The sequence below is a fragment of the Sphingomonas sp. BGYR3 genome (assembly GCF_025153455.1).
Lineage (GTDB): Bacteria > Pseudomonadota > Alphaproteobacteria > Sphingomonadales > Sphingomonadaceae > Sphingomonas.
This window is the reverse complement of the sequence record NZ_JANZNT010000002.1, coordinates 391,421-622,106: the sequence shown is the minus strand read 5'-3', so window position 1 is coordinate 622,106 and position 230,686 is coordinate 391,421. Positions and strand designations below refer to the sequence as shown.

The 230,686-nt window shown below is 66.3% G+C and carries 200 protein-coding genes, 2 tRNA genes, 1 pseudogene and 2 riboswitches (2 of these 205 cut by a window edge); of the genes and pseudogenes, 115 read left to right on the top strand and 88 right to left on the bottom strand.

Annotated elements, in window-relative coordinates:
* The 4 genes in view from NYR55_RS14790 to rhmD are tightly spaced (at most 17 nt apart) and all read right to left on the bottom strand, a layout consistent with a single transcriptional unit that may run on beyond the window.
* Positions 1-346, bottom strand: partial view of an amidohydrolase family protein gene (locus NYR55_RS14790; protein ID WP_260022337.1) — the 5' end (the start) only. Its footprint begins 551 nt before the window's first position; 346 of the gene's 897 nt are visible here — the first part of the coding sequence; its start codon is at positions 344-346; its stop codon lies beyond the left edge, outside the window.
* 17 nt (positions 347-363) lie between these two features.
* Positions 364-1,110 (bottom strand): SDR family NAD(P)-dependent oxidoreductase, encoded by a 747-nt coding sequence (locus NYR55_RS14785; RefSeq protein WP_260022336.1) that lies wholly within the window; start codon positions 1,108-1,110, stop codon positions 364-366.
* Positions 1,107-1,961, bottom strand: a complete 855-nt coding sequence (locus NYR55_RS14780) for a fumarylacetoacetate hydrolase family protein (RefSeq protein ID WP_260022334.1) — start codon at positions 1,959-1,961, stop codon at positions 1,107-1,109. Before NYR55_RS14780 ends, NYR55_RS14785 begins: the two co-directional genes overlap by 4 nt.
* 13 nt (positions 1,962-1,974) lie before the next feature.
* Positions 1,975-3,159, bottom strand: coding sequence for an L-rhamnonate dehydratase (gene rhmD, locus NYR55_RS14775; RefSeq protein WP_260022333.1), 1,185 nt, complete (start codon positions 3,157-3,159; stop codon positions 1,975-1,977).
* A 140-nt stretch (positions 3,160-3,299) separates the two neighbouring features.
* Between rhmD and NYR55_RS14770 the strand changes: the two genes are divergently transcribed.
* Genes NYR55_RS14770 through lldD form a run of 3 tightly spaced genes read left to right on the top strand, consistent with a single transcriptional unit; the run spans position 3,300 to position 6,060 of the window.
* Entirely contained in the window at positions 3,300-4,118 is an 819-nt protein-coding gene (locus NYR55_RS14770; RefSeq protein WP_260022332.1) for an IclR family transcriptional regulator, read from the top strand.
* 29 nt (positions 4,119-4,147) lie between these two features.
* On the top strand, positions 4,148-4,912 hold the full coding sequence (locus tag NYR55_RS14765) for an SDR family NAD(P)-dependent oxidoreductase (RefSeq protein ID WP_260022331.1): 765 nt from the start codon (positions 4,148-4,150) through the stop codon (positions 4,910-4,912).
* Complete coding sequence (lldD, locus tag NYR55_RS14760; RefSeq protein WP_260022329.1) at positions 4,909-6,060, top strand: FMN-dependent L-lactate dehydrogenase LldD; 1,152 nt, start codon at positions 4,909-4,911, stop codon at positions 6,058-6,060. Before NYR55_RS14765 ends, lldD begins: the two co-directional genes overlap by 4 nt.
* Before the next feature lie 12 nt (positions 6,061-6,072).
* On the opposite strand, the gene NYR55_RS14755 is transcribed toward lldD, so the two are convergent.
* On the bottom strand, positions 6,073-8,877 hold the full coding sequence (locus NYR55_RS14755) for an MHYT domain-containing protein (RefSeq protein WP_260022328.1): 2,805 nt from the start codon (positions 8,875-8,877) through the stop codon (positions 6,073-6,075).
* Between the two features lie 534 nt (positions 8,878-9,411).
* Between NYR55_RS14755 and NYR55_RS14750 the strand changes: the two genes are divergently transcribed.
* The gene (locus tag NYR55_RS14750; RefSeq protein ID WP_260022327.1) at positions 9,412-10,707 is read left to right on the top strand and encodes an MFS transporter; all 1,296 of its coding nucleotides are present in this window, start codon (positions 9,412-9,414) and stop codon (positions 10,705-10,707) included.
* Here NYR55_RS14750 and NYR55_RS14745 read toward each other — a convergent pair.
* Entirely contained in the window at positions 10,668-12,959 is a 2,292-nt protein-coding gene (locus tag NYR55_RS14745; protein ID WP_260022326.1) for a glycoside hydrolase family 3 N-terminal domain-containing protein, read from the bottom strand. The two genes, NYR55_RS14750 and NYR55_RS14745, sit on opposite strands and share 40 nt — an antisense overlap.
* Positions 12,960-13,121: 162 nt before the next feature.
* On the opposite strand from NYR55_RS14745, the gene NYR55_RS14740 reads away from it, so the two are divergent.
* The 3 genes from NYR55_RS14740 to NYR55_RS14730 all read left to right on the top strand — a co-directional run bounded on the left by NYR55_RS14740 (position 13,122) and on the right by NYR55_RS14730 (position 18,693).
* Complete coding sequence (locus tag NYR55_RS14740) at positions 13,122-14,117, top strand: LacI family DNA-binding transcriptional regulator (protein WP_260022325.1); 996 nt, start codon at positions 13,122-13,124, stop codon at positions 14,115-14,117.
* Between the two features lie 42 nt (positions 14,118-14,159).
* The gene (locus NYR55_RS14735) at positions 14,160-17,141 is read left to right on the top strand and encodes a carboxypeptidase regulatory-like domain-containing protein (protein ID WP_260022324.1); all 2,982 of its coding nucleotides are present in this window, start codon (positions 14,160-14,162) and stop codon (positions 17,139-17,141) included.
* A 76-nt stretch (positions 17,142-17,217) separates the two neighbouring features.
* Positions 17,218-18,693, top strand: a complete 1,476-nt coding sequence (locus NYR55_RS14730; protein ID WP_260022323.1) for a glucoamylase family protein — start codon at positions 17,218-17,220, stop codon at positions 18,691-18,693.
* Here NYR55_RS14730 and NYR55_RS14725 read toward each other — a convergent pair.
* Positions 18,690-21,380 carry a sensor histidine kinase KdpD gene (locus NYR55_RS14725; RefSeq protein ID WP_260022322.1) on the bottom strand — a complete coding sequence of 897 codons (2,691 nt, stop codon included), beginning with the start codon at positions 21,378-21,380 and terminating at the stop codon, positions 18,690-18,692. The genes NYR55_RS14730 and NYR55_RS14725 overlap by 4 nt on opposite strands.
* A gap of 108 nt (positions 21,381-21,488) precedes the next feature.
* On the opposite strand from NYR55_RS14725, the gene NYR55_RS14720 reads away from it, so the two are divergent.
* From NYR55_RS14720 to NYR55_RS14675, 10 genes are all read left to right on the top strand, one after another.
* On the top strand, positions 21,489-21,641 hold the full coding sequence (locus NYR55_RS14720; protein WP_260022320.1) for a hypothetical protein: 153 nt from the start codon (positions 21,489-21,491) through the stop codon (positions 21,639-21,641).
* Between the two features lie 4 nt (positions 21,642-21,645).
* Positions 21,646-21,735, top strand: coding sequence for a K(+)-transporting ATPase subunit F (kdpF, locus tag NYR55_RS14715; protein ID WP_008994571.1), 90 nt, complete (start codon positions 21,646-21,648; stop codon positions 21,733-21,735).
* Between the two features lie 17 nt (positions 21,736-21,752).
* Positions 21,753-23,456, top strand: coding sequence for a potassium-transporting ATPase subunit KdpA (gene kdpA / locus NYR55_RS14710; RefSeq protein ID WP_260022316.1), 1,704 nt, complete (start codon positions 21,753-21,755; stop codon positions 23,454-23,456).
* 14 nt (positions 23,457-23,470) lie between these two features.
* Positions 23,471-25,507 (top strand): potassium-transporting ATPase subunit KdpB, encoded by a 2,037-nt coding sequence (gene kdpB / locus NYR55_RS14705; RefSeq protein ID WP_260022314.1) that lies wholly within the window; start codon positions 23,471-23,473, stop codon positions 25,505-25,507.
* A gap of 12 nt (positions 25,508-25,519) precedes the next feature.
* Positions 25,520-26,092: a potassium-transporting ATPase subunit KdpC gene (kdpC, locus tag NYR55_RS14700; protein WP_260022312.1), complete on the top strand. Its 573-nt coding sequence runs from the start codon at positions 25,520-25,522 to the stop codon at positions 26,090-26,092.
* A 10-nt stretch (positions 26,093-26,102) separates the two neighbouring features.
* Positions 26,103-26,801, top strand: coding sequence for a response regulator transcription factor (locus NYR55_RS14695; protein WP_260022310.1), 699 nt, complete (start codon positions 26,103-26,105; stop codon positions 26,799-26,801).
* Between the two features lie 61 nt (positions 26,802-26,862).
* Positions 26,863-27,981, top strand: coding sequence for a Gfo/Idh/MocA family oxidoreductase (locus tag NYR55_RS14690; RefSeq protein ID WP_260022309.1), 1,119 nt, complete (start codon positions 26,863-26,865; stop codon positions 27,979-27,981).
* A gap of 8 nt (positions 27,982-27,989) precedes the next feature.
* Complete coding sequence (locus NYR55_RS14685; protein WP_260022308.1) at positions 27,990-29,618, top strand: NAD(P)/FAD-dependent oxidoreductase; 1,629 nt, start codon at positions 27,990-27,992, stop codon at positions 29,616-29,618.
* Complete coding sequence (gene cysS / locus NYR55_RS14680) at positions 29,615-31,099, top strand: cysteine--tRNA ligase (RefSeq protein WP_260022307.1); 1,485 nt, start codon at positions 29,615-29,617, stop codon at positions 31,097-31,099. Before NYR55_RS14685 ends, cysS begins: the two co-directional genes overlap by 4 nt.
* Before the next feature lie 23 nt (positions 31,100-31,122).
* A complete protein-coding gene (locus tag NYR55_RS14675) occupies positions 31,123-31,626 on the top strand; it encodes a TM2 domain-containing protein (protein WP_260022306.1) in 504 nt (167 codons plus the stop codon).
* Positions 31,627-31,671: 45 nt separating this feature from the next.
* Here NYR55_RS14675 and NYR55_RS14670 read toward each other — a convergent pair whose 3' ends face one another.
* Entirely contained in the window at positions 31,672-32,400 is a 729-nt protein-coding gene (locus NYR55_RS14670) for a queuosine precursor transporter (RefSeq protein WP_260022305.1), read from the bottom strand.
* 57 nt (positions 32,401-32,457) lie between these two features.
* Here NYR55_RS14670 and NYR55_RS14665 point away from each other — a divergent pair.
* Positions 32,458-32,534 (top strand) — tRNA-Arg (locus NYR55_RS14665).
* Here NYR55_RS14665 and NYR55_RS14660 read toward each other — a convergent pair.
* From NYR55_RS14660 to NYR55_RS14610, 11 genes are read right to left on the bottom strand one after another with little or no spacing between them, the layout of a single operon-like run.
* On the bottom strand, positions 32,493-33,044 hold the full coding sequence (locus tag NYR55_RS14660; RefSeq protein WP_260022402.1) for a histidine phosphatase family protein: 552 nt from the start codon (positions 33,042-33,044) through the stop codon (positions 32,493-32,495). The genes NYR55_RS14665 and NYR55_RS14660 overlap by 42 nt on opposite strands.
* A 32-nt stretch (positions 33,045-33,076) precedes the next feature.
* Positions 33,077-33,865, bottom strand: a complete 789-nt coding sequence (locus NYR55_RS14655) for an adenosylcobinamide-GDP ribazoletransferase (RefSeq protein WP_260022304.1) — start codon at positions 33,863-33,865, stop codon at positions 33,077-33,079.
* Between the two features lies 1 nt (position 33,866).
* Positions 33,867-34,874 carry a nicotinate-nucleotide--dimethylbenzimidazole phosphoribosyltransferase gene (gene cobT / locus NYR55_RS14650; protein WP_260022303.1) on the bottom strand — a complete coding sequence of 336 codons (1,008 nt, stop codon included), beginning with the start codon at positions 34,872-34,874 and terminating at the stop codon, positions 33,867-33,869.
* On the bottom strand, positions 34,871-36,346 hold the full coding sequence (locus NYR55_RS14645) for a cobyric acid synthase (protein WP_260022302.1): 1,476 nt from the start codon (positions 36,344-36,346) through the stop codon (positions 34,871-34,873). The genes cobT and NYR55_RS14645 overlap by 4 nt, the downstream gene beginning before the upstream one ends.
* Positions 36,334-37,260: an adenosylcobinamide-phosphate synthase CbiB gene (cbiB, locus tag NYR55_RS14640; protein WP_260022301.1), complete on the bottom strand. Its 927-nt coding sequence runs from the start codon at positions 37,258-37,260 to the stop codon at positions 36,334-36,336. The genes NYR55_RS14645 and cbiB overlap by 13 nt, the downstream gene beginning before the upstream one ends.
* The gene (locus NYR55_RS14635) at positions 37,257-38,039 is read right to left on the bottom strand and encodes an ABC transporter ATP-binding protein (RefSeq protein ID WP_260022299.1); all 783 of its coding nucleotides are present in this window, start codon (positions 38,037-38,039) and stop codon (positions 37,257-37,259) included. Before NYR55_RS14635 ends, cbiB begins: the two co-directional genes overlap by 4 nt.
* Positions 38,036-39,004: an iron ABC transporter permease gene (locus NYR55_RS14630; protein WP_260022297.1), complete on the bottom strand. Its 969-nt coding sequence runs from the start codon at positions 39,002-39,004 to the stop codon at positions 38,036-38,038. Before NYR55_RS14630 ends, NYR55_RS14635 begins: the two co-directional genes overlap by 4 nt.
* The gene (locus NYR55_RS14625) at positions 39,004-39,867 is read right to left on the bottom strand and encodes a helical backbone metal receptor (RefSeq protein WP_260022295.1); all 864 of its coding nucleotides are present in this window, start codon (positions 39,865-39,867) and stop codon (positions 39,004-39,006) included. Before NYR55_RS14625 ends, NYR55_RS14630 begins: the two co-directional genes overlap by 1 nt.
* Positions 39,864-40,475, bottom strand: coding sequence for a cob(I)yrinic acid a,c-diamide adenosyltransferase (cobO, locus tag NYR55_RS14620; RefSeq protein WP_260022294.1), 612 nt, complete (start codon positions 40,473-40,475; stop codon positions 39,864-39,866). The genes NYR55_RS14625 and cobO overlap by 4 nt, the downstream gene beginning before the upstream one ends.
* Positions 40,472-41,494 (bottom strand): aminotransferase class I/II-fold pyridoxal phosphate-dependent enzyme, encoded by a 1,023-nt coding sequence (locus tag NYR55_RS14615; protein ID WP_260022293.1) that lies wholly within the window; start codon positions 41,492-41,494, stop codon positions 40,472-40,474. Before NYR55_RS14615 ends, cobO begins: the two co-directional genes overlap by 4 nt.
* 2 nt (positions 41,495-41,496) lie before the next feature.
* Positions 41,497-43,428 carry a TonB-dependent receptor gene (locus NYR55_RS14610; RefSeq protein ID WP_260022292.1) on the bottom strand — a complete coding sequence of 644 codons (1,932 nt, stop codon included), beginning with the start codon at positions 43,426-43,428 and terminating at the stop codon, positions 41,497-41,499.
* A 144-nt stretch (positions 43,429-43,572) separates the two neighbouring features.
* Positions 43,573-43,777: riboswitch (cobalamin riboswitch) on the bottom strand.
* A 42-nt stretch (positions 43,778-43,819) separates the two neighbouring features.
* Here NYR55_RS14610 and cobU point away from each other — a divergent pair.
* Positions 43,820-44,323 (top strand): bifunctional adenosylcobinamide kinase/adenosylcobinamide-phosphate guanylyltransferase, encoded by a 504-nt coding sequence (cobU, locus tag NYR55_RS14605; RefSeq protein ID WP_260022291.1) that lies wholly within the window; start codon positions 43,820-43,822, stop codon positions 44,321-44,323.
* Between the two features lie 80 nt (positions 44,324-44,403).
* On the opposite strand, the gene NYR55_RS14600 is transcribed toward cobU, so the two are convergent.
* Positions 44,404-44,493: transfer RNA gene (locus NYR55_RS14600), tRNA-Ser, on the bottom strand.
* Positions 44,494-44,639: 146 nt separating this feature from the next.
* Between NYR55_RS14600 and hspQ the strand changes: the two genes are divergently transcribed.
* The 11 genes from hspQ (at position 44,640) to NYR55_RS14545 (ending at position 55,125) form a co-directional block, all read left to right on the top strand.
* Positions 44,640-45,026 (top strand): heat shock protein HspQ, encoded by a 387-nt coding sequence (hspQ, locus tag NYR55_RS14595; protein WP_260022290.1) that lies wholly within the window; start codon positions 44,640-44,642, stop codon positions 45,024-45,026.
* Positions 45,027-45,337: 311 nt separating this feature from the next.
* The gene (locus NYR55_RS14590; RefSeq protein ID WP_260022289.1) at positions 45,338-45,895 is read left to right on the top strand and encodes a GNAT family N-acetyltransferase; all 558 of its coding nucleotides are present in this window, start codon (positions 45,338-45,340) and stop codon (positions 45,893-45,895) included.
* 143 nt (positions 45,896-46,038) lie between these two features.
* Complete coding sequence (locus NYR55_RS14585) at positions 46,039-48,714, top strand: TonB-dependent receptor (RefSeq protein WP_260022288.1); 2,676 nt, start codon at positions 46,039-46,041, stop codon at positions 48,712-48,714.
* A gap of 190 nt (positions 48,715-48,904) precedes the next feature.
* Positions 48,905-49,279 carry a 50S ribosomal protein L21 gene (gene rplU, locus NYR55_RS14580; RefSeq protein ID WP_260022287.1) on the top strand — a complete coding sequence of 125 codons (375 nt, stop codon included), beginning with the start codon at positions 48,905-48,907 and terminating at the stop codon, positions 49,277-49,279.
* Positions 49,280-49,309: 30 nt separating this feature from the next.
* Entirely contained in the window at positions 49,310-49,579 is a 270-nt protein-coding gene (gene rpmA, locus NYR55_RS14575) for a 50S ribosomal protein L27 (RefSeq protein WP_260022285.1), read from the top strand.
* 188 nt (positions 49,580-49,767) lie between these two features.
* Positions 49,768-50,328, top strand: a complete 561-nt coding sequence (locus tag NYR55_RS14570) for a GNAT family N-acetyltransferase (protein WP_260022283.1) — start codon at positions 49,768-49,770, stop codon at positions 50,326-50,328.
* Positions 50,329-50,395: 67 nt separating this feature from the next.
* Positions 50,396-51,016 (top strand): TetR family transcriptional regulator, encoded by a 621-nt coding sequence (locus NYR55_RS14565; protein WP_260022281.1) that lies wholly within the window; start codon positions 50,396-50,398, stop codon positions 51,014-51,016.
* 45 nt (positions 51,017-51,061) lie between these two features.
* Positions 51,062-52,111 carry a GTPase ObgE gene (gene obgE / locus NYR55_RS14560; protein WP_260022280.1) on the top strand — a complete coding sequence of 350 codons (1,050 nt, stop codon included), beginning with the start codon at positions 51,062-51,064 and terminating at the stop codon, positions 52,109-52,111.
* Between the two features lie 71 nt (positions 52,112-52,182).
* Positions 52,183-53,067 (top strand): alpha/beta hydrolase, encoded by an 885-nt coding sequence (locus tag NYR55_RS14555; RefSeq protein WP_260022279.1) that lies wholly within the window; start codon positions 52,183-52,185, stop codon positions 53,065-53,067.
* 55 nt (positions 53,068-53,122) lie between these two features.
* Positions 53,123-54,223, top strand: coding sequence for a glutamate 5-kinase (gene proB / locus NYR55_RS14550; RefSeq protein ID WP_260022278.1), 1,101 nt, complete (start codon positions 53,123-53,125; stop codon positions 54,221-54,223).
* Entirely contained in the window at positions 54,220-55,125 is a 906-nt protein-coding gene (locus NYR55_RS14545; RefSeq protein ID WP_260022277.1) for an NAD(P)H-binding protein, read from the top strand. The genes proB and NYR55_RS14545 overlap by 4 nt, the downstream gene beginning before the upstream one ends.
* A gap of 153 nt (positions 55,126-55,278) precedes the next feature.
* On the opposite strand, the gene NYR55_RS14540 is transcribed toward NYR55_RS14545, so the two are convergent.
* Positions 55,279-55,698 (bottom strand): OmpA family protein, encoded by a 420-nt coding sequence (locus tag NYR55_RS14540; protein WP_260022276.1) that lies wholly within the window; start codon positions 55,696-55,698, stop codon positions 55,279-55,281.
* 102 nt (positions 55,699-55,800) lie between these two features.
* Here NYR55_RS14540 and NYR55_RS14535 point away from each other — a divergent pair, with 102 nt between their 5' ends.
* The 6 genes from NYR55_RS14535 to katG all read left to right on the top strand — a co-directional run bounded on the left by NYR55_RS14535 (position 55,801) and on the right by katG (position 63,611).
* Positions 55,801-56,046 carry an acyl carrier protein gene (locus tag NYR55_RS14535; RefSeq protein WP_260022275.1) on the top strand — a complete coding sequence of 82 codons (246 nt, stop codon included), beginning with the start codon at positions 55,801-55,803 and terminating at the stop codon, positions 56,044-56,046.
* A 107-nt stretch (positions 56,047-56,153) separates the two neighbouring features.
* The gene (locus tag NYR55_RS14530; protein ID WP_260022274.1) at positions 56,154-57,413 is read left to right on the top strand and encodes an aminotransferase class I/II-fold pyridoxal phosphate-dependent enzyme; all 1,260 of its coding nucleotides are present in this window, start codon (positions 56,154-56,156) and stop codon (positions 57,411-57,413) included.
* A gap of 141 nt (positions 57,414-57,554) precedes the next feature.
* A complete protein-coding gene (gene lptF, locus NYR55_RS14525; RefSeq protein WP_260022273.1) occupies positions 57,555-58,748 on the top strand; it encodes an LPS export ABC transporter permease LptF in 1,194 nt (397 codons plus the stop codon).
* Complete coding sequence (gene lptG, locus NYR55_RS14520; RefSeq protein WP_260022272.1) at positions 58,745-59,848, top strand: LPS export ABC transporter permease LptG; 1,104 nt, start codon at positions 58,745-58,747, stop codon at positions 59,846-59,848. The genes lptF and lptG overlap by 4 nt, the downstream gene beginning before the upstream one ends.
* Before the next feature lie 100 nt (positions 59,849-59,948).
* On the top strand, positions 59,949-61,154 hold the full coding sequence (locus NYR55_RS14515) for an acyl-CoA dehydrogenase (RefSeq protein WP_260022271.1): 1,206 nt from the start codon (positions 59,949-59,951) through the stop codon (positions 61,152-61,154).
* Between the two features lie 195 nt (positions 61,155-61,349).
* Complete coding sequence (gene katG, locus NYR55_RS14510; RefSeq protein WP_260022270.1) at positions 61,350-63,611, top strand: catalase/peroxidase HPI; 2,262 nt, start codon at positions 61,350-61,352, stop codon at positions 63,609-63,611.
* Positions 63,612-63,687: 76 nt separating this feature from the next.
* Here the strand turns inward: katG and NYR55_RS14505 are convergent, their stop codons facing one another.
* Genes NYR55_RS14505 through NYR55_RS14495 form a run of 3 tightly spaced genes read right to left on the bottom strand, consistent with a single transcriptional unit; the run spans position 63,688 to position 67,808 of the window.
* Positions 63,688-65,250 carry a DHA2 family efflux MFS transporter permease subunit gene (locus tag NYR55_RS14505; RefSeq protein WP_260022269.1) on the bottom strand — a complete coding sequence of 521 codons (1,563 nt, stop codon included), beginning with the start codon at positions 65,248-65,250 and terminating at the stop codon, positions 63,688-63,690.
* A 3-nt stretch (positions 65,251-65,253) separates the two neighbouring features.
* Positions 65,254-66,405 (bottom strand): HlyD family efflux transporter periplasmic adaptor subunit, encoded by a 1,152-nt coding sequence (locus NYR55_RS14500; RefSeq protein WP_260022268.1) that lies wholly within the window; start codon positions 66,403-66,405, stop codon positions 65,254-65,256.
* On the bottom strand, positions 66,402-67,808 hold the full coding sequence (locus NYR55_RS14495) for an efflux transporter outer membrane subunit (protein ID WP_260022267.1): 1,407 nt from the start codon (positions 67,806-67,808) through the stop codon (positions 66,402-66,404). The genes NYR55_RS14500 and NYR55_RS14495 overlap by 4 nt, the downstream gene beginning before the upstream one ends.
* Before the next feature lie 100 nt (positions 67,809-67,908).
* On the opposite strand from NYR55_RS14495, the gene NYR55_RS14490 reads away from it, so the two are divergent.
* Positions 67,909-68,562 (top strand): TetR/AcrR family transcriptional regulator, encoded by a 654-nt coding sequence (locus NYR55_RS14490; RefSeq protein WP_260022266.1) that lies wholly within the window; start codon positions 67,909-67,911, stop codon positions 68,560-68,562.
* 85 nt (positions 68,563-68,647) lie between these two features.
* The gene (locus tag NYR55_RS14485; RefSeq protein ID WP_260022265.1) at positions 68,648-71,578 is read left to right on the top strand and encodes a DUF2339 domain-containing protein; all 2,931 of its coding nucleotides are present in this window, start codon (positions 68,648-68,650) and stop codon (positions 71,576-71,578) included.
* A gap of 30 nt (positions 71,579-71,608) precedes the next feature.
* On the opposite strand, the gene NYR55_RS14480 is transcribed toward NYR55_RS14485, so the two are convergent.
* The 6 genes from NYR55_RS14480 to NYR55_RS14455 all read right to left on the bottom strand — a co-directional run bounded on the left by NYR55_RS14480 (position 71,609) and on the right by NYR55_RS14455 (position 83,353).
* On the bottom strand, positions 71,609-74,632 hold the full coding sequence (locus tag NYR55_RS14480) for a sugar-binding domain-containing protein (protein ID WP_260022264.1): 3,024 nt from the start codon (positions 74,630-74,632) through the stop codon (positions 71,609-71,611).
* Between the two features lie 125 nt (positions 74,633-74,757).
* Positions 74,758-76,059, bottom strand: a complete 1,302-nt coding sequence (locus tag NYR55_RS14475; RefSeq protein WP_260022263.1) for an Hsp70 family protein — start codon at positions 76,057-76,059, stop codon at positions 74,758-74,760.
* Positions 76,060-76,155: 96 nt separating this feature from the next.
* Positions 76,156-80,325: a translocation/assembly module TamB gene (locus NYR55_RS14470; RefSeq protein WP_260022262.1), complete on the bottom strand. Its 4,170-nt coding sequence runs from the start codon at positions 80,323-80,325 to the stop codon at positions 76,156-76,158.
* Positions 80,322-82,313, bottom strand: a complete 1,992-nt coding sequence (locus tag NYR55_RS14465) for an autotransporter assembly complex family protein (protein ID WP_260022261.1) — start codon at positions 82,311-82,313, stop codon at positions 80,322-80,324. The genes NYR55_RS14470 and NYR55_RS14465 overlap by 4 nt, the downstream gene beginning before the upstream one ends.
* Before the next feature lie 96 nt (positions 82,314-82,409).
* The gene (locus NYR55_RS14460) at positions 82,410-82,622 is read right to left on the bottom strand and encodes a hypothetical protein (protein ID WP_260022260.1); all 213 of its coding nucleotides are present in this window, start codon (positions 82,620-82,622) and stop codon (positions 82,410-82,412) included.
* A gap of 110 nt (positions 82,623-82,732) precedes the next feature.
* The gene (locus NYR55_RS14455; RefSeq protein WP_260022259.1) at positions 82,733-83,353 is read right to left on the bottom strand and encodes a S24 family peptidase; all 621 of its coding nucleotides are present in this window, start codon (positions 83,351-83,353) and stop codon (positions 82,733-82,735) included.
* A gap of 93 nt (positions 83,354-83,446) precedes the next feature.
* On the opposite strand from NYR55_RS14455, the gene NYR55_RS14450 reads away from it, so the two are divergent.
* Complete coding sequence (locus NYR55_RS14450; RefSeq protein WP_260022401.1) at positions 83,447-83,650, top strand: hypothetical protein; 204 nt, start codon at positions 83,447-83,449, stop codon at positions 83,648-83,650.
* Positions 83,650-83,961: a hypothetical protein gene (locus tag NYR55_RS14445; RefSeq protein ID WP_260022400.1), complete on the top strand. Its 312-nt coding sequence runs from the start codon at positions 83,650-83,652 to the stop codon at positions 83,959-83,961. Before NYR55_RS14450 ends, NYR55_RS14445 begins: the two co-directional genes overlap by 1 nt.
* A 12-nt stretch (positions 83,962-83,973) precedes the next feature.
* Here the strand turns inward: NYR55_RS14445 and NYR55_RS14440 are convergent, their stop codons facing one another.
* Together NYR55_RS14440 and NYR55_RS14435 are read right to left on the bottom strand one after the other, a co-directional pair.
* A complete protein-coding gene (locus NYR55_RS14440) occupies positions 83,974-84,735 on the bottom strand; it encodes a hypothetical protein (RefSeq protein ID WP_260022258.1) in 762 nt (253 codons plus the stop codon).
* Entirely contained in the window at positions 84,732-85,982 is a 1,251-nt protein-coding gene (locus NYR55_RS14435) for a TIGR04063 family PEP-CTERM/XrtA system glycosyltransferase (protein WP_260022257.1), read from the bottom strand. The genes NYR55_RS14440 and NYR55_RS14435 overlap by 4 nt, the downstream gene beginning before the upstream one ends.
* Positions 85,983-86,099: 117 nt before the next feature.
* On the opposite strand from NYR55_RS14435, the gene NYR55_RS14430 reads away from it, so the two are divergent.
* The gene (locus NYR55_RS14430) at positions 86,100-86,261 is read left to right on the top strand and encodes a hypothetical protein (protein ID WP_260022256.1); all 162 of its coding nucleotides are present in this window, start codon (positions 86,100-86,102) and stop codon (positions 86,259-86,261) included.
* Positions 86,254-87,618 (top strand): putative O-glycosylation ligase, exosortase A system-associated, encoded by a 1,365-nt coding sequence (locus NYR55_RS14425; RefSeq protein WP_260022255.1) that lies wholly within the window; start codon positions 86,254-86,256, stop codon positions 87,616-87,618. The genes NYR55_RS14430 and NYR55_RS14425 overlap by 8 nt, the downstream gene beginning before the upstream one ends.
* 108 nt (positions 87,619-87,726) lie before the next feature.
* On the opposite strand, the gene NYR55_RS14420 is transcribed toward NYR55_RS14425, so the two are convergent.
* Positions 87,727-88,284, bottom strand: a complete 558-nt coding sequence (locus tag NYR55_RS14420) for a type 1 glutamine amidotransferase domain-containing protein (RefSeq protein ID WP_260022254.1) — start codon at positions 88,282-88,284, stop codon at positions 87,727-87,729.
* Between the two features lie 106 nt (positions 88,285-88,390).
* Here NYR55_RS14420 and NYR55_RS14415 point away from each other — a divergent pair, with 106 nt between their 5' ends.
* The 3 genes from NYR55_RS14415 to NYR55_RS14405 all read left to right on the top strand — a co-directional run bounded on the left by NYR55_RS14415 (position 88,391) and on the right by NYR55_RS14405 (position 91,713).
* Positions 88,391-89,410 carry a DNA topoisomerase IB gene (locus NYR55_RS14415; protein WP_260022253.1) on the top strand — a complete coding sequence of 340 codons (1,020 nt, stop codon included), beginning with the start codon at positions 88,391-88,393 and terminating at the stop codon, positions 89,408-89,410.
* Positions 89,411-89,424: 14 nt separating this feature from the next.
* A complete protein-coding gene (locus NYR55_RS14410; RefSeq protein ID WP_260022252.1) occupies positions 89,425-90,597 on the top strand; it encodes a mechanosensitive ion channel family protein in 1,173 nt (390 codons plus the stop codon).
* Positions 90,598-90,666: 69 nt separating this feature from the next.
* On the top strand, positions 90,667-91,713 hold the full coding sequence (locus NYR55_RS14405; RefSeq protein ID WP_260022251.1) for a glucokinase: 1,047 nt from the start codon (positions 90,667-90,669) through the stop codon (positions 91,711-91,713).
* A gap of 8 nt (positions 91,714-91,721) precedes the next feature.
* On the opposite strand, the gene putA is transcribed toward NYR55_RS14405, so the two are convergent.
* Entirely contained in the window at positions 91,722-94,643 is a 2,922-nt protein-coding gene (gene putA, locus NYR55_RS14400) for a bifunctional proline dehydrogenase/L-glutamate gamma-semialdehyde dehydrogenase PutA (protein ID WP_260022399.1), read from the bottom strand.
* 134 nt (positions 94,644-94,777) lie between these two features.
* On the opposite strand from putA, the gene NYR55_RS14395 reads away from it, so the two are divergent.
* The 6 genes from NYR55_RS14395 to NYR55_RS14370 all read left to right on the top strand — a co-directional run bounded on the left by NYR55_RS14395 (position 94,778) and on the right by NYR55_RS14370 (position 98,710).
* Complete coding sequence (locus NYR55_RS14395) at positions 94,778-95,242, top strand: MaoC family dehydratase (protein WP_260022250.1); 465 nt, start codon at positions 94,778-94,780, stop codon at positions 95,240-95,242.
* Between the two features lie 18 nt (positions 95,243-95,260).
* Positions 95,261-96,439, top strand: coding sequence for an acetyl-CoA C-acyltransferase (locus tag NYR55_RS14390; protein WP_260022249.1), 1,179 nt, complete (start codon positions 95,261-95,263; stop codon positions 96,437-96,439).
* A 125-nt stretch (positions 96,440-96,564) separates the two neighbouring features.
* Positions 96,565-96,996 carry a hypothetical protein gene (locus NYR55_RS14385; RefSeq protein ID WP_260022248.1) on the top strand — a complete coding sequence of 144 codons (432 nt, stop codon included), beginning with the start codon at positions 96,565-96,567 and terminating at the stop codon, positions 96,994-96,996.
* A complete protein-coding gene (locus NYR55_RS14380) occupies positions 96,989-97,738 on the top strand; it encodes a TorF family putative porin (RefSeq protein WP_260022247.1) in 750 nt (249 codons plus the stop codon). The genes NYR55_RS14385 and NYR55_RS14380 overlap by 8 nt, the downstream gene beginning before the upstream one ends.
* A gap of 69 nt (positions 97,739-97,807) precedes the next feature.
* Positions 97,808-98,284, top strand: a complete 477-nt coding sequence (locus NYR55_RS14375; RefSeq protein WP_260022397.1) for a pyridoxamine 5'-phosphate oxidase family protein — start codon at positions 97,808-97,810, stop codon at positions 98,282-98,284.
* A gap of 54 nt (positions 98,285-98,338) precedes the next feature.
* The gene (locus tag NYR55_RS14370) at positions 98,339-98,710 is read left to right on the top strand and encodes a YkvA family protein (RefSeq protein WP_260022246.1); all 372 of its coding nucleotides are present in this window, start codon (positions 98,339-98,341) and stop codon (positions 98,708-98,710) included.
* A 25-nt stretch (positions 98,711-98,735) separates the two neighbouring features.
* On the opposite strand, the gene phaZ is transcribed toward NYR55_RS14370, so the two are convergent.
* Positions 98,736-99,968 carry a polyhydroxyalkanoate depolymerase gene (gene phaZ / locus NYR55_RS14365; RefSeq protein WP_260022244.1) on the bottom strand — a complete coding sequence of 411 codons (1,233 nt, stop codon included), beginning with the start codon at positions 99,966-99,968 and terminating at the stop codon, positions 98,736-98,738.
* A gap of 157 nt (positions 99,969-100,125) precedes the next feature.
* Here phaZ and NYR55_RS14360 point away from each other — a divergent pair, with 157 nt between their 5' ends.
* The 3 genes from NYR55_RS14360 (at position 100,126) to NYR55_RS14350 (ending at position 103,809) form a co-directional block, all read left to right on the top strand.
* Complete coding sequence (locus NYR55_RS14360; RefSeq protein ID WP_260022242.1) at positions 100,126-100,713, top strand: pyridoxamine 5'-phosphate oxidase family protein; 588 nt, start codon at positions 100,126-100,128, stop codon at positions 100,711-100,713.
* A 53-nt stretch (positions 100,714-100,766) separates the two neighbouring features.
* On the top strand, positions 100,767-102,557 hold the full coding sequence (locus NYR55_RS14355) for an ABC transporter transmembrane domain-containing protein (RefSeq protein WP_260022241.1): 1,791 nt from the start codon (positions 100,767-100,769) through the stop codon (positions 102,555-102,557).
* 82 nt (positions 102,558-102,639) lie between these two features.
* Positions 102,640-103,809, top strand: coding sequence for a saccharopine dehydrogenase NADP-binding domain-containing protein (locus tag NYR55_RS14350; protein ID WP_260022240.1), 1,170 nt, complete (start codon positions 102,640-102,642; stop codon positions 103,807-103,809).
* A 9-nt stretch (positions 103,810-103,818) separates the two neighbouring features.
* On the opposite strand, the gene NYR55_RS14345 is transcribed toward NYR55_RS14350, so the two are convergent.
* From NYR55_RS14345 to proS, 3 genes are read right to left on the bottom strand one after another with little or no spacing between them, the layout of a single operon-like run.
* The gene (locus NYR55_RS14345) at positions 103,819-104,142 is read right to left on the bottom strand and encodes a hypothetical protein (protein ID WP_260022239.1); all 324 of its coding nucleotides are present in this window, start codon (positions 104,140-104,142) and stop codon (positions 103,819-103,821) included.
* Complete coding sequence (locus NYR55_RS14340) at positions 104,139-106,367, bottom strand: VacB/RNase II family 3'-5' exoribonuclease (RefSeq protein ID WP_260022238.1); 2,229 nt, start codon at positions 106,365-106,367, stop codon at positions 104,139-104,141. Before NYR55_RS14340 ends, NYR55_RS14345 begins: the two co-directional genes overlap by 4 nt.
* Before the next feature lie 46 nt (positions 106,368-106,413).
* Positions 106,414-107,946 (bottom strand): proline--tRNA ligase, encoded by a 1,533-nt coding sequence (gene proS, locus NYR55_RS14335; protein ID WP_260022237.1) that lies wholly within the window; start codon positions 107,944-107,946, stop codon positions 106,414-106,416.
* A 273-nt stretch (positions 107,947-108,219) separates the two neighbouring features.
* Here proS and NYR55_RS14330 point away from each other — a divergent pair, with 273 nt between their 5' ends.
* A complete protein-coding gene (locus NYR55_RS14330) occupies positions 108,220-109,116 on the top strand; it encodes a DMT family transporter (protein WP_260022236.1) in 897 nt (298 codons plus the stop codon).
* On the opposite strand, the gene NYR55_RS14325 is transcribed toward NYR55_RS14330, so the two are convergent.
* From NYR55_RS14325 to NYR55_RS14290, 8 genes are all read right to left on the bottom strand, one after another.
* Entirely contained in the window at positions 109,091-109,723 is a 633-nt protein-coding gene (locus NYR55_RS14325) for a class I SAM-dependent methyltransferase (protein ID WP_260022234.1), read from the bottom strand. The two genes, NYR55_RS14330 and NYR55_RS14325, sit on opposite strands and share 26 nt — an antisense overlap.
* Entirely contained in the window at positions 109,720-110,160 is a 441-nt protein-coding gene (locus NYR55_RS14320) for an ABA4-like family protein (RefSeq protein WP_260022233.1), read from the bottom strand. The genes NYR55_RS14325 and NYR55_RS14320 overlap by 4 nt, the downstream gene beginning before the upstream one ends.
* 30 nt (positions 110,161-110,190) lie before the next feature.
* Positions 110,191-111,762, bottom strand: coding sequence for an aminomethyl-transferring glycine dehydrogenase subunit GcvPB (gcvPB, locus tag NYR55_RS14315; RefSeq protein ID WP_260022232.1), 1,572 nt, complete (start codon positions 111,760-111,762; stop codon positions 110,191-110,193).
* Positions 111,759-113,117: an aminomethyl-transferring glycine dehydrogenase subunit GcvPA gene (gcvPA, locus tag NYR55_RS14310; protein ID WP_260022230.1), complete on the bottom strand. Its 1,359-nt coding sequence runs from the start codon at positions 113,115-113,117 to the stop codon at positions 111,759-111,761. The genes gcvPB and gcvPA overlap by 4 nt, the downstream gene beginning before the upstream one ends.
* 10 nt (positions 113,118-113,127) lie before the next feature.
* On the bottom strand, positions 113,128-113,583 hold the full coding sequence (locus NYR55_RS14305) for a hypothetical protein (protein ID WP_260022228.1): 456 nt from the start codon (positions 113,581-113,583) through the stop codon (positions 113,128-113,130).
* Between the two features lie 5 nt (positions 113,584-113,588).
* On the bottom strand, positions 113,589-113,960 hold the full coding sequence (gene gcvH, locus NYR55_RS14300; protein WP_260022226.1) for a glycine cleavage system protein GcvH: 372 nt from the start codon (positions 113,958-113,960) through the stop codon (positions 113,589-113,591).
* Entirely contained in the window at positions 113,957-115,135 is a 1,179-nt protein-coding gene (gene gcvT, locus NYR55_RS14295; RefSeq protein ID WP_260022225.1) for a glycine cleavage system aminomethyltransferase GcvT, read from the bottom strand. Before gcvT ends, gcvH begins: the two co-directional genes overlap by 4 nt.
* Positions 115,136-115,310: 175 nt before the next feature.
* Positions 115,311-115,401, bottom strand: a riboswitch (glycine riboswitch).
* Between the two features lie 111 nt (positions 115,402-115,512).
* The gene (locus NYR55_RS14290) at positions 115,513-116,166 is read right to left on the bottom strand and encodes a hypothetical protein (protein ID WP_260022224.1); all 654 of its coding nucleotides are present in this window, start codon (positions 116,164-116,166) and stop codon (positions 115,513-115,515) included.
* A 126-nt stretch (positions 116,167-116,292) separates the two neighbouring features.
* Between NYR55_RS14290 and ispH the strand changes: the two genes are divergently transcribed.
* From ispH to rnhA, 3 genes are read left to right on the top strand one after another with little or no spacing between them, the layout of a single operon-like run.
* On the top strand, positions 116,293-117,249 hold the full coding sequence (ispH, locus tag NYR55_RS14285) for a 4-hydroxy-3-methylbut-2-enyl diphosphate reductase (RefSeq protein WP_260022223.1): 957 nt from the start codon (positions 116,293-116,295) through the stop codon (positions 117,247-117,249).
* Between the two features lie 23 nt (positions 117,250-117,272).
* On the top strand, positions 117,273-118,229 hold the full coding sequence (thrB, locus tag NYR55_RS14280; protein ID WP_260022222.1) for a homoserine kinase: 957 nt from the start codon (positions 117,273-117,275) through the stop codon (positions 118,227-118,229).
* Positions 118,226-118,693: a ribonuclease HI gene (gene rnhA / locus NYR55_RS14275; RefSeq protein WP_260022221.1), complete on the top strand. Its 468-nt coding sequence runs from the start codon at positions 118,226-118,228 to the stop codon at positions 118,691-118,693. Before thrB ends, rnhA begins: the two co-directional genes overlap by 4 nt.
* 15 nt (positions 118,694-118,708) lie before the next feature.
* Here the strand turns inward: rnhA and pspF are convergent, their stop codons facing one another.
* Positions 118,709-119,761 (bottom strand): phage shock protein operon transcriptional activator, encoded by a 1,053-nt coding sequence (gene pspF / locus NYR55_RS14270; RefSeq protein WP_260022220.1) that lies wholly within the window; start codon positions 119,759-119,761, stop codon positions 118,709-118,711.
* 179 nt (positions 119,762-119,940) lie between these two features.
* On the opposite strand from pspF, the gene NYR55_RS14265 reads away from it, so the two are divergent.
* From NYR55_RS14265 to NYR55_RS14140, 26 genes are all read left to right on the top strand, one after another.
* Positions 119,941-120,123, top strand: a complete 183-nt coding sequence (locus tag NYR55_RS14265; RefSeq protein ID WP_260022219.1) for a hypothetical protein — start codon at positions 119,941-119,943, stop codon at positions 120,121-120,123.
* 112 nt (positions 120,124-120,235) lie between these two features.
* On the top strand, positions 120,236-120,904 hold the full coding sequence (gene pspA / locus NYR55_RS14260; protein WP_260022218.1) for a phage shock protein PspA: 669 nt from the start codon (positions 120,236-120,238) through the stop codon (positions 120,902-120,904).
* A gap of 4 nt (positions 120,905-120,908) precedes the next feature.
* A complete protein-coding gene (gene pspB, locus NYR55_RS14255) occupies positions 120,909-121,181 on the top strand; it encodes an envelope stress response membrane protein PspB (RefSeq protein ID WP_260022217.1) in 273 nt (90 codons plus the stop codon).
* Position 121,182: 1 nt separating this feature from the next.
* A complete protein-coding gene (pspC, locus tag NYR55_RS14250; protein ID WP_260022216.1) occupies positions 121,183-121,560 on the top strand; it encodes an envelope stress response membrane protein PspC in 378 nt (125 codons plus the stop codon).
* A gap of 30 nt (positions 121,561-121,590) precedes the next feature.
* Positions 121,591-121,902, top strand: coding sequence for a cell division protein ZapB (locus NYR55_RS14245; protein WP_260022215.1), 312 nt, complete (start codon positions 121,591-121,593; stop codon positions 121,900-121,902).
* Between the two features lie 23 nt (positions 121,903-121,925).
* A complete protein-coding gene (locus NYR55_RS14240; RefSeq protein WP_260022214.1) occupies positions 121,926-122,255 on the top strand; it encodes a hypothetical protein in 330 nt (109 codons plus the stop codon).
* Positions 122,256-122,268: 13 nt separating this feature from the next.
* Positions 122,269-122,544 carry a hypothetical protein gene (locus NYR55_RS14235; protein WP_260022213.1) on the top strand — a complete coding sequence of 92 codons (276 nt, stop codon included), beginning with the start codon at positions 122,269-122,271 and terminating at the stop codon, positions 122,542-122,544.
* Positions 122,545-122,583: 39 nt separating this feature from the next.
* The gene (locus NYR55_RS14230; RefSeq protein ID WP_260022212.1) at positions 122,584-122,721 is read left to right on the top strand and encodes a hypothetical protein; all 138 of its coding nucleotides are present in this window, start codon (positions 122,584-122,586) and stop codon (positions 122,719-122,721) included.
* A 31-nt stretch (positions 122,722-122,752) separates the two neighbouring features.
* On the top strand, positions 122,753-123,001 hold the full coding sequence (locus NYR55_RS14225; protein ID WP_260022211.1) for a hypothetical protein: 249 nt from the start codon (positions 122,753-122,755) through the stop codon (positions 122,999-123,001).
* Positions 123,002-123,012: 11 nt separating this feature from the next.
* A complete protein-coding gene (locus NYR55_RS14220; protein ID WP_260022210.1) occupies positions 123,013-123,267 on the top strand; it encodes a hypothetical protein in 255 nt (84 codons plus the stop codon).
* Positions 123,268-123,397: 130 nt separating this feature from the next.
* A complete protein-coding gene (locus NYR55_RS14215) occupies positions 123,398-123,814 on the top strand; it encodes a SufE family protein (RefSeq protein ID WP_260022209.1) in 417 nt (138 codons plus the stop codon).
* Between the two features lie 108 nt (positions 123,815-123,922).
* The gene (locus tag NYR55_RS14210; protein WP_260022208.1) at positions 123,923-124,198 is read left to right on the top strand and encodes a hypothetical protein; all 276 of its coding nucleotides are present in this window, start codon (positions 123,923-123,925) and stop codon (positions 124,196-124,198) included.
* A gap of 75 nt (positions 124,199-124,273) precedes the next feature.
* The gene (tyrS, locus tag NYR55_RS14205; protein WP_260022207.1) at positions 124,274-125,497 is read left to right on the top strand and encodes a tyrosine--tRNA ligase; all 1,224 of its coding nucleotides are present in this window, start codon (positions 124,274-124,276) and stop codon (positions 125,495-125,497) included.
* 114 nt (positions 125,498-125,611) lie between these two features.
* On the top strand, positions 125,612-125,929 hold the full coding sequence (locus tag NYR55_RS14200; RefSeq protein WP_260022206.1) for a PilZ domain-containing protein: 318 nt from the start codon (positions 125,612-125,614) through the stop codon (positions 125,927-125,929).
* A 140-nt stretch (positions 125,930-126,069) separates the two neighbouring features.
* Positions 126,070-126,753 (top strand): DUF6250 domain-containing protein, encoded by a 684-nt coding sequence (locus tag NYR55_RS14195; protein WP_260022205.1) that lies wholly within the window; start codon positions 126,070-126,072, stop codon positions 126,751-126,753.
* On the top strand, positions 126,750-129,446 hold the full coding sequence (locus NYR55_RS14190) for a Tat pathway signal sequence domain protein (protein ID WP_260022204.1): 2,697 nt from the start codon (positions 126,750-126,752) through the stop codon (positions 129,444-129,446). Before NYR55_RS14195 ends, NYR55_RS14190 begins: the two co-directional genes overlap by 4 nt.
* 87 nt (positions 129,447-129,533) lie before the next feature.
* Complete coding sequence (locus tag NYR55_RS14185) at positions 129,534-130,703, top strand: rhamnogalacturonan acetylesterase (RefSeq protein ID WP_260022203.1); 1,170 nt, start codon at positions 129,534-129,536, stop codon at positions 130,701-130,703.
* Positions 130,700-132,190, top strand: coding sequence for a glycosyl hydrolase family 28-related protein (locus NYR55_RS14180; protein WP_260022202.1), 1,491 nt, complete (start codon positions 130,700-130,702; stop codon positions 132,188-132,190). Before NYR55_RS14185 ends, NYR55_RS14180 begins: the two co-directional genes overlap by 4 nt.
* A 64-nt stretch (positions 132,191-132,254) precedes the next feature.
* Positions 132,255-132,569: an L-rhamnose mutarotase gene (locus tag NYR55_RS14175; protein ID WP_260022395.1), complete on the top strand. Its 315-nt coding sequence runs from the start codon at positions 132,255-132,257 to the stop codon at positions 132,567-132,569.
* Between the two features lie 5 nt (positions 132,570-132,574).
* Positions 132,575-135,583 carry a beta-galactosidase gene (locus NYR55_RS14170; RefSeq protein WP_260022201.1) on the top strand — a complete coding sequence of 1,003 codons (3,009 nt, stop codon included), beginning with the start codon at positions 132,575-132,577 and terminating at the stop codon, positions 135,581-135,583.
* The gene (locus tag NYR55_RS14165) at positions 135,580-136,812 is read left to right on the top strand and encodes an arabinogalactan endo-1,4-beta-galactosidase (RefSeq protein ID WP_260022200.1); all 1,233 of its coding nucleotides are present in this window, start codon (positions 135,580-135,582) and stop codon (positions 136,810-136,812) included. Before NYR55_RS14170 ends, NYR55_RS14165 begins: the two co-directional genes overlap by 4 nt.
* On the top strand, positions 136,809-137,762 hold the full coding sequence (locus NYR55_RS14160) for an alpha/beta hydrolase (RefSeq protein ID WP_260022199.1): 954 nt from the start codon (positions 136,809-136,811) through the stop codon (positions 137,760-137,762). The genes NYR55_RS14165 and NYR55_RS14160 overlap by 4 nt, the downstream gene beginning before the upstream one ends.
* Positions 137,763-137,862: 100 nt before the next feature.
* Entirely contained in the window at positions 137,863-138,975 is a 1,113-nt protein-coding gene (locus tag NYR55_RS14155; RefSeq protein WP_347709675.1) for a glycoside hydrolase family 88 protein, read from the top strand.
* On the top strand, positions 138,975-141,386 hold the full coding sequence (locus NYR55_RS14150; protein WP_260022197.1) for a glycosyl hydrolase 115 family protein: 2,412 nt from the start codon (positions 138,975-138,977) through the stop codon (positions 141,384-141,386). The genes NYR55_RS14155 and NYR55_RS14150 overlap by 1 nt, the downstream gene beginning before the upstream one ends.
* Positions 141,387-141,640: 254 nt before the next feature.
* On the top strand, positions 141,641-143,515 hold the full coding sequence (locus NYR55_RS14145; protein ID WP_260022196.1) for a rhamnogalacturonan lyase: 1,875 nt from the start codon (positions 141,641-141,643) through the stop codon (positions 143,513-143,515).
* 5 nt (positions 143,516-143,520) lie between these two features.
* On the top strand, positions 143,521-144,951 hold the full coding sequence (locus NYR55_RS14140) for a glycoside hydrolase family 28 protein (RefSeq protein ID WP_260022195.1): 1,431 nt from the start codon (positions 143,521-143,523) through the stop codon (positions 144,949-144,951).
* Positions 144,952-144,972: 21 nt separating this feature from the next.
* On the opposite strand, the gene NYR55_RS14135 is transcribed toward NYR55_RS14140, so the two are convergent.
* A complete protein-coding gene (locus tag NYR55_RS14135) occupies positions 144,973-146,325 on the bottom strand; it encodes an oligogalacturonate lyase family protein (RefSeq protein ID WP_260022194.1) in 1,353 nt (450 codons plus the stop codon).
* Between the two features lie 131 nt (positions 146,326-146,456).
* On the opposite strand from NYR55_RS14135, the gene NYR55_RS14130 reads away from it, so the two are divergent.
* The 4 genes from NYR55_RS14130 to NYR55_RS14115 are packed head-to-tail and all read left to right on the top strand — an operon-like array spanning position 146,457 to position 151,577.
* Positions 146,457-148,049: an MFS transporter gene (locus NYR55_RS14130; protein WP_260022193.1), complete on the top strand. Its 1,593-nt coding sequence runs from the start codon at positions 146,457-146,459 to the stop codon at positions 148,047-148,049.
* The gene (locus NYR55_RS14125) at positions 148,046-149,029 is read left to right on the top strand and encodes a glycoside hydrolase family 43 (RefSeq protein WP_260022192.1); all 984 of its coding nucleotides are present in this window, start codon (positions 148,046-148,048) and stop codon (positions 149,027-149,029) included. Before NYR55_RS14130 ends, NYR55_RS14125 begins: the two co-directional genes overlap by 4 nt.
* A 14-nt stretch (positions 149,030-149,043) precedes the next feature.
* A complete protein-coding gene (locus tag NYR55_RS14120) occupies positions 149,044-150,348 on the top strand; it encodes an oligogalacturonate lyase family protein (protein ID WP_260022191.1) in 1,305 nt (434 codons plus the stop codon).
* A gap of 26 nt (positions 150,349-150,374) precedes the next feature.
* Positions 150,375-151,577, top strand: coding sequence for an SGNH/GDSL hydrolase family protein (locus tag NYR55_RS14115; RefSeq protein WP_260022190.1), 1,203 nt, complete (start codon positions 150,375-150,377; stop codon positions 151,575-151,577).
* A gap of 7 nt (positions 151,578-151,584) precedes the next feature.
* Here NYR55_RS14115 and NYR55_RS14110 read toward each other — a convergent pair whose 3' ends face one another.
* The gene (locus NYR55_RS14110) at positions 151,585-152,775 is read right to left on the bottom strand and encodes a glycoside hydrolase family 43 protein (RefSeq protein WP_260022188.1); all 1,191 of its coding nucleotides are present in this window, start codon (positions 152,773-152,775) and stop codon (positions 151,585-151,587) included.
* A 71-nt stretch (positions 152,776-152,846) separates the two neighbouring features.
* Between NYR55_RS14110 and NYR55_RS14105 the strand changes: the two genes are divergently transcribed.
* From NYR55_RS14105 to NYR55_RS14090, 4 genes are all read left to right on the top strand, one after another.
* Positions 152,847-153,617 carry a rhamnogalacturonan acetylesterase gene (locus NYR55_RS14105; RefSeq protein WP_260022186.1) on the top strand — a complete coding sequence of 257 codons (771 nt, stop codon included), beginning with the start codon at positions 152,847-152,849 and terminating at the stop codon, positions 153,615-153,617.
* Positions 153,618-153,655: 38 nt separating this feature from the next.
* On the top strand, positions 153,656-154,312 hold the full coding sequence (locus tag NYR55_RS14100; protein WP_260022185.1) for an RpiB/LacA/LacB family sugar-phosphate isomerase: 657 nt from the start codon (positions 153,656-153,658) through the stop codon (positions 154,310-154,312).
* A gap of 76 nt (positions 154,313-154,388) precedes the next feature.
* Positions 154,389-155,159 (top strand): 2-dehydro-3-deoxy-D-gluconate 5-dehydrogenase KduD, encoded by a 771-nt coding sequence (gene kduD, locus NYR55_RS14095; RefSeq protein WP_260022184.1) that lies wholly within the window; start codon positions 154,389-154,391, stop codon positions 155,157-155,159.
* A gap of 83 nt (positions 155,160-155,242) precedes the next feature.
* Complete coding sequence (locus NYR55_RS14090; RefSeq protein ID WP_260022183.1) at positions 155,243-156,052, top strand: IclR family transcriptional regulator; 810 nt, start codon at positions 155,243-155,245, stop codon at positions 156,050-156,052.
* A gap of 28 nt (positions 156,053-156,080) precedes the next feature.
* On the opposite strand, the gene NYR55_RS14085 is transcribed toward NYR55_RS14090, so the two are convergent.
* The 7 genes from NYR55_RS14085 to recG form a co-directional block, all read right to left on the bottom strand.
* Positions 156,081-156,569, bottom strand: coding sequence for a hypothetical protein (locus tag NYR55_RS14085; protein WP_260022182.1), 489 nt, complete (start codon positions 156,567-156,569; stop codon positions 156,081-156,083).
* A 3-nt stretch (positions 156,570-156,572) separates the two neighbouring features.
* The gene (locus NYR55_RS14080) at positions 156,573-158,444 is read right to left on the bottom strand and encodes a rhamnogalacturonan lyase (RefSeq protein ID WP_279338868.1); all 1,872 of its coding nucleotides are present in this window, start codon (positions 158,442-158,444) and stop codon (positions 156,573-156,575) included.
* A 198-nt stretch (positions 158,445-158,642) separates the two neighbouring features.
* Positions 158,643-159,587, bottom strand: a complete 945-nt coding sequence (locus NYR55_RS14075; protein WP_260022181.1) for an aldo/keto reductase — start codon at positions 159,585-159,587, stop codon at positions 158,643-158,645.
* Positions 159,584-160,354, bottom strand: a complete 771-nt coding sequence (locus NYR55_RS14070; protein ID WP_260022180.1) for a hypothetical protein — start codon at positions 160,352-160,354, stop codon at positions 159,584-159,586. Before NYR55_RS14070 ends, NYR55_RS14075 begins: the two co-directional genes overlap by 4 nt.
* Positions 160,355-160,379: 25 nt before the next feature.
* A complete protein-coding gene (locus tag NYR55_RS14065) occupies positions 160,380-160,793 on the bottom strand; it encodes a DUF6491 family protein (RefSeq protein ID WP_260022179.1) in 414 nt (137 codons plus the stop codon).
* Positions 160,794-160,884: 91 nt separating this feature from the next.
* Positions 160,885-164,652, bottom strand: a complete 3,768-nt coding sequence (locus tag NYR55_RS14060; RefSeq protein WP_260022178.1) for a TonB-dependent receptor — start codon at positions 164,650-164,652, stop codon at positions 160,885-160,887.
* Between the two features lie 206 nt (positions 164,653-164,858).
* Positions 164,859-166,922: an ATP-dependent DNA helicase RecG gene (gene recG / locus NYR55_RS14055; RefSeq protein WP_260022177.1), complete on the bottom strand. Its 2,064-nt coding sequence runs from the start codon at positions 166,920-166,922 to the stop codon at positions 164,859-164,861.
* Positions 166,923-167,000: 78 nt separating this feature from the next.
* On the opposite strand from recG, the gene NYR55_RS14050 reads away from it, so the two are divergent.
* The 7 genes from NYR55_RS14050 (at position 167,001) to NYR55_RS14020 (ending at position 175,921) form a co-directional block, all read left to right on the top strand.
* Positions 167,001-167,267, top strand: coding sequence for a succinate dehydrogenase assembly factor 2 (locus NYR55_RS14050; RefSeq protein WP_260022176.1), 267 nt, complete (start codon positions 167,001-167,003; stop codon positions 167,265-167,267).
* 44 nt (positions 167,268-167,311) lie between these two features.
* Positions 167,312-170,770: a transcription-repair coupling factor gene (mfd, locus tag NYR55_RS14045; RefSeq protein WP_260022175.1), complete on the top strand. Its 3,459-nt coding sequence runs from the start codon at positions 167,312-167,314 to the stop codon at positions 170,768-170,770.
* Between the two features lie 73 nt (positions 170,771-170,843).
* A complete protein-coding gene (glsA, locus tag NYR55_RS14040; protein WP_260022174.1) occupies positions 170,844-171,755 on the top strand; it encodes a glutaminase A in 912 nt (303 codons plus the stop codon).
* A 257-nt stretch (positions 171,756-172,012) separates the two neighbouring features.
* Entirely contained in the window at positions 172,013-173,353 is a 1,341-nt protein-coding gene (locus NYR55_RS14035) for an MFS transporter (RefSeq protein WP_260022173.1), read from the top strand.
* On the top strand, positions 173,350-174,267 hold the full coding sequence (cysK, locus tag NYR55_RS14030) for a cysteine synthase A (protein WP_260022172.1): 918 nt from the start codon (positions 173,350-173,352) through the stop codon (positions 174,265-174,267). The genes NYR55_RS14035 and cysK overlap by 4 nt, the downstream gene beginning before the upstream one ends.
* A gap of 108 nt (positions 174,268-174,375) precedes the next feature.
* Positions 174,376-174,654 carry a hypothetical protein gene (locus NYR55_RS14025; RefSeq protein ID WP_260022171.1) on the top strand — a complete coding sequence of 93 codons (279 nt, stop codon included), beginning with the start codon at positions 174,376-174,378 and terminating at the stop codon, positions 174,652-174,654.
* A gap of 28 nt (positions 174,655-174,682) precedes the next feature.
* A complete protein-coding gene (locus NYR55_RS14020) occupies positions 174,683-175,921 on the top strand; it encodes a cell wall hydrolase (RefSeq protein ID WP_260022170.1) in 1,239 nt (412 codons plus the stop codon).
* On the opposite strand, the gene NYR55_RS14015 is transcribed toward NYR55_RS14020, so the two are convergent.
* The 4 genes from NYR55_RS14015 to NYR55_RS14000 all read right to left on the bottom strand — a co-directional run bounded on the left by NYR55_RS14015 (position 175,896) and on the right by NYR55_RS14000 (position 180,528).
* Positions 175,896-177,350, bottom strand: coding sequence for a PH domain-containing protein (locus NYR55_RS14015; RefSeq protein ID WP_260022168.1), 1,455 nt, complete (start codon positions 177,348-177,350; stop codon positions 175,896-175,898). The two genes, NYR55_RS14020 and NYR55_RS14015, sit on opposite strands and share 26 nt — an antisense overlap.
* The gene (locus NYR55_RS14010; protein ID WP_260022166.1) at positions 177,347-177,844 is read right to left on the bottom strand and encodes a PH domain-containing protein; all 498 of its coding nucleotides are present in this window, start codon (positions 177,842-177,844) and stop codon (positions 177,347-177,349) included. The genes NYR55_RS14015 and NYR55_RS14010 overlap by 4 nt, the downstream gene beginning before the upstream one ends.
* Positions 177,845-177,907: 63 nt before the next feature.
* Positions 177,908-179,230, bottom strand: coding sequence for a Gfo/Idh/MocA family oxidoreductase (locus NYR55_RS14005; RefSeq protein ID WP_260022164.1), 1,323 nt, complete (start codon positions 179,228-179,230; stop codon positions 177,908-177,910).
* Between the two features lie 86 nt (positions 179,231-179,316).
* Positions 179,317-180,528 carry a hypothetical protein gene (locus NYR55_RS14000; RefSeq protein WP_260022162.1) on the bottom strand — a complete coding sequence of 404 codons (1,212 nt, stop codon included), beginning with the start codon at positions 180,526-180,528 and terminating at the stop codon, positions 179,317-179,319.
* A gap of 235 nt (positions 180,529-180,763) precedes the next feature.
* Between NYR55_RS14000 and NYR55_RS13995 the strand changes: the two genes are divergently transcribed.
* Positions 180,764-181,621 carry a hypothetical protein gene (locus NYR55_RS13995; RefSeq protein WP_260022161.1) on the top strand — a complete coding sequence of 286 codons (858 nt, stop codon included), beginning with the start codon at positions 180,764-180,766 and terminating at the stop codon, positions 181,619-181,621.
* A gap of 309 nt (positions 181,622-181,930) precedes the next feature.
* Here NYR55_RS13995 and NYR55_RS13990 read toward each other — a convergent pair.
* From NYR55_RS13990 to NYR55_RS13930, 13 genes and pseudogenes are all read right to left on the bottom strand, one after another.
* Positions 181,931-182,578 (bottom strand): annotated as a pseudogene (locus NYR55_RS13990) (IS1595 family transposase); the annotation flags it as partial.
* A gap of 48 nt (positions 182,579-182,626) precedes the next feature.
* Entirely contained in the window at positions 182,627-184,441 is a 1,815-nt protein-coding gene (locus tag NYR55_RS13985) for an acyl-CoA dehydrogenase C-terminal domain-containing protein (protein ID WP_260022160.1), read from the bottom strand.
* 8 nt (positions 184,442-184,449) lie between these two features.
* Entirely contained in the window at positions 184,450-184,875 is a 426-nt protein-coding gene (locus NYR55_RS13980) for a MerR family DNA-binding transcriptional regulator (protein ID WP_260022159.1), read from the bottom strand.
* A gap of 32 nt (positions 184,876-184,907) precedes the next feature.
* The gene (locus tag NYR55_RS13975) at positions 184,908-185,432 is read right to left on the bottom strand and encodes a hypothetical protein (RefSeq protein ID WP_260022158.1); all 525 of its coding nucleotides are present in this window, start codon (positions 185,430-185,432) and stop codon (positions 184,908-184,910) included.
* On the bottom strand, positions 185,432-185,797 hold the full coding sequence (gene hisI, locus NYR55_RS13970) for a phosphoribosyl-AMP cyclohydrolase (protein ID WP_260022157.1): 366 nt from the start codon (positions 185,795-185,797) through the stop codon (positions 185,432-185,434). Before hisI ends, NYR55_RS13975 begins: the two co-directional genes overlap by 1 nt.
* The gene (hflX, locus tag NYR55_RS13965) at positions 185,794-187,086 is read right to left on the bottom strand and encodes a GTPase HflX (protein WP_260022156.1); all 1,293 of its coding nucleotides are present in this window, start codon (positions 187,084-187,086) and stop codon (positions 185,794-185,796) included. Before hflX ends, hisI begins: the two co-directional genes overlap by 4 nt.
* Positions 187,087-187,096: 10 nt before the next feature.
* Positions 187,097-187,594 carry an RNA chaperone Hfq gene (gene hfq / locus NYR55_RS13960; RefSeq protein WP_260022155.1) on the bottom strand — a complete coding sequence of 166 codons (498 nt, stop codon included), beginning with the start codon at positions 187,592-187,594 and terminating at the stop codon, positions 187,097-187,099.
* A gap of 191 nt (positions 187,595-187,785) precedes the next feature.
* Positions 187,786-189,165, bottom strand: a complete 1,380-nt coding sequence (locus tag NYR55_RS13955) for a sigma-54 dependent transcriptional regulator (RefSeq protein ID WP_260022154.1) — start codon at positions 189,163-189,165, stop codon at positions 187,786-187,788.
* An 8-nt stretch (positions 189,166-189,173) separates the two neighbouring features.
* On the bottom strand, positions 189,174-191,390 hold the full coding sequence (locus NYR55_RS13950) for an ATP-binding protein (RefSeq protein WP_260022153.1): 2,217 nt from the start codon (positions 191,388-191,390) through the stop codon (positions 189,174-189,176).
* A 105-nt stretch (positions 191,391-191,495) separates the two neighbouring features.
* Positions 191,496-192,935 carry a nitrogen regulation protein NR(I) gene (gene ntrC, locus NYR55_RS13945; RefSeq protein WP_260022151.1) on the bottom strand — a complete coding sequence of 480 codons (1,440 nt, stop codon included), beginning with the start codon at positions 192,933-192,935 and terminating at the stop codon, positions 191,496-191,498.
* Entirely contained in the window at positions 192,932-194,056 is a 1,125-nt protein-coding gene (locus tag NYR55_RS13940) for an ATP-binding protein (protein WP_260022149.1), read from the bottom strand. The genes ntrC and NYR55_RS13940 overlap by 4 nt, the downstream gene beginning before the upstream one ends.
* A complete protein-coding gene (gene dusB, locus NYR55_RS13935; RefSeq protein WP_260022147.1) occupies positions 194,032-195,030 on the bottom strand; it encodes a tRNA dihydrouridine synthase DusB in 999 nt (332 codons plus the stop codon). Before dusB ends, NYR55_RS13940 begins: the two co-directional genes overlap by 25 nt.
* A gap of 194 nt (positions 195,031-195,224) precedes the next feature.
* Positions 195,225-196,040, bottom strand: a complete 816-nt coding sequence (locus NYR55_RS13930; RefSeq protein WP_260022146.1) for a hypothetical protein — start codon at positions 196,038-196,040, stop codon at positions 195,225-195,227.
* A 310-nt stretch (positions 196,041-196,350) separates the two neighbouring features.
* Between NYR55_RS13930 and NYR55_RS13925 the strand changes: the two genes are divergently transcribed.
* Both NYR55_RS13925 and NYR55_RS13920 read left to right on the top strand, forming a co-directional pair.
* Complete coding sequence (locus tag NYR55_RS13925; RefSeq protein ID WP_260022145.1) at positions 196,351-197,505, top strand: bifunctional 2-C-methyl-D-erythritol 4-phosphate cytidylyltransferase/2-C-methyl-D-erythritol 2,4-cyclodiphosphate synthase; 1,155 nt, start codon at positions 196,351-196,353, stop codon at positions 197,503-197,505.
* A gap of 3 nt (positions 197,506-197,508) precedes the next feature.
* The gene (locus NYR55_RS13920) at positions 197,509-198,030 is read left to right on the top strand and encodes a CinA family protein (RefSeq protein WP_260022144.1); all 522 of its coding nucleotides are present in this window, start codon (positions 197,509-197,511) and stop codon (positions 198,028-198,030) included.
* On the opposite strand, the gene NYR55_RS13915 is transcribed toward NYR55_RS13920, so the two are convergent.
* A complete protein-coding gene (locus NYR55_RS13915) occupies positions 197,970-198,452 on the bottom strand; it encodes a type II toxin-antitoxin system RatA family toxin (protein WP_260022143.1) in 483 nt (160 codons plus the stop codon). The genes NYR55_RS13920 and NYR55_RS13915 overlap by 61 nt on opposite strands.
* Before the next feature lie 4 nt (positions 198,453-198,456).
* On the bottom strand, positions 198,457-199,395 hold the full coding sequence (gene lipA / locus NYR55_RS13910; protein ID WP_260022142.1) for a lipoyl synthase: 939 nt from the start codon (positions 199,393-199,395) through the stop codon (positions 198,457-198,459).
* Between the two features lie 157 nt (positions 199,396-199,552).
* Between lipA and NYR55_RS13905 the strand changes: the two genes are divergently transcribed.
* Entirely contained in the window at positions 199,553-200,206 is a 654-nt protein-coding gene (locus tag NYR55_RS13905) for a carbonic anhydrase (RefSeq protein ID WP_260022141.1), read from the top strand.
* 61 nt (positions 200,207-200,267) lie between these two features.
* Here NYR55_RS13905 and NYR55_RS13900 read toward each other — a convergent pair whose 3' ends face one another.
* The 4 genes from NYR55_RS13900 to NYR55_RS13885 are packed head-to-tail and all read right to left on the bottom strand — an operon-like array spanning position 200,268 to position 204,034.
* Positions 200,268-201,128 (bottom strand): PhzF family phenazine biosynthesis protein, encoded by an 861-nt coding sequence (locus NYR55_RS13900; protein WP_260022140.1) that lies wholly within the window; start codon positions 201,126-201,128, stop codon positions 200,268-200,270.
* On the bottom strand, positions 201,125-201,907 hold the full coding sequence (locus NYR55_RS13895; protein ID WP_260022393.1) for a polyphosphate kinase: 783 nt from the start codon (positions 201,905-201,907) through the stop codon (positions 201,125-201,127). The genes NYR55_RS13900 and NYR55_RS13895 overlap by 4 nt, the downstream gene beginning before the upstream one ends.
* A gap of 49 nt (positions 201,908-201,956) precedes the next feature.
* Entirely contained in the window at positions 201,957-203,261 is a 1,305-nt protein-coding gene (locus tag NYR55_RS13890) for an MFS transporter (RefSeq protein WP_260022139.1), read from the bottom strand.
* Positions 203,258-204,034, bottom strand: a complete 777-nt coding sequence (locus NYR55_RS13885) for a 2-keto-4-pentenoate hydratase (RefSeq protein ID WP_260022138.1) — start codon at positions 204,032-204,034, stop codon at positions 203,258-203,260. The genes NYR55_RS13890 and NYR55_RS13885 overlap by 4 nt, the downstream gene beginning before the upstream one ends.
* Before the next feature lie 119 nt (positions 204,035-204,153).
* Here NYR55_RS13885 and NYR55_RS13880 point away from each other — a divergent pair, with 119 nt between their 5' ends.
* The 4 genes from NYR55_RS13880 (at position 204,154) to NYR55_RS13865 (ending at position 208,382) form a co-directional block, all read left to right on the top strand.
* Positions 204,154-205,176 (top strand): LacI family DNA-binding transcriptional regulator, encoded by a 1,023-nt coding sequence (locus NYR55_RS13880; protein ID WP_260022137.1) that lies wholly within the window; start codon positions 204,154-204,156, stop codon positions 205,174-205,176.
* Positions 205,177-205,338: 162 nt separating this feature from the next.
* A complete protein-coding gene (locus NYR55_RS13875) occupies positions 205,339-205,995 on the top strand; it encodes an RpiB/LacA/LacB family sugar-phosphate isomerase (protein ID WP_260022136.1) in 657 nt (218 codons plus the stop codon).
* 76 nt (positions 205,996-206,071) lie between these two features.
* Positions 206,072-206,827 carry a 2-dehydro-3-deoxy-D-gluconate 5-dehydrogenase KduD gene (gene kduD / locus NYR55_RS13870; RefSeq protein ID WP_260022135.1) on the top strand — a complete coding sequence of 252 codons (756 nt, stop codon included), beginning with the start codon at positions 206,072-206,074 and terminating at the stop codon, positions 206,825-206,827.
* A 10-nt stretch (positions 206,828-206,837) separates the two neighbouring features.
* Positions 206,838-208,382 carry a carboxylesterase/lipase family protein gene (locus NYR55_RS13865; protein WP_260022134.1) on the top strand — a complete coding sequence of 515 codons (1,545 nt, stop codon included), beginning with the start codon at positions 206,838-206,840 and terminating at the stop codon, positions 208,380-208,382.
* 30 nt (positions 208,383-208,412) lie between these two features.
* On the opposite strand, the gene NYR55_RS13860 is transcribed toward NYR55_RS13865, so the two are convergent.
* Positions 208,413-209,789: a pectate lyase gene (locus tag NYR55_RS13860; RefSeq protein ID WP_260022392.1), complete on the bottom strand. Its 1,377-nt coding sequence runs from the start codon at positions 209,787-209,789 to the stop codon at positions 208,413-208,415.
* 316 nt (positions 209,790-210,105) lie between these two features.
* Here NYR55_RS13860 and NYR55_RS13855 point away from each other — a divergent pair, with 316 nt between their 5' ends.
* The 3 genes from NYR55_RS13855 to pelA all read left to right on the top strand — a co-directional run bounded on the left by NYR55_RS13855 (position 210,106) and on the right by pelA (position 216,527).
* The gene (locus NYR55_RS13855; RefSeq protein WP_260022133.1) at positions 210,106-213,567 is read left to right on the top strand and encodes a TonB-dependent receptor; all 3,462 of its coding nucleotides are present in this window, start codon (positions 210,106-210,108) and stop codon (positions 213,565-213,567) included.
* Between the two features lie 71 nt (positions 213,568-213,638).
* The gene (locus tag NYR55_RS13850; protein ID WP_260022132.1) at positions 213,639-215,234 is read left to right on the top strand and encodes a family 43 glycosylhydrolase; all 1,596 of its coding nucleotides are present in this window, start codon (positions 213,639-213,641) and stop codon (positions 215,232-215,234) included.
* Positions 215,235-215,246: 12 nt separating this feature from the next.
* Complete coding sequence (pelA, locus tag NYR55_RS13845) at positions 215,247-216,527, top strand: pectate lyase (protein WP_260022131.1); 1,281 nt, start codon at positions 215,247-215,249, stop codon at positions 216,525-216,527.
* 4 nt (positions 216,528-216,531) lie between these two features.
* On the opposite strand, the gene NYR55_RS13840 is transcribed toward pelA, so the two are convergent.
* From NYR55_RS13840 to NYR55_RS13815, 6 genes are all read right to left on the bottom strand, one after another.
* Complete coding sequence (locus NYR55_RS13840; RefSeq protein WP_260022130.1) at positions 216,532-217,410, bottom strand: rhamnogalacturonan acetylesterase; 879 nt, start codon at positions 217,408-217,410, stop codon at positions 216,532-216,534.
* Positions 217,407-218,465 (bottom strand): pectinesterase family protein, encoded by a 1,059-nt coding sequence (locus NYR55_RS13835; protein WP_260022128.1) that lies wholly within the window; start codon positions 218,463-218,465, stop codon positions 217,407-217,409. The genes NYR55_RS13840 and NYR55_RS13835 overlap by 4 nt, the downstream gene beginning before the upstream one ends.
* A 99-nt stretch (positions 218,466-218,564) precedes the next feature.
* Complete coding sequence (locus NYR55_RS13830; RefSeq protein ID WP_260022391.1) at positions 218,565-220,226, bottom strand: formate--tetrahydrofolate ligase; 1,662 nt, start codon at positions 220,224-220,226, stop codon at positions 218,565-218,567.
* Positions 220,227-220,287: 61 nt separating this feature from the next.
* Positions 220,288-220,920 carry a DUF1826 domain-containing protein gene (locus NYR55_RS13825; RefSeq protein WP_260022127.1) on the bottom strand — a complete coding sequence of 211 codons (633 nt, stop codon included), beginning with the start codon at positions 220,918-220,920 and terminating at the stop codon, positions 220,288-220,290.
* A gap of 108 nt (positions 220,921-221,028) precedes the next feature.
* Positions 221,029-221,751, bottom strand: a complete 723-nt coding sequence (locus NYR55_RS13820) for a hypothetical protein (protein WP_260022126.1) — start codon at positions 221,749-221,751, stop codon at positions 221,029-221,031.
* Between the two features lie 129 nt (positions 221,752-221,880).
* Entirely contained in the window at positions 221,881-222,741 is an 861-nt protein-coding gene (locus NYR55_RS13815) for a helix-turn-helix domain-containing protein (RefSeq protein WP_260022125.1), read from the bottom strand.
* Positions 222,742-222,855: 114 nt separating this feature from the next.
* Between NYR55_RS13815 and pobA the strand changes: the two genes are divergently transcribed.
* On the top strand, positions 222,856-224,025 hold the full coding sequence (pobA, locus tag NYR55_RS13810; RefSeq protein ID WP_260022124.1) for a 4-hydroxybenzoate 3-monooxygenase: 1,170 nt from the start codon (positions 222,856-222,858) through the stop codon (positions 224,023-224,025).
* Here the strand turns inward: pobA and NYR55_RS13805 are convergent.
* On the bottom strand, positions 224,022-224,465 hold the full coding sequence (locus NYR55_RS13805; RefSeq protein WP_260022123.1) for a MarR family winged helix-turn-helix transcriptional regulator: 444 nt from the start codon (positions 224,463-224,465) through the stop codon (positions 224,022-224,024). The genes pobA and NYR55_RS13805 overlap by 4 nt on opposite strands.
* A gap of 115 nt (positions 224,466-224,580) precedes the next feature.
* On the opposite strand from NYR55_RS13805, the gene NYR55_RS13800 reads away from it, so the two are divergent.
* From NYR55_RS13800 to NYR55_RS13785, 4 genes are read left to right on the top strand one after another with little or no spacing between them, the layout of a single operon-like run.
* Positions 224,581-226,032: an aldehyde dehydrogenase gene (locus NYR55_RS13800; RefSeq protein WP_260022122.1), complete on the top strand. Its 1,452-nt coding sequence runs from the start codon at positions 224,581-224,583 to the stop codon at positions 226,030-226,032.
* Positions 226,033-226,073: 41 nt separating this feature from the next.
* Positions 226,074-226,910, top strand: a complete 837-nt coding sequence (locus NYR55_RS13795; protein WP_260022121.1) for a p-hydroxycinnamoyl CoA hydratase/lyase — start codon at positions 226,074-226,076, stop codon at positions 226,908-226,910.
* A 25-nt stretch (positions 226,911-226,935) separates the two neighbouring features.
* Entirely contained in the window at positions 226,936-229,074 is a 2,139-nt protein-coding gene (locus NYR55_RS13790) for an acetate--CoA ligase family protein (RefSeq protein ID WP_260022120.1), read from the top strand.
* Between the two features lie 57 nt (positions 229,075-229,131).
* Positions 229,132-230,436: an MFS transporter gene (locus tag NYR55_RS13785; protein ID WP_260022119.1), complete on the top strand. Its 1,305-nt coding sequence runs from the start codon at positions 229,132-229,134 to the stop codon at positions 230,434-230,436.
* Between the two features lie 12 nt (positions 230,437-230,448).
* On the opposite strand, the gene NYR55_RS13780 is transcribed toward NYR55_RS13785, so the two are convergent.
* A protein-coding gene (locus NYR55_RS13780; protein WP_260022117.1) for an aldo/keto reductase crosses the window boundary here: on the bottom strand, positions 230,449-230,686 show its 3' portion. The gene runs 785 nt beyond the window's last position; 238 of the gene's 1,023 nt are visible here — the last part of the coding sequence; the start codon falls outside the window, past its right edge; its stop codon occupies positions 230,449-230,451.

Below are 230,686 nucleotides of genomic sequence, written 5' to 3'. Positions count from 1 at the left end.
GCGGCCAGCTGGCGTGCACGGCCAGCATGGCGTCCAGGCTGGGATGATTGAGCGCGGCATGGGCGACCAGCACGGTGGGCAGGCCCGTTTCATCGGCCATTTCGTGCAGCCAGTCGGTTTCGTTGACCGACTGCACGGGATTGGCCCCCGCTTCGACATGGACGGCGCCGATGATGTTCCAGTTCGCCCCCTCTGCCCGATAATCGGCGGGCAGATAGGTGCTGGCGATCGCCGCCACGCTGCCATTGGGACCGGCATCGTCGAACGGCGGCTTCAACCAGGGATAATCGATCCGGTCGAGATCCCACAGATGCATATGCGCATCAATAAAGGGCAACCGCTCCATGCCGGTCTCCGTCCTGTTCAATAGGTGGTGCGGCCGCCCGAGGTGTCGAACACCGATGCCGTGGTGAAGCTGCATTCCTCGCTGGCCATGAAACAGACCATCGCGGCGCTTTCATGCACTTCGCCCAGCCGACCCATCGGGATTTTTGAGCGCATGTAATCCACCTGACTCTGCGGCAGCTGCGCCAGGATCGGGCTTTCGAACGTCGCCGGGGTCAGCGCGTTGACGATCACGCCCTTGCCGGCCAGTTCCTTGCCCAGCGACTTGGTGAACCCGATCACACCGGCCTTGGACGCGGAATAGGCGGACGCATTGGGATTGCCCTCCTTGCCCGCGACGGACGCGATGTTGACGACCCGGCCATAGCCATTGGCCAGCATGTGCGGGACCACGGCACGGTTGCAGTAGAACAGGCCGTTGAGGTTGATCGCGATGGTCCGTTCCCAGCCGTCCAGCGGAAATTCGGTGACGGGCACGGTCGGGCCGGTGATCCCGGCCGAACAGACAAGGATATCCACCCGGCCAAGCGCGGCCGCGCTTTCGGCGGCAGCCGCTTCCACGGCAGCCGAGTCCGAGACATCAACCTTGACGCCATGAACCCCGCCGAGCTGATTGCGCGCCTCATCCAGCGCGCTGTTCATGTCCCACAGCGACACCGTGCCGCCTTCGGCAAGGATGCGCTCCGCAACCGATCGGCCCAGCCCCGATGCGCCCCCCGTGATGATTGCCGCCCGGCCGGCAAAGCGCCCCGCATAGCTGGTCATCCCAGCACCTCGTCACCCAGATGGCGCCATTCGACCACCTGCTGCTGCTGTTCGCCAAGCCCAGCGATGCCAAGGCGCATCGTATCGCCCGCCTTCAGATAGATTGCCTGCGGCTTCTTGCCCTCACCCACGCCCGGCGGCGTACCGGTGATCAGGACATCGCCGGGATACAGCGTCACATATTCGCTGACATAGCTGATGATCTGCGCCACGTTGAAGATCATCGTGCGCGTGTTGCCGGTCTGCATCCGCTCGCCATTGAGGTCGAGGAACATGTCCAGCGCCTGCGGATCGCCCACCTCGTCCGGCGTGACCAGCCATGGACCCAGCGGGCAGAAGGTGTCGTGCCCCTTCCCCTTCGACCACTGGCTGCCGCGCTGCTTCTGGTTGAAGCGTTCGGACACGTCATTGGCGATGGCGTAGCCGGCGACATGATCCAGCGCGGCGGATTCGTCGACGTAACGGCAGGTCTTGCCGATGATGACCGCCAGCTCGACTTCCCAGTCGCTTTGGGTCGACCCCTTGGGCAGCATCACCTCGTCATTCGGGCCGGTCAGCGCCGACAGCGCCTTCATGAACATGACCGGCTCGGTCGGGATCGGCAGGTTCGATTCGATGGCGTGATCCTCGTAATTCAGGCCGATCGCCACGATCTTGCCGATGCCGGCCACCGGCACGCCCAGCCGCGGTTTACCCTCGACCAGCGGCAGGCTGTCCACATCGACCGACAGCCCGTCGATCGCATCGACTGTGACATCGGACAGGTGCCCGGCCAGATCGCGAATCCGGCCCTGACCATCGATCACACCAGGCTTTTCGGCCCCGCGCGGGCCAAAACGACAAAACTTCATCTCGGACTGTTCCTTAATGCTGATAGGGGCGGTGAAGGGCGATATCGCGATTAAGCTCGACGCCGAAGCCGGGCTTGTCGAGCGCACTGATCGGCAGGCGACCGTTCTGGGGTACCGGTTCGCCAAGCAGTTGCGGCGAGAACATCGGCACCACCTCGGTCGGGCCGGGGTGCATCATCAGAAACTCGGCAAAGGGCGAGTTGTGGCGCGTCGCCACGAAATGATAGCTGTAGACCGACGAGCCGTGCGGCACGACCAGCTTGCCCCGCGCATCGGCCAGCGCGCTGATCTTGATGAGTTCGGTCAGGCCGCCGCACCAGCCCACATCGGGCTGAATGATGTCGCAGCAGTCCATTTCCATCAGCATCCGAAAGCCCCACCGCGTCGCTTCATGCTCGCCGGTGGTCACCAACATGCCGCGCGGCACGTTGCGCTTCAGTTCGGCGTAGCCCCAATAATCGTCGGGGCTGATCGCCTCCTCGATCCATTTCAGGCCATGCTCGTGCGCAGCAATGGCCAGCCGCGTGGCATAGTCAACGTCCAGCGCCATCCAGCAATCCCACATCAGCCAGAAATCGGGGCCGCAGCGCGACCGCATTTCGGCCAGTTCGGCGATATTCTTGAGCAATCCCTCAATGCCCTCGGCCGGGCCATGGTGCAGCGGCATCTTGCCGCCGATAAAGCCCAGTTCCTTGGCGATATCGGGCCGCGCGCCGGTGGCATAGAATTGCAGTTCGTCCCGGACGGCGCCGCCCAGCATCTGATGCACCGGCTCGCCGCGCAGCCGCCCGAGCAGATCCCACAAGGCCAGATCGACGCCGGACAGGGCATTCACCACCAGTCCCTTGCGGCCATAATATTGGGTGGAAAAATACATCTGGTCCCAGATCTTCTCGATCTCGGCGGGATTGCGCCCTTCAAGGAAGCGGGCGAGATGCTTTTCGACGATATAGCAGGCCGGTTCGCCGCCCGTGGTCACCGCAAAACCGATCGTGCCGTCATCCGCCTCGATTTCGACCACAAGCGTGCCCAGCACATTGATGCCGAAACTCTGCCGCGACTGGCGATATTCGGGATATCGGCTCATCGGCGTGGCGATGTGGTCGTCGATCCAGTGGCCCTCGCCCTGGTCATGGTAATCGGCCCCGCCGCCGCGCACCGTATAGGCGCGGACGTGCCGGATAAGCGGAAATTTCATAAGCCCTTTTGCTCCATGCTGGCTTGCCCCTCCCCCTTGCTTGTCCGTTCCGTGCAGCACACGATCCCCAAAATGCTGCGCGTGACCGGATGACAAGCACGCTCTTGACATTTTCACATTATGAGACAGAGTATTATTAAATGAGAACGACGTCGTCAAATCCTGAATCAGCCGACGGGGCGGCTGGCGCACGTTCCTCCGTCGCGGGCAGCCAGACCCTGATGCGCGGGCTGGACGTGATCGAGGCGGTGACATCAAGCCCGCTGACCCTTGTCGAATTGGCTCAGACACTTGGGCTGACCCGGTCGACCACGCACCGGCTGGCCAGCGCCCTGATCGAACGGCGGTATCTCAGCTTTGCCCCCCGTATCGGGTATCGGATCGGACCCAAGCTGCTGGAACTGGGCTTTATCGCCCAGCAACAGACCGACATTGTTCAGGTGGCGCGCGACCATCTGGAACGGCTGGCCGGCCTGACCGAGGATACGGTGCATATCGGCGTGATCGACGCCGATCGGGCGCTGTATCTCGACAAGATTCCGGGCCGCCGCCGGGTGGAAATCTCCAGCCGGGTAGGCGATCGTCAGGCGCTGACTTCGACCGGCCTTGGCAAGGCGCTGCTCCTGGACAGCACGCCCGCAACCTGGGAACGGCTGTTCCGCGAAGATCAGGCAGCGGGCGCGCCGCGCGCCGAATGGTCCGTCTGGCAGGAACGGATGACCGGCTATGTCCGGGCAGGCCGCGCCTATGACCTTCAGGAAAACGAGGATCTGATCCGGTGTGTCGCCGCGCCCATCCGGGGCGCGGGCGGCGCGATCGTCGCGGCGATCAGCGTGTCGAGCGCGGCGCAATACATGTCCGATGACCGCATGGAATCGCTTACCGACGATGTGCGCCGGACAGCAGCCGCAATCAGTGCGGACCTGGGCTGGTCGGGCAAGGACCCCGAGGCGGTCTGAACCAGAATATTCGGCAAATGGAGAACTGCATGGGATTGCTTGAGAACAAGGTCGTGCTTGTCACGGGCGCATCGACCGGCATCGGCCGGGCGGCGGCCATTGGCGCTGCCCGTCATGGCGCGGACGTCGTGCTCAACTATGCATCCAGTGACGCCAAGGCCGCATCGGCAGTGGCGGAGATCGAGGCGCTGGGCCGCCGCGCGCTTGCCGTAAAGGGCGACGTTGCCGAAGCGGCGACCGCGACCGACTTCGTTGCCCGCGCGGTGGATGCGTTCGGGCGGGTCGATGTCCTGGTATCCAATGCCGGCATCTGCCCGTTCCACAGCTTTCTGGACATGCCGGCCGACGTGATGGAGCGCACGATGCGGGTGAACCTGCACGGCGCCTATTACATGTGTCAGGCAGCGGCAAAGCAGATGGTGGCACAGGGCGACGGCGGTGCCATCGTCGCGGTATCCTCCATCTCCGCACTGGTCGGCGGGGAATATCAGACCCACTATACGCCGACCAAGGCCGGCATCCATTCGTTGATGCAATCCACCGCGATTGCGCTGGGCAAGCATGGCATCCGTTGCAATTCCGTGCTGCCGGGCACCATCCTTACCGAAATCAACAAGGACGACCTGGCCGATCAGGACAAGCGCGACCGGATGACCGCGCGCATTCCGCTGGGCCGGCTGGGCGAGGCGGACGACCTGGCCGGGCCGATCATCTTCCTGGCGTCAGACATGGCTGCCTATGTCACCGGGGCTGCGCTGCTGGTCGACGGCGGGGCGTTCGTGAACCTGCAATGATCCGCAAGGCCGCATCCGCAATCGACTATCGGGAACTGGCGCGTCGGCGCCTGCCCCCCTTCCTGTTCGAATATATCGACGGCGGCTCCTATGCCGAGGTGACGCTGCGTCGCAATGTCGAGGAACTGAGCGGCATTGCGCTGCGCCAGCGCGTGCTGACCGGCACCGATGGCATCGACCTGTCGGCCAGCCTGTTCGGCGAGGCGATGTCGATGCCGGTCGCGCTGGCACCCGTTGGTCTGGCCGGGATGAACGCACGGCGGGGCGAGACTCAGGCAGCGCGGGCGGCGGCGGCGGCCGGCGTGCCGTTCTGCCTGTCCACCGTTTCCTGCTGCCCGCTGGACGAGGTGGCAAAGGCAAGCCCGCGCCCGTTATGGTTCCAGCTGTACATGATCCGCGACCGCGGCTTCATGCGCGCGCTGCTGCAACAGGCGCGCGATGGGGGTTGCACCACGCTGATCTTTACCGTCGATATGCCGGTGCCCGGTTCGCGCTATCGCGACTATCATTCGGGTCTGGCGGGCGCCTCCGGCCTTGCCGGCGATCTGCGCCGCATCTGGCAGGCGGTAAAACACCCCCACTGGGCATGGGACGTCGGCGTCAATGGCCGACCGCATCAGCTGGGCAATGTCGCGCCCGTGCTGGCCGGGAATACCGGGCTGGAGGATTTCTTTGCCTGGATGCGCAACAATTTCGACGCCAGCGTGACGTGGAAGGATCTGGATTTCATCCGCACGGAATGGACCGGGCCATTGATCATCAAGGGCATCCTGGACGCCGAGGATGCGCGCGCAGCCGCTGATCTGGGCGCGGACGGCATCGTCGTATCCAACCATGGCGGGCGTCAGCTTGACGGGGTGCCGGCCACTGCCCGCGCCCTGCCCCCCATCGCGGCGGCGGTGGGCGATCGCCTGACCGTGCTGGCCGATGGCGGGGTGCGGTCGGGGCTGGACGTGGTGCGGATGCTGGCGCTGGGGGCAAAGGGCGTGCTGCTGGGCCGGGCCTGGGCCTATGCGCTGGGCGCAAAGGGAGAGGCGGGCGTTGCCCACCTGCTCAACCTGATCGATGCGGAAATGCGGGTTGCGATGACGCTGACCGGATGCCCCACCATTGACGCGATCGGGCCGCACATCCTGGTCAAGGAATGAGCGGCCCGCCGTTCAGGCAGGCGATCCGGACAGCAGCCCGATGGCGTTGGCCAGTTCGTCCTGCCGGAACGGCTTGGTGAGGCGCGGCAAACCGGCATCGATGCCATCGGCGTCGGCATAGCCCGACACGACCAGGATGCGCAGGTCGCCAAACCGCTCGCGGCACGTGCGGGCAAGGGCGTTGCCGGTCATGCCCGGCATGAGGTGATCGGTGATCATCAGGTCGGGGCGATACCCCCCATCAAGCAGCGCAAGCGCCTCGTCCCCGGACCCGGCAACCGTGACATCGAACCCGATGTCCGACAGCATCTGTGCCGTGGTGCCGCGCACCAGATCCTCGTCATCGACCAGCAGGACCTGGCCAGAGGACCGACGCGTCGACGGATCGCCTGCTACCGGCTTGGCAACGGGCAGGTCGCCGCAAGCGGGCAGCCAGATGCAGATGCTGGTTCCCCGTCCCGGCACGCTGTCGATGGTCAGCGTGCCGCCAAGCTGAGAGGCAAGGCCATGCGCCATGGACAGGCCAAGCCCGGTTCCCCTGCCCAGCGCCTTTGTCGTGAAAAACGGTTCGATGGCGCGCGACAGCGTTTCGGCATCCATGCCGGTCCCGGTATCTTCGACCATCAGCCGAAGATACGCACCGGGCGCCAGCCCCGATCCGTCGCCGGGATCGACCACGGCGCTGGACACCCCGATCGTTAGCGTGCCGCCATCGGGCATCGCGTCGCGGGCATTCACGGCTAGGTTGAGCAGCGCCATTTCCAGCTGGTTGGGATCGGCGGTGGCCGGGCGCAGCATGGAGGGCGTATCGAGGATCAGGTTGACCCGCGGCCCCACCGTGCTGGTGATTAGGCCGGCCATATCCGTCACCAGTTGCGACAGGTCGACCGGCACCGGCTGCAACGGCTGACGACGGGCAAAGGACAACAGGCGATGGACCAGCGTGCGTGCGCGCTCCGCCGACTGGAGCGCCCCGTCAATCAGGCGCCGGTCGCGATCATCCCCCACCCCCTTGCGATGCAGCCGATCAAGCGCGCCCAGCATCGGGGTCAGCAGATTGTTGAAATCATGCGCGACCCCGCCGGTCAGCTGCCCCATCGCCTCCATCTTCTGCGCCTGTTGCAGCGCCTCTTCAGTCTGGACCTGTCGCGTCACATCGCGGCTCGATCCGATGATCCGGACGACGTGACCGACAGCGTCGAACAGCGGCACCAGCGTCGTATCCAGATAGCGCCGGTCCCCGGTTTCGGGGTATATTTCGCGATACTGGTAAAGCTGCCGGGTCTCAACAACATGACGATAGGCGCTGGTCACGCGCTCGGCCAGATCGGGGGACAGGATTTCGCTGATCGTCCGTCCTTCAAGCTCATCCAGCGCAAAACCGACGATTGCCTGATGCGCGGGATTGAGCTGTTCAACAAAGAAATCGCCATCGGAGCGCACGCCGATCACGAACAGCCGATCGGGCGTGTTTTCGAAATAGGCGCGGTACAGTGCATCCGCCTGCCGTCGCCGGTCCTCGGCAAGCCGCAGTTCCGCTGTACGCGCCTCGATACGCAGTTCGAGGCTGGCGTTCAGCGCGCGCAACTCGCTTTCCGCCGCCTGGCGTTCGATGAACAACCGGATGCGCTCGGCAATATCCTCGATCAGCGCGATCTCGTCCGCCCGCCAGCGGCGATGGCTGCGGTCGTTCAGATAGACGATGCTGCGCAACCGGGCGTGTCGGACGAACGGAACGATCAGGAATGCGGCATGATCCGCCGCCCCGCCATCAGGCCTGCCGGCAACGGTAATGGATTGGAGGAGTGGCAGGTTCTCGCTGGCAATCAGCCCGCCTGTCGACAGCGTGTCCAAGGTCGACGGCACAAAGCGCGCGGCATCGCTGCCCGCCAGCGGAGGGACGCTCCCGTCGCTCCAGCCCACGACGAAATCGAAACTGCCGCCACTGGCATCCCATTCCGCAAATCCCGAACGGACAGCCCCGAAATGCTCACCAAGCGCGCGGGCGATGGCGGACAATGCCTCGCCGCTGTCCTGCCCGCGCAGCGTATCGGCAATGGTCAGCAGCAGCGTCGTGCGCGCCTGTTCCTGCGCGGCGCGTTCGATGAACCGCTGTACCCGGGCAGCCGCAAGCGCCAGGATCAGGATCATCGCCGTGACGACGGAAATCGAAAGGCCGAGCGCTGTCTGATCGAACAGCGCCACACCGCGCTTGGCCGAATCGGCATCCGGCACAAACCCGACGCCCGCCATCGCGGCATAGTGCATCCCGGCAATGGCCGCGCCCATCACTATCGCTGCGCCCAGTTGCCGGCCGCGACCATAATCGCGTGACGCCAGCCAGACCGCAGCCGTCGCCGCAGCCAGCGCGATCAGGATGGAAAGTGCGACCCAGCGGACATCGTACACGACAGAATATCCGGCCATGTACATCCCGGACATGCCGACATAGTGCATGGCCGCGACACCGCCGCCGATGAACAGACCGGCAAGACCGACGCGCAACCGTCGCGGCCGGTTCCAGTCCATCCCGCCCAGCCCCAGGCCGGTCGCACCGATGGCCAGCACCAGCGACACCAGCGTCAGGGCAAGGTCATGGCGCATCACCATGCCGGGCATCCGATAGGCCAGCATGGCAACGAAATGCATCGACCACACGCCGCCGCCCAGCGCCACCGCCGCAGCGCACAGCCACAGATAGGTGGCCCGGCCGCTGGCCGCGCGCATCCGTGCAACGATGCTGAGTGCAGTGAACGATGCAAGGACAGCGATGCCGATCGACACCGGCACCAGTGCCGGATCGTGTATGCCCGTCATCACCATTTGACCGACATCGGTCGAACTGTCCAATGAAGTACCCTTTAACCCGATGCGCCGGTTCTTGCACGTCCGCGCCCCACCGGCCCGAACTGAACGGAAAAGGCAATCCTCTTTCGGTAATCGTCGCGCGCGCAACGATCCAGCATTTTGGGGGCCGCAACCCGAACGGGATTACACAAATCGGGACAGATCTGGTGGCTGGCGGATCCGCAGCGGCGCTGCGCGTTACAGATTGCGGGTGGCAGCTGCGCAGGCGTGCGACTGAAAGGGAGTAACAATGCGCACGCCTGCCGCCCCGGGCGGGCTTTAGCCTCTGCGACCCGAAAACCGTGTCGAGGCCGGTATCGCCCCATCGGTAGCTTATTGATAGATCGCAACAATACGTAACTTACATCGATGAAAGCAGAAGGGATCGGCAGGGGCATCGGCACAGTCATGCCCCCGATCGCGCATGACACGGCGGCCGCCGCCAAGGTATCGGCCGATCCGATTTCCGCTTTACCGGTGCGCCCCCGTCCCTAAACACCGGCCATGGTCCCGCCCCCGCCCCCCCGGCATCCGGCCCGATCGATCCTGTTCGGTTCAGGCGATTTCGGCTTCAACCTCTATTGGCAGGCGCTCAGCCTGTTCCTTCTGTTCTTCTACACCGACCGGCTGGGGCTTTCGCCGGAGGTTGCCGGATCGGTGATGGCTGCGGGCGCAGTGATGGACGGTGCGGCCGATCTGGCCATCGGCATTGCGGTCGATCGCTGGCGCATCCGATATCGACGCATCGTGGCGATCATGGCCCTGCCGCTCGGCCTGTCGTTCATCCTGATCTTTGCCGAGGGGCTGGGCGGCGGTATCGGCGCCATTCTGGCCGCTCACCTCCTGTTCCGGCTGCTCTATGCCGTCGTCAACCTGCCCTATGCCGCCTGGTCGGTGCGGGTCAGCCATGCCAGCGCGGACCGGACGCTGATGTCGGGTGCCCGGATGGCATTCGGCGCGGCGAGCGCGGTGACCGTTGCGCTGGCCATGCCGGGCCTGGGCAATGGCTATACCGGAACGGCCATCCTGTTTGCCGGTGCGGCCACCGCCATCCTGCTGATGGTCGCCCTGTTCGTACCGGAACAGCAGATCGAGGCGCAGTCGGCCGGCCCCCGATCCGTCCGGCTGGATCTGATGACGCTGATCGGCAATCGCGCCTTCATCACCCTGACCCTGGCCGCACTGGCTGCAACGGTGGCGGGTGCAATCATCGGCCATTCGGTCCTGTATTTCTTCACCCACAGTCTGGCCGCACCAGAGGCGGGGCAACAGGCACTGGCGATGATGGGCGTTGTCGGCGCGGTGACCGTGCCGCCCTGGACGGCACTGGCATTGCGGATGGGCGCGCGGGCCACCTGGCTGGGCGCAGCGGCGCTGGGCATCGTGGCGGCCGTGTTGTTCGCGCTGGTCCCCGGTGTCGGCGTCACCGCGGCCCTGCTGTTCCTGGGCGCCATGCAGACAGCGCTCAGCGGCTTTCACCTGTCCGCCTGGGCCATGCTGCCCGACGCGGTGGATCACGGTGCCGACGCGACCGGCCACCGGGTCGAAGCGACGGCGTTCAGCGTGTTCATGCTGGCGCAAAAACTGGGCCTGGGCCTGGCCGCGCTGTTGCTGGGCGCCGTCTATGCCGCATGGGGGTATCGCGGCGGGACGCCGGGACCGGCCGCACGCGATGCCATCCAATGGCTGATGATCGCCGGCCCCGCCATCGCCATCGCGCTGGGCGCGGCGGCGATGCTGGCCAATCCGCTGCGCGGGCGTCAGGCCAGCGTGAATTCGCCGGACACGCCCTCTGCCTGAGCCGAAGGGGCGATCCACAGCCGGAAACGGCCCGGCTCCACCGTGGGTTTCAGGTCGAGGCCGACAAAGGTCAGGTCCTCCCGCCGCAGTGTGAATTCGACGCGGCGGCGCTCGCCGGGCTTGAGAGGCACGCGCTGAAACGCCTTCAGTTCGCGGACCGGACGGGTGATGCTGGCGGTAATGTCGTGGACATACAGCTGCACCACCTCCACCGCGTCACGGGTGCCGGTATTGGCGATGGTCGCCGCGACCTTGATCATGCCGCCAGCGGTCAGCGTGCTGCCCGCCCCCTCCATGGCGGAATATTCGATGCGGCCATAAGTCAGGCCATGGCCGAACGGATAGAGCGCGGCATTGGGTGCCTCCCGGTAATGCGCCTTGTAATCCTGACGCGGACCGGGCGGATTGGGTCGCCCGGTATTCTTGTGCGCATAATGATAGGGCTGCTGACCAGTGGCATGGGGAAAGCTGACCGGCAGGCGGGCCGACGGCCCCTCCACCCCGAACAGGATGTCGGCCGTCGCCGGACCGGACATCGACCCCAGAAACCAGGTGGCAAGGATCGCCGGGGCGTCCTTGACCGCGCCCGCCAGCGCCAGCCCGCGGCCATGGCGAAGCAGGACGACGACCGGCTTGCCCGTTGCGGCCACAGCCTCGGCCAGCGCCATTTGCGGCGCGGGGATGCCGATATCGGTGCGGGACTGCGCCTCACCGGACATGCGCTGGCTTTCCCCGATCGCTAGCACAACGATATCGGCCGCGTTGGCGGCGGCGACCGCCGCCTCGATCCCGCCGGCCAGCGGCTCTTCGATCCCCGATCCGTCGACGGCGGTGACCAGCGCCGGATCGCTCACCAGCGCGCGAACGCCGGTCAGCAGATCGACCGCCTCTGCATCCGAGCCATAGACGTTCCACGGCCCGATCAACTCGCGCTGACCCTGAACAAACGGGCCGATCAGGGCGATGCGCTTGCCCGATCGCGGCAGCGGCAACAGGTCGCCGTCATTCTTCAAAAGGACGATCGAACGGCGCGCCGCCTCCCGCGCGACGGCCAGATGCGCCTTGGTGCGCACCCGCGTCTTTTCCCGGCGCGGGTCGATGCGGCGGAACGGATCGTCGAACAGGCCCAGCAGCTGCTTCAGCGCCAGCACCCGGCCGACCGCTTCATCCAGCCGCGCCATCGGCACTTCGCCCGATGCGACCAGGTCGGGCAGATGCTTGATGTAGAAACCGGACTGCATCGACATATCGACGCCCGCCAGAAAGGCGAGCTTTGCCGCCTCGCGCTCATCGGCGGCAAAGCCATGATCGATCAGTTCGAAATCGCCGGTGTAATCGGATACGACCAGGCCGCCGAATGCCCATTCCTTGCGCAGCACGTCGGACAGAAGCCAGGGATTGGCAGTGGCCGGCACGCCGGACAGTTCGTTGAATGCCGCCATCACGGTCGCTGCCCCGGCATCGAACGCGGCCTGAAACGGCGGAAAATACACCTCGCGCAGCGTCCGTTCGGACACGTCGACGCTGTTGTAATCCAGCCCGCCCTCTGCCGCGCCATAGGCGGCAAAATGCTTGGCACAGGCGGCCATTGCATCATCGGCGGAAAGGCCGCGACGCCCCTGAAATCCCCGCACCCGCGCATCCGCCATTAGCTTGCCGAGCAGAATGTCCTCGCCAGCCCCCTCGACGCCGCGTCCCCAACGCTGATCGCGCGCAATGTCGACCATCGGCGCGAAATTCCAGTCGATGCCTGCCGCCGTCGCCTCGACCGCCGCGATCCGGGACGTCCGTTCAGCTAGGTCGGGATCGAAACTGCCCGCCTCGGCCAGCGGCATGGGGAACACGGTTCGAAAGCCGTGAATGACATCGGCGGCAAAGATCAGCGGCACCTTCAACCGGGAATCGCGCACCGCCGCCTGCTGCATCTGGCGCGCCATTTCCGCGCCATTGCCGTTGAACACCCCGCCGATACGGCCGCGCCGTACCTCGTCCAGCTGCTGCTGATAATTGGCCCCGCCCTTGGTCGGGTTCAGCGCGTTCGCGGCGCTGCCCGCCCAGGCGGCTGCCATCAGCGTCACCTGTCCCGCTTTTTCCTCCACCGTCATGCTGGCGATCAGCGCGCGGAGCCGGGGGGACAGGGAATCGGCGGCCGCATTCTGCATCAGCGCACGGGCGGGCGAGGAAACCCATGCCGCGACCGCGCCAGCGCCGATCATCATCGCGCGGCGGCTGATTCGGGGGGTGCGATCCATAAACTCTCCTGAAAAACGAACGGCTTGGCCCAGGACAGGCAGTCACCCTGCCTGACTATTGCAGACGCTTGTAGTTTCTTGTAACCGGTTACATCAAGAGGCGGCTGGCAAGGCCGCCCGCGAAAGCGGTCCCGACGGGCCGATGAGGATGAACGGACGGGCATGACCCAGGCGACGATCAGGGATGTGGCGCGCGAGGCGGGTGTTTCCGTCGCGTCGGTGTCGCGCGTCCTCAATCGCCTGCCCAATGTGCGCCCTGAACTGAAGGACAAGGTGGAGACTGCGGCCCGGCGCCTTAGCTATGTTCCCCATGCCGGTGCACGCGGCCTCAGCTTGTCCCGCACGGGCACGGTCGGCGTCGTCCTGCCCGACCTGCACGGCGAGTTCTTTTCCGAAATGCTGCGCGGCATGGACCGTGAGGCGTCGGCGCGGGGGATGCACCTGTTGCTGTCCAACATGCACGCCGATCCGCTGCACGGGATCGACGCGATGCGCAGCATGCGCGGGCGCGTCGACGGGCTGGTCGTCATGGCGCCGCACGTGGATCCCGACCTGTTGTTCGCGCATCTGCCCGCCAATGTCCCCGCCGTGCTGCTCAACTGTCCCGACAACCGGCAGGGCAGGATGGAATTGCGGATCGACAATGCAGCCGGCGCGCGCACCATGGTCGATCACCTGATCGGAACGGGCCGCCGCGCGATCGTTCACATCGCCGGCCCACGCGGGAATATCGAGGCGGAACACCGCGCTCAGGGCTATCGCCAGGCAATGGCCTCGGCCGGATTGCCCGCCATCATCCTGCCCGGGAATTTCGACGAGGATTCGGGCCGGGCTGCGGTCGCAACGATGGCCGCGCGCCAGATCGCGGCCGATGCGGTCTTTGCCGCCAACGACATGATGGCCATCGGCGCGATGGTGGCGCTGCGCGATGCGGGCATGGATGTGCCGCGCAAGATCGCGGTTGCAGGGTTCGACAATATCCCGCTTGCCCGGCTGATCAGTCCGGGCCTGACGACGATGGCGGTGGACATTGCCGACATCGGCGCCCGGGCCATCAACCGCCTGTCGACAATATTGTCCGGAGAAACCGTTCCGCTGACGGAACTTCGTAGCCCCAGCCTCATTATCAGGGCCAGTACCCAGTCCTCATCACAGTAAAAACAGCCCCGGCAAACGGGGGTTTAGCAGGGAAGAAAACCAATGCGTCAATCATCAGCTATCCGTCTGTTGCTGGCCAGCGCGACCGCGCTGACCGGTTCCGTCACGCTGGTCGCGCCCGTTGCGGCGCAGACCACGACCGCATCGATCCGCGGCGTCGTCACCGATGCCAGCGGCGCACCGGTATCCGGTGCAACCGTCCGCATCGTCAGCACGGGCACCAATCGCGCGCAGACCGCGACGACGAACGCCAGCGGCGGCTACATCCTGAACGGCGTGCGGCCCGACACCTATCGTATCACTGTAACCGGTCCCAACGGCGAGACGTTCGAGCGCGTGATCGGTGTGGGCGTGGGTCAGGCCGCGACGGTCGATGCCCAGCTCGGGGCAGCAGCCGCCCCCGCCGATGATGCCGCCGCAGCGGCCGAACCGACCACGGGCGAGGACATCGTCGTCACCGGCTCGCGGCTTCGCGAAACGCGGACCAGCGAAATCGCCACCAACATCAGCCAGGACCAGATCCGCGTCCTGCCGCAGACGGACCGCAACTTCCTGAGCTTTGCGGCGCTCGCGCCCGGCGTGCGCTACAATGACAGCGAAACCGACAAGAGCTTTTCGTCCGGCGCATCGCCCGCGGCACAGGTCAACGTGTTCATCGACGGCCTCAGCCTGAAGAACAAGGTGCGCGAAGGCGGCGTCGCTGGTCAGCAGAACAGCCGGGGCAATCCCTTCGGCCAGCTTGCGGTGCAGGAATTCCGCGTCATCACGCAGAACTACAAGGCGGAATATGAACAGGCCGGCGCGGCGATCATCACGGCGGTCACCAAATCCGGCACCAACGAATTCCATGGCGAAATCTTTGGCCAGTATACCGACCGGTCGCTGTCGGAGACGAGCTTCCTCGACCGGCGTCGAGGCAACGCCAAACCCGCATTCGAGCGCAAGCAATATGGCGCCTCGCTGGGCGGCCCGATCGTCAAGGACCGATTGTTCTTCTTCGTTGCCTATGAAGGCAATGATCAGGACCGCGCCTTCAACGTCCGTTCGACCGGCGCGCCCGATGCCATCACGGAATTCGAAAACTTTTCCGGTCGCCAGATCGAAGAGTTCGAGGGCGCGTTCGTCAGCCCGTTCCGCAGCGATTTCTATTTCGGCAAGCTGACCCTGACGCCCGACGATAACCAGATCTTCGACCTGTCGTTCAGCCGTCGCCAGGAAAGCGACATTCAGGGTTTCGGCGGCAACACCGCGTTCGAATATGCCGAAAACAAGCGCAACCTCGTCGATACCTATCAGTTCAAGTGGACCTATAACGGCGACGATTTCGTCAACGAATTCAACGCCAGCTATCTGAACTACGAATTCAACCCGACGTCGCTGAACCCCGATCTGGCCTCGTTCGACTATCAGGGCGTGCTGCTGTTCGGCGGCAAGGATTCGACCCGGCGCGAGCTGCAACAGGGTTACAATATCCGCAACGACTTCACCTATACCGGCCTGGCCGGCCACGCGATCAAGTTCGGTGCGCGTGTCGAGGTGACGGACATCAGCTTCGATAATCAGGCGTATATCCAGCCGCGCTACTTCTTCCGCCGCGAACCCAACAACAATCTGAACTTTGCCTTTCCGGCCGAAGCGTTGCTGGGCCTCGGCTCCGGGCTGATCGATGCGTCGAACACACAGGTCGGCCTGTATCTGCAGGATGACTGGGACATCACCGATCGCCTTCAGCTGAACCTGGGCGTCCGCTGGGATTACGAAACCAACGGCTTCAACAACGAATATCGCACGCCTGCCGCCGCTGCCGCCGCGCTGCGTGCCGTGCCCGCGAACGCCTATTTCGACCCCGAAAACTACATCACCGACGGTAACGACCGCAAACCGTTCGCCGGTGCGATCCAGCCGCGCGTCGGCTTTTCCTGGGACATCAAGGGCGACCGCAGCACGGTGATCTTCGGCGGTGCAGGCCGCTATTATGACCGCAACAATTTCAACAACACGGTCGATGAACTGTCGCGCACGATCAACCCGATCGGCCGCTTCCGGTTTTCCGCGGACGGTGCGAACCGCGATGGTCAGCCGACGATCCGGTGGAACCCGTCCTATCTGACGCGTGATGGGCTTCAGGCACTGATCAACGCCAATCCGCAGGTCGGCCTGCCGGAATTGTTCGCGGTAAAGAACGATTCCCGCCCGCCAGTGAACGACCAGTTCTCGTTTGGCGTGCGTCAGCGGATCGGCGTGTTCGAAGCGTCGGTGACCGGTTCGTATCAGCGCGGCCGCAATGGCTACACCAACCTGTTCGCCACGCGGAACAACGGCGGGCTTGGCGGCTGCTGCGATGGCACGGTGCTGTCGGCGGTTCGAGCCGCCGGATATTCCAACGTGCTGATCGGCTTTGACGGGCTCGATACCCGGTACAAGGCGCTCTATTTCACGCTCGACAAGAACTATACCGAAACGTCGGGCTGGGGCCTCAACATCGCCTACACGCTGGGCAAGGCCGAAAAGAATGGCGGCGATCTGTTCAGCCTCGATCAGATCACGCCGGATGCCTATGGCTGGCGCGCGTCGCCGGGCGACGAGCGGCACCGGGTCGTCATTTCGGGCATCGTCGATCTGCCGCTGGGCTTCCAGTTCTCGACCCTGACCACGCTGGGTTCGGGTCAGGCGTATCAGGTGGTGGACGGTACCAATGGCGGGTCGGTCGGGTTCAACGAATTCACCGCGCGTTACCCGGAAAAGAACTGCATCGCCGGGGTCTTCGCCTTCTGCGAAGTCAACGTCACGCTGGCCAAGAACTTCGCGATCTTTGGCAGGGAGGACAATTTCAACATCGCGGTCGATGTGCTGAACGTGTTCAACAACAACAATTTCAGCGGCTTTGACGGCTTTTTCAACAACACGATCAACCCGGCCACCGGTCAGGTCACTGATCCGCTGCTGCCCGCCAATGCGGACAATGCAGCGAACCTGCTGACCCTGCCGCGCAGGGTCCAGTTCAGGCTTGGCTATCGCTTCTGATAGTCTTGCCGGTCGCGGCGGGGCCTCCTCCCCCCACCCCTGGCCCCGCCGCGGCCAACCCAGATGGAGTAGCGACTTGTTCGACAGACGGAAGTTTGTGGGATCGGCGGGGCTCGGCCTTGCCGGTCTGATGGCGGGATGCACCCCGCGTTCGGCCCCGCCCGCCCCGGCAGGTCCGATTGCGGTGGATGGCTGGACCGTCCTCAACGACCGGCCCGCGCTGGACGTGGAGGTCAGCCCGCTGATCGACGATATCCAGCGCCGCGCCTTTCGCTATTTCTGGGAAGTGACGGATGAAAAGACCGGCATGGCGCCGGATCGCTGGCCCACCCCGTCCTTTGTCTCGATTGCGGCCATCGGCTTTGCGCTGACCGCCTATCCGATCGGGGCAAGCCATGGCTGGGTCACGCGGGAGGCGGCGGCACAGCGCACGCTGACCACGCTGGAGTTCCTGGCCAAGGCGCCGATGGGCGACACGCCGACCGGCGTTTCGGGCTATCGCGGATTTTTCTACCATTTTCTGGGTTCGACGCGCGGCTACCGCTTTTCGCTGTCGGAACTGTCCACCATCGACACCGCCCTGCTGATGGCTGGCGTGCTGTTCGTGCAAAGCTGGTTCGACGATGCAGCCAGCCCGGTGGAAGCGCGCATCCGCGAACTGGCCGAACAGCTGTACCAGGCCGTCGAATGGCCGTGGATCACCCCGCGCGCGCCATTCGTGTCGATGGGCTGGCACCCGGAAAGCGGCTTCATCCGGTCGGACTGGGACATCTATAACGAAGGGATGATCCTTTACATCCTGGGGCTCGGCTCGCCCACGCATCCGCTGGCCGATGGCACCTGGGATGCCTGGGCCGCCCGGTTCGAACCCAGCTGGTCGAACCGGTGGGGCGAACCGCACCTGCATTTCGCCCCGATGTTCGGCCATCAATACAGCCATGTCTGGGTGGATTTCCGGGGCATCCGCGATTCCTTCATGTCCGCCAAGGGCATCGATTATTTTGAAAACAGCCGCCGCGCGACCTATGCGCAGCGCAACTATGCCGTCGAAAATCCCGGCGGATGGGCGGGATATGGTGCCGATTGCTGGGGCCTTACCGCGTGCGACGGACCGGGCGATTTCCGGATGAACACGGGCGGCAGCGACCGGCAGTTCTTCAGCTATTCGGCGCGCGGACCCGGTGAGCGGGACGATGGCACCCTTGCCCCCACCGCACTGCTCGGCTCAATGCCGTTTGCGCCGGAAATCATCGAGCCAACGGTTCAGGCGATGTATTTCCGCTATGGCGAACAGCTGTACGACAAATACGGCTTTCTGGACGCCTTCAACCTCACCATCACGCGGCGGCCGCCGGAACCGTTCAAGCATGGCGAACTGCGTCCCGGCCTTGGCTGGGTGGACAAGGATTATCTGGGCATCGATCAGGGGCCGATCGTGGCCATGATCGAAAACCATCGCAGCGGGCTTGTCTGGGAAACCATGAAGAAGAACCCGCATATCCGCCGCGGCCTGCAGCGGGCGGGCTTTACCGGGGGCTGGCTGAGCGCCTAGCCGTTCATGCCTGCCGGTTCGTCGGGGATGGTCGGGGCGGTTTCCAGCCACGGCCTCAGGCTGATGCTGAACTCCGCCCCGCCCTCTGCCCCGTTGGCGGCGCTGACCCTGGCCTGCATCGCCTCGGCAAAGCCCTTGGCGATCGCCAGCCCCAGGCCGCTGCCGCCGTGCCGGTCATTGCCATCGCCGTGGCGAAAGGTTTCGAACACCCGGTGCTGAGCACCATCGGGCAGGCCAGGACCGTTGTCGGCAATGGACAGGACGACGCCATCGGGCATCCGCCGTCCGCTGACGATGATCCGGTCCCCGCCGCCATGGGTCGCTGCATTGGCCAGCAGGTTGATCAGGATGTGATGCAACAGGCGCGGGTCCGCGCGCACCAGCGGCAGGTTGGGCGGCACGCGAAGGTCGATGGTGCAGGATGCGAGCACCGCGCGCAGGTCATGCACGGCCGCCACGACGGCATCGGTCAGATCGGTCGGTTCGATCGACAGGTTCAGCGCGCCGCTGTCGATGCGCACCATGTCGACCAGATTGTCGAGAAACCGTTTCAGCCGGCCGACCTCTGCCTGCGCCATGCGGACCGTCTTGTCATCCGCCTGTCCTTCTGCCGCCAGCGCGTCGATCGCCGCCGCCACGCCGGTCAGCGGCGTGCGCAGGTCATGACCGATGGACGATAGCAGCGCCGCGCGCAGCCGATCGCGTTCGCGCAGCACCGACACCTCGCGCACCTGATCCTCCAGCGTCAGCCGCTCATGCGCCAGCGCGGCCTGACCCAGCAGCGTGGAAAACAGCAGCGCACGGTCCGCCGACACCGGATTGCCCCCGCCATCATTGGCAAGGCCGATCAGGGCAAGCGTGCCCAGCGCGGTGCGCAGCGGATGGAATTGCCACTCGGCGGCGACCAGGGTGCCCGTGCCGACCCCGGCCGGTTCGCCCCGGCTCCATGCCCAGTCGGCGGCGGCGCGATCCACCGGCCCCAGATCGGGCTGATCCGGCGGGCACGCGGCAACGCGCACCAGTTCGCCCTCCCGCTCGTTCAACAGGATGACCGAACAGTTGAGCGTCCGCGCCATTTCCTCGCACACGATCCGGCTGGTGCCATCCCAGTCGGACACGCGCGCCAGCGACTGACCGAAAGCGGCGACAGCGGCGTTTTCCTGGGCGCTGCGGGCACCCAGATTGGCCCGGTCGCGCAGCCGCGCCGACAGATTGCCGGTAAATACCGCAATGCCGATCAGGACGAACACGGTCAGCAGGCTGCGCGGGTCCGCGATGGTAAAGGTATAGAGCGGCGGCAGGAAAAAGAAGTTATAGGCCAGCCCCGCCGCAATCCCCGCAATCAGTCCGGGGCGCAGACCGGCCCAGATCGATCCGATGATCACCGGCGGCAGATACAAAAGGTCGACGCCCGCCATCCCGATCAGCGGCTCGGCCAGCTTGGCGATCAGCGTCGTGACGGCGAGCAGCAGCGCCAGGACCACATAATCGCGCACCCCGCCCCAACCGCGCAGCAGCGCCGCCGCCTGACGCGGGGCGGACAGCTTGGCCTCCCCCGGGATGACGTGCACCGCCAGCCCCTCGCCCGCCCGCAGCATTGCATCGACGACCGATCCATGGCGCAGTTCGAACCACCAGCTGCGCACCGATTTGCCGATCACCAGCTGCGTCGCGCGCATCCCGGCGACATGGGTGCGCAACCCCTCGATCACCGACACCGCCGGCACCGTGGCAATGGTCGCACCCAGCGTTGCGGCAAGGCGCAGGCTCTCGCCCACCCGCTGCCGCTGATCGGCGGAAAAGCCCGCGGCGCGCGGCGTTTCGATGAACACCGCCTGCCACGGCGCCTTAAGCGCATCGGCCAGCCGCTTGGCAACGCGCACCAGCTGATCCGATCCGGGCAGTTCGCTGACCGCGACCAGCACCCGCTCGCCGCCGGCAAAGGTTCCGGTTGCGGTCGTGGTGGCCAGATCCTCCAGCAGCGACTGATCGACGCTCATCGCAGCGCGGCGAAGCGCCATTTCGCGCAGCGCGGACAGATTGGGACGGGAAAAGAACCGGTCGAGCGCCCGGCTCGCCTCGGCCGGGATATAGACCTTGCCCGCCTTCAACCGCTCGATCAGCTCGTCGGGCGGAATGTCCACCACCTCGACCTCGGCACCGTCGAACACCGTATCGGGCACGGTTTCCCGCACGCGAACGCGGGTAAAGCCCGCCACCACGTCGTTCAGGCTTTCGACGTGTTGGATATTCAGCGTGGTATAGACGTCGATGCCGACATCCAGCAGTTCCATGACGTCCTGCCACCGCTTGGGATGGCGGCTGCCCTCGGCATTGCTGTGCGCAAACTCGTCGACCAGCGCCAGATCGGGCCGCCGCGCGATCACCGCGTCCAGGTCCATTTCCTCCAGCCGGTGGCCGCGATAATCGACCACGCGCCGGGGAACGACTTCCAGCGGCTCGACCAGCGCCTGGGTTTCGGTGCGCCCATGGGTTTCGACGACGCCGATCACGACGTCCCTGCCATCGCGCAGCTGCGCGGCACCGTCGGTCAGCATCTCATAGGTTTTGCCGACGCCGGGCGCAGCGCCCAGAAAGATCTTCAGCCGCCCGCGCTGTTCCCGGTTCGCCGCACGCAACAGCGCCTCGGGCGAAGGGCGCTGATCCCGATCGCTGTCGCTCACCACGGCATCCTGACGTCGTTCATCGGCACAGTCCTGCCATAACCCGCGTCGCGGCAACACGATCCTTATGGAATCTTTATGCCGCACCCCGCTTTTCGCCCTCGAACGCTAATGCCCGGCCGCCCTAATTGCCCGGCCGGCATCGTCCAGACGCGGACGATAATAGCTGGAGAATGGCCCATGGCCGATGTGACCTGGCTCGCGATTCTGGGCGGGCTGTTCCTTTTGACGCTGGCGCTGGTGCGCCTGGCCGAACGGGGGTGATGCGATGACACTGCCCCTGATCCTGGCCGGCCTGACCGCGCTCGGCCTGCTCGCCTATCTGGTCGCGGCCCTGCTGCGTCCCGAAAAATTCTGACGAAAGGGCCCTTGTCCATGACCGTAGAAGGTTGGGCGCTGATTGCGCTCTTTGTCGTCATCGTCGGTTTGCTGGCCAAACCGATGGGACAATGGCTGTTCGCGCTTTACGAGGGTCGCCGGACGCCGCTGCATACCGTGCTGGGGCCGGTCGAAACCGGGTTTTACCGGCTGGCGGGCATCGACCCGGCACAGGATATGGGGTGGCGCCGCTATACGCTCAGCCTGGTGCTGTTCAACCTCGTCCTGCTGCTGTTCCTCTATGCCGTGCTGCGGCTTCAGGACGTGCTGCCGCTGAACCCGCGCGGGCTGGCCGCGATCGGGCCGGACGGCGCGATGAATGCCGCGATCAGCTTTACGACCAATACCAACTGGCAATGGTATTCGGGGGAGGTCGCCCTGTCGAACCTGTCGCAGATGCTGGGCCTGACGCTGCACAACTTTCTGAGCGCGGCGACCGGCATTGCCATCGCCTTTGCCCTGTTCCGCGGCTTTGCCCGGCGCGAGGCGGCGGGCATTGGCAATTTCTGGGCCGATGTGACCCGCGTGACGCTGTATCTGCTGCTGCCGATCAGCATCGTCTATGCCCTGTTCCTGGTGTTCAGCGGCGTGCCGCAGACCCTGTCCGCAATGGTCGATGCAACGACGCTGGAGGGCGCAAAGCAGTCCATCGCGCTCGGCCCCGTGGCCAGTCAGGAAGCGATCAAGATGCTGGGCACCAATGGTGGCGGCTTCTTCAACGCCAATTCCGCGCATCCGTTCGAAAATCCGACCGCGCTGACCAACCTGGTGCAGATCGTGTCGATCTTCATGATCGGTGTCGGCCTTGCCTGGTGCTTTGGCAAGGCGGTGGGCGACACGCGTCAGGGCTGGGCCATCCTGTCCGCCATGGCCGTGCTGTTCGTCGCCGGCACTGCCGTCACCTATTGGGCCGAAGCCGCCGGCAATCCGGTGCTCCATCAGCTGGGCGTGCCCGGCGGCAATATGGAGGGCAAGGAAACCCGGTTCGGCATTGCCGCATCCGCGCTGTTCGCCGTCGTCACCACGGCCGCATCCTGCGGTGCCGTCAACGCGATGCACGACAGCTTTACCCCGCTGGGCGGCATGATCCCGCTGTTCAACATGCAGCTGGGCGAAATTGTCGTCGGCGGCGTCGGCGCGGGCATCTATGGCTTTCTGCTGTTCGCCATCCTGGCCGTGTTCGTCGCCGGCCTGATGGTCGGGCGGACGCCGGAATATGTCGGCAAGAAGATCGAGGCGCGCGAGGTAAAGCTGGCCGTGCTGGCCATTGCCGTCCTGCCGCTGTGCATCCTTGGCTTTACCGCCCTGTCCGCCGTGACCGAGGCGGGCCTGGCCGGGCCATTGAACAAGGGGCCGCATGGATTTTCCGAAATCCTCTATGCCTTTACCTCGGCAACCGGGAACAACGGTTCGGCCTTTGCCGGCCTGACCGCAGGGACGCCTTGGTATAACGGCCTCCTGGGCGTTGCCATGTGGCTTGGCCGGTTCTTCGTGATCATCCCCGTTCTGGCGATTGCGGGCAGCCTGGCGGCCAAGCGGCACAGCCCGGCAACCACCGGATCGTTCCCGACCACCGGGGCGCTGTGGGTCGGCCTGCTGGTCGGCATCATCCTGATCCTGGGCGGCCTGACCTTCCTTCCCAGCCTCGCACTCGGACCCATCGCGGATCATCTCGCGATGCTGTCCGGCACCCTTTCCTGACAGGAGTGGCATCCATGGCCGCTGCATCATCCATGTTTTCCGCAAAGCTTGTGGTTCCGGCCATCGGCGATGCGTTCCGCAAGCTTTCTCCCCGCGAACTGATCCGCAACCCGGTTCTGTTCACGACTGCCATCGTCGCGCTGCTGCTGACCATCCTCGCCTTTGTCGGCGGCGAGGGGCTCAGCACCGGTTTTCAGGTGCAGCTGATCGTCTGGCTGTGGCTGACGGTGCTGTTCGGCACCTTTGCCGAGGCGCTGGCCGAAGGGCGCGGCCGTGCCCAGGCAGCATCGCTGCGCGCGACCAAGGCGGAACTGACCGCCAAACGCACCATCGGCGTTGGTGACGCCTATGAAATCGTCGGCGCAACGCTGCTGCAACTGGGCGATGTCGTCCTTGTTGAAACCGGCGACCTGATCCCCGCCGATGGCGAGGTGATCGAGGGCGTTGCGTCGGTCAACGAAAGCGCGATCACCGGCGAAAGCGCGCCCGTGATCCGCGAGGCAGGCGGCGATCGCAGCGCCGTGACCGCGGGCACCCGCGTCATTTCCGACCGGATCAAGGTGCGGGTGACGCAGGAACCGGGACAGGGCTTTCTGGACCGCATGATCGCGCTGGTCGAAGGGGCCGAGCGGCAAAAGACACCGAACGAGATTGCCCTGACCATCCTGCTGGTCGGCCTGACCATCATCTTCCTGATCGCGGTGGCGACCATTCCGGGCTTTGCCAGCTATGCCGGCGGATCGATCCCGGTCGCCATGCTGGCCGCGTTGCTGATCACCCTTATTCCCACCACCATCGCGGCGCTTTTGTCGGCGATCGGCATTGCGGGCATGGACCGGCTGGTCCGGTTCAACGTGCTGGCCAAATCGGGCCGCGCGGTCGAGGCGGCGGGCGATATCGACGTGCTGCTGCTGGACAAGACGGGGACGATCACCATCGGTGACCGCGCCGCCAGCCAGTTCCGCCCGCTGAACGGCGTGACCGTGGACGCGCTCGCCCGCGCCGCACTGTTCGCCAGCCTGGCCGACGAAACGCCGGAGGGCCGGTCGATCGTCACGCTGGCCCGCGAAAAGCATGGCATCACCGTGCAGGAGCTGCCCGCGGGCAGCGAGGTCATCCCCTTTACCGCACAGACCCGCATTTCCGGCGTCAAGACGCTGGACGGTACGATCCGCAAGGGCGCGGTCGATTCCGTGCTGACCGCCATCGGCCAGCCGACCGACAATAACGGCAGCGCCGCCACCGAACTGCGCCGCATCACCGACGAAATCGCCCGCGCCGGCATGACGCCGCTGGCCGTGGCGCAGGACGGCGTGCTACTGGGCGCGGTCGCGCTTAAGGATGTGGTGAAGGCCGGCATCCGCGAACGTTTTGCCGAATTGCGCCGCATGGGCATCCGCACCGTGATGATCACCGGCGACAACCCGCTGACCGCCGCCGCGATCGCCGCAGAGGCAGGGGTGGACGATTTCCTGGCCGAAGCGACGCCGGAGGACAAGCTGGCCCTGATCCGGCGGGAACAGCAGGGCGGCCGCCTGGTCGCGATGTGCGGCGACGGCACCAACGACGCCCCTGCCCTGGCGCAGGCCGATGTGGGCGTTGCCATGAACACCGGCACGCAGGCCGCGCGTGAGGCAGGGAACATGGTCGATCTGGACAGCGATCCAACCAAGCTGATCGAGATCGTCGGCCTGGGCAAGCAGCTGCTGATGACACGCGGCGCACTGACCACCTTTTCCGTGGCCAATGACGTGGCGAAATATTTCGCGATCATCCCGGCGATCTTCGTCGCGCTCTATCCCGGCCTTGGCGTCCTCAACGTCATGGCGCTGGCCAGCCCGGAAAGCGCCATCCTGTCCGCGATCATCTTCAACGCGGTCATCATCCCGCTGCTGGTGCCGCTGGCGCTGAAGGGCGTGACCTATCGCCCGATGGCGGCCGGTCCGCTGCTGGCCCGCAACCTGGCCGTCTATGGCCTGGGCGGTCTGGTGGCTCCGTTCATCGGCATCAAGCTCATCGACCTTGCCGTCTCCTCCACCGGCCTTGCCTGAGGGAACCCCGTCATGTTGAACGACCTGAAATCCGCGTTGCGGCCCGCCCTTGTCCTGACGCTGTTGTTCGCCGCGCTGACCGGCCTTGCATATCCGCTGGCGATCACCGGCGTTGCCCAGCTGATCTTTCCCGATCAGGCGAATGGCAGCCTGATCCGACAGGACGGCCAGGTGGTCGGTTCCAGCCTGATCGGACAGCGATTTTCCGCCGACCGCTATTTCCATGGCCGCCCGTCCGCCGCCGGTGCGGATGGCTATGACGCCATGGCGTCCAGCGGCTCCAATCTCGGCCCGACCTCCGCCGCTCTGGCGGAACGCGTTCGTGCCGCACGCCCTGCCGCAGGTCAGACCGGCTCCGCCGACCTGTTGACAGCCTCTGCCTCGGGGCTTGACCCCCATATCAGCCCCGAGGCGGCCTTTTCGCAGGTGGACCGCGTGGCACAGGCCCGCGGCACCAGCGCGGCCGAGTTGCGTGCCCTGGTCAGCGCCAGGATCGAACACCCCCTGCTGGGCTTTATCGGCGAGCCGCAGGTCAATGTGCTGATGCTCAACCGTGCCCTCGACGCGGGCAATGCCCGGCCCTAAACCGGGCGGCATGACCCATGCCGCAAAGGTGCTGATCGTCGAGGACGATGCCCATATCCGCCGATTGCTCCGCGCCGCGCTGACGCGGGCGGGGCATGACGCGATCGAGGCGGCATCGGCGCGCGAGGGGTTGTCGCTGGTCGAGATCGAGCGGCCCGACGCGGTGCTGCTCGACCTTGGCCTGCCCGACCGGGACGGGCTGGAGCTGATCCAGCTGATCCGGGGCCGGTCCACCGCGCCGCTGCTGGTCGTTTCCGCGCGGGAAGAAACCGCCGAAAAGGTCGCCGCCCTCGATCTGGGCGCGGACGATTATCTGACCAAGCCGTTTGATACCGAGGAACTGCTCGCCCGGCTGCGCACCGCGCTTCGCCACCGGGCGGCGGGCAGCCAGCCGGTGGTGACCGCCGGCCACGTCACCATCGACCTGGAGCGTCGCCGCGTGACGCGGCAGGGGGCAGAGGTGCACCTGTCGCCCAAGGAATATGGCACGCTGGCCGAACTGGCCCGGCACCCCGATCGGGTGATCAGCCACCGCGAACTGCTGACCAATGTCTGGGGTTCGGCCCATGCCGGCGATGTCGAATATCTGCGCATCGTCGTTCGTGCGCTGCGACAGAAGCTGGAGGCGGATCCCGCCCGCCCCGCGCTGATCGTCAACGAACCGGGCGTCGGATACCGGCTGACGGCACAGGATGCGTTGCCGGATTAAGGGTTTCTGATCGCCCCGCTTTTCCCTATCCCGTTCGGGTCGTTGACGGATGGAGGGGATAATGAGCGCACAGGAAAATCGCCGCGCGGTCCTGCAGGGCATCGGCATGGGCGCACTCGCCGCCGCTCTGCCCGCCAGCCTCAATGCCGCCGGGCCGGGTCAGGCGGGCCAGCGCAAGCTGGGCTATGCCATTGTCGGTCTGGGCAGCTATGCCACCGCGCAGATCATGCCCCGCATGAAGCTGTGCCAGCACAGCCGCATCGCCGCGCTGGTCAGCGGAACCCCGGCCAAGCTGGACAAATATGGCGCGGACTATGACGTGCCGAAAACCCACCGCTACAGCTATGCCGATTTCGACCGCATCCGCGACAACCCGGATATCGACATCGTCTATGTCGTCCTGCCCGTCTTTCTTCACGCCGAATATTCGATCCGCGCGTTGAAGGCTGGAAAGCACGTGCTTTGCGAAAAGCCGATGGCAATGAACCCGGCGGAATGTCAGTCGATGATCGACGCGGCAAAGACGGCGGATCGGCACCTGATGATCGGATATCGCTGCCATTTCGAACCCTATAACCGCCGGGCGATCGACTGGGTGCGGCAGGGGCATGTCGGCCCGCTCAGCACGCTTCAGGTCGAAACCGGATTTTCCATCGGCCCCAACCAGTGGCGGCTGGAAAAGGCAAAGGCCGGTGGCGGCTCGATGATGGATATCGGCATCTATTCCCTGAACGCCGCGCGCTATCTGACCGGCGAGGAGCCGGTGGCGCTATCCGCGTTCGAGACGACGGACAAAAGCGATCCCCGCTTCGCCGAGGTGGAGGACCGGGTGTCGTTCATGCTGCAATTCCCGTCGGGCGTCGTCGCCAACTGCCTGTCCTCCTACAGCTCCGCCCATGGCCGCTATCGCGCCGTGGGCACCAAGGGCTGGCTGGAGCTGGAACCATCCGTCTTTTACGGGGGCCATGCCATGCGGGTCAGCCGGGACGGACGGGCCGGCCCCGTCGATCTGGGCAGCACCGGCGATGAACAGTTCGTGGCGATGCTCGATCATCTCGCTCTGTGTGCCAGCACGGGCAGGACGCCGATCGTTCCGGGCGAAGAGGGGCTGCGCGACATCCGCTTGATCGATGCGATCTATCGGTCGATGAAGGAACGGTCCGTCATCCAGCTTGCCTGAAGGATCGAATGTCCACCGCCGCCACCCATGACGCCATCATCATCGGGGGCGGGCACAATGGCCTTGTCTGCGCCTTTTACCTGGCGCGCGCCGGGCTAAAGCCGCTGGTGCTGGAAGCGCGCGGGATCGTGGGCGGGGCCGCGGTGACCGAAACATTCGCGCCCGGTTTCCGCAATTCGACCGCCAGCTATACGGTCAGCCTGCTTCAGCCGCGCGTGATCCGCGACATGGCGCTTCACGCCCATGGCCTGACCATCGTCGAACGGCCGGTGGGCAATTTCCTGCCTCTGCCCGATGGCCGCCATCTGCTGGCCGGTGGACAGGCGGACATGGCAGCCGAGTTCGCCAAATTCTCGTCCCGCGATGCCGAACGCCTGCAGGCCTATTCCGCAATGCTTGAGCGGATTGCCGATGTGCTGCGCGATCTTGCGTTGAAACCGCCGCCCAATGTCGGTGGCGGTGCGGGCGCGATCCTGGCCGCGCTTGGCCAGTCGCGGCAGGTCGCCCGCCTGCCCATCGACGTGCAGCGGGAATTGCTGCGCATCTTCACCCTGTCGGCCAGCGAATTTCTGGACCCCTGGTTCGAAAGCGATCCGGTGCGTGCACTGTTCGGGTTCGATGCCGTGGTTGGCAATTATGCCGGGCCGGATACGCCCGGTTCCGCCTATGTCCTGCTCCACCATGTGTTTGGAGAGGTGAACGGCAAGCGCGGCCTGTGGGGGCACGCAATTGGCGGGATGGGCGCGATCACGCAGGCGATGGCACGGGCGGCGGTCGCGGCCGGAGCCACCATCCGTACCGATGCGGCGGTCGAGCGGGTGCTGGTCGACGATCGCGGCCGGGCAACCGGCGTGCGCCTGAACGGCGGTCAGGAGCTGCGCGCACCCCGCATCATCGCCAATGTCGGGCCTAAATTGCTGTACGAACGCCTGATCCATCCCGCCGATCTGCCCGATAGCGTCCTTGCCCGCTCGCACGGCTATCGCGCCGGATCGGGCACGTTCCGGATGAACGTCGCCCTGTCCGCCCTGCCCTGCTTTGCCGCGCTGCCGGATCCGGGGCCGCATCTGGGCGCGGGAATCATCATGGCGCCCTCGCTCGGCTATATGCAGCGGGCGTTCGAAGATGCCCGCGCCCATGGCTGGTCACGCGAACCGATCGTGGAAATGCTGATCCCGTCGATGCTGGACGACAGCCTAGCCCCGCCGGGCGCGCACGTCGCCAGCCTGTTCTGTCAGCAATTCGCACCGGTCCTGCCCAATGGCAAAAGCTGGGACGATTGCCGGGACGCGGCCGCCGACGCCGTGCTGGACACCGTGGAGCGGTTCGCACCCGGGTTCCGCAAGCTGATCGTCGCCACTCAGGTTCATTCGCCGCTGGATCTCGAACGCAAGTTCGGCCTGATCGGCGGAGACATTTTCCACGGCCGAATGAGCCTGGATCAGCTCTGGGCCGCGCGGCCTTTTCTGGGTGAGGCGGAGTATCGCGGCGCAATCCCCGGCCTGTATCTGTGCGGATCGGGCACCCATCCCGGCGGCGGCGTGACCGGCGCGCCGGGCCATAATGCGGCGATGCGCGTGCTGAAGGATCGGGGCTGGCTCGCCCGCCTGCCCTTCGCTAAACGCCCCGCACCATGACCACGCTTCGCCTCTATAATTCGCTGACCCGCATGGTCGAGGATTTCGCTCCGCTGGATGCGGACAAGGGCGTGCGCGTCTATAGCTGCGGGCCGACGGTCTATTCCGATCCGCATCTGGGCAATCTGCGCGCCTATGTGTTCACCGACACGCTGGCACGCGTGCTGCGGTGGAAGGGGTATCCGCTCACCCATGTCATCAACATCACCGATGTCGGCCATCTGACCAGCGATGCCGATGCGGGCGATGACAAGATGGAGGCGGCGGCGAAAAAGCGCGGGCAATCCGCCTGGGACATCGCGGCGCATTACACCGCGGTGTTCAAAGGAAACCTCAGCGACCTCAACATCGGCGATCCCTCCGTCTGGTCCGTGGCGACGGACCATATCGACGAGATGATCGATTTCGCCGCGCGGATCGCACCGGCCCATTGCTACGAAATCGACAGCGGCCTGTATTTCGACAGCTCCACCGTGCCCGACTATGGACGGCTGGCCGGGGGCCAGGACGATGCCGGGGAAAGCCGCATCGACCCCGTGTCGGGCAAACGGCATCCGCAGGATTTCGCCATCTGGCGCAAGACGCCGCCGGGCGAGACGCGCCAGATGGAATGGGACAGCCCCTGGGGCCGCGGCGCGCCGGGCTGGCACCTCGAATGTTCGGTGATGAGCGGCAAATATCTGGGCTTTCCGTTCGACATCCACACCGGCGGCATCGACCACCGCGAAATCCACCATCCGAACGAGATCGCGCAGAATCAGGCATTTTGCGGCTGCACCGCGCCAGAGGGGGTTGCCGCCGGGTTCACCGGCGCGCGCTTCTGGATGCACAACAATTTCCTGGTCGACCGTACAGGCAAGCTGTCCAAGTCCAAGGGATCAGTCGCGACGCTGGAGGCGCTGAAGGCGGCGGGGGTCCACCCGCTTTCCTATCGCCTGATGTGCCTCAGCGCCCATTATCGCAGCGAGCTTGAGTTCGGCGCGGAACAGGTGCTGGCGGCGCAGACGCGGTTGAAGCGGCTGGTGATGGCGGTTCACCGGCTCCGTATCGCTCAAGCAACTAATACCGACGAATTCGAACCACTGGATAATTACGTACAAGGAGGTGCCGAGTTTGGCACATTGCTGGAAAGTTTTGAAAAAGCTATATGCGATGATCTAAACACCCCACGTGCATTGGCATTGCTAGAATTACTAGTTTCAAAACAAGACTACCCTACTGGCCGCTTAGCTACTCTTGCAAAATATGACGAAGCACTTGGTCTCCGATTAACTACTCTCAGCCGGGAGGCGCTGCGCGTCCGCCCCGCCGATGCCGCGTTGACGGCGGCAGACATCGATTCCCGCCTTGCCGAACGCCGCGAGGCCCGCGCGGCAAAGGACTTTGCCCGGTCCGATGCGATCCGCGACGAGCTGACCGCCGCCGGGGTCGAGGTGATGGACGGCGATCCGCTCGGCTGGGACTGGCGCCCGACGCTTTGACCGGCCCGGCCAGGCCGCCTTACTTGACTAACACACCTGAACCGGCAATGCTGCCGGTCGACAAACGGGAGGCGGCGGCGATGCGCGGCAAGATACTGGCGTTCGATTATGACCGGGGCGAAGGGTTCATCAGCGGCGACGATGGCGTGCGCTATCGGTTTGTCCCGTCCCAGTGGCGGATGCAGGCGCATCCGGTGAACGGCCAGACGGTGGATTTCGAAATCGCCGACGGCATGGCGCATTCGATCTTTGCCATCGCGTCGGATAATCTGCTGGCGGGTGAAAAGAACAAATATATCGCCGCGATCCTCGCCTTTTTCCTTGGTATTTTCGGCGCCCACAAATTCTATCTTGGCCGGATCGGCACTGGCGTCATCATGCTGTTGTGCGGCACCATCGGCTGGCTTCTGGTCGTGCCGGGCATTGCCGTCTCGCTGATCGCGTTCATCGAATTCATCATCTATCTGGCGATTTCAGAGGACGACTGGCAACGCAAATATGTTCAGGGGGACAAGGCCTGGTTCTGATCCGGCAGGCCGTTCGTCCCCGCCGCGGGGGCGAGCGGTCCCGGACTACACCTTGGCGCTGAACGGCGTGAAGTTCGTATCCTGATCGAACAGGTCGACCCCCTCGGCCTGTTTCAGCTTGCCGACCACCAGATAGGTCACCGGGGTCAGCGCCGCTTCCCACGCCACTTTCAGCGCCCAGTTGGTGACCATCACGGTCAGCACCTGTTCGTTGGACCAGATGCCGAGGAACGCGATCGGATAGAAGATCAGGCTGTCGACGCCCTGCCCCACCACGGTTGATCCGATGGTGCGCGTCCACAGATACTTGCCCCCGGTGGCAAGTTTCATCTTGGCCAGGACAAAGGAATTGACGAACTCGCCCGCCCAGAATGCGGTGATGGAGGCGATGACGATGCGCCACACCTGTCCGAACACGGCCTCATAGGCCGCCTGCCCCTCCCACCCGTCGGCGGGGGGCAGGCTGACCACAACCCAGCTCATCACCGCCATGAACACCAGCGCCGCAAACCCGGCCCAGATGCATCGCCGCGCGCGGGCATAGCCATATACCTCGGTCAGCACGTCGCCCAGCACATAGCTGACCGGAAAGAACAGGATGCCGGCCCCGAACACGAACCCGCCAAGCTGCGCCAGCTTTGCCGCGCCAATGACGTTGGACAGCACCAGAACGACGCAGAACGCGGCCATGACGAAATCGAAATAGCGGAACTGCCCGCTCGATACCGCGCCCGCCGCGACGTGACGCGGACCTGATTCTGACCTGATGCTCATGCCCCCGTTATGCGAACGGTTTCCTGCCCGCGCAATCCGCGCTATCGCCCCCACCACGCGCCCGTAGCTCAGTTGGATAGAGCACGAGCCTTCTAAGCTTGGGGCCGCAGGTTCGAATCCTGCCGGGCGCGCCACTCCCCCGGCATGACGACCGATCCGCCACAGGGCGGGACCAGCGCGGGCCAGTCGGCGGCCGGTGCGCCCCGATCGCGGCCGATCAGGGCGGCGATCGGCCCGCCATGGGTGACGACGATCCCACGCCCGTCGGGCAGGCGCAGCCGGGCAAGGGCCACCCGGTCGGCCAGATCGAACGTCGTTTCCCCGCCGCCGGGGCGAAAGCGGTCGGGCGCGTCGATCATGCCGTCCATGGCATTGCCGGTCGCGCGATAGATGGCGGTCCATCGCTGCCCCTCCCAGCTGCCGAAATCGCGTTCGCGCCAGCCGCGATCCTCCGCCACAGGACAGCCACAGGCCCGTGCGATCCGCTCGGCAAGGATGCGCGTCCGGGCCAGCCCGCTATGCACCACCCAGTCGGGCCTCCGCTCGGCAAGCACCGCCGCCAGCGCAATGGCATCGGCCCTGCCCTGTCGGCTCAGCGGAACGTCGCTGGCGCCATAGCATCGCCCGCGCCATGCCAGCGCCACGGCGGTATGCCGGACCAGCAGGACCTCCGCGCTCAACCCGCCGTCGCCGCCAGCAACAGGATCAGCTGACCGGCATAGGCGGCAAAGCCCAGGCAATCGCCCGTACTGCCGCCAATCCGGCGCAGCAGCATCGCGCGGAACCAGATGAGGAACAGCCCCGCCGCCGCAACCGCCGCCAGAAACTGCCCCGGCATCCACAGGACAAGCGCGGCCAGGCCGGGGATTGCCGTGACCAGCGCAGTCAACAGAATGGGCGCGCCGACCCCGGACGCCACATCCTTGGCAAGGCCAGTGCCGCCCGGTGCCGGGGCAATCATGGCCATCAGCATGACGACCACCAGCCGCCCGAACCCGGCCGCCGCAACGATGACGGCTGCCGCAAGTGCGGGCGTCATGCCCTGCAGCGCGGCGAGCATCAGGACAGCGCGCAGACCGATCGCCAGGATCAGGCCGACCGCGCCATAGCTGCCGATGCGGCTGTCCTTCATAATCCGGCGGATATCCTCGACGGTCATGCCGCCGCCAAAGGCATCGCAGAAATCGGCCACCGCATCCTCGTGAAACGCGCCGGTCACCCGCGCCTCGACGATCAGCGCCAGCGCCACAGCCACCGGTGCGGGCCACAGGCTGTCGGCGGCAATCGCGATGGCCGCCGTCATCACGCCGATCAGCGCGCCGACCAGCGGAAACCATCCGACTGCCCGGACCAGCCCGGCCGCCACCTGATCCCCGGTCAGCCGGTCGGTGCCCGGCACCGGGATCCGTGTCAGGAACTGGACCGCCAGCACGGGCGGCGCCCACCAGGGGCAGGCCATGCCCATGTCAGACACCCAGATCGGAAAGCAGCGCCACGTCGCGCAGCAACGCAGCCGCACTGTCGATCAGCGGCAAAGCGACCAGCGCGCCCGTCCCCTCGCCCAGCCGCATCTGCCAGTCGAGCAGCGGTTCAATGCCAAGCCGGGCCAGCGCCGCGGCATGGCCCGGCTCTGCCGACCGGTGCGCCGCGATCATCGCATCGCGCGTGCCGGGGGCGAGCGTTTCGGCAACCAGCGCGCCAGCCGTTGCGACATATCCGTCCAGCAACAGGGTCGATCCCTGTGCCGCCCCTTGCGCGAAGAATCCGGCCATGGCGGCTATTTCGAACCCGGCGATGCTGGCGATGGCCGCGCGGGGTTCGTCGGGGAACTGTGCCGATGCGCGGGCAACGGCGTCGGCCACCACGCGGGCCTTTGTCGCCAGTATGGCGTCATCGGCGCCCGCCCCCCGCCCGACCGCCTGTTCCGGCGGCGCATCGGCCAACAGCGCGGTCAGGCACGCGGCGGGCGTCGTGTTGCCGATGCCCATTTCCCCGGCGATCAGCACGACATGGCCATCGGCATGGGCGCGCCGCGCCTCCTCTGCCCCCACCGCCCATGCCGCGTCGAACTGATCCACCGTCATGGCCGGGCCGATGACCAGGTCGGCGGTGCCGGGCGCGATGCTGGCCTGATGATAGAAATCGGGATGCGGCGGCGCTGGCGGCATTGCCACGCCGACATCGACCAGCCGCAGGTCGCATCGCTGCGCCGCGGCCAGTGCCGAACTGGTGGCGCGGCCCGCGCGGATGGTTTCGACCATCAGGCCGGTGACCGCCTGCGGCCACGCCGTCACCCCCTGTGCCACCACGCCATGATCGCCGGCGAACAGGACGATGCGGCGCGGGTGCGTTACCGGGTCCAGCCGCTGCTGAACCACGGCAAGGCGGACGGCCAGGTCCTCCAGCCGGCCCAGGCTGCGCTGCGGTTTGGCAAGGGCGTCCAGATGTTCCCGGACGGCGGCGGCATCGATCATGGCATGGACCTCGCAATGGCAAGAATCTGTTCGGTATTCAGATGCACGGCAAGCTGTTCGGCCAGCGCGTCCAGCGCGCGGTCCACCCGGTCGGACTGAAGCACGCCGTCCGATGCCGTGCCGATCCGCGCCAGCCACGCCGCGCGCTGCGCCGGATGATCGAACAGGCGGTGGATGTAACAGCCCGCAATGCGCCCGTCGGCGGAAATGCAACCATCCGTCTGACCATCGGCAAGCCGCAGCAGCGGCCGGACCGTGCCGGCCGGCTCCGTTCGCCCGACATGGATTTCATACCCGGAAAAGGGGGCGTCATCCCCGATGCTGGTGCCCGTCACATCGATCACCCGCTTGTCTGCGGTCAGATGCGTGGCCACGGGCAGATAGCCCAGCCCGGCGACGGTTTCCGGCGGCCCTTCGACCCCGTCCGGATCGGCGATCATCTGGCCCAGCATCTGATAGCCGCCGCAAATGCCCATCAGCATCCCGCCGCGCCGGACATGCGCCGCAATGTCGATGTCCCATCCCTGCGCGCGCAGAAAACCAAGGTCGGCAATCGTCGCCTTGGTGCCGGGCAGGATGATCATTGCCGCCTCGGCCGGGATCGGCTTGCCCGGCGGCACCATGATCAGCCGCACGCCAGGCTCGTTCGCCAGCGGGTCGAAATCATCGAAATTGGCGATGCGCGACAGCATCGGCACCGCGATGGTAACCCCGCCGGACGCGGCATCGGTATGATCCAGCGCCACTGCGTCCTCGGCGGGCAGGTCGCGCACCGCCGCCAGCCACGGCACGACGCCCAGCCCCGGCCAGCCCGTCCGCCGCGCAACCTCGGCATATCCGGCATCGAACAGGCGCACGTCGCCGCGAAACTTGTTGATCAGGAACCCCCGGATCATCGCCGCATCGTCCGGGTCCAGCACGGCTTTGGTCCCGACCAGCGACGCGATCACCCCGCCCCGGTCGATATCGCCCACCAGCACCACCGGCACACCTGCCGCACGCGCGAACCCCATATTGGCAACATCGCCTGCGCGCAGATTGGTTTCGGCCGGGCTGCCCGCCCCTTCGACGATTACCAGGTCGGCCTGCGCCCTCAGCCGTCGCCACGATTCCAGGATGGCGTCCATCCAATGGTCGCGGCGGCGGGCATAATCGGCAGCGCCCAATCCTCCGGCGACGCGGCCATGGATCACGACCTGTGCGCCGATATCCGATTGCGGCTTGATCAGCACCGGGTTCATGTCCGTCGTCGGCGGCGTGCGACAGGCCAGCGCCTGCAGCGCCTGTGCCCGGCCGATCTCGCCATCCGGCCCGCCCAGCGGGTTGCTGGCGACGGCGGCATTGTTCGACATGTTCTGCGGCTTGAACGGCCGGATGGTCAGACCGCGATTGGCAAACAGGCGGCACAGACCGGCGACCAGCACCGACTTGCCGACATCCGACCCGGTCCCCTGCAGCATCAGCGCGCCCATGCGACCACCCCGACCATCAGCCATAACAGCAGGCACGCCCGGCGATAGATCCGCAGCGCCCGGCCCAGATCGGCGGCATCGGGCAGCGGCCCATCCCCCAGCCAGGCCCGATCCGCCATCTCGCCATCATAGCGCACCGGCCCGCCCAGCCGACGGTGCAGCGCGCCCGCCATCGCCGCCTCCGGCCAGCCGCCATTGGGGGATGCGTGGCGGCGCGCATCGCGCAGCATCACCGCAATCCCGCCCCCGCCCGCCACCGCGACCAGCAGGCCGGACAGACGCGCAGGGACCCAGTTGACCCCATCGTCCAGCCGCGCCGCGGCCCAGCCGAACCAGCGATAGCGATCATCCCGGTGCCCGATCATCGAATCCGCCGTATTGATGGCCTTGCACACCAGCAGACCCGGCAATCCCGCGATCAGGAACCACAGGGCAGGCGCCACCACCCCGTCGCACAGGCTTTCGGCCAGGCTTTCGGTTGCGGCCAGTGCAACGCCCCGCTCGTCCAGCGCATCGGTATCCCGCCCGACGATCCGGCCGACCGCCAGCCGCGCACCGGACAGATTCCCCGCCAGCAAGGGCCGCGCCACCGCCCGGACATGATCGTCCAGGCTGCGCTGGGCCAGCCCGGTGGTGGCGATCAGGATCACAACAGCAACGCCCCATCCCCCGCCAGCAATCATCTCGACCGCCCAGCCAGCGCCCGCCGCCACCGCGATCAGCAACAGCATCACCGCCACCCCCGCCGCCCGGCGACGCGCCGGACCACCCCGGTTCCACCCGCGATCCAGCACGCCGATCCCCGCGCCCATCCAGGTCACGGGGTGGCCGATGGCGGCAAACAGCGCGGCGGGATAGCCGACCGCCGCCTCTCCGATCAGCGCGATCAGCAGCTGTTCCGGCCGCGCGATCATCCAGTGCCGGCCCGGCCCGTCGCCACGATCACCGGTTGACCGCTGGCCGTCACGGCACGCTCCACCCTGACGCCATAGGTCGCGCGGATGCGATCCGGCGTCAGCACGGCATCGGCGTCCCCCTGTGCCACGACCACGCCGTCTGCCATCAGCACGACCCGGTCGGCAATGCGCAGCGCGTGATTGAGATCGTGCAGCACGACGACGACCCCCGCACCCGCCCCCGCCACGGCGCGCAGGCATTCCAGCGCGTCATGCTGATGCGCGGGATCCAGATTGGCGAGCGGCTCATCTGCCAGCAGCCATTCCGGCTCCCCCGCCAGCACGCGGGCGAGCAGTACCCGCGCCCGTTCGCCGCCGGACAGGGCGGATACGGGGCGACCGGCGAACTGCGTCACATCGGTTGCGGCCATCGCCCGCACCACGGCCGCCCGGTCGGCCGCCGTCTCGCCCCAGCGCGCGCGGTGCGGATAGCGGCCAAGCGCGACCAGCGTCGCCACATCCACGTCCCAGTGCACGTCCGCCACCTGCGGCAACAGGCCGATGCGACGGCCCAGCTCCCGCCGCGACAGGGCAGCGCGCGGCTGACCGTTCACCAGCACCTGCCCGCCATCGGGCTGCCGCAGCCCGGCCAGACAGGCGAGCAGCGTCGATTTGCCCGCCCCGTTCGGACCAAGCAGCGCCGTCACCTCGCCCGGCCGGAACGTCGCACTAACATCGCGCAGGATCGCGCGGCCGCCCAGCGACAGGCTCAATTGTTCCGCCGCAAGCATGCTCATGCGAGCCTCCGCCGCATCCGGACCAACAGGATCAGGAAGAACGGGCCGCCCAGCATCGACATGGCGATGCCCAGGCGCAGTTCGCTGACCGTCGGCATCGCCCGCACCAGGCTGTCGGCAACGATCAGCAGCAACGCCCCCGCCAGCGCCGCGGGCAGCAGCACCGCCGATGGCCGGTTGCCGACGAACGGCCTTACGATATGCGGCACGATCAGGCCGACAAAGCCGATCACCCCCGCCGTCGCCACCGACGCCCCGACGCACAGCGCAACGCCGATCACGACCAGCAATTGCAGGCGGAGCGGCTCTACCCCCATTGACCGCGCTGCGCTTTCGCCAAGCGTCAGCGCATCCAGCGTCCGCGCGGTCAGGGCAAGCAGCGCGATGCCCAGCCCGATCAGCGGCAGGGCCAGCCAGACATCGTTCCAGCTGCGATCGGTCAGCGCACCCATCAGCCAGGTGACGATCTGCGACGTGGCGAACGGCGTCGGGGCCAGGCTGATCGCCAGCGCGGTCAGCGATCCGGCAATGCTGGACACGATCACGCCCGCCAGCGTGAACACCGTGACGCTGCCCGACCGCCCGACGATCAGCGCGAGCAGCGCCATGGTCAGTGCAGCGCCGGTCAGCGCAAAGCCCGGCAACAGCCAGGCGGAGGCTGCATAGCCGAAATAGAGCGACAGGACGGCACCCAGCGCCGCGCCCGCCGACACGCCGAACAGTCCGGGATCGGCCAGCGGATTGCGCAGATATCCCTGCATCACCGCCCCGGAAATACCCAGCCCCGCCCCGACCAGTCCGGCCAGCATCGTGCGCGGCAGGCGCAGTTCGGCAATGATCGGCCAGCGCGGATCGCCCGCGGCCCAGGCGTCGAGCGGGATCCAGACCTTGCCCGCGATCAGCGATACCAGCATGGCCAGCAGGATCCCGGCGATCAGCGCCAGATTGAGCCGGACCGCACGCATCACAGCGACTGCCGCGCGCGGGCCAGCTGGCCCGCCGCATCGATGATCGTCGGCCCGCCGCAATGCAGCAGCCGTTCGGGATAATCGCGAATGGCAATGCGCCGGTTCAGTCCCGCCAACACCGGATGACCCAGCATCCGGTCCTGCCGCTCCGCGGTGCCGACGGAAAACAGCACCCGCGGCGGGCGCGCCACCATCGGTTCCAGGGGCAGGACATCCCATTGTTTCAGGCCGTAATCGGCGCTCATGTTGCGGTATCCCGTGCGGTTCAACAGGTCATCGGCCAGCGTGCCCGTACCCGGCACCAATCCTCCGCCCTGCCAGATCAGGGCAGGCACCGGCGCTGCGCCACCGGGCGCGGCACGGGCGGGCGCGGCACGGGCGACGGCATCCTCGATCCGGCGGGCCAGCGCCGCACCGGCGGCGGGACGGCGGACGGCATCGGCAATCTGGCGCACCTGTTCCACGCTTTCCGCGACCGTTTCCGGAATGCCGATCTGCACGATCGGAATGCCCATCCGGTCCAGCGCGATCAGCGTCGATGGCGCAACATGGCCGCCCGCAAGGACCAGATCGGGGGCCAGCGCCACCACCTCCTCTGCCGTTCCCGACGTTGCCCGGAACCGCTTGGCCCAGGCCAGCGGGACGGAAGTGGCGCGCGGATCCTGCGAATAATGGCTGATCCCGGCAATCTGGCGCGGGTCGGCAACGTGCATCAGGACGGCATCGACGCACGGATTGATCGACACGATCCGGGGCAGGCCGCGTACCGGCGCAGTGCGCGCCGCCGGGCGCGGCACGGGATCGGCCCCGCACGCGGTCACCGCCACCGCCGCCAGCATCAGGCACGCGGCACGGATCAATATTCGACCCCCTTCTGCGCCTTGAACCCCGCCTTGTACGGATGCTTCACCTCGCCGAATTCGGTGACCAGATCGGCAATCTCGATCAGCGAGTCCTTGGCCCCGCGCCCGGTGATGCAGATATGCTTGGTCAGCGGGCGGTCCTTCAGGAACGCGACAATCTCGTCGATCGGCAGCGTATCCTGGCGCAGCACGATGTTGAGTTCGTCCAGGATCACGAAATCATATTCGGGGTCGAGGATCAGTTCCTTCGACCGTTCCCATGCGGCGCGCGCAGCGGCGATATCCCGCGCGCGGTCCTGCGTGTCCCAGGTAAAGCCCTCCCCCATCACCTCAAAGGTCAGCAGGTCGGGATTGGCCTGAAAGAACGTCTTTTCGCCCGTTTCCCAACTGCCCTTCACATATTGCACGATGCCGACTTTCATCCCCCAGCCCAGGCTGCGGATGGCCATGCCAAAGGCAGAGGAAGATTTGCCCTTGCCATTGCCGGTGTGGACGATCAGCAGGCCGCGCTCCAGCGTGTGGCGCGCCTGTATGCGTTCGCGGGCCGCCTGAACGCGCTTCATCCGGGCGTTGTGACGGGCATAATCCTCGGGTTGTTCGGTCATGCTGTCCTCCATTGCGTCAGGGCGCGTTGCAGCCGGGTCCAGTCCGCTTCCTTGCCCGGCAATCCGATGCGGAGCCAGTGGGGCTGATCGGCAAATGGCCGGGTCAGGATGCCCGCCCGGATCAGGTGGTCGAACAGGGCGTCCCGATCCCCGCTCTCGATCAGGGTGAAGTACGGCGTCCGCCCCCGGATGATCAGGCCATGTCCGGCGATCAGGTCGGCCATCCGCTGCGACCCGTTGATCAGCCGCGCGCGCTGCGCCGCCTGCCATGCCGCGTCGGCATAGGCGGCAAGGCCCGCGACCAGTGCGGGCGCAGCGACGGGCCAATCGCCCAGCAGCGCGCGCACCCGCGCCAGCATCTTCGGCGCGGCGATGACGCAGCCCAGCCGCAATCCGGCCAGCCCGAAAAACTTGCCAAAGGACCGCAGCACGATCAGCCCCGGCACGTCATGCCCGGCCAGGCTGTCGTCCGGCTCCGCATCGGCAAAGGCTTCATCGACGATCAACACTCTGCCGCGCGCCGCCAGCCGTTCCGCCAGCGCCAGCAATGCCGCACGGTCCGCAATCCATCCATCCGGATTGTTGGGCCGGGCAAGAATGACATGGCCGTCCCGCCCGGACAGGTCGTTCAGGTCGCCCAGGTCAGGGCCACCGAAGGATGCGGCCTGCCCGGCGGGCCACATCGCCCGATGACCGGAATATCCGGGGGCACGATACGCCGCCGGGCCGTCCAGCACTGTGCCGATCAGCCGCAGGGCGATGTCCGTCCCCGGAACCGCTGCAACCCGGTCCGGCGACGTCCCGAACACACGGGCAGCCACCGTCTCCAGCCGCGACAGGTCAGCGGGATCGGGCAATGCCGTCATGCAGCCCGCGTCGATCCGCACTGGATAGGGCCATGGGGCGATGCCGGTGGACAGGTCCGTCCACTCGGCCACCTCCGGCAACAGCGCGCGCGCCCGGTCCAGCCGCCCGCCATGGACGGCAAATGGCTGAACCGGGACGCGCGCGATGGTCATGCTCAATAGCTCAGCCGGACACCGACATATCCCGCCCGGCCGGGCGTCCCATAGCGGAAGACGGTTTCATAGCGTTCGTCGAACAGGTTTTCTACGCGGCCGTAAACCTCGATCCGCTCGGTGACTGGCATGGCCGCACGCAGATCAGCCAGAACATAACCCTCGACCACACGGCTGTTGCTGGCGTTGTCAAAGGTTGATCCGACATGCGTCACCGTCGCGCCCGTTTCCAGGCCGAACGACCAGCGATAATCGATCAGCGCGGTCACGCTGTGCTGCGGCCGCCGCACCAGCTGCCTGCCGAAATTGGCGTCGCCCGGCGACCGGTTGGTGGCGTCGGTATAGGTATAGTTCGCCTGAAACCGCAGGGCCTCGACCGGCTGCATGGTCACGCCGATCTCCACCCCCTCGGCGCGCGCGCGGGCGACATTGTCGTACGTGCCGGACGGGCGGTTGGCGCAGATGCCCGTCAGCGGTGCTGTGCAGGAGATAAAGGCGATCAGGTCGGTTGAATCGCGCTTGAAATAGGTCGCGCTCGCCTGCAACGCGCCTTCGACCAGCGACTGCGTGACGCCGGCATCCCAGCCCTTCGACCGTTCGGGGCGCAGCAGCTGATTACCGAAATCGCTCTGCAACTGGAACAATGACGGCGCCTTGAACCCCTCGGCATAGCTGGCGCGGATGGTGGTGCCGGTCTCTGCAACGACCACCACACCGCTGCCGCCGAACGTCGTGGCACCGCCGAACCGGTTGTGATCGTCATGCCGGACCCCGCCCGTCAGGGTCAGTCCGCCAACCGGGCTGGCGACGATCTGGCCATAGACGCTGTCGATCCGCGCCCGACCGACCGTTGCAGGCGCGCCGTAGCTGCTGGTGGAATAGCGGGATGTTTCGCGCTCCGCACCGGCCGTTGCCTGCAATCCCGTGGCGATGTCCAGCACGCCCTGATATTCGAACCGCTCGTTACGGCCATGGGCGGCAAAGGTTTCGGTTTCCGGTTCATCCAGGCTGATGTTGCGGCGGCGGGTGTCGGTATAGGCATAGCCCAGCCGGTTGCGAAAACGCCCCTCGAACAGCGCGGCGTTCAATCCGGTATAGCCGACGAACTCGCGGGTCCGGGCTTGCTCGTTCACATCCCCGAACGCAAAGGCAGGGGGCGCAAACCCGTCGATATTGACGCGGCCATCGGAATACCATCCGCGCGCATCGACCGACACGCCCTCGGCAAGGGCGAGGTTCAGGTTCGCATTGGCGCCCAGATTTTCGTAACCGTCCAGCTCGGTACTGCCGCGCGCCTCGCTGAACGCCGACAGGCCATCGGTGCGGAACCACCCACCCCCGGCACTGGCCGACAGCGGCCCCAGCTTGCCCGCAATGTTGCCAACGACCTGACCTGTATCGCGCCAGCCATATTCCCCGCGCGCATTGACGGTCAGCGCCTCCGTTGGCGCGCGCGTGATCATGTTGACAACACCCCCGATCGCCTGACTCCCCCAAAGAACGGACGATGGGCCGCGCAGGACCTCGATCCGCTCGATATTGCCGACCAGCAGGTTGCCGAAGTTGAAGCCGCCACCCGGCGAGGATGGATCGTTGAGCTTGACCCCGTCGATCAGCGCCACGGTCTGATCGCTGTCTGCACCGCGGATGAACACGCCGGTCGACGCACCGACGCCGCCGTTGCGAACGATGCTCACGCCCGGCACGGTGCGCAGCACGTCGGCGACCGTCTGGGTCTGGCGGCGCGTGAGTTCGGCATCGTCGATCACCGTCACGGACTGGCCAACGCGGTCGATCGGCTGGGCGCCGCGGTTGGCTGTGACGACGATGACGGGCGATGCCCCGTCCTCCGTCACCTGCTCCTGCGCATGAGCAGTGCCGGCAATGGTCAGGACGAACAGCGAAATGGTGGATTTCAGGAATGCAACGCGCATGGTTTCCCCTTTTGAACAACAAAGGGGCCGCACGCGCGCAAAGCACGACAGACGGGTCGCCGGACGTTGATCCGCGCGTGCCACCCCAACCGGATGTCGTCACGCGAGGAAGAACCTCGATCACGCTGAACACCCCGTCCGCGCAAAGGACCGACTGCGGCTGGCAGGTCTCCTGGCTCCCGGGTCGCTGCGGCCGCTCCGCCTTCCCAGCCGGTTGCCCGGCCAGTGGCATAAGGAGCGACCGCTCACCGGTCACAGTTGCGGGGACAGCCGCGGCTTACGGGCTGGTCGCCCGCTTCCGCGTTCCCTATTAATCCCGTCTCCGGGAACCAATCGCGGCCTCCGGTTAGGATAATGCGGGCTCTCCCGCAAGGCGAAAGGCGGGCGACGGGTGCTGACATTCATTCTGGGCGGCGCGCGGTCGGGCAAGAGCCGGCGGGCACAAGCCATGGCGGAGGCGACGGACGGGCGACTGATCTTCATCGCCACGGCGCAAGCGTTCGACGCGGAAATGACCGATCGCATCGAACGGCATCGGCTTGACCGGGATTCGCGCTGGATGACGGTGGAGGCGCCCGTCGACCTGGCCGATGCCATTCGCGTGCACGGGTCAAGCGGCAACGTGCTGCTGGTCGATTGCCTGACGCTGTGGCTCAGCAACCTGCTGATCGCCGAAGCGGATATCGACATGTCGGCAGATGGCCTGATCGATGCGCTGGCAGCCGTGCCCTGCCCGGTTTTCGTGGTCAGCAATGAGGTCGGCCTAGGGATCGTCCCCGACAATGCGCTGGCCCGGCAGTTCCGCGACCATGCCGGCCGCCTGCACCAGCGGATTGCCGCGCAGGCCGATCATGTCGAATGGATGGTCGCCGGCCTGTCGCTTCGCATGAAATGACCGCCCAGCGTGATGACACCGGCAGTCACCACCATGCTGAGGCTAGCGTGGCTCTTTGTAGAATGATGGCAGCAGGGAAGTGGCGGAGAGGGTGGGATTCGAACCCACGGTACCCGTGAAGGCACAACGGTTTTCGAGACCGTCCCAATCGACCACTCTGGCACCTCTCCGCAGAGGCGAACGGGCACCCAAATGCCCCTGGCCGGTCGAATGAAGGCGCGCCTCTAACGCAAGGATGGGCCGGGCACAAGCGCCTCTGTCATCCCTGGCGCAACACGTCCCTTGTTGCGACCGCACAAACCCCTAAATTGAGCCTATGACCAGTGATTCACGACCCGCGGGCAACCTGTCGATGGACAATGTGCCGCCGATGCCCGCCATATCGGCCGCCCGATTTGCGATCGGTGATGTCGTGCGGCATCGCCTGTTCGATTTTCGCGGCGTCATTTTCGACGTCGATCCGGTGTTCGCCAACAGCGAGGAATGGTACCAGGCCATCCCCGAGGATATCCGGCCGCGCAAGGACCAGCCCTTTTACCACCTGCTCGCCGAAAATGCCGAGCAGAGCTATGTCGCCTATGTCAGCCAGCAGAACCTGGTCGTCGACGAAAGCGAAGAGCCGGTCGATCACCCGGACATCAAGGGCCTGTTCGACGATTATCGCGATGGGCGATACTGGCTGAAATCGGTGCATCGGCACTGAGTTTCCGGGGCACCTTCCCGCCCGACCGCGGCAGATTGGCAACACCCATAACCCGTTGATCGCTGCACTGCAGCAGCGGGTTGCGCAGTGCGTCATTGTTACGTAACCATGACTGCACGGTTGATTCTGTGCCGCCGGGTGTTGCGGCAATCGGCCAGAAACCAGACCAAAGCGTGAGAGGATGGCGGGGCACGGGGACTGCGGCGGATGATCATTCCGCTGCAACGATGGGGATCGGGCCGGATGCGATACTGGACCAGCCATGACAGTAGCAGGGGTGCGCCGCCGCGCACCAATGGCGCACCCGCCCAATGATCGGCGCCGCTTCGCCCGTTCTGACGATCAGGACCGCGCGACGCGATGACATTCCCACACTCAACGATCTGATCGCCCGCTCGGCCCGTGGGTTGAGCCACGGCTATTACAACGCCGCCGAAACCGAAACCGCGATCCGCAAGGTGTTCGGCGTCGACAGCCGGCTGATCGAAGACGGCACCTATTACTGCATCACCAATGGCGATGGGCAGCCCGTTGCCTGTGGCGGATGGAGCCGCCGGGCGACGCTGTTCGGCGGGGACCAGGCCGGCGGCCGCACGGATCGCCTGCTGTCGCCCGCCACCGAGGCAGCGCGGATTCGCGCCTTTTTCGTGGCGCCCGAATGTGCCCGGCAGGGGGTCGGCCGGATGCTGTTGAACCATTGCATCGCAGCAGCGTCAGCGGAGGGCTTTACCGCTCTTGCGCTGATGGCGACGCTGCCCGGCGTGCCTTTTTACGCCCGACACGGATTTGTGGCGGGCGAGGAACAGCTTTTCGACCATGACGGTGTGACGCTGCGCTTTGTGCCGATGCGCCGCCCGATCGGCGAATGAACCGATAACCAAAAGAAACCAGCAGCAGGAACCAGCGATGAAACGACAGACAGAATAGAAAAAGAGAGGATCGGAAAGGCTCCTGTTTTCTACGACTTAGCAGAACACAAAGGGGAGCTTTGATGATTGCACGATCCATTTCCATGCGCGCGCTCGCGATCGCGAGCCTGTGGGCATTGCCCACAACTGCATGGGCCGAACCCTTCGCCGCCGATCCGGTGGCGGACGAGCCGACCGACACGGCCGAACCGGTCGTCCAGGAAACGCCCCAGGACGAATCGATCATCGTTACCGGCACCCGGCGGACCGACCGCACCGTCACGCAATCCGCCGTCCCCATCGACGTGTTTTCTGCGCAGACGCTGGAAACCCAGGCGTCCGGCGACATGAACAACCTGCTGCGCAACCTGGTCCCGTCGTTCAACGTCGCGCGGTTCGCCATCGCGGACGGATCGACCTTTGTCCGACCGCCGACCCTTCGCGGCCTTCCGCCAGATCAGATCCTGGTGCTCGTCAACGGCAAGCGTCGGCATCGCGCCGCGCTGGTGCAGATCGGCGGCGGCAGCCTTGCCGCGGGCGCACAGGGCCCCGACCTTGCCCAGATTCCGACCATCGCCATTGAACGGATCGAAGTGCTGCGCGACGGCGCGGCCGCGCAATACGGGTCGGACGCGATCGCGGGGGTCATCAACTATGGCCTGAAGCGCGATGCCGGGCTGGAAGTGAACACCCGCGTCGGCCAGACCTTTCGCGGCGATGGCGAAAGCTATCAGGTGGCGCTGAAATACGGCCTGCCGCTGCCCGAGGGCAATTACACGACCGTCGCCTTCGAATATCTGAAGTCGGAACAGACGAGCCGCGGCGTCCAGCGGCCCGGCGCCCTGTTGCTGGCGCAGAGCAACCCGGCCGTATATGGCGGCATCCGTAATCCCGTTCAGATTTGGGGCGACCCGAAGGTCGAGGCGTATCGCGGATTCCTGAACGCCGGCTTTTCCGTCACTGACGATGTCGAGGTCTATTTCTTCGGCAATATGGGACAGTCGAATCAGGAGGGCGATTTCAACTATCGTCAGCCTGTGCCGTTCACTGGCCCCAACCAGTTCGGCAACCCGACGACCTATGGCGCGGCGGGCGGCATCTTCAACACGCTCTATACCCGCGTCATCCCCGGCCTGACGGATGCGCGGGGTCGGCCCGTCTATGACGGGACCGGCCCGACGTTCAATTTCAACAGCATCTATCCGCTGGGCTTTACCCCGCGCTTTTTCGGCACGGTAAAGGACCTGTCGACGGTTGGCGGCCTGCGCGGCAACCTTGGCGGCCTGAACTTCGATGTCTCGGCCAGTTATGGCGAGAACTCGATCGACTATTACATGACGAACACGCTCAATCCGTCGCTTGGCCCGGATTCGCCGTTCGATTTCTATATGGGTCGGTTGACCCAGCGTGAAACGAACTTCAACGCCGACTTCACCTATCCGGTCGATCTGGGGCTGGCATCGGACCTGACGATCGCATTCGGCGGCGAACATCGGAACGAGGCGTATCAGATCTCGCTGGGCGATCCCGCTTCCTATGCGATCGGGCCTTATGGCCTGCAAAGCTTCCGCGACGCGAATGGCGTCATCCGGACCAATACCGCCCAGCAGCTCGGGTCGAACGGCTTTCCTGGCTATGGCCCGGATTCAACGATCAATCAGGGGCGGAACAGCTACGCCATTTACGGCGAACTGGAAGTCGATCTGATCGAGGGGCTGTCGCTGTCTGGCGCGGTCCGGCACGAAAACTTCGACGGGTTCGGCACCACGACCAACTGGAAGGCGACGGCGCGCTATGAGTTCAGCCCTGCCCTTGCCATCCGCGGCGCGGCCAGCACGGGCTTCCGGGCGCCGACACCGGGCCAGCTGTTCACCACGAACGTCGCCACGGCATTTTCGGGCGCCAATCCGATCGAATCGGCCATCTATCCTGTGGCCACCGCAGCGGCCCAGGCGGCCGGCGCTACGCCGCTGACCCCGGAAACGTCGAAAAACTATTCGGCAGGTGTGGTGTTCACGCCGACATCGGCGCTGTCGGTGACCATTGATTACTATAATATCGAGGTGGATGACCGCATCGGCCTTACCGGGAACATCGAAATCAATACCGAGGCCCGGCGCCAGGCGCTGCGCGACGCGAATGTCGCCAACGCAGAATCGCTCGGCCGACTGCGCTATTTCACCAACGCCTTCGCCACCCGGACACAGGGTGTCGACGTAGTCGCCAATTATGTGCTGAACACCGACATCGGCCGGTTCAACACGACCGTGGCGGGCAATTACAACAAGACCGAGGTGACCCGCGCCGACACCATCAATGCTGGCCCCATCTTCGGCCAGCTGACGCTGATCGATCGGGTCCGCGAAGGGAATATCGAAAACGGGCTGCCGAAATTCCGCGGCAACATCACCGAAACCTACACCAACGGGCCGACGACCATCGTCCTACGGGCGAATTATTTCGACAAATATACCAGCTTTGCACTGCCGGCCGATGGCGGCGATCTGGTGATCGGATCGGAATGGACGTTCGACGTCGAAACCGGCATCCAGATCACGCCTTGGGCGCGGTTTGCAGTGGGTGCGGAAAACCTGCTCAACAACTATCCGGACCGGAATTACCGGGCGACCGGGCTGAACGGTCCGACAGCCAACAATATCCCGGTCCAGAACTGGTATCCGTTCACTGGCGGGACGATTGCGGGTACCGTCTATCCCGACGATTCGCCGATCGGGATCAATGGCGGCTTTTATTACGCGCGCCTCAATCTCAGCTTCTGATCGGGGCTGAACGGACGAAGGGCGGCGGGAGCAATCCCGCCGCTTTTTCGTGGACGATGCACGATGTCGTCCGAATAGCGGGAAATCGTGCCTGATCGGTTGACTTTCCGCCCCCCATCGCATAGCTGGCCCGCTCACCCGCGGAGCCCCTGGCGTCGCGGCATAGATTATATTGGGAAATCGCCGGAAAATGTTCGCAGTCGTACGCACGGGCGGCAAGCAGTATCGCGTTGCCGCAGGAGACAAGATCGTCGTCGAAAAGATCGAGGGCGAGGCCGGTTCGTCGGTCACGCTGGGCGACGTTCTGCTCGCCGGTGAAGGCAGCGAGCTGAAGCCGGTGGACGGCCTGACCGTCACCGCCGAGGTGATTGCCCAGGCGAAGGGCGAGAAGGTTATCGTCTTCAAGAAGCGCCGCCGCCACAATTATCGCCGCAAGAACGGCCACCGCCAGCAGCACACGATCCTGAAGATCGTTGCCATCGGCGAAGCGAAGAAGAAGGCCGCCAAGGCCAAGAAGGCAGAGGCCGCTCCCGCCGAGGCAGAAGCCCCGGCCGCGGAAGCCTGAGCCCCACACGAGACACGAGGAGTATAGGTCATGGCACATAAGAAGGCAGGCGGCTCGTCGCGCAACGGTCGTGATTCGGCAGGCCGGCGTCTTGGCGTGAAGAAGTTCGGTGGCCAGGAAGTGGTCGCCGGCAACATCATCGTGCGCCAGCGCGGCACCAAATTCTATCCGGGCACCAATGTGGGCATGGGCAAGGACCATACCCTTTTCGCGCTCGTCGATGGCCGCGTATCGTTCCGCGAAGGCAAGCTTGGTCGCAAGTTCGCGTCGGTGGACATGATTGCAGAGGCCGCCGAATAACATCGGACAACCAGCCGGGTTGTCCACCAGGACGACCCGGAGTTTCCCCGGCAACGGAGAAACCAGCAAACAAGGGAGACGGGTCGCCCCGGCTCCCTTTTTTATTGCTCCCTCCCCTTCGGCTGCTGACCCCAAAACGTCATTTCCGACGTTCATGGGGCGGGCAACAGAGCAGAGGAGAGTGCCCGATGTTCGTGCGTACACAACGGCTGATGCTGCGTCCCGGCTGGACCGACGATGCGGCCGAACTCGCCCACGCCATGGGTCATTGGGACGTGGTGCGCCACCTGTCGCGCGCGCCATGGCCCTATGGCATTGCGGATGCACAGGCGTTTCTAGGCCAGATGCAGGCCCGGCGGGATGCCGCGTCCTTTCTGATCTGTTCGCGCGACGGCGATGCTGCACCGATCATCGGGGGCATCGGCTATGGCCCCTTCGAGGATCGGCCGACAGAGTTCGGATACTGGCTGACTCCGCAGGCCTGGGGTCGGGGCTATGCGACCGAAGCGGGCCATGCCGTCATCGCGCTGGCCCGCACCATGGGCGTACGCCGTCTGACCGCCAGCCATTTCATCGACAATCCCGCATCGGGCCGGGTGCTGGCCCGGTTGGGCTTTACGCCGACCGGGCGTTCCCCCGGCTGGTCCACCGCGCGGCAGGGCCATGCCGAATGCATCGACATGGCGCTGTCCCTGACGGCGGAACAGCAGACGGACGACGATCGACCGCTGGCACAGATGGCGGCGTGATGCGCGGCCCGAACCGGTGCATTGGCGCTTTGCCTTCCGCGCCGGTTTGGGCCACATATCGCGGGTAATGACCGTAGAAATCGCCACGTTGAACCCGGCCGCCGCCCGTCGCCGCCTTAGCCCCGAAGAATCGCGCGAAGCGGCGATCGAGGCTGCCCGCGCGCTGCTGATGGAAATGGGACCACAGGCCGTGACGCTGAAGGCGGTGGCCGCGCGGATCGGGCGCACCCATGCCAATCTGCTCCACCATTTCGGCAGTGCGGCCGGGCTGCAGCGGGCACTGATCGAGCATCTGGCGGAAACGATCACCACCAAGATCGGCGCAGCGGTCGTCCGTTCGCGCGAGGGGGACCAGAATCCGCGCGAGGTCGTCGATCTGACCTTCGATGCCTTTGACTCCGAAGGTGCGGGCGCGCTGGCCAGCTGGATGATCCTGTCCGGGAACGAGGATGCGCTGGATCCGATCCTTGAGGCGATCCACCGGCTGGTCGACGAACTGGCGACGGACAGCCATTTCAGCGAAAGCCATTCGCTGCACGAGGAAACACTCAGCCTGGTACTGATGGCGCTGGGCGATGCGCTGCTGGGGGCGCCGATGGCCCGCGCGCTTGGCCTGCCCCGCGAGAAGGCGCGGGAACTGGCGGCGCGGATGCTGCTGGCTGCGCATGAGGGCAAGACGGCGGTGTGAGCCGCACCCTATCGCCCCGCGTCGCAATCGGTTAAGGGCGCGGCCATGCATTTCCTCGATCAGGCAAAGATTTTCGTCCGTTCCGGCACGGGTGGCCCCGGCGCCGTCAGTTTCCGGCGCGAAAAGTTCATCGAATATGGCGGCCCCGACGGCGGCGATGGCGGCAAGGGCGGCGATATCATTTTTGAGGCTGTCCACGGCCTCAATACGCTGATCGACTTTCGCTATACTCAGCATTTCCGTGCACCGCGCGGCAAGGGCGGATCCGGCGCGAACAAAACGGGCGCGGGCGGCGAAGACCTGATCATCAAGGTGCCGGTGGGCACGCAGGTCCTGGCCGATGACGAGGAGCGGACGCTCCTGCTCGACCTGACCGAGGAGGGGCAGCGCGTCGTGTTCCTGCGCGGCGGCGATGGCGGGCGCGGCAATGCCAGTTACAAGACGAGCACCAACCGTGCGCCGCGTCAGCATGGCACCGGCTGGCCGGGGGATGAGGCGTGGCTGTGGCTGCGGCTCAAGCTGCTGGCCGATGCCGGCCTGGTCGGGCTGCCCAATGCGGGCAAATCGACGTTCATCAACGCGGTGACCAATGCGCAGGCAAAGGTTGGCGCCTATGCGTTCACCACCACCCGGCCTCAGCTGGGCGTGGTGCGGCACAAGGGCGAGGAATTTGTCGTCGCGGACATCCCCGGACTGATCGAGGGTGCGGCCGATGGTGCGGGCATTGGCGACCGGTTTCTGGGCCATATCGAACGGTGCCGGGTCCTGTTGCATCTGATCGATGCCAATGATGCGGATGTCGCCACCAGCTATCGCATCGTGCGCGACGAGCTGACCGCATATGGCGCGGGGCTGGAGGACAAGCCGGTCGTCGTTGCGCTGAACAAGATCGATACGCTGGACGAGGAACTGGTTGCGGCGCTTTCCGCCGAACTGGAAGAGGCGAGCGGCGGCCCGGTCATCCCGCTATCGGGCGTCAGCGGCACCGGCGTCGATTGGGTGCTGGACAAGCTCCTGGAAGCGATCGGCGAGGGCAAGCGCGACGACAGCAGCGAGGACGATGGTGAGGACGCAATCGAATGGTCCCCGGTATAATCGCCCGTAAAGCCAATATTCAGCAAGATTGAGCGATCAAACCGCCTTCGTAACGAAGGGGAGGTCGAATCATGCGGATGCTGGTTGCAGCAACGGTGATGGCAGGGATTGCGCTGTCGCCGATTGCGATGACGCGCGCAGCGGAACAGGAACGGGCCGAAGGGCGGACCGAGCGCAATCGCCCGGTCGAGCGGGCCTATGGCCAGGATGACAAGCAGAAGCTGGACGTCTGGAGGGCCGAAGGGACGGCCCGCCCCGCCCCGCTGATCCTGTTCGTGCATGGCGGCGGGTGGAAGCGCGGCGACAAACGCAACGCCACCGGATCGGCCAAGGTCGACCATTTCCTGAGCCAGGGCTATGCCGTGGCATCGATCAATTACCGGCTGGTCCCTGAACACCGGGTCGAGGATCAGGCGGCCGATGTCGCTGCGGCCTTTGCCTGGGCGCGGCGCAATGCGGCCCAGCTGAACATCGATCCTGCCCGCATCATCCTGATGGGCCATAGCGCGGGTGCGCATCTGGTCGCGCTGGTCGGCACCGACCCCGCCTATGCCCGCGCTGCCGGGTTCAGCCTGAGCGACATTCGCGGCGTCGTGCCCCTGGATGGTGCGGCCTATGACGTTGCGCAGCAGATGGACGGGCGCAACCGGATGATGCAATCGACCTATGAACAGGCATTCGGCACCGATCCGGCGCGGCAGCGGGCGCTGTCCCCCACCCTGCACGCGGCCGCGCCCAATGCACCGGCGTTCCTGATCCTGCACGTTCAGCGCAGCGACGGCACCGAACAGTCGCGCAAGCTGGCCAAGGCGCTGAAAAGCGGCGGCACTGCGGTGGAACTGCATGGGATCGAGGGGCGCGGCCTGATCGGGCATATGCAGATCAACCGCAAACTGGGCGAGGCGGATTATCCCGCGACACCGATCGTCGATCGCTGGCTGAAAACCCGGCTTTGACGCGGAGCGCCTTCGCTCTTTCCAATGGGGCCGCCTGCCCTGTATGCGCTGGGCCATGCAGCTGTTTCCGCCCGCATCCTGCCCCCGCCTGATCGTCAAGATCGGGTCGGCGCTGCTTGTCGATAATGGCGGCGTGCGGCGGGATTGGCTGGCGGGGATTGCGGCGGACATTGCGGCCCGGGCCAGCGCGGGCCAGCAGGTGGCCGTGGTGTCGTCCGGAGCGATTGCGCTGGGCGCGCGGCGGCTGGGCCTGGCCAAAGGCGGGCGTGCCAGCCTGGAGGATGCGCAGGCTGCGGCGGCGACCGGGCAGATCGCGCTGAGCCAGGTATGGGCCGAAGTGCTGGGGGCAGAGGGGCTGACGGCGGCGCAGATGCTGGTCACGCTGGACGATCTTGAGGACCGGCGGCGGTATCTGAACGCGTCCGCAACGCTGGACCGCTTGCTGGGCCTGAACGTCGTACCGGTCATCAACGAGAATGACAGCGTGGCGACGGCCGAAATCCGGTTCGGCGACAATGACCGGCTGGCCGCGCGGGTGGCGCAGGCGGCGGGGGCGCAGGGCGTCATCCTGTTGTCCGACATTGATGGCCTGTACGATCGCAACCCCGCCCTGCCCGGCGCAGTGCATATCCCGCTGGTCGAGCGGATCGATGGCGGGATCGAGGGGATGGCCGACCGGGGATCCGCCAGCGGCATGGGATCGGGCGGCATGGTGTCCAAGATCGAGGCGGCAAAGATCGCGTGCGGCGCCGGCGTTGCGCTGGCCATCGCATCGGGCCGGGTCGACCGGCCGCTGTCGGCAAAGGCGCGGCATACGCTGTTCGTGCCGGAAAAGCGGGCGCGGGCGCGCAAGGCATGGCTGGCCGGGCGGTTGACGGCCAAGGGCAGCATCGTCGTGGATGCGGGCGCAGCGCGGGCGCTGAGCGAGGGCAAGAGCCTGTTGGCGGCAGGTGCGGTGTCGGTCCGCGGCGCGTTTTTCCGGGGCGATCCGGTGACGATCGAGGGGCCGGCGGGGCCGATTGCCCGCGGCCTTTCCGAATATGATGCGCATGATGCCGCCCGGCTGCTGGGCAAAAGGAGCGAGGAGCAGGCCGCAATCCTTGGCTATGCACCGCGTTCCGCACTGGTCCACCGCGATCATCTGGTGATGCTGTGATTGTCGCGATCACCGGAGGCACCGGGTTCGTCGGCACGCGGTTGATCGAACTGGCGACGGACAGCGGCCATGCCGTCCGGGCGCTGACCCGCCGGGACCGGGCGGAGCGGCCCGGCGTCACCTGGGTTCCCGGCGCGCTGGACCGGGCGGACAGCCTGGCCGCGCTGGTTCAGGGTGCAGAGGCGGTCATCCATGTCGCGGGCGTCGTCAACGCGCCCGACCGGGCCGGGTTCGTCGCGGGCAATGTCGACGGCACCCGCGCCATGCTGGAAGCCGCGCAATCGGCGGGGGTTCGCCGGTTCGTCCATGTCAGTTCGCTGTCGGCGCGCGAGCCGAACCTGTCCATCTATGGCTGGTCCAAGGCAGAGGGCGACAAGCTGGTGATGGCCAGCGGCCTTGACTGGACCATCGTGCGTCCCCCCGCGATTTACGGTCCCGGCGACCATGAGATGCTGGAGATGTTCCGGCTGGCAAAGCGGGGCGTGGTGCCCCTGCCCCCGCCGGGCCGGTTTTCCACCATCCATGTCGACGACCTGGCCCGGCTGTTGCTGGCGCTGGCGCTGGAGCCGGTCGGCGTTCGCGCGGTGTATGAGGCGGATGACGAGACGCCGCGGGGATGGAGCCATGCCGATTTCGCCCGCGCGCTGGGCCGGGCGACGGGCGGCCGGGCCATTCCCTTGTCCATGCCCCGCCCCGTCATGGCACTGGCCGCGCAGATCGCCCGGATGGTTCAGGGCGACCGGGCCAAGCTGACCCCCGACCGGGTCGGTTACATGTGCCATCCCGACTGGACCGTCGCGGAAACCGCCCGCCCCCCGGCGAGCCTGTGGCAGCCCCGGATTGCGACCGAACCGGGGCTGGCGGAAACGGCGGTCTGGTATCGTGACGCCGGCCTGCTGTAGCCCGACCCGCCGGTCAGCGGCATGCGAGTTTTGACAGTTTTGACACAAATCACGGGTGTACGGACGGGGTGACAACCCGCGCCCATGCCGTTGACGCCCATCATCCGAACCTGTTGCCCGAGCCGCCATCCGATTGGGAAAGCAGGCGAAATCCTACTTTTCAAGCGGTTCGATTGCGGTCGGGCGGTAGATGATTTCGACCCGGCGGTTCTGAAATTCCCGGATGTTCGGGCCGGTTTCGATCCGCAGGCGCGATGTGCCGAGCGCCTCCACACGAATGTCGTCGGGGGCGGTCCCGTGGCGCATCAGCCAGCGATCGACGGCACGCGCGCGGGCCATGTCCGTGCCCGGCTGTTCGCTGGTGTCGCTGTGGCCGGAAACGAGCATCCGGGTGCCACCACACTGCCCGCGACGCTTTAGCGCATTGGCCAGCACCTGTTGCGATTCAGGCGACAGGGCATCCGACTGCCATTCGAAAAAGACGATGAACGGTCCCCGCGTACAGGGATCGGCGGCGGCCGGCGCCGCGTTGCCCGCAAGCAGGACACACAGGAGAGGGACGAGCGCACGCATGAAGGCAAGCGTCGCGCAAGCTGGCCTTAAAGGCAATCGGACCGACCCCGATTTCGCCGCAATCGCTTGGCAGGGGGGATGCAGCAGATTAAGGGACGCCGCATGACCGACCGCAGCCAGATTTTTGAGACCGTTTCCGGCCTGATCGAACCGTTCAACAAAAAGGGCGTTGCCCTGGGCGAAGGAACGACCTTTGCCGGCGATCTGGAATGGGACAGCCTGACCGTGATGGATTTCGTCGCGTCGATCGAGGACGAGTTCGACATCATCATCACGATGAACATGCAGGCGGAAATCGAGACGGTCGGCCAGCTGGTCGACGCCGTCGCGAAGCTGAAGAACGCTTAACCCCCCGCCCCGTCCGTTTCACGCCACGCCGCGAAACGGGATCGGGCACCATACCGGCCGGCTCCCGACCATGATCGACGGGACCGGTTCGGGACGAGGATGACGTGATGACCGAAGCCGCAGCAACCGCGCACGCCCCCGCCGAGGCGCTGACCACGCCGGAGCCCCGCGACCTGATGAGCAAGTTCGATGGCCTGATCGCGGAGCGTCAGGCGCTGCTGGACAGCGGCGTCACCGATCCGTTCGCCATCGTGATGGAGCGCGTCACCAGCCCGACCGAGGCGGTGATCAAGGGCAAGCCGACCATCCTGCTGGGCACGTACAACTATATGGGCATGACGTTCGATGCGGACGTGATCGCCGCGGGCCATGCCGCGCTCGATCAGTTCGGGTCGGGCACCAATGGCAGCCGGATGCTGAACGGCACGTTCCGCGACCATATGGAGGTGGAACAGGCCCTGCGCGACTTTTACGGCGTGTCGGGCGCCATCGTGTTTTCGACCGGATACATGGCCAATCTGGGCATGATTTCCACCCTGGCGGGCAAGGGCGATTACATCATCCTGGACGCCGACAGCCATGCCAGCATCTATGACGGGTGCAAGCAGGGCGTGGCCGAGATCGTCCGGTTCCGCCACAACGACATTGCCGATCTGGACAAGCGGCTGGGCCGCCTGCCCGCCGATGCCGGCAAGCTGGTGGTGCTGGAGGGCGTTTATTCGATGCTGGGCGATATCGGCCCGCTGAAGGAAATGGTCGCCGTCGCCAAGAAGCATGGCGCCATGGTCCTGTCCGACGAGGCCCATTCCATGGGATTTTTCGGCCCCAACGGCCGCGGCGTGTATGAGGCGCAGGGGTGCGAGGCGGATGTCGATTTCGTCGTCGGCACCTTTTCGAAATCGGTCGGCACCGTCGGCGGGTTCTGCGTGTCGAACCATCCGAAGTTCGAGGCGATCCGGCTGGCGTGCCGCCCCTATATCTTTACCGCATCGCTGCCGCCGAGCGTGGTGGCGACCGCGACCACATCGATCCGCAAGCTGATGACCGCGCACGACAAGCGCGAGCGGCTGTGGTCCAATGCCCGGATGCTGCACGGCGGGCTGAAGGCGCTGGGCTTCAAGCTGGGCACCGAAAGCCCGGAAAGCGCGATCATCGCCGTCATCCTGACCGATCAGACCCAGGCAGTGGCGATGTGGCAGGCGCTGCTGGAAAACGGCCTGTACGTGAACATGGCCCGGCCGCCCGCGACACCGGCGGGCACGTTCCTGCTGCGCTGTTCGCTGTGCGCGGAACATACGCCCGAACAGCTGACCCGCGTGCTGGGGATGTTCGAGGCGGCGGGCAAGGCGGTGGGCGTCCTCGACTGACCCGTTCCGTCCGGCCGGACACCGCGATTGCCGGAATGGCCCGGCAAGGGGTGACGGCCCGCCCCGCCATCGCTATATCGGCGGACAATTCATGAACGCCCGCGTTCAAGCGGGTCGGTCCGAAAGGCATATCCGCGCGTGATGCAGTCAATCGATCGCTACATGGCGCGACTGATCGCGGTGCCGCTGTTTTCCACGCTGATCATCGCCGCGATGCTGCTGGTGCTCGACCGGATGCTGCGCCTGTTCGATTTTGTCGCGGCAGAGGGCGGGCCGGTCAGCGTCGTGTGGCGGATGCTGGCCAATCTGTTGCCCGAATATATGGGCTTGGGCATCCCCATCGGGATGTTGCTGGGCACGCTGCTTGCCTTTCGCAAGCTGGCCACGTCATCCGAACTGGATGTGATGCGCGCCGTCGGCATGGGCTATGGCCGGTTGCTGCGCGTGCCGTATTTCTTTGCAATCGGCCTGGCGCTGCTCAACCTGCTGATCGTCGGATGGGTGCAGCCCTGGTCGCGGTACAATTACGAGGAGCTGCGGTTCGACCTGCGGTCCGGCGCGCTGGGCGCGTCGATCAAAGTGGGCGAGTTCACCACCTTTCCCGGCAACATCACCGTCCGGATCGAGGAAAGCGCCGACAAGGGCACGCGCCTGTCGGGCATTTTCGCGCAGATGCGGCAGGACAATGACCGGTGGATGGCCGTGGCGGCGGAGCGCGGCCAGTTCCTGGCGACGGAGGACAAGGAGACGATCCTGTTCCGCCTGACCAACGGCACGCTGCTGCATTACGAACCGGGATTTACCGAACCGCGCGTCCTGACCTTTTCCCAGCATGACCTGCCCATCCCGCTGCCCAAGTCAGAGAATTTTCGCGGGCGCGGCGGGCGCAATCTTGAGCGCACGCTGCCGGAGCTGATCCGCGTTGGGCTGGACCCGAAGGCGGACCCGGACGATCGCAACGCCAGCTGGGCCAATCTGCATTTCCGGCTGGTCGAGGTGGTGACGATGTTCCTGTTGCCGCTGCTGGCGCTGGCGCTGGGCGTGCCGCCGAAGCGGTCGACATCGGCGCTGGGCGTGTTCGTGTCGATCGTGATGATCGTGACGCAGCACAAGATCAACGAATATGGCGAGGATTTCGGCGCACTGGGCCGCGTTGATCCCGTGCTGGCGCTGTGGGGACCGTTCGTCGTCTTTGCCCTGCTGGTCGGGTGGATGTATTACACCATCGCCTATGTCCCCGGCGGCCAGCCGATCGGCGCGCTGGAACGGGTGTTCGGCAAGGCGGGCAAGGCGCTGGGCCGGTTGATCCCCGGCCGCAGAAAGGCAGCGGCATGAGCGCGAAGGCCCCCTCCTTCTTTCCCTCGCGCACACTGTCGCTGTACATGGCGAAGCTGTTCGTGACGCGCACGGCGGCGGTGCTGATCGCGCTGGTGCTGGTGCTGCAATCGCTGGACCTGTTGTCGGAAAGCGCCAAGGTGCTGGCCGCGCCCGGCAATGGCGATGCGGCGATCTGGAAATATGTCAGCCTGCGCGTGCCGGAGCTGATTGCCCGGTTCCTGCCCTTTTCCGTGCTGCTGGGCACCATCGTCGCGCTGTCGACGCTGAACCAGAACAGCGAGGTCGTGGCGATGAAGGCATCGGGCCTGTCCGCGCATCAGGTGCTGGCGCCGCTGGTGCTGGCCGCGCTGGGCGTGTCGGCCGTGTCCTTTGTCTTTAACGAGCGGATCGTGTCGCGCGCCACCGCGACGCTGGATGCGTGGCAGGCGGTCGATTACGCCGCCATCCCCGTCGATCGCGGCGACAGGACCAATGTCTGGGCGCGGGACGGCAACAACCTGATCCGCGTGACGCGGGTGAACGGCCGGGGCGAGGCCACGGTGCTGGAGGGCGTGACCGTTTACGAGCGCGACGGCGGGCGGCTGATTTCCGTGCTGACGGCCGAAACCGGCAAGCGCGAGAATGGCCAGTGGCGGCTGGACGGCGCGAAACGATTTCTGGTCGGTCCCGGCAGGCTGGAGCCGGTGGGCGCGGTGCGGCTTGGCCCGGAAGTGCGGCCGGACCAGTTCTCGCTTGGATCGGTGAACGCCGATGGCCTGTCGTTCATCGAGCTGTCGGCGGCGATCGACGATCTGAAGGCCGCGGGCCGCCCGACCAAGGCGCTGGAAGGCAGCCTGTGGCACAAGCTGTCCGCGCCGCTTTCCGCGGTGCTGATGCCGCTGCTGGGCGCGGTATCGGCCTTTGGTCTGGCGCGGTCGGGCAAGCTGTTTGTGCGCGCGGTGATCGGCATGGCGCTGGGCTTTGCGTATTTCGTGGCGGACAATTTCGCGCTCGCCATGGGGAATATCGGGGCATATCCGCCGTTCCTGGCCGCATGGGCGCCATTCCTGCTGTTCCTGCTGATCGGTGAGGCGGTGCTGGTCCGCACCGAGGAATAGGACGGGATGCCGCGCCCGCGATACCGGCACCGATCAGGGCGCTTGTCGAACGGGCGGCGATCGTGGACACCGGGCAGCATACAGCCGCAACCGGCTGTCCATGACAGACAAGCAGTGCAGAGGATCGAAAGTGCAGCGTTTTGACTGGGCCGACCCGTTTCTGATCGACGATCAGCTTGACGATGACGAGCGGATGATCCGCGACACCGCGCGCGCCTATGCCGCTGACAAGCTGGCACCACGCGTCATCGACGCCTTTGCCGAGGAACGCACCGATCCCGCCATTTTCCGGGAGATGGGCGAAGTGGGTCTGCTGGGCCCCACCATCCCGGCCGAATATGGCGGCGTGGGCGCATCCTATGTCGCCTATGGCCTGATCGCGCGCGAGGTGGAGCGCATCGATTCGGGATACCGTTCGATGATGAGCGTGCAATCGTCGCTGGTCATGTATCCCATCCACGCCTTTGGGTCGGAGGAACAGAAGCAGCGATATCTGCCCAAGCTGGCGAGCGGGGAATGGATCGGCTGTTTCGGCCTGACCGAACCCGATGCCGGGTCCGATCCGGCGGGCATGAAGACGCGCGCGACCAAGGTGGAGGGCGGATACCGCCTGAACGGCAGCAAGACGTGGATTTCCAATTCGCCGATCGCCGACGTGTTCGTGGTGTGGGCGAAATCCGACGCGCATGGCGGCGCGATCCGCGGCTTTGTGCTGGAAAAGGGCATGGCTGGCCTGTCCGCGCCGAAGATCGAGGGCAAGTTGAGCCTGCGCGCATCGATCACGGGCATGATCGTGATGGACGAGGTGGAGGTGCCGGAAACTGCCCTGCTGCCGGATGTCGAGGGGCTGAAAGGTCCGTTTTCTTGCCTTAATCGCGCACGATACGGCATCAGCTGGGGCGTGCTGGGCGCGGCGGAATTCTGTTACCACGCCGCCCGGCAATATGGCCTGGACCGGCATCAGTTCGGCCGCCCGCTGGCCGCGACGCAGCTGTTCCAGAAAAAGCTGGCCGATATGCAGACCGATATCGCGCTGGCGCTGCAGGCGTCGCTGCGCGTCGGGCGATTGATCGATCAGGGCCGGTTCGCGCCGGAAATGATCAGCATCGTCAAGCGCAACAATGTCGGCAAGGCGCTGGAGATTGCGCGTCAGGCCCGCGACATGCACGGCGGCAACGGCATTTCCGGCGAATATCAGGTGATGCGCCACGCCGTGAACCTGGAAACGGTCAACACCTATGAAGGGACGCACGACGTCCACGCCCTGATCCTGGGCCGGTCGATCACGGGCATCGCTGCATTCTGACGCGAGCGGCGCGGCGACGGGTGGCGGCGGCAACCGGCCCCCGCCGCCCGGCCGGTGTCGGCGTTCGCGGACCGGCAAAGTGCATTCATTCGATTACCGTTATGAACCCAAACGGTTGGATCGATCCTGCCATCTTCTCCTAACGGCGCCGGCATCGCCCAGTCCGGGCGAAACCAACAGGAGAACATCAACGCCATGAACACGGGAAACCGTCTCATCGCCCTATTGCTGCTGGCCGGATCGCCGCTGGCCGTTGCCAGCGGCGCTGCCGTGCGCGGCGATACCGCGGCCCCCGCCGCAGCCCCCGCTACGGCCGAAACCGCGCCGGCGCAGGCCGCCAATGCCAAGGAATGGTGGCCAAAGACGCTCGACCTGACCGCGCTGCGCCAGCATGAGGCGCAGTCCAGCCCCTATGGCCCCGATTTCGATTATGCGAAGGAGTTCGCCTCGCTCGATCTGGATGCGGTCAAGGCGGATATCCGCAAGGTGCTGACCACGTCCCAGCCGTGGTGGCCGGCCGATTACGGGCATTACGGCCCGTTCTTCATCCGCATGGCGTGGCACAGCGCCGGCACCTATCGCACCAGCGACGGGCGCGGCGGATCGGCGGGCGGCGAGCTGCGGTTCGAACCGCTGAACAGCTGGCCCGACAACGTCAATCTGGACAAGGCCCGCCGCCTGGTGTGGCCGATCAAGCAGAAGTACGGGCGCAAGCTGTCCTGGGGCGATCTGATGGTGCTGACCGGCAACGTCGCCATGGAGGACATGGGGTTCAAGACGCTGGGCTTTGCCGGTGGCCGGGTCGACAGCTGGCAGCCGGACCTGGTGTTCTGGGGGCCGGAGGCGAAGCTGCTGGCGGATCAGCGGCGCGATGCCAAGGGCAACCTGAAAATGGGTCTGGCCGCGACGCAGATGGGCCTGATCTATGTCAATCCCGAAGGACCGGGCGGCGTGCCCGATCCGCTGGCCGCCGCCATGGACATTCGCCGCGCGTTCGGCGCGATGGCGATGGACGACGAGGAAACGGCGGCGCTGATCGCAGGCGGCCACACGTTCGGCAAGGCGCATGGCGCGCACAAGCCGGAGGAGTGCGTGTCGAACGATCCGGGCGCATCGCCCGTTGAAAAGCAGGGCCTTGGCTGGACCAACAAGTGCGGCAAGGGCAATGCAGAGGACAGCGTCACCAGCGGGCTGGAAGGTGCCTGGTCGGCCAATCCGATCCAGTTTACCACCCAGTATCTGGACAACCTGTACGGGTTTGAATGGGTGAAGACCAAGAGCCCGGCAGGCGCGATCCAGTGGATCCCGACCGAGCCGTCGGCCGCGTCGCTGGTGCCGGACGCGCATATCGCGGGCAAGACCCATGCGCCGATCATGTTCACCACGGACATCGCGATGCGCGAGGATCCGGGGTTCCGCAAGATCACCACGCGCTGGCGCGAAAACCCGGAGGAGTTCGCCGATGCGTTCGCCCGCGCATGGTTCAAGCTGACCCATCGCGACATGGGGCCGCAGTCGCGGTACATCGGCAAGGACGTGCCGACCCGCACGTTCGTGTGGCAGGACCCGCTGCCCAAGGCGACCTATGCCATGATCGCCGACGCCGATGTCGCGGCGCTGAAGGGCAAGATCGCGGCCAGTGGGCTTAGCAACACCGAACTGGTCCGCACGGCATGGGCGGCAGCCTCCACCTTCCGGTCCACCGACATGCGCGGCGGGGCGAACGGGGCGCGCATCCGGCTGAACCCGCAGCGCGGCTGGGCGGTGAACAATCCGGCCGAGCTGGACAAGGTGCTGGGCAAGCTTGAGGCCATCCGCGCCGAGTTCAACCGCAGCGCCACCGGCGGCAAGCAGGTGTCGCTGGCCGATCTGATCGTGCTGGCCGGCAATGTCGGCGTGGAACAGGCGGCGGCGGCCGGCGGCAATGCGGTGACCGTGCCGTTCACGCCGGGCCGGGTCGACGCGACGCAGGATCAGACGGACGTCGAATCCTTTGCCCTGCTGGAGCCCAAGGCCGACGGTTTCCGCAACTATTACACCGACGCCGCCTATCAGGGGCCGGCCGAGGCGTTGATCGACAAGGCGGATATGCTGGCCCTGACCGTGCCGGAAATGACGGTGCTGCTGGGCGGGATGCGCGCGATGGGCGCCAATGCGGGCGACAGCAAGGCGGGCGTGTTCACCAGCCGTCCGGGGACGCTGACCAACGATTACTTCGTCAACCTGTTGTCCATGGACAATGTGTGGACCAAGGCATCGGCCCCCGGCGTCTATGAGGGCAAGGACCGCGCGACCGGCACGTTCAAGTGGACGGCAACGCCCGTCGACCTGATCTTCGGTTCGAACGCCGAACTGCGTGCGGTGTCGGAAGTCTATGCCTCCAGCGACGGCGGCAAGCTGATGGCACAGGATTTCGCCAAGGCATGGGCCAAGGTGATGTCCGCCGACCGGTTCTGATCCAAGGCCGGTGAATTCGGGGGGGCGGTCCGTTGCGGGCCGCCCCCCTTTTTCGTTTCTGCGCGGGGTTGCCCCGTCAATGGCCGCCGGAAATCGCCCCGCCCCGCTTGGGCCGCGGCGCGATCCAGACGATGGCGGCGGCGATCAGGAACACGGCGCCCGCGATCAGATAGACATGTTCGGCACCCAGCGTCGCCGCCTGCGCATCGAGCAGCCGGTCGAGCACGCCGCGCGCCTGAGCCTCGCTCAATCCCCGCGCCTGCAACATCGCCATGGTGCCGTCGACATCGTTCATGACCGGGGCCAGCTGTGCCCGCGCCTGTTGCCAGCCATCGTCCCACAGCGTGGTGGCAAAGGCGGTGCCGACCGCGCCCGACAGGGTCCGGATAAAGCTGAGCAGGCCTGCGGCGGACACCACCTTGTCCGGCGGAACCGAGCCCAGCGCCAGCGAGGTCAGCCCGACGAAGAAGAACGGCATCCCGATCCCCTGCAGGATGTGCGGGATCGCCAGTTGCCAGTAATCGCTGTCCGTCGTCCATTCGGTGCGCAGCACGGCCAGCCCGACCAGCCAGAGCAGGCCGCCGGACACCATGAAGCGCACATCGAACCGCGTGATCGACCGCGCGGCGACGGGCGACATGATGACCGCGAACAGCCCAACCCAGGCGACGACATAGCCCGCATCGGTCGCGGTGTAGCCAAGGATCTGTTGCAGCCAGAGCGGGGTCAGCACCAGCTGGGCGAAAAAGGCGCCGAAGCCGAGCGAGATGGCCAGCACCCCGGCGATGAAGCCGCGATATCGGAACACCCGGATATCGACCACGGGATTGCGTTCGGTCAGTTCCCAGATCAGGAACATCGCAAAGCCGATGACCGCGGTGATGGCCAGCGCGACGATCCAGCTGCTTTCGAACCAGTCATGTTCGCGCCCGGTATCCAGCATCAGCTGAAACGCGCCGACGAACAGGACCAGCAGGCTGAGCCCGATATAGTCGATCGGCTTTTTCTCGACCGTCGTCTCGAACGGCGTCACCAGCCGCGAGACGCCGAAAAAGCAGATCGCCACGACGGGCAGGTTCACGAAGAAAATCCACGGCCAGGACCAGTTGTCACTGATCAGCCCGCCCAGGATCGGCCCGGCAATCGGCGCCGCCGTCGTCGTCATCGCCCAGATCGCCAGCGCGACAGGTTGTTTGTCGCGCGGGAAAATCCGCATCAAGAGCGTCTGGGACAGGGGCAGCAGCGGGCCGCCGGCAAATCCCTGAAGCACGCGGAACAGGACGAGCATCGGCAGCGAGGTAGCCGCCCCGCACAACAGGGAGAAGATGCCGAAGCCGACCAGCGAGATCAGGAACCAGCGCACGCTGCCAAAGCGCATCGCCAGCCATCCGGTCAGCGGCACGCTGATCGCGTCGGCCACGGCATAGCTGGTGATGACCCAGGTCCCCTGGGTCGGCGACACGGCAAGGCCGCCGGCGATGGTCGGCACCGCGACGTTGGCGATCGAGGTATCGAGCACCACCACGAAATTGGCGAGCGCCAGGGCAAAGGCGGCAAGGAACAGCCGTGGCCCCGTCAGGTTTTCGACCATGCCCTGCCCGCCGCCCCGCGGCGCCGCACCCGCTGCCGCGCTGGCCATGGCTCAGCGCCCGCGCGTGTCGATGGTCGCATCCATCGACAGGCCGACCCGCAGCGGATGCCGGGTCAGTTCCGCCGGATCCAGCGCGATCCGCACCGGCAGGCGCTGCACCACCTTGGTCCAGTTGCCCGTCGCGTTCTGAGCCGGGATCAGCGCAAAGGCCGCACCGGTGCCGCCGGAAAAGCCGACGACCCGGCCGTGAAAGACCACATCGTCGCCATAGAAATCGGACGTCAGTTCGACCGGCTGGCCGGGGCGGACGCTGGCCAGCTGATCCTCCTTGAAATTGGCATCGACATAGGCGGAGCGCAGCGGCACCAGCGTCATGATCGGGCTGCCCGCGGCGACGCGTGCGCCGACCTGAATCTGCTTGTTGGTGACGACGCCGTCGACCGGCGCACGGATGACCGTGCGGGCAAGGTCCAGCCGGGCCTGATCCAGCCGGGCGCGGGCGGCAACGATTTCCGGCGCGGTTTCGCGATCGGTGCCCTTTACCAGCGCCTCAGTCGCGCCAAGGTCGCCGCCCGCCGCCTTGCGCGCCGCCTGTGCGCTGGCCACACCAGCCCGCGCCAGATCGAGCGCCGCGCGGGTGGAGGCAAAGGCGGTCCGCGCCGCCGTCAGTTCATCGCCGGACACCGCCCCGCTGGCAATCAGCGCCTCTCGCCGGGAAAGTTCGACCCGCGCCCGTTCGAACGCGGCGGCGGCATCGGCAACGCGGGCCTGCGCCTGTCGGATATCGGCATCGCGGGCACCCGCCTGACCGGCGGCGGCGCTGACCTGAGCCCGCGCCTGATTATATCGCTGGATCGCCTGCGCCAGCGCGCTTTCCGCCTGTGCCACGGCGATCTGCGCATCGGCCGGGTCCAGCCGGACCAGCACATCGCCCTTTTTCACCGACTGGGTATTGGCGACGCGCACGTCCATTACCGGCCCGGCGACCAGCGGCGTCACGACGGCCGTGTCCGCGCCGACATAGGCATTGTCCGTCGACACCCGGCCCGCCATGGCCAGCCAGTACCAGACGCCCCATGCCGCCGCCGCAACGACGATGGCGATTGCCAGATAGCCGAACCAGCGTTTGCGCCGCGTGCGCAGTTCATCCGGGGCCGCCACTTCCGCTTCGGCCACCAGCGGTTCCTTGGACAATTCGGTCATGGACGTGCTCCTGAAAGACGCGAGCCGGTATCGGAAAAGCCGCCGCCCAATGCCCGGACCAGCGCGACGTCGAGCTGAAGCCGACGCCCCTCCAGGTCCGTGACGGCGCGGCGGGCGACGATCACCTGATTATCGGCCTGAAGGGCGGTCAGCTGGTTCGCGAGGCCCCCCTGAAACCGGATGCGCGCGATGCGGGCGGCATTTTCCGCCGCCGCCAGCGAGGCGCGCTGCTGATCCAGCCGCCCGGTCAGGGCGTTGAGGCTGGCGGTTGCGTCCGCCACCTCCCGGATCGCCTGAAGCAGGGTGGCATCATAGCGGGCCACCGCCTCGTCATATTGCGCGCGGGCGCCGCGGTACTGGCCCTGCAACCGGCCGCCCTCGAACAGCGGCAGGCTGATCGCAGCGCCGCCATTGACGATGGTCGAACCGGAATCGAACAGCTGATTAAGGCCCAGCGATTGCAGCCCGATTAGCCCGGACAGGTTGATGTTGGGATAGAATGCGGCGCGCGCCACCTTGATCCGGCTGGCCGCCGCTTCGGTCCGCAGCCGGGCCGCGACGATATCGGGCCGCCGTCCGATCAGGTCGACGGGCAGGCTGGCCGGCACGCCCTGTGCCATCGGCACCGCCGCCGGCCGGCCGATGGCAAGGCCGCGATCCGGCCCGGCCCCGGCCAGCGCGGCCAGCCGGTTGCGGGTCAGCGCAATCGCCTCATCCAGCGCGGCGACCTCTGCCTGTGCGGCGGGGACCAGCGACTGGGCCTGAGCCAGTTCGCCCTGCGTATCCAGGCCATTGTCCACCCGCCGCCGGGTCAGGTCTGCCGTCGCCTGACGCACGCGCACGGCGTCCGCCGCGACATCGCGCTGGGCGTGAAGCAGGGAAAGATCGGCCCATGCGGCCGCAATGTTGGTGGTCAGCAACAGGCGCGCCTGATTGGCGTCGACTTCTGCCGCCTGTTCCTCCGACGTCGCAGCGGCCAGCGCGGCGCGATTGCGGCCCCACAGATCAAGATCGAACGACAGCGTGCCCGCGATGCGGCCGACATCCCGGATGCCATCGGGCACGAACTGCGCGGGGACGCCAAGGTTCTGGCTCTGCTGCTGTCCGCCCGCGCTTGCCTCTGCCCCCGCCTGGGGCAGCAGCGCGGCCCCGGCCTGTTGGGCCAGACCGCGCGCGGCGTTCACGCGGGCAGCCGCCACCGCCAGATCGGGGGATTGGGCCAGCGCCTCGTCCATCAGCGCGTCGAGCGCCGGATCGTTCATCGCCCGCCACCAACCATCGGCCGGCCATTGCCCCTGCGGCGCTGCAGCAAGGCTTTGTTCGGCGGCATAGCGGGTCGGCGACGCGATCTCCGGCCGGTCGCCCAGCGCCGGAACCGAGGCGCACCCGGCGATTGTTGCCATCAGCGGCAGGGCGAAAAGGGATTTGCGAAGACGCACGAGGATCACCATACTGGTCAGTACGCCGCCAACTTGGGTGCGGTGCAATAGGTTGTCAATCGCAATGGTACCGACCAGTACAGTTTTTTCTGCCGAGCCGGAGGACGATGCCGAACGAACATCGCGCGATATCAAGCGCGAAGCGTTCGTGGAGGCCGCGCGCGAAAGTTTCCTGACGCGCGGCTATGGCGCGACGTCCATGTCTTCGATCGCGGCGGCGGTGGGCGGATCGAAGACGACGCTGTGGTCGCATTTCCCGTCCAAGGAGGCGCTGTTCGCGGCGGTCGTGGACCAGATGGTCGCCCGATATGGCCGGGCGATGGACGTGCCGCTGGACCCCACCGAGGATATCGCCGAATCCCTGCGCCGCTATGCCGCAGCCCTGATGGAAACGGTTCATTCCGATCCGGTGATCGAGCTGCACCGGCTGGCGATCGGCAATGCCGGGCGGTTTCCCGAACTGGCGCGGACATTCTACGAACGCGGACAGGCGCGGGGCAAGGCGCGGCTGTCGGTATTTCTGGGCGGCGCGATGCAGATGGGGAAACTGCGCGCGGGGGACCCCTATGTCGCGGCCCGGCAGTTTGCCGGGATGCTGTTCCACGGATCGCCGCAGCAGCATATCCTGAGCCTGACCGGAGCGCCCTCCCCCGCGGAGATCGAGGCAGAGATCGACCTGTGCGTCGACAGTTTCATGCGGGCCTGGAAGCCGGACTGATGCGCTGAACCGGCCCGGCCCGGCACAGCCCGAACGAGTTGGCGATTGCAAATCGTCGGCCGGTTGACGATGACGGCGGGGAACCATGGACGCTTTCTTCATCCTGCTGTTCGGCGTGATCGCCGCCCTGCTGTGGCAGCGGCTGACCCGGATCGAGCGCAAGATGGCGTCGATGGCTGCCGAACTGGCCGCATTGCGAAGCGCATCGCCGGACCGGCAACCGGCCGATCCGTGGCCGGCAATCCCATCGCCGGTCGCCGACGAACCGGCCCCTAAACCGCAGACGATCGTGGCCGAGTTTGCGGCCGAACAACCGCCCGAACCGGTGATGGAGCCGGTGCCGGTTTTCCGGGCAGAACCATTGCCGCCACCGGAACCCGGGCCTGAACCCGTTGACACGGCCGAGCCAGTCCGGGGTTTTTCGTTCGATTTCGAGGAAATTTTCGGCCGGCGTCTGCCCATCTGGGGCGGCGGATTTGCGCTGGCCATTGCCGGGATTTTCCTGGTCCGCTTTTCGATCGAGGCAGGCCTGCTGACCCCCGGTGTACGGGTCGCCATGAGTTTTCTGTTCGGGCTCGGCCTGCTTGCCGGGGCGGAGGCGGCCTATCGCCTTGATGAGCGGGTGGCCGATCCGCGCGTGCGTCAGGCGCTGGCCGGGGCGGGTCTGGCGACGCTTTATGGTGCATTCTATCTGGCCGGCACCGCCTATGGCCTGATGGGGGCCGGCCCGGCCTTTGCGGGTCTGGCTGCCGTCACCGCAGCGGCCATCGCCCTGTCGTTCCGGTTCGGATTGCCCAGTGCGGTCATCGGGCTGATCGGCGGATTTGCCGCCCCGTTGCTGGTCACCAGCGATGGCGCGAACGTGCCGCTGCTGTCGTTTTACCTGATCCTGGTCACGGGCGGGCTGGCGTGGAGCGGGCAGGCACAGCGGCATCGCTGGCTGAGCTATGCCGCACTGACGGCCGGGCTGGGCTGGGGCGCGCTGATGATGGTGGCGGGTGTTTCGGGGACGTCGGATTTCGCCGCGCTGGGCGTCTATCTGATCGTGCTGGGCGCGGTCCTGCCCGCCTTTCTGCACGCCAGAGGCGGGCCGAGCGTGCCGCATCTGGTCGCTGGCGGGCTGGCCACGCTGCAGATGGCGGTGCTGGTCACCAATGCCGGTTTCGCCCCGCTGACCTGGGGCATGTATCTGTTGATCGGTGCCGCGCTGACGGCACTGGGCTGGCGGTTCGACACGCTGAGGCTGGGCACGCTGGTCGCGGCGGGGATTGGGCTGTGGCTGATCGCCATCTGGCCAAGGCCCGATCCCCAGTTGCTGGCCGGAGTGGCGGCCGCGCAGATCGCGATCTTTGCCGCCGTGCCGCTTGCCCTGCACTGGCGGGGCAAGGCGCGGCTGCTCGATCTGGTGCAGCTTTCGGCCGTGCCGCTGATCATGGGGGCGATCCTGTACAGCCGATTTGGCCGATGGGCCGGGGATGCCAGCGAACCGATGATGGCCGCCGTTCTCGCCGGGCTGGCGGTGCTGCCCGTCGCGGGATTTGCGCTGTCATGGCAGCGCGGCGAACAGGGGCGGACGCGCGAGGTGCTGGCCCCGCTGGCGTCCGGGGCGCTGCTTGCGTTCGCTGCGTTGCTGCTGATCACCCCGGAATGGGCGGCCCCGATCATGGCGATGGCGGTCAGCGGCGCGCTGATCGCCGGTCAGTGGCGGCGCGATGCCCCGGCGCTGCACGCTATGGCATGGGCCGGGGCGGTCGTGACTGCCCTTACCCTGATGGTGACGCCCGCCTTTACCGCCGAACTGGCCGGGTTGGGCAGCCGGGCCGTCCCCGTCGACATGGTGCGCGCCGTCCTGCGCTGGGCAGCGGCGACCGTGCCGTTTGCGGCACTGGCGATGACCGCCCGCCCCCGATCGTCGCGCAGCGTGGCAGAGGTTGGTGCGGTTGCCCTTGGCTACGGCATGATCGCGCAAGTCCTGCCCGGCGTGCTGCTGGCATGGATGGCCGCAGCGGGTGTTGCCGCGCTGTTCCTGAGCCAGCGCAGCCGGACGGCCGCGTGGCTGACCGCGCTGGCGATTGCCGGCATCTGGGCGCTGGAGCCGCTGGTCGGCTGGACACTGGCCGGGACGATGGCGGCGATTGGCGATCCGTTCCTTGCCTCATCCGCGATCGGGCCAAGGGATCTGGCCCTGCACGTCGCGCCGCTGTGCGCGGCCCTGATCCTGCTGGCATGGCGGGGCGCGACCCTGCCCGTCGCCGTCCGCCGGGCGACCCTGGTGGCCGTCGGCATCGTGGCGGCGATCCTGTTGCACAGCGTGTACAAGCAATTGTTCGGCATCACGTCGCGCGCGGCGTTCGTTCAGTACGGGATGGGTGAGCGGACTTTGTGGCAGGCGATGCTGCTGCTGGCCGGACTGGCGGTCGCGCGGCTCGCCCCGGTGGACATCCGGCGTCCGGCGGCGATTGGCCTGATGACGACGGGGCTGGCGCATTTCGGGTGGTTCACCCTGATCCTGCACAACCCGTTATGGTATGGGCAGGATGTCGGCCCGGTGCCGGTCGCCAACTGGCTGACCCCGGCCTATCTGGTCGCGATCGCCGGGTTGGTTGGCGTGCAGCGCCAATGGGGGCCGGTGACCACGGGCGCGAAGGTGGCGGTGGACACCGCGATCATGGCCCTGATTTCGTTGTTCGCGCTGTCGCTGCTGCGGCAGGGGTTTGCGGGGCCGGTGCTGATCGCGCGCGGCATCGATCCGACTGAAAGCCTGCTGATCTCACTGCTTGGCATCGTGCTGGCGCTCGGTTTTCTGTGGTGGGGATCGCGGGGCAAGCTGCGCAGCTGGCGCATCGGGTCGCTGGTCCTGATGCTGGGCGCGGTGGTCAAGGTGTTTCTGATCGACGCCGCCGGGCTGGACGGCCTGTTGCGGATCGCCAGCTTCATGGCGCTGGGCTTCAGCCTGATCGGCATTGGCTGGGTCTATTCGCGCCAGCTGTCCCGCCGCACGGACAGCGCCGCCTAGACCCGGGCAGTCGGCAGGGGTGGATCGGGTTCAGCGCGGTCCGTGGAAATCGGCCTCGACGGTGGCAAGCCGCCAGCCGGGGGCGATGGCATCTGCGCCGGTATCCCCCGCCTGTCGCGCGGTCGCCAGCTCGACGATCTTGCCGAACGCATCCCGATCCGTGGTCGGCCCGGTCTGGGTGATGCGTACCACCTGTCCCGTGGAGGCCGGAAACGGGATTGCGGCATAACCGAGCTGCCGCTCCGATTCGCCGCGCCACACCTCTCGCCCGTCAACGGTGATGACGATGGGATAGGCGCGCGACCGCCAGCCGACCAGCTTCAGTTCGATCTCGTTCAATGTCACCGGGGCGGCAAAGCGATATTCGATCCACGCCGTATCGGGGCGGCCATCGCTGGCCCAGCGGGACAGTTCGTTATCGTCGAACGTGGTGGCTGCATCGCCCGGGTTCGACCCGGCGGTGACGGCAACGGGCAGATGCGTGGACCGGGTGGGACGGACCGAATCCCCCGCTGGCGTCGGGCCGCGGGTCAGCAGACCGAGCTGAGCCGCTTTCGCAAACTCCCGTGACAGGCCGCCGGTCAGCGGCGCTGCCGCACGGGTCGGAATGGCGATCGTCGCCGGTTTCAGGCCGGGCGCGCTGGCGGTCAGCCGCACGGTGCCGGCATTCCGCCCGGCGCGCAGCAGCACCCGGTTCACCCCCGCCTCGACCGGCAGGGTGCGCGACAGGATATAGTTATCCTCACCCCGCGCCGTGCCCGCAGTCGGCGTGGTGCCGGGCACCAGTTCGCCCTGAACGGCGACGGTGGAGCGCGGCTTGCCCGAACTGTCGCCCTGGGCAATGCCGCCGCGCCATTCGGCGGGGCCGTTCAGGGTAAAGGCAACCTTGTCATTCGCGGTCGGGACGCGGCGGCCCTTTGCATCGACCACCTCCACATCCACCATCGCCAGGTCCGCGCCGTCCATCACAAAGCCGCGCGGGCCGGTGCGCGGCGTCAGGCGCAGGGCAACGGGCGCACCCACGGTTTCGATGACATGGGCAGAGCGACCGTCATCGGCGACCGCGCGCAGCGTCCCCGGCTGCCACTCGACCGCCGGCCAGGTGAACAGGAACCCGCTGGACCGGGTGCCCATGCCGAGCGAACGGCCGTTGCGAAACAGTTCGACCGAGGTGCCGTTGGAAACGACGGTGATCGGCCGCGTGGTGCCCGGCGCATAGTTCCAATGGCCGACGATATGCGTTGCCGGCGCCTCCGGATCCACCCAGCCATTCCACATCACCCGATGCGCGAAAAAGCCCTGTTTGGGCAGGCGCATCGCATCGACCTCCCCCGACCGGCGATAATTGTTGTCGCCGCGATAATGCGTGTTGCTGTCCGACCAGATGATGTTGACCCCGCCCGAACTGACCCGTCGGCCGGTGCCGGGCCGGATGCGGAAAAAATCCCACCAGCGGCGGACATCCTCGATCGCGTGGCTGTCCTGATTGCGGTTGTAATCGGGCGCATCCTTGTGGAACGGCGGGGTGTCGTTGTCCTGATACAGCCGCGCGCCCTCGTCCCGGCTGTATTCCATCGCCCACATCGGGTGCCGTGCGCTCTTGTTGAGGTACAGCATTTCGCCGCCATATTCGGCGACGCGGCTGTCCAGCATCTCGCGCGATCCGATCGCCCGGCCGCCATGCGGGTCGTACTGGTCCCGAATGGCCTTCATCTCGGCCATGTGCGCCTCGCTGATGCTTTCGTTGCCGCTTTCGTAAAATAGGATGGACGGGTTGTTGCGGTTGTAGATGATCGCATCGCGCATCAGGGCGGTCCGCTGTTCCCAGCGGCGGCCGTCCACGTCCCGCTCGGCATCACCCGCCGGCATCGCCTGGGGCAGGCCAACCCGGTCGGCGCTTTCGATATCCTGTTTCGACGGCGTGATGTGCATCCACCGGACCATGTTCGCGCCGCTGTCGACCATCAGCGCGTTGGAAAAATCGCTGATCCATGGCGGAATGGAGACACCGACCGCCGGCCATTCGTTGGAACTGCGCTGGGCATAGCCATGGACCTGCATCACGCGGTCGTTCAGCCGGATCAGGCCATCGCCGAACCGGGTCGAGCGAAAACCGGTCAGCGTATCGACGGCATCGATCGTCCGACCCTGTTCGATCAGGGTGGTGGTGACGCGGTAGAGATAGCCATAGCCCCAGCTCCAGAAGTTCAGGCGACCGATCCGCCCCTCGGCCGACAGCGTCCGCGTCTCGCCCGGGGCAAGGGTTGCGTCCGCTCCGTCAAATCGCCCGACCACGCGGCCGTTGCGATCGCGGATTTCGACGCGATAGGCCAGCGTCCGTGGCTGCGCGGCATCGTTTCGCACCTGCGTTTCGGCATGGATGGTCGCGCGGCGGCCCGGAATGTCGAACTGATCGGCCCAGACATATTGGCCGGTCGTGCCGAGCGCCGAATAGAGCGGCAGCGTCTGATAGACGATTGGCGTCAGGTGCAGCCGTACATTCTTTGTGATGCCACCGTAATTCACGTTGAAATTGCGGTCATTCCACTGAAAGCCGCTGCCGCTTTCCCGCTCCTTGTACCGCCAGTCATTGTCGACGCGGACCGCGATGAGATTTTCGCCAGGCTGCAACGCGGCGGTGATATCGGCCCCGAACGCCATCGCCCCGTGTTCCGACAGCACCACGGATCGCCCGTTCACCCAGACTTCGGCGGCCTGACGCACCCCTTCGAACTCAAGGAACGCCTTGCCCGCCTGCGCCCCGGCGGGCAGCGTGATCCGCTTGCGATACCAGATGATCCCGGTCGACTGGTCCTTGATATCACGGGCAAAGGCCTCACGCTCATTGAACGCATGGGGCAGCGTGGCCAAGGTCCATGCGCCATCGTCGAACGCGTTCAGATGCGCGCCCGCCGGATCGCCGGTGATCGTCCGCCATTCGGCGTTGAGGTTGTAGGTCGCGCGTTGCGATGCGACCACGGTGGATGCGTCATGGGCCAGCGCAGACGTTGCCGACAACAGCCCCACGGCACCGGCCGCAACCCATCCGCGCATACCCCTACTCCCACATTATGGTTTATCCATCCACACTGTGCGATCAAAGGCGAGTTGGCAAGCATATGGCAGCGGAACAGGAGCTGTCAGCCGTTTGACGCAGCGACACGCCCGGGGGTTCGGGGTCAGTCCGCGCTCCATTCCGCCGGATTGGCCTCTTGCCCGATCATCGCCAGCCCGTTGGCGATGGAGGTGAGTTCATCGCCGGACGCGATCCGTTCCACGCCGAACCGCGCCTCGAACCGCGCGCGGATCGCCGGGATCAGCGACGTGCCGCCGGTCAGGAACACGCGATCGATCTGTTCCGGCGTCACCCCAGCCTTGGTCAACGCGGACATCATCGCCGCGTCGATCCGGTCGAGGTCGCCCGCAATCCATTGATCGAACTGGCCGCGGGTCAACGGCACGTCGATGCGCACCCCGCCGCCGTCAAAGGTGAAGCGCGTTTCGTCCGCCATCGACAGGTTGCGCTTGGCCCTGCCCACCGCCTCGTACAGCGGGAAGCCCTGTTCATGCTCGATCAGCGCGATCATCCGGCCGATGGGCGCAGGGTCCACGGCATCCCGCTGTAACCGGCGCAGTTCGTCCAGCGTGCGGCGATTGCGCATCAGGGCAAGGCGGGACCAGTCGGAAAACTCGCCGAAATAGCCGCCGGGAATTTCCAGCACCTTGCCGAACGAGCGATAAAGGCCGCCCTTGCCCAGCAGGGGCAGGACGAGATTGTCGACGATCCGTTTGTCGAAATGATCGCCCGCAATGCCGATGCCCGCCGCCGCCAGCGGCTCGCACCGCTTTGAGCGGCCAGGCTCTGCGACGCGCACGACGGAAAAGTCGGTCGTCCCGCCGCCGAAATCCGCAACCAGCAGCGTCGTCGGCCTGTCCAGCCGGGATGCAAAGCCGAATGCGGCGCCCAGCGGTTCGTACACATAATGGATTTGCGTGCCCCACTGATCCAGCATCGCGTCATAGCGTTGCCGGGCGAGCGCCGGGTCCGGCCGCCATCCGGCATATTCCACCGGCCTGCCCACCACGATGCGCGGCGGCAGCCGGTCGAGCCGATCCCCGGCATGATTGCGCAGATGGTTGAGGAAGGTGCGGCCAAACTCTTCGAACCGGAAGGCGCGGCCGAAAATCTGCGCCCGTTCGAACAACGGGCTGGCGGCAACCGTCTTGAACGATTGCACGAAGCGGCTGTCGAGCGGGGATTGCAGATATTCGTGGATCGCCCATGGCCCCGCCTCGCTCGCCACCCCTTTCCACGCGCCCTCATCCTCCCAGAAACACAGGGCGGAACGGAACACGGCGCTGCCCGCCCCTTCCCCGTCAAAGGGGACAAGTTGCGGCGCACCCTGTCCATTGGCCAGGGCAACGACCGTGTTGGTCGTGCCGAAATCGAGGCCGAGCGAAGCCGGCACGTCGCCAGTCACGATCATGATCCTTTGCGTTGCAGGAGAATGGGAACGGGGCGCCTATGGCAGGTTGCCCCCGCCTGTCCAGCGATGCGCGGACGTGGGACCCGCCGATCAATAGTCCCGCTGAACGCGGACGTTGACGCTCTGACGCCCGATGGTGCTGATCGAACCGAGCAGCGACAGCCAGCGGGTCAGCCGGAATTCGGCCCTGGTCGCGCTGTATCCCTGACCATCGGTGATGATTTCGACATAGGCGCGGCGGGTCAGGAACTTGCCGGCGGCGATCGAGGTTTCGGCGCCGGTCTGCGGATCGGCGGGCAGGATGCGCAGCCGGTCGAGGCCGATGGCCGAGCGCACCGCGTTGATCGGGTTCAGGCCCCCGCCGCCATCCCCCTGAAGCGCGGCGACGGCGGCGGCCAGCTGAAGCGCCTCGGGCGCGGACAGGTTGGTGATCGATGTGCCGAACAACAGGCGGGACAACAGTTCGTCCTGCGGCAGCGCGGGGGTCGAGGCAAAGCTGATTTCCGGCCGCAGCGCATTGCCGCGCACCAGGATCGAGGCGTTGAGATTGTCGGCATCCGCCTGTGCCACGATGTCGAGCGAGGGATTGGCGGGCGTGCGTCCGTCAAAGCGGATGACGCCGCGCTCCAGTTCGAAACTGCGGCCGGCAAATTCGTAATCGCCGCGGTCCAGCGTCGCCTCACCCGTAATGGCGGGGTCGGTCGGCTCCCCCCGGATGACCAGGTCCGCCCGCCAGATGCTGTCGAGGCCAAGGCCGGTGACGGCCAGGTTGTTGGTGCGGGCGCGGATATCCAGCCGCCATGGCTCGATGGGGGTCGTCTCCTCCTCCCGGCCGAAGGGCAGGTTGATTTCGCGCACATTGAGGCGCGGCAGGGGCGTTGCCGTCGCGGCGGCATTGCCCAGCTGATAGCGGGCGCTGTTCAGCCGCACATCGCCGCTGATCGTGCCGCCCGACCCGTCGGACCGGATGCGGATCGGCCCGGTGACCCGCGCACCCAGATTGTCGAGATTGATCAGTTCCGCATTCTGCGCCTCTGCATTCAGGTCGAACGCAAAGCCGCGGGCGGAGAAGGTGAAGCTGCCGGTGCCGCTGACCCGGCCATCGCCGCGCGTTTTTGCCTGAAACCGGTCGAGCAGCAGCTGCGATCCGGTGAAGCGGCCGGTGGATTGAATGTCGGTCAGCGCCGTGCCGGTCAGCCCGCTTTCGATGCGCGAGCCATTGGCCCGGAGCGAGCCGCGAATGTCGGGATCGTTCAGCGTGCCGCCGATATCCGCACCGATGGCGACGGGGCCGGTCAGGTCGAACAGTTCAAGCCCGGTCAGCCGCCAGAGCGTGTCGGCAGGGCCGCTATAGCGCAGCTGGGCGAACAGCGGGGCGGCGAACACCTGATCCATCAGGGGGCCGCGTCCCGACAGCGGCGACAGGCGCATCTGCGCGCGCCCGATCGTCTGCCCGCCACTGGCGATGACGGCGCGGGCAGCGGCGCGGCCGCCGTCCAGCACGCCCGTCACCCCCATGTCCACCGCGCGGGACGACAGCACCAGTCCGGACCGGGTCAGGCCGCGCACCCGGGCGTCGATCCGCCCGGTCGGCATCCCGTCGCCCCGATCGGTCAGGGCAAGCGTGCCCGACACCGTGCCGCCAAGGCCAAGGCCGGGATAGGCGATGTCCAGCAGCGACAGGGGCAGCGCCGATGCGGCGATATCGGCCCGAACGGCCCCGTCCTGGCTGGACGCGCCGATCGTCGTGCTGCCCCCGGCAAAGGTCAGGCGGCTGCGCGACAATACCCAGCCATCGGGCGTGAACCGAAGCTCTGCGGGCTGATCCAGCTTGATCGGGCGGCGGTCGACGGTCCCCTCCAGCCCGATGCGATAGACGCCATCGGCGATGTCGGTGACGGTGGAGATTTCAAACCCGCGCCCGCGTGCACCGGCGATGGTGGCGCGCACCTGCCCCTCGCCATTCACGAGCTTTGCCGTTCCCTGAAGCCGGGCGATCCGCAGGCTGCCGTTCGACACGCCAAAGGCGCGCACGTCGCCCTCAATACTGGGCGCGCCGGGATTGAGCACGACGGCGAATGTCGCGCGGCCGCGGCGGATGGCATAGGCATCGGCCAGCCGCGCCTCGCGCGCCTCGATCGTGCCGTCGATCCGCTGAACCCCGCCGGGAGCTGAGAAATTGGCGGTGCCGGTCAGTCCGCCGCCGGCCAGCGCCAGCGCGCCCTGAACCCCGCCGGAGACGATGGACAGCGTGCCGGATGCCCGGCCGCCGCTGACGTCGATGCGGTCGAACCGGATCTGCGCCGTGCCGCCGGGGGGCAGCAGGATCGCGCCATCGCTGGCAAAGCGGCCGGCGAGCGACTGGCCCGTCGCGGCGAAATCGAACCCCTGCGCCGTCGGATCGAGCGTGGCATCGACGCCGGCAAGCCCAAGGCCAAGGCCGGGCCGCGCCAGTTTCAGCTGAATCCGGGGCCGCTGGATCGGGCCATCCAGCACCAGCTGAACCGGGCCGTAATCGACGTGGCGGCCCGCCGCCTCGATATGGAACGTGCCGTCATTGCGGCGATAGCCATTGCCGGACAGGGTCAGGCCGGGCGAGGTCAGCCGGGCGCTGCGGAAATAGATGACGCCGTCATTGCCGCGTTCCAGCAGGGTTTCGACGCGCGGCAGCCCCTTGGCCAACGACAGCAGGAACGCGTTGTCGAACCGGCGGACCTGCGCCACGCCGCGCCCGACCACGCGCACGCCCCGGCCGCCCGGATCGGGAACGACGGACAGTCGCGACTGCACATCGACAATGCCAAGGCCGGGGATCAGCAGCCGGGTCAGACCGCCGTTCAGCATCACCTCGTACCGGCCGCTGGGGAAATCGACCAGCAGCCCGGCGCGTGCGTTCAGCTTGTCCGAACGGACGCGCAGGTCGCTGGCGGTCAGGGTGCGTCCGGTAATCTGAAGCGCGCCATCGACCGACAGGTTGCGCAGGATGCCGCCCGCCACATCGCCCACGCCCGTCACGCGCGCGGCGGACAGGCGGATCGGCACCGTCACCGGCGTGCGGGACAACCGGCCCTGCCCCGCGGCCAGCACCCGGTCGAACCCCGTATTGCCGAACGCCACCCGTTCCGCCGCCAGCCGGTAATCGAACCGGGCGGTATCGAAGGCGCCGTCCAGCACCAGGCGAAGTTCGACGGGCGTCCCCGTCATGGTGGGCAGCAGGGCCGCCGGCCGCGACAGCCGGACGACGGTGCGCAGGTTGCGAAAGGCGCTGGTGCGAAGGTCGACGCCGCCCTCGCTTTCCACCGACAGGGCATCGGAACGCAGGTTCAGCCGCCCCTCGATCCGGCGGGCGCGGAACGTGCCGGCGGCAACCATGGTCACGCGCGGGGCGAACAGCGCGCGGACCCGCGATCCGATCAGCGGCGCAGGATCCAGGGTGCCGTTCAGGCGGAAATTGCCGCTTTGATTGGCGATGGACAGTTGAACCAGCGGGACGTTTGCCGCCCGCACGGCTGCGCCCCCCTGCCACCGCTGCCAGCTGCCATCGCCGCGCACCGCCGCGCTGACCGGCCGGTTCAGGCCCGTCAGCCGGGCGAGGATGCCGTCGCCGCTGCCCAGCGCAACGCCATCCAGATCGAACCGGTCGCGATCCGGCTCTGCATCCAGCCGCAGGCGCAGCCGGTCGCTGCCCGCGACCAGCGCGGTCAGATCAACGAGCGCGCGGCCGTCGCGGATATCGGCGCGGCCGGCCAGCATCCCTTCGCGCACCCGCCCGGCAACGCGCCGCCCGATCAGCAGGCGGTCGGCCTGAAGCCGGGCGATGGCGATGTCGAACCCCGGCAAGATGGGACCCTGTCGGCCGGTCGGCGTCGGTTCGGGCAGTTTCAGCAGCACCGATTCCGGGATGACGAGCGACCGGATATCTAGCCGGTTGGCGATCCCCGCCAGCGGCCGCCAGTCGAGGTCGGCGCGGGGCGCATAGAATACCAGTCCCTTTGGATCGCGGATCGCCAGACCATAGATGCGGGCGCGGCCGAACAGCGACCCTTCGATCCGCTGCACCGAATAGGTGATGCCATTGGCCGGGCGCAGCATCCCGATCCGCTGGGCAACAACGCGATGCCCGCCCGGCGTGTCGATCCACAGGGCCAGTGCCGCGATCGCAACGAGAATAAGCGCGACCGCCGCCAGCACCCAGCGGCCCCAGCGCACGCCCTGCCGCTGCCCCGTCGACGCAGGTGCGGTGTCCGCCCCCTCGGTCAAAAGGCCTGCCCCAGCGAGACATAGACCGCGATGCGGCTGTCGCCCGGCTGCGGATTGAGCGGCGTGCCCACATCGATGCGGATCGGGCCGAAATTGGAATAATAGCGAAGGCCGACCCCGGCCCCGTACCGGAAATCGCTGATCCCCGGCGAGGTGTCGGTATAGATGTTGCCGCCGTCCAGAAAGGCGACGGCACCGAAATTGCCCCACACCTTTGCCCGCGCCTCCAGCGAGAATTCGGTGAGGCTGAGGCCGCCGATCGGATCGCCATTGGGATCGCGCGGCCCGATCGCCTGAAATCCGTATCCGCGCACCGATGCGCCGCCCCCGGCATAATAACGGCGCGATGGCGCAATGCCGTCACGCGGGGCGCCAAGGATCGATCCGATGCGGACGCGGGCGGCGGCGACCAGAGTGTCGTTCACCGGCTGATAATAGCTGGCGTCGAGCTGCAGCCGGGCATAGCCGAACACGCTGCCGGACAGTGATACTTCGGGGCTCAGCCGTCCGCCGAGACGAAAGCCGCGCGTCGGATTGAGCAGGTCATCCGATGCGTCATAGGTCAGGCTGGCCGGCAGCGCGCCGATGAAATAGGTGCGCCGGCGAAACTCGCCCGTGCCCACGATGGTATCGCGTTCATCGGTGGCGACCAGTTCGGTGCCGATCGACCAGGTCCAGGGTTTCTGAAAAAAGATGTTCGATTGCCGTTCCAGCGTGCTGAACAGCTGAAACCCCGTCGCCTGAAACGCCTCTCGCCGCAGCGACGTGGCGGCGATGCCGACGGTCAGCACGCGGTCGCGCTGACCGAAATTGTTGAACCGCAGTGTCGTTGCCGCCACCTGTTCCAGCGTGCCGAGCACACCGCGCAGCGTCAGCGCGCCTTCCGGCTTTACGAAATTGCGGTGCGTCCAGTTGCCCTCGATCCGGGCGCCTTCGCCGGTTCCATAGCCGATTTCCGCGCCGATGGTGCGGAACGGCGCTGGCTCCATGGCCAGCGACAGATCGACCGTGCCGGGCGCCTCCCCCTCCACCGGCGTCAGCTTGACCGAGGAGACAAGGCCCGTCTGAATGATCGCGCGCTCCAGATCATCGACATCGGCGGCATTGTACAGCTGGCCGGGGCGGAACCGGGCGATATCCTGGGCATGGTCGCCATCGAACACGCGGTCATTGGTGGTGATGATCCGCCCGAAGCGCCGCTCGCCGCCGGGCTGAACATCCAGGGTCAGCGTCGCCGTGCGGGTATCGTGATCGACGACCAGCGCCGGTTCCCCCACCTCGGCAAAGGGGAAACCCTGACTGCCGATCGTGGTGCGCAGCTTGTCCTCGGCCGCCACAACCTTGTCGGCATCGACCGGATCGCCGGGATTGAGGGTCAGTGCGCCGCGCAGTTCGTCGGCGCGCGGCCCGGCGGCGTCCAGGCCGGGCAAGGCGACCGTATCGATCGTGTATCGCGGCCCCGGCGTCACATCGAGCGTGACCAGGATGGTGTCCGCTTCGGCGCCGATCCGCGGCCGGACGCGGGCGTCGTAATAGCCGGCCGCGCGCATCAGTTCGTCGAGCAGTTCCACATCCTGCCGCGCGCGCCGTTCGATCTGCGCGGCGTTGGACGGTTCGTCGTCATGCGCCTCCAGCGCCGACCCTTCGCGAAAGCGCTGCAGGAACAGGGGGTCGGCAATGCCGTCCACCCCCTGCAACGCATAGCGATAGCGCCGTTCGGCCGCGCCCTCGACCACCACGGCATCGGGGTCGGTGGCATCCGCCTGTTCACCGGGTAGCGGCGTTGCGAGGTCCGGCCAGTCCACCCCGAAATCGGGCAGGTCGGCCATCGGCGAATCGGGGTCCAGTTCCGGTCCGGGGGCAGCGGGTACCGGCGGCGGCGGCGGTGCGGGCGGCGCAATGTCCTGCGCATGCGCGGTCGTTCCGCCCATCGCCAGCAGCAATGCAGCGGCGATTCCACCCGCCGAAAAGCGATCCACGCACGCCATCAAGGCGATCCATGCCGCAAGCAGCAGGCCCTCACAATGACTTGGCGGCGTTTTTCCGGTCAACTGTGGCGCATTTCCGCGCCCGCGCCCCAGCTATCAGTGGATGGTGCCCACCGCCACCGGATTGCCGAGCACCAGGATCAGCCGCTCGATCTGACGCCAGCGGCAGAAGTGCAGGTAATTGCCCACCGTCCGGCTGTGATCCGCCCGTTCCGCCGCTTCGAACCCCGCATCCTCGCCAAATTCGCGGATCAGGTCCTGAGCCATGGCAACTTCGCCGGGATCGGACAGGTAGAACAGGTCGTGCATGAGGCGCCTTGGCTGTTTTTTCGTTGGTCATGCCCCGTAATGCAAAACCCTGCGCGGCTGGTGCAGAGACAGGGTAAGCGGCGCATTCACCATTTGCGGGGGCAACGCCGTCAGAACAGGCGCGTCATCCACACCACCCGGCCGACCGGTTCGACCGCATCGGGGGCCAGATCGACGGGCGGCCAGGCGGGGTGTTCGCTGATCAGCCGGACCCCGGCCGGGGCAAGCGCGATCCGTTTGACCACCAGCGCGCCGTCCACCCGCGCCACCATCAACCGGGGCTGATGCGTGATGCGGCGATCGGCGCGGTTGACCAGAATCTCGTCGCCGGGCGCCAGCAACGGTTCCATCGATTCGCCCTGTACCCGCAGAAAGGCGAGCGTTGCCGCATCGAGGCGAAGGGCGCGCAACAGATCCGCAGGCACGCTGGTCATCGCCAGCATCGCCGCATCGTCCGCCAGCGCGCCCCGCCCCGCCGCCGCCGCCAGATCGAGCCGCGGCACCGCGACCGCAGCGGGGACGACCGGCCCGCCCAATGCCGATTCGGGCACGCTCAGATACCGGGCAAGCCGCCCCCGCTCCGCCTCTGGCAAACGGCGGGGCGAACCGCGCCGCAGATATTGCTGAAGATAGGCGTCGTTGCGCCCGATCAACCGCGACAGGGCGGTCAGGCTTTCGCCGCTGGCATCGATCAACCGGGCCAGCGCGGTGCGTTGCGCATCGTCATCCATTGTTCCGTCATAGGCCAAGGATTTTTCCTAGACAAGTTGGATTTGAAAGAACATTTCAGGAACATATTGGAGCGACTCACGGGGGTCAATGCGATGGAGATGTTGTGGAAAATCGAACGGTTCCTGCGCGATCAGCAGATGCCGCCGACCAAGTTCGGGCGGCTGGTGGCGCGCGATCCCCGGCTGGTGCTGGACATGCGGAACGGCCGCGAACCCCGGCCCGAAATGGTCGGGCGGATCGAGGCGTTCATCGGCAACAATCGGCAGGATGGCGGCCGGAACGGAGCGGCGGCGTGATGCGCGGGCCGGACGCGGCAACCGCGCTGGGCCGGGCGATGACGGCCAGTGCAGAGCGGGCGGGCATCGCGATCACCATCGCATCCCGCTCCAGTCGCGCCTGGGCAAGCGCGACGTTCGAGGGGTCGCGCGTGGGCTATCGCATCGAGGCGGGCGATGATGATCGCCTGTCCCGATGGCTGGCGGCGCTGCCCGATGCGGAATGGCAGTTGCCGGGGCATCTGGTCGCCGACCTGGCGGTTACGGGCCGGACGGCTGCGGCCGGGCGGGCGGCGGTGGAGATCGAGGCGCTGACCCTGATCGAGGGTTAAGGATGCCGCCGGTCAGCGCGCCGCCATCTGGCGCAGCTGCATCAGCGTATCGTCGAACACGCGAACGGGCGGTGCCGAACGGCGGGCCACGCCGCTTTCCAGCCGGGCCAGCAGGCCCTGGATCGTCGCGTCGGTGGCGGGCGCTACGATGGCCTCTTCCGGCACTGGCCGGGGCTGGCGCGCGGCGGGCGGCGGGGTGAGTTCGAACGTTTCGATCCGCTCATGCGCAGCAAAGCGCGGCTTGGGCAGCGGCAGCGGCAGCGGCTCGGCCGGGATGGCATCGGGGTCGAACGCAGCCAGCGGCAGATCAAGGTTGATCGGCAGCGGCCGTTCGACCGGCTCGGCCACAACAGGCGCGATGGGCAGGCCGGATGCGGCAGGCGCGATGCGCACGCGTTCCTGCCACAGCGGATCGCCCAGTTCGCGGGATGCGTGAACGGGCGGGCGCGGCGCGGCATCGGGATGCGCGTCCGAGGGGCGGATTTCCAGCTTTGCCGCGCGGCGCAGCCGGCGGGCGGGGCGGCGCGGCCAGTGGCGCACGGCCAGCGTGGCGACTACCCAGCCCGCGCCGCCGACGATCACAGCGCCGAAGAACGCAATGGCTGCACGCGCAGTCATGCCCAGCGGCGGCGCTGCGGCAGGCAGGATCGCAGGCAGGCCCGAATCGATCACGATCGATTCGAGTCGCCAGTCGGGCACCGCCATCACCAGCGCCAGCACGGTCACGACCAGTGCCGCGGCGACAAGTCCGGCAATGCCGGGCGCAGAAATCAAGCGTTTACGGGAGAGATACGCGACCATTTTCCATCCGTCCGATTGCGATCGACCAGCCTTTGGTAAACGGGACGATAGCCAGAAACATTTGACGACCAGTTACGTTCGGCATCGACGAATGCACGGGCGCGGGTGCGGCGGGCGTCCCAGCCGGACCGGTCGGCCAGCAATCCGGCGAGCGCGGCGGCCATGCCCGCGGGATCGTCCGCCGGGAACAATGTGCCGGTGTCCCCGTCGCGGATCAGTTCGCGGTGCCCGCCCACATCCGATGCAGCGACCAGCCGGCCCTGGGCCATGGCCTCAAGCGGCTTGAGCGGCGTTACCAGTTCGGTGACCCGCATCCGCTTGCGCGGATAACAAAGGATGTCGGTCAGGCTGTAATAGCGTTCGACCTCGTCATGCGGCACGCGCCCGACAAATCGGATTGCGTGCGCTGCCGACGAAGCGGCCGCCCGGGCGCGCAGGGCATCGGCGACGGGACCGCCGCCGACCAGCAACAGCCGCGCGCGCGGCCGCCGGGCGACCAGATGCGGCATGGCGTCGATCAGGTGATCCAGCCCCTCATAATCATAGAAACTGCCGATATAGCCGACGACCTCATCCGCGCTTTCCAGGCCGAGCGTGGCGGCCAGCGCGTCGTCGCGCGGGGAAGGTTCGCCGAACAAGTCCAGATCGACGCCATTGGGCGACACCATGATCTTGTCCGGCGCAATGCCGCGCGCAATCAGGTCGCCCCGCAACCCTTCGCAAATCACGGCCACGGCATCGGCGCGCCGCACCTCGCGCGTTTCCAGCCGGCGGGTCAGGCGATAGCGCAAGCTGCCCTCCCGTCCCGTGCCGTTGCCCACGGCCGCATCCTCCCAAAAGGCGCGGATTTCGTACAACAGCGGCAGGCCGAGCCGGCGGGCGGCCATCCGGGCGGCAACGGCGTTCAGCACGGGCGAGTGCGCGTGCAGGATATCCGGCCGGAAATCCCGCGCCACGGATTCGATGTGACGGGCAAAGCCGGTGATTTCGCGCCATTCCCCGATCGGGCTGGGCGCGGGCGATACCGCTGGTGAGCGATAAAAGCGCAGGCCATCGACCAGCGCCAGCATCGGCGCGGCGGGGGCATCGGGCTGTCGCGGTCCGCTGATCCCCGCAACCGTCCAGCCGAGCCGTTCCTGCGCCTTAAGGATAGCGCGGGTGCGGAACGTATATCCGCTGTGAACGGGCAGACTGTGGTCGAGGACGTGCAGGATGCGCATGCCGTCCCCTTGCCACGACAGTGTTTAACGCCGCGTCAACCGGCAGCGGCTATTGCAGGGATGTTCGCCCGGCCCGTTGGTGTCGGGCGACGCCCAGGGAAAGCAGGCCGGCCGCGCATGATCGACAATTTCTCGCTTGGCCTGACCCATGGCCTGATGCTGCTGGCGGCATGGCTGTTGCTGCGCCGGCCGGACCTGGACGACGAGCGCGCGGGAACAGGCGAGCGGACCCGGCGGTGGCTGGGCCGGCGCGGCGGCGGGGACCGGCCCGGTGCGTGACCTTGTCTTTGTCGTGTTCCTGGCCGCATTGTTCGGCGCGGGTGCGCGGCGGCCGTTCCTGTTCATCCTGACCTATGTCTATATCGACATCGTGTCGCCGCAGCGGCTGACCTATCTGCTGCTCAATTCGGTGCCGATTTCGATGATCGCGGTGGCGGCGGCGGTCGGCGGCTGGCTGATGTTCGATGACAAGCGCGACGTCCGGTTTGCGCCGCGCCAGTTTCTGATCCTGATGCTGCTGGCCTATTGCGGATACACGACGAAATATGCCGATTTCCCGGTCGAGGCGCTGGATAAATGGGAATGGGCGTGGAAGTCGCTGGCCTTTGCCGCTTTCCTGCCGCTGACGCTGCGCACGCGCCTCAGGATCGAGGCGCTGCTGCTGTTCATGATCCTGTCGGCCGCATCGATCATCATCGTGGGCGGGATCAAGACGTTGGGTTCCGGCGGCGGCTATGGCCAGCTGGACCTGATGGTCAGCAACAATAGCGGCCTTTACGAAGGATCGACGATCTCGGCCGTTGCCATTACCATCATCCCGCTGATCCTGTGGTTCAGCAAACATGGCACGATTTTCCGCCCCGACTGGCGCGTCAAGCTGTTCTGTTATGCCCTGTGCTTTTCCTGCCTGCTGATCCCCATCGGCACGTCGGCGCGAACCGGACTGCTGTGCATCGGGTTGCTGGCCGTGCTGATGCTGCGCGATGCGAAGCGGCGGCTGATATATATCGGCCTGGCCGCGGTGCTTGGCCTGGCAGCGATACCGTTCCTGCCCAGCGCGTACACGCAGCGGATGGAGACCATCAAGGAATACAAGGGCGATCAATCCGCCAGCACGCGGCTGGCCGTGTGGAAATGGACGCTGGATTATGTCAGCGACAATCCCATGGGCGGCGGGTTCGAGGCGTACCGCCAGAACCGGCTGACGTTCGACACCGTGACGGTGGCCGAACAGGGCGCCAACGCCACGGTCGAGCGGCGCGCGGTGCAGGATGCGGGCCGCGCCTATCACAGTTCCTATTTCGAGATGCTGGGCGAACAGGGCTATTTCGGGCTGGCGCTGTGGCTGGTGATCCAGCTTGCCGGGCTGTTGCGGATGGAGGTGATCCGCCGCCGCTATGCCAGGGCGGGCGAGGATCAGGCATGGATCAGCCCGCTAGCTACCGCGCTTCAGCATGGCCACATGATCTATCTGCTGGGCGCAGCATTCGTCGGCATCGCCTATCAGCCGTTCGTCTACATGCTGATCGGCGCGCAGATCGGCCTGGACACCTATCTGGCGCGCAAGCGGGCGGAGCTTGGCTGGCGGCCGATGCGCCGGGCGCAGGCCACCGGAGCGGCCATCCCCGCGGCATGAACTGCCGCCCCGACGGGCGTGGCATGAGCGGTTTCAGGGCCGGGTCGCATCCGACCCGCACCCATGCCCGGCCTGTCGAGGGACGCAGCAGCCCCTGTCGACACGCGGTCAGTCCGCGTCGGCCATCTGGTCGGCCAATGCCTGAATCAGCGCCTTGTTGAACGCGGGAATGTCATCCGGCTTGCGGCTGGTGATCAGGTTTTCGTCCACCACCACTTCGCGGTCCACGACATTGGCGCCTGCATTGGCCAGATCGGTGCGAACCGACGGCCAGCTGGTGACGGTACGACCATCGACCACATCCGCCTCGACCAGCAGCCAGGGGGCGTGGCAGATCGCGGCCACCGTCTTGCCATCGTCGCAAAACGCGCCGACGATTTCGACCGCACGGTCGTTGATGCGCAGCGCATCGGGATTGGCCAGGCCGCCGGGCAGCAGCAGCGCGTCGTAATCGCCCTCTTCGACCTCATCCAGGGTCAGGTCAGGGGTAATTTCCCGATCGCCCGGCTGGTCGTGGATGACACCGCGAATGGCATCGCGTTTCAGGGAAGCCAGAATCACCTGTGCGCCTGCATCGATCAGCGCCTGACGCGGATCGAACAGTTCCGACTGCTCAAACCCGTCCGTCGCCAGCATCAGTACCTTTACGCCGTCAAGTTCCGCCATGGTCCGTCTCCTTGTCATGCACCTGTCCCGCAAACCGATGGCGGCGGGTCCTGTTCCCGGAACGATGCGACAAATTGCGCATTGATGCGGCGAACCGAGGATGCCGATGACAGACACGTGCCTGCGCTATAGCGATGACAGCGAACCGGGCATCACGCGGGAACGGCGCGGCGACGGGCCGTGGCGGTATCGGATGCCGGACGGGCGGCTGATCCGCGACAAGGCGACGATTGCCCGGCTAAACGCCATCGCCCTGCCCCCCGCCTATCGCGACGCATGGTTCTGCGCCCAGGATGACGGCCATATCCTGGCGACGGGCATCGATGAGCGCGGTCGCAAGCAATATCGGTATCACCCCGATTTCCGCGCGGAGCGGGAAGCCGCAAAGTTCGGCGCATGCGCCCGGTTTGGAGCAGCGCTGCCAAAGCTGCGCGCACAGGTGGCCCGCGACCTCGCAAAGCGCACCCTGTGCCGTGAGCGTGCCATTGCGGCGGTCGTCCGCCTGCTCGACCTGGGCCGGGTGCGCGTGGGGAACGAGGATTATGCCAGAACCAACAAGAGTTTCGGCGCGACCACCCTTCGCCGCCGGCACGCCCGGCTGACCGGCAACCGGCTAAGGCTGGCCTATACCGCCAAATCCGGGCGTCGGCGCGTGCTGACCATCACCGACGGGTCGCTGACCCGGTTCGTCCGGCGGTGTCAGGACCTGCCGGGCCAGCATCTGTTCGCATGGGTCGACGATGCCGGCGAGGCGCATCCCGTAACCTCGTCCCACGTCAATGAATATATCCGCGCGGCGATGGGCGATGGCTTTACCGCCAAGCATTTCCGCACCTGGGGCGCCAGCGTCATCGCCTATGAACTGCTGGTCGCCAGTGACGAGCCGCCGACGCTGAAGGCGATGCTGGAACCGGTCGTGGCGGCGCTGGGCAACACACCGGCGATTGCGCGCAAATCCTATGTCCACCCCTTGCTGATCGACCGGTGCAGGGGCGGCGCGGGGCTGAACGGCCCGCGAATGACCCTGCCGCGCGCCACCCGCCACCTTTCCCGGGCCGAGCGCGGCCTGATCGCGTTTCTTGACGCGTGCGACGGGGCATGTCAGCCGACCGCAAAGGCTGCGTGAACGGGAATGTGTGAATGAGCAACGCCATCGTCGAAACCGAATTGTCGGCCGATGCCGTGCAGCAGAATGCCCAGGCGCTGGTCGATTCCAGCGTGCTGTGGCTGACGACCTATTGGTTGCAGGCGCTGATCGGGCTGGGTGTCGCCGCCCTGATCTTCACCGTGCTGCACATTGCCCGTCGATGGGGGATGCGCCTGTGCGAACGCACGCCAGGGCCAATGGGATGGGGCACGATCCTGGGCCGGGCGATCAGCAAAACCGGGCATCTGTTCATCATCATGGTGTCGGCCGAACTGGTCGTCGAATATGCCCATGCCCCCCAGCCGGTGATTGCGACCGTCCGGTTCCTGTTCACCATCGCCGCGGTATTTCAGGCCGCGATCTGGGCGCGCGAGATCATTCTGGGCGTGGTCGAAAAACGGACGGAGGGCGATCATTCCAGCGAGACGCTGGGCACCGCCATCGGCATTATCCGGCTGCTCGTCACCGTCGCCCTGTTCGCCATCGCGCTGATCGTCGTCCTGGACAATCTGGGGGTCAATGTCACCGGTCTGGTCGCGGGGCTTGGCGTGGGCGGCATTGCCATCGGCCTAGCCGCGCAGGGCATTTTTGCCGACCTGTTCGCCGCCCTATCCATCATCTTTGACAAGCCGTTCCGGCGCGGCGATGCCGTGACCTTTGACACGACAAGCGGCACGATCGAGGCGATCGGCCTGAAATCCACCCGCATCCGCGCGCTGACCGGCGAAGAGCTGATCATCAGCAACAAGAACCTTCTGGAAAAGCAGATCGGCAACAACACGCAGCGGACCTATCGACGCCAGAAATGGATGCTGGGGGTGATCTATCAGACGCCCGCCGACCGCTGCGCCCGGATCCCTGAAATCCTGCAGGAAACGATCGAGGAAGCCGGCGCCCTGTTCGTGCGCGCCGGCTTTGTCGGGTTCGGCGCGTCCAGCCTGGATTTCGAGGTCGAATTCGACACGCCGGGACCGGATTATCAGAGCTTTTACGACAAACGGTCGTCGGTCGGCCTGGCCATCCTGTCCCGCTTTACCGCAGAGGGCATCGAGTTCGCCTATCCCACTCAGACGACGTTCACCGCCGATCCGGCCGGCCGGATGATCATGCCCTATGCCGAACCTTACCCCCGTCGGAGCATCCAGGACGGGCCGGAAGCAGGTTAGCGCTATCTTAATCGCCCTGCCGTGATACGATGCTGACAACGCACGACAATCATAGGCGGGGGACGGGGGATGGATGGATCGGGGGGCGCGCCGCGCCTTGCCGTCTCGGTTGGCGAAACGCAGATCAGGCTTGCCTGGATCAACGCAGCCGGCCGTCCGGAACAAGAGGCAAGCTGGGCGATGGCGGACCTGCCCACGCTGACGGACGCGTTGATGCGATATGAACGCGAAACCGGCCGTCCGTTGACCGGTGCCTCTGCCGCCATTGCCATTATCGGTGCGACCCATGGCGACACGATCGCCATCGCCAGAGGCCGATGGATGATTACCCGGTCCGGCCTGCAATCCATCTTCCGCTCTGATCCTCAGATCATCAACGATGTTGCGGTCCACGCCTGGGCAGCCATTGGCGGACATGGCGTCCGTTTCGAAGCCTTGTCGCGCAACAGCGGGGATCCGGTCATGACGCAACAGGGCCGCTGGCTGGTTGCGCATATCGATTTCGGGGTCGGGCTGGCCGTCATCGATGTGGACCGCACGGGCACGGTGCGGATGCTGGAAACCGAAATGGGCCATTGCGGCTTTCCGCCGGAAAGCGAAGAGGATGATGTGCTCGCCCGGTCGCTTCGCGCGCGGTCCCGCCGTTCGGCGACGTGGGAAAATGTGCTTGCCCTGTCGCACGACGATGCCGCCTGGAACGTCCCTGGCCTGCCGGCAGGCCGGGCCGAGCGGCTGACGATCCTGGCCCGCGCGATGGGGCGGTTTGCCCGCGATGCCGTGCTGGCCCATGGGGCATGGAGCGGCATCCTGTTGATGGGCAGGAAGGTCGGGGAGATGACCGGCGCCGGGCTGACCGATGCGATGAATGCCGGGTTCGAGGCGACGCCGAAATTTCAGCGTCTGATCAACCTGACGCCGCGCTGGCGGCTATCGGGCCATGACCTGGCGATGGAGGGGCTTGCCTATTCCCTGATCCACCGCGTGCCGATCGGCGAGGATGTGGGCGATGCCCGGCCGCCGGGCTTGCCCGCAGCAACACTGGACAACCCGCCAGCGGCGGCTCCTCCGGCAGCAGCGCCGCCAAGCCCCGCTGCCGGATTCATGCCGATGCGCTGAAGGGTCGATCAATCCTCCAGGCTGAGCAGGCTGGCGTTCCCGCCGGCGCTGGTCGTATCGACACTGATCGCCCGTTCGACGCAGAACCGGTGCAGGTAATGCGGGCCCCCCGCCTTTGGCCCGGTGCCGGACAGACCTTCTCCGCCGAACGGCTGGCTGCCGACGACCGCGCCGATCATGCTGCGGTTGATATAGAGGTTACCCGCCCTCCCCTCAGCCTCAATCAGGTCGGCGGCGCGGGCGATGCGGCTGTGCAGGCCCATGGTCAGGCCATAGCCGCTGGCGTTCACGCGCGCGATGGTTTCGGCCAGCGCGCCCGCTTTCCACGTGGCGATGTGGAGCAGCGGCCCGAACCATTCGGCGGTCAGGTCCTCCGGCCGGTCCAACCCGATGATCGTCGGCGGGACGAACAGGCCGTCTGCGGGCGCATCGACGGTATGAACCCAGCGCGCCCGCTGGCTTTCGCGATAGGTCATCAGCCTGTCATAGGCGGCACGGTCGATCACCGGCCCGATATCGTTCGACGGATCGGCCGGATCGCCCAGGCGAAGCTGATCCATCGCGCCCTTCAGCATCCGGATCATGCCATCGGCAATCTCTTCCTGCACCAGCAGCAGGCGAAGCGCCGAACAGCGTTGACCGGCCGAGCGAAAGGCGCTGGTCAGCACATCGGCCGCCACCTGTTCGGGCAGCGCGGTGGAATCCACGATCATCGCGTTGATCCCGCCGGTTTCGGCGATCAGCGGCACGATCGGCCGCGTGTCGTCATCCAGCAGGCTGCGCGCGATTTTCTTTGCCGTGGCGGTCGATCCGGTAAAGGCAACGCCCGCCACCCGCGGATCGGCGACCAGGGCAGCGCCGACCTCAGGCCCGCCGGTCACCAGCACCAGCGCATCGGCGGGGATGCCGGCCTGATGCGCCAGTTCGACGGCGCGCGCGGCGATCAGCGGGGTTTGCGGCGCAGGCTTGGCCACCACGGTGTTGCCCGCGACCAGCGCAGCGGCATTCTGACCGGTAAAGATCGCCAGCGGGAAGTTCCACGGCGCCACCGTCGCCCAGACGCCGCGCCCGCCAAAGCGCAGTTCGTTCCGTTCCCCCGTCGGCCCCGGCAGGGTAACGGGCGACAGGCCGGTGCGCGCCTGATGCGCGTAATAGCGGCAGAAATCGGCCGCCTCGCGGATTTCGCCCAGCGCGTCGGGCAGCGTCTTGAACGCCTCCTTCACGCACAGCGCCATCAGCTCGATCCGGTTCGCCTCGATCAGGTCGGCATAGCAATCCAGCGCGGCGGCCCGCGCCGCCAGCGGCGTTGCCGACCATGCGGAAAAGGCCACGTGCGCGCGTGCGATGGCGCGGTCGGGCGTCTGTCCCCGATCGTTCGCCGCGGGCAAGGGCACCCCGGCGATCGCACCGGCAACGCCCGCCAGCACGGTCCGGTCATTCAGGTCCAGCCCCTCGCTGTTGCGCCATGCGCCCATCAGGTCGCGGGGCAGCGGGATGCTGGGATGCCGCGTCCCGCCCAGCGCCGCCACCTTTTCCACCGGATCGGCCAGCAGTTCGGCGTCCGAGGTGTCGGCATCGGCCAGCTGATGCACGAAACTGGAGTTCGCGCCATTTTCCAGCAACCGGCGGACCAGATAGGCCAGAAGGTCCCGGTGACCGCCGACCGGCGCATAGATGCGGCAGCGATAGCCGCGTTCCTGCACCAGCGCCTCGTACAGCCCCTCGCCCATGCCGTGCAGGCGCTGAAATTCGAAATCGCGGGAATCCCCCGCCCAATCCAGGATCGTCGCCACCGTCAGCGCATTATGGCTGGCAAAGGCCGGGCGGATGTTGCGCGCCGCCAGCATGTCGCGCGCACAGGCAAGATACGACACGTCGGTCGCCGCCTTGCGCGTGAACAGGGGATAATCCGACAGACCCTCGACCTGCGTCCGCTTGATCTCGCTGTCCCAATAGGCGCCCTTGACCAGCCGCACGTTCATCGGCCGGCCAAGCGCGTCGGCCCAGCCGATCACCGCCCGCGCGCGCTTGGAATAGGCCTGAACCGCCATGCCGAACCCGTCCCAGCCGGAAAGGGCGGGCCGCCGCGCGACATCGCCGATGATCGCCAGGCTCATTTCCAGCCGCTCGCTCTCCTCCGCATCCACGGTCAGCGCGATGTTCAGCCGGGCCGCCTCTGCCGCCAGTTCGGCAAGCATCGCGGTCAGTTCGGGCACGCAGCGTTCCCATTGCGCGACCTCGTATCGCGGATGGAGCGCGGACAGCTTGACCGACACCGAATGTCCGGCCGCCGGGTCAGCGCCAACGGCACGGATCGCCTGACCATAGGCCGCGAAATAGCGTTCGGCATCCTCCGCCGTCCGCGCCGCTTCGCCCAGCATGTCAAAGCTGGCCGTGAAGCCGTTGTTTTCCGGCCTTTTCATGCGGCGCATGGCTTCGTCGATGGTGCGGCCCATCACGAACACCTCGCCCATCATCTTCATGGCGGCGCCGACGGCCTGACGCACGAACGGTTCGCCGGCGCGAGAGAGCAGGCGGCGCAGCGGCCCGCCCTCCCCCTCGCCCACCAGCGCGCGGCCCATCACCAGGCCCCAGGTGGCGCTGTTCACCAGCGCGGAATTGGATTTCCCCGCATGGGCGCGCCAATCCGCATCGCCCAGCTTGTCCGCGATCAGCAGGTCGGCGGTTTCCGGATCGGGCACGCGCAGGAACGCCTCTGCCAGGCTGAGCAGGGCCACCCCCTCTGACGAGTTCAGGCGATATTCCTGCAGAAACTGGTTCACCCACCCCCGCGTCTGCGCCGCGCGCAGTTCCGCGATCAGGCCGGATGCTTCGGCAACGATACGCCCGCGCGACTCAGGGGTCGTCCGCGCACGCTCGATCAGGGGTTTTAGAACATCGGGTTCGCTGGCGCGGTGCAGGGCGACCATGGATTCTAGGGACATTGACGCTAGGACTTTCTATGCTTTCGTGTGCTCGGTCAGCCGAGGCTTGCAACCATGCCCTGCCCCGACCTAGATCATGGTTAGGCGCTATGCGACGAAAGTGCGCCGAGGGGAATGCCGTGCAGACGCTGACCATCCAGGAATATGCAGCAACCGCCGGGTCGGTGCGCGTATCCGATTGGGTGACGGTGACCCAGGCGATGATCGACCGTTTTGCCGAGGCGACGGGCGATCACCAGTTCATCCATGTCGATCCCGAACGGGCGGCGGCAACGCCGTTCGGCGGCACCATCGCGCACGGTTTCCTCACCCTGTCGCTGATGCCCATGCTGTCGGACAGCGCCGGGATGCCCCAGATCCGCGGCCTGCGCATGGGCGTGAATTATGGCGGGGAGCGTGTCCGTTTCCTGACCCCCGTCCGGTCGGGCAGCCGGGTGCGCGGCCATTTCAAGCTGCTGGCCGTCACTGAAAAGCGCCCCGGCCAGTGGCAACAGACGACCGAATTCACCGTGGAGATCGAGGGACAGGAAAAACCCGCCCTGATCGCCGAATGGATCGGCCAGATTTTCATCGATACCCCATAACCGAGAGGAACCGGACCCATGCGTTCAGCCGTCATCGTATCCACCGCCCGCACGCCGATCGGCCGCGCCTATCGCGGCGCGTTCAACAACCTGCCCGCCCCGACGCTGGCCGCCCATTCCATCCGGGCCGCCGTCGAGCGGGCCGGGATCGACGGGGCAGAGGTTCAGGACGTGGTGTTCGGCGCGGCGCTTCAACAGGGCAGCCAGGCAGGGAACATCGCCCGCAACGCCGCACTGCGCGCCGGCCTGCCCATTTCCGTCGCCGGCATGTCGGTCGACCGTCAGTGCGCATCGGGCCTGATGGCGATTGCCACGGCGGCCAAGCAGATCATCACCGACAATATGGACATCGCCATCGGTGGCGGGGTGGAAAGCATCAGCCTGGTTCAGACGCCGCAGATGCGGATCGCGCCGGACCCCGAATTGCTGGCGATGCACGGCGATATCTATATGCCGATGCTGCAGACGGCGGAAATCGTGTCCACCCGCTATGGCATCGGGCGCGACCGTCAGGACGCATATGGCCTTCGCTCGCAGCAGCGGACCGCAGCGGCGCAGGCCGCGGGCAAGTTCGACGACGAGATCATTCCGGTCACCGCGACGATGAACGTCGTTAACAAGGAGACCAAGGAAGTCACGCAAAAGGAAGTGACCCTGACCCGGGACGAGGGCAACCGCGCCGACACCACGGCAGAGGGTCTGGCCGCGCTTCAGCCCGTCATGGGGCCGAACGCACACATCACCGCGGGCAATGCCAGCCAGCTGTCCGACGGATCGTCGGCGGCCGTGCTGATGGAGGAAAAGGTCGCCGAAAAGCGCGGCCTGACCCCGCTGGGCCGCTATGTCGGCATGGCGGTGGCGGGCACCAAGCCCGATGAAATGGGCATCGGCCCGGTCTATGCCATCCCCGCCCTGCTTGAGCGGTTCAACCTCAAGATGGACGATATCGGCCTGTGGGAACTGAACGAGGCGTTTGCCGTGCAGGTCCTGTATTGTCAGGACACGCTGGGCATCCCGGACGAGCTGCTGAACGTCAATGGCGGCGCCATTTCCATCGGCCACCCGTACGGCATGAGCGGCGCGCGGATGACCGGCCATGCCCTGATCGAAGGCAAGCGGCGCGGCGCGAAATATGTCGTGGTCACCATGTGCGTCGGCGGCGGCATGGGCGCGGCCGGCCTGTTCGAGGTGCTGTGACGGGATGATAGGCAAAGGCTATGGCCATAACCACAGCCTTTGAGGATCGCGTGCCGGCTCCTGCTGCTAAGTAGGGTGACAGGCCCCCCGCCAAAGAGGGGGCCACACCGCAGGAGCCAAATGAGATGCAGATGATCCTGGCCACAGCGTCGGCAATCGCCGCCCTGGCCCTTCCCATCGACGCCCATCAAGTGACGATCCAGCACCAGGGCCGCGACGTGACCGCCGCCTATGGTGCGACGGTCGAGATCGAAACCCGCCAGCGCGGCATCGCTCCGCCGATGCGGGCCAGCACGCAGCAATGCGACTGGCAGGCGGTGGTGAAGGTCGAGCGGTCGGTGACCGGATCGACGCTGCCCGCCCGACTGGTCGCCACCGACCGCAGCCAGAAGGGGACGATCGCCGGCGATTGCCGGGCTCTGGCGCGTCAGATCGACCGCGCGATTGCCGGCCGTGCGCCCGCGATCCAGCAACGGCTGGCCGCGATTGCCAGCGAAGACCGCGCGACACTGCTTGCCGAAATCGACCGGCTGGCAGTAGTCGCGTCGAATGACTGATCGAAAGACGCTGATCCTGGCCGCCGCATCTCTGGCGGCGGCCATCCCCGCAACGCCGGCCATTGCACAGGACCGGACCGACGCCGCCCTGCTGGTCGAGGCGACGACCGATCATCGGCGGCGCGGCCTGTCGTGGAGCGACGGCGATCCCGCACTGGACGTCTATGGCTCGGTCACGGTCAGCGGCGTGGATATCGCCGCCCGTGCCGTTTCCACCCGCAACAGCGCCCGCCATGGCGGCGCGGATGCCGCCATCGACCTGATTGCGGGGATCAGCGAGGATGCCGGCCCGTTCACGCTGCGCGGCCGCGTGATCGGCCATTTCTTTCCGGGCAGCGACGACACCGCCTATGGCGAATTGAACGGAGAGGTGGGCGGTTCGCTCGGCCCGGTTCAGGTCGACCTGTCGGCCAGCTATGCGCCCGAACAGAGCAGCATTGGCGGGGACAATCTCTACCTGTCAGCCCGGGGCAGCGTTGGCGTGCCTGCAACGCCATGGACCCTGTCCGCCCATGTCGGCCGGTCGACCGGTTCGGTGGATGACCCCGTTCGCGCCAATCGCCTGCGCCCGGGCGGCAGCTATACCGACTGGGGCGTCAGCGCCGAATATGTGATCGGGCCGGCGACCGTTGGCGCCCGCTATACCGGCACGAATGTCCGGTTCGACACCCCCGCGCCTCCAATCGCGGATCGCACCAATTCCGGCGACCGGATCGCCCTGTTCGCTTCATTCGGGTTCTGATCGCGGAACCCGTCCCCCATCCGCCCGTTCGACGCGCATACCCCCGGAAAGGAGCGTCTGATGGACAAGATGGACAATGGCGATGTTGCGCAGGTGCGCGAGCGGATGTGGAAGAAGATGGCGGCCAGCCCGTTCGTGATGGTGCGGCTGGACGACAGTTTCGATCACGCCCTGCCGATGACCGCGATCCTGGACGAGGATGCGAATGGCAAGTTCTGGTTCTATACCAGCCGCGACAACCGGCTGGCATCCGGCGGATCGGCCATGGCCCAGTTCGCGTCAAAGGATCACAAACTGTTCGCCTGTATTTCCGGCCGCATCGTGCCCGAAACCGACACGGCGGTCATCGACCGCTATTGGTCGCCGATGGTCGAGGCATGGTTCGATGGCGGGCGCAACGACCCCAGCCTGCTGATGCTGCGGTTCGAGCTGAACGATGCGGAAATCTGGGAAGGCGACGAAAGCCTGACCGGCAAGTTGAAGATGCTGACCGGCATGAAGATCAAGCCGGAAGAAGCGGGGCGGCACGTCGAAACGACGCTGTAACCCGGCATCGCGGGCGCGCTTGACGATCGGTCAGGCGCGCCCGATGACGGCACCATGCACGGTCCCAGCCTGGCCCATCGAATCCGCGTGGAATCCCACGCCATCTGGCTGGCCGCGCGCGATCCGCGAACGCCGATCGCCGCCCGGCTGATCGGCCTATTCATCGCGGCCTATGCCCTGTCGCCCATCGACCTGGTTCCCGATTTCATCCCCGTGATCGGCCTGCTGGACGAGGCGGTGCTGATCCCGGCCGGGATGTGGGTGATGACGCGGATGATCCCGCCCGCGCTGATGGCCGAACATCGCGCCGCCGCGGAACGGGCGGCCCGCCGCCCGGTCAGCTGGGGCGGGATTGCCATCGTGCTTGCCGTCTGGGGAATGCTGATCTGGCTTGCCTATGGCTGGATCGCTGTCGCCTGGGACTGACCGGGCAGGTACGGCCGACGGCGGGTCAGCCGCCGTGCTTTTTCATCCATTCGACCATCACCGGCGCGATGCGGGTGCGCCATTTGCTGCCGTTGAAGATGCCGTAATGGCCGACACCCTCGGCCATGTGGTATTTCTTCATGGCAGGGGCGAGCTTTTTGGCCAGGGTCAGCGCGGCCTTGGTCTGGCCAAGGCCGGAAATATCGTCCCGCTCGCCCTCGATCGCCAGGATCGCGGTATCGGTGATTGCGGCAGGATCGACCGGGCGGCCGCGATGCGTCATCTCGCCCTTGGGCAGGGCGTGCCGCTGAAACACCACATCGATGGTCTGCAGATAGAATTCGGCGGTCATGTCGCAAACCGCGCGATATTCGTCGTAAAAGCGCATGGTCGCATCCGCGCTGTCGCCATCGCCCGCCACCAGGTGTTTGAACATTTCCCAGTGCGAAATCATGTGGTTGCCAAGGTTCATGGTCATGAACCCGGCAAGTTGCAGGAACCCCGGATATACCTGTCGCCCCGCGCCGGGATAGGTCATCGGCACGGTGGCAATCACATTCTGTTCGAACCAGGCGTGCGGCCGTTCCGTCGCCAGCGTGTTGACCGCCGTCGGCGCCTCACGCGTGTCGATGGGGCCGCCCATCATGGTCAGCGTCAGTGGGCGATTGGGATGCTTGTCCGCGTTCATCAGCGCGGCGGCGGCATAACAGGGTACCGATGGCTGACACACGGCCAGCACATGCGCCCGCGCATCGCCCTCTGCCCCGATATGGGCCAGGAATTCGATGACATAATCGATATAGTCATCCAGATCGAAGCTGCCGTCGCTGAGCGGCACCTGACGCGCGTCGCGCCAATCGGTGATGTACACGTCCGCTTCGGGCAGCATCCGCTGAACCGTGCCGCGCAGCAGCGTGGCGAAATGGCCCGACATCGGGGCGACGATCAGCAGTTTCGGCCCGCCGGTCACCCCTTCGCGGACAAAGTGCTTGAGCTGGCCGAACGGTTTGCGCAGCACGATTTCCTCATGCACCGCGACCGTCCGCCCGTCGATTTCCGTCTGGTGCAGGCCAAACGCCGGCTTGCCACGCGGCGCGGCGGCATGGGCGAACACCTCAAGCGCACTGGCCAGCACCGGGCCGCCGCCGAAATAGGCGAAGGGATTGGCGGGGTTGTTGAGCAATCCGGCGCTGAAATTGGCGAACGCGCTGGCCCCGGCCAGCATCGACCGCTGGAGTTCATAGGCGTTGTATAACATTCGATCCTGCCTTTGGCCCCTGATGTCCGCTTTTGCGGTTGAGGAGGGTTATACGCCCTGTCCGCTGCGGTGCAATGTGCCGAATACGCAGGCGCATCATTGCGGGACGTGAAGGCGCCGCTTTTCAATCCGGGTCGCGATCCCCATCTGCGGCGCCATGCAGCCATTTCCTGCCCATGCCGATGATCTTGATGCCACGCGGGACGAGGCATTCCGCCTGTTGCGGCGCGGGGTGGTGGACCGGAAAAGCCCGTTCCGCACGATGAATGTGGCGACGGTGGACGCGGACGGTTTGCCATCGGTGCGCACCGTCGTCCTGCGCGGGTTCGACCCGGCGGCACGGCTGATCCGCTTTCACACCGACCGGCGCAGCGCCAAGGTGACGGAAATCCAGCATCAGCCGCGCGTTGCGCTTCATGCCTATGACCGGGGGACGCAGGTGCAACTGCGCCTGTCCGGCACCGCCGCCATCCACAGCGGCGATGCGGCGGCGGAGGCGGCATGGGGCCGCTCTGCCCCCGGTGCCCGCGCCTGTTACGCCATTCAGCCCGCCCCCGGCACGCCGGTATCCCGGCCCGTGCCCGCACCGGCGATCGAGGATGAGGCGCAGGCCCGCGCCCAGTTCGTGCTGGTCGAGGTGGTTTTCGACACGCTGGAATGGTTGTGGCTGTCATCCGCCGGGCATCGCCGTGCGCGGTTCGACTGGCGCGGGGATGCGCCGGCCGCAACCTGGCTGGTCCAGTAAGATTGACCAAAGTCCCGGTTCCAACCGACGCGCGCATCGGCTAGGCCAGCGCCATGTCCGAAGCCGTTCCGACCGCCAGCCCGCCGTCTCCTCCCAAAAGAAAGCTGAGCAACCTCTCCATCGTCTGGCGTTATGTCGCGCGGTATCCGCTGCAACTGACGCTGGCGATCGTGGCGCTGATCGTGGCGGCATCGGCGACGCTGTACATCCCCTATACCTTCAAACAGGTGGTCGATAACGGCTTTCGCGTCGGCGCGGACCCCGCATCGATCGGGCCGTATTTCTATCGCCTGTTGATGGTGGTCGGCGTGCTGTCGATCGCGACGGCGATGCGATTCTTTTTCGTGTCGTGGCTTGGCGAACGCACCGTGGCGGACCTGCGCATTGCGGTGCAGACCAATTTGCTGCGCCTGGCCCCCGGCTGGTTCGAGGAAAACCGCCCGTCGGAAATCGCATCGCGACTGACCGCCGATACCGCGGTGGTCGAACAGGTGGTGGGGACCACCGTGTCCGTCGCGCTGCGCAACCTGCTGGTCGGGATTGGCGGGATCCTCTATCTGTTCGCCCTGGCGCCGAAGCTGGCCGCGATGCTGATCGTCGGCCTGCCGGTCATCATCCTGCCGATCGTCTGGCTGGGGTCCAAGCTACGCAGGTTCAGCCGGACCAGCCAGGACCGGGTTGCCGATATCGGATCGACCGCGTCGGAAACGCTGGGCGCGATGAAGATCGTGCAGGCGTTCGGCCAGGAACGGCGTGAGGCGGATCGCTTTGCCGGGGCGGTCGAGCGCGGCTTTGCCGCCGCCCGCCAGCGGTTCGGCACGCGCGCGGTGATGACCGCACTGGTCATCGGCATCCTGTTCGGGGCGGTCACGCTGATCATGTGGGACGCGGTGACCGATGTCGCCAATGGCCGCTTGACCGGCGGCGCGATCACCGCGTTCGTCCTGACCGCCGGACTGGTGACCGGAGCATTCGGCGCGCTGACCGAGGTGTATGGCGACCTGTTGCGTGCATCGGGCGCGGCCGCGCGGCTTGCCGAACTGCTGGCCGAAGAACCGAGCATCGCACCGCCCGCCAATCCGGTTGCCCTGCCCCAGCCGCCCATTGGTTCAATCCGGTTCACCGGGGTCGGGTTCCATTACCCCACCCGCCCCGAAACCGCCGCGCTCAATGATTTCACGCTGGACGTGAAACCGGGCGAGACGGTGGCCGTGGTCGGCCCGTCGGGTGCCGGCAAGTCGACGCTGTTTCAGCTCGCCCAGCGATTCTATGATCCCGAAACGGGCGAAATCGCCGTGGACGGCGTGCCGATCCGGCTGGCCGATCCGGCGGAGGTGCGTGCCCGCATCGCGGTGGTGCCCCAGGAAACGGTGATCTTTGCCGCATCGGCGCGCGACAATCTGCGCTATGGCCGCTGGGACGCGGATGAGGATGACATCTGGGCAGCGGCCGCCGCAGCCAATGCCGCAGAGTTTCTGAAGGCGCTGCCCATGGGCCTCGACACCTATCTGGGCGAGGGCGGCGCGCGCCTGTCCGGCGGTCAGCGGCAGCGCATAGCGATTGCCCGTGCGCTGCTGCGCGATTCGCCCATCCTGCTCTTGGACGAGGCGACTAGCGCGCTGGACGCGGAAAGCGAACGGCTGGTTCAGGATGCGCTCGACCGGCTGGTCCGCGGGCGCACGACGCTGGTCATCGCCCACCGGCTGGCGACGGTCCGCTCGGCCGACCGGATCATCGTCATGGACGGCGGCCGGATCGTCGAAACGGGCACCCATGCCGAACTGATCGTGCAGAACGGCCTGTATGCCCGGCTGGCCAGCCTGCAGTTCAACGAAGCGGCCTGAACCGCCCCCATTGCCGTAGCGGACTGGCCAAGGCGGGGCATTGCGTCCAAACTCGGCTGCGTCCGGATCAAAGGAGAGGATCATGAGCCGCGAATTCGATATCATCGTCTATGGCGCGACCGGCTTTACCGGCCAGCTGGTGGCGGAATATCTGGTGCAGCATCAGGGCGACGGGCCGATCCGCTGGGCGATGGCCGGACGATCGCTGACCAAGCTTGAGGAGGTTCGCAGCGCCATCGGTGCGCCGGCCGACCTGCCGCTGATCGCCGCCAATGCCGATGATCCCGCCGCGCTGAAGGCGATGGTTGCACGGGCCAGCGTCGTCATCACCACCGTCGGCCCGTATCAGCTATATGGCGAACCGCTGCTGGCCGCCTGCGCCGATGCTGGCACCGCCTATGTCGACCTGTGCGGCGAACCGGCATGGATGCGGCACATGATCGACAAATATGATGCCGCCGCCGCCAATTCCGGCGCGCGCATCGTCTTTTCCTGCGGGTTCGATTCCATCCCGTTCGACCTGGGCGTCCACACGTTGCAGGAGGCGGCACGCGCACGGTTTGGCGCGCCCGCCCCGCGCGTCAAATGCCGGATCCGGGTGATGAAGGGCACGTTTTCCGGCGGCACCTTTGCCAGTGCAAAGGCGACTATGGCCGCGGCCGCGCGCGATCCCGGCACGTTCAAGCTGCTGCTCGATCCCTTTGCGCTGACCCCCGGTTTTCGCGGGCCGGATCAGCCAAAGGGGATGCTGCCCGAATATGACCCGGCGGTCGGCGGCTGGGTCGCGCCGTTCATCATGGCGACGATCAATACCAAGAATGTGCACCGCACCAACGCGCTGCTCGATCACGCCTATGGCACCGATTTCGTCTATGACGAAATGGTCGTGGCGGGCCTGGGTGACATGGGCAAGGCGGCGGCAGAGGCACTGGCCAAGCTGAATCCCATGGCGGGCGACAAGGGGCCGAAACCCGGCGAGGGACCGTCAAGGGAAGAGCGCGAGGCCGGCCATTACGACATCCTGTTCATCGGCGAGATGGCGGATGGCGCGCGAGTTGAGGCAGTCGTCACCGGCGACCGCGACCCCGGCTATGGGTCGACATCCAAGATGATCGCCCAGAGCGCGCTGTGCCTGCTGCGCGACGTGCCGGTTAAGGGCAATGGCGGCGTCTGGACCGCCGGCGGCCTGATGGCGGAGCCGCTGCGCAAGCGGCTGATCGACCATGCCGGCCTGACCTTTACCGCGGGATAGGCGCGCGCCCTACCAGCGATAAAGGAACAGCACCCCGACTGCGACGAGCAGGGACAGGGCGATGGCGATCGGCACCTTGTTCAGTTCGCGCCGCTTCAGCTCGGCACCCAGCCGGTCCATGTCCAGCCAGTAATGACCGGGCGCCGTCTGGCGGATCACGCCTGCGCGGACCAGCGTCTGAAACTCCTTCAGCTCGCGGGGCCCCGGCGGGCGATATTCGATGGCATCGCCCGGCGTGATGGCGTGCAGCGCCATGAAATGCGCACGCACCCGGTGGCGGGCCGTTGCGGCGGCATTGACGATGCCGGCGCGAATGGGATCGGAATGGCTCACCGCTTTCGCCCCTGATGCCGGATATTGCCGGGCCGACCCCGCCGGTGGATCACCCGTTTTGGACCCCGGCCATTGCCGCCGCGCGGCGGTGCCTCCCCCGCCGACCCCTTGCCATCGGGCAGTTCGAAACGAAGCGCGCCCGACACGGGATTGGCCTCGACCAGCCGCAGCTTGAGCCGCTGACCCAGCGAAAACGCCTCGCCGCTATGTTCGCCGACCAGTTGCCGGGCACCCTCGTCATAGCGGAAATATTCGCGGCCCAGATCACGGGCGGGGACCAGCCCGTCGCCGCCGATTCCGTCGACCGTGGCGAAAAATCCGAACGGCTGAACCCCGGTGATCCGCGCATCCAGCACTTCGCCGACATGGGTCGACAGATAGGCCGCGACATAGCGGTCGATGGTATCGCGTTCCGCCTCCATCGCGCGGCGTTCCAGCGCGCTGATCCCCTCGCCCACCCGCTCCATCTCCGCCGGATCGGGCAGGCTGCCGCCCGGCCCCAGCCGATGCGCCTCCACCAGCGCGCGATGGACGACCAGGTCGGCATAGCGCCGGATGGGCGAGGTGAAATGCGCATAGCTGCCCAGCGACAGCCCGAAATGGCCGTGATTGGCGGGCGCATAATAGGCCTGGGTCTGGGTGCGCAGGATCTGCTCCATCACCTGCTGCCGGTAATCCACCTCGCCCAGCCGGTCGATGATGCGGTTGAACGTCGCGGGCCTGATGACCTGACCCAGCGCAAAGGGCAGGTCGAATGTTTCCAGATAATCCTTGAGCGCGACCAGCTTTTCGCGCGCAGGCGGTTCGTGCACGCGGTACATGCACGGCGCCTTTTTCGCCTCCAGCGCCTTGGCGGCGGCGACATTGGCGGCGACCATGTAATCCTCGATCAGCTTGTGCGCGTCGAGCCGCTCCCGCGGCGCAACCGACAGGATGCGGCCTTTCTCGTCCAGCACGATGCGCCGTTCGGGCAGGTCGAGGTCCAGCGGCTCCCGCTTGGCCCGCGCCTTGTTCAGTGCCGCCCAGCAATCCCAGAGCGGACGGAATGCCGTTTCGGTCAGCGGATGATCGAGCGTCCCGTCGATCGCGGCCTGTGCATCCTCATAGGCGATGTTGGCCGCCAGCCGGACGACCGCACGGGTAAAGCGCCAGCCCCTGATCGTCCCGTCCTTGCCGATGGTCAGGTGACAGGCGAGCGCCGCGCGATCCACGCCTTCCTTCAGCGAACAGACATCGGCCGACAGGATTTCGGGCAGCATCGGGACGACACGGTCGGGGAAATAGACGGAATTGCCTCGCTTGCGCGCCTCCCGGTCCAGCAGCGATCCGGGGCGGACATAGAAACTGACATCGGCGATGGCGACGATGGCTTTCCATCCCCCGGCATTGCCGGGATCGTCATCGGGCGCGGCCCAGACGGCATCGTCATGGTCGCGCGCATCGGCGGGATCGATGGCGACGATGGGCAGGTGGCGCAGATCCTCCCGCCCCTCGCCCAACGGCTGGCGGGCCGATGTTTCGGCTTCTTCCAGCAAATCCTCGGCAAAGACGTGCGGGATTTCGTGCTTGTGGATCGCCACCAGCGAAAAACTGCGCGGGGCAAAAGGGTCGCCCAGCCGCTCGACCACCTTTGCCGTGATGCGCGGCGGCCGCCCGGCCTTTTCGGCCAGCACCAGGTCGCCCGGCTCTGCCCCGCCGGCATCGGAGACGGGAAAATCGCGCCGCTCCTTTTTCTCCACCCCCTGCAGCCACAGCCGGTCGCCCTCGCGGTGCAGCACGCCAAGCATCAGCGCCTGAGACGGGGCGAGCTTCTTCATCGGATGGGCGATCCATCCCTTCCCCGCCTCTTCCGTCCGGGCAAGCACGCGGTCGCCGACGCCAAGCGCGGACGATCGGCTGCGCTCGCGGATGCGCACGCGGGGCATCGGCACCGCCTCTGCCTCCCACCGTTCGGGTTCGGCCCAGATGTTGCCACCGTCATCGACATCGACGATGCGCAGCACCGTCACCTTGGGCAGGCCGCCCATGGCGTGGAATGCCCGGCCAGGCGCGCTGTCGATCAGCCCTTCGTCGCCCATGTCCTTGAGCAGCGCCTTCAGCGCGATCTTCTCATTGCCCTTCAGGCCAAAGGCGCGCGCGATTTCCCGTTTGCCCGCCGGGGTGTCGGACTTGGCGATGAAATCGAGGATCTGCTGCCGCGTCGGCAGGCCGGGGGGAAGTGCCATGGGCCAGACATAGGCAGTCCGCGCCCCGCCGTCACCTGTCCCCGAATCAATATGCGCGCGCGACCAGGATGCGCTCAACCGCAGGTTCGCCGGTAAAGATGCAGGCACCCGTTGCGGGGGCGGCATCATTCGGCACGTTGCGGAAGGTGAGCTTCAGCGCCTTCAGCCGTTCGACCACCTTGTCCAGCGCAGCGCCGGTCGGCCGCGACCAGCTGACCTCGACCCAGCCGGGATAGCGGTTGCCCTCGGCAAAATGCGCCTCGATGCCCGCAAAGTCGGTCACGTCGCGGCGGATATTCGCCTCCAGCCGCTCGCGCGCCTGTCCGTGCAGCGATCCCTGGATTTCGGCCAGCAACGCGGACGCGCCGTCGATGAACTCCCCGCGCGGCTGGACGGTGCTGTCCAGCTTGCCATCCGGGCGATACAGCCGGTCGCGGCGGATGACCGACACATTGCCGCCCGCCTGATCGCGCGGGCCAACCTCGACGATCACCGGCGCGCCCTTTTTCACCCAGCCCCAACGCTTGCTCGCCGCCTTTGCGGGCTTGAGGTCGAGCAGCGCGCGCACCGGCTCGCCCAGCGCGGTCTGCCGGGCCAGCGCGGCCTGAAGCTCGCGGCAATAGGCGATCACTGCCTCATCCTCCGGCCCATCGCGCAGCATGGGCACGATCACCACCTGCCACGGCGCGATGGCCGGCGGCACGCGCAGGCCATCGTCATCGCCATGCACCATGATGACGCCGCCGATCATGCGGGTGGACACGCCCCAGCTGGTCGTCTGCGCCAGCTCAAGCTCGCCGTTCGCGTTCTGGAACCGGATGTTCTGCGCCGACGAAAAGGTGGTGCCAAGGAAGTGGCTGGTGCCGGCCTGCAGCGCCTTGCCATCCTGCATCATCGCTTCGATGGAATAGGTGGATACGGCGCCGGGAAACCGTTCATTTTCCGGCTTTTCGCCAGCCACCACCGGCAGCGCCAGGCAATCCTCGGCAAAGCTGCGATACACCTCCAGCATCTTCATCGTTTCCTCGCGCGCCTCGTCCACCGAAGCGTGCGCGGTATGCCCTTCCTGCCACAGGAATTCGGACGTGCGCAGGAACATGCGCGTACGCATTTCCCAGCGCACCACATTGGCCCATTGGTTGATCAGGACGGGCAGGTCGCGCCACGACTGAATCCAGCGGCTGAACGCGGCACCGATCACCGTTTCCGACGTGGGCCGCACGACCAGCGGCTCCTCCAGCTTGGCAGAGGGATCGGGCACCAGCCGCCCGTCCTGCTGAATCAGCCGGTGGTGCGTGACGACGGCCATTTCCTTGGCAAATCCGTCGACATGCTCCGCCTCCTTCTCGAAATAGGAAAGCGGGATGAACAGCGGGAAATAGCAGTTTTCATGCCCCGTCGCCTTGATGCGATCGTCCAGCAGCCGCTGCACCCGTTCCCAGATGCCATAGCCCCATGGCCGGATGACCATGCACCCGCGCACACCGCTTTCCTCGGCCAGATCGGCCTCGGCGATGACTTGCTGATACCAGGCGGCGAAATCGGCTTCGCGCGTGACGGACAGGGCGTGCTTGCTCATGGGCCAAGCGGATAGCAGCGCAGGCGCACGGGGCAAGGGGTTGCGGGCAAGCGGCGGTCGCGATCAACCCGCCATCATCCTCCCCCGCCAGGGGGAGGTGTCGCCAACGGCGACGGAAGGGGGCGGCATCCCATCCGCACTCTGGCCATGCCCCCCTCCGACCCGCTGGCGCGGGCCACCTCCCCCTGTCAGGGGGAGGATGGGTTGGGCAGCGCGTTCGGAAAAACCGGTGCGATCGCTCGACATGGCGGCAGGAACGGCTATGGCCGGGCCATGCCTGCCGAACGCATCCTGACCGGCATCGGCCTGCGGTTGCTGGCCATATTCCTGCTTTCGGCAATGACCGCGCTGGTCAAGCTGGCGGTTCAGCGCGGGGCGACGCTGCCCGAAACCATGTTCTATCGGCAGCTTGCATCGCTGCCCGTCGTGCTGGCCTTTGTCGCGGCGGGACCGGGGCTGGCGTCGCTTCGCACGCGGCGGTTCGGCGCGCATCTGCGCCGGGCGGTGGTGGGAACGATGGGCATGGTCTTTACCTTTGGCTCGGTCCTGCTGCTGCCGCTGGCCGAGGCGACGGTGTTGTCGTTCACTGTGCCGATCTTTGCCACGATCATGGGCGCCCTGTTCCTGAACGAGCGGGTGGGCGTGCATCGCTGGGGTGCCGTGATCGTCGGGTTTGTCGGCGTGCTGATCGTTGCGCAGCCATCGGGCGGGCATTTCCCGCTGGTCGGCACGGTCGTCGGGCCGCTTGCCGCCCTGTTCGTCGCGGTGGTCGCCATCCTGCTGCGCCAGATCGGCCAGACGGAACCGACCGGCACTACCGTCTTCTGGTTCGCCACCCTGTCGCTGGTGCCGTTATCCATCGCCTATGCCGTGGTGGCGCGCGCGCATGATCCGCTGACCTGGGCGCTGCTGATCGGGACCGGGGTGATCGGCGGGATGGGGCAGCTGGCGCTGACCGGCGCAGTCCGCTTTGCGCCCGTCAGCGCGGTGGTGCCGATGGATTATTCCGGCCTGATCTGGGCCACTTTGCTGGGCTGGACCCTGTTCGCCGCCCTGCCCACATCGACCACATGGCTGGGCGCGCCGATCATCATCGGGTCGGGCCTGTATATCGCGTGGCGGGAGCGGCGACGCAGCGCCCCGGTTACTGGCGGCGGAACACCAGCATAAGGTTGTTGGCGGGCATCTCGATCCGCTCCGTCAGCGACAGGCCATGCGCGGCCCCTGCCTCTGCCATGGCCGCCACGGACCTGAGCCCCCAGCGCGCGTCCCGATCTTTTAGCGACCGGTCGAACGCCAGGTTCGACGCCGCCGTCTCAACCCCGTCCTGAACAAACGGGCCATAAAGGATCAGCAGCGCCCCGGCCGCCAGCACCCGCCCCGCCCCCGCCATCAGTCCGGTCGACGCCGCCCATGGCGCGATATGGACCATGTTGGCGCAAAACAGCGCATCGGCCCGATCGACCGGCCATTGCGGGGCGGCGGCATCGATCCTCACCGGCGGGCGGACATTGGCCATGCCGTCCGTCCAGGCCGCAATCGATGCAAGCGCAGCCGCGTCCGGATCGCTGGGTTGCCAGGTCAGCGCGGGGAACAGCGGCGCGAAATAGGCGATATGCTCGCCCGACCCGCTCGCCACCTCCAGCACCGTGCCGCTGGCGGGCAACAGCGCGCGCAGCTCGATCAGGATGGCGTCACGGTTGCGCAGCGTCGCCGGCGCGTGCTTGCGCACATCCGGCCCCGCTTCGCCCGGCGTCCATGGGGCAGGTCCGGTCACAGGCGAACCGGCCGCCGCGCGCGCGACAGGGCAAGGTACAGCAGCAGCCCGGCCGGCCCCGCCAGAAAGCACAGGATCAACGGCACCACCTGAACCCAGCGCCGCATCCCGATCCGGTCCGCATCGGATGCGATCCACAGCCCGGTCATCAGGTCGAACGCCAGATAATGGGTCCAGCCGATAACCACGCCGCCATCGGTGGCAAAGATCGCGCGGATGCCCGCAATCGTGCTGAAATCAGGGGCCGGGCCGTCGGCCGCGCCGAACGCGCCGGACAGGGCCAGCGCGATCAACAGGGCATAGAGCGCGCACAGCCCGCCGACCACGCCCCAGCGCAGCGCCGGGATCAGCCAGCGCGGCCGGGGTGCGAACACCAGCGGCAGCCAGGCCAGCAGGGCAATCAGGTTGACGATGCCGAACAGCGTCTCCCACGTCATCGGCATCGCCTTTCCCGATTGATCCTCCGGTTACTCCGCCGCCTCGGCCAGCGGCGCATCCTTCCACACCAGCACCGGCTTGCGCGCGGCCTGCGTTTCGTCCAGCCGCCGGCGCGGCGCGAAATGCGGCGCGGACTTCAGCGTGGCGTCGCCCGCCTTTGCCCGTTCCGCCACGCTGCGCAGCGCACCGATGAACTGATCCAGCGCCGCCTTGGATTCCGTTTCGGTCGGCTCGACCAGCATCGCGCCATGGACGACCAGCGGGAAATAGACGGTCATGGGGTGATACCCCTCGTCAATCAGCCCCTTGGCCACGTCCAGCGTCGAAAAGCCCTCTGCCAGGTTATCGTCGCTGAACAGCGCCTCGTGCATGCACGGGCCGCTGGCGGCGAACGGCGCGTCCAGCACGCCCTCCAGGCTGCGCAGAACATAATTGGCGTTGAGGACGGCGTCCTCTGCCACCTGCTTCAGGCCATCCGCGCCATGGCTCAGGATATAGCTGAGCGCGCGGGTGAACATCCCCATCTGGCCATGGAACGCGACCATGCGGCCAAAGCTGTCGGCATGATGCTCGCCCGCCGTTTCTTCCTCGACCAGGCGGAACCCGTCCGCAGTCTTTTCCACGAACGGCAGCGGCGCGAACGGCGCCAGCGCCTCGGACAAGACGACCGGGCCGGAACCGGGGCCGCCGCCGCCATGCGGGGTCGAGAAGGTCTTGTGCAGGTTGATGTGCATGGCATCGACGCCCAGGTCGCCGGGGCGGACCCGGCCGACAATGGCGTTGAAGTTCGCGCCGTCGCAATAGACATACCCGCCCGCCGCGTGCACCGCGTCCGAAATCGCGCGCAAATCGCGCTCGAACAGGCCGCAGGTATTGGGGTTGGTTATCATCACACCCGCCACGTCCGGGCCAAGCCGCGCCTTCAGCGCCGCAAAATCCACGCGGCCTTCGGGCGTTGCCGGAATATCCTCGACCGTAAAGCCCGCAAAGGCGGCCGTCGCCGGGTTGGTGCCATGCGCGCTTTCCGGCACCAGGATCACCTTGCGGGGATCGCCGCGCTTTTCCAGCGCCGCCTTGATCGCCAGGATGCCACACAGCTCGCCATGGGCCCCTGCCTTGGGGCTCATCGCGACGGCGTGCATCCCGGTCAGCGTGATCAGCCAGTGCGCCAGTTCGTCGATCAGGCCGAGCGCGCCCTGAACCGTGTCCACCGGCTGAAGCGGATGGATGTCGGCAAATCCGGGCAGCCGGGCCATCCGCTCATTGAGGCGCGGATTGTGCTTCATCGTGCACGACCCCAGCGGGAACAGGCCAAGGTCAATGGCATAATTCTGGCGGCTGAGGCGGGTATAGTGCCGCACCGTTTCCGGCTCGGCCAGGCCGGGCAGGCCAACCGGCGCACGGCGGGCAAGACCGCCCAGCCGATCGGCGACCTCGGGTGCCGGGGCGATATCGACGCCCGTCGTCTCCGTCGATCCGATTTCGAAGATCAGCGCCTCTTCCAGCATCAGCGCGCGGTTACCGGTAAAGGTCCCCGCCGCTTCGCTGCCCGCGCCATTGCCCATTTCCGGGCGCCATCCGCTCTGATTGATCGCGTTCATGCCAGCACCTCCTGAAGGCCGCTTGCCAGCGCCTCGATATCCTCGTCCGTCACCGTTTCCGTCACCGCCACGACCAGCCCGTTCGCCAGCGCATCGTTGCCGGGATACAATCGGCCCAGCGACACCCCGGCCAGCACGCCGCGATCGGCCAGCGTGCGGACGACCGGGCGGGCTTCCTTGCTCAGCTTGACGGTGAATTCGTTGAAGAACGCGTCGTTGACGATCTCCACCCCCGGCACGCTGGCCAGCCGGTCGGCCACCTGCACCGCGCGGGCGTGGTTCAGGGCGGCCAGATCGCGCAGCCCCTTTTCCCCCAGCAGCGTCATGTGCACCGAAAAGGCGAGCGCACACAGGCCGCTGTTGGTGCAGATGTTGCTGGTCGCCTTTTCGCGGCGGATATGCTGTTCGCGCGTCGACAGCGTCAGCACGAAACCGCGCTTGCCCGACGCATCGACCGTTTCCCCGCACAGCCGGCCCGGCATCTGCCGAACCAGCTTTTCGCTGCATCCGAACAGGCCGACATACGGGCCGCCGAACTGCAGGCCGACGCCCAGCGACTGACCCTCGCCCACCACGATGTCCGCGCCCATTTCGCCGGGGCTGCGGATCGCGCCCAGCGCGACCGGTTCGGTGACGACGACGATCAGCAGCGCCTTGTTGGCATGGCAGGCATCGGCCAGCGGGGTCAGATCCTCGATCCGGCCCAGAATGTCGGGATACTGAACCACGACACAGCTGGTGTCGCCGTCGATCTGCGCGATCAACTCGGCCTGATCGGTCTGCGGCGTCAGCGCGGGCAGGCGGGTGATCAGCTGATCCCCGGTATATTTCGCCATGGTGTTGGCAACGGAGACGTAATGCGGGTGAAGCCCGGCCGACAGGATCGCCTTGCCCCGCCGCGTCACCCGGCGCGCCATGCCGATCGCTTCCCAGCACGCGGTCGACCCGTCATACATCGACGCATTGGCCACATCCGTGCCGAACAGCCGCGCAACCTGCGTCTGGAATTCGAACAGCATCTGCAGCGTGCCCTGCGCGATTTCCGGCTGATAGGGCGTATAGGCGGTAAGGAACTCGCCGCGCTGGATGATGTGATCGACCGTCGCCGGCACATGGTGGCGATAGGCGCCGCAGCCAAGAAAGAACGGCACCTCGCCCGCCACCGTGTTTTTGGCCGCCAGCGCCTTCAGATGGCGTTCGACCGCCATTTCGCTGGCATGGTTTGGCAGGCCGCGGATCGGCCCGTTCAGCCGGGCTTCCTCCGGCACGTCGAGGAACAGATCGTCGATGCTGGCAGCACCGATCGTTGCGAGCATCGCCTCGCGGTCAGTCTGGGTCAGGGGCAGATAGCGCATAAGTGCCTTCTCAATTGGCAGGAGCGCCCTCGGCGGGCGTCCAGGCTCTGATGTCGGTGGGCTCAATTCCTGGCGAGCGGTCGGTTCCGCCCCGGCCATCGCAGCTAGTTTCGTCCATTCGACCACTGACGACGACGTAGCTTTGTTGAAATTTCTCGGCCTTGCGGTCCCAAGCTTCGTCGGTGAAGCCTACACTCATCACCTTTTCGGGCTCCCGGAGATCCGCCAAAATGATCCGGGGTTGCGAAATAGCAGCGATATACCGGTCCCACTTTACCTTCTCAGCCTTGTCGCTGAACAGGTGACAGTCATACCCGGCGCAATCACCAAGATATCCGGCAACTCGCACGGCCTTGCCCAAATACGCCTTGCAACTTTCGAGAACCTCGGAGACCGTCGGCTGAGCAACGATCTCGGGTTGCTGCGAATTGCATCCAGCTGCGGACAACAACGTCAAGGCGAGCATCGCTCTCACAGCTTGCTGACGAATTCCTGGTACTTCACTTCGTCCATCAGGGCGTCCAGCTCCGACGGATCGGACAGGGTCATCTGCCAGAACCAGCCCTCGCCCTCCGGATCCTCGTTCACCAGCGCGGGATTTTCCTCCAGCGCCGGATTGCCCTCGATCACGGTGCCGCTGGCGGGGGAATATACGTCGCTGGCGGCCTTGACGCTCTCGACCACGGCGGCATCGTCGCCCTTGCTCAATTCCTTGCCCGGTTCCGGCACTTCGACGAACACGATGTCGCCCAGCTGGCTCTGCGCATAATCGGTGATGCCGACGGTGGCGACTTCGCCGTCCAGTTCGATCCATTCATGGTCTTCGGTGAAGTAACGGCTCATTTCGCGGCTCCTGTGCGAACATAGCGGTGGGGAACAAAGGGCATGGGCGTGACGGTGGCATGATGCACCTTGCCACGCTGGCTCAGCAGAATCCGGGTGCCCGGCTCGGCGGAAGCGGCGGGGACATAGGCCATGGCGATGGGCTTGCCGACGCTGGGGGCAAAGCCGCCGCTGGTGACGCGGCCGACCTCGCTGCCCTCCGCATCGACCACCGCCGCGCCCTCGCGCACCGGCTGGCGTCCCTCGACGATCAGGCCGACCCGGCGCACGATGGGACCATCGGCCAGTTGATGTGCGATCCGCTCGAACCCGGCATAGCCGCCCGTCTCGCGCCGCTTTTTCGACAGGGCAAAGGCCAGATCGGCCTCAACGGGCGTCGTGTCGGGATCAAGGTCGTGGCCGTACAGCGGCAACCCGGCCTCCAGCCGCAGCGAATCGCGCGCGCCAAGGCCGATCGGCTTGACCTCCGGCTGTTCGCACAAGGCATCGGCCAGCGCGGCGGCATGGACGGCGGGCACCGAAATCTCGAACCCGTCCTCGCCGGTATAGCCGGACCGCGACACGCCGATATCGATGCCGTTCCAGCGATAGGGCGATGCCTGCATGAACGCGAGCTGCTCGACCCGCGGCCAGTCGGCCTGCAGCGGCTCAAGCCCCAGCCGGGCCAGCGCATCGACCGCCTTTGGCCCCTGCAGCGCCAGCAGCGCATGATCGTCCAGGTGATTGAGCGTGATTTCGTCGGGCAAATGCTCGCGAAGATGCGCGATATCGTCCCATTTAGTCGCGCCGTTGACGACCAGATACAGGCCGTGCCCGGTATTGGTGACCATCAGGTCGTCCAGCACGCCGCCATTGTCGGCCAGCAGCAGCGTGTAGCGGATGCGTCCCGCCTTCAGCGCGGAGATATCGCCCGGCACCAGCGCCTCCAGCGCCTCTGCCGCGCCCTCGCCGGACAGGGTCAGCTGGCCCATGTGCGACACGTCGAACAGGCCGGCACTGTCACGCACCCACAGATGTTCGGCCATGATCCCGTCGAACTGCACGGGCATCCAGTATCCGGCGAACGGCACCATCCGGCCGCCGCGCGCGCGATGCCACCCGTCCAGCGGCAACGTGAGGGTTTCGGGCAGCGCGTCGTCGCCTGCTCCACTGTCGATGTCGATGACTTCGCTCACTCTGTCGGTTCCCGCGCGACGGACGAAGAACGGCAGGAACCGGCGCGTCGCTGTGGCGCCCGATCCAACCGCCCCCTCTGTCACGGGACCTGAGAGTTTTGATCCGCGCGGGCGACCCGGCGGACTTACCCCTTCGGTGGCCCCGGCACCGGGCCGGGACGCTTTCCAGAGTGTCGTGGCACGCGCGGTCCGCTTTGCCTGAGAGTTTCCGGGGCGGTTGCTCCTTCGGCGGTGGGGTTGAACCCACACTCTCCCGCGCTGCCGATACCGGTTGCCCGGCGCCGACCCGTCAACCTGTGACGCGGTGCAACAGGCGAGTCAATCGAGGATCGCGACGATCCGATCGAATCTGTGGATAGCCCGGAAGAACGCCGGGATCAGCGGGTGACGTTGTACGCCAGCTGCGCCTCGGTCAGCTGAAAACCGACCAGCGCCTCGAACGTCGCGGCGCGCACCGCATCGCGCACTTCCGGCTGGCTCAGCGGATCGACGGCGGCGTCCTCGTCGCCCGCGCGGCGGCGGCGGGTCAGCTGCTGCCGGACCTCTTCGGGCAGCGTGGCGGCGGACAGGTTCACCACGGCCGTCCCCTGACCGCGCGCCTGGGCCCGCGGCTCGCCCGCCGCAAAGGTCAGCGTCGCTTCGGCCACGCGCTTGCTCACCACCTGGCTGCCACCGCGAAGGACGGTGACGAAATAGGGCACGGTCACGGTGCGGGCCGCATCGGTGCGCGTCCGCCGGGCCAGAATGTCAAAGGTCAGCTGACTGACGATCTCGCCATTCACGGTGCCGCATTGCGCGCGGACATTGGTGATGACCGCCGTCATGTCGATCGCGTTCGCATCCTGGCTGCCGGCCGGATCGAACAGGGTGATGTCGCCGGCACCGGCAACGACACCCGTCGTCGGGCACGCCGAACGGACCGCGCTGACGCCGACGCCCTGGCCTACGTCCAGTTCGCCAGTGCGGGAACAGCCCGCCAGAACGGCCGCCAGAACGAACAGGGCGGGAATGGCGGCTTTGGCTGGCTTCACGATGGGATACTTTCTTGAACGGGCGAACGACGGGCCGATCCGGGAACGTGCAAGGCCCCGGCCGGGCGGCGCGCACCATAGGAACCGCCTTTCGCCTTCGCAAGCAATCGCGTAAAGGCCGATGCCATGACCAGCACCGCAAAGCCAGCCATCGACCTGCTCATCGCCGCCCCGCGCGGCTTTTGCGCGGGCGTCGACCGCGCCATCCGCATCGTCGAGCTTGCGATCGAGAAATATGGCGCGCCCGTCTATGTCCGGCACGAAATCGTCCATAACCGGTTCGTCGTCGATACGCTGAAGGCGCAGGGCGCGGTGTTCGTCGATGAACTGGACGAGGTGCCGGACGGCGTGCCGGTGGTGTTCAGCGCGCATGGCGTGCCAAAGGTGGTGCCGGCCAAGGCGCAGGAACGCGGGCTTTCCTATCTGGATGCCACCTGCCCGCTGGTGTCCAAGGTGCACCGCCAGGCCGAGCGGCTGGTCGCGGCGGGCCGCCACATCCTGTTCGTCGGCCATGAAGGGCATCCGGAAGTGATCGGCACCTTTGGTCAGGTGCCGGAAGGGTCCATCACCCTGATCGAAACGGTCGAGGATGCAGAGGCGCTGACCCCGGCCGATGCGGAAAACCTCGCCTTTCTGACGCAGACCACGCTGTCGGTCGATGATACCGCCGCGGTGCTCGAAGTGCTGACCCGCCGCTTTCCGGGCATTGTCGCGCCCAAGGCGGACGACATCTGCTATGCCACGTCCAATCGTCAGGCGGCGGTCAAGGCGATCGCCTCCTCGGTCGATCTGGTGCTGGTGATCGGCGCGCCCAATTCGTCCAATTCGCTGCGGCTGGTCGAGGTCGCCAAGCGTGAGGGGACCAATTCCCGGTTGATCCAGCGCGCGGCCGACCTTGATTTCGCGTGGCTGGACGGGGTCCGCTCGCTGGGCATCACGGCCGGCGCATCGGCCCCCGAAGTGCTGGTCCGCGAAGTGGTGGAGGCCATTGCCGCCCGGTTCGACGTCACCGAGCGCGAGGTGGAAACGACGCGGGAGGACATCGCCTTCAAGCTGCCGCGCGGACTGGAAGAAGCGGCCTAGTTCAAGCCGGACGGGGACAGGGGTTGGCAGTTTATACTCACGTGTCCGCCGAGGCGCTGGCGGCATTTCTGAAGCGATTCGATGCGGGCGAACTGGTGTCGGCAAAGGGGATTGCAGAGGGCGTCGAAAACTCGAACTTCCTCGTCGAAACAACGACTTCACGGTATATCCTTACTTTGTATGAAAAGCGGGTGGCGGCGGGCGACCTGCCCTATTTCATGGCGCTGCTCGATCATCTGGCGGCAAAGGGCCTGCCCGTCCCCCCAGCGATCAAGGACCGTCAGGGCCGGGAAATCCATGAGCTGAATGGGCGGCCCGCCTGCCTGATCCGCTTCCTGCCCGGCGTGTCGGTCAGCCATCCGACCAAGGGACAGGCGCTGGCGGCGGGCGCGGCGATGGGCCGGATGCACGGCGCGCTTGCCGATTTCCGCGTCGACCGGCCCAATTCCATGGGCGCCAATACCTGGCGCGCGCAATATGACCGGTGCGGCCGCGATCTCGACCGGATCGAACCCGGCCTGCATGGCCGGGTCGGCGAGGCACTGGACAGCGTGCTCGCCCGCTGGCCAAGCGACCTGCCGACCAGCGCCATTCACGCCGACCTGTTTCCCGACAATGTGCTGATGCTGGGCGACCGGGTGACCGGCCTCATCGACTTCTATTTCGCCTGTACGGACATCCGCGCCTACGACCTGGCCGTCATGCACGGTGCCTGGTCGTTCGATGCCAGCGGCCGGGACTTTTCCCCGCCCATCGGCCGCGCGCTGATCGCGGGCTATGCCGGCAGCTTCGGCCTGACCGACGCGGAGCGCGCGGCCCTGCCCGTGCTGGCGGAGGGTGCGGCGCTGCGTTTCCTGCTCAGCCGCGCCTGGGACTGGCTGAACACACCGGCCGACGCGATGGTCACGCGAAAGGATCCGCTCGCCTATCTGCGGCGCTACGATTTTTACCGCGGCATGGGCGCGGACCTGTTCGCATGACCGAACTCTCGCTGGTCGAAATCGCGACAGACGGCGCGTGCAAGGGGAATCCGGGTCCAGGCGGCTGGGGCGTCCTGCTGCGCATGGGCAAGAACGAGCGGGAGCTGTCGGGCGGCGAGCCGATGACGACCAACAACCGCATGGAACTGATGGCCGCGATCCAGGGTCTTTCCGCGTTGAAGCGGCCCTGCCGGGTCAAGCTGTCCACCGACAGCCGCTATGTCATGGACGGCCTGACGAAGTGGATCCATGGCTGGCGCAAGAACGGCTGGAAGACCGCCGACCGCAAACCGGTGAAAAATGCGGACCTGTGGCAGCAACTGCTCGACGCCGCCGCCCCCCACCGCGTCGAATGGCAATGGGTCAAGGGCCATGCCGGCAACCCGGACAATGAACGCGCCGACAAACTCGCCAGCGACGCGGCAAAGATTGCGGGCACCTCCCCGCCGTCACCCCGGCCTTGAGCCGGGGGGGCCACCTTACCCCTTTTCGCCCAGCAGGTCGTGGCGGCGCAGGGCGTGGCGCAGCTGGTCGTAGCTGAGGCCCAGTGCCTCAGCGGTATGGCGCTGATTATACCGGTTTTCCGACAGGGCACGGGTCAGCAGCGATCGTTCGTAATTGTTGACCCGCGTCTTGAAATCGACCGCGCCGTCGAACGGGCTGTCCTCCAGCCGGGTCGATGGCACTGCCACCGGCTCGCCCGCAGGATTGCCCGGCGACGGGGCGGCATCGCGCGCGGCGGGTGCCTGGCCGCGCGGGCGATAGGGGGAGGCAAAGGGGTCGAGTTCGATCACGTCCACCGGCCCCGGCTGGTCCCAGCGATAAACCGCGCGCTCGACACAGTTGCGCAGTTCGCGGACATTGCCCGGCCAGCGATGGGTGGTCAGCAATTCGGTGGCGTGCAGGCCAAACCCCGGCCATTGATCGCGCCCCAGTTCCGCCGCCATGCGCCGCCCGAAATGATCGGCCAGCACCATGATGTCGCCCGGCCGCGCGCGTAGGGGGGGCAGCGTCACGACCTCGAAACTCAACCGGTCGAGCAGATCGGCCCGGAACGTCCCCTGCTCCACCCGGTCGGGCAGATGTTCGTTGGTCGCCGCCACGATGCGCACATCGACCCGCACCGCGCGGGATGAGCCGATCCGGTTGATCTCGCCATATTCCACCGCGCGCAGCAACCGTTCCTGCGCGCCCATCGACAGGGTGCCCAGTTCGTCCAGGAACAGCGTGCCGCCATCCGCTTCCTCGAACCGCCCGGCCCGCGCCTTGGTCGCGCCGGTAAAGGCCCCTGCCTCATGCCCGAACAGTTCGGCCTCGATCAGTGTTTCGGGCAGCGCGGCGCAGTTCATGGTGACCAGCGGCTGATCCCAGCGCGGACTGAGGCGGTGCAGGCGTTCCGCGACGAGTTCCTTGCCGGTGCCGCGTTCGCCGATCACCAGCACGGGACGGTCCAGCGCCGCCGCACGGCTGGCGCGTTCCAGCGCGTCCATGAACGGGCCGGACTGGCCGATGACCTGAGTTGCGCGCTCCATTCCTTACAATTGGCGCAAATCACCAACTGTTGGCAAGCGGCATTTGCCACCCTGTTTATCTGACGTTCAGCTTTGGCGGATTTGCGCCATTCTCGAAATTGGCACGCCCCGTGCAAAGCATCAGGCACCACCCGAAAGCGGTGGAGCAAAACAGATCAAGGTTCAGGGATAACCGAATAATGAAGAGCATCAACGCCACAACCAACCAGCGCTTTGCCGCGATCCTGCTCGCCTCCTTCGGGACCAGCGTGCTGATGATCGGCACGGTGGCACCGGCCAAGGCAAGCCAGGCCGACCGTACCCCGCATGTGTGGGCACAGGTCGAAACCGCTCAGCCGAATGGCCAGCCGCAGCTGGACTGACGGGTCTTTTTCGCTGCCTTTCCCCAGGGGTGGCGAAGGAACGGCCGGGGCGGACAGCCCCAGACCCCGCCCCGGCCGATTTTCGAAGTGATTTGACGAAGGAGCATTACCGATGGGTATCTTTTCCCGCACCCGCGATATCATCGCCGCAAACGTCACCGACCTGCTCGACAAGGCGGAGGATCCGGCCAAGATGATCCGCATGATCATCCTCGAAATGGAGGAGACGCTGGTCGAGGTGCGCGCAAGCGCCGCCCGCACCATCGCGGATCAGAAGGAAATCCGCCGCCATATCGCCAAGCTGGAAGGGCTTCAGGGAAGCTGGACCGAAAAGGCCGAGCTGGCGCTGAGCAAGGGCCGCGAGGACCTGGCCAAGGCCGCGCTGACCGAAAAGCAGAAGGCGGCCGACATGGCCGACCAGCTGTCGGCCGAGATCGTGGTGCTGGACGATGCCCTGAAGGCATCCGAAGCGGACATCACCAAGCTGCAGAACAAGCTGCGCGAAGCCCGTGCCCGCCAGTCGTCGATCGTCACTCGTCTGGAAAGCGCCAACAACCGCGCCCGGATGCGTGAAGTCTATTCGGGCAGCCGCATCACCGAGGCGTTCAGCCGCTTCGATGTGCTGGAACGCCGCGTGGACATGGCCGAAGGCCGCGCCGACGCACTGGGCATGGGTCAGCCCGCCAAGACGCTCGAGGAGGAAATCGCCGAGCTGAAGTCGTCGGAAAAGGTCGATGCCGAGCTGGCCGCGCTGAAGGCCCGCCTGAACAAGGAGGGCTGATCCGATGGAGGACATTCTGGTTCCCATCGGCGTCGTCGGGATGCTGTTCATCGGCCTTCCCTGGGTGATCATGCACTATGTCACCAAGTGGAAGCAGGCGGCGACCATCACCGGCGAGGACGAAAAGCTCCTCGACGAGCTTTACCACACCGCCCGGCGGCTGGACGAACGGCTCGAAACGATCGAGCGCATCATCGCCGCCGACAACCCCGACTTCCGCCCCGCTCAGTCGAGCCAGTCGGAAGACCCGTCCTTCGATTACAGCAGGAGGAACTGAAATGTCCGCCAGCCGCACCAAATTTTACACCGACAAGCATAATGGCAAGTGGATGGGCGTGTGCGCCGGGCTTGCCGACTATACCGGCATCGATGTCACGATCATCCGGGTGTCCACGGTCATCCTGACCCTGGCGACCAGCGGATGGGTGCTGATCGGTTACCTGGTCATGGGTTGGGTGGCCCCGAAAAAGCCGCTTGGCCTGTATGAAACCCGTGAGGATGAGAAGTTCTGGCAGGGCGTGCGCAGCAATCCGCGCCGTTCGACCAGCGAGGTCCGCTCAAAGCTGCGCGATATCGACCGCCGCCTGGCTGACATCGAAATCTTCTACACCAGCCGCAACCGTCGCCTGGCCGACGAAATCGACAGCCTGCGCTGATCGACGGCACGAACAGGGAGGAACAGGATCATGAGTTGGAGTGGACCCGGTTTCGTCATCGCCATCATCGCGATCTCGACCATCGGATGGGTGATCAACAGCTGGATCCGGGCAAAGCACGGCTATCCGGTGGAAAACGAATGGGGCGGCACCACTGCCCTGGGGTTTGACGGACTGGAGGAAGATTATCCCAACGCCGTCCGCAAGATCGCCCTGCTGACCAGCGAGAATGAAAAGCTGAACGGCAAGGTATCGCGGCTGGAGGAACGGATCGCGGTCCTCGAACGGATCGCCACCGACCCGGCCCAGCGGATCGCCCGCGAAATCGACAGCCTGCGCTGAACCGCCGCAAAGGGAGAACCGACATGATCGCCGATCAACTTGCCCCCAACCTGCCCTGGATCATCGGCTGCGGCCTGTTGATCGGCGCCCTTGGCCTTGTGGCCTGGATGTTCACCACCTGGCTTCGCGTCAAGAATGGCTACCCGCTCGACGGCGCCTGGGGACAGGCCATCTATCCCCAGCGCAACGACGAGGCGATGGAGCGGATCAAGCTGCTCAGCCAGGAAAACGCCCAGCTTCGCGCCGAACTGGGATCGATCAAGGACCGGCTCGCCAATGTCGAGCGGATCGTCACCGACAGCGCCCACAGCCTCGACCGCGAGATCGAGATGCTGCGCGGCAAGACCAACTGAGGGAGCAATCGCTATGGACCCCGTCTGGATCCCCATTCTCGGCATCACCTTTGGCACCATGATCCCGATCGTCGCGCTGGTGGCCAAACTGATCGTCCAGCCGATGCTGGAACACCGGCGGCTTCAGATGGAGCTTGAGGCCAAGCTGCTGGCGGAAAAGACCGCTCAATACGCTGCCGGCACGGAACGGCTCGAACAGCGGGTCCGCGTGCTCGAACGCATCGTCACCGATCGCGGCATGGCGGTGGCCGACGAGATCGAGCGGCTGCGCGACGCACCGCTGAACTGACCTGTACCGACCCATTTCGCATCGAAGGAGAAACAGAACATGATGCTCGTTTTCGCAGGCGTCGTCGCCACCATCACCGCCGGCCTGTGCTGGATCGCGGAACGCCGCGACCGCCCGGTCCGCCGTGCAGAGCGCCTGGCCCGGCTGGCCGACAACCAGCTGCAACCCGCCGAATAACCGATAACCGACCGCAAAGGGAGCAAGCACCATGGGTCCGTTCGAAATGGTCGTTGCCATCGTGATCGTCGTCACGGTCGGCAGTATCGTAAAGGCCAGGATGAGCCAGCCGGCACCCGATCAGCCCCCCGCCGACAGTGCCGACGCCGCCCGGATGCGCGAGGAAATCCGCACCCTGCGCGAACGGGTTCAGGTGCTTGAACGCGTCATCACCGACAATCATTCGTCCAGCAGCCTGGATCGCGAGATCGAGCGGCTGCGCGGCGAAGACCGTAACTGAGGGACCGTCCGATGTTCGACCCCAATTCCACCATGATCCTGGCCACCGCCGCCCTGACCGGGCTGGGCATGGTCACCGTCGCATCGCTGGCCGGCTGGAAGGGCTGGCTGGCCCTGAAGCAGCAGGAACTGTCGCTGGGCGGCCGCAGCTATGCGCCACAGGCGGACGATGCCGGCACCGGCAATGCCAGCGCCCGGATCGAGATCGCGGACCTCAAGGAACGCATCCGCAAACTGGAAGCGATTGCCGCCGGCGTCGAACTGTAACGCCGGACGCCCCCCCTTCCGCCTTGCACCGTCCCTGTCCATGACGGGGACGGTGCAAGGCAGACGCTGAGCGGGCACAATCGGGACCGACGGGGCTTTCGCCGCACCGCCCAGCCGCTATATCGCCAGCATGACCATCCTTGCCGATCTTCACGCCGAATATGAATTTCTGGACCCCGATGATCGCTACCGGATGCTGATCGATCTGGGTCGTCAGCTTGAACCCATGCCCGACGCCTTGAAAACCGACGCAACGCTCGTGCGCGGCTGTTCGGCCAGCGTGTGGGTTTATGCCGTGCAGCGGGACGATGGCACGCTGCATTTCCTGGCCGACAGCAATGCTGCGATTACCAAGGGGATCGTCGCGCTGGTGCTGGCAACCGTGCAGGATCAACCGGCCGCAACCGTGGCGGCGGCCGATATCGAAGGGGCACTGGCGCCGTTCGATCTTCGCGCCCAGCTCAGCTCGAACCGGACACAGGGTATTCCGAACATGATCGCCCTGATCCGCGAAACCGCAGGTCGGCTTGTTAGCGACACGCACTGACTTCCCCCGGCCCTTGATCCGGCGCGATCGCTTGGTTACGCCTGAGCCGACGGACGCATTGTCGGCGTCAGTGTTTGTCAGCGTACCTTAAGGCGATTATACCCGTTCATGTCGATTGGGCCGAAATGCACCCGGTGCCACACCCGCACCCCGTTCTTCAGCAGCTTTACCGGGATCGGCAAGCGCTTCATCTGCAAACGCTGCGGGGAACGGCTGACCGTTCCTTCGCCCTATCTGCTGTTCGGCCTTGTGCTGCTGCTCGGTGCGGCCAGCCTTGGGCTGGTGTTCAACGAGCGGTCTGAAATCGCCGCCCTGCTGTTCGGCACGCTGATCGTCGTTCCCGTGATCTTCTATGTCTTCACCCCGATCCGGGTGAACCGCTGAACCACCTGGGCACAGGGCTTCATTCCGAAACCTGCGGATGACACTGGCATCGCGCTTCGCTATGCGCGCGCTGTCATGACCGAATACGCATCCGACCTCCTCCGCCTGCTGTCCTCGCGCGGCTATGTGCACCAGATGACCGACGCGGCCGCGCTCGACGCGCTGGCCGTGAAACAGGTGGTGCCCGGCTATATCGGGTTCGATCCGACCGCGCCGTCGCTTCATGTCGGCAGCCTGGTTCAGATCATGCTGCTGCGCCGCCTGCAACAAACGGGGCACAAGCCCATCGTGCTGATGGGCGGCGGCACCGGCAAGATCGGCGACCCCAGTTTCAAGGACGAGGCGCGGAAGCTGATGACCGGGGATGTCATCGCGGCGAACATCGCGTCGATCAAGACGGTGTTCGAACGCTTCCTGACATTCGGCGACGGTCCGACCGATGCGGTGATGCTCGACAATGCCGAATGGCTCGACGCGCTGGAATATATCCCGTTCCTGCGCGACATCGGCCAGCATTTCAGCGTCAACCGGATGCTCAGCTTTGATTCGGTCAAGCTGCGCCTGGACCGCGAACAGTCCCTCAGCTTCCTCGAATTCAACTACATGATCCTTCAGGCGTACGACTTTCTGGAACTGTCGCGCCGCATCGGCTGCCGCCTGCAGATGGGCGGATCGGATCAGTGGGGCAACATCATCAACGGCGTGGAACTGTCGCGCCGCGTCGACGGGACCGAGGTTTACGGCGTCACCACGCCGCTGATCACCACGGCGGACGGCGGCAAGATGGGCAAGACCATGTCGGGCGCGGTCTGGCTGAACGAGGATGCGCTGCCCGCCTATGATTACTGGCAGTTCTGGCGGAACACCGACGACCGCGATGTCGGCCGGTTCCTGCGCCTGTTCACCGATCTGCCGCTGGACGAGATTGCCCGGCTGGAGGCGCTTGAGGGCGCGGAGATCAACGAAGCGAAGAAGGTGCTGGCGAACGAGGCGACCGCCATGTGCCGCGGCCGCGATGCCGCGCAGGCAGCAGCCGAAACCGCCCGCCGCACCTTCGAGGAAGGGGCCGCTGGCGGCTCGCTCCCGACGCTTGCAGTCAGCGGTTCGATCGCGATCGTCGATGCGCTGGTGGGCCTGGGCTTTGCGGCATCCAAGGGCGAGGCACGGCGGCTGATCAAGGGTGGCGGCGCACGGGTCGAGGGCGAAAAGATCGCGGACGAGGCGGCAATGGTGACCGTTGCCGGAGAGGTGCGGATTTCCGCCGGTAAAAAGCATCACGGCCTGTTGCGGCCGGCCTGATCCGCCCGGCTGCCGCGTGGGTGCAAGGATCCGTTAGGCATAGTTGTTGCCGATCCGTTCATCCGCCTGTTCCATGGTCGGCATCAGGGCAACCGCCTGTGGGGTCACGGACAAATGAGGGCAGCGAGCAGCCTAGCCTATGTCGAAAACCGCGCCGTCGATCGGGACGAGGTGCATTTTCGCGCTCGTGCGACCGGGCCGGGCGGGCGTCCGCTGACGCTGCTGATCGTCAACCTGTCGCCGCATGGCCTGATGGCGCGGCTGGATGCCAGTATTCAGCAGGGGGACCTGATCCGCGTTCAGCTTCCCGTTGTCGGCCAGGTGATCGTCGATGTGCGCTGGTCCCTTGGCGGCCGGATCGGCGGGCAGTTCGATCCCGTGCTCGACCGGGCGACTTATTATCAGCTGCTCGCCCATGTGATGCGCGGCTGATCCTGCATTATGGAATTAATCTCCACATAGCGAAATCGGCATTGCGCCGGACATTGCCTTGGCGCTAGCGTTGTCCCCCTGATCGACGGCAAAGGCCGTTCAGTGCAGGGGAGAGGCGGAGCGTGCAGCATCGGCGGGAAATGCGCTGCTTTCCATCTGCCCGCCTGTCGCGCCGCGCCGTGACGTTCGGCCTGCCGCTCGCCACCCTTGCGGCAACGGCCCGTGCTGCCGCGCCCGACCCTGCCGACTGGCTGATCGAGGCGGAGGATGCCGCCGCGCGCGTCCGCTTTCACGGCGAGATCATCGACATCGAAACGCCCGCCGGCCTTACCCTCTGGCATCGCCGGCGCCTGTCCGGTCCTACCCGCATCCGCTTTGCCGCGCGGCCGATCACCGATGGCGGCCCGAATGACCGGTTGAGCGATCTCAACGCCTTCTGGATGGCCAGCGATCCGGCCAGCCCCGATGGCGACCCGCGCGGCCGCCGGTCCGGGCAGTTCGAGGGGTATGACAGCCTGCGCACCTATTATGTCGGCATCGGCGGCAACGGGAACACGACCACGCGGATGCGCCGCTATACCGGCCGCCCCGGCGACCGGCCGCTGCTGCCCGAACATGATCGCGCCGACGCCCCGGCGTTGCTCCGGCCGGACCGCTGGACCCAGGTGGAACTGACCGCCGACACCGGGCGCATCGGCGTCGACCGGGATGGCACCCCGCTGTTCCGATGGACCGACCCCAGCCCCTATCGCGCCGGCTGGTTCGGATTTCGCACCACCTGGAGCCATTGGCAGCTTCGCGACGTGAGGATTGAAACGGCATGAACCGCAGGCATCTGCTGAAAGGCGCGGCTACCCTGCCCGTGCTGACCACCGGACTGGGCACGGTTGCGGCGGCCGCCACGCCCGGTCGCGCCGCGCCGGTCGGGCTGCGCTGGATCGACGGCGATCCGGCCACGGCACCGCATGGCGCGACAGTCGGCACGGCCTGGCCGCGCGGAGCGGTCCGCCGGGGTAGCGATTTTGCGGTCACCGCCGGGGGCAAGGGGGTTCCGGCGCAAAGCTGGATCACCGCCACCTGGCCCGATGGCTCGGTGAAATGGGCGGCGCACGCGATCCTGCCCGGCACTGCTGCCGGCCCGCTGTCCGTCGCGCCGGGCCGCCCGGCACGGCCCGCCCGCCCCCTGACCCTGACCGAACGGCCGGACCATCTGGCGATCGATACCGGCGCGGCGCAGTGGCGGGTCGCGCGCAGCGGCGATGCGGTGATTGAGGCCGCCAGCATCGACGGGCGCGCGGTCATCGGCCCCGTCCGGCTGGTCGGCAGCAACCGCACGGGCAGCCCGGATGCTGCCGCCGCACCCCTGACCGGCATGATCGAGCAGGTGACGGTGGAACAGCGCGGGCCGGTGCGCGCCGTGATCCGGGTGGAGGGGCGGCATCGCGGCACGGACGGGCGGGCATGGCTGCCCTTTGTCGTGCGCCTTTACGCCTATGCCGGATCGTCCGCGCTGCGCATGGTACACAGCTTTATCCATGACGGCGACCCGGCGCGGGATTTCATCGCCTCGCTGGGCATCGAAGCATCGGTGCCGATGCGCGATCCCCTGCACGACCGGCATCTGCGGATCGCAACCGATGGCGCGCCATGGGCAGAGGCGGTGCGACCGCTGACCGGCCTGCGCCGCGATCCCGGCCGCGTGGCGCGCGAGGCACAGATTGCCGGCCGCGCCGCGCCGCCTCTGGCGGAGCTATCGGCGGCGGTGCGCGATCGGCTCGACCGGATCCCCGCATGGGGCGATGTCGCGCTGGAACAGCCCAATGCCAATGGCTTCACCATCGCCAAGCGGACGGTGCCCGGCCATGCCTGGGTCCCGTCGGCTCAGGGGCGGCGCGCGCCCGGCCTCGGCTATCTGGGCGGCGCTTCGGGCGGGGCAGCGATCGGCCAGCGATGGTTCTGGCAACGGCATCCGTCGGCGCTGCACATCGCGGATGCGGCAACCGATACGGGGCGGCTGATCGCATGGCTCTGGTCGCCCGCCGCCCCCGCGATGGACCTTCGTTCCTATCGCGGCGTGCTGGGCATGGAGACGTTCGATGCCCAGAATGAGGGGCTGGACATCACGTACGAGGATTACGAACCGGGCTTCGACACGGCCAGCGGCGCTGCGCGGACCAGCGAGCTGACCCTGTGGGCGCTAGCCACCACGCCCGATGCCGCCACCTTCGATGCAATGGCAGCCGGGGTCGCCACGCCGCCGCAGTTGATGGCGGAACCGGCCAGCCTGCACGCCGCGGGCGTGTTCGGCGACTGGTCGCTGCCCGACCGCAGCACGCCGCGCCGCGCGATGATCGAGGATCATCTGGACCGGATGCTCGATTTCTATGCCGACGAGGTCGAACATCGCAGCTGGTACGGTTTCTGGGACCATGGCGATGTCATGCACAGCTATGACGACGACCGGCATCAGTGGCGGTACGACATTGGCGGCTTTGCCTGGGCGAACAGCGAACTCTCGCCCGACCTGTGGCTCTGGTACGCTGCGATGCGCAGTGCCGATCCCCGCGCCTTCCGCCTGGCAGAGGCGATGACCCGCCATACCGGAGAGGTCGATGTCTATCATCTCGGCCGGTTTGCCGGGCTGGGCACCCGCCACGGCGTCCAGCATTTTTCCGACAGTTCGAAACAGCCGCGCGTCAGCACGGCCGCCTATCGCCGCATCTTCTATTATCTGACCGCGGACGAGCGCACCGGCGACCTGATGCGCGCGCTGCTGGGGTCGGAGCAGCGGCTTGCCGATGTGGTGATCGAGCGAAAGGTGCCGGGAAACACGCGCGAAACGCCGCCGCCGGGCACGGTCAACATGTCGTTCGGCACCGTCTGGTGCTCGCTTGCCGCCGCATGGCTGACCGAATGGGAACGGACGGGGAATCGCAAATGGCGCGACCGGCTGATGGCGGGCATGGATTCCATCGGGCGGATGCCGGCGGGCTGGTTTGCGGGCGGCGGCTTCTATCACCTGGAAACCGGCCGCTTCCTGCCGAGCGAGGGACAGTCCATCTCGCACCTAAACGCCGTGTTCGGCGCGGTCGAGGTGAATGCAGAGATCATCGCCCTGATCGATGTGCCGCGATACCGGTCGGCGTGGCTGGATTATTGCCGCAACTATAATCTGTCGGGGGAGGCGTTCCGCGCGGCGACCGGCCGGGCGCGCTCCGGCTCCGCCAATCTGAAACAGGGTCATTCGCGCCTGACCGCCTATGCCGCCCGGGCCGATGGCAACCGCGCGCTGGCCGATCGGGCGGCAGCCGAGTTCCTGGGCGCAGAGGCGGGGCTGCCGCTGGCCGATGGCGATCCGCGCGTCACCCTGGCCGGTGGCGGGGCGGAATGGCCGGGCATGTCGACCAACGCCGCCTCGCAATTCGGGCTGGCCGCCATTCAGCTGCTGGCGCTGGTGCCCGATGCGCTGGACCGGGCCGATCTGCCTGCCCCCCGCCGCCCCCGGCGACGGCAATGACGGTTCGAAAGGGGCGCTGAGATGCGATACGCACGGCCGATCCTTGTCCTGACCGCCGCCCTCGCGGCACTTACCGGAGCGCCAGCCATGGCCCAGACCCGATGGCAACTTGCCGGCAATGGCGATGGACAGCCGGTCGCCCCCGACCGGCCCTATGCCGATGGCGCGGGCTATGAACCGGCCAGCACGCCCGCCAACCGGCTGTTCTCGGTCGCGGTGGCAGAGGGCAATCATCGCGTGACCATCACCGCCCGCGCGCCCGCTCAAAAGGCCGCGCGCCTGACCGTCAAGGCGGAGGACCGGCGTCTGATGATCGACCGGGCAAGCATTGCGCCGGGCAAGGCGTGGACGACCAGCTTTGTCGTCAACACCCGCACGCCCGCCTTTCCGCCCCCGCCCGCCAACGCGCCGGGCGGCAGCCGCGTCCTGTTGCCCGACGGCGATCTGGCGGGGTTCAGCTGGGACGACAAACTGACGCTGGAGTTCATCGGCGATGCCGTGGTGCAAAGCGTCACCGTCGAACCGGCCGACGTGCCGACGCTCTATCTGGTCGGAGATTCCACCGTCACCGATCAGCGGGGTGAGCCGGGGGCAAGCTGGGGACAGATGGTCACCGCCATGTTCGACAACCGCGTTGCCGTGGCCAACCATGCCCGGTCGGGATCGACCCTCAAATCCTTTGCCACTGACCTGCGCCTTGCCAAGCTGTTGTCGGTGCTGAAGCCGGGCGACACCCTGTTCATTCAGTTCGGCCATAATGATCAGAAACAGAACTGGCCGCAAACCTATGCCGATCCGGTCCATGTCTATCCCGCGATGCTGCGCGCCTATATCGCAGAGGCGCGGGCGCGCGGCGCAACGCCGGTGATCGTCACGTCGCCCGAACGGCGCAGCTTTGACGGCGGACGCATCCGCCAGACCCTGGCCGATCATGTCGCGGCGGCAAAGCGCGTGGCGGCAGAGGAGCAGGTGCCGCTGATCGACCTCAACACCGCCAGCCGCCGCATCTATGAGGCGCTGGGGCCGGAACGCGCGCCGCTGGCCTTCAGCGATGGCGGGCGCGATATCACGCATCACAACAATTACGGCGCCTGGCTGATGGCCCATGCGGTGGCCGACGGCGTGCGCCGCACCATCCCGGCGCTGGCCCCCCATGTCGTCGCCCCGCCCTTCGATGCGGACCAGCCGCTGTTGCCCGAAACCTTCGGCGTGCCTGCCAGCGCCAGCATCGACCGGCGGCGGCCGGACGGCAATTGATCCCTGCCCCCCTGCCCTTTCCCGATCATGGCGCGCGCATCGTCGATGTGCGCAGCCATGGCGCGGTGGGCGACGGATGGACGCTCGACACGGCGGCGATCAACGCGGCGGTGCGCGCGGCGGCGGGTGGCGGCATGGTCCTGTTCCCGCCCGGCCGCTATCTCAGCTTTTCGATCCGGCTGCACGCTGGCGTCACGCTGGTGCTGGCGGCTGGTGCGACGCTGATCGGTGCGGATCCGGCGCGCCATGATGGTGCCTATGATCCGTTCGAGGATCGCGGGGATCAGCTGTATCAGGATTTCGGCCACAGCCATTGGCACAACAGCCTGATCTGGGGCGACGGGATCAGCGACGTCGCGATCCTCGGCCCCGGCACCATCCATGGCGAAGGGCTGACCCGCGACGGGCCGGGCGCCCGGTGGCAGCGTCAGGCGGGGGAGCGGCCGCTGTCGATGGCGGGGATGAGCGCGGCCGAAATCGCCGAGCTGGAACCGGACCGGGCGGCGATGCGGGGCCTTGGCAACAAGGCGATTGCCCTTCGCTGTGTCCGCAACGCCCATATCGCCGGGCTGACCATCCGTGACGGCGGCCATTTCGCCATTCTGGCCACGGGGTGCGAGGATCTGGTGATCCGCGACTGCGCCATCGACACCGATCGCGACGGCATCGACCTGGATTGCGTGGCCCGCGCGCGCATCGAGCGTTGCCGGGTCAACACGCCCAACGACGACGCCATCGTCATCAAGACCAGCCTTGCGCTGGGCCATGCCATGCCAAGCGAGGATATCGTGATCCGGGACTGCACCGTCAGCGGATGGGATCGCGGCACGATGCTGGACGGCAGCCATGGCCGCACGCAGCAGTTGGCGCCTGACCGTGACCGGGTGACCGGGCGGATCAAGATCGGCACGGAAAGCAACGGCCCGTTCCGCCGCATCCGCATCGAACGATGCCGGTTCGAACGGTCGCGTGGCCTGGCCATCGAATGTGTCGATGGCGGGTCGATCGCGGATGTGGTGGCCAGCGATCTGGTGATGACAGAAGTGACGACCGCGCCACTGTTCGTCCGGCTGGGCGACCGGCGGCGCGGCCCGGTGGGCACCGGCATCGGCAGCATCGGGGGCATCCGCATCGAACGGGTCACGGCCAGCGGCATCGACCCGCGCTTTGCCGCTCAGATCGTCGGCCTGCCTTCCCATCCGGTGCGCGACGTGACCCTGTCCGGCATCCGCCTGGATTTCGCGCCATCGGCTGCACCGATCGCGAGCCCCGCCGACCCCCCGGAACTGGCCGATGCCTATCCCGAACCCAGCATGTTCGGCATCACCCCCGCCTGGGGCCTGTGGTGCCGCCATGTCGTCGGCCTGACGCTGGACAGACTGACCCTGGACAATGCAAAGGATGACCCGCGCCCCCCGATCCGCCTCGATGATTGCGCGGGTTGCGATGCCGGCATGAATGCCGCTCCGGATCAGAAAGCCATTTGACCGGCCCCCGACCCCATGATACCGCATGGTGGACTAATGTTTCACATGATGGAGGGGAATGACTGTGGCGCTCCACGCATTCCGGATGCAGTTAAAGCCGGGCAATCTCGACGCCTATCGCGCCGCACATGATGCCATCTGGCCGGAACTGGTCGACCTGCTGCACGACGCGGGCATCAGCGATTATTCGATCTTTCACGATGCGGACAGCAACGCCCTGTTCGCCGTGCTGACCGTGACCGAACCGGATGGCCGCGCCGCATTGCCCGATCATCCGGTGATGAAGCGGTGGTGGGACGCGATGGCCCCGTTGATGGAAACCCATGCCGACAACCGGCCGGTCGAATGGCCGCTGGACCGCGTGTTTCACCTGGCGTGATCGCGATGCGCCGGGGGGCCTTTCTTGTCGTCGCCGCGCTGGCGTCGACCGCGCTGCCATCCACAATGGCGGCTGCCCAGACGGCGGCCCCCACGGCCGATTTCAACGCGCCAGCGCAGCAATTCGGGCGGGTTTCCTTCGACGCCCGGTCGCTGATGATCGACGGCAAGCGGACGGTGATCTGGTCGTCGGAAATGCACCATTTCCGCCTGCCCTCTCCCGATCTGTGGCGCGACGTGCTGCAAAAGATGAAGGCGAGCGGCTTCAACACCGTCGCCCTCTATTTCGACTGGGGCTTTCACAGTCCGAAGCGCGGCGTCATCGATTTTTCGGGCATCCGCGACATCGACCGGCTGCTGAAAATGGCGGCGGACGAGGGGCTGTACGTCATCACCCGCGCCGGCCCCTATGTGAATGCCGAACTGACGCGTGGCGGTTATCCCGGCTATATGCTCAATCAGCGGGCGCGCGCCCGCACGGACGACCCGGAATATCTGGCGGCCGTCGATGAATGGCTGACCGCCGTAAACGCGATCATCGCCCGGCATCAGATCAATGGCGGCCCGAATGGCCAGCGGGGCGGCACGGTCATCCTGCATCAGATCGAGAACGAGCTGGCGCTCACCACCCCTGCCCAGCGGCGCTACATGGACCATCTGTACGCCAGGGCGCGGGCCGACGGCATCACCGTCCCCATTTTTCACAATGATCAGGGGCGAAACGGATATTGGGTGCCAGCGGGTGCGGGCGTCGACAAGACGGTCGAGGGGCCGGTAGATCTCTATGCCTTTGACGGCTATCCCGGCGGCACCTGTACCGCAGAAGGGATCCCGACCCAGGCCGTGCCCGCCCCCGACTGGGGCTATTACGGCACGGGCGGCGCGCGCGGAGGGGCATCGGCCAGCCCGAAGACGCCCGGCTTCGCCGCAGAATTCGGCGGCGGCTGGTTCGATTACTGGGGGTCGAACGGCGGCTATGGCTGCAATGCCATTCAGCGCGGCCGGCGATATCAGCGCGTGTTTTACGGCACCAACCTGGCCAACGGCATCGGCATCCAGAGCTTTTACATGGGCTATGGCGGCACCAGCTGGGGATGGCTGCCCGGCCCGGTCGTCTTTACCAGTTACGATTACGGCGCGGCGATCGACGAGGCACGCGGCCTGCGCGACAAGGCGCTGGAGCTGAAACAGCTTGGCGGCCTGATCGGCGCGGTCCCCGACCTTGCCGGCATGATCCCGGCCGCCCCTGTTGAAAAATCCAGCCAGGATGTGCGCGTCTATCACAACCGCTCGCCGGAAACCGATGCGCGGTTCCTGCTGGTGACGCAAAACCCGTCCAACGGCTCCGGCGACCGGCGCTTCACCGTCACCGCCGATCTGCCCGACGGGCGCTACACCCTGCCCCTCCGCCTTGACGGTTATGATGCCAAGTGGCTGGTCGCGGGCGTCGACCTTGCCGGGCAGCGGCTCGTCTATTCGACCAGCGAGGTTCAGCACGCGCTGCGTCAGGGGACGCGCGGCCTGATGCTGCTGTACGGCCGGGCGGATGAGGATGGTCAGACCCTGCTGCGGTATAACGGCGCCCCGCTTGTGACCGTGCTGGCGGGTCAGGTGCAGCACCGGTTCGATGCCGCCCGCGGCGACCTGATCCTCGATTACCGGCACGACGGGCTGGCCCGCCTGCGGATCGAGGGCGGCGGGCGGCCGCCGCTCGACCTGCTGATCGCCGACGAGCCGGAAGCGATGCGGTTCAGCCTGACCAATGGCGTGCTGGTGCGCGGGCCGCTGATGGTGCGCAGCGCGCGCATCGACGGATCGCGCGCCACGCTGACCGGGGATGCCGCCATTGCCGGGCCGATCGAGCTGTGGGCGCCGCGACGCATCGCCGCCCTCCGCTGGAACGGCGCGCCGCTGCGCGTCACCGGCGGGATCGGCGGCACCGCGCTGGCCAGCATTGCCGGACCGGCAGATATCGCTCTGCCGCAACTCGCCAACTGGCGCACCGCCGCCGGCTTGCCAGAGGCCGAGCCGGGGTTCGACGACAGCGGATGGCAGGAAATCGACGACCGGCCCTATACCAGCATCACCCTGCGCCCGGATGGCCAACCGAACATGAGCATGGACGCCTATGGCTTTCATGACGGCGATGTCTGGTATCGCGGCCGCTTTGCGGGCGGCGCGCAGGCCCGGCGGCTGACGCTGCATTATGGCGGCGGCGGCGCGGGCATGGCTCAGGTGTTTCTGGACGGCAAGCTGATCGGGCACCACGACCTGCCCGGCGGGCTGCCCCGGCCGGAAACCATGGGCGTGTTCACCATCGACCTGCCGGATGCGGCCCGCACCGATGGCGAGCACGTCCTGTCCGTGATGGTCCGCAACAACGGGCATAACTGGGACCTTGATGCCGATGATTTCCACAAGGAAGCGCGCGGCATCGTCTTTGCCTCGATCGAAGGGGCCAATGGGCGCAGCTTTGCCGTGCCGATCCGCTGGCGGATCAACGGACGGCGGGGGGGCGAGGATATTGCCGATCCCGCGCGGGGGGTGCCCAATAATGGCGGCCTGAATGGTGAGGGGCTGGGCTGGCACCTGCCCGGGTTCGACGATGCGGGCTGGACCGCCGCCACCCTGCCCGCGGCCGAGGCGCGCGCCGGGACGACGTGGTACCGCACCCGCTTCACGCTGAACGTGCCAAGGGGGCAGGATGCGACCATCGCAGTGCAGTTCGGCGACGGCAAGACGCCGCGCTCCCCCGTCGCCTATCGCGCGATCCTGTTCGTCAATGGCTGGAACATGGGCCAGTTCGTTGCCCATATCGGCCCCCAGCGGACCTTTCCCGTGCCGGAAGGGATCCTCAACCATCGCGGGGACAATGTCATCGCACTTGCCGTCACCAGCGACGGCGCGCCGGGCAATGCGATCGAGGATGTGCGGCTGGTGACGATGCACAATGTCGCGGGCGGCCTGCCCATCCGCGCCGTACCCGCGCCCCGCGTTCCCGGGGAACTGAAATGACCCGCGCCCTGCTCTCCCGCCGGGACTTGGCAACGCTCGGCGGCGGCGCGTTGCTGGCTGCAGCAGCGCCGCGTCCTGCTGCAGCAAAATCCGCAAAATGGCCCTATCTGATCGGCGCCGATGTGTCCTGGATCCCGGAGGATGAGGCGGTTGGCGCAACCTATTGGCAGGACGGCATTCGGCGCGATCCGCTGGCGATCCTGCGCGATGCCGGGTTCAACGCGATCAAGCTGCGACAGTTCGTCGATCCGGCCAGGGGCTATTCCGCTGGCAAGCCGGGCGGCCCGTGGTGCGATGTTGCGCGCAACATCGCATTCGCCCGGCGGGTCCGCGCGGCGGACATGCACCTGTCCCTGACGCTGCATTATTCCGACACCTGGGCCGATCCGGAGCATCAGGACAAGCCCGCTGCCTGGGCCGATCTTTCCTTTGGCAAGCTGCTCGATGCGGTGCACCGTCATACGGCGGAATCCCTCTCAGCGATGAAGCTTGCCGGTGTCGCGCCCGACATGATCGTCATCGGCAACGAAACCACCTTCGGCATGCTGTGGCCGGAGGGGCGGATCCCTGCTGCACTGCCCACGGGCAATCCGGTGACCGATTCCCGCCATCGCCAGTCCGGCCAGCCCGGCGCCCATGACCGCTATGCCGCGCTGTTGTCGGCGGGGCTGGCGGCGGCAAGCGATACGGTGCCCGATGCCACGCTGGTGCTGCACAACCATCTTGGCCGGCACTGGGGCATCGTTCAGGACTGGATGGACAATCTGCTGCGCCGCGATGTGCGTTTCGACAGCATCGGCCTGTCCTGTTACCAGCAACAGGCGCAGGGCGACTGGGAACGCTGCTTTGCGCAGTTCATGGACCGCTATCCCGACCATGGCCTGATCGTGCTCGAATATTCGTCGCGCAAACGCTACCTCAACGATCTGGTCCGGGCGCTGCCGCGCGGACAGGGCAGCTTCATTTGGGAACCGACCCGGCATCAGGAGGCGATCTTCCTGAAGAACGGTGTTTCCGCTGGCGAAGGGCCGCGACCGGACTTGCTGTCACAGGGGATCAATGCAGCCGAAGCACCCGGCTCCACGCCCACCCCGGCGGCTGCATCGACGCCGCGCCCGCCCCGCGATCATCGCGGCCGCTATGACGCCGATCCGGCATTCCTCAATCTCTATCGCACGATGGCGGCCGATTATGGCCTCGCCGTCGGAAAGGGCATGGCGCGGCCATGACGATTTCCCGGCGAACCCTGCTTGGCGCATCCATGGCAGCGGCCCTGCCCCTGCCATCGCGGGCGGCGGTCCCGTCGGGCGGCGTCGCGGCCCGCTTTCCGATCTGGAACGGCCCCGCGCCGGGCGGTGAAGGGCTGGCGGTCAAGGACGAGTTCGTCATGCGCTCTGCCAATGGCGGGCCGGACGATATCGCCTGGCCGCACGTCGCCACGCCGATGCTCAACGTGCTGCCCGCGGCAAAGCCCAATGGCGCAGCGGTGCTGATGATCGCCGGCGGCGGCTATGCCCGCGTCGCGCTGGGCCGGCAGGGGTCGTCCATTTCCCGGATGTTCAACGAACGCGGGGTCACGGCGTTCGAACTGCTCTATCGCCTGCCGCACGATGGCTGGGCCGCCGGGCCGGACGCGCCGCTTCAGGATGCTCAGCGCGCGATGCGGCTGATCCGCGCCGGTGCCGCGACCTGGGGCATCGATCCCGACCGGATCGCCGCCATCGGCTTTTCCGCGGGCGGGCATCTTGCCGCGCGGCTGGCCAGCCGGTTTGCGCTCGAAACCTATCGCCCGATGGATGCGACCGACCGGCTGTCGGCGCGGCCGCGCGTCGCCGGGCTGTTCTTTCCGGTCATCACCATGGCGGGCGACGTCGCCCACGCCCCGTCGCGGCGCGAACTGATCGGCCGGACGCCCGATGCCGCCACGATCGAACGCTATTCGGCCGAACGCGACCTGCCGGCCGATATGCCGCCCACCTTTGTCGCACACGCCGCCGACGATCCGGTGGTCAAGGCCGCCAACAGCCTGACCATGTTCGGCGCGCTTCAGGCGGCGAAGATTCCGTCGGAACTGATGATCTTTGAAACGGGCGGCCACAACCTGCCGCTGATCGAGGATGGCAGACCCCATCCCTGGCCCGACCTGTTCGACCGCTTTGCAAAAAGGCACGGCTGGTGACCCCCGCCGCGCTTTCCCGCCCCCTGTCTGTAACACCAGAGATACGGATCGCTGCCATGGCAGGCGCCTGGCCGATCCAGCCACCCGAAGGAGACGTTCATTGGCTGCCCTGACTCACGATGTTCCTCGCCAACAAGTGACCGATGCGATCGGTCGCCTGATGCACAATCTGGTCAACATCAAGGATGAGACCGGCGAGTTCCTGCTGCATCTGGAGGATGGCCGCATCATCGACACCAAGGGCTGGGCCGGGTGGGAATGGACCCATGGCATCGGCCTGTTCGGCATGTGGCGCTATTTTGAACAGACGGGCGATGCGGCCGCGCTGGCGATCATCAAGCAGTGGTTTGCCGACCGCTTTGCTGAAGGCACGCCGACCAAGAACATCAATACGGTCGCGCCGTTCATCACGCTTGCCTATCTGTACGAGCACGAACCCGATCCCAGCTACATTCCCTATCTGGACACCTGGTGCGAATGGCTGATGGCCGATGACGGCCTGCCCAAGACCGAGGATGGCGGCTTCCAGCACATCGTCTATAACGACGAAAACCCCGGCGAATTGTGGGACGACACGCTGATGATGAGCGTGCTGCCGCTGGCGAAGATCGGCCTGCTGCTGAACCGCCCGCATTATGTGGAGGAGGCCAAGCGCCAGTTCCTCATCCACATCAAATATCTGTTCGACAAGAAAACCGGCCTGTGGTTCCACGGCTGGGATTTCAACGGCCGGCACAATTTCGCAGAGGCGCTGTGGGCGCGCGGCAATTGCTGGGTGACGATCGCCATTCCGGAAATCATCGAAATCCTCGACCTGCCGGTGGGCGATGCGTTCCGCACCTTCCTGATCGACACGCTGGCGGCACAGGTAAAGACGCTGGCCGAAACCCAGGACGAAAGCGGCCTGTGGCACACGCTGATCGTCGATCCGACCAGCTATCTTGAGGCATCGGCCACCGCGGGCTTTGCCTATGGCATCCTGAAGGCGGTGCGAAAGGGCTATCTGCCCCGCCATTACGAGGCGGTGGGGATCAAGGCGGTGCGCGGCGTGCTAGCCAATATCGACGATAGCGGCGAGCTTCAGCAGGTCAGCTTCGGCACCGCGATGGGCGACACGCAGCAATTCTACAAGGATATTGCCCTCACCTCGATGCCCTATGGCCAGAGCCTGGCGATCTGTGCGCTTGGCGAATTCCTGCGCACCTATATCTGATGCGGGCGATCCTCGTCCTGCTCGTCCTGTTGCTGGCACCGCCGGCATGGGCCGGGCAGGACTGGGTCGCCTTTGACCGGGGACCTGGCTTTGCCCTGATCGACCAAGGCCGCGCAGCACCCGTCATCACGGATGCGGCGGATCATTCGGTCGTCACCCTTGCCGCCGCCGAATTGCGCGCCGACCTTGGCCGGGTCGGCGGGGGAAGCCGGGACGAGCGCGCCGCCCCGATCCTGGCCGGCACCATCGGCAAGAGCGCGCTCATCGACCGCATGATCGCCGCAGGCCGAGTGGACGCATCGCCCGTGCGCGGGCGGTGGGAGGGGTATGCCATCGCCCTGGTCGACCGGCCCATGCCGGGCGTGGCCCGCGCGCTGGTGGTAATCGGCGGCGACCCGCGCGGCACCGCCTATGGCCTGATGGCGCTGTCCCGCGCCATTGGCGTGTCCCCCTGGCACTGGTGGGCGGACGTGACGCCGGGCCAGCGCGCCCATGTCCGCATCCGGCCGGGCACGCGGATCGCGGACGCGCCCGATGTGCGGTACCGCGGCTTCTTCATCAATGACGAGGATTGGGGCCTGGTCCCCTGGGCCGCGCTCACCCACGCGCCGGGCGAGCGCCCGATCGGCCCGCGCACCAATGAACGCATCTTTCAGTTGATGCTGCGCCTTCGCGCCAATCTGCTCTGGCCCGGGATGCACAAGGTGACCGCGCCGTTCAACGCCGATCCGGCCAATGCTGCACTGGCGGACCGCTATGCCATCGTCATGGGGTCCAGCCATGCCGAACCCATGCTGCGCAACAATGTCGGCGAATGGCCGGGCGCGGCGGACGCATTCGACTATGTGAAGAACCGCGACGGCGTGCGCGCCTACTGGTCCGAACGGGTGGCCGCCAACGCCCGGTACGAAAGCATCTGGACGCTGGGGATGCGCGGCATCCACGACAGCGGGATGGTCGGCCCGTCCAGCCCGGCCGAACAGCGCGCGACGCTGGAACGCATCTTCGCCGATCAACGGGCGATGCTGGCGCAGGCGGGCGCAGGTTCCGCGCCGCAGCTGTTCACCCCTTACAAGGAAGTGCTCGACATCTATCGCAGCGGCCTTGCCGTGCCCGACGATGTGACGCTGATGTGGCCGGACGATAATTTCGGGTACATTCGCCAGTTTCCGAACGATGCGGAGCGGCGGCGATCCGGCGGATCGGGCATCTATTACCACCTCTCTTATCTCGGCGCGCCGCTGTCCTATCTCTGGCTGTCGACCACCCCGCCCGCCCTGATCCGGGAAGAGATGGGCCGGGCATGGGATCTGGGCGCGCGCCGCATCTGGGTCGCCAATGCGGGGGATATCAAGCCGGCGGAACTGGCGCTCGGCTATTTCCTCGACCTTGCCTGGGACGTTGCGGGCACGCGCGCCCAGCCGATCGACGACTATGTCGCGCGCTGGGCAGCGGAGGCGATCGACCCCGCGCTGGCGCCCGAAATCGCCGCCGTGATGGCGGAGCATCACCGCCTGAACCTTCAGCGGCGGCCCGAACATCTGCAATGGTTCCTGCCGCACGGGCGCGCACGGCCAAGCACGCTGTCGCCCGCCGATGTTGCGGATCGGATGGCAGCGTTCGAGGCGAATGTCGCGCGGCTGGACGCGATCGAGGCACGCGTGCCCGCCCATCGCCGCGATGCCTTTTTCCAGCTGGTCCGCTATCCGGTAGAGGCGGCGATGCGGGCGAACGAGCGGGTCTTTGCCGCCGAACTGCACGACCGGCTGCGCGACCGCGATCTGGCCGCCGCCAATGGCTGGGCGGCGCGTGCCCAGGCGGCCGACGACCGCATCCGTGCGCTGACCAGCTACTATAATGGGGCCATGGCCGGCGGCAAATGGCGCGGCATCATGGCGCCGGAACCCGCGGATGGGCAATGGCGGTCCTATCGCACCCTGCCCGTCGCGGTGCCGGTGGCCGTCGGCACCCCTGCCCTGCCCCGCCACTGGCCGACAGAGGGCAAGCCGGCGAGTGTGGTGGTGGAGGCAGAGGCAGCGCGCGGCAACTGGCGCATCATCGACGGGCTGGGCACGAACGGCACCGTCATCGGATCGCGGATCGGACAGACGGTCCGCGGCACGCTTGCCGCATCGCTGCCGCCCGGTCGCTGGCGCATGGCCGTCGACCTGCTGCCCACCTATGCCGACCGCGATGGTCGGCCGCTGGAACTGACCATCGAAATGGGCGGGCGATCGTTCCGGGTCGGCGCAAAACGCGAAACCGGCAACGACGACTGGAAACAGGCGGTTCTGGACAACCGGCTGACTTTGACCTTGCCCGAACCGGTCGATGGGGGCGACCGCCGGATCGTGCTGGGCGCAACCGGCGGGGGCGTGATCGTCGACCGTCTGGTCTTCAGCCCATTCTGATTGGCGAGTGGCTGACGGACGGCGTTTTTTCCGTCCCGCTTTTCGATTGAAAGGTCCACATAATACGATATGGTTTCACATAGTGAAGCCATGAGCACATGGTTCGGCAATCCTTTTTGGGGAGGTGGCACAGGTCCGATGTCGGTCGCACAGCACCCTGACCGGCAACCGCGCGCACCATCGCCGCGCGTTTCCGCGCCCCTCCTTCCCCCGACTTCCTCGCAACCCCACCCTTTTAGACGGGAGCTTTTCCGATGAGCGTCATGTCATCGCTGCTGCTTGCCTCCAGCGCCCTCGCCACGCCGCAATCGGCCCCCGCCGCCTGTCCCGCCCATGTCGCCCTCGCCCCGGTCGCGGTGCCCGCTGCCGATGGCAAGGGCGTGCACATTAGCTGGCGGATGGCCAAAGCGGGTCAGCGATATGACCTCTATCGCGATGGCAAGCGCATCGTGCGCGGCACCGCGACCAGCCATGTCGATGCCACCGGCACGCCCGCATCGCGCTACGCCGTCGCCCTGTCGGGTCAGCGGCCATGCACCGACGGGATCGGCGTGTGGGAGCGGGGCTATTGGTCACTGAAGCTGGACCGCCCGGCCGGCCGCACCACGCCCAGGGGCGATGCCTATAGCTACAACGCCAATGACGCGAGCGCCGCCGATCTGGACGGCGACGGCGTGCCGGAAATCCTGCTGAAATGGGATCCCAGCATTTCCAAGGACAATGCCTTTGCCGGCTATTCGGGCGAAACGATCATCGATGCCTATCGGCTGGACGGCACGCGCCTGTGGCGGATCGATCTTGGCCGCAACATCCGGTCGGGCGCTCACTACACGCAGTTCATGGCCGCCGATTTCGACGGCGATGGCCGCGCCGAACTGATGATGAAAACCGCCGACGGCACCATCGACGGCACCGGGGCAGTGATCGGCGATGCCAATGCCGACTGGCGCGGCAGGGATGGACAGGTGCCGCAGGGCGACCGGACCGGCGCAGTGACCCTGCCCGATGGAACCAAAGTCGCCCCGCTGGAAGGCCGCATCCTGAAGGGGCCGGAATATCTCAGCGTATTCGACGGCCGCACCGGCAAAATGCTGGCAACCGCGCCCTATGCGCCGGGCCGCGATCCGGACACGACCGACCCCACGCCGGATGCGATGACCAAGCGGTGGGGCGATGGCTATGCCAACCGGTCCGACCGCTATCTGGCCGGCATCGCCAGCCTAGACGGCAAATTGCCCAGCGCCATCTTTGCCCGCGGCTATTATACCCGCACCACGCTGGCCGCATGGGACTGGCGCGGCGGCAAGCTAACCATGCGCTGGCTGTTCGACAGCGCCACCCCGGGCAATGAAAAGTTCGGCGGACAGGGCAATCATCAGCTTGCCACCGCCGATATCGACGGCGATGGCCGCGACGAGATCGTCTATGGCTCGATGGCCGTGGATGATGATGGCAGGGGCATCTGGAGCACGGGCCTGGGCCATGGCGATGCCATGCACGTGTCCGATCTCGACCCCAGCCGACCCGGCCTCGAAAAATATGGCGTGCACGAGGATGTCCGGCGCAACGGCGGCATCGGCGCGGCGATGGTCGATGCGCGCACCGGCGAAGTGCTGTGGACCAAGCCTGCAACCCAGGACACCGGCCGCGGCCTCGCCGCCGATATCGACCCGCGTTATCCCGGCGCCGAAAACTGGGCATCGAACAGCCCGGAACTGTTCGACGTAAAGGGCAATGCCATCGCGCCGACCAAGCCGCGCTTCGCCAATTTCGCAATCTGGTGGGATGGCGACGCCCTGCGCGAACTGCTCAGCGGCAATAGCATCACCAAATGGGACTGGACCAGGAACCAGGAGACGACCCTGCTCAAGGCAGAGGGCGCGGAATCGAACAACGGGACCAAGGCGACCCCGGCGCTCAGCGCGGACCTGCTCGGCGACTGGCGCGAGGAACTGATCCTGCGCGCGGCGGACAACAGCGAACTGCGCATCTACGCAACGCCGATCCCGACGCGCATCGTCCACGCACCGCTGATGCAGGATCGCCAGTATCGGAACGCGATCGCATGGCAGAACACCGCCTATAATCAACCGCCCCACCCCTCCTATCGGATCAAGGAGGGCAAGTAGCACCAATGGCAGACCTGATCACGGCAGGGCGCGCTATGTCCCGCCGTCACCTGTTGGCGGTCGGCGGCGCGCTGCCGCTGCTGGGGGCCTGTGCGCGGGCCGGTCTTGGCGGCGGTTTTCCGGCACAGACGGTGCGGGTCAGCGCCCCGTTCGCCATGCCCGACATCGCGGTACCCGACTTTCGCGGCGCCCGCCCCTTTCCGATCACGACCTATGGCGCAAGCCCGGACGATCAGGCGCGGACCAGTGCGGCGATCCGCATGGCGATTGCCGCTGCCCATGATGCCGGGGGCGGCATGGTGGTGGTGCCGCAGGGCGTCTGGCCCACCGGCCCCATCCATCTGGCGTCCAACGTCAACCTGCATCTGGAACGCGGTGCGACGCTGCTCTTTTCAGACGACCCGCACGATTACCTTCCTGCCGTGCAGACGTCGTGGGAGGGGATCGAGTGCTTCAACTATTCCCCGCTCGTCTATGCGTTCGGGTGCGACAATGTGGCCATCACCGGGCCGGGCGCGCTGGTGTCGAAGCTTGACGGATGGAAGCCCTGGTATGCCCGGCCCAAACCGCACATGGACGCGCTGATCGCGCTCTACACCATGGCCCGGCAGGGCGTGCCGGTGGCCGAACGGCAGATGGCGGTGGGCCAGAACAATCTGCGCCCGCACTTCATTCAGTTCAACCGCTGCACCCGCGTGCTGGTTGAGGACGTGACAATCCATGGCAGCCCATTCTGGACGCTGCATCCGCTGCTCTGCCGCGATGTCGTCATCCGCCGGATCAAGGTGCGCGCCCATGGCCATAACAATGACGGCGTCGACCCGGAAATGAGCCAGAACGTACTGATCGAGGATTGCGAGTTCGATCAGGGCGACGACGCCATCTCGGTCAAGTCGGGCCGCGACATGGACGCATGGCGCCTTGCCACGCCCGCCCGCAACATCGTCGTGCGCAACTGCCGCATCCTGAACGGGCATCAGCTGATGGCGGTGGGCAGCGAATTGTCCGGCGGCATCGAAAATGTGTTCGTCGACAATTGCCACTTCATCGGCGATGGCAAGGGGGCGGACGGCTGGGCCGTGCCCATCGACAATCTGCTCTTCGTCAAGACGAACGAACGGCGTGGCGGCCATGTGCGCAACATTCACATGACGAACGTCACGGCCACGCGCCTTCGCGGTTCCGTGCTCGCCGTGGAAACCGATGTGCTCTATCAGTGGCGTACGCTGCTGCCGACCTATGTCCGCCGGCTGACCCCGATCGATGGGCTGCACGTTGCCAATGTCCGGGTGGCAGAGGCAAAGTCGGTCTGCACCATCCGGGGCGAGCGGGAACAGCCGGTGCGCAACGTCAGCCTGCGCAACGTCACCGTGGAGCAGCTGTCCGGGCCAGCCATCACCACCGACAATGTCGAGGGGTTCCGCCGCGACGGCTGACCCCGCCCGACCGCGCTCTCGTCAGCGTCCCGCCTTTGCCACCTCGACCGCATAAACGTGCGTCGCGCCCTCGAAATTGCCGCGGAACACGACCCATTTGCCGTCGGGGGTGAACGTCATGTTCGGCTCTAGCCGATAGTCATGCCTGCGCATGTCGACCAGCTTCTCCTCGATCAGCGTGCCGGGGGTGATCAGGTCGGCGGCGTTGGGCGCGCTGATCCCGGCCACGTCGGGAATGTCCTTGGGCGTGAACAGGTACAGATATTTGCCGTCGGGTGCCTTGGCGACCATCTCCGCATCGCCGCCATCGCCGGAAAACCGCTTGCCGTCCGGCGACTGATAATAATGCACCGACCACTGGTTGCGCTCGACCTTGTACCAGTGGCGCTTGCCGGTCGCGATCTCGTAACTCGCCAGCCAGAACACCTCGCCGCGCGGCGTTTGCAGGTCGTACCAGATGGTCTTGCCGTCGGGGGAAAAGAACTCGTGGCCCGCGATTTCCATGTTCATGGTGCGGGTGTGGATCCGCTGCTTGCCGGTGCCGTCCGCGCGGATGGTCCAGATGCGGTCGACCTTGTGCCACGGCCCTTCGTGGCAATACATGATCTGCATCGGGTCGGTCGGCGAAAACTGGATATGGTTCAGCCAGTCGGTCGACGCCGTCACCACCCGCCGCGCGCCGGTGCGGATGTCGATGGTGAAGATCTCCATCGGGATCTTCGCCTCCAGCCGTTCATTCAGCCGCACCTCCTTCGCCTCGGCAAAGGTCAGCGGCTTGCCGTCCTTGCCCACCGCCGAATAGTCATATTCGCCCGGTCCCACGACGCGGCCCGGCGTCCGGCGGTTCTGCTGGCGCGTGCCATCGGGGCGCAACGCCTGCGTGCCCAGCGCCACCTGCCCCAGCAGCAGCGTTTCGTCCGCGTTGATCGAACCGATCGTCCCGGCGGGAACATCGGCAACCTTGCGCACCGCGCCGGTATCGATGTCGGCGGCATAGATGGTCTGCACCCCGCCCGCATCGTCGCGGCTGCGCGAACTGAAATAAGCGGACCGCGTCCTGCGCCCGGTAAAGAGGAGCGCGATCCCCGGCCGCGTGACCAGCGGCTTCACTTCCCAGGACTTCAGGTCGACGACCGCAATCCCGTCCGGCACCGTGATGACCATCTTGTCCCCTTGCGGGGTATAGCTGTTCTGGTGGAAATAGAGGCTGATGCTGTCGGGCACCCGGCTGATCCGCACCACGCGGTGACCGGTCAGCGCATCGACCCAGCTTGCCGCCGGCTCCGCCATCGCCGCCGGGGTCAGCGCCGGGACGGTCACGCCGATGCCGCCCGCCAGCGTGGCCGCAATGGCTGCCCACGCAAATTTCCTCATCCTCGCCTCCGCGCTTGACCGTTCCATATTGTGTGATACGCATTCAATATATGAACTGATCGGCATGGCAGCACAAGCCATGCCCTGTGGGGAGGATGGCATTGGCCAGCGGAGGAACAGTCGGGGCTGGGATGCGTCAGCCGCGCTGGTACAATTACTGGGGCTGGGGCTCGGGCGACATGCTCGGCGCCGGGGCGCAGGCGGTGGTCACCGGCTGGCTCTTCTACTTCTTCGTCACCTTCTGCGATCTGTCCGCGACAGAGGCTGGGCTGATCCTCGGCCTGCCCCGGCTGCTGGAGGCGATTACCTGTCCGCTGATCGGCTATGTGTCCGACAATCTGCGCTACACCTGGATCGGGCGGCGAATCGGGCGGCGCAAGATCTTCCTGATCGCCACCGTACCCCTGCTGCCCAGCTTCGCGCTGATCTTCGTCAGCGGGCAGACCTTCACCTATTATCTGCTCACCTTCATCTTCTTCGAATTCGTCTACACCATGTTCCTGATCCCGTGGGAAACGCTGGCCGCGGAAATGACCAGCGATTACGGGAAAAAGGCGAAGTTCGCGGGCGCGCGGATGCTGATCGCGCAAAGCTCGGCGATCCTCGCCTCCTATCTGCCCACGCTGATCATCAACAATCTGGGGGGCAAGGATTCGCCCTCCACCTTCCTCATCATGGCCGCCATCTTCGGCGCGATCTTCAGTTTCGTGGTCATCCTGGTGCTGATCTTCAGCTGGGAGCGCCCTTATACCGATGCAGAACAGCAGATCGAGGCACAGCCGCTGGACCTGAAACGGGCGCTGGCGATCCCCGCCATCATGTTCCGCGACCTGTTTTCGACGCTGCGCATCCGCGCCTTTCGCCAGCATCTGTCGATCTATCTTGGCGGCTATATCTCTCAGGATATTTTCAACACCGCCTTCCCCATCTTTGTCGTCACGGTGATGATGGGCGCAACCCTCATCATCTCGCAGATGCTGACCGCCATGTATGTGGCTCAGCTGATTTCGGTGCTGATCGCGATCAACATCGTCATCCGCACCGGACCGGTCATCGCCTATCGAATCGCGATCAGCTTTTACGGCGCGGGCCTGTTGCTGCTCCTTGCCCTCTATCTCGCCCGCCCCGCCGGGCTGGCTCAGGGGATGGACGCGCTGGGCGGCAATTTCCTGACCGCGCTCGACCCGTCCTGGTCGATGTTCAGCCCGGCGCTGCTGTTCTGGCTGTTCGTGCCGATCCTGCTGACCGGTCTGGGGCGCGGCACGCTCAATTTCGTGCCCTGGTCGGTCTATAACTATTTGCCCGATGTGGACGAGGCGGTGACGGCACAGCGGCGCGAGGGCATTTTTGCGGGCGTCATGACACTAGTGCGCAAGGTTGCCCAGTCCATCGCCGTCGTCATCACCGGCAAGATCATCGACATGGGCGGCTATATCTCCAGCCAGGGCCCCGGCGCCGCCGCCGTTCAGCAAAGCCCGCAGGCGATTGCCACCGTCACCTGGCTGCTCGTGCTCGGCCCGATCCTCGTCATGCTCGCCGGGATGCTCGCTTCCTGGCGTTTCCGCCTCAACGCGCGCACCCACGCCGTGCTGATGGCAGAGATCGAGCATCTGCGCGCGGGCGGCACCGAACCCACTTCGCCAGAGGCAAAGGCGGTGGTCGAAAACCTGACCGGCTGGCGCTATGATCAGCTGTGGGGTCGCAACGGGGTCGCCCGCTCGTGACCCTGCTGGCGGCGGCGCTTGCCCTGGCGGCACAGGTTGGCCAGCCCGCGACCGCCCCGGTCCCCCTGCTGCGCGATCCCGTGCATGACGGCGCGGCCGATGCCAGCACCGTGTGGGATCCGGCCACGCGGCAATGGCGGATGTTCTATACCAACCGCCGGGCCACTCTGCCCCTTGCCGATCCAAAGGATGTCCGCTGGGTTCACGGCACGCATATCGGCATGGCTCATTCGGCCGACGGCCTGAACTGGCGCTATGCCGGCATTGCCGCCATTCCCGAACATTGCACCGGCCCGACGCTGTGGGCGCCGGAAATCCAGTGGATCGATGGGCAATGGCATCTATGGCTGACCGTCGTGCCCGGCGTGTTCGGCAACTGGAACGCGCCGCGCCGCATCGTCCACCTGACCAGTCCCGACCTTGATCGCTGGACCTGTGCCGGGCCGGTCGATCTGGGGTCGGACCGGGTGATCGACGCCAGCGTCGTGACGCTGCCCGGCGGCGGATACCGGATGTGGTTCAACGACGAGCGGCGCGGCAAGGCGATCGTCGCCGCCGACAGCGACGACCTGATCCGCTGGCGGGTGGGCAAGGTGGTGGTCGACACCCCTGGCGAAGGGCCAAAGGTGTTCCGCTGGCGCGGCCGATGGTGGATGGTCAGCGATGCGTGGAAGGGGCTGCTCGTCCTCTCCTCTCCCGATGCGGACAGCTGGACGCGCCAGCCGGGCTATCTGCTGGCCGAACCCGGCACCCGCCTCACCGACCGGGCAAAGGGCCAGCATCCCGACATCGTCGTGGCGGGCGACCGCGCCTTCATCATCTGGTTCCTCCATCAATCGGGCGAACCGGAAGCGGCGGGCGATCCGGCGTGGCAACGGCGCAGCGTGCTTCAGATCGGCGAGCTGACCGAACGGGACGGCGTGCTGTCGATCGATCGCAACGCACCCGTCGCCGGCGCCCTGCAGCCCCCCGCATCCTGACAGGAGCCTGTCCCATGATCGCCCGCGTGATGCTCGCCTGCCTGACCGTCACCTGTCTGACCCTGGCCGCCGCCACGCCCGCCGCGGCACAGGTCGGCCGCGTCTTCCCCTCCGAAACCCGCACCATCGTCGACCGGACCACCGGCCGCACCATCACCGCGCTGACCAGCGGCGCCTATGCCGACCTCAAAATCTATCAGACGCATCCGCAATGGGCGGCCGATGGCACGCACATCATCTTTCGCTCGATGGACCGGGCGGGCGCGGGCAACCCGCAGATCTTTGCAGTCGATGAAATCAGCGGCGTGATCGTCCAGCTGACCGACGGGCCGGGCACCGGCACCGGCAGCCCCAATGTCGCCCGCCTGTCGAACAAGCTCTATTACATGCGCCGCCCGGTCGAGGGGGGCGGCAACCGCTATCGCCTGATCGAGGTCGATCTGACCCCGCTGCTCGCCGATGCAAAGGCGGGGACGCTGCGCCCCGGCGGCTATGAACGCGTTATCGCCACCCTGCCGGACGGGCATATCGAAGTGGGCGGCTTCACCCTCGATGCGGATGAGCGGACGGCCTATACCGGATTCGATTCCCGCCCCGCCCCGCCGCGCAAGCCCGGAGAGCCGGTGCCGCAGGTGCCCGGCGGCATCCGCGCCATCGACCTGACTACGGGTGCAGTCCGCACCGTGATGACCACCCCGTTCCGCATGGGGCATGTTCAGGCGAACCCGTTCGTGCCCGGCGAAATCCTCTATTGCCACGAAACCGGCGGCGACGCGCCGCAGCGGATGTTCATCGTCAAGGCGGACGGCACCGGCAACCGCCCCGTCTATCCCGAACAGCCCTGGGAATGGGTGACGCACGAACAGTTCGCCGATGCCGATCACGTCATCTTCAACCTGATGGGCCACCGCCCGGCCCTGCGCCAGCATCAGACGGGCATTGTCATCGTCTCGCTGCGCGACGGCAGCGTCACCAATATCGGCCAGATCGACGGCGGCACCTCCGCCCGCACCGGCGTCCCCTATTTCAATCAGCCGGATCAGCGCCCCGACCCCGACAATCGCGGCGGCTACTGGCACAATGCCGTCACCTATGACGGGCGCCTCGCCGCAGGTGACGATTTCGACGGCAACCTGCACCTGATCGACCGCGCCACCGGCAAGCGGACCCTTTTGTCCACCGGCCACCGGATGCGCCCCGACCATATCCACCCCAGCTTCAGCCCGGATAACAGCCGCATCCTGATCAATTCGGGGATGCTGGCGGACGGCAAGCGGCTGGCGCTGATGACCGTTCCCGTGGGCGATCCCGCCCGCTGACCTCTGATCGATCAATGGACCATCCGATGATGAACCGTCTCCTGCTCACGCCCCTCGCCCTGTCGCTCGCCCTGTCATCCGCCATGCCGGCCAGCGCGCAGAACTGGGTCCGCACCTGGGCTGCCGCCCCGCTCGCGGCCCAGCGTCCTGGAACGGAACGCGCCCTGCCCGACCTGACCGACCGCACGGTGCGTCAGGTCGTCCGGATCAGCAGCGGCGGCGACCGGCTGCGCATCCGCCTGAGCAATGAGGAGAGCGAGGACGCGATCCGCGTGGGCGCGGTCCGCATCGCCCTTTCCAAACCCGATGGCCGCATCGTGCCGGGCAGCAGCCGCATTGTCACCTTTGCCGGCCAGGGCGGCGTCGTGATGGCCGGGCACGCGCCCGTCATCAGCGATCCCGTCGCCATGGCGGTCAAGCCCGGCCAGCGGCTGACCATCAGCATCCACCTGCCCGACGGGGGTCAGCGCGCGACCGTCCACGGCCACGCCGCCGCCAATGCCTGGATCGCGCGCGGGGATCAGACCGATGCCGTCGTGATGAGCGACACCACGCGCTTTGGTCAGCGCATCATGATCACCGGCGTCGATGTCGAAACCCGCCGCCCGGCGCGGACCGTCGTCGCCTTTGGCGATTCGATCACCGATGGCGCACGCGCGACGGTGGATGCCGATACCCGCTATCCGGATCAGCTTGCCGACCGGCTTCGCAAGGGCGGCATGACCAGTGTCGCGGTCGCCAATATGGGCATCGGCGGCAACCGCCTGCTTGCCGATGGCACGGGGATCAGCGCGCTTGGCCGGTTCGACCGCGATGTGCTCGCCGTGCCGGGCGTCAGCCATGTCATCGTGCTGGAAGGGGTGAACGATATCGGCACCGCCACCCGCGACAAAAAGCCGCTGCCGACGCCGGAGGCGCTGATCGGCGCCTATCGTCAGATGATCGCCCGCGCTCGCCAGCATGGGGTCAAGGTGATCCTGGCGACCATCCTGCCCTATAAGGGCGCAGGCTATTGGAGCGAGGAAGGCGAGGCCGTGCGCGCCCGCGTCAACGACTGGATCCGCACCCAGCGGGAATCGGACGGCATTGCCGATTTCGACCGGGCCATCCGCGATCCCGCCGACCCGCTGCGCATCGCAAAGGCATTCGATGGCGGCGACGCGCTCCATCCCAACGACGCCGGATTTGCCGCAATGGCAGGCGCAGTGGACCTCAGGCTGCTGCGCTGACCATCGCTTAACAATCGATCTGGGAATAGCCGGTGGGCGACCGGCGCGGCACGCACGGATGGGTCGGATATCCCTCCAGGTCCAGCTCCGTCGCCTCCCGGATCACCTCGACCGCATTGCCGGTGTCGCGCATCTCGTACAGCTTGCCCAGCGCATAGGTGAACGGGCGGTGCAGCACCATCATCAGCCGACCGTCGAACGCGCGGAACAGCATCCCGTGCCCGCTGTCCCGCTTGACCAGCGGCCCCAGCTGTTCCCACGGCCCCTGGATCGTGCCCGATTTCGACCGCGCCAGCGCCTGCACATAGCCGCGCTCGCCATAGCTGGACCACAACATCAGCAACGTTCCGGCCTTGGTGCGGAACAGCTCCGGCCCGTCCGTCACCCACACCGTGCTGCCGTCCGCCTGCCGCTGCCCCCGCGCCCATGCGGCCTCGTCGGCGCGGAACAGCGTCGTCGGCTCGCCCGCCCGGCGCAGATTCTCGTCCAGCGGCAGGGCAGCGATGGTGCCCACCGTCGTCTGCCACCATTCATGGGCATAGACATACCACGGCCTGCCATCCGGCTCGACGTGCAGCGTCCCGTCCAGCGTCATCAGATCGGCGGGCGCGATCGGCTCGCCCTTGTCGAGCAGGGTATAGGGACCGTCCAGCTTGTCCGCGACGGCCAGCACGGTGCCCCGGCGATAGGTGTCGCGCACTCCGGCCTTGCCCAGTTTCGCCGCGTCGTCGTGAAATGTCGTGAACAGGTAATATTTGCCGCGCCAGGAATGAACCTCCGGCGCCCAGCTGCCCTGCTTCGCCCAGGTGCCCGTTGCGGGCAGCGCGAACACGACCCGCGGCAACGTCCAGTGCCGCAGGTCTCGGCTGGTATAGACCATGGTGCCCAGCCGGGGATCACCCGTCATCGCCTGTTCGTTGCGGGTGAACAGATAATAGGTCTTGCTGGCCGCGTCCGCGACGATGAAGGGATCGTGCAGGTGCATCTGCGGCAGCATCAACGGCGCATCGGCGGGCGCAGGCGGGATCGACGGGGGCAGCGCCGGGACCAGCGCACGAACCGTCGATTGCGCCTGCAACGGGCCGAGCGGCATCGCACCGGCACCGACCAGTGCCGCCGCCGCCACAGCCACAGAAGTTGTCCATGCCAGCGCCTTGTGCATCATCCCGTCCTGGTCCACCTTGTTTCGACTTTCCATTATGTGATACGATATTCCACAATAAGGGCAATTCGGAATTGTGTTTGAATTGCCGTTTGCGGGAGAAGTCGATGCTGTCAGTGCTGATCGCGGCCGCTGCCCTGGGGCAGACGGTGTTCATCGCCAGCGATTCCACCGCGTCCAACTATCCCGACCGTTCCTATCCGCAGACCGGCTGGGGCCAGATGCTGCCCTGTGCGCTGGACGGGGTGAAAGTCGAAAACCGCGCCATTGGCGGGCGGAGCACGCGCACCTTCATCAGCGAAGGGCGCTGGGAAAAACTGATCGCCGATATTCAGCCGGGCGACACCGTGCTGATCCAGTTCGGCCATAACGATGCCAGCCGCAACCGGCCGGAACGCTATGCCGCCGCCGCCACCGACTATCGCGTCAACCTGACCCGCTTCGTCACGGACGTCCGGGCCAGGGGCGGCACGCCGGTCCTCCTCACCCCCGTCGCCCGCCGCTCGTTCAACCCGGACGGCACGGCAAAGGCGGACTTCGCGGAATATGCCTCGGTCGCCAAAAGCGTCGCTCAGGAAACCGGCACCGTGCTGCTCGATCTGGGCAAGCTGTCGCGCGACTGGCTGACCCGCACCGGCGCGGAAAAGGCCAAGCCGTTTTTCCTGCATTACACGCCTCAGGACGGACAGCCCGCCTATCCCAAGGGGATTTCGGACGATACGCATTTCAGCGAACTCGGCGCCCGGCACGTCGCCGATCTGGTCGCGGGCGAACTGGTCCGCCTGAACCTGCCGGTCGGCAAGGCGGTGCGCGCCGACCGGTCCGGCCTGACCATCGACACGGCGGCGGGCAACCGCGACTGCACGCCCGCACGCTGATCCCCCGAACAAAATTAACCCGAAAAGGACCATCGGACATGAAGATCGCATTGATCATTGAGAACAGCCAGGCGGCGAAGAGTGGTGTGGTGCATGAGGCGCTGAGCGAGGTTGCGGGCGGTTTCGGGCACGAGGTGTTTCATTACGGCATGTACGCGCCGGAGGATAAGGCGTCGCTGACCTATGTGATGAACGGGTTGCTGGCGGGCATCCTGCTGAACAGCGGTGCGGCGGATTTCGTGGTGACCGGTTGCGGCACGGGCATGGGGTCGATGCTGGCGGCCAATTCGATGCCGGGGGTGTTCTGCGGCCTAGTGATCGATCCGACTGATGCGTTCCTGTTCGGTCAGATCAATGACGGCAACGCGATCTCGATGCCCTATTCCAAGGGGTTCGGCTGGGCGGCCGAACTGAACCTGCGCGATGTCTATGCCAAGCTGTTCGATGGCGAGCGCGGCCTTGGCTATCCGCGCGAGCGGGCCGAGATCATGCGCAAGAACCGCGGCATCCTGAAGGATCTGAAGGCGGTGACCTGCAATGACATGCTGACCGTGCTGAAGAATGTCGATCAGGACCTGCTGCGCGCCACGATCGCGGGCGAGCGGTTCCAGGAATACTTCTTCGCCAACGCCACTGACGCGGCGATCAGCGATTACCTCAAGCAAGTGCTGGCCGCAGAGCCGGCGCTTTCCTGATCCCCGCATCCTGATCCCCTTGACCGGCGGGGCGCGGGCGCGCGTCCCGGCCGGATACGGAGCCTTTGCCCCTGCCATGACCCATCCCTTTGACCTTAGCGGCCGCGTTGCGGCGATCACGGGCGCCAATACCGGCATCGGCCAGGGCATTGCGCTGGCGCTGGCTGCGGCTGGCGCGGATGTCGCGCTGATCGGGCGCACGCCCGCGACCGAGACGGCCGAGCAGGTGACCGCGCTTGGCCGCCGGGCCGCGATCATCAGCGCGGACCTGTCCAGCATCGAACCTGTGGGCAGGGTTGTGGACGAGACCGTGGAGAAGCTGGGCGGGCTGCACATCCTGGTCAACAATGCCGGGATCATCCGCCGCGCCGACAGCATCGATTTTACCGAGGCGGACTGGGATGCGGTGGTCGACACCAACCTCAAATCCGTGTTCTTCCTGTGCCAGGCCGCCGCCCGGCACATGATCCCACGCCATGAACGGGAAGGCGGCGGCGGCAGCATCATCAACATCGCCTCGATGCTGACCTTCCAGGGCGGCATCCGCGTGCCCAGCTATACCGCGTCCAAATCCGGCATTGGCGGCCTGACCAAGCTGCTCGCCTGCGAATGGGCATCGAAGGGCATCACGGTCAACGCCATCGCGCCCGGATACATCGCCACCAACAACACCGCCGCGCTTCAGGCGGACGAAACCCGCAACCGCCAGATCCTGGAGCGCATCCCCGCCGGGCGATGGGGCGATCCCTCCGACCTTGGCGGCGCCGCCGTGTTCCTCGCCTCCCCCGCCGCCCGATATGTCCAGGGCCATATCCTCGCCGTCGATGGCGGGTGGCTGGCTCGGTAGTTGTTTCACGATTTGGAACGTGCCAATGAGTGATAGAACCCTGTCCCATATTCCGGGACTGGCTGAGACGCGAAAGACGGGCGATGGAACAGGAACTGGTGGCGACTGCCGCAGCGGATGCGACAAAGGGCAATGAGGCAAAGGGCGCGCAGACGCTGATGCGCGCGCTCGACATCCTGGATCAGGTGATCATGGGCCCGGTTAAGGCGGTCGACCTGTCCAAGAAACTGGCACTCAGCAAGACGACCACCCACCGGCTGGTTCAGGCGCTGAAATCGCGCGATTATCTCAGCCTCACCCGCGACGGCTATGCGCTGGGGCCAAAGCTGCTGCATCTCGGCACGCTGGTGTCGATGCAGATCGATTATGTCGCCGTCGCCCGCCCGTTCATGGAACAACTATCGCAGCAAACCGGCTTTTGCGTCTTTGTCGGCAAGCGGGAGGATGACCATAGCCGCCATCTGGAACGCGTCACCGGGCGTCAGCGGCTGCGCGTCGCCACCTCGCCGGGGGACAAGCGGTTCATCTCCGAAACCGGCCTTGGCAAGGCGCTATTGCTCGACGAGGATGCGGCCATCCTTGAAAAGCTCTTCCGCCAGAGTCAGCCCAAGGCGGACAAGGCACAGGTAAGCGCCTGGCTCGCCTCGATGGGCGAGCATCGCCGCCGGGGCATCGTCCTGCATGAAAGCGAGGCCGGGGACGGCGTCCGTTCGATCGCGGCACCGGTGCGGGATGCCAATGGCCAGATCGTGATCGCGCTCAGCATCGCCAGCGCGGCCCATTACCTGACCGACGACGTGATGCGCGATCTTGCCGAAAAGGTCCGCATCACTGCAGCGGAAATCAGCATGGCCCTGGGCTGGCGTCCCGTCGTGACGAACCCCGCCGACTGATCCGCCCGGCAGCCGCTGGGCGGGGCCTCTATTCCGCGCGGCAGAACCGCTGGCGGGTGCCCAGCATCAGGCAGGGGCGGTCGCCATCGCCGCCCGCCAGTTGCAGCCATTCGCTGTCGATGCCCATCGTCACCTGCAACCGCCCGTCGCGCAGCGTCGCGTCATAGGTCTGCTGCGCCCCGTCGCGCTCGACCGTCACGGCAAAGGCCGCACCGGATAGCGGCGAGATGGTCAGCACCTGCCCATCGCCCACCCACCGTCCATAAAGCCGCGCGGGCGATGCCGGCACGGCGTCCCGGATTACCGGCGCCTGTGGCGGCGACAACAGCGGGGCCGGGGCATCGGCCGTCTCAGGGGCGACGGCCACGGGCTGAACCACGCTCGGCGCGTCAGGCGCGGTCATCTCCCCCGGCGGCGGATCGTCGGTCAGCATCGGCATGGCTAGGACGATTGCCAGGCCCAGCCCGGCAATCGCCCCCGCCGCCCCCAACCGGCGGACCGATCGGTGCTGCATCATGCCTTATCGCCCGCTCAGGTTCGCGCCGTCGCCCAGAAAGTAACTGGTGTGCGGCGGCTGGTTATACGCGACATTCTGCCACGCGACGCCCAGGCGATAGACCGGATCGTGCATCAACGTCTTCAGGCGCACCGTCGTCGAATAGGGCGTGGCATAGATGCGCAGCGCCGTGCTGTCGCTCGTCGGCAGGATCAGCTCCTCCCGCCAATCGCCCAGGATATCGGCGGTCAGCGACGGATTGGCCTTGGTCCCGTTGATCGACGTGGTGCCGCTGGGGGTCAGCAGCCGGGTGGTCGTGGCCGTGGTCCAGTTCCATTTGTCGATCACGCCGCGATCATGGATTTCGCGCAGCAGATCGCCGTCCCACCAGATCGCGTGATTGATCGCCGAGGGCCGTGCGCCGATCACGGTCCCGGTGGCACTGTACAGGTTGGTGTTGTTCGACGCCCATGCCTCTGCGCCGGGATGGCGCGGATCGATATCCATGGCGACCCCGCGCCCGGTATCCGACGTGGCCGATGTGCTCCAGATGACGGCGCCCGTCCGCGCGTCCAGCATCGCCGACCCGATATTGCCGTTGGAATTGATGTCCTCGTGCGCGCCGAACTTTTCCAGGCCCGCCCGCGACGGGATCAGGTCGGATACGTGCATCGCATCGCCATGTTTCAGGTTCGAATTCCACAGCGGCTGGCCATTGTCGTTGATTGCCATCGCGCCGAACACGATCTCGTCCCGCCCGTCATTGTCGACATCGGCGATGGACAGGTTGTGGTTGCCCTGTCCGCGATACTGGCTGCCCGCGCTGTCGCTGTCGAAATACCAGCGCTGGGTCAGCTGACCGTTGCGCCAATCCACCGCCCAGATCGCCGTGCGGGTATAATAGCCGCGCGAAAAGATCGCCGTCGGCCGCGTGCCGTCCAGATAGGCGACACCGGCCAGGAACCGGTCGACCCGGTTGCCATAGCCATCGCCCCACACGGTGTTCAGCTGTGCCGATGTCGGGTTCTGCGTCGTCGGATGGCGCGGCGGGTTATAGTTGATCGTCGCCATCGCCGCGCCCGTCTGACCATTGAACACGGTCAGGAATTCCGGCCCGGCCAGCACATAGCCGCTCGTGTTGCGATGATCGGCACTGGCATTGCCGATCACCACATTGTTCCCGGCGCGCGTGCCGTCGGCGGTCTTCATCATGACCTCTGCCCGGCCGTCGCCGTCAAAGTCATAGACCATGAACTGCGTGTAATGCGCGCCCGCGCGGATGTTCCGGCCCAGGTCGATGCGCCACAACCGCGTGCCGTTCAGGCGATAGGCATCGATCAGCACCGGGCCGGTATAGCCGGACTGGCTGTTGTCCTTGGCATTGGTCGGCTCCCACTTCAGCACGATCTCGTACTGACCATCGCCGTCCAGATCGCCGACGCTCGCGTCATTGGCGGTATAGGTATAGGCGGAACCGTTCACCGTGCCGCCCGCCGGCACCTGCAACGGCACGGACAGGAATCCGCCCGCCCACACGGAAGCTGCCGGCGTCGGGCTGCCCAGCGTGCCGTTCAGCACGGTGCGGACGGTATAGGTCGAACTGGCCGTGCCGCCGGCATCCACGAAATTGGTCCGGTCGGTGATCGGTGCGGCGTTCAGCAGGGTCGACCCGCGATAGACATTAAACCCGATGGCGCCGTTGTCCGTCGACAACAGCCGCCAGTTGACCAGATTGCCGCCGCCCTGCGCGGGCACGACCACAAGCCCGCGGTTCAGCGTCTCGATCTGGCGTTGTGCATGAGCGGCGGGGATGGCGGCAAATGCGGCAGGCAATGCCGAAACCATGATGAACGCGCGCAGCATCGTTCGCCCCGACGGGCGTAAAGATTTCAGCATTCTACCTCTCCCAACACCGGATATCGCTCGAATCGATATCCTTAATGTGGGATGCTATTTCATAGTGTGGCCCTTGCAAGGGCTTTGTCCCGGCAAAAGAAGGTATCCGAACCGTAAGGCAACCGGACGGCCGGATTGCCGGGTTCTGGTGGGCGAAACCGCTTGCCGTAATGCCCGTCCCGCTCCCGCGACCGCGGCTCAACCCAGCCAGTTCGCCTCGGCCAGCAAAGGCGCGGGCGGCATCGCCACCGGGCCGGCTGCCGCGCTGGCGATGGCGGCGTCCACCTGCCCGCACGTGGACAGGCCGATGGCGATGGTGCTGATCCCCGGCATCGCCAGCTGGTGCCGGATCATTGATCCCGCCGGATCGGCCGCAAAGGCGGGCCATGCCGCTGCGATCCGCGCCGCCCGCTGGCGGCATTCATCCCGATGCTGCGGATACAGGCTGATATCGCGGGCATCGGCAAAGGGGCGCTCCCCCCGCATCGCCGGATGGCCTGGCAACAGTCCGCCCGCATAAAACGGCATCCGCGCGACCATCCACAGGCCGCGCTGGACCAGTGCGGGCAGCATCGCGGCCACCCGCTGATCGAACAGGTTCAGCATCGACTGAACGCCCTGGATCCGCCCGGACGCGATGGCCGATGCCATTGCGTCGGGATCATGGTCGAACGCCGCCACGCCGAACCCCGCGATCTTGCCCGCATCGACCAGTGCGGTCAGCGCCCCGGCCCATTCCCCCTCGTCCAGCCATTCCGCACACCATTCGGGGACATGCACCGCCGCCAGCCGCTCGACCCCCGTCTCCAGCAGCGCGGCATCGACCTGATCCACGATCCCGGCCGCTGGCCACAGCTGATCGGCGGACAGGTGGTGCGATGGCAGCGCAATCGGCAATGCCGGGCGCAGGCGACAGACCAGCTGCGCCCTGCCCCGCCTGCCCGCCCCGGCCAGCACCCCGCCAATCGCGGCGTTCAGGGCATCGTCGCCCAGTTCCATCTCGATGGCCGATATCCCGCGATCGACCGCATGGGCCAGCACGGGCGACAGATCGCCGGCACCGCCGCGATGCCAGCGCGCTGTCCCGAACGCGATGGGCGATACGGCGACGCCTGTCCTGCCCAGCGGCCGCGCCTCCATCATGCGTCGCTGTCGCTGGCGGTGATGACGATCTGCACGCCCGGCTGATCCCGATTGCACCAGTCCGACCGATGCAGACAGCCCGGCCAGCCTATCGTCTCGACCCGGTGCAGGCTCGCCGCGCCGACCGGCACCGTCGCCACGGCGGCAGGATCGCGGATAAAGGGAAACGCCCCCGTCTGCATCATCCGCACTTGTTCCGGGCGATAGGCCCACAGCCGCTCCAGCGATCCCCCGCGCTTTTCGACATGATCGTCCAGCCGGCACAGCAGCGGAAATTCGCGCCGCATGAACGCGGCATAGATCGGCTGATCGACATTGGCGTGCGGCGTCACCTGCATCCCGCCCGGCCGACCGATGGGCCACACCAGCCGCACGGATCGCTGCCCCGGCATCCGGTCGACGTGCCACACCAGGTCGCCCGGCGCGAAATAGGTGCGCAGGACCACCATCGGCCGCCCGCCCGCAATCTCGCCGACCCGGTCGGCCAGCCGATCGATCTCCCCGGCCAGCGCCGCGACAGCATCGCCCAGCGCCGATGCCGGAAACAATTGCCCAACCAACCTCTCCAGCGCCTTGGCCGGGGCTTCGCTGTTCAGGCTCATCCGGAAACCGGGACCGCGGGCCAGCGCCTCGATCAGCGGACGATAGTGCGCCTCAGCCAGCACCGGCCGGTCGATGATGCACGCCTCCGCCCCGCCGCCGAACAACAGGTCGCGGCACTGACCGGCGGACAGGGAACTGGCATGGTTCAGCACGGCATCCGGCATATCGCCGCCGATGTTCGGCTGTCCATCAATTGCGCGGCGTCTGGCCCCGGGCCGCTGCCGCCTCTTCGTCCGACAGCTTGCGGAACGACCGCACCGGGCAACGCCGTGCGCCCGTTCCGGGATATGGGACGGTCAGCGCAATCTCGTTGCCATTGCACACCCGCGTCCGCCCGCGCGCATCGACACCGATCTGCAACGTCCAATCGACGTCCGGACATCCGGGCGCCAGTTCCAGTTCCCAGCTTTCATATTGCGCGAAATTGACGATCACCCGGTCGGGCGAAACGGGATTGAAACTGGTGATCTGGCTGATGAAGAAACACTGCTTGCCCGCATCCGCCCCCGCGCCTTTGCCCGCGCTCTGCGGCCCGGCCTGCGGCGCGCATCCCGCCAGCATGACCAGCCCGGCGACCAGGGGAAAGACGGCTGCACTGCGCATGACACTCTCCTTCATTGCCGCCCCGCTCATGGCCGCCTGCGTACAGGAAAAACCCCGCTTCAGTCACCTGAAGCGGGGCAGTCGGGGGGGATTACTGGCCGTACCGCAGACGGAAGCCCGCCAGAATGCGGCGACCGCCATAACCGAGTTGAAGGATACGCGGCGTACCATCTTCAAAGGGCAGATAGTCGCCCGTTGATGCCGTCTGCGCTTCCCGGGTCAGGTTGCGTCCCTCGACAAACACCTGGATGGCATTGTTGATGTTGTACGCAATCTTCGCGTCGATGAACGTCGTCGCATCAATGTACCGGGCAACGCCAGGATTGTATCCAGGCGCGACCAGGCGGACATTGCCCCATTGCTGGCCCGGATAATTGATATCCGGCTGATCCCCGGTGCCGCCGCCCGGCGTGACGAACGTGAACCGCTCGGTCCGCTTCTGATAGGCAACGCGGATATTCAGCTTGCCATCGTCGTACCACAGCGACGCGTTCGTAAACAGGCGCGACTGATCCGGCGGAGGCAGCACGTCGCCCGACAGCGGATCCTGCTGACCGGTGGTGGCCACTGAACTGAGCACCGAAACGTTCACATCGGCACCGGTATATTTCAGGAACCACGGCAGGAACGTGAACGCAGTTTTCGCCTGGAATTCCCAGATATCCCGCTTGTAGCCCGGACCATCGGCAAAGGTCGGATAGGTGAACTGGAGCTCGGAAATCGGTCGGCCAGTCAACTGGTCGACAAGATCTGAGCCGCTGAACGGGCTGCCGGTAACCGTGACACCGATCGGCGATCCGATCTGTACGTCAAGCTTGCCGTAAGTCGCGGACAGCACCGTGTCCCGGTTGGGATACCATTCCAGCGAGTAGTTATAGTTCCACGCGGTAAATGGGCTGAGACCGGGATTACCAACGCGTCCGGGACAGGCGAACAGATCTTCGCCGTCTCCGGGGCTGGACAATATGGTCCGTTCGTCAATCGTGCACTCGCCGCTTGCCAGCAGCCGGCTGACCGGCGGCCGCGCGACCGTCTTGCCGCCATAAGCGCGGAAAACAAGGGACCGATCGAACGCCCACAGGTTCAGGTTGACCGACGGCAGCCAATCCGTCGTGTTGTTGGAAATCGTCGTATTCTCGCGAGCAATCGTGGTCACGATCCCTGCTGCGGCAGTGGGATTGTTGGGATCAAATGCCGCCGTCGTGCGAATGTTGCGCAGAACGAAGACGCCAGTACCCTCAACCTTTGTGAACACGCCGCGCAGGCCGATATTGCCGTCGAATTCCAGCCCCCATGGCAGCTTCTGCTCGAAATCTAACATGGCATACACGTTGCGGATTTCTTCCCGGGTACGTGTGAGTGGCTGCTCATACTGGTTGCCGTCGCTACCCGTGCAAACTTTGACGCAATCAAAGTTGATGAACTGTGCAGCGCCAAGCTGCGAGAACAGCTGATCGGTCAGGATACCCGTCCATGCCGGCGGCAGATTGCCCCGGTTGGGCAGATCACCGAAATACTCTGCACCAAGGTCTTCCAGCGACGAGGTAAACAGCCGCGTCAGCTCCTCCGGGGTAACGGTATCCACGCCCGACCGACTGTTCAGCGGTTGAGTGAAGGGAACGAAGCCGTAATTGCACGACAGGGTCGACGTGGCAGTTGGCTGGCATGCCCGCAACTGCCCACGGACGTTGGCCGTCGGCACAACCACAGGCGGAACATATCCCGCGGTCCCGAATGTACCAACAGCATCGCGGACATTGTAGCCACCGCCTGCCCATCGGTCGGTAGAATTGCTGCGATACTGCGCACCAACCTTCACCCGGGTGATGAACGGCAAGAGCCCATCCGTCCGATACGTTACGTCCGCCTTTGCCAGTCGCTCCTCGATCTCGGCCAGGAATGGCGAAAACTGGACCTGGAAATTCGGTGTCACCAGCGGCATCTGCCCGACGGTGTAGGCCGGTGAAGCCGGAGTGCCGAAGGCCGCGGCAACCGCATTCTGGCCAATGCAGGTAGGTGCGGTACCGCTTCCGATGCAGGTGGGCGCACGCAACTGAACGAAATTGGCGATATTGCTCTCATCATAGGCATCCGGGAAATCGATATCCCAGAGGCCGTTGGGCTGCAGCGTGATGGTGGCATCGCCATACGCGTAGGAACGGTTTGTCCGCTGGTCGGCGCGCGAGCCGGTTGAGCTCGACATGCCTGCGAATGCGTCGATGTCGACCCTTTCGGAACGCCATTCCAGACCGCCTTGGTAGAAATAGGTATCGGTTTTGTTGCGACCCTGGATCTGGTCGATATTCACCACATTGTTGGTCGTGGTCATCTGCGTCACGTTGTGCAACGCATCCACGACGACGCTGTTCGGCACAATGCCAACCACGTTACCCAGCGCCATGTAATTCTGGTTGCCCAGTAGCGGCTGCGGGTTTGCCGTGCTGTTCGGGTTCCGCCTGTTCTGCGTAACCGTATTGACCCCGTCATACAGGTAATAGCCGGCGGGGCCATTGGGGTTTACGGTTCGCTGCGCAGGGGCCGTGCTGTTGGTTCCGTCATTGCTCAGCAGGAATGTGCCGGCTGGATTCAGAACAACGGTCTGAACCGGATTGCGGCTGCGGTTCTGATCTTCCACATCCCGCCGGCTGATCGTTGTCTTGGCATAGAACAGCAGGTTGTCCGTTGCACGAAAATCGATACGCGCATCGATCGCGACCCGTTCGTCGTTCTGCTCGTTCATGAAATTGCGGATCAGCGACGGCGTGTAATCATTCCACTGATTAAGGCAGCTTTGCAATTCGAGCACACGCTGCCCCCGCTGGTTCGATGACCCGGTCGGCAGGTTGGGGAACGCAGCGAAACAGTCCGCCTTCGATTGTGCAGCAATTGACTTGGTCAGCAGCGAGCGGGGCGTTTCGGTGGAATTGGCAAACACCTGATCGGCGGCATCGCCGGTCAGGGTATCAAGATTGTAGACAAACGTCTTTTCCGGGGAATTGTCGAAGTCGATCCGGCGATGATAGCCGGCCGTGCCGCTCGTGGTATTCTGATAACCGTGATTGATGTTCTGAATCTTATTATAGTTCGCACTGACAAGAACACCAACGCGGCCGTCAAAGAACTTGCGCGTAAGGATGCTGTTGAAATTGGGCGTCCAATCGCCAGTCAGCGAGTTCTGCTGAAAGCCACCGGAAAACTGGTAAAACGGCTTTCTGAAATCCAGCGCATTGCGCGTCTTGATCTGAATACCGCCGCCCAGCGACCCCTCGGTCTGGTCAGCGGTCGAGCCCTTGACCACGTCGATGCTCTTGACCAGTTCTGCCGGCAGTTCGCGCAGATCGGCACTGCGACCGGCGTCGGCATTGATGGCGGCACCTGACGCGCTGCTCACACCGACGCCGTCCAGTTCCACGCGGGTCAGGTCGGGGCCGTTCCCGCGCACCGCGACGCTTTCGCCTTCGCCGAAATCGTTACGGGCCAGCGCCACACCGGGAAGGCGGGAAACGGCTTCTGCCACGTTGCGGTCGGGGAAGGAGCCGATATCGTCGGCGACGATGGAATCGGTCGCGGTCCGGGCATTGCGCTTGCGCTCGTTCGCCGACTGCTGGCTGGCGCGCGAACCGACGACCAGGATTTCGCCCTGATCCGCATCGGTCGTCTCCTGGGCAATCATCACCATGCCGACAGCGGCCGCCAGCTCGGCATCGCTTAGCGGGGTATCGCCTATGGCAGCATCGCTCGGTTCGGGATCGGCATGGGCATAGGCCGGGCCAGCAAGTGCCATCAGCATCGCCGCGGCGATCACGCCATGCGACGCGCTGGCAGAAAATCCTCGATTGTACAGCTTGGCCCGACTCATCAGACTCCTCCCCCTATCGCTCGTTTTCACCAGCAGGAGAGCCCGGTTCGCCGCATCCCCCCCAGCCGCGCCACTATTCTTCCCGTTATGTGGAACAGTGGTCTATGATGTAAAACTAGCAGAGTTTTTCGGGGACGCAAGAACGGAAATGCCCAATTATCGGACAAACTGAACAGAAGCTGACAGTGCCGAAATGATCCCGGCAATCAGCCGGATCTAAGGAGCGCCACCGCCGCATCCCGCTCGAACAGATACAGCGCCAGCCGCGCTGCCTGCCCCCGCTCGCCGGACAGTCCGCCATCCCGGTCGATCAGCAGCCGCGCGTCCTGATTGGCGGCGGGCAGCAGTTCCGCCATCTGGTCCGGACTGGCCAGCCGGAACGCCATATCGCCCGACTGGCGCGTGCCGAGCAGCTCGCCGGCTCCGCGCAGGCGCAGGTCCTCCTCGGCAATGCGAAACCCGTCATTCGTCTCGCGCATCAGCGCCAGCCGAGCCCGCGCCGTTTCGCTCAGCTGCCCGCCGCGCAGCAGCAGACAGATCGACTTGCCCCCGCCCCGGCCCACGCGCCCGCGCAGCTGGTGCAGCTGGGCTAGGCCGAACCGGTCGGCATGCTCGATGATGATCAGGGTCGCGTTGGGCACATCCACGCCAACCTCGATCACCGTCGTCGCCACCAGCACGCCCGCCTGTGCCGACTGAAACCGCGCCATCTGCGCGTCCTTCTCCGGCGGCTTCATCCGGCCATGGACCAGCGCGACTGCCGCATCGCCCAGCCGGATACGCAGCGATTCCGCCCGCGCCTCTGCTGCCGCCAGATCGGATTTTTCGGATTCCTCGACCAGCGGACAGACCCAATATGCCTGCCCCCCGCCGGCCAGATGCCGCGCCAGCCCCTCGACCACCTCGGCCAGCCGGTCCTCGGACACCACGCGCGTTTCAATCGGCTCGCGCCCCGGCGGCATCTCATCGAGGCGGCTCACATCCATCTCGCCATAATTGGCCAGCGTCAGCGTGCGCGGAATGGGCGTCGCGGTCATGACCAGCAGGTGCGGCGGCCGCTGCGCCTTGGCCTGCAACATCATGCGCTGCGCCACCCCGAACCGGTGCTGTTCGTCCACCACCACCAGCCCAAGGTCGCGATAGCTGACCGCCTCCTGGAAAATGGCGTGCGTCCCGATCAGGATCTGGATCGACCCGTCGGACAGGCCCATCAGCGTCGATTCGCGCGCCCGCCCCTTGTCCCGCCCGGTCAGCACCGCAACGGTGACGCCGGTGGGCGCCAGCAACCGGGACAGCGTTTCATAATGCTGCCGCGCCAGGATTTCGGTCGGCGCCAGCAGCGCGCCCTGCGCCCCCGCCTCTGCCGCGATCAGCAACGCCATGGCCGCGACCAGCGTCTTGCCCGATCCGACATCGCCCTGCAGCAGGCGCAGCATCGGCCGGTCCTGCGCCATGTCGCCCTCGATCTCGCGGATCGTCCGCGCCTGCGCGCCTGTCGGCGAATAGGGCAGGTTCAGCCGCGCCCGCAGCGACCCGTCGCCCATCAACGGCTTGCCCCGCTTCGACCGCGCCTCGCCCCGCACCAGCGCCAGCGCCAGCTGATTGGCGAACACCTCGTCATAGGCCAGCCGCTCGCGCGCCTTCGCATCGGCGGGATCGGCATGGATGCGGGTCAGCGCATGGCGCCAGTCGGGCCAGCCGCGAGCGGCCTTCAACCCCGGCTCGATCCATTCGGGCAGCACGGGGGCGCGCGCCACCGCCTGTTCGGCAAAACCCGCCAGCCGTTTCGACGTCACCCCTTCGGACAGGGGATAGACCGCCTCCCGCTCGGCCAGCCCGTCCGCCTCGTCCAGCGACAGGACATGGTCCGGGTGAATGATCTGCAATTCCTGGCCATAGGTTTCCAGCTTGCCCGAAACGCGGCGCGCCTCGCCGATGGGCAGCAACTTCTTCACCCATCCGCTCGATCCGCCGAAATAGACGAGGGAGACGATGTTGCCGCGCGCGTCCTGTGCATGGACCCGCGTCGGCCCGCGCCCGGCCGACACCCGGTAATCCACCGGCACCAGCGTGATGGCGATCACCCGCCCGGCATCGGCTGCGTCCAGTTCCTCGCGCGGCAGCCGGTCGATCCATCCGGTCGGCAGGTGGAACGCCATATCGACCACCCGCGCCAGCCCCAGCCGCTCCAGCGGCTTGGCCAGTCCGGGGCCGACGCCCTTCAGCGCGGTGATTTCCGCGAACAATGGATTGAGCAGGTCGGGTCGCATGACTATCTGCCTCCCTAGCCCCAGCCGACGGCGCATTCCAGCGTCGCCGGTCAATCGCCTATGGAGAACATGACGCCCATGGACCGCGAGACCCGCCTGAAGCGACTGAAGTTCCGTGCCTGGCATCGCGGCACCAAAGAGGCCGACCTGATGATCGGCGGCTTTTTCGATGCGGCCCATGCGACATGGGGCGAGGCGGAGATCGCCCTGTTCGAGGAACTGATGGAGGAACAGGATGTCGACATCATGGCCTGGGCCCTTGGCGTTGCGCCCGTTCCGCCCCGCTATGCGGGGGGCATGTTCGATGCGATCCGCCGGCTCGATTTCGTGAAGCTGCCCGACTGACCCATTCCCAGGTGCCGGCCCCGGCGCCGCCTGATCGAGAATTCATGCCCGACCTGTCGACGATCCTCCGCGCATCCCGGCCGCTGACGCTTGCCGGGGTGCCCGCCGGCTTCCTGCCCTCGCTGCTGGCCGACCTTGCGCGGGCGGCCAATGGCGGCGCGGTCTATATCGCGCCGGACGAAGCGATGATGCGCGCGGTCGCCGCCACCGCGCCGGTCTTTGCGCCGGAGCTTGAGGTGATCGCCTTTCCGGCCTGGGACTGCCTGCCCTATGACCGCGCCAGCCCGACGCTACGCATCATGTCGGAACGGCTCGCCGCGCTGCATCAGCTGCAACAGAAACCGCGCGGACCTCGCCTGATCGTCACCACCGCCAATGCCGCTGCCCAGCGCACGCTGACCCGCTTCCGCATCCGCCAGCTTGTCGCCCGCCTCGCCTCGGGTGAGCGGATTTCGACCGACCGGCTGGTCAAGCTCCTGGCCGCCAATGGCTATAACCGCGTCGATACGGTGCATGACGCGGGCGAGTTTGCGGTGCGCGGCGGCCTCGTTGATCTCTACCCCTCCGGCGCGGAACAGCCGCTTCGCCTCGACTTCTTCGGGGACGAGATCGAGACGGTCCGCACCTTCTCGACCGAGGATCAGCGGACGACCGGCCGCCTCGACGGCTTCACCCTGCTGCCCGCGTCAGAGGCGCTGCTCGACGAGGATAGCGTGAAACGCTTCCGAGCCGGATACCGCGACCGGTTCGGCGCGACTGCCACCGGCGATCCCCTGTATCAGGCGATCAGCGACGGCCGCCGCCTGGCGGGCATGGAACACTGGCTCCCGCTGTTCGAGGAAAAGCTGGAAACGCTGTTCGACCACCTTCCCGCCGACGCCGTGGTCGTGCGCGATCCCGGCGTCCCCGCCGCCGCGGAACAGCGGATCGAGGCGGTGATCGACTATCACGCCAACCGCATCCGGGCACAGACCAAGGATCCGGGCAGCTACCGCCCGCTTGCGCCGACGATGCTCTATCTGCTCACCGACGAATGGGCGGAACGCACCAATGCGGCCCGGGCGCATCTGGCGACGCCGTTCCATGAACCGGAAAGCGATGCCGTCATCGATTTCGGCGTCGACGGCGCGCGCGATTTCGCCCCCGAACGCGCGGGCGGGCAGAATGTCTATGAGGCGGTGGTCGCCCATCTCGACGCCCTGCGCGCCTCGGGCAAGCGCCCCATCCTCGCCAGCTATTCCGAAGGCGCGCGGGAACGGCTGAAGGGGCTGCTCGCCGATCACGGCCTGGTTCAGATCGCGATGGTCGACAGCTGGCAACAGGCGATGGGCGCGGCCAACAAGGCGGTGTCGCTGATCGTCCTGCCGCTCGACCATGGCTATACCACGCCGGACGTGGCGGTCCTGACCGAACAGGACATGCTGGGCGACCGCCTCGTCCGCCGTCGCAAGCGCAAGAAATCGACCGACGCCTTCCTCAACGAACTGGCCACGCTCACCCCCGGCGACCTTGTCGTCCATGTCGATCACGGCATCGGCCGGTATGACGGGCTGACCCAGATCCCGGTGCAGCGCGCGCCGCACGACTGCGTGGCACTGACCTATGCCGGCGGCGACAAGCTCTATGTTCCGGTAGAAAATCTCGAAGTCCTCTCCCGCTTCGGTGCCAGCGAAGAGGGCGCGGCGCTCGACCGGCTGGGCGGTGAGGCGTGGCAGCGGCGCAAGGCGCGGATGAAGGAGCGCATCCGCGAAATCGCGGGCGAACTCATCGCCACCGCCGCCAAGCGCGCGCTGCGCCCGGCCGAGGTGATGCAGCCCGACCCCGGCGGCTATCCCGCCTTTGTCGATCGCTTTCCCTATGAGGAAACCGACGATCAGGACCGCGCCATTGCCGAGGTGATCGACGATCTGGCCGCCGGCCGCCCGATGGACCGGCTGGTCGTCGGCGATGTCGGGTTCGGCAAGACAGAGGTTGCGCTGCGCGCCGCCTTCGTCGCGGCGATGGCCGGAATGCAGGTCGCGGTCATCTGTCCCACCACCCTCCTCGCCCGCCAGCATTATCAGAATTTCAAGGCGCGGTTTGAGGGGTTCCCCATCGAAATCGGCCGTCTGTCCCGCCTGGTCGGCACTGCAGAGGCAAAGGCGACCAAGGAGGGGCTGGCCGCGGGTCAGATCGATCTGGTCGTCGGCACCCACGCCCTGCTCGCCAAGGGGATCGAGTTCAAGCGCCTCGGCCTCGTCATCGTGGACGAGGAACAGCGGTTCGGCGTGACGCACAAGGAACGGCTAAAGGCGCTGAAGACCGATGTCCATGTCCTCACCCTCACCGCCACGCCCATTCCCCGCACGCTTCAGATGGCGATGTCGGGCCTGCGCGAGCTTTCGGTCATCCAGACGCCGCCGGTCGATCGCCTGGCGGTGCGCACCTATGTCATGCCCTGGGACCCCGTCGTGGTGCGCGAGGCGTTGCTGCGCGAGCATTATCGCGGCGGACAGGCCTATTTCGTCACGCCCCGCATCGCCGACTTGCCCGAAATCGAGGAGTATCTGCGCACCGAAGTCCCCGAAATCCGCTACATCGTCGCGCACGGCCAGATGGCGCCAAGCGAGGTCGAGGAGCGGATGAGCGACTTCTACGACCGAAAGGCCGATCTGCTCGTCTCCACCACCATCGTGGAAAGCGGCCTCGACATTCCGTCGGCCAACACGCTGATCATCAACCGCGCGGACAAGTTCGGCCTGGCTCAGCTCTATCAGCTGCGCGGCCGCGTGGGCCGGTCGAAAACCCGCGCCTATGCCTATTTCACCACCCCGCCCGAGCGGATGATGACCGAAACCGCCGAAAAGCGGCTCAAGGTACTCTCCGATCTCGAAGGGCTGGGCGCTGGGTTCCAGCTTGCCAGCCACGATCTCGACATTCGCGGCGCGGGCAACCTGCTCGGCGACGAACAGTCGGGCCATATCCGCGAGGTCGGCTACGAACTCTATCAGTCGATGCTGGAGGAAGCGATCCTCGACGCCCGCGCCGGCGGCCTGCGTGAGGATCGGCCAAAGGAATTCTCGCCGCAGATCACCGTCGATGCACCAATCATGATTCCAGAGGAATTCGTGCCCGATCTCGACCTGCGCATGGGCCTGTATCGCCGCCTGAACGAGGTGGAGGACAAGCGCGGGATCGAGGGGTTTGCCGCCGAACTGATCGACCGCTTCGGCAAGCTGCCCCCCGCAACCGACAACCTCCTCAAACTGATCGAGGCCAAGCTGAACGCCAAGCGCGCCAGCATCGCCAAACTCGATGTCGGGCCAAAGGGCGCACTGGTCAGCTTCCACGACGACAAATTCCCGAATGTCGAAGGGCTGCTCGCCTATGTCGCCAAGCTGGAGGGCACGGCAAAACTGCGCCCGGACATGAAACTCGTCATCACCCGCGCCTGGGCCACCCCCGAACAACGGCTCAACGGCGCCCTGCAACTCAGCCGGGGCCTGGCGAAAGCGGCGGGCTGAACCCGGCCTGCCGCTATCGCCGCCGATCGACCGGGATGCCGGATCGGATCGCTGCATCGGTCGTTAGGCACCGATGCAGATCGAACCCATCCTCGCCGACATCATTGCCGAAATTCAGCGCGACGCCGCGATCATCGAGGCCGCGGCCGATCGCAAGGATGTGGAGGCGCAGCCCGGCCCCATCGGGATTGCCGTGGCAATGGACGGTGCCATCCTCACCGCCGGGGCGTTCGATCAGCCTTTTCCCATTCAAAGCATTTCCAAGGTGTTCGCCCTCGATCTGGCGTTGCAGCGCTGCGGTGATGCGGTGTTCAAGCGGGTGGGCCGCGAACCGTCGGGCGATCCGTTCAATTCGGTGATCGACCTTGAACGAACCGGCGGCATCCCGCGCAACCCGTTCATCAACGCGGGCGCGCTTGTCGTGTGCGACATGCTGGCGGCGGATGCGGGCGATGGAAACCCGGTGGAAATGCTGGTCCGCGATGCCGTTGGCGACTTGGCCGTCGATCTGAACCAGGATGTGCTGACCAGCGACGGCGACCTCAACCGGGCGATGCTCAGTTTCATGAAGCATCACGACAATATCGAGCAGCCGATCGATCGCGTCCTTGATCTCTATGCCCGGCAATGTGCGCTGACGCTGGACTGTCGCGGTCTTGCCGCTGCGGGCCGGTTCCTGACGCACACCCGCCTGCCTCGCGATGGCGACCACGCGCTGGCCCGCGCGCGGCAGAACCGGACCGTGCTGGCGCTGATGATGACCTGTGGCCATTATGACGGGTCGGGCGACTTCGCCGTCCGGGTCGGCCTGCCTGCCAAAAGCGGGGTCGGCGGCGGCATCCTGGCCATCGCGCCGGAAATCGCCTCCATCGCGGTCTGGTCGCCCAATCTGGATCAGCATGGCAACTCGATCCTCGGCGTGCGGGCGCTGGAAATGCTCGGCCACCGCACCGGCTGGTCGGTGTTCGGTCCGCCGCGCGACTGAACCGCGCTCACCGGCCGCCCGCCGCAAACCCGCTCTGCCCTGTCCTACACGCCCGCCCCTCGGTTAGGGTCCGGGGGCGGCTGGGCTTTGCCGTCCCGATCCAGCAGGGTCGGGGCCAGGGTCAACCGACCGCCTGAAAACCCGTACAAAGTGTCCAAACTGTCAACCGACCTGTCAACGCCGATACCCACCCTTCATCCGCTGAAAACATTCGCCCATTGCCCTTCACCGCCCTGCCGCCCTAGGGGCCAGCCACGATGTCAAAGCCGCCGCATCCCTTCACCCTCCACAATTTCCGCGCCTATTGGCTGGCCCGCCTGTCGGGCACGCTGGCGCAGATGGCGATGGTCATCGTGATCGGCTGGCAGGTCTATGACATCGCCCGTCAGACGATGGGGGTAAAGGAAAGCGCCTTTTACCTCGGCCTGATCGGCGTCGCACAGTTCCTGCCGCTGCTGGTCCTGTCGCTGGTCGCCGGCTGGGTGGCGGACCGGGTGGACCGGCGACTGATCGCCCGCGCTGCACTTCTGCTGGAGGCGGGATGCGCCGCCGCACTTGCCTGGATGACCTGGTCGGGGATCATTGCGCTGCCCGCGCTGTTCACCATCGCCGCCCTGCTGGGTGTCGCCCGCGCCTTTGCCGGACCGTCGCTCAGTGCGCTTGCCCCCAATCTGGTGCCCGCCGCGGTGCTGCCCACCGCCATCGCGATGAGTTCGGTGTCATGGCAGACCGGCGCCGTCCTCGGCCCGGCGCTGGGCGGTTATCTCTATGCCGCCAATCCCGCCCTGCCCTATGCCGTCTCCGCCGCCCTGTTCGCCTTTTCGGTTGCGATGCTCAGCCTCGTTCGTCCGATCAACGCCCAGGGCAAGCCGTCTGGCGGCAATCCCTGGCAACAGATGGTCGAGGGGCTGACCTATGTCCGGCGCAACCGGCTGGTGTTCGGCGCGATCTCGCTCGATCTGTTCGCGGTGCTGTTTGGCGGGGTCACCGCGCTGCTGCCGGTCTATGCCCGCGATATCCTGATGGTGGGGTCGGAGGGGCTGGGCCATCTGCGCGGTGCGCCCTCGCTGGGTGCGGTGCTCGTCGCCATCGGCTTTTCGATCCGGCCCCTGCGCAACAATGTAGGGCAGCGGATGCTGTGGGCGGTGGCCGTTTTCGGCGCGATGACCGCATTGTTCGGTCTGGCCGGACCGATCTTCTACTGGGCGATGGGGCCTGCCGCGATCGGGCATGATTATGCCCCCGGCGTTGCGCTGTCGCTGCTGGCGCTGGTCGTGCTGGGCGCGGCCGACATGATCTCGGTCTATGTCCGCTCCTCGCTGATCCAGCTGTCGACGCCGGATGCGATGCGCGGCCGGGTGGGCGCGGTCTCCACCCTGTTCATTTCCGGATCGAACGAACTGGGCGAAGCGCGGGCCGGATTCTTCGCCGCCGTCATCGGCCCGGTTGCCGCAACCGCCGTTGGCGGCGTGCTGGCGGTGGCGATCACAGGTTTATGGGCCTATATCTTTCCTGAATTGCGCCGGGCACGGAACTTCGAGACGGTCAAAACGCTGGAATTTCCGCCCGTCGAACCGCCAAAGGAGAAGGCCCAATGAAGGCTCAATCGATCCTCGAAACCATCGGCAACACGCCCCATGTCCGCGTATCGCGCCTGTTCCCGGATGCCGAGGTGTGGATCAAGTCCGAACGCTCGAACCCCGGCGGCTCGATCAAGGACCGGATCGCGCTGGCGATGATCGAGGCCGCAGAGGCATCCGGCAGGCTGCAGCCCGGCGGCACGATCATCGAACCGACCAGCGGGAACACTGGCGTCGGCCTGGCGATGGTCGCGGCGGTCAAGGGGTACAAGCTGATCCTCGTCATGCCCGAAAGCATGAGCCTTGAGCGCCGCCGGCTGATGCTCGCCTATGGCGCGACGTTCGACCTGACGCCCCGGGAAAAGGGGATGAAGGGCGCGATCGCCCGTGCCGAGGAACTGGCCGCCGAAACGCCCGGCGCCTGGATCCCGCAACAGTTCGAAAACCCTGCGAACATCGATGTCCATGTCCGCACCACGTCTCAGGAAATCCTGGCCGACTTCGCCGATGCGCCGCTGGACGCGATCATCACGGGTGTCGGCACCGGCGGGCACATCACGGGCGTTGCCGAAACGCTGAAGCAGCATTGGCCGAACCTCAAGGTCTATGCCGTCGAGCCTGCCGCCTCTCCGGTGATTTCGGGCGGCCAGCCAGCGCCCCATCCCATTCAGGGGATCGGCGCCGGCTTCATCCCCGGCAACCTGCATACCCAGTCGATCGACGGGGTGGTCACGGTGGACGCCGCGGACGCCAAGGAAATGGCTCGCAAGGCTGCCCGGACCGAAGGGATGCTGGTGGGGATCAGCTCCGGCGCAACGCTGGCCGCGATCGCGCAAAAGCTTCCCGAACTGCCCGCCGGATCACGCATCCTCGGCTTCAATTACGACACCGGCGAACGCTATCTGTCGGTCCCTGATTTTTTGCCGGAATGAGCCGGGGCGACTCGCACCATTAACCAGCCTTTGCTATGACATAAGGCCATGAGGGGTCAGAGCCGCCGAATCAGGATCAGGACGAAACGATGGATCGGCGTCGCCGCGATGCTGACTGTCCTGAGCATCGCCAGCATGACGCTGGGCGATGGCGATGGCTGGCCCCCGTCGGCCGTCGCCTCGGCTGCCTCGGACGGTCCGGAACCGGGCGTCAACCGGCAACTGTCGGGCATGGTCTGGGCACTGGGCGACGCCCCGATCGCCCCCGCCAGCTGCCGGGCCGCCATGCAGCGGGCGACGCAGCAGTGCAGCGGCAACCACTCCTGCCTGGCCCGCGCCGATCAGCGCCTTGCCCTGTGCGAGGCCAGCGGCCTCTGGCGCGAATAGCAGGGCTGCCCCGGACAGGGGCTTTATCATGACCTCAGTTTCCAGCGTATCCAGCCGCCTGACCGTGGCCGCACTGGCATTGGGGCTGTCGCTGATCGGGGCTCCGCTGGCCTTGGTGCTGCTGGTGCCCGCCCCCGCGCCGGCTTCGGCGCGCGCTCGGCCAGCGACGGGCGCCGCCCGCATCGTGCCCCCCACCCTGCTGCCATCGGTCGATCCGGTCGTCTTTCGGACGGTGGAGGCGGCAGAGGCGCTGCGCATCAACGCCGCCATTCCGTTTTCCACCGCACCCAACCCCCGCGCCGCCCCCTTCCGCTTTTCCGGATCGCCAGCGGACCTTGAGCGCGCACAAGCCTGTCTGGCCGCCGCCATGCTGTACGAGGCAGGGGATGACCGGGAGGCGGAACAGTCGGTGGGTCAGGTCGTGCTGAACCGGGTCCGCCACCCCGCCTTTCCCGACAGCGTCTGCGGCGTCGTATTTCAGGGCTCCGAACGCGCCACCGGTTGCCAGTTCACCTTTACCTGCGACGGCGCATTCGCCCGCCGGTTCAGCGACGACGCATGGCGGCGCGCACTCGGCCTTGCAGGGGCGGCTCTGGCAGGCGCGGTCTATGCCCCGGTCGGCCACGCCACGCACTATCACACCAACTGGGTCGTCCCCTACTGGTCGTCCAGTCTGGACAAGATCGTGGAGGTTAAAACCCATCTGTTCTTTCGCTGGACCGGCTGGTGGGGCACGCCGCCCGCCTTCCGCAAGCGCCGCAGCGGCGTGGAGCCGGTGATCCCGCAACTGGCGGAACGCTTTCCGGTCCATGCCAGCGGCACGGATGCGGCGCTGACCGAAGCGGTGTCAGGCGCGGTCGCGGCGATCCCGGATGCGCTGCTGCCGCGCCCGGTCGAGGCCGAGCCGAACAGTTTTGTCACCGCCATCGACCGCCGCCTGCCAGCCGAGGAGCTGCCGCAACTGGCGGCGCGGGCGTGTGGCGATCGGCCCTATTGCAAGTTCCTCGGCTGGACGGATCCCGCTGCCGTTCCGGTACCGGGCAAGGCGGGATCGCTGGTCGATTCCCCGGCGCTGGCGACCATGTCGTTCAGCTATCTGCGCGATCGCAGCCGGGGGTTTGAAAAGGCGCTGTGGAACTGTGACGAGTTTCTGCGCCCCAATGCTTCCGACTGTATGCTGCGGCGACCGGCACCACGCCCGAAACCTGCCCTGCCGGTCAACCCCGGCCCGGACCCAGCCGCTACGCCGCCGCCAGCGCCGCGCTGATCCGGGTCACCAGCGCATGGGCATCCGCTGATGTCAGGTCGTGGATCGCCGCTCCGCCCGTCCGCCCGGCACCGGCAGTATCAAATCGGACGCTGGCCAGACCGAGCATCCGCTGGATCGGCCCGCGTACCACCGCCGCTGTCTGCATACCGGCAACGGGCAGGATGCAGTGACGCCGAACGATCGCACCCCGCGTGATCCGCACCACGCCATCATCAAGGCTGTAACGGTGAAAGCGCCGCTGCACCCATCCAATGACCAGCGGGACCGCCAGCAGGAACAGCACGGGCCACCACCGTGGCTGTACGGCAATCAGCCCGGCCATGCTGATCAGCGGCAGGCTGGTCAGACTGATCGCGGCGCGCACGCCATGCGCCGGCGCAACGGACTGCAGGCCGGCATCATCCCATTGCGGCAGCTCGGCCACAGCCAGGATCGCGGCAATCTCTGCCGGACGGGCGAGCGGCGCCATGTCCTGAAGCCCGCTTGGATCATCGCTGCCGCCCAGCATCTGAAAACTCAGCGATTGCCAGCCGAGGCGGCCGGTGATCGCGCCCTTGCGGATGACCGCCAGCTGGACCCGGCGATTGGCAATGACGACCTCTGTCCGGGTCGTCAGGCCCCGGACCCGCCGGAAGCGGCCATCGGCAGCGGTGAGGCGGAAGTCATATTGGCGCAGCAGCGTGCGGATCACGCCACTGAGCATTCCGACTAGCAAGGCCAACACGACAAAGCCGATGATCAGCCCAATCGATGCAGCCTGGCGGACCTGTTGCTCCCCCTGCCGGATCACGTCCTTGTAATTGACGTCTCCGAAATCGACGAAGTTGTCGAGAAACTGAAGCCCCGCAAAAATCGCAGCGATCCAGACCAGCGAGAAGCGAAACAGCCCCAGGGTGAGGACGCGGCGCAGCGACATGGCAAAGACGGGGGCAGAGTCCGGCAGATCGGCCGGTTCTGCATCACCATCCGCGATTGACCGATCCGCGACCGACGGACCGCGACGCAACAGGGCGCGCAGGCGGGCGGCCTCGTCCAGCGAGACGCTGTCCAGGACGCCCTCATTCTTGTCGCCCCCGCCCGTTTCGATGCGGACCAGCGCCAGGCCGAGCAAGCGGGCCAGCGGGCGGCGTTCGATCGATACGTCCTGAATCCGCTCCAGCGGGATCGAACGGCGGCTTTTGTTGAGGAGGCCATCGGCGATGACCAATTCGCCATCGCCCAGCTGATAGGTGAACGCACGCCATTTGGCCCAAGCGATCAGACCGATGATCGTCAGCATCACCAGCGGGACGAACAGGACGAGGCCTGTCCCGGCCTTTGACAGCGCGGCATAGAGTGCCGGGATACCGATGAGCGTTTGCGGCAGATCCTTCAGCGCCCGGATCAGGATCGTCGCCGGATGCGTCCGGCGGGGTGCATCCGTCACGCAGCGGACCCGATGCTCTGGCGGATGGCGTCGCGGATCCCCTCTGCCCGGTCGCGGGTGATGCCGGGCAGCGCGACTTCGCTGTCGTCCGTTCCGGCGGTGTGCAGCACCAGCGTTGCGACGCCGCAGGCCCGTTCAATCGGCCCCTGGGTGACGTCGATATGCTGAACCCGCGATACCGGGACGATGGTGTGCGACCGGATCAGCCAGCCGCTGGCGACGTGCAGTTCCCCCCCGGTAAAGGCATGGCCCCACAGCCGCCAGCGGCGGGGTGCACCCAGCGTGACCGAATAGAGGCCATAGAGCAGGATCAGCCCCGGCAGCAGGCCGAAGGGCGGAAATCCGATGGCATCGCGCAGCCGGTCAAAGGCGAACCAGTCCAGCGCGCAGGCACCAAACAGTGCGGGGACGATCATCATCAGCGCATCCACGCGCATCACGGTGATCTGTCCGCGTTCAAGCGGGTCGAGCGGAACGATCGGCAGCGGGTTCATGCCCGGCGATCATGCACGGGCCGGGGCGGCGGCTCAAGCAGGATCGGATGACGGCCGCGCGCCCTATACCGGCAGTCGATAGGGAGCGCGGTAGGCGGGAGTGATCAGGGCGTTTGCCTGTGCATCGTCCTTGAACGAGCCGGCGGCGGCGTCCCAGTGCACTTTTCGCCCGGTGCGCCAGGCGACATTGCCCATTTGACAGACGATGGCGGTGTTGGCCGCGCTTTCGATAGGACAGGCGGGAGTACGGCTGCGATCCTTGACGCAGGCGACGAAATCCGCGGTGTGGCGATCAAGGCCGTTGTCGGAGGCGTTGGTGACGGGCACCGCGGGGGTCAGATCCTTTCCATCGCGGCGTTCGGGGGAGACCCACCATTTGCTGCGATCTACAACCAGCGTTCCGGTTTCCCCGACAAAGGCGACGCCATGGTCGTGCCCGTCATAGGGCCCGCGGCTGATCCCGACGGCGTGTTCCCATTCCACCGAAAAGCCCCCGAAATCGAAGATCGCGGTCTGCGTATCCGGGGTTTCCATGGCCGAATCGGGATAGCCATAGGCTCCGCCCAGCGCGCTGACCGATTGCGGGGCCTGTGCCTTCATCCCCAGCAACGCGATGTCCATCAGGTGGACACCCCAGTCGGTCATCAGGCCGCCGGCATAATCCCAGTACCACCGCCAGCTGAAATGAAAGCGGTTGGGATTGAACGGCCGGAGCGGCGCAGGGCCGAGCCAGCGGTCGTAATTCACGCCAGCGGGTGCGGCCTGATCCGGTTGCGGGGCGACCCGTTTCATCCAGCCCATATAGGCCCATGCCTTTACCTTTCGCACGCGGCCGATGCCGCCGGCATGGACATGGGCGATGGCATCGGCCCAGTGGCGGTTGCTGCGTTGCCACTGACCCACCTGAACCACGCGGCCGTGGCGCTGTTTCGCGGCGACCATGGCGCGGCATTCGGCGATGGAATTGCCCAGCGGCTTTTCGCAATAGGCGTCCTTTCCCGCGGACATGGCGTCGATCAGTTGCAGGGCGTGCCAGTGATCGGGGGTGGCGATGATCACCGCATCGACATTCCGGTCATCCAGCATCCGGCGATAGTCGTCATAGAGCGCAGGGGTGCGGCCCGCGGATTTCGCCAGTTCCGCCCCGCGCCCGGTCAGCACGCCGGCATCGACATCGCACAGCGCAACGGGCGTCACGTCCCCGCCCCTGACCATCGCATTGAGATTGGCCCAGCCCATCCCCTTGCACCCGATCAGGCCGACCTGAAGCCGGTCGTTGGGCGAGGCGCGGCGGCGGCGATCCTGCGCCAGCGCCTGTCCGGCGGGGGTCAGCACCGCAGCAGCGCCAAGGCCGCCCGCAATCAGCGTGCGCCGGTCAATGGCCATCATCCTCTCCCTGTCCCTGTCCTTTCCCCGGATGGTAGCGCCAACACGGGCGAGCGCAAGGACGATGGGCAGAGCGGGTGCAGGCGTTACCCGGCGCAGTCCCCCGGCAACCGGCCATGGGCGCCATCACCGGCGGGGTTGGCGATCATCGGGGCTGGCTGAGCGCGGGCGATGGCGGTTTCGGTGGCGAGCGCGGCGAACCAGGCATCGCGTTCCACGGCGCCGGTGCGGATGGCGGGGGCCAGGCGAGCGGCGTCGTGATCCTCGATCGCGTCGCGTTCCGCATCGGTCAGTCCGCGCTCATAATCAGGTTCGCCGGGCGAGCCGTCCTGTTCCCCGTCGAAATCGGGCGGCGGGGGAAAGCGGGTGCGCCAATCCTCGCTTTCCTCGCACCACCACACCGGTTCGCGGGGCTCCGGCGCGTCCGGCCCATCATCCGGGTGACAGTTTTGACACATTGACCCGGTTTCCGGCGCGGTGTCCGGTACCGGCGGTTCGGGGGCAAGGGCGATCAGGCCCGCCGCCTCTGCCCGCGCCCATTGTTCCGCCGTCCAGCCGGCGCGGGCGGCGGGATCGAGATCGTCGACGGGCACGGGCGCGGCGGCATCCGTCCGGGTGCGCAGCCAGCGATCGGCGCGGGCGAGCGCGCGCACGCCGTCCAGCCCGTCCGGCGCATCGACCCCGGCGGCCCCGATGCGCGCGGCGACGAACAGGGCGGCCCGGCCGGGCGCGGCGTGATGCTGAACCAGTTCCAGATATTGTTCGAAATCGGCGGCGGCCAGGCGGGCGGCGGCATCCTCCCCCGCCCCCGCCCCGGCCGAACGACCGGCGGCGCGGGGCGACCCGGCGGCGAGCGCGGCATCGGCGCGGCGATCCAGCCGGACGAGCATCCGATAGGCCAGGGCATTGTCGTGCCGGTGGCGCGTGGTCATCGCGCCGTCATCATAGGTGATGGTTTCGCGCACGCCGTGAAAGGCGCGGTCCATCAACGTATCGGCCAGCACGTCGCGCGAGCGGAGCACCGCCGCCCGCCGGCCCAGCGCAAAGGCGGCGCCGCGCGCACTGTCCCGCAGGGCATAGGCGCTTTGCCGCGACATCCCGACCAGCGCAGTGGCGCGGGTGACACAGGCCCCCTGCGCAATCGCGACCAGGAATTGCCGCTGCCGTTCGGCCGTCCAGCCATCGGCGTTGCGGCTGTCATCCAGCGCGGCGGGCGGATGAAAGGCGGGCGCGGCGTCGGCGGGGGGATCGTGCGGACCCGACACGGGCTCGACGGGGTGGATGGTGCGGTGATCCATGGCGTGCGGTCCTCATGCCAGATGCAGGGGACCGGTTAGATATGACGGTTTGGGGGGTGTAGGACACATTCAATTTTTGACATTCCGACACCCACTTATCCCCCTGTCGCATGTGACCGAAACGAGAACAGTCACCCTAGACAGCACCCGGCCTCACAATCGACCTCCCTATTGCATGGCATGGAGGATGTGCTATGAGTGAGAGATGGCACGGGGCGAATCATCCTACTCCATCGTGAACGAGGCACAGCTGTATGGCTGGCGTGATCGTGTGCGCGAGATCGAGTCAGAGATGAAAGTTCTCACCGCTGAGCGCCAAAAGCTTCAAAATCTCATCGATATGGCTGAACGGCTTGCAAATGAGGCGGAGATGCTTGCGGCCGCAACCCGCGGGGAATCTCACCCTGGCTTCATCAATGAAACGCTTAGGGAACTTGAAGCCAAGGACGTGTTCCCCAAGGCGATTATGGCCATCGTGGAGCGCCGTGAGGACGGCGCCACATACGATGACATTCGCGAAGCCATTCTGCTCAGTCCCTTGGCTGAGCGGTTCAAGAAGAGTGACAAGGGATTCTACCATGCCCTGCGGCGGTTCAAGCAGAGCGGGGCTCTGGTCGAGTATCACGGCAGCGTGTTCACTCCCGGCAACCTCGCGGCTTTTCTGAAGCTGGTGCAAGCTGGCCTGAAGGAGGACAAGGTTGTCGTCCATGCTGGCCGTGCAACTAAGATGATGGACCTGATCCTTGAAACTATTGCCCGTAAGCCGGGTCTGGTAGCCAAGGAGATCATTGCAGAAATTCGCGGAAGTGATGGCGAGTTGAACGAACGCCTCTCCAACAACGATGGCACGGCTTACAATGCTATCGCCCGCTTCAAGAAGGCTGGTATTGTTGAGGGTTACGGGCACTTGGAGCGGCAGCTTCGGCTTGGCCCGAATGCAAGTGAAGAACTCAAGGCTTTGGCAAGGTCATCCAACGTGGTGTCGATGCCAAAACGAACTGAAGCGCCGAACGGAAATCCCGTTGGCGCTTCAGCAACGGGGCAGGGCGGCAACCCTGACCTATTCGCTCAACCCGCCGGGAAGCGGCAATAGAAGGAAGGACCTAGATGGCTTGGCACGCCACCCGGAGATTACCGGGTAACGGTCGCTAGACCGCCAAAACACCCTGCCCCCTTCCACAAGGGGTAAGAGCACGGCGCGCTGCCATTCCAACCGGTAGCGCGCCGTTGTATGTGTATACTTAGCAATTCCCTTCAAATTCGTCTATAGGCGTTTGAATGGGAAGCACCACGCTTGCCGAAGCTATCTCCTCCAATCGGATCGCTGATTTCGTCGCCCAGGCGGAAGCGGAGGGCATAGGCCCCGCTGATCACGCTCAATTCGAAGCCATGGCGGGGCGCTTCACAGCGACCCAACTAGAAGGTCAAACATCCCGTTCACCCGCCCCCGGTTCGTCGCGCGGAAAGTGAACTCGTCCAGATAGCGCTGCATGTGCTTGGCGCTGATCTGCACATTGGTTGAACGCTCCGACGCCTTGAACAGCCGCCAGAAGCCTTCAACGGTGTTCACGTGAAAGGCTTAGCCGCGGCGGTAATCGCAGTGCGCATATTCCTTGCGGCCGTGGCAAACCACGCCGTGCTGGAACCCGTCGCCGGTGAGTAAGCCATAGGATACCAGTTCGTCGGTTGAAACGGTCGAACCCGGTTCCGCGTTGTCCAGAGCGACGTTGCGCAGCGTGTCCTTCTTCACGTTCGGGATCACAACGGCTTTCATGCGGCCACCGCTTTCGGCGAGGCCCATAACGATGGTCTTGCCCGGAGCGCCACGGCCGCGCTTTCCGCCGGAACGGCGACCACCGACATAGGCCTCGTCCAGTTCCTCGTGACCGGCCAGCAGCGCGACAAATCCCTAGGCCTTGCCGGCAAGGTCGCGGATTTGCTGCCCAATGCGATAGGCGATCTTGTACGTGACGCCAAGCTGGCGCTGGAGTTTCTTGCCGCTCACGCCGTGGCCCGTCGTGCAGAACAGGTACATGGCATAGAACCACGAAAAGGGCGGGCACCGCAGCGCCCGCCCTTTCCGCTTTGCTCATTCCCCTTATGCGGCCAGGAACATCTCCGGCGGCAGGGCCATCAGGCTTTCGGCGCCGCCCTCGATCTTTCGCCGCAGTGCGCCTGCATCCGGCATGATACGTTCGGCGTAGAAGCGGGCGGTGACCAGCTTGGCTTCGAGGAAGGCGCGGTCCACGTCGGCGCCGCTATCCCCGGCCTCCAGCAGCTCTGCCGCTGCCTTTGCCATGCGCAGCCACATCATGCCGACCGCGACGATGCCCATGATGTGCATGTAATGATGCGCGCCGGCGCCGACCTGGTTCGGGTCCTTCATCCCGTTTGCCACGAACCACATGGTCGCTGCCTGTAGCTGGCCCAGCGCCTTTTCCAGATGGCCGGCGAAATCGGCGGTGGCGGGCACGCCCTTTGCCGCCGCGATTTCCTCTGTCACCACCTTGAAGAAGGCCTGAACGGCGCGGCCGCCATTCTGCGCGAGCTTGCGCCCGACAAGGTCCATCGCCTGAACCCCGTTGGTGCCTTCATAGATCATGGCGATGCGGGCGTCGCGGACATATTGTTCCATGCCCCATTCGGCGATGTAGCCATGGCCGCCATAGACCTGTTGCGCGTTGGTGGCGATGTCATAGCCCTTGTCGGTGCCATAGCCCTTGATGACCGGGGTCAGCAGGCTGATGATGTCATCGGCCTGTTGCCGCTCCTCCTCCGTCGCGGCCTTGTGCGCCAGATCGACCTGAAGCGCGCCCCACAGGCACAGGGCGCGAAGCCCCTCTGTCAGGGCCTTTGCCTCCATCAACATGCGGCGGACATCGGGATGGACGAACAGGGTGTCAGCCTTTTCCCCCGGCTCTGCCGCGCCGGTGAGCGCGCGGCCCTGACGCCGGTCGCGGGCGTAGTTGGCCGCGTTCTGATAGGCGGTTTCGGCGACGCCCAGCCCCTGAAGCCCCACGCCCAGGCGGGCGGCGTTCATCATGATGAACATGGCGGCCAGGCCCTTCATCTCCTCGCCCACCAGCCAGCCGGTCGCGCCGTCATAGTTCATGACGCAGGTGGAATTGGCGTGGATGCCCATCTTGTGCTCGATGGAGCCGCAGGTGACGCCGTTGCGCGCGCCGAGCGAGCCGTCGTCGTTCACCAGGAATTTGGGGACGACGAACAGGCTGATCCCCTTTGAACTGTCCGGTGCGCCAGGGGTTTTCGCCAGGACGAGGTGGATGATGTTGCTGGTCAGGTCATGTTCGCCCGACGAGATGAAGATCTTGGTCCCGGTGATCGCATAGCTGCCATCGGCGTTGGGCGTGGCGCGGGTCTTGATGAGGCCGAGGTCGGTGCCGCAATGCGGCTCCGTCAGGTTCATGGTGCCGCCCCATTCGCCGGACACCATTTTGGGCACGTATTTCGCCTTTTGCTCGTCCGACCCCTTGGCCAGCAGGGCGGCGATCGCGCCGTGGGTCAGGCCGGGGTACATGGCAAAGGCCATGTTGGCGGAGATCATGTACTCCTCGAACGCGGTGGCGACGACATGGGGCATACCCTGTCCTCCAAACTCCTCTGGCGCGGAGAGGGTGGACCAGCCGCTTGTCGTGAACTGGGCGTACGCTTCCTTGAAGCCGTCGGGGGTCGTGACGCTGCCGTCCGGGTGGCGGGTGCAGCCCTGTTGATCGCCGGACAGGTTGAGGGGGAAGAGGACCTCGGCAACGAACTTGCCGCCTTCTTCGAGCACCGCGTCGACGACATCGCCGGTCGCGGCGGTGAAGCCGGGAAGGTTGGTGTAGCGGTCGAGCCCGATCACCGAATTGAGCACGAAACGCGTGTCGCGCACGGGCGGAACATAGCTGGGCATGGGAAATCCTACTCCTGGATCGGGTGCTGTTCTAGATAGTCGACAAACTGGTTCAGCTCATCAATCGCGGCGTCAATGTCGCGTTTCTGCGCCTGAAGCAGGGCGACGCGATCGCGGCAGCGGGCGATGGTCACCTTTCGCTGGACCTGGCGACGCTCGCCCACGTCGTAAAGGTCGATCATCTCGCGGATCTCGCCCAGGCTGAACCCGACGCGCTTGCCGCGCAGGATCCAAGCGAGGCGCGCTCGGTCGCGGTGCGAATAGATGCGGGTGAGGCCGCGCCGCTCGGGCGCGATCAGCCCCTCATCCTCGTAAAAGCGCAGGGCGCGGGCGGTGACATCGAATTCCGCACACAGATCCGCAATGCTGAACTGATCGCGGTCGGGGCGCGGGTCGATCGGGGCGAAGCTAGCTATCGCGGGAATCGTTGCCATACCCGCTTTTCTAACTCACCTTTACGTCAACGTCAATCAGCGCAGGGACGCACCCCGTCGGGCAGGCGGAACGCCTCAGCCTCCGCCGCGCGGTCGCTCAGCCGTTCGGTCTGCATGGCGGAGAAGGACGCACGTTCATCCTGACACAGCGCGCGGCAGGCATCGGGCAGTTCGGCTGGAAAGGCGATGCGGTCGCCATCGAACGCGGCATCGAAACGGCACGCCCCCTCCCCCAGCTGAATGGTCAGCCGTTCGCCGGACAGGCTGGCCTCGCCGCGCCCGGCGCAGCGCAGCCCCTCGCCATAATCGACCAGCGCGCCGATGCGGAACCGGGCGGGATCAGATCGATCGCCGCCGGGCAGCGCGGCGAGGCACAGCCGGTCGCTGTCGCGGGCATAGAGGCCAATGGGGCTGGCGCTGGCCGGATCGGGCACCAGGCCGCGATCGATCGCCGCCTGTTCCAGCGGATGCGCGGGTTCGGCAGGCGGCGGGGCGGCGGGATCGGCGCCGCAACCGGCCAGGCCAAGCAGACACAGCCCGGCAAGCGCCGCGCGCATCAGTCCAGCCGTTCCAGCCCGGCCGGCGTGACGCGGCGATAGAAACAGCTTGGCTGTCCGGTGTGACAGGCAGGCCCGGCGGGATCGCAGATCAGCCACACCGCATCCTGATCGCAATCGATGCGGATATCGCGGACGGTGAGGATATGGCCCGATGTCTCCCCCTTTACCCACAGGCTCTGGCGGCTGCGCGACCAGAAGGTGGCGCGGCGGGTGTCCAGCGTGGCGGCCAGCGCATCGGCGTTCATGTGCGCGAGCATCAGCACCTCGCCCGTATCGGCATGGGTGCAGACGGCGGTGATCAGGCCATTGGCGTCCCAGCGCGGGGTCAGCGCCGTGCCCTGTTCAAGCGCGGCAGCGGTCATCGATCCCGCGCCTCGAACCGTTCATGGTCGCGCGGCGCCATGCGGACGGAATAGATGGCGCGATCCTCCTCCATCCAATGATCCAGCACCTCGCCATGCTGAAACAGCCAGGCGGCGCCCGCACCATCGGCGGGATCGAGCGACAGGGTGTAGCGGCGGTGGCTGGCGGTGAGCAGCGAAGCGACCCGCGCCATCAGCGCGTCCACCCCCTCCCCCGTCAGCGCGGACAGCGGGACCACATCGTCGCGGCGCGCGGCCTCGCCCAGCCGTTCCTCCCGCTCGTCCCCGGCAAAGCTGTCGATCTTGTTCCACGCCTCGATCCGGGGGGTTTCCTCTGCCACGCCAAGGTCGCGCAGCACGCCCTCGACATCGGCGGCCTGCGCATCGCTGTCCGGGTGCGCGATGTCGCGAACATGGATCAGGAGATCGGCGGCGATCACCTCCTCCAGCGTCGCGCGGAATGCGGCGACAAGCTGGGTCGGCAGATCGCTGACAAAGCCGACCGTGTCGGACAGGATCGCCTTGTCGATGCCGGGCAGCGCGATCTGACGCAGCGTCGGATCGAGCGTCGCAAACAGCAGGTTTTCGGCCATCACGTCCGCCCCGGTCAGCCGGTTGAACAGCGTGGATTTGCCCGCATTGGTATAGCCGACCAGCGCAATCACCGGCCAGGGCGCGCGTTGCCGCCGTTCGCGGTGGAGCGTGCGGGTGCGGGTCACGCCCTCAAGCTCCCGGCGCAGGCGGGCCATGCGGTCGCGGATCAGGCGGCGGTCCGCCTCGATCTGCGTTTCGCCGGGACCGCCGAGAAAGCCGAAGCCGCCGCGCTGCCGCTCAAGGTGGGTCCAGCTGCGCACCAGCCGCCCGGCCTGATAATCCAGGTGCGCCAGTTCGACCTGAAGCCGCCCCTCTGCCGTGCGGGCGCGTTCGCCGAAGATTTCGAGGATCAGGCCGGTGCGGTCGATCACCTTGCACTTCAGCGCGGTTTCCAGATTGCGCTGCTGAACCGGGGTCAGCGCGGCGTCGAACACCGCCAGTTCGCCCTCAAGCAGCGCGACCCGTTCGGCCAGCTGTTCCACCTGACCCGTGCCGATCAGCGTGGCCGGGCGGGCACCGCGCACGCGAAAGCCAACGCGATCGACCACCTCGATCCCGATTGCCATGGCAAGGCCGGCCGTTTCCTCAAGCCGGGCGTCATTGTCGCGCGCCGACCCGCCCTGATCAGGCAGGACGACGATCGCGCGGGCGCCGCGGGCAAATTCCGCGACGTCCCGCTCAAATCCGGTGGTCAAGCCGCCATCCTCATGCGTCGTCCCCGCTGGCCTGTTCCTCGGCCAGGTTCAGCGGATTGGCCGGCTGGATGGTCGACACGGCGTGCTTGTAGACGAGCTGCGACAGACCGTCGCGCTGCAGCAACATGCAGAACAGGTCGAACGCGGCAATATTGCCCTGAAGCATCACGCCGTTGACCAGGAACATGGTGACGTGTTCCTGTTGCTTGCGCACCGCGTTCAGAAAGATTTCCTGAAGCAGCTGGTTACGCTGATGCTGTTCATTCACCTGAGCAACGATCGGGGCCATATCGACCTGAGCCGACGGCATGATCGTGGAAATCGCGTGCTTGTAGATCAGCTGCGACTGACCATCGCGGCGCAGCAGCACCGAGAAATTGTCGAACCAGGTGACGATGCCCTGCAGCTTCACGCCCTTGACCAGGAACATGGTGACAGGGGTTTTCGATTTGCGAAGGGCGTTCAGGAACAGATCCTGAAGCGAGCTTTGTTTTTCGGCCATGTTCATGCCCTCTGTTCTTGGCGGTGGTTCCCGCATTCCGCCGGTGCCCGGCGTGGTTGCGAACGCCCCCACGGCGTTCGGATCGTCGGAATGTAGGGCGTTGTGAGGGGTGCGTCGAGGGGGGTGGTACGGTCCGGAGGGCGATCAGCCGCATTGCCCCGGCACAGGGCCGGGGTGACTTCGGACGAACCCTCCCCCTAATCCTCCCGCGTTTCGGCGATGCCGAGCAGTTTCAGCTTCCGGTGGAGGGCGGAGCGTTCCATGCCGATGAAGCTGGCGGTGCGGGAGATGTTGCCGGAGAAGCGGCGGATCTGGACACGGAGATATTCGCGTTCGAACGTCTCGCGCGCTTCGCGCAGCGGCGTGCCCATCATCATTGCGGCGCCCATGCCCATGTCGCCTTCGTCCGGGCCGCGCAGCACCTCTGGCGGCAACAGGTCGATGTCGATGCGGGCGACGCGGCTGCCGGGGGCCAGGATGATGGTGCGTTCGACCACGTTGCGCAGCTGGCGCACATTGCCGGGCCAGTCATAGCTTTGCAGCGCGACCATCGCGTCGGGCGAGATCTGCGGCGTGGCGACGCGCCGTTCGCTGGCATAATGGGCGGTGTAATGTTCGACCAGCGGCGGAATATCCTCTCGCCGGTCGGACAGCGCCGGGATGGTCACCGGCACGACGTTGAGCCGGTAATACAGATCCTCCCGGAACCGGCCGGCCGCAATCTCCTCGGTCAGGTCGCGGGCGGTGGCGGACACGACGCGCACATCGACCTTGACCAGCCGCTGGCCGCCGACGCGCGTGAAGCTTTGATCCGTCAGGACGCGCAGGATGCGGGCCTGGGTCGCGACGGGCATGTCGGCAATCTCGTCCAGGAACAGCGTGCCGCCATGCGCCTGTTCCAGCAGGCCGGGGCGGACGAGCTGGCCGTTTTCCTCGACGCCGAACAGCTCCTCCTCCACCCGTTCCGGCGTCATCAGCGCAGCGGAGATGACGACGAAGGGCGCCTCTGCCCGCTGGCTCCAGCTGTGCAGCAGGCGGGCGGCGACTTCCTTGCCGACGCCAGGGCCGCCGGAGATGAGCACGCGGCTGCCGGTCGAGGCGACCCGCTTCAGCGTCGCGCGCACGCCGTTGATGGCGGCGGACGTGCCGGTCAGGTCATCGTCGCGGCCGATCGAGGCGCGCAGGGTTGCAACCTCGCGCCGCAGCCGTTCGGTTTCGGTGGCGCGCTGAACGAGCAGGAGCAGGCGTTCCGCCTCGAACGGCTTTTCGATGAAATCGGATGCGCCCCGGCGGATCGCGGCGACGGCGGTGTCGAGATTGCCGTGGCCGGAAATGACGAGGACGGGGATGGACGGATCGCGCCGCTTGAGTTCGTCGAGCAGCTCAAGCCCGTCGAGGCGCGACCCCTGAAGCCAGACATCGAGCAGGACGAGCGAGGGGCGGCGGGCGGCGATCGCGTCCAGCGCGGCATCGCTGTCCGCCGCACCGCGCGTTTCATACCCCTCATCCTCCAGCACGCCGGCGACCAGTTCGCGGATGTCCCGCTCATCGTCCACAACCAGAATATCAAGCTTCATCTTGTGTCCTAAGCGCCTGTTCGAGTGAGCCGCGGCGAGGGGTCCTCGGTCGCGTTGCCCGGTTCTTCGCCCGCCAGCCCGGCCAGCAACTGAGGATCGAACCGAAGATTGACGATGGTGCCCCCGCCGGGATTGTCGGCAAAGGCCATGGTGCCGAAATGCTCCTCCACGATCTTTTTCACGATGGCGAGGCCAAGGCCGGTGCCGCGCGCGCGGGTGGTCATGTACGGTTCGATGATCCGGTCCCGCTCCACCGGCAGGCCGACGCCATTGTCGCTGACGGTGATTTCGACCGCGTCATCGGGATGGGCGATGGTCACCGCGATGCGGCCCGGGGGTGCATCGTCGGGCCGCGCCTCGATCGCTTCGACCGCGTTCTTGACGATGTTGGTCAGCGCCTGACCCAGCTGACGCCGGTCGCAGACCAGCGTGGCGGCGGGATCGGCCGCGTCGATGGAAAACGCGATCTCGCCATGCGCCACCTCGTGCAGGAACACCGCCTGGCGCGCGATATCGACCAGCGCCTCGTCCCGGAACACGGGTTTCGGCATCCGGGCAAAGGAGGAAAACTCGTCCACCATGCGGCGCAGGTCGCCGACCTGCCGCACGATGGTTTCGGTCAGGCGGCCGAACACGCCGTCATCCTCCGCCAGTTGCCGGCCATAGCGGCGTTGCAGGCGTTCGGCAGCCAGCTGAATGGGGGTCAGCGGGTTCTTGATTTCATGCGCGATGCGCCGGGCGACGTCGGACCAGGCGGCGCGGCGCTGATCCAGCAGTTGCTGCGTGATGTCGTCGAAAGTGAGGACGCGGCCATCCTCGTCCCGGGTGATCTTGACCGCCAGCGTCCGCGCCTCGCCCGCCGCCACGATCTGAGCCACGCCGTCGCGCGCGCCCTCTGCCACCAGCCGGTCGAGTTCCGGCGCGATGCCGGCCAGCGGCTGGCCGATGGCGGTCGCCGCATCGGTGCGCAGCAGGTTCTGGGCCGAGGCATTGAGCAGGCGGACATGGCGATGCTCGTCGATCGACACGATGCCCGCACTGACCCCGGACATCACCGCCTCGATCAGGGCGCGGCGCGATTCCAGTTCGGCATTGGCCGTGACCAGTGCGTTGGTCTGTTCCTGAAGCCGGCCCGTCATCTGATTGAACGCATTGGCCAGCGTGCCGATTTCGTCGTCGGAACGCACATCCGCGACCCGGGCATCCAGATCGCCGCCCGCGATCCGGCCCGCCGCATCGACCAGCGCCCCCACCGGCCGGACGAGCCGGTCAGCCACGGCAAGCGCCACGAACACGGCAAGCCCGACGATCAGCAGCGACACGCCGATCAGCGCAAGGTTGAAATTGAGCTGAAGATCGCGCGACCGTTTTCGCAGGGCGCGATAATCGGCAACCGCCGCCTCGGCCCGCTGTTTGCGGGCCATCAGTTCGCGTGCGCCGACCACGCGGCCAGAGGCAACGAAATAGGGCGTGCCGGGTACCGGCGCGAGCGAATCCACCCGTTCCCCGCTGACCCGAACGATGCTGGGCTTGCCCGCCTGAATCTCACGGACATCCTCTAGCCGGATGTTGCCGGCAAGGCCGCGTTCGTATGGGTCGAGCAGGGCAAAGGTCAGGATTTCGCCCTGGGGCGACACGCTGAACACGATGGATTCGGCAAGGCTGCGCTGAAGGACGCTTTGGCCGAAGATGGTCACGAATTCGGGCGTGTCGAACCCGTAGCCGCTGGACAGGACGTTCGCGATATCCTTGGCCAGCGCAATGTTTTCGCGGTCCACCCAGCGGGTCATTTCGACATAGCTGTCGTTCGCCAGGCTGGCGGCGCGTTCAATCATGTCGCGGGCGCGATCGGAGTACCAGAATTCGACGCCATACTGGAACAGGAGCGAGGCAAAGACCGTCACGAACAGCATCGGCACGCTGGCCAGTACCGAAAACAGCGCGACGAGGCGGACGTGAAGCCGCCCCGAACCACCGATCGGCGAACGCGCGGCACGGCTGCGCGCCACCCGGCGCCCGAGCAGCACCAGCAGCGCCATCCACGGGATCAGGTTGGCAACCAGCAGCAGCGCAACGACCGACGGGGAAAGCAGCGCCTCCGGCGTACCGCGGCGGACGACGGCATAGGTGACGCCAACCATGGCCAGCGCGGCGGCGAGCACGCCATATTCGATGAGCGGCGTCACGGCCCGCCCGAAACGCGTCTTTTGAGGTTCAGCGATCACGCCGGAATCCGCCATCGTGACATTGCTACAACAGGATCGTGGCAGAGAAAACACAGTATTTGCCGCGAAAGGCGGCGTCTCACCCCGGCGGGATGGGGCGGGCGATCAGTCCCGGCCGGCCTTTCGGTCCTGCACCGGATCGAGGCCGATCTGATCCAGCCGTTTGCGCAGCGTGTTGCGGTTGATGCCGAGGACGCGGGCGGCGCGGACCTGGTTCTGGCCGGTACGGGCCAGGATCGCCTGAAACAGCGGGCGCTCGACGGCGGCGATCAGCCGGTCATAGAGGCTGCCGTCCTGAAGCGCGGCGGGGTTTTCCATCGCCAGCCGGTCGAGCCAGCCAAGCACGGCATGATCCACCCCGGCATCGGTGACCGGCGGCATCTGGGCCGGGGCATCGCCGAATGCAGCCTGAAGATCCGAAACGCCGATCACATCGTCCCGGCCGAGCGCGGCGAGGCGGCGCATCAGGTTTTCCAGTTCGCGCACATTGCCCGGCCAGTCATGCGCCTCCAGCAGCCGCAGCGCCTCTTCCCCCAGCCGCTTGTGCGGCAGCCCGGCATCGGCGGCGCGATCGAGGAAATGGCGGGCGAGCAACGGCACATCCTGTCGCCGTTCGCGCAACGGCGGCATGGCGATCGGCACGACGTTGAGCCGGTAGAACAGATCCTCGCGGAACTGACCGGCGGCGACCTGTTGCGCCAGATCCTTGTTCGTTGCCGCGACGATGCGGACATCGGCACGGATCAGGCGGGAGCCGCCGACCGTGGTGAATTCGCCCTGTTGCAGCACGCGCAGCAGCCGCGTCTGCGCCTCCATCGGCATGTCGCCGATTTCGTCGAGGAACAGCGTGCCGCCCGCCGCCTGTTCGAACCGGCCCGCCTGACGCGCCTGTGCCCCGGTAAAGGCGCCGCGTTCATGGCCGAACAGCTCCGCCTCAATCAAATCGCGCGGGATGGCGGCGACGTTGATCGCGACAAAGGGCGAACGGCGGCGCGGGCCAAGATCGTGGATCGCGCGGGCCACCAGTTCCTTGCCCGTCCCGCTTTCGCCGGTGACCAGCACGGTCAGATCGTTGGCGACGACGCGGGCGATCACCCGGTACACCTCCTGCATCGCGGCAGAGCGGCCGATCAGCGGCAGGGCGCGGTCGGCATCGTCCAGCGGATCGGCGGCCGCCCGCTCGCCCCGCGCCAGCGCGCTGGCGATGGTGGCCGACAGCTGATCGAGGTCGAACGGTTTGGGCAGATAGTCGAATGCCCCCGCCTCGTTCGCGCGGACGGCAGTGGACAGCGTGTTCTGTGCCGAAAAGACGATGATCGGCAGGTCCGGCACCTCTGCCCGCATCGCGGCCGCCATTTCGATCCCGTCGCCATCGGGCAGGACCACATCGGTCAGCAGCACATCGGGCCGCCGCCGGGCCAAAGCCGCGCGCATTTCGGCCAGCGATGCCACCGCCTGTACTTCGTGCCCCGCCCGTTTCAGCGATTGCGACACCACCATGCGGATCGCGGCGTCATCGTCGACGACCAGCACCGTACCGCTCATGCCGAAGCCCTGGGCAGCAGCAGGCGGAATACGGTCATCTCTGGCTCTCCCTCACGCGAATACTGGACGAAGCCGCCCATCTGGCCGATCAGTTTTTCGACGAGCGGCAGGCCCAGCCCCTTCCCCTCCCGCTTGCTGGACACGAACGGTTCGAACAGATGTTCGGCGATATCGGCAGGCGCGCCGGGGCCGTTGTCCATCACCAGCAATTCGATGGGCAGCGGCATACGCGGACGGCCGCCGCCCAGATTGACCGACATGCCATGGCGATAGGCGGTGGCCAGGATCAGGCGGGGATTGGCCGTGGTTTCAAGGGCTTCGGCCGCGTTCTTCATCAGGTTGATCAGCACCTGAACAAAGGCGTCGCCATCGATCAGCACGGGCGGCAGGGAGGGGTCGAAGCGTTCCTCGATCGCCAGATGCCGGGCGAAACCGGCCTCGGCCACATGGCGGGCATGGGCGAGCAGCGGATAGATGTTGGTGGGTTTCAGGACCGGCGGGCGGGTGTCGGTGAAATCCTGCATCCGGTCGATCAGCGCGGCGATCCGGTCAACCTCTGTCGTGATCAGGCGGGTAAGCTCGCCCTGGCTTTCCGCATCGCCGCCCGCGCTGCCCAGCAGCTGTGCCGCGCCGCGGATGCCGGACAGCGGGTTCTTGATCTCGTGCGCCAGCATCGCGGCGGCACCGATAGCGGCGCGCGCGCCCGCGCTGCGATCCGCGGCCGGCCCGCGGCGGCGCGAGGCGGCGGCATGGGTGATGCTGACGATCCGCCATCCGGGATGATCGGCGATCATCACTTCCTGAAAATCGGCGCGGATGCGGCCGCCGCGCCGCAGCGTCAGATCGATGTCGAACGCGGCAAAGCCCCGCCCCTCGCCCCGTTCCTGATACCCGTCCGGCAGGATGACGACCCCGTCCAGGCCATGGCCGCGCATCGACCGTTCGGACCGGTTGAGCATATGTTCGGCAGCCGCATTGGCATGGACGACATCGCCGCCCGGCCCGATCACCAGCGTCGCCACCGGATTGGCCGCGAACAGTTCGGCAAAGCCCGGGCCGGCCGGTGTCGGCACCGGCTCCGCCCGGACCAGCCGTTTCAGGCCGCTGCGCGGGAGCGCCATGGGGCGTAGAATTCGTCGATCATGCCCAGCACGACCTTGCCATCGGCTTCCTGATTGACGCGGTTGCGGAATTCCGCCGAGCCGTGCAGCCCGCGGGTGTACCAGCCGATATGCTTGCGCATCAGGTTGACGCCGGTGACGTTCCCGTAATGCTCCAGCATCATGTGGTAATGTTCGACGATCAGCGCGTGCTGTTCCTCCAGCGTGGGATCGGGCAGGCGGCGGCCATCGGCGAACCAGGCCATCATCTGATTGAGCAGCCAGGGTTTGCCATAGCTGCCCCGGCCGATCATGATCCCGTCGGCGCCGGATTGTTCCAGGGCGGTTTCCGCATCCTCGATCGTGCAGATATCGCCATTGACGATGACGGGCAGGTCGATCGCATCCTTTACCCGCCGGACAAAGGCCCAGTCGGCATGGCCCTTGTACATCTGATTCCGGGTGCGGCCGTGGACGGTGATCATCTGTGCGCCCAGATCCTGCGCGATGCGGGCCAGTTCCGGCGCATTCAGGCTGCCATGATCCCAACCCATCCGCATCTTGACCGTGACGGGCACCTTCACCGCCTTGACCACCGCCTCGATCAGGCTGGCGGCGAGCGGCAGATCGCGCATCAGGGCGGAACCGGCGTCGCCGTTCGTCACCTTTCGCACCGGACAGCCCATGTTGATGTCGACGATCGCCGCGCCGCGATCCTCGCTGAGCTTTGCCGCCTCGCCCATTTCATAGGGGGTGCAGCCGACCAGCTGCATCGACACCGGCTCCTCGGACGGATCCCATGCGGCCTTTTGCAGCGATTGACGCGTTTCGCGGATCGCCGCCTGGCTGGCGATCATCTCGGTCACGTTGAGGCCGGAGCCATAGCGGCGGACAAGCGTGCGGAACGGCAGGTCGGACACGCCGGTCATCGGCGCCAGCAGCACCGGTTGGTCGATCCGCACCGGGCCGACATGGATGGGAGCGAGTTTCTGCATGAAATGTGCCTGAAATTTAGGCATTCCGATACAGGGGGACGCCGGGCGATGCAAGGGCGGTGGAACGGGCGGCCAGCTTCGGTCCGAAAGGCTGACAAGCAGGGAACGGCCGCTATTGGATTACAGCGCGAGTGTCAGAGGATGTGTGGAAAACGGACGGTTCGCAAGACTGCTTGAGGTAGGCACCGACGGGCTCACCTGATGCCTCGCTGCTCATAATTTTCGAGTTGCTTTTGTTGGCCAGCAAGGTCTGGCACCCTGCTGGCTCGGCGGAGCGCATCAGATAGCACGTCGCGCTGATATGGCTCTTGCGTCCAACTATCTCCCCGCTTGCTGAACTGAGTTCCGTAAATTTGCGGCTGCCCGATATTTTGCAAGTAACGATCAAGCGTGGCGGCCGCGATCCAGACTGCTTGGGACTCCCCTCGGGCAACGGCGATTACCGCGAGCGCATGTGCTTTGAGATAATCGGTAGCTTGATCGCCGTGCTGGAACACAAAGGCCGCGTAGTGGAAGTCCTGCCCGCTGCGAAGCTCGCCAGAATCGAGCAGCTGCTGAACACGGTGTCTGCGTTCTCGATCAGCGATGGCCAATGCCGCCCAGTCGACATTTTGCCCGGCCTTGAACCTTCGCGCAGCTTGGTCGGCTTCGAATATTGCCGCCATTTCCGGGTTGTTTGGCCGGGCAAAGATGCGCCTGTAGGTCGCATTCGGGTCCCAGGGGCCGAGAGCAATCTGGCCTGTCGTGCGCTCCAGGATCGCAGGTTCAGATTGAAATGCCGGGTGCCTAAGTTCCGCGCGGTCAGCATCGAGAACGTGCAAGACAAATGGGCTCCCACCTTCGTTGAAGGTCAGCTCACAGGTGTCACCTTCGATTTTTACCTCAAGCGTTTCGTGGCTGACGACCGGTCCCGAAACATCGAAGAATTTCTCTCCATCGCTCTGGAAGGTTTTTGGTCGCTCCCAAACGCCGGCCCACCCTTCCGACGTCTGTTTGACTTCAAACGTCATGAGAGGAGCCGTCTCCATCGCGAGCGACCAACGACCCGCGCAGTCACCCGCATGCGAAGGAGCTGAAAGGAGAAGGAGTAGCGGCAGAAGATGGCGAGCGAACATGATGCCACAATGTATCTGTGCTGCGACTGGCGTCAATTTCCGCTGAGGGGTCGCCAGCCGCCTGTCCGCGTTCATGCGGTTGCGGCGGGCGGATCGTCACCGGGGGCACTAGCAATATCGTCCGTTATCTGGGGTCTGGCTTCCCTGTGGCCATCCTGCCCGCTAGGGGTGCGGCGATGTTTTCCGTTCTGCCACCCCTTTGTCGATGACGACCATCGCCATCATCGTTGCCGCCGGGACGGGGAGCCGGTCCGGGTTGAGCCTGCCCAAGCAGTTCGCGCTGGTGGCCGGGCGGGCGATGATTGCGCACAGTCATGCGGCACTGAGCGGCCATCCGGGAATCGACCGGGTGGTCTGTGTGATCGGAGCGGGTCAGGACGGGTTGCTGGCCGAGGCGGTCGGGGCGGATGGCGCATGGACGACGGGCGGGGCGACGCGGCGGGAATCGGTTGCGGCGGGGCTGGACTGGATCGCGGCCAATGGCGGGGCGGCGCGGGTGCTGGTGCATGATGCGGCGCGGCCGTTCCTGTCGGATGCGGTGATCGACCGGCTGCTGGCGGCGCTGGATGCGGCAGAGGGTGCGATCCCCGCCCTGCCCGTTGCGGACACGCTGGCGCGCGGGCCGGAGGTGCTGGGCGATGTGGTGCCGCGCGACGCATTGATGCGGGTGCAGACGCCGCAGGCGTTCCGGCTGGACGCGCTGGTCGAGGCGCATCGCCGCTGGCCGGCGGCGGCAGAGGCGACCGACGATGCCCAGATGGTTCGCGCGATCGGCGGCACGGTGCGGATCGTGCCGGGCGAACGCGCGCTGGAGAAGTTCACTCATGCCGAGGATTTTGCGATGAGCCAGACCCCCGCCCTGCCCGCCTGGGTCAGCCGCAGCGCCACCGGATATGACGTCCACCGGCTGGCCGCGGGCGAGGAACTGTGGCTGGGCGGCGTGCTGATCCCGCATGACAAGGGGCTGGCCGGGCACAGCGATGCCGATGTCGCACTGCACGCCATCACCGATGCGCTGCTGGGCACCATCGGCGCGGGCGATATCGGGATGCATTTCCCGCCCAGCGACCCGCAATGGCGCGGGGCCAATTCTGCACAGTTCCTGGAGCACGCCGCATCGCTGGTCCGTGCGGCGGGCGGGATCATCGATTTCGTCGACCTGACCCTGATCTGCGAGGCGCCGAAGATCGGCCCGCATCGGGAAAGGATGCGCGAACGGATCGCGGCGCTGTTGCAGCTTGGCCCCGGCGCGGTTAGCGTGAAGGCAACAACGACAGAGCGGCTGGGCTTTACCGGTCGCGGCGAGGGGATCGCCGCCATGGCCTGTGCCACCATTACCCTGCCCCGGACCCAAGGCTGACGCATGGACACCCTGTTGCCCCCCGAACTGGTCGAGCGCGCGCGCGCGGTGATCGTGGCGAACCGGACCGCCGGGCGGACCATCGCGCTGGCCGAAAGCTGCACCGGCGGGCTGGTGGCGGCGGCGCTGACCGAGATACCGGGGTCGTCGGACGTGCTGATGGGCAGCCTGGTCACCTATTCCAACGATGCCAAGATGGACTTGCTGGGCGTCAGCCTGGACGTGCTGGAGACATTCGGCGCGGTGTCGGTGGCAACGGCGTGGAGCATGGCGCAGGGCGCGCTGAAGAAAACCGGCGCATCGGTGGCAGTGGCGATTACCGGCATTGCCGGGCCGGGCGGCGGGACGGCGAAGAAGCCCGTCGGCACGGTCGTGTTCGCCCGCGCCGACCGCAGCGCCGATCCCAATCAGGTGGTGGCCGATTCGCGCCTGTTCGACGGCGAGGGGCGCGGTGCCATCCGCCTTCAGGCGGCGTTGTGCGCGCTGGAGCTGTTGATGCCGCCGGGCGTCGATCCTGCGCCGTAAAGCGCGGCTGCCCGTTCCTCGAACGCGCCGATCATCTTGCGCAGTGCCCGGTCGAACACCTGGCCCGCCAGCATTTCGAATACGCGGTTCTTGAACTGAAAATCCACGGTGAAATCGACAAGGCAGCCGCCCTGTCCATCGGGGCGGAAGCGCCAGTCATTGTGGAGATATTTCAGCGGCCCATCGACATAATCGACATGGACGCTGTCGGGCCGCACCTTTTTCACCCGCGAGGTGAAGGTTTCGCGCAGCCCCTTGAACCCCACGATCATGTCAGCGACCATTTCGGTATCGCTGTCTGATCGCACGCGGATCGCGCTGACCCAGGGCAGAAATTCCGCATAGCGGCCGACATCCGCGACCAGCGTGAACATCTGATCGGGGGTATAGGGCAAGGCGCGGGTTTCGGTGTGCTTTGGCATCCGGTCAGCCGCGGGCCAGCCGAGCCTCCCGCGCGGCGCGCAGCCGGGCGAAATCGTCGCCGGCATGATAGCTGGAGCGGGTGAGCGGCGAGGAAGCGACGAGCAGGAACCCCTTGGCCCGCGCGATGGAGGCATAGGCGTCGAACGCCTGCGGCGTCACGAAATCCATCACCTTGGCATGGCGCGGCGTCGGCTGAAGATACTGGCCCATGGTCAGGAAATCGATGTCGGCGGACCGCATGTCGTCCATCACCTGATGCACCTCCATCCGTTCCTCTCCCAGGCCGAGCATGACGCCCGATTTGGTGAAGATCGAGGGATCGAGGCGCTTGACTGTTTCGAGGAGGCGCAGCGAGGCATAATAACGCGCGCCCGGCCGGATCGTCGGATAGAGCCGCGGGACCGTTTCCAGATTGTGGTTATAGACGTCCGGCCGCGCGGCGACGATCGCCTCGATCGCGGCCTCTGCCTTGTTCCGGAAATCGGGGGTCAGGATTTCGATGGTGGTGTTCGGCGTGTTCCGGCGCAGCGCCTCGATCACCTTGACGAACTGGCTGGCGCCGCCATCGGGCAGGTCGTCGCGGTCGACCGAGGTGATGACGATATGTTCAAGCCCCATCTTGGCCGCCGCAACCGCGACATGTTCCGGCTCAAGCGGATCGACCTTGCGCGGCATCCCGGTCTTGACGTTGCAGAACGCGCAGGCGCGGGTGCACACATCGCCCAGGATCATCACCGTCGCGTGCTTTTTGGTCCAACATTCACCGATGTTCGGGCACGCTGCCTCCTCGCACACCGTGGCGAGGTTGAGGTCGCGCATCAGCTTGCGCGTTTCGGCATAGCCGGGCGAGGTTGGCGCCTTGACCCGGATCCAGTCGGGTTTGCGCTGACGCGGCTCGACAGCAGGCGGAATCGGGCGGGCCACGGGCGTCGGATCGTTCATGCTGCGCGAAATAGCGATGGCCGCCCGCCAGCACAACAGGTGCATCGGTTGCATCCATTGCAGTCATAGATGCACGCTATGACATTCCGCCCTTTCATTCGATGAGTTATAGTCCGACGTGGGGGGCTGAAACATCGCAACGATGAAGGGAGCCCGGATGACCTATTTCAACGACCTGCTCGACGGATATCAACGGTTTCGCACGGCGGATTACCGCCGCCAGCATGAACGCTGGGCGCAGCTGAAGGACGGCCAGGCGCCGAAGGTGATGGTGATCGGTTGCGCCGACAGCCGCGTGGAGCCTTCGCAGATTTTCGACACCCTGCCCGGCGAAATCTTTGTCGTGCGCAACGTCGCCAACCTGGTCCCGCCGTACGAGACGACGCCGGGCCATCACGGCGTGTCGGCCGCGCTGGAATTCGCTGTCACCAAACTGGGCGTCGAGGAAATCGTCGTGATCGGCCATGGCAAGTGCGGCGGTGCGCACGCCGCGCTGACCGAGATGTTCCATGATGCCGAACGCGGCGATGGCGGGTTCGTCCATGACTGGGTCAGCCTGCTGGACGGCGCACGGGAAAAGGTGAAGGCGAAGTTCGGCGACAGCCCGGACCTGGGCCGCGAAATGGAGCTGGAGACGGTTCGCACGTCGCTGGCCAACCTGATGACCTTTCCCTTCGTCAAGTCGCGGGTCGAGGCCGGCACGCTGAAGCTGCACGGCGCCTATTTCGCGATCACCGACGGCGAATTGTGGACGATGGGCGAGGATGGCGAGTTCGTATCCCAGCTGAAGTCCGCGCCCGCGCTGGCGTAATGAAAAGGGGGGGCGGCCGGTGTTGCCCGGCCGCCCCTGCCCCCTGCCCCCTCGCTTCAGTTCAGATCGCGGCGACCACCCGGCCGTCGAAACAGGTCACGGCCCGGCCGCAGATCCAGGTGACATCCCCGGCATAGCGGACGAAGATCCGGCCATCGCGGCCAATGGCCGTCCCTTGGCGCGCGACATAATCCCCCGATACATGGCCTGCCTGTTTCAGCCACAAGGCGGCGGCGGCATTGAAGCTGCCCGTGACGGGATCCTCGATCAGCATACCGGCCGCGTCGGTGAACAGGGTACGGATTTCCCAGTCCGCCGGGCCACCGGGCGCGTGCCGCCCGATCAGGCCGAATTCCGCCCGCATGCCCAGCGCCCGCACCGGATCGACCGCCAGCACGGCATCCGCATCGCGCAGGATCAAGCCCAGCCAGCCGGGGCCGTTATCGGCCCATGCCGCCGCCTCCACCTGTTCCGCATCGAGGCGCAGGATCGCCAGCGCCCGGGCCAGCACATCGCCATCGACCGGGCCGGACCGGATCAGCGGCGGCGCGGCAAAGCCGATGGTGTCGCCGAATTGCGCCAGCTCAACCAGGCCGATGCCGCACTGCTGAACGATGCGCCCCGCCGACTTTGGCGTGCCGCCCATCGCGGTCCACGCGTGACAGGCGCCCAGCGTCGGATGCCCGGCAAAGGGCAATTCGCGGTCCAGCGTGAAAATGCGCACCCGGTAATCCGCCGCCGGATCATCGGGCGGCAACAGGAACGCGGTTTCGGACAGGTTGAACCAGCGGGTAATGGCCTGAAGCGTCGCGGTGTCGGCATCTCGTTCCAGCCGCAGGACGGGCAGCGGGTTGCCGGTGAACGGGCCGTTGGCGAACACATCGACCATCACGAAATCGCGCACGATATCCTGCATCGTCATGCGCCCTTTCCGGTCAGCGCTGCACGGGCCATCGCCTCGAACCCCGGATCGACGGGCGGCGGGTCCATCGGCACATTCGCCTCCAGCCGGTCCGCGATCGCGGTCAGCGCGGCGATGCGGCCTGCCTTGCGGTTGTTGCCGTCGATCACCGTCCAGGGTGCCCAGCGGCTGTGCGTGCGGGCGAACATGTCGTGGATCGCCTCGATATATTCGGGGCGGCGGGCGCGGTTGCGATAGTCATCGGGACCGGTTTTCCAGCGTTTCCACGGATCGTCCAGCCGCTCGGCAAATTCCTTGTCCTGTTTCGCCTGGGTGATGTGGACGAACAGCTTGACCAGCGTGGTGCCGCAATCGGTCTGTTGCGCCTCGAACTCGTTGATTTCGTCATAGCCGCGCTGCCATTCGGCCTCGGTCGCATAACGTTCGACGCGCTCCACCAGCACGCGGCCATACCAGGTGCGGTCGAAGACATGGATGTGGCCCGGCCCCGGCACCCGCGTCCAGAAGCGATAGAGGAAATGCCGGCCCTGTTCCAACGGCGTGGGGGCGGCAATGGGGTGCACTTCGAACCAGCGCGGGTCGAGGTTGGCGGTCAGCGCCTTAATGATCCCGCCCTTGCCGGCGGCGTCCCACCCCTCGATCGCGACGATCGCCTTTCGCTTGTGCAGGATGTGCGCGACCTGAATCCGTTCGAGCCGGTCCTGCAGCGCCTTTAGCGCATCCGCATATTCCCCGTCGAATTCGGCCCCGGTTTCGTAATCGGACAGTTGGAACATCAGCGCCTCCCGCGCCATCCCCTAGCATGAATGGCGCGGGCACGCGAAGCGGTCAGCCGATCCGTACCGGCGCAAGTCGCGGGGAAAGCAGGTGGATCATCCCGACCGCCAGGAAATAGACGACGGTGCAGCAGGCAAAGATCACCGTGTAATTGCCGTCCGTGGCATCGAGGACAAGGCCGGTGGATTTGGCCATGATCATGCCGCCCACCCCGCCGGCAAAGCCGCCAAGGCCGATGACCGATCCCACCGCGCGTTTCGGAAACATGTCCGGCGGAACGGCGAGCAGGTTCGACGAAAACGCCTGATGCCCCGCCAGTGCCAGGCCGATCAGGCCGACCGCCAGCCACATATTTTCCAGCCCCGACACGAACAGCAGCGGCAGGACGCACAGGCCGGCCAGGATCATCGTCGTTTTTCGCGCGACATTGGGGGTGCGGCCCGACTGGATCAGGCGCGACGACAGCCAGCCGCCCGCGATGCTGCCCACATCGGACAGGAGATACATCACGATCATCGGCAGCAGCACGACCTTGAGGTCGACATTATAGGTGCTGCTGAAATATTTCGGCAGCCAGAACAGCATCAGGAACCAGACGGGATCGGTCAGGAACTTTGCGCTGGCAAAGGCCCATGCCTCCCGCGTGCGGACGACCTGACCCCAGCCCAGCTTTTCGATGCGTTCCGGCGGATCATGTTCGATCCAGGCGAGTTCCGCCTCGCTGACCTGTCCCGCCTTGTCGCGCGGATTGCTGTACCACCACAGCCACAGCATCATCAGCACCGCGCCGAAGATGCCGGTATAGAAAAACGTCTCGCGCCAGCCGAAGCCCATGAAGGTCATGAACAGCCAGAGCGTCGGCGCGGTCAGGATGACGCCGATGGTCGTCGCGGAATTGACCCAGCCAATGGCATAGGCGCGTTCCTTTTGCGGGAACCATTCGCTGCTGGCGCGGACGACGGAGGGGAAATGCCCCGCCTCCCCCACGCCCAGCACGACGCGGGCGGCCATGAACGCACCGACAGACGAGGCAAAGCCATGCGCGACATGGCCGATGGTCCACACGCCGATGGCGATGGCATAGCCGATTTTTGGCCCGAACCGGTCGACCAGCCAGCCCATGAGCAGAAAGCCAAGGGCATAGGCGGCCTGAAACGCGGTGACGATGTTGCCATAGTCATTTTCGTTCCAGCCAAGCTCGTCGCCCAGCATCGGGGCCAGCAGGCCCAGCATGGTGCGGTCGATGTAATTGACCGTGGTGGCGCAGAACAGCAGCGCGATGATCGACCAGCGGACACGGCCGGTGCGGCGGACGGGCGGCGCGCCCGCTTCGACAGGGGCGACGCCGGCGGTCATGCCGCGACGATCGTGCAATCGACCGTCATGTCGGCAAAGGCTGCCGTCACATGCTGGCCGGGGCGGACCGGATGGACGCCGGTAACGGCCCCCGACGAAATCCATTGTCCCGGGTGGACAGTGATCCCGCGCCGGGCGAGCGTGCCGAACAGGAATGCAGCCGCGCCGATCGGCCCGTCCAGCATCGTGCGCGCGCTTGCGGTGCCCGCCACTTCGCCATCGATGCGCAGTTCGACCGGCCAGTCGAAAAAGTCGCCATCGCGCCAATGGGGTACGGGTGCGCCAATCACCATGCCGTGGTTATTGCCAAAATCGGAGATGGTGACCAGCGGGCCGAGCGCATTGATGCCCGGAAAGGGCGAGCTGGCGATTTCGATGCCGATATGCACCGCATCCAGCAGGGCGGCGGCCTCTTCATGCGTGAAATCGGTCTTGCCCGGTTCGGGCGCGGCGGCGATGCGCAGCAGATATTCGGCCTCTGCTGCGGCAAACCCGTGTTCAAAGACGGGCATGGCGCACCCGTCCCCCTCGACCACCGTGCCGGCGAAGATCGGCCCTTCCAGCCGGTCGCGGCCCAGCACCTGGTCCATCGGCGGCGGGATCTTACCCACTTTCCACCCGGCAACCGGGGTATCGACCAGCGACAGGGCAAAATCCTGGATCGCGTGCGCCTCGGCCAGGCTGGCCGGCAGCGCGCCGGGATATTCCGCCAGCGCGCGGCGCTCACGGCGTGCAGCGACAAATGCGCGCGCAATGGCTTCACCCATGTGCATCAGACGCCCCCTCCTCATTTTCATCTGGCGTTACAAGAGGGGTATATGCAGACACCGGTGTCAATGACAAGTAGGGCGCATTGGCCTTTGCGACAGGCGGCGTTATGGTCGGCAGTGAAATGAAGAAAACCAGTCAATCGACGATCAACGATGTCGCCCGCGAAGCCGGGGTGTCGAAAAAGACGGTCAGCCGCGTCATCAACCAGTCCCCCCTGCTGAACGCCGAAACGCGCGAGCGGGTGGAGGCAGTGATCGCGCGGCTGGGCTATATCCCCAATCCCCAGGCACGGGCGCTGGCCCTGCGGCGCAATTTCCTGATCGGGCTGATCCACGACAACCCCAATCCGCACATGGTGCTGAACGTGCAGCAGGGGCTGCTGGAGGTGCTGCGCGATACCGAGTTCGAGCTGATAGTCCATCCCGTCGACCGCGGATCGCCGACGATGCTGGATGACATTCACCGGTTTCTGGAACGGCAGCGCCCCTATGGCGTCATGCTGTTGCCGCCGATTTCGGAGCATGATTCGCTGGCCGCGCTGTGTGCGGGGATCGGCACGCGCTACGTGCGGATGGGGTCGGCAGCGTTCGACGATGCCCAGCACATGGTGGCATCGAACGACCGCGAAGCGGTGCGCGGGGCGGTCGATTACCTGATCGATGCGGGGCATCGCCGGATCGGGTTCGTCCATGGCCCGATCGGGTTCCGGTCGGCATCCGAACGGGCCGAGGGATATCTGAGCGCGATGGAAGCCGCGGGCATCGGCGTGCAGCGGACCTTCATGGCGCAGGGCGATTACACGTTCGAATCCGGGATGCGCGCGGCCGAGCGGCTGCTTGACCTGTCCCCCCGCCCGACTGCGGTATTCTGTTCCAACGACGCCATGGCGGCGGGCGTGCTGCACACCGCGCGGCAACGGGGGCTGGAGGTGCCGCGCGACCTGTCCATCGTCGGGTTCGACGATACGACCATCGCGTCCTATCTGTGGCCGCCGCTGACGACGGTGCGCTGGCCGATCGCGACCATGGCGCGGGCCGCGGCGCTGAAACTGATCAGCGATGGCGAGGCTCCGGCAGAAAAGGGCGATTCGCTGTTCGTGTCGACACTGATCCGGCGGGCGTCGGTGACCGCCCCGGCGGAATGACCGGGGCATATTGGCCGGTTCCGGGGCGATCCGACCCCTGGTCTTGCACAGCAATCTGACACCGGTTACCAGCTGGGCGGTAAGGCCGGAAGGTGATAGCAGCCAATGGACGGCGCGCCGCGGGCAACCCAACGGCGCGGATCACATAAGGGACCATCGGACATGAAGATCGCATTGATCATTGAGAACAGCCAGGCGGCGAAGAGTGGTGTGGTGCATGAGGCGCTGAGCGAGGTTGCGGGCGGTTTCGGGCACGAGGTGTTTCATTACGGCATGTACGCGCCGGAGGATAAGGCGTCGCTGACCTATGTGATGAACGGGTTGCTGGCGGGCATCCTGCTGAACAGCGGTGCGGCGGATTTCGTGGTGACCGGTTGCGGCACGGGCATGGGGTCGATGCTGGCGGCCAATTCGATGCCGGGGGTGTTCTGCGGCCTAGTGATCGATCCGACTGATGCGTTCCTGTTCGGTCAGATCAATGACGGCAACGCGATCTCGATGCCCTATTCCAAGGGGTTCGGCTGGGCGGCCGAACTGAACCTGCGCGATGTCTATGCCAAGCTGTTCGATGGCGAGCGCGGCCTTGGCTATCCGCGCGAGCGGGCCGAGATCATGCGCCGGAACCGCGGCATCCTGAAGGATCTGAAGGCGGTGACCTGCAATGACATGCTGACGGTGCTGAAGAATGTCGATCAGGATCTGCTGCGCGCCACCATCGCGGGCGAGCGGTTCCAGGAATATTTCTTCGCCAACGCGACCGATGCGGCGATCAGCGATTACCTGAAAGAGGTGCTAGCCGCAGAGCCTGCGCTTTCCTGATCCCCGCATCCTGATCCCCTTGACCGGCGGGGCGCGGGCGCGCGTCCCGGCCGGATACGGAGCCTTTGCCCCTGCCATGACCCATCCCTTTGACCTTACCGGCCGCGTCGCGGCGATCACGGGCGCCAATACCGGCATCGGCCAGGGCATTGCGCTGGCGCTGGCTGCGGCCGGAGCCGACGTTGCGCTGATCGGGCGCACGCCCGCGACCGAGACGGCCGAACAGGTGACCGCGCTTGGCCGCCGCGCCGCGATCATCAGCGCCGACCTGTCCAGCATCGAGCCTGTGGGCAGGGTTGTGGACGAAACCGTGGAGAAGCTCGGCGGGCTGCACATCCTGGTCAACAATGCCGGGATCATCCGCCGCGCCGACAGCATCGATTTTACCGAGGCGGACTGGGATGCGGTGGTCGACACCAACCTCAAATCCGTGTTCTTCCTGTGTCAGGCCGCCGCCCGGCACATGATCCCCAATGGCGGCGGCAGCATCATCAACATCGCCTCGATGCTGACGTTCCAGGGCGGCATCCGCGTGCCCAGCTATACCGCCTCCAAATCCGGCATTGGCGGCCTGACCAAGCTGCTTGCCTGCGAATGGGCATCGAAGGGCATCACGGTCAACGCCATCGCGCCCGGATACATCGCCACCAACAACACCGCCGCGCTGCAGGCGGACGAAACCCGCAACCGCCAGATCCTGGAACGCATCCCCGCCGGGCGGTGGGGCGAGCCAGACGACCTGGGCGGCGCCGCCGTGTTCCTCGCCTCCCCCGCCGCCCGATATGTCCAGGGCCACATCCTCGCCGTCGATGGCGGATGGCTGGCGAGGTGATGCAGCGCCAATGATCGATCGCCGGACGCTGCTGATCGCCGGGGCCGCATCGACGATGGCCACCCCGGCATGGGCAGCAGACGACCCGGTTGCGGCCGGACCGGGCGGCCGCTGGCGCGGCATCCGCGACCGCGGCGTTCAGGCGTTTCTGGGCATCCGATATGGCGAGGATATGAGCCGTCGGCGGTTTCAGCCGCCGGTCGCGCCGCCGCCGGTGCGCGATATCCAGCCCGCGACGGTCATCAGCCCGACCTGTCCGCAACGCGGGCGCGGCGACGGGCAGCGTGAGGATTGCCTGTTCCTCAACATCTGGACCCCCGAGGCGCGCAGGGGCGCAGGGCGTCCCGTTATGGTGTATTTCCACGGCGGTGCCTATTCGGGCGGCACGGTTGCCGATCCGCTGGTCGAAGGGGCGCGGCTGGCGGCGAGCGAGGATGTCGTCGTCGTCACGGTGAACCACCGGCTGAACCTGCTCGGCTATCTCTATCTGGCGCGCGTCGACCCGCGCTTTCCCGACAGCGGCAATTGCGGGCAGCTCGACCTGATCCTCGCCCTGCGCTGGGTGCGGGACAATATCGCGGGCTTTGGCGGCGATCCGGGGCGCGTCATGCTGTTCGGCCAGTCCGGCGGCGGGGCAAAGATCGCCACGCTGATGGCGATGCCGGCGGCAAGCGGCCTGTTCCACGCCGCCGCGACGATGAGCGGGCAGCAGGTGACGGCGTCCGGCCCGCTGAATGCCACGCGCCGGGCGCACGCGGTGCTGGAGAGGCTGAACGCGACGCCAGAGGCGCTGACGACGATGCCGGTCGAGCGGCTGATCGAGGGGTTGTCGGCGGAGGACCCGATCCTGGGCGGCGGGGTCTATATGGGGCCGGTGCTGGATATGCGGTCGCTGACCCGCCACCCCTTCTGGCCCGACGCGCATCCGCTGGGCCGCGGGATCCCGATGATCCTGGGCAATACGCGGGACGAGACGCGGGCCTTTATCGATCCCGCCAGCGATAAGGTGCTGACGCTGAACTGGGACAATCTGGCCGAGCGGATCGCGCCGGACCTGCGCATCGATGCGCATCCCGAATGGGTGGTGGCGCAATATCGCGCGCGGTTTCCGGGGATGAGCCCCGCCGACCTGTTCTATGCCGCGACCACCGCGGGCCGAAGCTGGCGCGGACAGGTGATCGAGGCGGAGGAGCGGGCGCGGGCGGGCGTGCCGGCCTGGGTCTATCAGTTCGATTACCCATCCCCCGTCCAGCCGATGCGGCGGGCGGCGCATACCGACGACATTCCGATGGTGTTCGGCACGCTGGACGCGCCGGGATCGGTGAGCGGGACGGATGCGGCCGCGCGGGCGCTGTCGGCGACGATGATGCGCGCCTTTGCCAGTCTGGCCCGTCGCGGCGATCCGGCTCATGCCGGGATGCCGCGCTGGCCGCGCCATGGGCTGGACCGGCGGGCGACGATGATCTTTGACCGCACGTGCCGGATCGAGAACGATCCGCGCGGATGGGAACGCGAGTTGTTCGCGCGCTTTCCCTATATCCAGCCGGGCACCTGACCCGCCGCGCGGCGAATCAGGCGCGCGCAATCATTGCCGCATGGCGCGATCCCGCGCGCTTTGCGTTTCCTGAACCGGGCCCTGCTGCCCCGGATAGCGGCCGGAGCGCGGCTCCATCGTATCAAGGTTCCATTCTGCATCGACAAAGGGAGCACGGGTCGGCTTTTGAACGGGATAGCCGCCCACTTCCTTTTCATCGTCGATGATATTGCCGCGCCCCTCGGCAATGAAGAACAGGACGCGGATATCGTCGGCATCCCGGTCCCACGGGCGGGCGCCGGCATTGGCAAGGATGTGGGTTTCAAGCTGGGCCGCGGGCATGACCGGCAGGCCGGTCGGCCAGACAAGGGGCTGCTTTGCCTCGATCAGCCGCGCCCTGGTGATGCCATAGCGGCCGAACATGGGCAGCGGATTGCCGAACTTGTCCACCGCCACATTGTCGCGGGCGTGATAGCGAAGGTCGCCGTCGCCGCCCAGCATCATGAACGGCAGCCCGGCATCGGTCGAGGGACCGCCGCGAAGGACATTGCCGACCGCGGACAATTCGCCCGTCTGATAGGGATAGCCCGCCCATTCCAACGCCATCAGGTTGTAATGCACCGCGCGCTTGCCGGGATCGTAGATCAGATTGTTGACCACCGCGGCATGAACCCCGCCCTTCAGCAGCGGCGAGCGTTCGACATTATGGGCATAGATGTTGCGCCAGATCAGGATGCCGGTGGCGTTGTCGTGGATCAGCGAGCCCTTGCTGTGCTCGCCCTTTGGATGGCTCGCATTGGCCAGCCCCTCGGCGAGCAGATTGTAGCTGAAGGTGATGTTGTGGCTGGTGTTGCGGCGCCACTCCTCGACCGTATCGCCGGTGAAGCGCGGGCCGGAGGCGGACAGATTCTCGTCCGCCGCCCAGGTCATGGTGCAGTGATCGACGATCACGTTGCGAGCGGCGATGGTGGACATGGCATCCACTTCCCAGCCGGAACGCTTGGCTGCGCCGTCGGCACCGGGGCGGATGCGGATATGGCGGACGATCACGTCATGGGTGCGGATGTCGATCCCGCCCTTGATGAAGGTGATGCCGGGCGACGGCGCGGTCTGACCGGCGATGGTCAGGAACGGTTCGCGGATGGTGAGCGTGGTGCGGCCCATGTCGATCACGCCGCCGACCTCGAACACCACGATGCGCGGCCCCTTTGCCTCCACCGCTTCCTTGAAGCTGCCCGGACCGTCGGCGTTCAGCGTGGTGACCCGGATGATGCGCCCGCCGCGCCCGCCCGGCGTCTGCGCCGCCCAGCCCTGAGCGCCGGGAAAGGCGGATTGCGCGGCCGATCCGGTTTCCTGATCCGGCGCAAGCGCGATGGCACCGGCAAGCGGTGAAACAGCCAACAGGAATGCAATGCCGAAACCCTTCATCACCACCCATCCTCTCGATCGATCCTGCGGACCTTTGCGCATTGATATGACACCGGTTTCTGATCGCGTAAATGGGCAAGTCGTTTTGGGGGGCGGCCAGAGCAGCGATCGGGCATCGGGAGGCGCCGGGGCGGGTTGCCGGGCGCAGGTAAGGCAAGATCGGGCGATTTTGCGGTATCTTGAGCGTGGATTTGACCGGCGCGGCCGCCGGTCAGGTCCTGCTAAGGTTGCGAAAATCGAGCCGTTCCAAAAAACACGGTTGCCTTATGACACCGGTAACAATAGCTTGGCGGAAAGAAAAAGTGGGGAGAGGATAATGAACAACAGGATTCTGCTGTGCATGGGCGGTTCCCTTATCGCCCTGTGCGCGATCGAACCGGCCAGCGCGATGCAGCAGGCCGCGCCTGCCACCGCCAGCGCCGCAACCGAGGAGGCCGAAGCTGCCGCAGTCGATGCCGGTGCCGATGCCGAGGCAGCGCAGGACGCCGCCCTGGATGGCCAGCCGGGCAGCGACATCGTCGTTACCGGCTATCGCGCATCGCTGCGCAATGCGATCGACCTGAAACGCACGTCCACCGTTCAGATCGACGCGATCACGGCCGAGGATATTGCCGATTTCCCGGACAACAACCTGGCCGAATCGCTGCAGCGCCTGCCCGGCGTGTCGGTTGACCGCGACAATGGCGAAGGCCGGTCGATCACGGTCCGCGGCCTGGGCGGCGATTTCAACCGGACCCGCCTGAACGGACTGGAGGCGCTGTCGACTGCCGGTGCGAACGATGCCGGCACAAGCCCCAACCGCAGCCGGTCGTTCGACTACAACACCTTTGCATCCGAGCTGTTCAACTCGCTGACGGTGCAGAAGACTCCGTCTGCGGAAACCGATGAAGGGTCGCTGGGCGCGACCATCGACCTGCAGACCGCGCGGCCGTTCGATTACAAGAAGGGCGCGTTCGGCCTGTCGTCCGAGGGCAGCTATCAGGCGAACAGCGGCAAGTGGGAGCCGCGCGTCGCCGGCCTGGTGTCGCGGCGGTTCGGCGATATCGGCATCCTGTTTTCCGCGGCCTGGGCGAAATCGGAAAACGAAATCGACCAGTACCGCCGTCAGGCCGGGCAGTCCGACTATGTCTATCGCGGCAGCACCTGGGCGGGGAACGAGAACCCGCAGCGGGCCGGATTTGCCGCGCCGGCCGGAACCGCGTTCGGCACGGCGATCACCAATCCGGAGATCGTCAATCTGTTGTCGGGATCCAATCCCGAAGCCTATGCAAAGCTGTATCCCGGTTCGCCGTTCAACACGCCCGGCCGGTTCGACAATTCGACGGTGCGCTTCCCCGCCCTGCCCTCGATCGAGCAGCAGGACGTCACCTATGAGCGGCTGGGCCTGACCACCTCCTATCAGTGGCAGATCACGGGCCGCACGCGGCTGTCGATCGACGGGCTGTATTCGCGGTTCAAGAACAAGTCGACGATCAACCAGCTGTCGCCGGTGGGCCTCAACCGCAACAACACCAATGCGACGCTGAACACCGCCGGCAACACGTTGACGCCGCAGGCCGCGCGCGCGCTGTATCCCGGCCTGTGCGTGCCGAGTGCAGGTAACGCATTCACCCCGCCCCAGGATTGCGGCAATCAGCTGTACGGCACCACGCCGGCGTTCGGCACGGCCCTGAACGCGCAGGGCCAGCGGGTGACATCGGTGCTGGCGCCGAGCGCGGTCGTGCCGGGGGCGCTGGCTGCGAACAACCCGACCGCGTCCAACATCTTCAGCGTCAATCCGTTCAACCTTGATCCGTATGACTATTACAACAACCCCAATTCGGTGGGGTACATCCCGTCGACCAACCGGTTGGCGTTTCGCGGCGCGCTGATCGGGCGGCCTGCAGTCCGGTTGCAGGACGTCAATGTCGAAAACGGCATCGTCAATTACATGACGGCGACCAATGTCGATTTCCGGTCCGCCGCCGACCAGTCCGAATACACCACCACGTTCAAGCAGGCATCGGCCCAGCTGGACCATGAATTCACCGACACGTTCCGCATGACGTTCGTTGGCGGTGCGTCGGAATCGCGGCTGAACCAGCAGGGCCTGCTGGTCGAATTCAACCGGATGGATTCGCCGGGCCTGTATGTGTTCGACGAGCGCGACACCGACACCATGCCGTTCATGGATTTCGGGTTCGACGTCGCCAATCCCGCGAACTGGGATACGGTCAAGGGCTTTTCCGGCATCCGGCATTTCCAGCGGTCGACCGTCAACACCTATCGTCAGGGCAAGATCGATTTCGACCTCGATCTGAATGACGAGCTGAAGCTGAGCTTTGGCGGGAATTACCGCGAATATGCGTTCCGCACCGTCCAGTTCGAACGCAATGTCGACATCCTGAACCCGACCCTGGCCGAAGCCGGGACCAACGCATCGGCCGTCGGCCGCATGATCGAGTTTGGCCAGGGCCTGACCGTGCCGGAAGGGACGATCAGCAGCTTTTACGTGCCGAGCATCGATGCGTTCGATTCCCTGTTCGATTTCACCTGCAACTGCGTCAACAAGTTCGGCGACTGGCGCATCACCAACCTGCGCAACGGCGGCCGCGAGAATTTTGCGGTGACCGAGAAGCTGACCGGCATCTATTTCCAGATGGACTGGGATTCGTTGCTGTTCGGGCGGCCGTTCCGCGGCAATGCGGGCATGCGCATGGCCAAGACGGACGTGACGTCGGACGGCACCACGCCGAGCGGCCGCGCGATCCAGGGGACCAACAAGTACACCGATTTCCTGCCGTCGCTGAACATCGTGTACGAACCGCTGAACGATGTGCTTGTCCGGTTTAGCATTTCGAAGGTGATGGCACGTCCGCTGCTGGGCAATCTGTCGCCGTCGATCACCGCAATCTCGGTGCCGAACACCGGCGAGACGGTGGGCGCGACGCTGACCATCGGCAACCCGCAGCTGAAGCCGTTCCGGTCGACGAACATGGATGCCAGCGTGGAATGGTATTTCTCGCGCGGCGGCCTGTTGTCCATCGCGGCGTTCAACAAGGACATCCTGAGCTTTCCGCAGACGATCAACTTTTCCGCGCCGCTCAGCCAGCTGGTCGGAGCGGAGAATGTCGATGCGATCCGCCAGGGGTTCACCAACGCCAACCAGCTTGCCTATATCGACGGCGACAATGTGTTCACCGCGCGCCAGTTCCGCGACGCGCCGGGCGGCTATATCCGCGGCATCGAAGTGAGCTTCCAGCAGGAGCTTGAGTTCCTGCCGTGGATTTTCAAGAATCTGGGCGTGCAGGTGAACTATACCTACATCCAGTCGGAGCTGAATTACATCCTGGACCCCGGTTCGGCGACGGTGGCGCAGACCACTGGCGCCGCCCCGTTCCTGGGCGTGTCACCCGAGGCACTGAACGCCACGCTGTCCTATGAAACCAGCCGGTTCCGGGCGCGCATTTCGGTGGCGAACCGCAAGGGATATTCGACCAACTATCCGATCGCGGGCGGCACCTGTGCGCCGGGGCTGCAGAACAATCCGGCCAATCCGTCGGTTGCCGGCACGCCGTGCGATGCGCCGCTGATCAACGATTTCCAGTATAGCCGTTCGACGACCAATGTGGACGCATCCACCAGTTACCAGTTCACGGATTGGCTGTCGGTGACGGCCGAGGCGCTGAACATCACCAACCAGCCGAACGAGCGTTATGCCTATCAGGGGCAGGAGGCCATTACCCAATATGGCAGCCCCGGCCCGATCTATCGCGTGGGTGCCCGCCTGCGCTTCTGATCTCCCTCCTGCCCCGCATTTCCGGCACGAAATGCGGGGCCGCTTTTTGTCCGTGTCCGTGAGAGTATCCGATGAAGCTATCGCGTCGTGACAGTCTGCTGGCCGGATGGGCCGGAATGGCCGCAATGTCGGGCGCGCCGGGCGCGCTGGCACAGACCGCCGGGGAGCAGACCACCGCGCCTACCCATCGCCGTGGCCATGACAATCAGCGGGTCGCCGATCTGGGCAACGGCACGTTCCTCAATCCCCTGATCGCGGGCGATCATCCCGATCCCACCATCCTGAAGGACGGGCGGGATTATTACATGACGTTTTCGACGTTCGATTCCTATCCCGGCCTGGTCATCTGGCATTCGCAGGACCTGATCAACTGGCGACCGATCACTGCGGCGCTGACGCGCAATATCGGTGCGGTGTGGGCGCCCGAGCTGACCAAGCACAAGGGTCGCTATTACCTCTATATCCCGACCAAGAACCCGACGACCAACTGGGTCATTCATGCCGACCGGATCGAGGGGCCGTGGAGCGACCCCATCGATCTTGGCCTGCGCAGCCACATCGATCCCGGCCATGCGGTGGGCGAGGATAGCAGCCGGTGGCTGTTCCTGTCGGGCGGCGACCGCATCCGGCTGGCCGCGGATGGCCTGTCGACGGTCGGTCCGGTCGAGCATGTCTACGACCCCTGGCGCTATCCCGACGTCTGGGCGGTCGAGGGGTTCAGCCCGGAAGGGCCAAAGGTGATGCGCCGCGGCGATTATTTCTACCTGATCACGGCCGTGGGCGGCACCGCGGGTCCGCCGACCGGCCACATGGTCATCGCCGCGCGGTCAAAGTCCATCCATGGGCCATGGGAGCATCATCCCGGCAACCCGATCGTCCGCACCACGTCGCTGGACGAACAATGGTGGTCGCGGGGACACGCCACGCTGGTCGAGGGGCCGGACGGCAGCTGGTGGTCGGTCTATCACGGGTTTGAAAACGGGTTCTGGACGCTGGGGCGACAGACGCTGCTGGACCCGGTTGAATGGACGGATGACGGCTGGTTCCGGATGACGGGCGGCGACCTGTCCCGGCCGATTGCCAAGCCCCGGGGGGGCAAGGCGCAGCCGCATGGCGCGCCGCTGTCGGATGATTTTTCGACGCTGGCGCTGGGCACCAAATGGAACTTTTTTCGCCCCGCACCGGACGAACGCAGCCGGGTCAAGGTGGCGAACAACGCGCTGCATCTTGCCGCGCGGGGCAAGGCGCCGTCGGACAGTTCGCCCCTGCTGCTGATTGCAGGGGATCCCGCCTATCAGTTCGAATGTACCATCGAGATCGAGCCGGACGGCGTTGCCGGACTGGTCCTGTTTTACGACGACAAGCTGTATTGCGGGCTGGGATTCGACCGGCAGCGGTTCGTGACGCACCAATATGGCATCGAGCGGGGACGGCCCGCCCATGGCCATGGTCAGAAGGTGCGGATGCGGGTGACCAACAACCGGCATATCGTCGCATTCCACACCAGCACCGATGACGGGGCGACGTGGAAACGGTTCGACCGCGGCATGGAGGTGTCGGGATATCACCATAATGTGCGCGGCGGGTTCCTGATGCTGCGCCCTGGCCTGTATTCGGCGGGCAGCGGCACCGCGCGGTTTACCGATTTCCGGTTCCGGGCATTGTGAGGGGGGATGAAGATGGGACGTCATGGACCTGGCCGGGCGCGGCTGTCGACGGCATTGCTGGCGCTGTCCGCCCTGACCGCCGCGACGCCGGGCATGGCCAGAAAGATCGGGACCATCGAGCCGTCCCCGCCCCTGTCCGCCGAACGGATCGCCAGCCTGCCCAGGGCGGAGCGGGCGGCATGGACGGCGTACTTCACGCGGTCCGCCGAGCAGATGCGCGCGGACAAGGCGGCGCTGGCGGCGGAACTGCCCCCCGGTGCCACGCCGCCGCCATCCCCGCCGGGCGGCGGCGGCGAGTTGCCCGGCGGCGACCCGGATTATTTCCGGTCGGCCGAGGCGCGGGCGATTGCCGATACCATCGTCAGTTTCCAGACGCCGGCCGGCGGATGGGGCAAGAACACGCCGCGCACGATCCCGCCGCGCCGGCCCGGCCAGCATTATATTCACGAGGAAACGCCGGGCAGCGGCGGCGCAAGGGACTGGGCATTCGTCGGCACCATCGACAACAGCGCGACGACCGGCGAGATCGCGTATCTGGAACGCGTGATTGCAGCGACGGGCAAGGCGGGCGAGGCGCGGTATGGCGCGGCATTGCGGCGCGGGGTCGATTACCTGCTGGCCGCGCAATATCCGACGGGCGGGTGGCCGCAGGTCTGGCCGCTGATGGGCGGTTATCACAATGCCATCACCTATAATGACGATGCCATGGCGCGGGTCATCCGGCTGTTGATCGATGTCGGCGCAGGCAAGGGCGGCTATGCCATGCTGTCGGCGGATCATCGGGCGCGGGCCGACCGGGCGGTCAAGGCCGGGATCGATTGCATCCTGCGCACCCAGATCGTCGTGAACGGCGTGCGGACCGGATGGGCGCAGCAGCATGACCCGATCACGCTGAAACCCGTGACGGCGCGCGCCTATGAACCCGCCGAGCTGACCAGTGCGGAGAGCGTACGGCTGCTGTCGTTGCTGATGTCGTTGCCCAACCCGTCCCCGGCCGTCCGGCGCGCCGTCGCCGACGGGATGGCATGGGTGGACCGCAGCGTGATCCGCGACGCCGCCTGGACCAAGGAAGGCGGCAATCCCCGGATCGTGCAGCAAAAGGGCGCGGTGCTGTGGTCGCGATTTTACCGGGCGAGCGACAACCTGCCCATCTTTGGCGACCGGGACCGCAGCCTGTACGACGATGTGATGAACATCAGCGCGGAGCGGCGCGGCGGCTATGCCTGGTTCAACAAGAGCGGCCTGTCGGCACAGGCCGAATATGCGCGCTGGAAAAAGGCCAATGGCGGATGACCGGTCAGCGGCCTGACGGGGCGGCGCCCGCCCGTTTGTCCAGGCGATCGACGAACAGCAGCGGGCGCATGTCCGGTACCGCATCGGCCAACAGTTCGGCGACCATTTCCGCGAAGTAATCCGCGCCCTCAACGCCCAGATGCGTGCGATCAAAGGCCAGTTTCGGCAGCGCGGTGGGGATGACGTTCACCTCTGTTGCGGACGGGCTCGCGGTCGGGGCCGGGGCGGCAGGCGGAACCGCGCCGGGCGGCAGCTGGGCAAACCGCTCTGCCGCCCGTTCGCCCATCGTCTGGACCGCAGCGGCGCTGGCGGCGTTGAGGTCGATCAGCGGCACGTCCGCCTCCTTCGCCACCGTGCGGATGGCGGCGGCCCAGGGTTCCAGATCATTGTCCAGCCGGGCGTCGCGGAACGTCCGCCGGGTCAGCGGGGTCAGCAGCACGGGGATCGCCCCTGCCCTGCGCGCATCATCGACATAGCGCCGGATATAACCGGGAAATTCCTGCGCCAGTTCGGTCGAGCGCGTCTTTCCCGGTTGATCGTTATGGCCGAACTGGATCAGCACCCAGGTGCGTTGATATCCGGGCACGCGCGCCTCGTTCAGCGCCAGTTCCCACGATCGTTCCTGCATATAGGTGCGCGAACTGCGCCCGCCCCGCGCCAGATTGAGGCACGCCATGAACGAGGTGACGTGATAGGCGCAGAAGCTGGGCCCCCAGCCACCGACGACCGCCGTGGTGGAATCGCCGACCAGGATGATTTTCGACGGCGCGATCTCCCGCGGAAATTCGCGCGGCACGGGTGCCAGTGCCGGTGCGGTCTGGGCGCGGGCAGCGACGGGCAGCGTCAGCAGCGCGGCCGCTATCATGATGGACGTGCGGTTCATCGGACCTTCCTCTCCTGTGCCAGGGCCATCAGCCCCTCGTCGATCCAGCCGGTATCGCCGCCGAAAAACTGGTCCCGCCGCCACTGCGCGGCCTGTTCCCGGCTGAGCCGATGCGCGGTCGCCACGCGCGGCGGGGGCGGTGCGCCGCGGCCGGTTGAGCGATATTCGGCATAATAGCTCGTCTTCAGACGGTCGGTCGTGCCCGGCGTCCATTCCCGCCAGCCGCCGGGGGCAACGGGTGCATCCATGCGGGTGTCGAGAAAGATGACGCGTGCATAGTCGCGCCACGACCGGCCCAGCCAGATCGGCCCCGCGTCGGCATCGGCAGTGATCGTGCAGCGATCGAAGACATAGGCGCTGGGGTCATCATCGGCATTCCGGCTGTGCGCGGTGATCATCACCGTCGATCCGGCATTGCCGTGCAGGGCGCAGCGGCTGAAATAGGCATTGGCGTTGCCGAAGATGAAATCGACATGGCCGGATATCCGGCTGTTCCCGAAATAGTGCCGCGACAATCGACCGCCCGGCCCCTTGCCCGCGAACAGCGTATCCTGATGCCCGTCCAGCCGGACATGATCGAGCACCGCCCGGTCGCCGGTCAGTGCCAGTGCAACCGCCTGGGTCGGATAGGCATCGGGGCGCAAGGCCCAGTCGTTGCGGACCGTCAGGTTGCCCATGCGGAACCGGTCGCCCGAAACGGTAAGCGTCGCCGACCTGACAGTGCCGCCCGCCTTTTGCGAGGAATCGTCCCAGGTGATGACCGTGTCCTCCGGGCGATCGCCCAGCCCGACCAGCGTGACATTGGCGGCCGTGATGGCCAGCTTTTCCCGCCAGAGGCCGCGATCGATGCGGATGACCCCGCCCTGTGGCGGCAGGGCGGCGATGGCGGCGGCCACCGTCCGATGCGCCCCCGGCACCGACAGGCTGACCCGCAGGCGGGCGACGGGGTCGGGCGCGGCCAGGGCGACCGGCGCGATGCCGATCGCCAGCGTCGCAGCGGCGATGCCAAGCATATGCCGACGACTGGTCAGGTAAATGCCGTGCCGCCCTGTCATCCGCCCCCCGACATTATTCTGTTCGGCGGCATGATGCGGATCGGGTAACCGGTGTCAACAGCGAAGCGGGCACCGCGCCCGAACGGTGGAGGGGATGCCCTAGAACAGCCCCTGGATCAGGCCGTCGGCATCGACGCGGATGGATTCTGCCGCAGGTACGCGGGGCAGGCCGGGCATGGTGCGGATGTCGCCGCAGATCGCGACGACAAAGCCCGCCCCCGCTGCCAGCCGCACGTCGCGCACCGATACGATATGCCCGGTCGGCGCGCCCAGCGCGGCGGGATCGGTGGAAAAGCTGTACTGCGTCTTGGCAATGCAGACAGGCAGGTGGCCATAGCCCGCATCCTGCCACCGGGCGAGTTGAGCGTGCACCTCTGGCGAGGCGACCGCCGCCTCTGCCCGGTAAATGCGGGTGGCGACGGTGTTGATCTTGTCGAACAGCGGCAGGTCGTCGTCATAGAGCGGCGCGAATTGCGACGGCGCGTCGGCAATTTCGACCACCCGCCGGGCCAGATCCTCCGCTCCCGCACCGCCATCGGCCCAGTGCGTGCAGATCATCGCCTGTGACCCGTGTGCCGCAACGATCGAGGCAATGGCGGCCAGTTCATCGTCGCCATCGGTGTGGAACCGGTTGATCGCGACGACGGCGGGCACGCCGAACTGCCGGACATTTTCGATATGGCGCACCAGATTGACCGCGCCGCGCCGGACCGCATCGACATCCGGCCGGGCCAGATCGCCCTTGGCAACGCCGCCATTCATCTTGAGCGCGCGGACGGTGGCCACGATGACCACGGCATCGGGGCGCAGGCCCGATTGGCGGCATTTGATGTCGAAGAATTTTTCCGCGCCCAGATCTGCCCCGAACCCCGCTTCGGTCACGACATAGTCGGCAAGGCCAAGGCCGGTGCGCGTGGCAATGACCGAATTGCAGCCATGGGCGATATTGGCGAACGGGCCGCCATGAACCAGCGCGGGATTGCCCTCCAGCGTCTGGACCAGATTGGGCTTGATCGCCTGTGCCAGCAGCACCGCCATGGCGCCGTCGGCGTTCAGGTCGCGGGCCGTGACGGGCCGCCGGTCGCGGGTATAGCCGATGACGATCCGGCTGAGCCGCGCCTCCAGATCGGCAAGGCCGTCGGCCAGGCACAGGATCGCCATGACTTCGGACGCGACCGTGATGTCGAACCCGGATTCGCGAGGATACCCGTTCACTGCGCCGCCAAGCGATTGAACAATGTCGCGCAGCGCCCGGTCGTTCATGTCGACGACGCGGCGCCAGACCACCCGGCGGGTGTCGATGCCCAGCGCATTGCCCCAATAGATGTGATTGTCGATCATCGCGGCGAGCAGGTTGTGCGCGCTGGTGATCGCGTGGAAATCGCCGGTGAAATGCAGGTTGATGTCTTCCATCGGGATGACCTGCGCATAGCCGCCCCCGGCCGCCCCGCCCTTTGTCCCGAAACAGGGGCCGAGCGAGGGTTCGCGCAGGCACAGCATCGTCCGCTTGCCGATCCGGTTCAGCGCATCCGCCAGCCCGACCGACGTCGTCGTCTTCCCCTCTCCCGCCGGGGTCGGGTTGATCGCGGTGACCAGGATCAGCTTGCCCGGCGCATCGCACGCGGGCAGGCGGTGGACGTCCACCTTTGCCTTGTGATGCCCATAGGGTTCGACGGCGTCGGCGGGGATCCCGGCGCGCTCCGCGATTTCCAGAACCGGGCGGATGGCGGCGGCGCGCGAGATTTCAATGTCGGTCAGCATGGGTTTCTCTACCATGCCGAAGGGACAGGGCAATCACCGGATGCCGGCGTTGCCGGATGGTTCAGCCGCCGGGCAACGGCACAGGATCGACGACCAGCAGCAACCGATGCTCGCCCGTTCCGGCAATCGGCGGCGAGCGATGCAGCACGGCCGGCGGGTCGAGCAGCACCCGGCCCTTGAAGATCGCAACGTCACCGGGCCGAAGCCGATCGATCCGGTCGGGCGTGTCTGCACGGTGCCATTCGGTCGCGCGGCCGCGATAGGTGGTCAAGAGGCGCAGCGTGACATAGTCCGCATGAAACTTTCGGCAGGCATCGGTTTCAACGACGTGCAGTCGGATCGCCAGCCGGGTGCAGCCCGCAACATCGCCCAGCACCTGCGCCAACCGCGCCATGTCGTCGCCGATCATGCGCGCGGCCGAAGCGGGAAAGCCGCTGACCGCCAGGGCTGCTGCAAAGGCCTCTCCGCTGATCGGCAGATCGACGATCAGATCGGTATCGTCGATCCCGTCAAGGTCGAGCGCGTCCACAGCATCGGACAGACGGGGCGGCAAGGAACGCGAATGAATGGCCAGGGCGATATCGGGATGCCGGACCGCAGCCAGATCCTCAAGCGAGCGGGTTGCGGCCGCAACGGCGTCTGCGCGGTCAATGACGGTCGCCATCCCGGACAGGCGGTGATCGTTCATGGTCATGCGGAACCTTAAGGAAAATGTTATGGTATAACATTGCATGTCTTAGCAGGGCTGCGGGAGGATTGTCCAGCGGGCGGCGGATCGGGGCGGCGGGAGGTCGACGGCGCCTCAGGCGCTCCACGTCCCGCCGATCAGGCCGATATACAGGCTGGGGACCATGCCGATCCATGAGGCGATCATGAGGAGGATGACGAGCAACAGGCTTTTCAGCGCCCCGTCCCACCACGCCGCGAACCACAGCCCCTTGCCCATGCGAAAGAACGCGACGAACAGGGAGGCCCACATGATCAGCAGCGCGTACAGCTGAAGCCCCTCGATCTGCGGGGCTGGGCCGATGAACAGGATCGGCACGGTCCACACGCACATCAGCACATTGGCCGACCGAAAGCTGCGCCGCCAGTCCAGCCCGCTCCACCATTTGAGCAGCGGCGCGGCGAGCAGGGCGTTGAGGACGGCGATGATGGGCGTCACGACCAGCGACATCCAGCTTTCGGCATCGTCGATAAATGCGTCCCGGCTTTTTCCGGACCGGGCCAGCCAGGGATCGATCAGGCTGGCGGGCCAACCCTCGATCACGCCCTTCAATCCGCCAACCAGAAACAGGTAGAACATCAATATCCCGCACAGCCCCATGTAGAAGCCGAAGGGCCGCGAATAGCGCTGGCCGCCGGTGGGACCGTGGATCAGATAGTGTTCAAGGGCGACGCGCGGCCGGATCAGCAGGTCGCGGAACGTGCGGAACTCGATCTCTCCGAAACCGGTGGTTTCCTCGCACAGGTCAACAAAGGTCTGGCGGCGGCTGGACAGCCGGTTCACCGAATTCTCGGCCATGTCACCCCCCATATGCGCCGGGACCGCCGTTCGCATCTTCCCGCCCGCGCTGCGCCAGACGGCGTGCCGCATCTCAATGGCTTGGCGAGGGTTCGTCAAGGCCGCAGCTGAGGCGGGACAAGCCCCGGCCTATTGCCGCGCGCGGAATGGCGCCACGCCGGCCATTCGTTTGAAGAACCGCGAAAAATGGGCGGGATCCGCAAAGCCCAGGGCATAGCCGATTTCAGCGACCGACAGGTTGGAATAGCGCAGCAGCCGACGCGCCTCCAGCACCGTGCGCTCATCCTGGATCCGCAGGGGGGAATCGCCCGCCACGGCCATGCAGGCGGCGCGCAGGGTCGATACGCTGACGCCCAGCATGGCGGCGTGTTCCGCAACGGTCAGGCGGCGCCGGAAATCGCGTTCGATCCGGTCGCGATAGCGCGCCACGATGGACATTGCCCGGCTGACCCGGATGGCCGTTGCCGGTGGCTGGGCATGGCGCATCGCCTCTGCGATCAGGGCAAGCAGGATGCCGGTCACCGCCAGCGCCCGTCCCGGCGAATCCCAGTTCAGGTTGCGGGACAATTCGGCGATCCATCCTTCGATCACCGGCAGCCGCTCGGCCGCCACGGGATGCAGCGACCACCGGCCGAACAGCGCCGATGCCTGGGGGCTGAACAGGCCCAGCGCATCAATCTGTTCCATGGCGACGGTGACGACATGGCCGCGCGATTCCTGTGCCCATTCAAAGCCGTGAATCACGCTGGATGGCACGATCACCAGCACTGGCGCGCGGAACGGGTGCCGTTCGCCCTCGATGATCGCAGTGCCGTCGCCATGGGCAATCAGCATGATATGGGCAAGGCCGTCATGCCGGTGCGGGGCGATGGTCCATTCGCTGGGCCGCGACCGGTCATCCAGCGATTCGCAATGGACGAACGCCGCCTCTACCGCGCGTGGCGGCTCACCATACAGGTAGAAACTGGGAATGACGGGCGGGTCGGCCATGGTCACTTGGCTATCGCACACTGGCGAAATGTCCAAGTTTTTTGGCCTTTGCGATATCGCCGCTGATGCCGATCCTGCCTAGGTTTGGCCGACAGGATCGGCAGGAGCAGGCCAATGCGGACACAGGTTGCGATCATCGGGGCTGGCCCGGCGGGGCTGCTGCTGGGCCATTTGCTGCGCGCCGAAGGGATCGACGTGACCATCGTCGAGCGCCAGACGCCCGACTATATCCTGGGCCGCATCCGCGCCGGCGTGCTGGAGCGGACGACGACCGACCTGATGACCCGGCTGGGCCTGGACGAGCGGATGAAGCGTGAGGGCCTGCTGCACAGCGGGTTCTTTCTGGCCGATGGCGAACGGCTGATCCACATCGACATTGCCGAGCTGATCGGGCGGCACGTCACGGTTTACGGCCAGACCGAACTGACCCGCGACCTGATGAGCGCGGCGGACGAGCGCGGGCTGACCATCCTGTACGGGGCATCCGACGTCGCGCTGGGCGATGTGGACAGCGACGCGCCGTTCGTCACGTTCAGCATGGATGGCCGCGCGCAGCGGCTGGACTGTGATTTCATCTGCGGCTGCGACGGATTTCACGGGCCGTCGCGTCAGGCCATTCCGGCATCGGTCCAGCGGGTGTTCGACAAGCAATATCCGTTCGGGTGGCTGGGCATCCTGGCCGATGTGCCGCCCTGTACCGAGGAGCTGATCTACGCCAATCACGAGCGCGGATTTGCGCTGGCGTCGATGCGGTCGCCGACGCGGAGCCGATATTATATCCAGGTGCCGCTGGGCGAGCCGGTCGACAACTGGCCCGACGAGCGGCTGTGGGACGAACTGGCCATCCGGCTGGGGCCGGAAGCGGGAAGCCGGATCGTGCGCGGGCCGGCCATCGAAAAATCGGTCGCGCCGCTGCGTTCGTTCGTTTCGGAGCCGATGCGCCATGGCCGCCTGTTCCTGGCCGGGGATGCCGCCCATATCGTGCCGCCCACGGGGGCAAAGGGCCTGAACCTGGCGGCATCGGACGTCGCCTATCTGTCCGAGGCGCTGACCGGATGGTATCGGCGCGGGGACGCGGACGGCATTGCCGGCTATTCGGACCGTGCGCTGGCGCGGGTGTGGAAATCGGAACGGTTTTCGTGGCAGCTGACCCGGCTGATGCACCGTTTTCCGGACACCGACGCCTTTGACCGGCGGATGCAGGTGGCGGAGATGGATTATATCGCCGGTTCGGCAGCGGCGCAGACGGCGATTGCCGAAAATTATGTGGGCCTGCCGCTTTAGGGGTGATCCTGCGCCATCGCTTCTTCGAGCCGCTGGGCAAGGTCGCGCAGCTGATCCAGTTCGCCGGGCGCGAAATGGCTGTCGATCGACTGTTCCGTCGCCTCCAGCGCCGCCAGCAATTCCTGGGCGAGCGCCGCCCCCTTTGGCGTCAGCCGCATCGCCTGTGACCGGCCGTCGATGGCGGCACGGTCCAGCAGCCCGCGGGTTTCAAGGTCAGCGACGATCGGCGTCATGTTCGCCCGCTTGATGCCCAGTTCCGCGCACAGATCCCGCTGACGGCAGCCCGGATTGGCGCTGATCAGGATGAGCACGGTGCCCAGCGTGATGCTGAGCCCCCGCTCCTCTGCCGTGCGTCCCGCCTTCGCCATCAGTGCGACCGACGCCCGGCGCATCCGATAGCCCAGATGATGCGCGACCGGATTGTGCATTTGGTCCGTCATCAGGCCCGCCCCGCCCCCTTGCGCGTCGCTGCGCGGCCAAAACCGCTTGCCACGCCAGCGGAAAGGCTTATGCTATACCCCATAACATTAAGCGTATATGCATCTGGAGTCGGATATGCCTGCGTCATCGGTTCCTCTGTTCATTGGCGGCACGACACGGACCACCGGTTCACAATTCGACCGTATAAACCCGGTGACGGGGCGTGTGGCAACCACTGCCGCCGCAGCGTCGCCGGAAGAGGCGGCCGAGGCGTGCGATGCGGCCGCCGCTGCCCTGCCCGCCTGGTCTGCGCTTGGCCCCAATGCGCGGCGGGCGAAGCTGATGGCCGCTGCCGCCGCCATGGATGCGCGTGCGGCCGATTTTGTCGATGCGATGATGACCGAAATCGGCGCGACCGAAGGCTGGGCGCGGTTCAACCTGATGCTGGCCGTCGGCATGGTGCGCGAGGCAGCGGCGCTGACCACGCAGATCAGCGGCGAGGTGATCCCGTCCGACAAGCCGGGCTGCATCGCCATGGCCCTGCGCGAACCGGCCGGCGTCGTGCTGGGCATCGCGCCGTGGAATGCGCCGATCATCCTGGGCACGCGCGCCATCGCAGTGCCGCTGGCCTGCGGCAACACCGTGGTGCTGAAGGCGTCGGAGCAATGCCCGCGCACCCACGCGCTGATCATTGATGCCTTTGCCGAGGCGGGACTGGGCGATGGGGTCGTCAACCTGGTCACCAATGCGCCGGCCGATGCGGGCGAGGTCGTTGGCGCGATGATCGATCACCCGGCCGTGCGCCGCGTGAACTTTACCGGATCGACGGCGGTGGGGCGGATCATCGCCCGGCGCTGCGCCGACAATCTGAAGCCCGCGCTGCTGGAACTGGGCGGCAAGGCGCCGCTGATCGTGCTGGAGGACGCCGATCTGGACGAGGCGGTCAAGGCGGCGGCGTTCGGCGCGTTCATGAACCAGGGCCAGATCTGCATGTCGACCGAACGGATCATCGTGGTCGATGCGGTTGCCGATGCCTTTGCCGACAAGCTGGCGGCCAAGGTGGCGACGATGCCCGTCGGCGACCCGCGCGAGGGCAAGACGCCGCTGGGCGCGGTGGTTGACCAGAAGACGGTCGATCATGTCCGCGCGCTGATCGACGATGCGCTGGCGGCGGGGGCACGGCAGCTGAACGGCGGCGCGGCGGACGGCGTGCTGATGCCCGCCCATGTCATTGACGGGGTGACCCCAGCGATGAAGCTGTTCCGCGACGAAAGTTTCGGCCCCGTGGTCGGCATCATCCGCGCGGCAGACGAGGCGGAGGCGATCCGGCTGGCCAACGATACCGAATATGGCCTGTCCGCAGCCGTGTTCACGCGGGACGCGGCACGCGGCCTGCGTGTTGCGCGGCAGATCAAATCGGGCATCTGCCACGTCAACGGCCCGACCGTGCATGACGAGGCGCAGATGCCGTTCGGCGGGGTCAAGGCGTCCGGTTACGGCCGGTTCGGCGGCCGCGCGGGCATCGATGCCTTCACCGAACTGCGCTGGATCACGATCGAGACCCAGCCGGGCCATTATCCCATCTGAACCCCGTCCCCACCCGTTCCGCTGCGAAAGGCGCATTCGACATGACCGACCGTTCCGAAACCGAAACCGTTGCCTTTGACGTGATCGACGGCATTGCGTGGGTGCGGTTCAACCGGCCCGAAAAGCGCAACTGCATGAGCCCCAAGCTCAACCGCCAGATGATGCGCGTGCTCGACGAGCTGGAATATCGCGACGATGTGGGCGTGCTTGTCCTGTCGGGCGAAGGGACGGCGTGGTCGGCGGGCATGGACCTGAAGGAATATTTCCGGGAGAACGAGGCCAAGGGCCTGGGCGCGACGCGCGGTGCGCAGCGCGAGGCCTATGGCTGGTGGCGGCGCCTGCGCTGGTATCACAAGCCGACCATCGCGATGATCAACGGCTGGTGCTTTGGCGGCGGATACGGCCCGCTGTTCGGATGCGATCTGGCATTCGCGGCCGAAGAGGCGACGTTCGGCCTGTCGGAAATCAACTGGGGCATCCTGCCCGGCGGCGGCGCGTCCAAGGTGATCGTCGAGCTAACCGGATTTCGCCGCGCCATGTATCACGCGATGATGGGCGAGAATATCGACGGCAAGACCGCCGCCGAATGGGGCCTGGTGAACGAGGCGGTGCCGCTGGCCACCCTGCGCGACCGGGTGGAACAGGTGGCCAAGGTGCTGCTGGAGAAGAACCCTGTCGCGTTGAAGGCGACGAAGGACGCGATCCGGCGCGTGCGCGAAATGACGTACGACAATGCCGAGGATTACCTGATCCGCGCGCAGGAAGCGGCCAATTTCTTTGACAATGATGGCCGCAAGCAGGGCATCAAGCAGTTCATCGACGACAAGACGTACAAGCCCGGCCTGGGCGCGTATGACAAGTCCAAGCAGAACGTCTGACCGGGTTTCGGGGGAACGCACCATCATGGCAACCGACACGCGATCCGCGCCCGCAGCGGTGTCCGCCGAGCTCAATCGCCTGTTGTCGCCGCGGTCCGTGGCGATCGTCGGTGCGTCGGAAAAGCCGGGCGCGCTGGGCGCGTCGGTGCTGGCCAATCTGGAGCGCAACGGGTTTTCGGGCGACATCCACCTGATCAACCCCAAGCGCGCGGAAATCGGCGGGCGGCCGTGCCTGCCGTCGATCGATGCGTTGCCGGTGGGGGTGGATGCGGCCGTGCTGGCCATTCCCCGTGCCGGGGTGATGGACGCGATCCGGGCGCTGGCAGCGCGCGGATGCGGTGCGGCGGTGGTGTTTTCCGCCGGATTTGCCGAGGGCGGCGAGCAGGGACTGGCCGATCAGCGCGAAATCGGACGGATCGCGGCCGAAGCCGGGATGGTGATCGAGGGGCCGAATTGCCTGGGCCTGGTCAATCACGCCGCGCGCATCCCGCTGACCTTCGTTGAAACGCTGTTGCCCGCGCCGGGTGCTGGTGCGGGCGTCGGCATCGTGTCGCAATCGGGCGCGATGGCGGCCGTGCTGGGCACCATGCTGATGGGCCGGACCATGCACCTGACGCTGTCGGTATCGACGGGGAACGAGGCGGCGAGCGGCGTCGAGGATTATGTCGAGCATCTGATCGCCGATCCGGCGACGCAGGTGATCGCCCTGATCGTCGAACAGTTCCGCCAGCCGCAGCGGTTCCTGGCCGCAGCGCGGGCGGCGCGCGTGGCGGGCAAGCGGATCGTGCTGCTGCATCCCGGCAAGTCGAGCGCGGCGCGCGAAAGCGCGGCCACGCATACCGGGGCCATGGCGGGCGATTATGCGCTGATGCGGGCGATGGTCGAGCGCGCGGGCGTGGTGTTTGCCGAAACGCTGGAGGAACTGGGCGACATTGCCGAGATCGCGTCGCGATGCCCCGCCCTGCCCGCTGGCGGCACGGCCGTGCTGGGCGAATCCGGCGCGTTCAAGGCGCTGACGCTTGACCTGTGCGAAGAATTGTCGGTGCCGCTGCCGGCGCTGGACGATGGCAATGCGCCGCTGGTGCGCGCGGCGATGCCGGACTTTGTCGCGGTCAGCAATCCGCTGGACATCACCGCCCAGGGGCTGGTCGAACCGGACATTTATTACCGCCTGATCAAGGCGTTGCATGAGGATGACCGCTTTGGCTGCATCGTCGCCGGGATCATCCAGACGGACGACAAGACGACCGCCATCAAACTGCCGCCGATCCTGCGCGCGGTCAGCGAACTGACCCTGACCAAGCCGCTGATCTATGCCGGGCTGGACGAGGGCGCGTCGATCAGCGCGGCCGACAGCGATGCGCTGCGCGCGGCGGGCGTGCCGGTATTCCCCAGCAGCGAGCGGGTGTTCCGCGCCATTGCCCGGCTGAACGCGCTGACCGCCCGCGACGTGGCGGAACGGCCGGAACACGCGCGGGCCATCGACCTGTCCGGCGCACACGGGGTGGTGCCCGAATATCGTGCCAAGCAGCTGCTGGCCCCGGTCGGCATCCCGTTTCCGCAGGGCGGCATGGCCCGATCCGCCGATGAGGCGGTCGCCGTGGCCGACCGCATCGGTTATCCGGTTGCGATCAAGGCGCAGTCGGCGGCGCTGAGCCACAAGAGCGATGCGGGCGGCGTCATCCTGAACCTGGCCAATGCCGATGCGGTCCGCGCGGCATGGGACAGCCTGTATGCCAATGTCGCCGCCTATGACGCGGGCATCGTGCTGGACGGCGCGCTGATCGAGGGGATGGGCAAGCGCGGGCTGGAACTGATCATCGGGGCAAAGCGCGACGCCGATTGGGGCCCGGTGGTGCTGGTCGGCTTTGGCGGCGTGACCGCCGAAATCCTGAAGGACGTGCGCCTGATCACGCCGGACATGACGCAGGCGGCGATCATCGCCGAACTGGGCCGGTTGAAAAGCGCCGCGCTGCTCCATGGCTATCGCGGATCGCCCGCACTGGATGTGGCAGCGGTCGCGCAGATGGTCGTGGCGCTGATGGACGTGCTGATCGGCACGCCGGCCATCCGCGAGGTCGATCTGAACCCCGTGATCGTCCATCCGCAGGGCGAGGGCGTCGTCGCGCTGGACGCGCTGATGCTGGTCGATCCACACGGCTGAGCGACTGTAATTTGGCCGGACGGCAAAAGCCGCCGGACGTTCTGAGAGGGACAGAGGATGCGCAACGATCCGGCAGGCATCATCGATCAAGGCGAAATGTCGCCGTTTCAGTGGAGCATCGTCGGCTCGATGATCGCACTGAACGCGCTGGACGGGTTCGATGTCATGTCGATCAGCTTTGCCTCACCCGGCATCGCCGCCGACTGGCGGATCGATCGGGCGGCGCTGGGCATCGTGCTGTCGATGGAACTGGTCGGCATGGCGATCGGGTCGCTGTTGCTGGGCCAGATTGCCGACCGGGCGGGACGACGGCCGACGATCATCGGCTGTCTGATGCTGATGACGGTCGGGATGCTGGGCGCGGCATCGGCGGACGGCGTCCTGATCCTGTCCGCCTGGCGCGTGATGACGGGGCTGGGCATTGGCGGGATGCTGGCGGCGACCAATGCGGCGGTGGCAGAGGCGGCGAATGCGCGGCAGCGGTCGCTGGCCGTGGTGCTGATGGCGGGCGGATATCCGGTCGGCACGATCGTCGGCGGCCTGGTGGCGGCGCAACTGCTGACGCATTTCGACTGGCGCGCGGTATTCCTGTTCGGGGCGAGCTGGTCTGCCCTGATGATCCCGGTCACGCTGTGGCGGGTGCCGGAATCGGTCGCGTTCCTGGCGATGAAGCGGCCGGCGGGTGCGCTGACGCGGATCAACGCGACGCTGGCGCGGATGGGCCATGCGGCCATCGATGCCCTGCCCGATGCCCCCGCGATCCGGGCCAAGGTGCCGCTGTCGCAGCTGTTCCAGCCGGCGATGATCGCCACCACCGTTGCGCTGACCATCGCGTATCTGGCGCATATCATGACGTTCTACTTCATCCTGAAATGGATCCCGAAGATCGTCGTGGACATGGGTTTTCCACCGCCGGAAGCCGCCGGCGTGCTGGTGTGGGCCAGCATCGGCGGGGCGACGGGGTCGCTGGCGCTTGGCCTGTTGACGGCGCGGCTGCCGCTGTTCCGGCTGACCATCGGTGCGATGGTGCTGTCGACCGGGCTGGTGATCCTGTTCGGCAGCGGTCAGACCAGCCTGGCCGCGCTGTCGGTCGTGGCGGCGGTGGCGGGGTTTGCGACCAATGCGGGCGTAGTCGGGCTGTACGCCCTGATCGCGCAATGTTTCGGAACGGACCTGCGCGGGACGGCGACGGGGTTCATCATCGGCGTCGGACGGGGCGGATCGGCGATGGCCCCCGCATTGGCCGGCATCCTGTTTGCCGCCGGATACGGGTTGCAGGCGGTGGCGATCGCCATGGCGCTGGGGTCGGTGGTCGCTGCGATTGCCCTGATCCTACTCGCCCGGCACCGCGCGCGCGGCTGAACCGGGCGGGGTTCAGGCGGCAAGTTCCTCGTGCGGGAGTAGTTCGGTGTCGATCTGCGCCTGCGCCGCCGCCGGATAGCGAGCGCCGCGCACCGCACCCGGCGCGAAGATCGCGTCGATCCGCGCCATCGCTCCCGGGTCGAGCCTGACCGACAGCCCGCCGAGCAGATCGTCCAGATGGGTGATGCTGCGCGTGCCGGGAATGGGCACGATGTGCGGCGCGCGCGCCAGTACCCAGGCGATGGCCAGC

Bases quoted from the DNA above. Each gene is read 5' to 3' on its own strand.
- NYR55_RS14220 (WP_260022210.1), top strand. From the start codon at position 123,013: ATGTTCGACCCCAATTCCACCATGATCCTGGCCACCGCCGCCCTGACC.
- NYR55_RS13805 (WP_260022123.1), bottom strand. From the start codon at position 224,465: ATGACGGACCAAATGCACAATCCGGTCGCGCATCATCTGGGCTATCGG.
- NYR55_RS14480 (WP_260022264.1), bottom strand. From the start codon at position 74,632: ATGCGCGGATGGGTTGCGGCCGGTGCCGTGGGGCTGTTGTCGGCAACG.
- pobA (WP_260022124.1), top strand. From the start codon at position 222,856: ATGCGGACACAGGTTGCGATCATCGGGGCTGGCCCGGCGGGGCTGCTG.
- NYR55_RS14420 (WP_260022254.1), bottom strand. From the start codon at position 88,284: ATGGCGGAACTTGACGGCGTAAAGGTACTGATGCTGGCGACGGACGGG.
- NYR55_RS14755 (WP_260022328.1), bottom strand. From the start codon at position 8,877: ATGACGGGCATACACGATCCGGCACTGGTGCCGGTGTCGATCGGCATC.
- NYR55_RS14245 (WP_260022215.1), top strand. From the start codon at position 121,591: ATGAGTTGGAGTGGACCCGGTTTCGTCATCGCCATCATCGCGATCTCG.
- ispH (WP_260022223.1), top strand. From the start codon at position 116,293: ATGACCAGCACCGCAAAGCCAGCCATCGACCTGCTCATCGCCGCCCCG.
- lipA (WP_260022142.1), bottom strand. From the start codon at position 199,395: ATGAACGATCCGACGCCCGTGGCCCGCCCGATTCCGCCTGCTGTCGAG.
- pspC (WP_260022216.1), top strand. From the start codon at position 121,183: ATGTCCGCCAGCCGCACCAAATTTTACACCGACAAGCATAATGGCAAG.
- NYR55_RS14375 (WP_260022397.1), top strand. From the start codon at position 97,808: ATGGACAATGGCGATGTTGCGCAGGTGCGCGAGCGGATGTGGAAGAAG.
- rpmA (WP_260022285.1), top strand. From the start codon at position 49,310: ATGGCACATAAGAAGGCAGGCGGCTCGTCGCGCAACGGTCGTGATTCG.
- NYR55_RS14150 (WP_260022197.1), top strand. From the start codon at position 138,975: ATGCGGGCGATCCTCGTCCTGCTCGTCCTGTTGCTGGCACCGCCGGCA.
- proS (WP_260022237.1), bottom strand. From the start codon at position 107,946: ATGAGCAAGCACGCCCTGTCCGTCACGCGCGAAGCCGATTTCGCCGCC.
- NYR55_RS14010 (WP_260022166.1), bottom strand. From the start codon at position 177,844: ATGAACCCGCTGCCGATCGTTCCGCTCGACCCGCTTGAACGCGGACAG.
- NYR55_RS14190 (WP_260022204.1), top strand. From the start codon at position 126,750: ATGAACCGCAGGCATCTGCTGAAAGGCGCGGCTACCCTGCCCGTGCTG.
- NYR55_RS13975 (WP_260022158.1), bottom strand. From the start codon at position 185,432: ATGCGCGCGGCGCTTGCCGGGCTGTGTCTGCTTGGCCTGGCCGGTTGC.
- NYR55_RS13900 (WP_260022140.1), bottom strand. From the start codon at position 201,128: ATGACGATGCAGGATATCGTGCGCGATTTCGTGATGGTCGATGTGTTC.
- NYR55_RS14090 (WP_260022183.1), top strand. From the start codon at position 155,243: ATGGAACAGGAACTGGTGGCGACTGCCGCAGCGGATGCGACAAAGGGC.
- NYR55_RS14495 (WP_260022267.1), bottom strand. From the start codon at position 67,808: ATGGCAACAATCGCCGGGTGCGCCTCGGTTCCGGCGCTGGGCGACCGG.
- lldD (WP_260022329.1), top strand. From the start codon at position 4,909: ATGATCCGCAAGGCCGCATCCGCAATCGACTATCGGGAACTGGCGCGT.
- obgE (WP_260022280.1), top strand. From the start codon at position 51,062: ATGCATTTCCTCGATCAGGCAAAGATTTTCGTCCGTTCCGGCACGGGT.
- NYR55_RS14655 (WP_260022304.1), bottom strand. From the start codon at position 33,865: ATGGGCATGGCCTGCCCCTGGTGGGCGCCGCCCGTGCTGGCGGTCCAG.
- hisI (WP_260022157.1), bottom strand. From the start codon at position 185,797: ATGACCGCTGCCGCGCTTGAACAGGGCACGGCGCTGACCCCGCGCTGG.
- NYR55_RS14530 (WP_260022274.1), top strand. From the start codon at position 56,154: ATGACCGAAGCCGCAGCAACCGCGCACGCCCCCGCCGAGGCGCTGACC.
- NYR55_RS13980 (WP_260022159.1), bottom strand. From the start codon at position 184,875: ATGGCAACGATTCCCGCGATAGCTAGCTTCGCCCCGATCGACCCGCGC.
- NYR55_RS14215 (WP_260022209.1), top strand. From the start codon at position 123,398: ATGACCATCCTTGCCGATCTTCACGCCGAATATGAATTTCTGGACCCC.
- NYR55_RS13825 (WP_260022127.1), bottom strand. From the start codon at position 220,920: ATGACCATGAACGATCACCGCCTGTCCGGGATGGCGACCGTCATTGAC.
- NYR55_RS14565 (WP_260022281.1), top strand. From the start codon at position 50,396: ATGACCGTAGAAATCGCCACGTTGAACCCGGCCGCCGCCCGTCGCCGC.
- NYR55_RS14635 (WP_260022299.1), bottom strand. From the start codon at position 38,039: ATGAGCATGCTTGCGGCGGAACAATTGAGCCTGTCGCTGGGCGGCCGC.
- NYR55_RS14240 (WP_260022214.1), top strand. From the start codon at position 121,926: ATGATCGCCGATCAACTTGCCCCCAACCTGCCCTGGATCATCGGCTGC.
- kdpB (WP_260022314.1), top strand. From the start codon at position 23,471: ATGGCCGCTGCATCATCCATGTTTTCCGCAAAGCTTGTGGTTCCGGCC.
- NYR55_RS14785 (WP_260022336.1), bottom strand. From the start codon at position 1,110: ATGACCAGCTATGCGGGGCGCTTTGCCGGCCGGGCGGCAATCATCACG.
- kduD (WP_260022184.1), top strand. From the start codon at position 154,389: ATGACCCATCCCTTTGACCTTAGCGGCCGCGTTGCGGCGATCACGGGC.
- NYR55_RS14025 (WP_260022171.1), top strand. From the start codon at position 174,376: ATGCTGACTGTCCTGAGCATCGCCAGCATGACGCTGGGCGATGGCGAT.
- NYR55_RS14355 (WP_260022241.1), top strand. From the start codon at position 100,767: ATGTCCGAAGCCGTTCCGACCGCCAGCCCGCCGTCTCCTCCCAAAAGA.
- NYR55_RS13800 (WP_260022122.1), top strand. From the start codon at position 224,581: ATGCCTGCGTCATCGGTTCCTCTGTTCATTGGCGGCACGACACGGACC.
- NYR55_RS14685 (WP_260022308.1), top strand. From the start codon at position 27,990: ATGTCCACCGCCGCCACCCATGACGCCATCATCATCGGGGGCGGGCAC.
- pspB (WP_260022217.1), top strand. From the start codon at position 120,909: ATGGAGGACATTCTGGTTCCCATCGGCGTCGTCGGGATGCTGTTCATC.
- NYR55_RS14360 (WP_260022242.1), top strand. From the start codon at position 100,126: ATGCAGCCATTTCCTGCCCATGCCGATGATCTTGATGCCACGCGGGAC.
- NYR55_RS14745 (WP_260022326.1), bottom strand. From the start codon at position 12,959: ATGGATCGCACCCCCCGAATCAGCCGCCGCGCGATGATGATCGGCGCT.
- NYR55_RS13860 (WP_260022392.1), bottom strand. From the start codon at position 209,789: ATGAAGGGTTTCGGCATTGCATTCCTGTTGGCTGTTTCACCGCTTGCC.
- NYR55_RS14630 (WP_260022297.1), bottom strand. From the start codon at position 39,004: ATGCGTGCGGTCCGGCTCAATCTGGCGCTGATCGCCGGGATCCTGCTG.
- NYR55_RS14305 (WP_260022228.1), bottom strand. From the start codon at position 113,583: ATGCTCGCCTTGACGTTGTTGTCCGCAGCTGGATGCAATTCGCAGCAA.
- NYR55_RS14165 (WP_260022200.1), top strand. From the start codon at position 135,580: ATGACCCGCGCCCTGCTCTCCCGCCGGGACTTGGCAACGCTCGGCGGC.
- gcvPA (WP_260022230.1), bottom strand. From the start codon at position 113,117: ATGCGCTATCTGCCCCTGACCCAGACTGACCGCGAGGCGATGCTCGCA.
- cbiB (WP_260022301.1), bottom strand. From the start codon at position 37,260: ATGATCGCGCGGCCGGAACAGCTGCTGATCGCGCTGATCGGAGAGGCG.
- NYR55_RS14085 (WP_260022182.1), bottom strand. From the start codon at position 156,569: ATGATGCAGCACCGATCGGTCCGCCGGTTGGGGGCGGCGGGGGCGATT.
- NYR55_RS14445 (WP_260022400.1), top strand. From the start codon at position 83,650: ATGCGCGGGCCGGACGCGGCAACCGCGCTGGGCCGGGCGATGACGGCC.
- NYR55_RS13890 (WP_260022139.1), bottom strand. From the start codon at position 203,261: ATGACCGCCGGCGTCGCCCCTGTCGAAGCGGGCGCGCCGCCCGTCCGC.
- NYR55_RS14330 (WP_260022236.1), top strand. From the start codon at position 108,220: ATGCCTGCCGAACGCATCCTGACCGGCATCGGCCTGCGGTTGCTGGCC.
- NYR55_RS13905 (WP_260022141.1), top strand. From the start codon at position 199,553: ATGACCTATTTCAACGACCTGCTCGACGGATATCAACGGTTTCGCACG.
- hspQ (WP_260022290.1), top strand. From the start codon at position 44,640: ATGACCAGTGATTCACGACCCGCGGGCAACCTGTCGATGGACAATGTG.
- NYR55_RS13790 (WP_260022120.1), top strand. From the start codon at position 226,936: ATGGCAACCGACACGCGATCCGCGCCCGCAGCGGTGTCCGCCGAGCTC.
- NYR55_RS14690 (WP_260022309.1), top strand. From the start codon at position 26,863: ATGAGCGCACAGGAAAATCGCCGCGCGGTCCTGCAGGGCATCGGCATG.
- hfq (WP_260022155.1), bottom strand. From the start codon at position 187,594: ATGAACATGGCCGAAAAACAAAGCTCGCTTCAGGATCTGTTCCTGAAC.
- cobO (WP_260022294.1), bottom strand. From the start codon at position 40,475: ATGACCGAACAACCCGAGGATTATGCCCGTCACAACGCCCGGATGAAG.
- NYR55_RS14405 (WP_260022251.1), top strand. From the start codon at position 90,667: ATGGATGGATCGGGGGGCGCGCCGCGCCTTGCCGTCTCGGTTGGCGAA.
- NYR55_RS14170 (WP_260022201.1), top strand. From the start codon at position 132,575: ATGCGCCGGGGGGCCTTTCTTGTCGTCGCCGCGCTGGCGTCGACCGCG.
- NYR55_RS14050 (WP_260022176.1), top strand. From the start codon at position 167,001: ATGGACCGCGAGACCCGCCTGAAGCGACTGAAGTTCCGTGCCTGGCAT.
- NYR55_RS14645 (WP_260022302.1), bottom strand. From the start codon at position 36,346: ATGGGCGCGCTGATGCTGCAGGGGACCGGGTCGGATGTCGGCAAGTCG.
- dusB (WP_260022147.1), bottom strand. From the start codon at position 195,030: ATGCAGAAACTCGCTCCCATCCATGTCGGCCCGGTGCGGATCGACCAA.
- NYR55_RS14385 (WP_260022248.1), top strand. From the start codon at position 96,565: ATGCAGATGATCCTGGCCACAGCGTCGGCAATCGCCGCCCTGGCCCTT.
- NYR55_RS14455 (WP_260022259.1), bottom strand. From the start codon at position 83,353: ATGGATGACGATGCGCAACGCACCGCGCTGGCCCGGTTGATCGATGCC.
- NYR55_RS14370 (WP_260022246.1), top strand. From the start codon at position 98,339: ATGCACGGTCCCAGCCTGGCCCATCGAATCCGCGTGGAATCCCACGCC.
- putA (WP_260022399.1), bottom strand. From the start codon at position 94,643: ATGGTCGCCCTGCACCGCGCCAGCGAACCCGATGTTCTAAAACCCCTG.
- NYR55_RS14450 (WP_260022401.1), top strand. From the start codon at position 83,447: ATGGAGATGTTGTGGAAAATCGAACGGTTCCTGCGCGATCAGCAGATG.
- NYR55_RS14060 (WP_260022178.1), bottom strand. From the start codon at position 164,652: ATGAGTCGGGCCAAGCTGTACAATCGAGGATTTTCTGCCAGCGCGTCG.
- NYR55_RS14505 (WP_260022269.1), bottom strand. From the start codon at position 65,250: ATGGCCAGCGCGGCAGCGGGTGCGGCGCCGCGGGGCGGCGGGCAGGGC.
- mfd (WP_260022175.1), top strand. From the start codon at position 167,312: ATGCCCGACCTGTCGACGATCCTCCGCGCATCCCGGCCGCTGACGCTT.
- NYR55_RS14235 (WP_260022213.1), top strand. From the start codon at position 122,269: ATGGACCCCGTCTGGATCCCCATTCTCGGCATCACCTTTGGCACCATG.
- pspF (WP_260022220.1), bottom strand. From the start codon at position 119,761: ATGGAGCGCGCAACTCAGGTCATCGGCCAGTCCGGCCCGTTCATGGAC.
- phaZ (WP_260022244.1), bottom strand. From the start codon at position 99,968: ATGTTATACAACGCCTATGAACTCCAGCGGTCGATGCTGGCCGGGGCC.
- NYR55_RS14135 (WP_260022194.1), bottom strand. From the start codon at position 146,325: ATGAGGAAATTTGCGTGGGCAGCCATTGCGGCCACGCTGGCGGGCGGC.
- NYR55_RS14185 (WP_260022203.1), top strand. From the start codon at position 129,534: ATGGCCCAGACCCGATGGCAACTTGCCGGCAATGGCGATGGACAGCCG.
- NYR55_RS14410 (WP_260022252.1), top strand. From the start codon at position 89,425: ATGAGCAACGCCATCGTCGAAACCGAATTGTCGGCCGATGCCGTGCAG.
- NYR55_RS13795 (WP_260022121.1), top strand. From the start codon at position 226,074: ATGACCGACCGTTCCGAAACCGAAACCGTTGCCTTTGACGTGATCGAC.
- NYR55_RS14130 (WP_260022193.1), top strand. From the start codon at position 146,457: ATGCGTCAGCCGCGCTGGTACAATTACTGGGGCTGGGGCTCGGGCGAC.
- NYR55_RS14460 (WP_260022260.1), bottom strand. From the start codon at position 82,622: ATGCACGACCTGTTCTACCTGTCCGATCCCGGCGAAGTTGCCATGGCT.
- NYR55_RS14740 (WP_260022325.1), top strand. From the start codon at position 13,122: ATGACCCAGGCGACGATCAGGGATGTGGCGCGCGAGGCGGGTGTTTCC.
- NYR55_RS13785 (WP_260022119.1), top strand. From the start codon at position 229,132: ATGCGCAACGATCCGGCAGGCATCATCGATCAAGGCGAAATGTCGCCG.
- NYR55_RS14555 (WP_260022279.1), top strand. From the start codon at position 52,183: ATGCGGATGCTGGTTGCAGCAACGGTGATGGCAGGGATTGCGCTGTCG.
- NYR55_RS13850 (WP_260022132.1), top strand. From the start codon at position 213,639: ATGAAGCTATCGCGTCGTGACAGTCTGCTGGCCGGATGGGCCGGAATG.
- NYR55_RS14490 (WP_260022266.1), top strand. From the start codon at position 67,909: ATGGTACCGACCAGTACAGTTTTTTCTGCCGAGCCGGAGGACGATGCC.
- NYR55_RS14065 (WP_260022179.1), bottom strand. From the start codon at position 160,793: ATGCGCAGTGCAGCCGTCTTTCCCCTGGTCGCCGGGCTGGTCATGCTG.
- gcvH (WP_260022226.1), bottom strand. From the start codon at position 113,960: ATGAGCCGTTACTTCACCGAAGACCATGAATGGATCGAACTGGACGGC.
- NYR55_RS14210 (WP_260022208.1), top strand. From the start codon at position 123,923: ATGTCGATTGGGCCGAAATGCACCCGGTGCCACACCCGCACCCCGTTC.
- NYR55_RS14770 (WP_260022332.1), top strand. From the start codon at position 3,300: ATGAGAACGACGTCGTCAAATCCTGAATCAGCCGACGGGGCGGCTGGC.
- NYR55_RS14195 (WP_260022205.1), top strand. From the start codon at position 126,070: ATGCGCTGCTTTCCATCTGCCCGCCTGTCGCGCCGCGCCGTGACGTTC.
- NYR55_RS14225 (WP_260022211.1), top strand. From the start codon at position 122,753: ATGGGTCCGTTCGAAATGGTCGTTGCCATCGTGATCGTCGTCACGGTC.
- NYR55_RS14140 (WP_260022195.1), top strand. From the start codon at position 143,521: ATGGCAGACCTGATCACGGCAGGGCGCGCTATGTCCCGCCGTCACCTG.
- NYR55_RS14070 (WP_260022180.1), bottom strand. From the start codon at position 160,354: ATGCCGGATGCCGTGCTGAACCATGCCAGTTCCCTGTCCGCCGGTCAG.
- NYR55_RS14500 (WP_260022268.1), bottom strand. From the start codon at position 66,405: ATGACCGAATTGTCCAAGGAACCGCTGGTGGCCGAAGCGGAAGTGGCG.
- lptG (WP_260022272.1), top strand. From the start codon at position 58,745: ATGAGCGCGAAGGCCCCCTCCTTCTTTCCCTCGCGCACACTGTCGCTG.
- NYR55_RS13865 (WP_260022134.1), top strand. From the start codon at position 206,838: ATGATCGATCGCCGGACGCTGCTGATCGCCGGGGCCGCATCGACGATG.
- NYR55_RS14380 (WP_260022247.1), top strand. From the start codon at position 96,989: ATGACTGATCGAAAGACGCTGATCCTGGCCGCCGCATCTCTGGCGGCG.
- NYR55_RS14000 (WP_260022162.1), bottom strand. From the start codon at position 180,528: ATGGATCACCGCACCATCCACCCCGTCGAGCCCGTGTCGGGTCCGCAC.
- NYR55_RS14765 (WP_260022331.1), top strand. From the start codon at position 4,148: ATGGGATTGCTTGAGAACAAGGTCGTGCTTGTCACGGGCGCATCGACC.
- NYR55_RS14075 (WP_260022181.1), bottom strand. From the start codon at position 159,587: ATGATGGAGGCGCGGCCGCTGGGCAGGACAGGCGTCGCCGTATCGCCC.
- rnhA (WP_260022221.1), top strand. From the start codon at position 118,226: ATGACCGAACTCTCGCTGGTCGAAATCGCGACAGACGGCGCGTGCAAG.
- katG (WP_260022270.1), top strand. From the start codon at position 61,350: ATGAACACGGGAAACCGTCTCATCGCCCTATTGCTGCTGGCCGGATCG.
- NYR55_RS13940 (WP_260022149.1), bottom strand. From the start codon at position 194,056: ATGGCGCTCCCGCGCAGCGGCCTGAAACGGCTGGTCCGGGCGGAGCCG.
- NYR55_RS14145 (WP_260022196.1), top strand. From the start codon at position 141,641: ATGAGCGTCATGTCATCGCTGCTGCTTGCCTCCAGCGCCCTCGCCACG.
- NYR55_RS14540 (WP_260022276.1), bottom strand. From the start codon at position 55,698: ATGCGTGCGCTCGTCCCTCTCCTGTGTGTCCTGCTTGCGGGCAACGCG.
- NYR55_RS13840 (WP_260022130.1), bottom strand. From the start codon at position 217,410: ATGAACCGCACGTCCATCATGATAGCGGCCGCGCTGCTGACGCTGCCC.
- pelA (WP_260022131.1), top strand. From the start codon at position 215,247: ATGGGACGTCATGGACCTGGCCGGGCGCGGCTGTCGACGGCATTGCTG.
- NYR55_RS14265 (WP_260022219.1), top strand. From the start codon at position 119,941: ATGAAGAGCATCAACGCCACAACCAACCAGCGCTTTGCCGCGATCCTG.
- NYR55_RS13855 (WP_260022133.1), top strand. From the start codon at position 210,106: ATGAACAACAGGATTCTGCTGTGCATGGGCGGTTCCCTTATCGCCCTG.
- NYR55_RS13955 (WP_260022154.1), bottom strand. From the start codon at position 189,165: ATGAAGCTTGATATTCTGGTTGTGGACGATGAGCGGGACATCCGCGAA.
- NYR55_RS14080 (WP_279338868.1), bottom strand. From the start codon at position 158,444: ATGCTGAAATCTTTACGCCCGTCGGGGCGAACGATGCTGCGCGCGTTC.
- NYR55_RS14110 (WP_260022188.1), bottom strand. From the start codon at position 152,775: ATGGAAAGTCGAAACAAGGTGGACCAGGACGGGATGATGCACAAGGCG.
- NYR55_RS14230 (WP_260022212.1), top strand. From the start codon at position 122,584: ATGATGCTCGTTTTCGCAGGCGTCGTCGCCACCATCACCGCCGGCCTG.
- kdpA (WP_260022316.1), top strand. From the start codon at position 21,753: ATGACCGTAGAAGGTTGGGCGCTGATTGCGCTCTTTGTCGTCATCGTC.
- rhmD (WP_260022333.1), bottom strand. From the start codon at position 3,159: ATGAAATTTCCGCTTATCCGGCACGTCCGCGCCTATACGGTGCGCGGC.
- NYR55_RS13915 (WP_260022143.1), bottom strand. From the start codon at position 198,452: ATGCCAAAGCACACCGAAACCCGCGCCTTGCCCTATACCCCCGATCAG.
- kdpC (WP_260022312.1), top strand. From the start codon at position 25,520: ATGTTGAACGACCTGAAATCCGCGTTGCGGCCCGCCCTTGTCCTGACG.
- NYR55_RS14615 (WP_260022293.1), bottom strand. From the start codon at position 41,494: ATGACCATCGCGCGCGTCCCGGTTCAGCCATTTGCCGTCCATGGCGGG.
- rplU (WP_260022287.1), top strand. From the start codon at position 48,905: ATGTTCGCAGTCGTACGCACGGGCGGCAAGCAGTATCGCGTTGCCGCA.
- NYR55_RS14780 (WP_260022334.1), bottom strand. From the start codon at position 1,961: ATGAAGTTTTGTCGTTTTGGCCCGCGCGGGGCCGAAAAGCCTGGTGTG.
- NYR55_RS13815 (WP_260022125.1), bottom strand. From the start codon at position 222,741: ATGGCCGACCCGCCCGTCATTCCCAGTTTCTACCTGTATGGTGAGCCG.
- NYR55_RS14105 (WP_260022186.1), top strand. From the start codon at position 152,847: ATGCTGTCAGTGCTGATCGCGGCCGCTGCCCTGGGGCAGACGGTGTTC.
- NYR55_RS13920 (WP_260022144.1), top strand. From the start codon at position 197,509: ATGGACACCCTGTTGCCCCCCGAACTGGTCGAGCGCGCGCGCGCGGTG.
- NYR55_RS14200 (WP_260022206.1), top strand. From the start codon at position 125,612: ATGAGGGCAGCGAGCAGCCTAGCCTATGTCGAAAACCGCGCCGTCGAT.
- NYR55_RS14465 (WP_260022261.1), bottom strand. From the start codon at position 82,313: ATGGCGTGCGTGGATCGCTTTTCGGCGGGTGGAATCGCCGCTGCATTG.
- NYR55_RS14590 (WP_260022289.1), top strand. From the start codon at position 45,338: ATGATCGGCGCCGCTTCGCCCGTTCTGACGATCAGGACCGCGCGACGC.
- NYR55_RS14485 (WP_260022265.1), top strand. From the start codon at position 68,648: ATGGACGCTTTCTTCATCCTGCTGTTCGGCGTGATCGCCGCCCTGCTG.
- NYR55_RS14320 (WP_260022233.1), bottom strand. From the start codon at position 110,160: ATGACGTGGGAGACGCTGTTCGGCATCGTCAACCTGATTGCCCTGCTG.
- NYR55_RS14670 (WP_260022305.1), bottom strand. From the start codon at position 32,400: ATGAGCATCAGGTCAGAATCAGGTCCGCGTCACGTCGCGGCGGGCGCG.
- NYR55_RS14515 (WP_260022271.1), top strand. From the start codon at position 59,949: ATGACAGACAAGCAGTGCAGAGGATCGAAAGTGCAGCGTTTTGACTGG.
- NYR55_RS13830 (WP_260022391.1), bottom strand. From the start codon at position 220,226: ATGCTGACCGACATTGAAATCTCGCGCGCCGCCGCCATCCGCCCGGTT.
- kdpF (WP_008994571.1), top strand. From the start codon at position 21,646: ATGACACTGCCCCTGATCCTGGCCGGCCTGACCGCGCTCGGCCTGCTC.
- cobT (WP_260022303.1), bottom strand. From the start codon at position 34,874: ATGATCGATGCCGCCGCCGTCCGGGAACATCTGGACGCCCTTGCCAAA.
- proB (WP_260022278.1), top strand. From the start codon at position 53,123: ATGCAGCTGTTTCCGCCCGCATCCTGCCCCCGCCTGATCGTCAAGATC.
- NYR55_RS13835 (WP_260022128.1), bottom strand. From the start codon at position 218,465: ATGACAGGGCGGCACGGCATTTACCTGACCAGTCGTCGGCATATGCTT.
- NYR55_RS14535 (WP_260022275.1), top strand. From the start codon at position 55,801: ATGACCGACCGCAGCCAGATTTTTGAGACCGTTTCCGGCCTGATCGAA.
- NYR55_RS14115 (WP_260022190.1), top strand. From the start codon at position 150,375: ATGATGAACCGTCTCCTGCTCACGCCCCTCGCCCTGTCGCTCGCCCTG.
- NYR55_RS14340 (WP_260022238.1), bottom strand. From the start codon at position 106,367: ATGGCACTTCCCCCCGGCCTGCCGACGCGGCAGCAGATCCTCGATTTC.
- NYR55_RS14695 (WP_260022310.1), top strand. From the start codon at position 26,103: ATGACCCATGCCGCAAAGGTGCTGATCGTCGAGGACGATGCCCATATC.
- pspA (WP_260022218.1), top strand. From the start codon at position 120,236: ATGGGTATCTTTTCCCGCACCCGCGATATCATCGCCGCAAACGTCACC.
- NYR55_RS13885 (WP_260022138.1), bottom strand. From the start codon at position 204,034: ATGCACATGGGTGAAGCCATTGCGCGCGCATTTGTCGCTGCACGCCGT.
- cysK (WP_260022172.1), top strand. From the start codon at position 173,350: ATGAAGGCTCAATCGATCCTCGAAACCATCGGCAACACGCCCCATGTC.
- NYR55_RS14020 (WP_260022170.1), top strand. From the start codon at position 174,683: ATGACCTCAGTTTCCAGCGTATCCAGCCGCCTGACCGTGGCCGCACTG.
- kduD (WP_260022135.1), top strand. From the start codon at position 206,072: ATGACCCATCCCTTTGACCTTACCGGCCGCGTCGCGGCGATCACGGGC.
- NYR55_RS14390 (WP_260022249.1), top strand. From the start codon at position 95,261: ATGCGTTCAGCCGTCATCGTATCCACCGCCCGCACGCCGATCGGCCGC.
- NYR55_RS14430 (WP_260022256.1), top strand. From the start codon at position 86,100: ATGATCGACAATTTCTCGCTTGGCCTGACCCATGGCCTGATGCTGCTG.
- recG (WP_260022177.1), bottom strand. From the start codon at position 166,922: ATGCGACCCGACCTGCTCAATCCATTGTTCGCGGAAATCACCGCGCTG.
- NYR55_RS13875 (WP_260022136.1), top strand. From the start codon at position 205,339: ATGAAGATCGCATTGATCATTGAGAACAGCCAGGCGGCGAAGAGTGGT.
- NYR55_RS14350 (WP_260022240.1), top strand. From the start codon at position 102,640: ATGAGCCGCGAATTCGATATCATCGTCTATGGCGCGACCGGCTTTACC.
- NYR55_RS13925 (WP_260022145.1), top strand. From the start codon at position 196,351: ATGACGACCATCGCCATCATCGTTGCCGCCGGGACGGGGAGCCGGTCC.
- lptF (WP_260022273.1), top strand. From the start codon at position 57,555: ATGCAGTCAATCGATCGCTACATGGCGCGACTGATCGCGGTGCCGCTG.
- NYR55_RS14610 (WP_260022292.1), bottom strand. From the start codon at position 43,428: ATGCGCGTTGCATTCCTGAAATCCACCATTTCGCTGTTCGTCCTGACC.
- NYR55_RS14750 (WP_260022327.1), top strand. From the start codon at position 9,412: ATGGTCCCGCCCCCGCCCCCCCGGCATCCGGCCCGATCGATCCTGTTC.
- NYR55_RS14435 (WP_260022257.1), bottom strand. From the start codon at position 85,982: ATGCGCATCCTGCACGTCCTCGACCACAGTCTGCCCGTTCACAGCGGA.
- NYR55_RS14570 (WP_260022283.1), top strand. From the start codon at position 49,768: ATGTTCGTGCGTACACAACGGCTGATGCTGCGTCCCGGCTGGACCGAC.
- NYR55_RS13930 (WP_260022146.1), bottom strand. From the start codon at position 196,040: ATGACGTTTGAAGTCAAACAGACGTCGGAAGGGTGGGCCGGCGTTTGG.
- gcvPB (WP_260022232.1), bottom strand. From the start codon at position 111,762: ATGAACGCGATCAATCAGAGCGGATGGCGCCCGGAAATGGGCAATGGC.
- NYR55_RS14160 (WP_260022199.1), top strand. From the start codon at position 136,809: ATGACGATTTCCCGGCGAACCCTGCTTGGCGCATCCATGGCAGCGGCC.
- cysS (WP_260022307.1), top strand. From the start codon at position 29,615: ATGACCACGCTTCGCCTCTATAATTCGCTGACCCGCATGGTCGAGGAT.
- tyrS (WP_260022207.1), top strand. From the start codon at position 124,274: ATGACCGAATACGCATCCGACCTCCTCCGCCTGCTGTCCTCGCGCGGC.
- NYR55_RS14005 (WP_260022164.1), bottom strand. From the start codon at position 179,230: ATGGCCATTGACCGGCGCACGCTGATTGCGGGCGGCCTTGGCGCTGCT.
- ntrC (WP_260022151.1), bottom strand. From the start codon at position 192,935: ATGAGCGGTACGGTGCTGGTCGTCGACGATGACGCCGCGATCCGCATG.
- NYR55_RS13880 (WP_260022137.1), top strand. From the start codon at position 204,154: ATGAAGAAAACCAGTCAATCGACGATCAACGATGTCGCCCGCGAAGCC.
- NYR55_RS14120 (WP_260022191.1), top strand. From the start codon at position 149,044: ATGATCGCCCGCGTGATGCTCGCCTGCCTGACCGTCACCTGTCTGACC.
- NYR55_RS13985 (WP_260022160.1), bottom strand. From the start codon at position 184,441: ATGCCCAGCTATGTTCCGCCCGTGCGCGACACGCGTTTCGTGCTCAAT.
- NYR55_RS14415 (WP_260022253.1), top strand. From the start codon at position 88,391: ATGACAGACACGTGCCTGCGCTATAGCGATGACAGCGAACCGGGCATC.
- NYR55_RS14735 (WP_260022324.1), top strand. From the start codon at position 14,160: ATGCGTCAATCATCAGCTATCCGTCTGTTGCTGGCCAGCGCGACCGCG.
- glsA (WP_260022174.1), top strand. From the start codon at position 170,844: ATGCAGATCGAACCCATCCTCGCCGACATCATTGCCGAAATTCAGCGC.
- NYR55_RS14100 (WP_260022185.1), top strand. From the start codon at position 153,656: ATGAAGATCGCATTGATCATTGAGAACAGCCAGGCGGCGAAGAGTGGT.
- NYR55_RS14720 (WP_260022320.1), top strand. From the start codon at position 21,489: ATGCCCGGCCGCCCTAATTGCCCGGCCGGCATCGTCCAGACGCGGACG.
- NYR55_RS14035 (WP_260022173.1), top strand. From the start codon at position 172,013: ATGTCAAAGCCGCCGCATCCCTTCACCCTCCACAATTTCCGCGCCTAT.
- NYR55_RS13820 (WP_260022126.1), bottom strand. From the start codon at position 221,751: ATGGCCGAGAATTCGGTGAACCGGCTGTCCAGCCGCCGCCAGACCTTT.
- NYR55_RS14585 (WP_260022288.1), top strand. From the start codon at position 46,039: ATGCGCGCGCTCGCGATCGCGAGCCTGTGGGCATTGCCCACAACTGCA.